The sequence below is a fragment of the Azospirillum halopraeferens DSM 3675 genome, assembly GCF_000429625.1.
Taxonomy (GTDB): domain Bacteria; phylum Pseudomonadota; class Alphaproteobacteria; order Azospirillales; family Azospirillaceae; genus Azospirillum; species Azospirillum halopraeferens.
Window position 1 is genome coordinate 1 of sequence record NZ_AUCF01000001.1, and the last position, 226,395, is coordinate 226,395.

The 226,395-nt window shown below is 69.7% G+C and carries 207 protein-coding genes, 3 tRNA genes and 1 rRNA gene (1 of these 211 only partly in view); 120 read left to right on the top strand and 91 right to left on the bottom strand.

The features are described 5' to 3' along the window. Window positions 1–94, top strand: a 5S ribosomal RNA gene (rrf, locus tag G472_RS36600); the annotation flags it as partial. A 247-nt stretch (window positions 95–341) separates the two neighbouring features. Then, complete coding sequence (locus G472_RS36605; protein WP_169732758.1) at window positions 342–3,923, top strand: response regulator; 3,582 nt, start codon at window positions 342–344, stop codon at window positions 3,921–3,923. Window positions 3,924–3,936: 13 nt separating this feature from the next. Here the strand turns inward: G472_RS36605 and G472_RS0100015 are convergent, their stop codons facing one another. Then, window positions 3,937–4,746, bottom strand: coding sequence for an FCD domain-containing protein (locus tag G472_RS0100015; protein ID WP_029006700.1), 810 nt, complete (start codon window positions 4,744–4,746; stop codon window positions 3,937–3,939). Between the two features lie 160 nt (window positions 4,747–4,906). Between G472_RS0100015 and G472_RS0100020 the strand changes: the two genes are divergently transcribed. From G472_RS0100020 to G472_RS0100030, 3 genes are read left to right on the top strand one after another with little or no spacing between them, the layout of a single operon-like run. Beyond that, window positions 4,907–5,671, top strand: a complete 765-nt coding sequence (locus tag G472_RS0100020) for a (Fe-S)-binding protein (RefSeq protein WP_029006701.1) — start codon at window positions 4,907–4,909, stop codon at window positions 5,669–5,671. Beyond that, on the top strand, window positions 5,661–7,088 hold the full coding sequence (locus G472_RS0100025; RefSeq protein ID WP_029006702.1) for a LutB/LldF family L-lactate oxidation iron-sulfur protein: 1,428 nt from the start codon (window positions 5,661–5,663) through the stop codon (window positions 7,086–7,088). Before G472_RS0100020 ends, G472_RS0100025 begins: the two co-directional genes overlap by 11 nt. Beyond that, on the top strand, window positions 7,078–7,737 hold the full coding sequence (locus G472_RS0100030) for a LutC/YkgG family protein (RefSeq protein ID WP_029006703.1): 660 nt from the start codon (window positions 7,078–7,080) through the stop codon (window positions 7,735–7,737). Before G472_RS0100025 ends, G472_RS0100030 begins: the two co-directional genes overlap by 11 nt. Here the strand turns inward: G472_RS0100030 and G472_RS0100035 are convergent. The 3 genes from G472_RS0100035 to G472_RS0100045 all read right to left on the bottom strand — a co-directional run bounded on the left by G472_RS0100035 (window position 7,724) and on the right by G472_RS0100045 (window position 10,849). Next, window positions 7,724–9,334 (bottom strand): PAS domain S-box protein, encoded by a 1,611-nt coding sequence (locus tag G472_RS0100035; protein WP_029006704.1) that lies wholly within the window; start codon window positions 9,332–9,334, stop codon window positions 7,724–7,726. The genes G472_RS0100030 and G472_RS0100035 overlap by 14 nt on opposite strands. Before the next feature lie 11 nt (window positions 9,335–9,345). Further along, entirely contained in the window at window positions 9,346–10,296 is a 951-nt protein-coding gene (locus G472_RS0100040) for a substrate-binding domain-containing protein (protein ID WP_029006705.1), read from the bottom strand. 130 nt (window positions 10,297–10,426) lie between these two features. Next, window positions 10,427–10,849: a flagellar basal body-associated FliL family protein gene (locus G472_RS0100045; RefSeq protein WP_029006706.1), complete on the bottom strand. Its 423-nt coding sequence runs from the start codon at window positions 10,847–10,849 to the stop codon at window positions 10,427–10,429. 148 nt (window positions 10,850–10,997) lie between these two features. Between G472_RS0100045 and G472_RS0100050 the strand changes: the two genes are divergently transcribed. Further along, window positions 10,998–11,207, top strand: coding sequence for a DUF6898 family protein (locus tag G472_RS0100050; RefSeq protein ID WP_029006707.1), 210 nt, complete (start codon window positions 10,998–11,000; stop codon window positions 11,205–11,207). Between the two features lie 138 nt (window positions 11,208–11,345). Next, window positions 11,346–11,657 (top strand): hypothetical protein, encoded by a 312-nt coding sequence (locus G472_RS30440; protein ID WP_051340071.1) that lies wholly within the window; start codon window positions 11,346–11,348, stop codon window positions 11,655–11,657. 85 nt (window positions 11,658–11,742) lie between these two features. On the opposite strand, the gene G472_RS0100060 is transcribed toward G472_RS30440, so the two are convergent. Then, the gene (locus tag G472_RS0100060; protein WP_029006708.1) at window positions 11,743–12,186 is read right to left on the bottom strand and encodes a Ros/MucR family transcriptional regulator; all 444 of its coding nucleotides are present in this window, start codon (window positions 12,184–12,186) and stop codon (window positions 11,743–11,745) included. A 491-nt stretch (window positions 12,187–12,677) separates the two neighbouring features. Between G472_RS0100060 and rpiB the strand changes: the two genes are divergently transcribed. Genes rpiB through ribD form a run of 4 tightly spaced genes read left to right on the top strand, consistent with a single transcriptional unit; the run spans window position 12,678 to window position 16,113 of the window. Continuing rightward, window positions 12,678–13,115 carry a ribose 5-phosphate isomerase B gene (gene rpiB, locus G472_RS0100065; RefSeq protein WP_029006709.1) on the top strand — a complete coding sequence of 146 codons (438 nt, stop codon included), beginning with the start codon at window positions 12,678–12,680 and terminating at the stop codon, window positions 13,113–13,115. A gap of 41 nt (window positions 13,116–13,156) precedes the next feature. Continuing rightward, window positions 13,157–14,464: a serine hydroxymethyltransferase gene (glyA, locus tag G472_RS0100070; protein WP_029006710.1), complete on the top strand. Its 1,308-nt coding sequence runs from the start codon at window positions 13,157–13,159 to the stop codon at window positions 14,462–14,464. Window positions 14,465–14,498: 34 nt separating this feature from the next. Further along, entirely contained in the window at window positions 14,499–14,963 is a 465-nt protein-coding gene (nrdR, locus tag G472_RS0100075) for a transcriptional regulator NrdR (RefSeq protein ID WP_029006711.1), read from the top strand. 37 nt (window positions 14,964–15,000) lie between these two features. Beyond that, window positions 15,001–16,113 carry a bifunctional diaminohydroxyphosphoribosylaminopyrimidine deaminase/5-amino-6-(5-phosphoribosylamino)uracil reductase RibD gene (gene ribD, locus G472_RS0100080; RefSeq protein WP_029006712.1) on the top strand — a complete coding sequence of 371 codons (1,113 nt, stop codon included), beginning with the start codon at window positions 15,001–15,003 and terminating at the stop codon, window positions 16,111–16,113. A gap of 3 nt (window positions 16,114–16,116) precedes the next feature. Here the strand turns inward: ribD and G472_RS0100085 are convergent, their stop codons facing one another. Both G472_RS0100085 and rnd read right to left on the bottom strand, forming a co-directional pair. Next, window positions 16,117–17,406, bottom strand: a complete 1,290-nt coding sequence (locus G472_RS0100085; protein WP_029006713.1) for an EAL domain-containing protein — start codon at window positions 17,404–17,406, stop codon at window positions 16,117–16,119. Window positions 17,407–17,578: 172 nt separating this feature from the next. Then, window positions 17,579–18,751, bottom strand: coding sequence for a ribonuclease D (rnd, locus tag G472_RS0100090; protein ID WP_029006714.1), 1,173 nt, complete (start codon window positions 18,749–18,751; stop codon window positions 17,579–17,581). A 189-nt stretch (window positions 18,752–18,940) separates the two neighbouring features. Between rnd and aspS the strand changes: the two genes are divergently transcribed. After that, window positions 18,941–20,782, top strand: coding sequence for an aspartate--tRNA ligase (aspS, locus tag G472_RS0100095; protein WP_029006715.1), 1,842 nt, complete (start codon window positions 18,941–18,943; stop codon window positions 20,780–20,782). A 48-nt stretch (window positions 20,783–20,830) separates the two neighbouring features. Here aspS and G472_RS0100100 read toward each other — a convergent pair whose 3' ends face one another. Next, window positions 20,831–21,055, bottom strand: coding sequence for a hypothetical protein (locus tag G472_RS0100100; protein ID WP_029006716.1), 225 nt, complete (start codon window positions 21,053–21,055; stop codon window positions 20,831–20,833). 199 nt (window positions 21,056–21,254) lie between these two features. On the opposite strand from G472_RS0100100, the gene G472_RS0100105 reads away from it, so the two are divergent. Further along, on the top strand, window positions 21,255–22,310 hold the full coding sequence (locus G472_RS0100105; protein ID WP_029006717.1) for a tetratricopeptide repeat protein: 1,056 nt from the start codon (window positions 21,255–21,257) through the stop codon (window positions 22,308–22,310). Window positions 22,311–22,329: 19 nt separating this feature from the next. On the opposite strand, the gene G472_RS0100110 is transcribed toward G472_RS0100105, so the two are convergent. Next, complete coding sequence (locus G472_RS0100110) at window positions 22,330–23,187, bottom strand: cell envelope integrity EipB family protein (RefSeq protein WP_051340073.1); 858 nt, start codon at window positions 23,185–23,187, stop codon at window positions 22,330–22,332. Window positions 23,188–23,286: 99 nt separating this feature from the next. Between G472_RS0100110 and G472_RS0100115 the strand changes: the two genes are divergently transcribed. Together G472_RS0100115 and G472_RS30445 are read left to right on the top strand one after the other, a co-directional pair. Continuing rightward, window positions 23,287–24,267 carry a 2-hydroxyacid dehydrogenase gene (locus tag G472_RS0100115; RefSeq protein ID WP_029006719.1) on the top strand — a complete coding sequence of 327 codons (981 nt, stop codon included), beginning with the start codon at window positions 23,287–23,289 and terminating at the stop codon, window positions 24,265–24,267. Between the two features lie 178 nt (window positions 24,268–24,445). Continuing rightward, window positions 24,446–25,111, top strand: coding sequence for a GGDEF domain-containing protein (locus tag G472_RS30445; RefSeq protein WP_084536339.1), 666 nt, complete (start codon window positions 24,446–24,448; stop codon window positions 25,109–25,111). A 155-nt stretch (window positions 25,112–25,266) separates the two neighbouring features. Here G472_RS30445 and G472_RS30450 read toward each other — a convergent pair whose 3' ends face one another. The 5 genes from G472_RS30450 to G472_RS0100145 form a co-directional block, all read right to left on the bottom strand. Next, window positions 25,267–25,653, bottom strand: a complete 387-nt coding sequence (locus G472_RS30450; protein WP_084536340.1) for a ribbon-helix-helix domain-containing protein — start codon at window positions 25,651–25,653, stop codon at window positions 25,267–25,269. 133 nt (window positions 25,654–25,786) lie between these two features. Beyond that, complete coding sequence (locus G472_RS0100130; protein ID WP_245593341.1) at window positions 25,787–26,572, bottom strand: Crp/Fnr family transcriptional regulator; 786 nt, start codon at window positions 26,570–26,572, stop codon at window positions 25,787–25,789. Between the two features lie 67 nt (window positions 26,573–26,639). Then, window positions 26,640–27,374: a TfuA-like protein gene (locus tag G472_RS0100135; protein ID WP_029006721.1), complete on the bottom strand. Its 735-nt coding sequence runs from the start codon at window positions 27,372–27,374 to the stop codon at window positions 26,640–26,642. Further along, window positions 27,371–28,612, bottom strand: a complete 1,242-nt coding sequence (locus G472_RS0100140) for a YcaO-like family protein (protein WP_245593342.1) — start codon at window positions 28,610–28,612, stop codon at window positions 27,371–27,373. The genes G472_RS0100135 and G472_RS0100140 overlap by 4 nt, the downstream gene beginning before the upstream one ends. 117 nt (window positions 28,613–28,729) lie before the next feature. Beyond that, window positions 28,730–28,927 carry a hypothetical protein gene (locus G472_RS0100145; protein WP_029006723.1) on the bottom strand — a complete coding sequence of 66 codons (198 nt, stop codon included), beginning with the start codon at window positions 28,925–28,927 and terminating at the stop codon, window positions 28,730–28,732. A 230-nt stretch (window positions 28,928–29,157) separates the two neighbouring features. On the opposite strand from G472_RS0100145, the gene G472_RS30455 reads away from it, so the two are divergent. Further along, entirely contained in the window at window positions 29,158–29,457 is a 300-nt protein-coding gene (locus G472_RS30455; protein WP_035690581.1) for a ribbon-helix-helix domain-containing protein, read from the top strand. A gap of 45 nt (window positions 29,458–29,502) precedes the next feature. Here G472_RS30455 and G472_RS30460 read toward each other — a convergent pair whose 3' ends face one another. The 6 genes from G472_RS30460 to G472_RS0100180 all read right to left on the bottom strand — a co-directional run bounded on the left by G472_RS30460 (window position 29,503) and on the right by G472_RS0100180 (window position 38,296). Beyond that, window positions 29,503–32,568 carry an ATP-binding protein gene (locus G472_RS30460; RefSeq protein ID WP_084536342.1) on the bottom strand — a complete coding sequence of 1,022 codons (3,066 nt, stop codon included), beginning with the start codon at window positions 32,566–32,568 and terminating at the stop codon, window positions 29,503–29,505. A gap of 217 nt (window positions 32,569–32,785) precedes the next feature. Beyond that, window positions 32,786–34,651 carry a dihydroxy-acid dehydratase gene (ilvD, locus tag G472_RS0100160; RefSeq protein WP_029006724.1) on the bottom strand — a complete coding sequence of 622 codons (1,866 nt, stop codon included), beginning with the start codon at window positions 34,649–34,651 and terminating at the stop codon, window positions 32,786–32,788. 156 nt (window positions 34,652–34,807) lie between these two features. Beyond that, window positions 34,808–35,158, bottom strand: a complete 351-nt coding sequence (locus G472_RS30465; RefSeq protein WP_035690584.1) for a DUF2934 domain-containing protein — start codon at window positions 35,156–35,158, stop codon at window positions 34,808–34,810. Between the two features lie 124 nt (window positions 35,159–35,282). Beyond that, window positions 35,283–36,398 carry a glycosyltransferase family protein gene (locus G472_RS0100170; protein ID WP_029006725.1) on the bottom strand — a complete coding sequence of 372 codons (1,116 nt, stop codon included), beginning with the start codon at window positions 36,396–36,398 and terminating at the stop codon, window positions 35,283–35,285. 66 nt (window positions 36,399–36,464) lie between these two features. Beyond that, window positions 36,465–37,283, bottom strand: coding sequence for an FRG domain-containing protein (locus G472_RS36610; RefSeq protein ID WP_029006726.1), 819 nt, complete (start codon window positions 37,281–37,283; stop codon window positions 36,465–36,467). 68 nt (window positions 37,284–37,351) lie between these two features. After that, complete coding sequence (locus G472_RS0100180) at window positions 37,352–38,296, bottom strand: glycosyltransferase family 9 protein (protein WP_051340077.1); 945 nt, start codon at window positions 38,294–38,296, stop codon at window positions 37,352–37,354. A gap of 161 nt (window positions 38,297–38,457) precedes the next feature. Between G472_RS0100180 and G472_RS0100185 the strand changes: the two genes are divergently transcribed. The 9 genes from G472_RS0100185 (at window position 38,458) to G472_RS0100225 (ending at window position 46,743) form a co-directional block, all read left to right on the top strand. Beyond that, window positions 38,458–39,564, top strand: a complete 1,107-nt coding sequence (locus G472_RS0100185; RefSeq protein WP_029006728.1) for a BMP family ABC transporter substrate-binding protein — start codon at window positions 38,458–38,460, stop codon at window positions 39,562–39,564. Window positions 39,565–39,667: 103 nt separating this feature from the next. Next, window positions 39,668–40,174, top strand: coding sequence for a hypothetical protein (locus tag G472_RS0100190; RefSeq protein WP_029006729.1), 507 nt, complete (start codon window positions 39,668–39,670; stop codon window positions 40,172–40,174). Between the two features lie 118 nt (window positions 40,175–40,292). Next, the gene (locus G472_RS0100195) at window positions 40,293–40,664 is read left to right on the top strand and encodes a response regulator (protein ID WP_029006730.1); all 372 of its coding nucleotides are present in this window, start codon (window positions 40,293–40,295) and stop codon (window positions 40,662–40,664) included. A gap of 103 nt (window positions 40,665–40,767) precedes the next feature. After that, entirely contained in the window at window positions 40,768–42,021 is a 1,254-nt protein-coding gene (locus G472_RS0100200; protein ID WP_029006731.1) for a molybdopterin molybdotransferase MoeA, read from the top strand. Next, window positions 42,021–42,272 carry a molybdopterin converting factor subunit 1 gene (gene moaD, locus G472_RS0100205; RefSeq protein ID WP_029006732.1) on the top strand — a complete coding sequence of 84 codons (252 nt, stop codon included), beginning with the start codon at window positions 42,021–42,023 and terminating at the stop codon, window positions 42,270–42,272. The genes G472_RS0100200 and moaD overlap by 1 nt, the downstream gene beginning before the upstream one ends. 2 nt (window positions 42,273–42,274) lie before the next feature. Next, on the top strand, window positions 42,275–42,727 hold the full coding sequence (moaE, locus tag G472_RS0100210) for a molybdopterin synthase catalytic subunit MoaE (RefSeq protein ID WP_029006733.1): 453 nt from the start codon (window positions 42,275–42,277) through the stop codon (window positions 42,725–42,727). Window positions 42,728–42,819: 92 nt separating this feature from the next. Further along, window positions 42,820–45,363 (top strand): cation:proton antiporter, encoded by a 2,544-nt coding sequence (locus G472_RS0100215; protein ID WP_029006734.1) that lies wholly within the window; start codon window positions 42,820–42,822, stop codon window positions 45,361–45,363. Further along, a complete protein-coding gene (locus G472_RS0100220; protein WP_084536343.1) occupies window positions 45,356–46,246 on the top strand; it encodes a DMT family transporter in 891 nt (296 codons plus the stop codon). Before G472_RS0100215 ends, G472_RS0100220 begins: the two co-directional genes overlap by 8 nt. Before the next feature lie 113 nt (window positions 46,247–46,359). Then, entirely contained in the window at window positions 46,360–46,743 is a 384-nt protein-coding gene (locus G472_RS0100225; RefSeq protein WP_029006736.1) for a hypothetical protein, read from the top strand. 58 nt (window positions 46,744–46,801) lie between these two features. Here G472_RS0100225 and G472_RS0100230 read toward each other — a convergent pair whose 3' ends face one another. From G472_RS0100230 to G472_RS0100270, 9 genes are all read right to left on the bottom strand, one after another. Then, window positions 46,802–47,986: a hypothetical protein gene (locus G472_RS0100230; protein ID WP_245593343.1), complete on the bottom strand. Its 1,185-nt coding sequence runs from the start codon at window positions 47,984–47,986 to the stop codon at window positions 46,802–46,804. Window positions 47,987–48,211: 225 nt separating this feature from the next. Further along, the gene (locus G472_RS0100235; protein WP_029006738.1) at window positions 48,212–49,345 is read right to left on the bottom strand and encodes a CobW family GTP-binding protein; all 1,134 of its coding nucleotides are present in this window, start codon (window positions 49,343–49,345) and stop codon (window positions 48,212–48,214) included. After that, on the bottom strand, window positions 49,342–49,848 hold the full coding sequence (locus tag G472_RS0100240; protein WP_029006739.1) for a Fur family transcriptional regulator: 507 nt from the start codon (window positions 49,846–49,848) through the stop codon (window positions 49,342–49,344). Before G472_RS0100240 ends, G472_RS0100235 begins: the two co-directional genes overlap by 4 nt. 85 nt (window positions 49,849–49,933) lie before the next feature. Next, on the bottom strand, window positions 49,934–51,460 hold the full coding sequence (locus tag G472_RS0100245) for a TRAP transporter large permease (RefSeq protein ID WP_029006740.1): 1,527 nt from the start codon (window positions 51,458–51,460) through the stop codon (window positions 49,934–49,936). A gap of 18 nt (window positions 51,461–51,478) precedes the next feature. Next, entirely contained in the window at window positions 51,479–52,018 is a 540-nt protein-coding gene (locus G472_RS0100250; RefSeq protein ID WP_029006741.1) for a TRAP transporter small permease subunit, read from the bottom strand. 217 nt (window positions 52,019–52,235) lie between these two features. Next, entirely contained in the window at window positions 52,236–52,967 is a 732-nt protein-coding gene (locus G472_RS0100255; protein WP_029006742.1) for an arginyltransferase, read from the bottom strand. A gap of 12 nt (window positions 52,968–52,979) precedes the next feature. Next, window positions 52,980–53,957, bottom strand: coding sequence for an alpha-E domain-containing protein (locus tag G472_RS0100260; protein ID WP_029006743.1), 978 nt, complete (start codon window positions 53,955–53,957; stop codon window positions 52,980–52,982). Next, window positions 53,954–55,438: a circularly permuted type 2 ATP-grasp protein gene (locus G472_RS0100265; protein ID WP_035690586.1), complete on the bottom strand. Its 1,485-nt coding sequence runs from the start codon at window positions 55,436–55,438 to the stop codon at window positions 53,954–53,956. Before G472_RS0100265 ends, G472_RS0100260 begins: the two co-directional genes overlap by 4 nt. A gap of 162 nt (window positions 55,439–55,600) precedes the next feature. After that, window positions 55,601–56,704 (bottom strand): flagellar motor protein MotB, encoded by a 1,104-nt coding sequence (locus G472_RS0100270; protein WP_029006745.1) that lies wholly within the window; start codon window positions 56,702–56,704, stop codon window positions 55,601–55,603. A 213-nt stretch (window positions 56,705–56,917) separates the two neighbouring features. Between G472_RS0100270 and G472_RS0100275 the strand changes: the two genes are divergently transcribed. The 9 genes from G472_RS0100275 to G472_RS0100315 all read left to right on the top strand — a co-directional run bounded on the left by G472_RS0100275 (window position 56,918) and on the right by G472_RS0100315 (window position 63,889). Then, window positions 56,918–57,397 (top strand): flavin reductase family protein, encoded by a 480-nt coding sequence (locus tag G472_RS0100275; protein WP_029006746.1) that lies wholly within the window; start codon window positions 56,918–56,920, stop codon window positions 57,395–57,397. A 91-nt stretch (window positions 57,398–57,488) separates the two neighbouring features. After that, window positions 57,489–57,959, top strand: a complete 471-nt coding sequence (locus G472_RS0100280) for a DUF192 domain-containing protein (RefSeq protein WP_029006747.1) — start codon at window positions 57,489–57,491, stop codon at window positions 57,957–57,959. A 104-nt stretch (window positions 57,960–58,063) separates the two neighbouring features. Further along, window positions 58,064–59,668 carry an efflux RND transporter periplasmic adaptor subunit gene (locus G472_RS30475; RefSeq protein ID WP_245593374.1) on the top strand — a complete coding sequence of 535 codons (1,605 nt, stop codon included), beginning with the start codon at window positions 58,064–58,066 and terminating at the stop codon, window positions 59,666–59,668. After that, the gene (locus G472_RS30480; RefSeq protein ID WP_245593344.1) at window positions 59,643–60,392 is read left to right on the top strand and encodes an ABC transporter ATP-binding protein; all 750 of its coding nucleotides are present in this window, start codon (window positions 59,643–59,645) and stop codon (window positions 60,390–60,392) included. The genes G472_RS30475 and G472_RS30480 overlap by 26 nt, the downstream gene beginning before the upstream one ends. Next, window positions 60,389–61,621: an ABC transporter permease gene (locus G472_RS0100295; protein ID WP_029006748.1), complete on the top strand. Its 1,233-nt coding sequence runs from the start codon at window positions 60,389–60,391 to the stop codon at window positions 61,619–61,621. Before G472_RS30480 ends, G472_RS0100295 begins: the two co-directional genes overlap by 4 nt. A 62-nt stretch (window positions 61,622–61,683) precedes the next feature. Beyond that, window positions 61,684–63,174 carry an oligosaccharide flippase family protein gene (locus tag G472_RS30485; RefSeq protein ID WP_051340081.1) on the top strand — a complete coding sequence of 497 codons (1,491 nt, stop codon included), beginning with the start codon at window positions 61,684–61,686 and terminating at the stop codon, window positions 63,172–63,174. A gap of 65 nt (window positions 63,175–63,239) precedes the next feature. Beyond that, window positions 63,240–63,316 (top strand) — tRNA-Pro (locus G472_RS0100305). Window positions 63,317–63,353: 37 nt separating this feature from the next. After that, on the top strand, window positions 63,354–63,650 hold the full coding sequence (locus G472_RS0100310; RefSeq protein WP_029006749.1) for an ETC complex I subunit: 297 nt from the start codon (window positions 63,354–63,356) through the stop codon (window positions 63,648–63,650). A gap of 162 nt (window positions 63,651–63,812) precedes the next feature. Then, a tRNA-Arg gene (locus G472_RS0100315) sits at window positions 63,813–63,889 on the top strand. Between the two features lie 361 nt (window positions 63,890–64,250). Here G472_RS0100315 and G472_RS38550 read toward each other — a convergent pair. Beyond that, window positions 64,251–64,775, bottom strand: a complete 525-nt coding sequence (locus G472_RS38550) for a hypothetical protein (protein WP_029006750.1) — start codon at window positions 64,773–64,775, stop codon at window positions 64,251–64,253. Window positions 64,776–65,127: 352 nt separating this feature from the next. Here G472_RS38550 and G472_RS0100325 point away from each other — a divergent pair, with 352 nt between their 5' ends. The 4 genes from G472_RS0100325 to G472_RS38555 all read left to right on the top strand — a co-directional run bounded on the left by G472_RS0100325 (window position 65,128) and on the right by G472_RS38555 (window position 68,181). Then, window positions 65,128–66,324, top strand: a complete 1,197-nt coding sequence (locus G472_RS0100325; protein ID WP_029006751.1) for an IS256 family transposase — start codon at window positions 65,128–65,130, stop codon at window positions 66,322–66,324. A 1,164-nt stretch (window positions 66,325–67,488) separates the two neighbouring features. Further along, window positions 67,489–67,623 carry a hypothetical protein gene (locus G472_RS40470; protein ID WP_281173313.1) on the top strand — a complete coding sequence of 45 codons (135 nt, stop codon included), beginning with the start codon at window positions 67,489–67,491 and terminating at the stop codon, window positions 67,621–67,623. A gap of 126 nt (window positions 67,624–67,749) precedes the next feature. Then, window positions 67,750–67,941: a hypothetical protein gene (locus tag G472_RS0100330; RefSeq protein ID WP_156926937.1), complete on the top strand. Its 192-nt coding sequence runs from the start codon at window positions 67,750–67,752 to the stop codon at window positions 67,939–67,941. A gap of 72 nt (window positions 67,942–68,013) precedes the next feature. Then, window positions 68,014–68,181: a hypothetical protein gene (locus G472_RS38555; RefSeq protein WP_156926938.1), complete on the top strand. Its 168-nt coding sequence runs from the start codon at window positions 68,014–68,016 to the stop codon at window positions 68,179–68,181. A gap of 65 nt (window positions 68,182–68,246) precedes the next feature. Here G472_RS38555 and G472_RS0100340 read toward each other — a convergent pair whose 3' ends face one another. The 6 genes from G472_RS0100340 to metC form a co-directional block, all read right to left on the bottom strand. Beyond that, entirely contained in the window at window positions 68,247–69,089 is an 843-nt protein-coding gene (locus G472_RS0100340) for a transglutaminase-like domain-containing protein (RefSeq protein ID WP_029006753.1), read from the bottom strand. A 154-nt stretch (window positions 69,090–69,243) separates the two neighbouring features. Continuing rightward, entirely contained in the window at window positions 69,244–70,446 is a 1,203-nt protein-coding gene (locus G472_RS0100345) for an extracellular catalytic domain type 1 short-chain-length polyhydroxyalkanoate depolymerase (RefSeq protein WP_245593345.1), read from the bottom strand. 110 nt (window positions 70,447–70,556) lie between these two features. Further along, window positions 70,557–70,976: a CopG family transcriptional regulator gene (locus G472_RS0100350; RefSeq protein ID WP_029006755.1), complete on the bottom strand. Its 420-nt coding sequence runs from the start codon at window positions 70,974–70,976 to the stop codon at window positions 70,557–70,559. Window positions 70,977–71,213: 237 nt separating this feature from the next. Continuing rightward, complete coding sequence (locus G472_RS38560) at window positions 71,214–71,495, bottom strand: hypothetical protein (protein WP_156926939.1); 282 nt, start codon at window positions 71,493–71,495, stop codon at window positions 71,214–71,216. Window positions 71,496–72,202: 707 nt separating this feature from the next. Next, complete coding sequence (gene hisI, locus G472_RS0100355) at window positions 72,203–72,619, bottom strand: phosphoribosyl-AMP cyclohydrolase (protein WP_029006756.1); 417 nt, start codon at window positions 72,617–72,619, stop codon at window positions 72,203–72,205. An 8-nt stretch (window positions 72,620–72,627) separates the two neighbouring features. Then, window positions 72,628–73,803, bottom strand: a complete 1,176-nt coding sequence (gene metC, locus G472_RS0100360) for a cystathionine beta-lyase (RefSeq protein ID WP_029006757.1) — start codon at window positions 73,801–73,803, stop codon at window positions 72,628–72,630. A 249-nt stretch (window positions 73,804–74,052) separates the two neighbouring features. Between metC and G472_RS0100365 the strand changes: the two genes are divergently transcribed. The 5 genes from G472_RS0100365 (at window position 74,053) to hisC (ending at window position 79,459) form a co-directional block, all read left to right on the top strand. After that, window positions 74,053–75,078 (top strand): amino acid ABC transporter substrate-binding protein, encoded by a 1,026-nt coding sequence (locus G472_RS0100365; RefSeq protein ID WP_029006758.1) that lies wholly within the window; start codon window positions 74,053–74,055, stop codon window positions 75,076–75,078. Window positions 75,079–75,158: 80 nt separating this feature from the next. Beyond that, the gene (locus tag G472_RS0100370; RefSeq protein WP_029006759.1) at window positions 75,159–76,355 is read left to right on the top strand and encodes an amino acid ABC transporter permease; all 1,197 of its coding nucleotides are present in this window, start codon (window positions 75,159–75,161) and stop codon (window positions 76,353–76,355) included. 3 nt (window positions 76,356–76,358) lie between these two features. Further along, on the top strand, window positions 76,359–77,465 hold the full coding sequence (locus G472_RS0100375; protein ID WP_029006760.1) for an amino acid ABC transporter permease: 1,107 nt from the start codon (window positions 76,359–76,361) through the stop codon (window positions 77,463–77,465). A gap of 15 nt (window positions 77,466–77,480) precedes the next feature. Continuing rightward, entirely contained in the window at window positions 77,481–78,257 is a 777-nt protein-coding gene (locus G472_RS0100380; RefSeq protein ID WP_029006761.1) for an amino acid ABC transporter ATP-binding protein, read from the top strand. A gap of 116 nt (window positions 78,258–78,373) precedes the next feature. After that, window positions 78,374–79,459, top strand: coding sequence for a histidinol-phosphate transaminase (gene hisC / locus G472_RS0100385; protein WP_029006762.1), 1,086 nt, complete (start codon window positions 78,374–78,376; stop codon window positions 79,457–79,459). Window positions 79,460–79,505: 46 nt separating this feature from the next. Here hisC and G472_RS0100390 read toward each other — a convergent pair whose 3' ends face one another. From G472_RS0100390 to G472_RS0100405, 4 genes are read right to left on the bottom strand one after another with little or no spacing between them, the layout of a single operon-like run. Continuing rightward, window positions 79,506–80,087 carry a GNAT family N-acetyltransferase gene (locus G472_RS0100390; RefSeq protein WP_029006763.1) on the bottom strand — a complete coding sequence of 194 codons (582 nt, stop codon included), beginning with the start codon at window positions 80,085–80,087 and terminating at the stop codon, window positions 79,506–79,508. After that, the gene (gene sseA, locus G472_RS0100395; RefSeq protein ID WP_029006764.1) at window positions 80,084–80,959 is read right to left on the bottom strand and encodes a 3-mercaptopyruvate sulfurtransferase; all 876 of its coding nucleotides are present in this window, start codon (window positions 80,957–80,959) and stop codon (window positions 80,084–80,086) included. The genes G472_RS0100390 and sseA overlap by 4 nt, the downstream gene beginning before the upstream one ends. Window positions 80,960–80,989: 30 nt before the next feature. Continuing rightward, window positions 80,990–81,694, bottom strand: a complete 705-nt coding sequence (locus G472_RS0100400) for an alanyl-tRNA editing protein (protein ID WP_029006765.1) — start codon at window positions 81,692–81,694, stop codon at window positions 80,990–80,992. Window positions 81,695–81,712: 18 nt separating this feature from the next. After that, on the bottom strand, window positions 81,713–82,717 hold the full coding sequence (locus G472_RS0100405; RefSeq protein WP_029006766.1) for a cysteine synthase A: 1,005 nt from the start codon (window positions 82,715–82,717) through the stop codon (window positions 81,713–81,715). Between the two features lie 265 nt (window positions 82,718–82,982). Here G472_RS0100405 and G472_RS0100410 point away from each other — a divergent pair, with 265 nt between their 5' ends. The 7 genes from G472_RS0100410 (at window position 82,983) to G472_RS0100440 (ending at window position 92,268) form a co-directional block, all read left to right on the top strand. Then, complete coding sequence (locus G472_RS0100410) at window positions 82,983–84,143, top strand: phosphoserine transaminase (RefSeq protein WP_029006767.1); 1,161 nt, start codon at window positions 82,983–82,985, stop codon at window positions 84,141–84,143. Window positions 84,144–84,231: 88 nt separating this feature from the next. Then, on the top strand, window positions 84,232–85,809 hold the full coding sequence (gene serA / locus G472_RS0100415) for a phosphoglycerate dehydrogenase (RefSeq protein ID WP_029006768.1): 1,578 nt from the start codon (window positions 84,232–84,234) through the stop codon (window positions 85,807–85,809). Between the two features lie 287 nt (window positions 85,810–86,096). Then, window positions 86,097–86,384 (top strand): hypothetical protein, encoded by a 288-nt coding sequence (locus G472_RS0100420; RefSeq protein WP_029006769.1) that lies wholly within the window; start codon window positions 86,097–86,099, stop codon window positions 86,382–86,384. 38 nt (window positions 86,385–86,422) lie between these two features. Further along, window positions 86,423–86,653, top strand: coding sequence for a hypothetical protein (locus G472_RS0100425; protein WP_029006770.1), 231 nt, complete (start codon window positions 86,423–86,425; stop codon window positions 86,651–86,653). A 33-nt stretch (window positions 86,654–86,686) separates the two neighbouring features. Next, window positions 86,687–87,376 carry a cytidylate kinase-like family protein gene (locus tag G472_RS0100430; RefSeq protein WP_084536346.1) on the top strand — a complete coding sequence of 230 codons (690 nt, stop codon included), beginning with the start codon at window positions 86,687–86,689 and terminating at the stop codon, window positions 87,374–87,376. Between the two features lie 53 nt (window positions 87,377–87,429). After that, a complete protein-coding gene (locus tag G472_RS0100435) occupies window positions 87,430–91,347 on the top strand; it encodes an O-linked N-acetylglucosamine transferase, SPINDLY family protein (protein ID WP_169732759.1) in 3,918 nt (1,305 codons plus the stop codon). Window positions 91,348–91,596: 249 nt separating this feature from the next. Further along, window positions 91,597–92,268, top strand: a complete 672-nt coding sequence (locus tag G472_RS0100440; protein WP_245593346.1) for a protein phosphatase 2C domain-containing protein — start codon at window positions 91,597–91,599, stop codon at window positions 92,266–92,268. Window positions 92,269–92,277: 9 nt separating this feature from the next. On the opposite strand, the gene G472_RS36615 is transcribed toward G472_RS0100440, so the two are convergent. Beyond that, window positions 92,278–93,609 carry a DUF4384 domain-containing protein gene (locus G472_RS36615; RefSeq protein ID WP_051340084.1) on the bottom strand — a complete coding sequence of 444 codons (1,332 nt, stop codon included), beginning with the start codon at window positions 93,607–93,609 and terminating at the stop codon, window positions 92,278–92,280. Between the two features lie 308 nt (window positions 93,610–93,917). Here G472_RS36615 and G472_RS0100450 point away from each other — a divergent pair, with 308 nt between their 5' ends. After that, a complete protein-coding gene (locus G472_RS0100450) occupies window positions 93,918–94,580 on the top strand; it encodes an acyloxyacyl hydrolase (protein ID WP_084536347.1) in 663 nt (220 codons plus the stop codon). A gap of 45 nt (window positions 94,581–94,625) precedes the next feature. Here the strand turns inward: G472_RS0100450 and G472_RS0100455 are convergent, their stop codons facing one another. From G472_RS0100455 to rpsF, 9 genes are all read right to left on the bottom strand, one after another. Next, window positions 94,626–95,402, bottom strand: coding sequence for an ABC transporter ATP-binding protein (locus G472_RS0100455; RefSeq protein WP_029006775.1), 777 nt, complete (start codon window positions 95,400–95,402; stop codon window positions 94,626–94,628). Further along, complete coding sequence (locus tag G472_RS0100460; RefSeq protein ID WP_029006776.1) at window positions 95,399–96,175, bottom strand: MlaE family ABC transporter permease; 777 nt, start codon at window positions 96,173–96,175, stop codon at window positions 95,399–95,401. Before G472_RS0100460 ends, G472_RS0100455 begins: the two co-directional genes overlap by 4 nt. Further along, window positions 96,163–97,290 carry an alanine racemase gene (gene alr, locus G472_RS0100465; protein WP_035690592.1) on the bottom strand — a complete coding sequence of 376 codons (1,128 nt, stop codon included), beginning with the start codon at window positions 97,288–97,290 and terminating at the stop codon, window positions 96,163–96,165. The genes G472_RS0100460 and alr overlap by 13 nt, the downstream gene beginning before the upstream one ends. Continuing rightward, the gene (locus G472_RS0100470) at window positions 97,283–98,806 is read right to left on the bottom strand and encodes a replicative DNA helicase (RefSeq protein ID WP_051340086.1); all 1,524 of its coding nucleotides are present in this window, start codon (window positions 98,804–98,806) and stop codon (window positions 97,283–97,285) included. Before G472_RS0100470 ends, alr begins: the two co-directional genes overlap by 8 nt. A 127-nt stretch (window positions 98,807–98,933) precedes the next feature. Further along, on the bottom strand, window positions 98,934–100,160 hold the full coding sequence (locus G472_RS0100475) for a cyclopropane fatty acid synthase (protein ID WP_029006779.1): 1,227 nt from the start codon (window positions 100,158–100,160) through the stop codon (window positions 98,934–98,936). 212 nt (window positions 100,161–100,372) lie between these two features. Continuing rightward, window positions 100,373–100,942: a 50S ribosomal protein L9 gene (gene rplI / locus G472_RS0100480; RefSeq protein ID WP_029006780.1), complete on the bottom strand. Its 570-nt coding sequence runs from the start codon at window positions 100,940–100,942 to the stop codon at window positions 100,373–100,375. Beyond that, window positions 100,942–101,898, bottom strand: a complete 957-nt coding sequence (locus tag G472_RS0100485) for a DUF2232 domain-containing protein (RefSeq protein WP_029006781.1) — start codon at window positions 101,896–101,898, stop codon at window positions 100,942–100,944. The genes rplI and G472_RS0100485 overlap by 1 nt, the downstream gene beginning before the upstream one ends. A gap of 49 nt (window positions 101,899–101,947) precedes the next feature. Next, window positions 101,948–102,217 (bottom strand): 30S ribosomal protein S18, encoded by a 270-nt coding sequence (rpsR, locus tag G472_RS0100490; protein WP_029006782.1) that lies wholly within the window; start codon window positions 102,215–102,217, stop codon window positions 101,948–101,950. After that, window positions 102,217–102,669, bottom strand: a complete 453-nt coding sequence (gene rpsF, locus G472_RS0100495; RefSeq protein WP_029006783.1) for a 30S ribosomal protein S6 — start codon at window positions 102,667–102,669, stop codon at window positions 102,217–102,219. Before rpsF ends, rpsR begins: the two co-directional genes overlap by 1 nt. Window positions 102,670–102,956: 287 nt before the next feature. Here rpsF and fabD point away from each other — a divergent pair, with 287 nt between their 5' ends. The 5 genes from fabD (at window position 102,957) to mltG (ending at window position 107,439) form a co-directional block, all read left to right on the top strand. Next, window positions 102,957–103,898: an ACP S-malonyltransferase gene (gene fabD, locus G472_RS0100500; protein ID WP_029006784.1), complete on the top strand. Its 942-nt coding sequence runs from the start codon at window positions 102,957–102,959 to the stop codon at window positions 103,896–103,898. Between the two features lie 8 nt (window positions 103,899–103,906). After that, window positions 103,907–104,650 (top strand): 3-oxoacyl-[acyl-carrier-protein] reductase, encoded by a 744-nt coding sequence (gene fabG / locus G472_RS0100505; RefSeq protein WP_029006785.1) that lies wholly within the window; start codon window positions 103,907–103,909, stop codon window positions 104,648–104,650. A gap of 192 nt (window positions 104,651–104,842) precedes the next feature. Then, complete coding sequence (locus G472_RS0100510) at window positions 104,843–105,082, top strand: acyl carrier protein (protein WP_029006786.1); 240 nt, start codon at window positions 104,843–104,845, stop codon at window positions 105,080–105,082. A gap of 88 nt (window positions 105,083–105,170) precedes the next feature. Next, window positions 105,171–106,433, top strand: a complete 1,263-nt coding sequence (gene fabF, locus G472_RS0100515; RefSeq protein WP_029006787.1) for a beta-ketoacyl-ACP synthase II — start codon at window positions 105,171–105,173, stop codon at window positions 106,431–106,433. A 10-nt stretch (window positions 106,434–106,443) separates the two neighbouring features. Continuing rightward, window positions 106,444–107,439, top strand: a complete 996-nt coding sequence (gene mltG / locus G472_RS0100520) for an endolytic transglycosylase MltG (RefSeq protein WP_029006788.1) — start codon at window positions 106,444–106,446, stop codon at window positions 107,437–107,439. 3 nt (window positions 107,440–107,442) lie between these two features. Here the strand turns inward: mltG and G472_RS30500 are convergent, their stop codons facing one another. Next, window positions 107,443–109,524, bottom strand: coding sequence for a response regulator (locus G472_RS30500; RefSeq protein WP_156926940.1), 2,082 nt, complete (start codon window positions 109,522–109,524; stop codon window positions 107,443–107,445). Window positions 109,525–109,760: 236 nt separating this feature from the next. On the opposite strand from G472_RS30500, the gene G472_RS0100530 reads away from it, so the two are divergent. Next, on the top strand, window positions 109,761–110,069 hold the full coding sequence (locus G472_RS0100530; RefSeq protein ID WP_051340089.1) for a DUF2934 domain-containing protein: 309 nt from the start codon (window positions 109,761–109,763) through the stop codon (window positions 110,067–110,069). A gap of 122 nt (window positions 110,070–110,191) precedes the next feature. Here the strand turns inward: G472_RS0100530 and G472_RS0100535 are convergent, their stop codons facing one another. From G472_RS0100535 to G472_RS0100550, 4 genes are all read right to left on the bottom strand, one after another. Then, a complete protein-coding gene (locus G472_RS0100535; protein ID WP_029006790.1) occupies window positions 110,192–110,407 on the bottom strand; it encodes a hypothetical protein in 216 nt (71 codons plus the stop codon). Window positions 110,408–110,688: 281 nt separating this feature from the next. Further along, window positions 110,689–111,381 carry a nucleotidyl transferase AbiEii/AbiGii toxin family protein gene (locus tag G472_RS39340; RefSeq protein ID WP_169732760.1) on the bottom strand — a complete coding sequence of 231 codons (693 nt, stop codon included), beginning with the start codon at window positions 111,379–111,381 and terminating at the stop codon, window positions 110,689–110,691. Continuing rightward, window positions 111,317–111,778 (bottom strand): hypothetical protein, encoded by a 462-nt coding sequence (locus G472_RS39345; protein ID WP_029006791.1) that lies wholly within the window; start codon window positions 111,776–111,778, stop codon window positions 111,317–111,319. Before G472_RS39345 ends, G472_RS39340 begins: the two co-directional genes overlap by 65 nt. Before the next feature lie 205 nt (window positions 111,779–111,983). Next, a complete protein-coding gene (locus tag G472_RS0100550) occupies window positions 111,984–113,921 on the bottom strand; it encodes a lytic transglycosylase domain-containing protein (protein ID WP_245593347.1) in 1,938 nt (645 codons plus the stop codon). An 81-nt stretch (window positions 113,922–114,002) separates the two neighbouring features. Between G472_RS0100550 and dapA the strand changes: the two genes are divergently transcribed. The 6 genes from dapA (at window position 114,003) to G472_RS30510 (ending at window position 118,302) form a co-directional block, all read left to right on the top strand. After that, entirely contained in the window at window positions 114,003–114,878 is an 876-nt protein-coding gene (gene dapA / locus G472_RS0100555; protein ID WP_029007303.1) for a 4-hydroxy-tetrahydrodipicolinate synthase, read from the top strand. A 32-nt stretch (window positions 114,879–114,910) separates the two neighbouring features. Continuing rightward, on the top strand, window positions 114,911–115,387 hold the full coding sequence (gene smpB, locus G472_RS0100560; protein WP_029006793.1) for an SsrA-binding protein SmpB: 477 nt from the start codon (window positions 114,911–114,913) through the stop codon (window positions 115,385–115,387). Next, window positions 115,384–116,454, top strand: a complete 1,071-nt coding sequence (locus tag G472_RS0100565) for a class I SAM-dependent methyltransferase (RefSeq protein WP_029006794.1) — start codon at window positions 115,384–115,386, stop codon at window positions 116,452–116,454. The genes smpB and G472_RS0100565 overlap by 4 nt, the downstream gene beginning before the upstream one ends. 4 nt (window positions 116,455–116,458) lie before the next feature. After that, window positions 116,459–117,016, top strand: a complete 558-nt coding sequence (locus G472_RS0100570) for a class I SAM-dependent methyltransferase (protein ID WP_029006795.1) — start codon at window positions 116,459–116,461, stop codon at window positions 117,014–117,016. An 87-nt stretch (window positions 117,017–117,103) separates the two neighbouring features. Further along, window positions 117,104–117,541, top strand: coding sequence for an ArsC/Spx/MgsR family protein (locus G472_RS0100575; RefSeq protein ID WP_029006796.1), 438 nt, complete (start codon window positions 117,104–117,106; stop codon window positions 117,539–117,541). Between the two features lie 65 nt (window positions 117,542–117,606). Further along, entirely contained in the window at window positions 117,607–118,302 is a 696-nt protein-coding gene (locus G472_RS30510) for a c-type cytochrome (RefSeq protein ID WP_156926942.1), read from the top strand. Here the strand turns inward: G472_RS30510 and G472_RS0100585 are convergent. Next, window positions 118,280–119,734, bottom strand: coding sequence for a cryptochrome/photolyase family protein (locus tag G472_RS0100585; protein WP_029006797.1), 1,455 nt, complete (start codon window positions 119,732–119,734; stop codon window positions 118,280–118,282). The genes G472_RS30510 and G472_RS0100585 overlap by 23 nt on opposite strands. Window positions 119,735–120,081: 347 nt before the next feature. Next, window positions 120,082–120,747, bottom strand: coding sequence for a ligase-associated DNA damage response endonuclease PdeM (gene pdeM / locus G472_RS0100595; RefSeq protein ID WP_342667902.1), 666 nt, complete (start codon window positions 120,745–120,747; stop codon window positions 120,082–120,084). A gap of 172 nt (window positions 120,748–120,919) precedes the next feature. Between pdeM and G472_RS0100600 the strand changes: the two genes are divergently transcribed. Then, the gene (locus G472_RS0100600; RefSeq protein WP_029006799.1) at window positions 120,920–121,309 is read left to right on the top strand and encodes a 2Fe-2S iron-sulfur cluster-binding protein; all 390 of its coding nucleotides are present in this window, start codon (window positions 120,920–120,922) and stop codon (window positions 121,307–121,309) included. A 47-nt stretch (window positions 121,310–121,356) separates the two neighbouring features. On the opposite strand, the gene fliG is transcribed toward G472_RS0100600, so the two are convergent. The 5 genes from fliG to G472_RS0100625 form a co-directional block, all read right to left on the bottom strand. Then, complete coding sequence (fliG, locus tag G472_RS0100605) at window positions 121,357–122,379, bottom strand: flagellar motor switch protein FliG (protein ID WP_029006800.1); 1,023 nt, start codon at window positions 122,377–122,379, stop codon at window positions 121,357–121,359. A gap of 133 nt (window positions 122,380–122,512) precedes the next feature. Beyond that, entirely contained in the window at window positions 122,513–124,984 is a 2,472-nt protein-coding gene (locus G472_RS30515) for a ligase-associated DNA damage response DEXH box helicase (RefSeq protein WP_051340093.1), read from the bottom strand. A 60-nt stretch (window positions 124,985–125,044) separates the two neighbouring features. Beyond that, window positions 125,045–125,827, bottom strand: coding sequence for an oxepin-CoA hydrolase, alternative type (locus G472_RS0100615; protein ID WP_035690594.1), 783 nt, complete (start codon window positions 125,825–125,827; stop codon window positions 125,045–125,047). Between the two features lie 119 nt (window positions 125,828–125,946). Beyond that, complete coding sequence (locus tag G472_RS30520) at window positions 125,947–128,250, bottom strand: PAS-domain containing protein (protein ID WP_084536350.1); 2,304 nt, start codon at window positions 128,248–128,250, stop codon at window positions 125,947–125,949. 132 nt (window positions 128,251–128,382) lie between these two features. Continuing rightward, the gene (locus tag G472_RS0100625; protein ID WP_029006802.1) at window positions 128,383–131,874 is read right to left on the bottom strand and encodes a response regulator; all 3,492 of its coding nucleotides are present in this window, start codon (window positions 131,872–131,874) and stop codon (window positions 128,383–128,385) included. A gap of 221 nt (window positions 131,875–132,095) precedes the next feature. Here G472_RS0100625 and G472_RS0100630 point away from each other — a divergent pair, with 221 nt between their 5' ends. The 13 genes from G472_RS0100630 (at window position 132,096) to era (ending at window position 144,947) form a co-directional block, all read left to right on the top strand. Continuing rightward, window positions 132,096–133,124: an amino acid ABC transporter substrate-binding protein gene (locus G472_RS0100630; protein ID WP_029006803.1), complete on the top strand. Its 1,029-nt coding sequence runs from the start codon at window positions 132,096–132,098 to the stop codon at window positions 133,122–133,124. Window positions 133,125–133,126: 2 nt separating this feature from the next. Next, window positions 133,127–134,158, top strand: coding sequence for a transporter substrate-binding domain-containing protein (locus G472_RS0100635; RefSeq protein WP_029006804.1), 1,032 nt, complete (start codon window positions 133,127–133,129; stop codon window positions 134,156–134,158). 168 nt (window positions 134,159–134,326) lie between these two features. After that, a complete protein-coding gene (trpB, locus tag G472_RS0100640; protein ID WP_029006805.1) occupies window positions 134,327–135,544 on the top strand; it encodes a tryptophan synthase subunit beta in 1,218 nt (405 codons plus the stop codon). Continuing rightward, complete coding sequence (gene trpA / locus G472_RS0100645) at window positions 135,541–136,380, top strand: tryptophan synthase subunit alpha (protein ID WP_029006806.1); 840 nt, start codon at window positions 135,541–135,543, stop codon at window positions 136,378–136,380. Before trpB ends, trpA begins: the two co-directional genes overlap by 4 nt. A gap of 32 nt (window positions 136,381–136,412) precedes the next feature. After that, complete coding sequence (accD, locus tag G472_RS30525; RefSeq protein ID WP_084536352.1) at window positions 136,413–137,408, top strand: acetyl-CoA carboxylase, carboxyltransferase subunit beta; 996 nt, start codon at window positions 136,413–136,415, stop codon at window positions 137,406–137,408. A gap of 14 nt (window positions 137,409–137,422) precedes the next feature. After that, on the top strand, window positions 137,423–138,781 hold the full coding sequence (locus tag G472_RS0100655) for a bifunctional folylpolyglutamate synthase/dihydrofolate synthase (RefSeq protein WP_035690599.1): 1,359 nt from the start codon (window positions 137,423–137,425) through the stop codon (window positions 138,779–138,781). A 1-nt stretch (window position 138,782) separates the two neighbouring features. Then, window positions 138,783–139,790 (top strand): ATP-binding protein, encoded by a 1,008-nt coding sequence (locus tag G472_RS0100660; protein WP_029006808.1) that lies wholly within the window; start codon window positions 138,783–138,785, stop codon window positions 139,788–139,790. Beyond that, window positions 139,787–141,145 (top strand): bifunctional folylpolyglutamate synthase/dihydrofolate synthase, encoded by a 1,359-nt coding sequence (locus G472_RS0100665; RefSeq protein ID WP_051340096.1) that lies wholly within the window; start codon window positions 139,787–139,789, stop codon window positions 141,143–141,145. Before G472_RS0100660 ends, G472_RS0100665 begins: the two co-directional genes overlap by 4 nt. A 115-nt stretch (window positions 141,146–141,260) precedes the next feature. Next, window positions 141,261–142,010: a pyridoxine 5'-phosphate synthase gene (locus G472_RS0100670; protein ID WP_029006810.1), complete on the top strand. Its 750-nt coding sequence runs from the start codon at window positions 141,261–141,263 to the stop codon at window positions 142,008–142,010. Then, window positions 142,007–142,462: a holo-ACP synthase gene (gene acpS, locus G472_RS0100675; RefSeq protein ID WP_029006811.1), complete on the top strand. Its 456-nt coding sequence runs from the start codon at window positions 142,007–142,009 to the stop codon at window positions 142,460–142,462. The genes G472_RS0100670 and acpS overlap by 4 nt, the downstream gene beginning before the upstream one ends. 59 nt (window positions 142,463–142,521) lie before the next feature. Further along, a complete protein-coding gene (gene lepB / locus G472_RS0100680; RefSeq protein ID WP_029006812.1) occupies window positions 142,522–143,274 on the top strand; it encodes a signal peptidase I in 753 nt (250 codons plus the stop codon). A gap of 10 nt (window positions 143,275–143,284) precedes the next feature. Continuing rightward, window positions 143,285–144,007: a ribonuclease III gene (gene rnc, locus G472_RS30530; RefSeq protein WP_035690602.1), complete on the top strand. Its 723-nt coding sequence runs from the start codon at window positions 143,285–143,287 to the stop codon at window positions 144,005–144,007. After that, entirely contained in the window at window positions 144,000–144,947 is a 948-nt protein-coding gene (gene era / locus G472_RS0100690; protein ID WP_051340098.1) for a GTPase Era, read from the top strand. The genes rnc and era overlap by 8 nt, the downstream gene beginning before the upstream one ends. Window positions 144,948–144,951: 4 nt before the next feature. Here the strand turns inward: era and G472_RS0100695 are convergent, their stop codons facing one another. Beyond that, a complete protein-coding gene (locus G472_RS0100695; protein WP_029006814.1) occupies window positions 144,952–147,459 on the bottom strand; it encodes a sensor domain-containing protein in 2,508 nt (835 codons plus the stop codon). A gap of 145 nt (window positions 147,460–147,604) precedes the next feature. Here G472_RS0100695 and recO point away from each other — a divergent pair, with 145 nt between their 5' ends. The 4 genes from recO to G472_RS38570 all read left to right on the top strand — a co-directional run bounded on the left by recO (window position 147,605) and on the right by G472_RS38570 (window position 152,353). Continuing rightward, window positions 147,605–148,318, top strand: a complete 714-nt coding sequence (recO, locus tag G472_RS0100700) for a DNA repair protein RecO (RefSeq protein ID WP_029006815.1) — start codon at window positions 147,605–147,607, stop codon at window positions 148,316–148,318. A 70-nt stretch (window positions 148,319–148,388) separates the two neighbouring features. Beyond that, entirely contained in the window at window positions 148,389–150,614 is a 2,226-nt protein-coding gene (parC, locus tag G472_RS0100705; protein ID WP_029006816.1) for a DNA topoisomerase IV subunit A, read from the top strand. A gap of 321 nt (window positions 150,615–150,935) precedes the next feature. After that, window positions 150,936–152,030, top strand: a complete 1,095-nt coding sequence (locus G472_RS0100710; protein WP_029006817.1) for a TRAP transporter substrate-binding protein — start codon at window positions 150,936–150,938, stop codon at window positions 152,028–152,030. Window positions 152,031–152,188: 158 nt separating this feature from the next. Then, a complete protein-coding gene (locus G472_RS38570) occupies window positions 152,189–152,353 on the top strand; it encodes a hypothetical protein (RefSeq protein WP_156926945.1) in 165 nt (54 codons plus the stop codon). 79 nt (window positions 152,354–152,432) lie between these two features. Here the strand turns inward: G472_RS38570 and G472_RS0100720 are convergent, their stop codons facing one another. Next, on the bottom strand, window positions 152,433–154,421 hold the full coding sequence (locus G472_RS0100720) for a PhoX family protein (RefSeq protein ID WP_029006818.1): 1,989 nt from the start codon (window positions 154,419–154,421) through the stop codon (window positions 152,433–152,435). Between the two features lie 231 nt (window positions 154,422–154,652). On the opposite strand from G472_RS0100720, the gene G472_RS0100725 reads away from it, so the two are divergent. After that, window positions 154,653–155,267: a YitT family protein gene (locus G472_RS0100725; protein WP_029006819.1), complete on the top strand. Its 615-nt coding sequence runs from the start codon at window positions 154,653–154,655 to the stop codon at window positions 155,265–155,267. Window positions 155,268–155,274: 7 nt separating this feature from the next. On the opposite strand, the gene gmk is transcribed toward G472_RS0100725, so the two are convergent. Both gmk and G472_RS0100735 read right to left on the bottom strand, forming a co-directional pair. Next, complete coding sequence (gene gmk, locus G472_RS0100730; protein WP_029006820.1) at window positions 155,275–155,955, bottom strand: guanylate kinase; 681 nt, start codon at window positions 155,953–155,955, stop codon at window positions 155,275–155,277. Between the two features lie 17 nt (window positions 155,956–155,972). Continuing rightward, a complete protein-coding gene (locus G472_RS0100735; RefSeq protein WP_029006821.1) occupies window positions 155,973–156,839 on the bottom strand; it encodes a YicC/YloC family endoribonuclease in 867 nt (288 codons plus the stop codon). A gap of 118 nt (window positions 156,840–156,957) precedes the next feature. Here G472_RS0100735 and G472_RS0100740 point away from each other — a divergent pair, with 118 nt between their 5' ends. Then, window positions 156,958–157,719: an SDR family NAD(P)-dependent oxidoreductase gene (locus G472_RS0100740; protein ID WP_029006822.1), complete on the top strand. Its 762-nt coding sequence runs from the start codon at window positions 156,958–156,960 to the stop codon at window positions 157,717–157,719. Between the two features lie 6 nt (window positions 157,720–157,725). Here the strand turns inward: G472_RS0100740 and G472_RS0100745 are convergent, their stop codons facing one another. After that, on the bottom strand, window positions 157,726–158,901 hold the full coding sequence (locus G472_RS0100745) for a ChaN family lipoprotein (protein ID WP_029006823.1): 1,176 nt from the start codon (window positions 158,899–158,901) through the stop codon (window positions 157,726–157,728). A 133-nt stretch (window positions 158,902–159,034) separates the two neighbouring features. On the opposite strand from G472_RS0100745, the gene G472_RS30535 reads away from it, so the two are divergent. Both G472_RS30535 and G472_RS0100755 read left to right on the top strand, forming a co-directional pair. Continuing rightward, entirely contained in the window at window positions 159,035–159,622 is a 588-nt protein-coding gene (locus G472_RS30535; RefSeq protein ID WP_051340100.1) for a Uma2 family endonuclease, read from the top strand. 83 nt (window positions 159,623–159,705) lie between these two features. Next, window positions 159,706–160,443 (top strand): SDR family NAD(P)-dependent oxidoreductase, encoded by a 738-nt coding sequence (locus G472_RS0100755; protein WP_029006824.1) that lies wholly within the window; start codon window positions 159,706–159,708, stop codon window positions 160,441–160,443. Window positions 160,444–160,471: 28 nt separating this feature from the next. On the opposite strand, the gene G472_RS0100760 is transcribed toward G472_RS0100755, so the two are convergent. The 7 genes from G472_RS0100760 to G472_RS30545 all read right to left on the bottom strand — a co-directional run bounded on the left by G472_RS0100760 (window position 160,472) and on the right by G472_RS30545 (window position 165,817). Continuing rightward, window positions 160,472–161,248 carry an Hpt domain-containing protein gene (locus G472_RS0100760; RefSeq protein WP_029006825.1) on the bottom strand — a complete coding sequence of 259 codons (777 nt, stop codon included), beginning with the start codon at window positions 161,246–161,248 and terminating at the stop codon, window positions 160,472–160,474. 146 nt (window positions 161,249–161,394) lie between these two features. Then, complete coding sequence (locus G472_RS0100765) at window positions 161,395–161,940, bottom strand: transcriptional regulator (RefSeq protein WP_029006826.1); 546 nt, start codon at window positions 161,938–161,940, stop codon at window positions 161,395–161,397. 143 nt (window positions 161,941–162,083) lie between these two features. After that, window positions 162,084–162,530, bottom strand: a complete 447-nt coding sequence (gene rnhA, locus G472_RS0100770; protein ID WP_029006827.1) for a ribonuclease HI — start codon at window positions 162,528–162,530, stop codon at window positions 162,084–162,086. Beyond that, window positions 162,527–163,495 (bottom strand): homoserine kinase, encoded by a 969-nt coding sequence (locus G472_RS0100775; protein ID WP_029006828.1) that lies wholly within the window; start codon window positions 163,493–163,495, stop codon window positions 162,527–162,529. The genes rnhA and G472_RS0100775 overlap by 4 nt, the downstream gene beginning before the upstream one ends. Window positions 163,496–163,571: 76 nt before the next feature. Then, window positions 163,572–164,384, bottom strand: a complete 813-nt coding sequence (locus tag G472_RS30540) for a FadR/GntR family transcriptional regulator (protein WP_084536353.1) — start codon at window positions 164,382–164,384, stop codon at window positions 163,572–163,574. 32 nt (window positions 164,385–164,416) lie between these two features. Continuing rightward, on the bottom strand, window positions 164,417–165,334 hold the full coding sequence (locus G472_RS0100785; protein WP_029006829.1) for a DMT family transporter: 918 nt from the start codon (window positions 165,332–165,334) through the stop codon (window positions 164,417–164,419). 84 nt (window positions 165,335–165,418) lie between these two features. Beyond that, entirely contained in the window at window positions 165,419–165,817 is a 399-nt protein-coding gene (locus G472_RS30545; protein WP_211100120.1) for a hypothetical protein, read from the bottom strand. A gap of 130 nt (window positions 165,818–165,947) precedes the next feature. Here G472_RS30545 and G472_RS0100795 point away from each other — a divergent pair, with 130 nt between their 5' ends. Next, window positions 165,948–166,829, top strand: coding sequence for an N-formylglutamate amidohydrolase (locus tag G472_RS0100795; RefSeq protein WP_156926946.1), 882 nt, complete (start codon window positions 165,948–165,950; stop codon window positions 166,827–166,829). Next, complete coding sequence (locus G472_RS0100800; RefSeq protein WP_029006831.1) at window positions 166,826–167,968, top strand: carboxylate-amine ligase; 1,143 nt, start codon at window positions 166,826–166,828, stop codon at window positions 167,966–167,968. The genes G472_RS0100795 and G472_RS0100800 overlap by 4 nt, the downstream gene beginning before the upstream one ends. 22 nt (window positions 167,969–167,990) lie before the next feature. Here the strand turns inward: G472_RS0100800 and G472_RS0100805 are convergent, their stop codons facing one another. Both G472_RS0100805 and G472_RS0100810 read right to left on the bottom strand, forming a co-directional pair. Next, window positions 167,991–170,558 carry a TIGR02302 family protein gene (locus G472_RS0100805; RefSeq protein WP_051340101.1) on the bottom strand — a complete coding sequence of 856 codons (2,568 nt, stop codon included), beginning with the start codon at window positions 170,556–170,558 and terminating at the stop codon, window positions 167,991–167,993. 83 nt (window positions 170,559–170,641) lie between these two features. Continuing rightward, complete coding sequence (locus G472_RS0100810; RefSeq protein ID WP_029006833.1) at window positions 170,642–171,058, bottom strand: bacteriohemerythrin; 417 nt, start codon at window positions 171,056–171,058, stop codon at window positions 170,642–170,644. A gap of 149 nt (window positions 171,059–171,207) precedes the next feature. Here G472_RS0100810 and folP point away from each other — a divergent pair, with 149 nt between their 5' ends. Continuing rightward, entirely contained in the window at window positions 171,208–172,317 is a 1,110-nt protein-coding gene (gene folP, locus G472_RS0100815; protein WP_035690608.1) for a dihydropteroate synthase, read from the top strand. 21 nt (window positions 172,318–172,338) lie between these two features. Here the strand turns inward: folP and G472_RS0100820 are convergent, their stop codons facing one another. Further along, window positions 172,339–172,833, bottom strand: coding sequence for a GNAT family N-acetyltransferase (locus tag G472_RS0100820; RefSeq protein ID WP_035690610.1), 495 nt, complete (start codon window positions 172,831–172,833; stop codon window positions 172,339–172,341). Window positions 172,834–173,005: 172 nt separating this feature from the next. On the opposite strand from G472_RS0100820, the gene glmM reads away from it, so the two are divergent. Further along, the gene (gene glmM, locus G472_RS0100825; RefSeq protein ID WP_029006836.1) at window positions 173,006–174,376 is read left to right on the top strand and encodes a phosphoglucosamine mutase; all 1,371 of its coding nucleotides are present in this window, start codon (window positions 173,006–173,008) and stop codon (window positions 174,374–174,376) included. After that, complete coding sequence (gene thiD / locus G472_RS0100830; protein WP_029006837.1) at window positions 174,373–175,173, top strand: bifunctional hydroxymethylpyrimidine kinase/phosphomethylpyrimidine kinase; 801 nt, start codon at window positions 174,373–174,375, stop codon at window positions 175,171–175,173. Before glmM ends, thiD begins: the two co-directional genes overlap by 4 nt. An 18-nt stretch (window positions 175,174–175,191) precedes the next feature. Here thiD and G472_RS0100835 read toward each other — a convergent pair whose 3' ends face one another. Together G472_RS0100835 and G472_RS0100840 are read right to left on the bottom strand one after the other, a co-directional pair. Beyond that, a complete protein-coding gene (locus G472_RS0100835; protein ID WP_029006838.1) occupies window positions 175,192–176,187 on the bottom strand; it encodes an MDR family oxidoreductase in 996 nt (331 codons plus the stop codon). A 111-nt stretch (window positions 176,188–176,298) separates the two neighbouring features. Then, on the bottom strand, window positions 176,299–177,618 hold the full coding sequence (locus tag G472_RS0100840; protein WP_029006839.1) for an OmpP1/FadL family transporter: 1,320 nt from the start codon (window positions 177,616–177,618) through the stop codon (window positions 176,299–176,301). 259 nt (window positions 177,619–177,877) lie between these two features. Here G472_RS0100840 and G472_RS0100845 point away from each other — a divergent pair, with 259 nt between their 5' ends. Further along, the gene (locus tag G472_RS0100845; protein WP_029006840.1) at window positions 177,878–178,234 is read left to right on the top strand and encodes a hypothetical protein; all 357 of its coding nucleotides are present in this window, start codon (window positions 177,878–177,880) and stop codon (window positions 178,232–178,234) included. Here the strand turns inward: G472_RS0100845 and G472_RS30550 are convergent. The 3 genes from G472_RS30550 to G472_RS0100860 are packed head-to-tail and all read right to left on the bottom strand — an operon-like array spanning window position 178,227 to window position 180,635. Further along, the gene (locus G472_RS30550; RefSeq protein WP_051340103.1) at window positions 178,227–179,033 is read right to left on the bottom strand and encodes a TSUP family transporter; all 807 of its coding nucleotides are present in this window, start codon (window positions 179,031–179,033) and stop codon (window positions 178,227–178,229) included. The two genes, G472_RS0100845 and G472_RS30550, sit on opposite strands and share 8 nt — an antisense overlap. A 17-nt stretch (window positions 179,034–179,050) precedes the next feature. Next, entirely contained in the window at window positions 179,051–179,698 is a 648-nt protein-coding gene (thiE, locus tag G472_RS0100855; protein ID WP_029006841.1) for a thiamine phosphate synthase, read from the bottom strand. Between the two features lie 7 nt (window positions 179,699–179,705). Then, window positions 179,706–180,635 carry a class I fructose-bisphosphate aldolase gene (locus G472_RS0100860; protein ID WP_029006842.1) on the bottom strand — a complete coding sequence of 310 codons (930 nt, stop codon included), beginning with the start codon at window positions 180,633–180,635 and terminating at the stop codon, window positions 179,706–179,708. A 297-nt stretch (window positions 180,636–180,932) separates the two neighbouring features. Here G472_RS0100860 and G472_RS0100865 point away from each other — a divergent pair, with 297 nt between their 5' ends. The 13 genes from G472_RS0100865 to G472_RS30570 all read left to right on the top strand — a co-directional run bounded on the left by G472_RS0100865 (window position 180,933) and on the right by G472_RS30570 (window position 201,290). Beyond that, window positions 180,933–182,291, top strand: coding sequence for an N-acetylmuramoyl-L-alanine amidase (locus G472_RS0100865; RefSeq protein ID WP_035690613.1), 1,359 nt, complete (start codon window positions 180,933–180,935; stop codon window positions 182,289–182,291). Window positions 182,292–182,451: 160 nt separating this feature from the next. Then, window positions 182,452–184,926 (top strand): M10 family metallopeptidase C-terminal domain-containing protein, encoded by a 2,475-nt coding sequence (locus tag G472_RS36625; protein WP_051340105.1) that lies wholly within the window; start codon window positions 182,452–182,454, stop codon window positions 184,924–184,926. A 194-nt stretch (window positions 184,927–185,120) separates the two neighbouring features. Beyond that, window positions 185,121–187,664, top strand: coding sequence for a penicillin-binding protein 1A (locus G472_RS30560; RefSeq protein WP_035690616.1), 2,544 nt, complete (start codon window positions 185,121–185,123; stop codon window positions 187,662–187,664). 76 nt (window positions 187,665–187,740) lie between these two features. Further along, a protein-coding gene (prfB, locus tag G472_RS0100880; protein WP_156926947.1) for a peptide chain release factor 2 occupies window positions 187,741–188,866 on the top strand; the annotation gives its coding sequence in 2 pieces (ribosomal slippage) (window positions 187,741–187,809 and window positions 187,811–188,866; 1,125 coding nt in all). Between the two features lie 68 nt (window positions 188,867–188,934). After that, window positions 188,935–189,237, top strand: a complete 303-nt coding sequence (locus G472_RS0100885) for a peptidoglycan-binding domain-containing protein (RefSeq protein ID WP_029006845.1) — start codon at window positions 188,935–188,937, stop codon at window positions 189,235–189,237. Window positions 189,238–189,366: 129 nt separating this feature from the next. Beyond that, window positions 189,367–191,415, top strand: a complete 2,049-nt coding sequence (locus tag G472_RS36630) for an HD-GYP domain-containing protein (protein WP_051340107.1) — start codon at window positions 189,367–189,369, stop codon at window positions 191,413–191,415. A gap of 81 nt (window positions 191,416–191,496) precedes the next feature. Beyond that, window positions 191,497–192,429, top strand: coding sequence for a nickel/cobalt transporter (locus tag G472_RS0100895; RefSeq protein WP_035690619.1), 933 nt, complete (start codon window positions 191,497–191,499; stop codon window positions 192,427–192,429). Between the two features lie 238 nt (window positions 192,430–192,667). Next, the gene (locus G472_RS38575; RefSeq protein ID WP_156926948.1) at window positions 192,668–192,994 is read left to right on the top strand and encodes a DUF6968 family protein; all 327 of its coding nucleotides are present in this window, start codon (window positions 192,668–192,670) and stop codon (window positions 192,992–192,994) included. Window positions 192,995–193,478: 484 nt separating this feature from the next. Further along, on the top strand, window positions 193,479–196,958 hold the full coding sequence (gene hsdR, locus G472_RS0100900) for a type I restriction-modification system endonuclease (protein ID WP_029006847.1): 3,480 nt from the start codon (window positions 193,479–193,481) through the stop codon (window positions 196,956–196,958). Beyond that, complete coding sequence (locus G472_RS38580) at window positions 196,955–197,842, top strand: hypothetical protein (RefSeq protein WP_156926949.1); 888 nt, start codon at window positions 196,955–196,957, stop codon at window positions 197,840–197,842. Before hsdR ends, G472_RS38580 begins: the two co-directional genes overlap by 4 nt. A gap of 4 nt (window positions 197,843–197,846) precedes the next feature. Beyond that, window positions 197,847–199,298 (top strand): class I SAM-dependent DNA methyltransferase, encoded by a 1,452-nt coding sequence (locus G472_RS0100905; protein WP_029006848.1) that lies wholly within the window; start codon window positions 197,847–197,849, stop codon window positions 199,296–199,298. After that, window positions 199,295–200,692, top strand: coding sequence for a restriction endonuclease subunit S (locus G472_RS38585; protein ID WP_156926950.1), 1,398 nt, complete (start codon window positions 199,295–199,297; stop codon window positions 200,690–200,692). The genes G472_RS0100905 and G472_RS38585 overlap by 4 nt, the downstream gene beginning before the upstream one ends. 13 nt (window positions 200,693–200,705) lie before the next feature. Continuing rightward, window positions 200,706–201,290 (top strand): PDDEXK family nuclease, encoded by a 585-nt coding sequence (locus G472_RS30570; protein WP_051340109.1) that lies wholly within the window; start codon window positions 200,706–200,708, stop codon window positions 201,288–201,290. A gap of 23 nt (window positions 201,291–201,313) precedes the next feature. Here G472_RS30570 and G472_RS0100920 read toward each other — a convergent pair. After that, window positions 201,314–201,387 (bottom strand) — tRNA-Gln (locus G472_RS0100920). A gap of 270 nt (window positions 201,388–201,657) precedes the next feature. Here G472_RS0100920 and G472_RS0100925 point away from each other — a divergent pair. Both G472_RS0100925 and G472_RS30575 read left to right on the top strand, forming a co-directional pair. After that, on the top strand, window positions 201,658–202,653 hold the full coding sequence (locus tag G472_RS0100925; protein WP_051340297.1) for a Ppx/GppA phosphatase family protein: 996 nt from the start codon (window positions 201,658–201,660) through the stop codon (window positions 202,651–202,653). Between the two features lie 4 nt (window positions 202,654–202,657). Further along, window positions 202,658–203,449: an RlmE family RNA methyltransferase gene (locus tag G472_RS30575; protein ID WP_425387968.1), complete on the top strand. Its 792-nt coding sequence runs from the start codon at window positions 202,658–202,660 to the stop codon at window positions 203,447–203,449. A gap of 18 nt (window positions 203,450–203,467) precedes the next feature. Here the strand turns inward: G472_RS30575 and G472_RS0100935 are convergent, their stop codons facing one another. Further along, window positions 203,468–204,283 (bottom strand): alpha/beta hydrolase, encoded by an 816-nt coding sequence (locus G472_RS0100935; RefSeq protein WP_029006851.1) that lies wholly within the window; start codon window positions 204,281–204,283, stop codon window positions 203,468–203,470. A 53-nt stretch (window positions 204,284–204,336) separates the two neighbouring features. Further along, window positions 204,337–204,975, bottom strand: coding sequence for a dienelactone hydrolase family protein (locus tag G472_RS0100940; protein WP_029006852.1), 639 nt, complete (start codon window positions 204,973–204,975; stop codon window positions 204,337–204,339). Between the two features lie 117 nt (window positions 204,976–205,092). On the opposite strand from G472_RS0100940, the gene G472_RS0100945 reads away from it, so the two are divergent. Further along, complete coding sequence (locus G472_RS0100945) at window positions 205,093–205,572, top strand: cupin domain-containing protein (protein ID WP_029006853.1); 480 nt, start codon at window positions 205,093–205,095, stop codon at window positions 205,570–205,572. 9 nt (window positions 205,573–205,581) lie between these two features. Here G472_RS0100945 and G472_RS0100950 read toward each other — a convergent pair whose 3' ends face one another. Beyond that, window positions 205,582–206,559, bottom strand: coding sequence for a UDP-glucuronic acid decarboxylase family protein (locus tag G472_RS0100950; RefSeq protein WP_029006854.1), 978 nt, complete (start codon window positions 206,557–206,559; stop codon window positions 205,582–205,584). Between the two features lie 290 nt (window positions 206,560–206,849). Between G472_RS0100950 and G472_RS36635 the strand changes: the two genes are divergently transcribed. Further along, window positions 206,850–209,279: an ATP-binding protein gene (locus G472_RS36635; RefSeq protein ID WP_051340113.1), complete on the top strand. Its 2,430-nt coding sequence runs from the start codon at window positions 206,850–206,852 to the stop codon at window positions 209,277–209,279. On the opposite strand, the gene G472_RS0100960 is transcribed toward G472_RS36635, so the two are convergent. Further along, a complete protein-coding gene (locus G472_RS0100960) occupies window positions 209,251–210,945 on the bottom strand; it encodes a Na/Pi cotransporter family protein (RefSeq protein WP_029006855.1) in 1,695 nt (564 codons plus the stop codon). The genes G472_RS36635 and G472_RS0100960 overlap by 29 nt on opposite strands. Before the next feature lie 310 nt (window positions 210,946–211,255). On the opposite strand from G472_RS0100960, the gene G472_RS30585 reads away from it, so the two are divergent. The 4 genes from G472_RS30585 to G472_RS0100980 are packed head-to-tail and all read left to right on the top strand — an operon-like array spanning window position 211,256 to window position 214,664. Then, window positions 211,256–212,032 carry an ABC transporter ATP-binding protein gene (locus G472_RS30585; RefSeq protein ID WP_245593348.1) on the top strand — a complete coding sequence of 259 codons (777 nt, stop codon included), beginning with the start codon at window positions 211,256–211,258 and terminating at the stop codon, window positions 212,030–212,032. Beyond that, window positions 212,029–212,541: a bifunctional adenosylcobinamide kinase/adenosylcobinamide-phosphate guanylyltransferase gene (gene cobU, locus G472_RS0100970; protein ID WP_029006856.1), complete on the top strand. Its 513-nt coding sequence runs from the start codon at window positions 212,029–212,031 to the stop codon at window positions 212,539–212,541. The genes G472_RS30585 and cobU overlap by 4 nt, the downstream gene beginning before the upstream one ends. A gap of 30 nt (window positions 212,542–212,571) precedes the next feature. Then, window positions 212,572–213,192: a cob(I)yrinic acid a,c-diamide adenosyltransferase gene (cobO, locus tag G472_RS0100975; protein WP_029006857.1), complete on the top strand. Its 621-nt coding sequence runs from the start codon at window positions 212,572–212,574 to the stop codon at window positions 213,190–213,192. Further along, a complete protein-coding gene (locus G472_RS0100980) occupies window positions 213,192–214,664 on the top strand; it encodes a cobyric acid synthase (protein WP_029006858.1) in 1,473 nt (490 codons plus the stop codon). Before cobO ends, G472_RS0100980 begins: the two co-directional genes overlap by 1 nt. Here the strand turns inward: G472_RS0100980 and G472_RS36640 are convergent. Beyond that, window positions 214,562–215,185 carry a GNAT family N-acetyltransferase gene (locus tag G472_RS36640; protein WP_245593349.1) on the bottom strand — a complete coding sequence of 208 codons (624 nt, stop codon included), beginning with the start codon at window positions 215,183–215,185 and terminating at the stop codon, window positions 214,562–214,564. The two genes, G472_RS0100980 and G472_RS36640, sit on opposite strands and share 103 nt — an antisense overlap. Before the next feature lie 4 nt (window positions 215,186–215,189). Further along, entirely contained in the window at window positions 215,190–216,365 is a 1,176-nt protein-coding gene (gene mltA, locus G472_RS0100990) for a murein transglycosylase A (RefSeq protein ID WP_029006859.1), read from the bottom strand. Between the two features lie 257 nt (window positions 216,366–216,622). Between mltA and G472_RS30595 the strand changes: the two genes are divergently transcribed. The 4 genes from G472_RS30595 to G472_RS0101010 all read left to right on the top strand — a co-directional run bounded on the left by G472_RS30595 (window position 216,623) and on the right by G472_RS0101010 (window position 220,462). Continuing rightward, the gene (locus G472_RS30595; protein ID WP_035690621.1) at window positions 216,623–217,966 is read left to right on the top strand and encodes an RsmB/NOP family class I SAM-dependent RNA methyltransferase; all 1,344 of its coding nucleotides are present in this window, start codon (window positions 216,623–216,625) and stop codon (window positions 217,964–217,966) included. Between the two features lie 85 nt (window positions 217,967–218,051). Next, complete coding sequence (locus G472_RS0101000; RefSeq protein ID WP_029006860.1) at window positions 218,052–218,600, top strand: GNAT family N-acetyltransferase; 549 nt, start codon at window positions 218,052–218,054, stop codon at window positions 218,598–218,600. 44 nt (window positions 218,601–218,644) lie between these two features. Beyond that, a complete protein-coding gene (locus G472_RS36645) occupies window positions 218,645–219,508 on the top strand; it encodes a rhomboid family intramembrane serine protease (protein WP_245593350.1) in 864 nt (287 codons plus the stop codon). Window positions 219,509–219,577: 69 nt separating this feature from the next. Then, the gene (locus G472_RS0101010) at window positions 219,578–220,462 is read left to right on the top strand and encodes an S-methyl-5'-thioadenosine phosphorylase (RefSeq protein ID WP_029006861.1); all 885 of its coding nucleotides are present in this window, start codon (window positions 219,578–219,580) and stop codon (window positions 220,460–220,462) included. 39 nt (window positions 220,463–220,501) lie between these two features. Here G472_RS0101010 and G472_RS0101015 read toward each other — a convergent pair whose 3' ends face one another. Together G472_RS0101015 and G472_RS0101020 are read right to left on the bottom strand one after the other, a co-directional pair. Continuing rightward, window positions 220,502–220,912 (bottom strand): hypothetical protein, encoded by a 411-nt coding sequence (locus tag G472_RS0101015; protein ID WP_029006862.1) that lies wholly within the window; start codon window positions 220,910–220,912, stop codon window positions 220,502–220,504. 118 nt (window positions 220,913–221,030) lie between these two features. Beyond that, entirely contained in the window at window positions 221,031–221,996 is a 966-nt protein-coding gene (locus G472_RS0101020; protein ID WP_029006863.1) for a pseudouridine-5'-phosphate glycosidase, read from the bottom strand. A gap of 337 nt (window positions 221,997–222,333) precedes the next feature. Between G472_RS0101020 and G472_RS0101025 the strand changes: the two genes are divergently transcribed. The 4 genes from G472_RS0101025 to G472_RS0101040 form a co-directional block, all read left to right on the top strand. After that, entirely contained in the window at window positions 222,334–222,525 is a 192-nt protein-coding gene (locus G472_RS0101025; RefSeq protein ID WP_029006864.1) for a hypothetical protein, read from the top strand. Between the two features lie 18 nt (window positions 222,526–222,543). Then, window positions 222,544–223,563, top strand: a complete 1,020-nt coding sequence (locus tag G472_RS0101030; protein ID WP_029006865.1) for a ligase-associated DNA damage response exonuclease — start codon at window positions 222,544–222,546, stop codon at window positions 223,561–223,563. After that, window positions 223,560–225,143, top strand: coding sequence for a cisplatin damage response ATP-dependent DNA ligase (locus tag G472_RS0101035; RefSeq protein WP_029006866.1), 1,584 nt, complete (start codon window positions 223,560–223,562; stop codon window positions 225,141–225,143). Before G472_RS0101030 ends, G472_RS0101035 begins: the two co-directional genes overlap by 4 nt. Window positions 225,144–225,255: 112 nt before the next feature. Beyond that, window positions 225,256–226,395, top strand: partial view of an MFS transporter gene (locus tag G472_RS0101040; protein WP_342667903.1) — the 5' portion only. 84 nt of this gene lie beyond the right edge of the window; only the first 1,140 of its 1,224 coding nucleotides appear in the window; its start codon is at window positions 225,256–225,258; its stop codon lies off the right edge, out of view.

The following is a 226,395-nucleotide window of genomic DNA, read 5'->3' on the forward strand; positions in this document are numbered from 1 at the left end:
CCTGCACCCGATCCCATCCCGAACTCGGCCGTGAAATCCCTCAGCGCCAATGGTACTGCGTCTTAAGACGTGGGAGAGTAGGTCGCCGCCGGGTCACCACGGCGCCCACACCGAAACGATCACCCCTCTTCAGAACCACCCGCAACGCCCGCACCGTCACCGGTGCGGGCGTTGCCGTGCGTGCGGAGTCATGCGTCCGGGGCAGAGCCGCTGAAGCTTTTCATTGAAACAATGTGTCACGACGGTTGTCGTAATCTATCGCCTTGGGTATAGGATTCCTGATCCTGGAACGCGGAGGCGGTATGGTCGGCATCCCACACGGCGCTGTGCCGGATGACATGATGCCGGTGGTTTCGGAGCCGCAGCAATCCGCCGGGGCTCGTCTGCTGGGCATCGCGGCCATCCTGTTCCTGGCGGCCATCGGCATCCTCGCAGCGATGGACATCCGGGAGGAGTTTGCCGAGGGCATTGCGAAGAAGTCCCGGCACCTGGCCGTGCTGGTCGGTGCCGCGGAGGATACCATCACCCGCGATCTTCAGGCCGTCGACCTGGTGCTGTGGGACGTCGTACGCGAGGCGACCAGGGCCGGGCGGGGGGAGGCGGCCGACCCGGAGGGGGTTATGGCTCACCACCTGGAAACCCTGACCATCCTCGGGTCCATCACCATCGCTCCGCCCGAGGGGCGCTCCGACGTTCCGGTTGCCGGTTCCGAGCTGCCGGATGTCCTGATCCAAGGCGATACCGTGCACGTCCGACGGGTGTTCGCCCCTCGCGACGGCGGACCGTCCGCGCTGGTCGAGGCGCGGCTTTCCCCGGAGCATCTCGGCCGGGTGCTTGCCACCTTGCGGCCCGACGACGCCGGCGTGGCCGCACTGTCCGACCGCAACGGAACGGTGCTGGCGTCCGGGCGGGACCCGGCAGCGGTGGCGGGCGGGAGCCATCCCGACGGCACGGGCGAACTGTCGGTGATCCGCCGGCTGGACTCCTATGGGCTGGAGGTGTTCGCCGCCTTTGATGAGGAGGACGTGCGCGCCGACATGTGGGAGGACGCGCGCACCGAAATCCTGTTGATTGCGGTTCAGATGGGGTTTGGCGGCGGTCTTCTCTTCCTGCTTGCGCGTCATCAAGGCCGGTTGCGCGAATCCCGTTCGTTTCTCGCCCGGTCGCAGGCCCGCTTCCGCGGCATCTTCGAAAAGGCCAATGTGGGCATCGCGCTCTCCCGCGCCGACGGACAATTGGTTCAGATCAACGACGCGATGGCCCGTCTGCTCGGAAGGTCGGAGGTCGACGTGCGGGGATGCTCCCTCGCAGCGTTCACCCACCCCGACGACCGGGCGCACAACGAAGCCCGGTTCGACGACATCCTGTCCGGCCGGATCGACGACGGCCGGATGGAGATACGCTGCATCACCCCTGCCGGCGCCGTGGTGTGGCTGGACGTGGCGGTGTCCGTCCTGCGCAACGGCAACGGTTCGGTGACCGATATCGTCACCATGGCCATCGATGTCAGCGAGGCGCACCGGGTCCGCGAGCGTCTCCGGAGCGCCAAGGCCGAAGCGGAGCGCGCGGCGCGCCGGCTTGCGGAACAGGAGCGGTTCATCCGGGCGGTGACGGACCATATCCCGGGCATGGTCGCCTATTGGGATACCGACCTGCGATGCCGCTTTGCCAACCGGTTCCATCACGAGCACGCGGGCGTTCGCCCCGGCGCGATGATCGGTTCGTCCCTGGCCGACTGCCTCGGCCCGGCCATCTTCACGCGGAGCGAGCCGTACATCCGGCAGGCACTCGCCGGGCGCATGCAGACGTTCGAGATGTCGGAGGGAAAGGGGACGGACGGCTTGCCGGCCCACGTCTGGGTCCAGTTGATACCCGACGTCGGCGCCGATGGCGCGGTGGAAGGCTTTGTGGCGGTGGCGTTCGACATCACCGAGCGCAAGCGGGGGGAATTGCGCTTGCAGGAGGCCAACGCCGAGTTGCTGGCCGCGCGCTCCCGCGCCGAGGCGGCCAACCGCGCGAAGAGCGAGTTCGTGGCCAACATGAGCCATGAGATTCGCACGCCCATGAACGCCATCATCGGCCTCACTTACCTGCTGGAGCAGACCGACCTGACGCCGACGCAGCGGGAGTATGTGGACAAGACCAAGGTGTCCGCCGATTCGCTGCTGGGCATTCTCAACGACATCCTCGATTTCTCAAAGATCGAGGCCGGCCGGATGGATCTGATGCGCGAGCCGTTCCGTCTCGACGATATGATGAGATCCCTGGCGATCATCGCGGCCGCCAATGCACGCGGCAAGGACATCGAGGTGCTGTTCGACATCGAGCCCGGCACGCCGGTGGCGCTGGTGGGCGATCCCCTTCGCCTGCAACAGGTGCTGACCAACCTGGCGGGCAACGCCATCAAGTTCACCGAACGGGGCGAGGTCGTCCTGTCGGTGGAGGGGACGGAGGTCGATGACGAGCACGTCCGGCTGCGCTTCACCGTGCGGGACACCGGCATCGGCATCGCGCCCGAGCACCAGGCGATGATCTTCGACTCCTTCTCCCAGGCGGAAGGAACGACGAGCCGGCGGTTCGGCGGCAGCGGCCTTGGACTGACCATCTGCCGCCGGTTGGTGGATCTCATGGGCGGTACCATCGCGGTGGAAAGCGAACCCGGCCGCGGCAGCACCTTCCGGGTCGACGTCCGCCTGGGACGGGGCACGTCCGGCACGCCTGAAAAGCCATCGCTGCCCGCCCCGGCGCGCCATCTCAAGGTGCTGGTGGCCGATGACAACCCCGTCGCTCGCAAGGTCATGGCCGCGATGACCGCCCCCTTCGGCTGGGAGGTGGTGGTGGTCGGGTCCGGCCGGGAGGCGCTCGACGCCATCGATGATGCCCTGCGCACCCGGCCCTTCGACCTGCTGCTCCTTGACTGGTGCATGCCGGAGATCGGCGGACGGACCATCGTCAGCCACCTCAGGGAGCACCGGCCGCCCCGGGAGATTCCCCTGATCCTGGTGGTGACCGCCTTCGAGAACGAAAGGGTGCGGCAGGACTCCAACGGCGAACCGCTGATCCGCGGTGTGCTGACCAAGCCGGTGACCCCGTCCATGCTTCTGGACACCGTGGGGACTCTCTGGGGCTCCGGCACCGGGGCAACGGCGGTGTCGCCGATCAGGCCGGCAGGCGCCGAGGCACCCCTGACCGGCCTGTCCCTGCTGCTGGTCGAGGACAACACCATCAACCAGATCGTTGCACGGCGGATTCTCGAGACGGCGGGGGCGCGGGTCACCGCGGCGGACAGCGGCATCGAGGCTCTGACACATCTACAGACCGCCTCCGGGACCTTCGATGCCGTACTGATGGACATTCAGATGCCGGGATTGGACGGTTATGACACCACGCGGGCCATCCGCGATGACCTCGGTCTGGTGGACCTTCCCATCATCGCGATGACCGCCAACGCCCTGGCGTCCGACCGCGAGCGGTGTCTGAACGCCGGGATGGACGACCATGTCGCCAAACCGGTCGACGCGGCGGCGCTGGCCGCCGTTGTCCGGCGCCACGTGCGGCGCGCGGCCGATACCGGACCCGTGGTCGACATCGACGCCGCCCTGGCGCACCTGTCCGGCGACCAGGAACTGCTGGCCCGCGTGTTCGCGCGCTTCTCCGCCGATGGCAGCCGCCTGGTCGAGATGCTGCCGCGGCTGCTGGCCGACGGCGATCTGGCCGCGTTGGGGTGGCACGCCCACGATCTGAAGGGCGTCGCCGGCAACATCGGCGCCCCGGGACTTGCCGTGGCGGCGAAGCGGCTTCAGGAGGCCGCGGCGGCCGGCAACGGTGCGGAGACGGAGGTGGCCTGCGCGGAGGTGTGCCGGATGCTCGCCGCGGCCGTTCGCTCGGCCAGCCGGTTCGTCCGGCACGAACCCGCCGTGTGACGGCCGCAGTCCTTCAGTTTCCGGCGCGGGGCGCGGCTTCCTGCTGTCCGGCGCGGGGCGCCGTGGCCACCAGGTCACCGCGCCCGATGCGGCGGAGCGACGCTTCCACGCGGGCTTCCTCGTCGCGGATCTCGCGCACGGTGTCCAGGGTGTAGGCGATGTGGCGCTCCGCCGCCTCGGCTGCGGCGTCGGCGTCCCGGTCCATCACCGCCTCGTAGATCGCCCGGTGCTGCGCCAGCAGCAACTCCCGCGTGCCGGGGCGGGTGTAGAGCCGGGTACGGCTGTAGAAAACGCCGCGGCGCAGCAGGGTGGACAGCCCCCGCATGACGTGCAGCAGAACCACATTGTGGGCTGCCTCGTAGATCGCCAGGTGCAGGTCGCAGTCGGCGTCCGCCTCGTCGCCGGGATCATCCAGACGGTGGGAGGCCTCCATGCGCGCGAAGACCGCGCGCAGCGCATCGCGGTCGATCTCCGTCGCCCGCAGGGCGGCCAGCCGGGCAGCGTGGCCTTCCACCGTGCGCCGGAACTCCAGATAATCGAAGGTGGTCTGCGGGTGGGACTCCAGCAGCGCCGCCAGCGGGTCGAGCAGCGCGGCACCCACGGGGTCGGTGACGAACGTCCCCTCCCGTCCGGCGGACAGCAGCCCCTTGGCTTCCAGCTTCTGCACGGCATCGCGCAGGGTGGGGCGGGAAACGTCCAGGCGCTCCGCCAGGTCGCGCTCGCCCAGCAGCCGTTCGCCGGGCCGCAGGACGCCTTCCAGGATCAGCGTTTCCAGATGGCCGGCGATCACGTCGGCGGCCTTCGGCTTCACCGGTTCGCGCATTGGGCCTCGTTCGCTCCCGCATGTGGTGTTCGGTTCCGACTTTATGGCCGGTACCCCATTCTGTCCACGGCGCGTCGGTTTGTCATGCGTATTGTCCGATTGACGGCCGTGGTAAAAAAAACTATCCATGAATGACCGACAGCACACGGAAGGTCCGGTCATGCCCGCCAACCCTACGCCGCCGGCCGAACGGCCGCACACCGTCTATTACTTCGGCACCTGCCTCGTGGACCTGTTCTATCCCGAGGCCGGTCTGGCGGGGATGGAACTGCTGCGTCGCGAGGGGCTGCGGGTGGTCTTTCCGCAGGACCAGAGCTGCTGCGGTCAGCCCGCCCGCAACACCGGCCTGTTCGAGGAGGCGCGCGCCGTCGCCCGCACCCAGTTCAGGGCGTTTCCCGAACCCTGGCCCATCATCGTGCCGTCGGGTAGCTGCGCCGGCATGATGCGCGTCCACTACCCGCAGCTTTTCGCCGATGAGCCGGACCGGGCGGAGGCGGAAGCCTTCGCGGCCCGCGTCTACGAACTCACCTGGTTCCTCGTCCATGCGCTGGACGTGCGTCTGCGCGACACCGGGGAGCCGGTGCGGGTGACCTGGCACCCCTCCTGCCATTCCATGCGCGAGATGGGGGTGACCGACGAGCCCAAGCGCCTGCTGCGCAGCCTCGCCAACGTGGAGCTGGTGGAGAACCCGCGGGAGCGCGAATGCTGCGGCTTCGGCGGCACCTTCTCGGTCCGCCAACCGGAGGTCTCGGGCGCCATGGTCGCCGACAAGATCGCCGCCGTGTCGGCGACCGGAGCGGCGGAAATGCTGACGGGCGACTGCGGCTGCCTGATGAACATTGACGGCGCCATGAGCAAGGCCGGCACGCCGATGGGCCGGCGCCACATCGCCGAATTCCTGATGGAGCGCTGTCATGGCCGCTGACGGGGATTTCGCCGCGCGCGCCCACGCGGCGCTGGGCAACGCGGAGGTGCGGGCCAACTTCCGCCGCGCCATGGACGGCCTTATGGCCAAGCGGGCGGCCCAGTTCACCGACCCGCAGGCATGGGCGCAGACGCGCGCCCGCGGGGCCGCCATCAAGCGCCGCGTCCTTGCCCGCCTGCCCGAGCTGCTGGAGCGGCTGGAAGCGCGCTGCGAGGCGAACGGCATCCGGGTGCACTGGGCCGAGACCACCGGGGACGCCAACCGCATCGTGCTGGGCATTCTGCAGGAGGCCGGAGCGCGGACGGTCGTCAAGGGCAAGTCGATGGTGTCGGAGGAGATGCACCTCAACGCCTTTCTCGATCGGCACGGCATCACCGCCGTGGAATCCGATCTGGGCGAGTACATCATCCAGTTGGCCGGCGAGATGCCCAGCCACATCGTGATGCCCTGCATCCACAAGAACAAGGGCGACATCGCCCGGCTGTTCGCCGAACACATCGAGGGCCAGGGCTACACGGAGGACGTGGCGGAACTGACCGCCGCCGCCCGCCGGGTGCTGCGCAGCAAGTTCGCCGCCGCCGACGCCGGCATTTCCGGCGTGAACTTCGCGGTGGCCGAAACCGGCACGCTGGTGCTGATCGAGAACGAAGGCAACGGCCGCCTGTCCACCACGCTGCCGCCGCTGCACATCGCGGTCACCGGCATCGAGAAGCTGGTGGAGACACTGGACGATATTCCGCCCCTGCTGGCGTTGCTGCCGCGCTCTGCCACGGGCCAGGCGGTGACCACCTATGTGAACATGATCTCCGGCCCGCGCCGGGACGGGGAGAAGGACGGCCCACGGGCGGTGCACCTGGTCCTGCTCGACAACGGCCGGTCGCGGGTCTACGCCGATGCGGAGCTGCGGGACACCCTGCGCTGCATCCGCTGCGGTGCGTGCATGAATCACTGCCCGGTGTACGCGCGCGTCGGCGGGCACACGTACGACGCCGTCTATCCCGGCCCCATCGGCAAGATCCTGACACCGCAGCTTGCCGGCCTGGACGCCGCGGGCGACCTGCCCCACGCCTCCAGCCTGTGCAACGCCTGCGTCGAGGTCTGCCCGGTGCAGATCCCCATCGCCGACATCCTGGTGCGCCTGCGCCGCGAGGCCGTGCGCCCCTCCGACACCCCTGCCGTCAAGGGTGCGGGCGCCAAGCGGGCCCCCCTGGAGGCGCTGGCCTGGGCGGCGTGGCGGTGGATGTACGCCACACCGGCCCTGTATCGGCTTGGCAGCCGCCTGATGGCGCGATTCGGGAACCGGATACCGGAACGCCTGCCGCCGCTCAACCGGTGGACGGGCGTACGCACCCGGCCGCGCTTCGCCGGACGGACGCTGCACGACCTCGCCCGCGACAAGGGGTACGATGATGCCTGACGCCCGCACCGCCATCCTGGCCCGTCTGCGCGCCGCCCCGCGCGGTGCGGCGCCCGAGCTGCCGCCCTGGACGCCGCCGGTCTACGCGCCCGAGGACCGGCTGACCCGCTTCCGCACGATGATGGAGGCGTGGCGGGGGGAGGTGCACGAGGTGGACTCCGCCACCTGGCCGGACCGGCTGCGCAGCATCCTGCACAACAAGGGAGTACGGACCGTCCTGCACGCTCCGGCCACGGAGCATGGCCGCCGGCTGGCCGGGGCATGGGCCGGGCAGGCGGAGGCGCCACGGCTGCTGGCCTACGACCGTCCGGTGGAGGCCATGAAGGACGACCTGGTGCACGAGGCCGACGCGGCGGTCACCGGCACGCTGGGTGGCATTGCCGAAACCGGCTCGCTGATCCTGTGGCCGACGCCGGAGGAGCCGCGGCTGATGTCGCTGCTGCCGCCCGTCCACGTGGCGCTTCTGGCGCGGTCCGCCATCCGCGACACGCTGGCCGCGACGGCGGCGGAGGAGGGCTGGGCCGGGCGGATGCCCACCAATCTGCTGCTGGTGTCCGGACCATCGAAGACCGCCGACATCGAACAGACGCTGGCGTTCGGCGTGCACGGCCCCAAGGAGCTGGTGGTGCTGGTCCTCAGCGATCTTTGAGCGGGCGGGTACCGTCGGCCGCCCGCTTGCGGTGGTCGATGTCGATCACCACCGACCGTCCTTCCACCACCGTGCCGGCCGCGTCGCGCACCGGTTCGGTGGACACCGACACCCAGACGGGGCGGCCGTCGCTGCGGCGCATCTGCAACTCCGCATGGTGCACCGGTTCGCCCTTCCGGAAGCCGGCGTACACCCGCCGCGCTGCCTCCTTGCCGTAGGGTGTGTCGGCGTACAGGTCGGTGATGCTCAGCAGGGCCAATTCCTGTGCGCCGTAGCCGAGCAGGCGCTCGAAGGCGCGGTTGCAGCGCAGGATGCGCTTGTCGGTGGCGCGGACGCTGACGAAGGCCGCCGGCGCGCTGTCGTACAGGTCCCGATAGCGCTCCAGCCCGGCGCGCAGCAGTGCCTCTCGCGTCGCCACGCCCACGGCCATGGCGTTGAACGCCCGCACCACGCGGGTGACCTCGTCATCCGGACCCTGCGGATCGATCGGAGTGTAGCGGCCCTGCTGCATCGCCGCGGCTCCCTCCGCCAGGCGCTCCAGTCGGCCGGAGAGGCTGCGGCGCAGCACCCATCCGCCGACGGGCACGAACACCGCCGCGCTGCCCGCCAGGGCCAGCAGGGTGGCACGGTGGAAGGCGGCAAGCCCGGCGTCCAGGTCGGAACGCCGGCGGGCGATGACGATGTACAGGCGACCGCCCTCCTCCAGCGGGAGCCACGCCACCCGCAGGAAGTGTTCGGCGCCTTCCAGGTCCCGGCCGGCCGTCGAATGATCGCCGGGCAGCGCGTCCGACGGGAGCGGTTCACCGGTGGCGTCGAGATCCAGGTCGGCGAACGGGGCGGGGAGGGACGAGCCCGGTCCGGCCAGGAGGATGTCCACGCCGCTGCGGACCGCCGCTTCCGCGACGTCCCACGGGTCCAGGGCGCGGGCAACCGTAATCGCCCCCACCACCGCGGCGCCGCCGCCGGGGAGACGGCGGACGACGGGTGCGGTGGCGGTGTGATACAGCCGGCCGTCATGGACCCGGTGCTCCACCGTGACGGCATCGGGCAGGACGGCGGGACGGAAGGCGTCGAGCATGGCGGGTGGCGTCAGGATGCGCGCCGGGGCGTCGAGGGGCTGGGCGGCGCCGACCGGCACCCGCTGACCGCCGATCACCGTCATGAAGCCGGTCAGCGGCGCCCCCGGCCCGCCGGCGTGGAAGGCCACCGGGACCAACCGCGCGTCGCAGGCGGCCACCAGATCGAGCCCGGCGGCGGCGGCCAACTCTGCGAACCCGGTGGCGAGCCGGCTCTTCTCCACGTCGAAGATGTAGCGTTCGTAGCGCTCCGGGTCCTCGAAGGCGCTGACGAGATACAGGGCCCCGACCACGTCATCGCGCCCGGCGGTCTTGTCCGCGGCAGCGCCGACCGCCCGGTGATCCTCGCGCAGGTGGCCGGCCAGCCGGTCGAAGGCGGTGCCGATGTCGGTGCGCGCCCGTTCGACATGCAGGTCGGTGAGCAGGGCGGTGAACACCACGCCCAGCACCCCCACCAGGAGGAGCACCGAGGCACCCCAGGCAAGGAGAAGCCGCCACCGCAATGTGGGACGCCCGACCATGGGGCCTCCGCTCAAAAGATGGGCTGGATCGACGCTGCTTCGGCGGCCGTGATCAGCCGGGTGTCCACTACGATCTCCTTCGGCACCGTCTCGCCGCGCATCAGGCGGACCGCCAGGTCCGCCCCTTCGGCGCCGAAGGTGGGATAGAGGAAGGAGCCCGCCTGCTCCCCGGCCAGGATGGCGTCGCGCGCCTCGGCGATGTAGTCCACGCCCACCGTCGGCACCGATGCCGGATCGATCCCGGCCCGGCGCAGCGCGAAGCGCGCGCCACTGGCCATGCCGTCGCTCTGGGCATAGATCGCGTCGAACGGCACACCCTCGGCCAGCACCTCCTCGACGGCCAGGATCGCCTTGCTGCGCAGGGAATCGGCGCGCCGGATGGCCGCCACGGCAAGCCCCGGATGGTTCGCCAGTTCCTCCAGGAAGCCCTCCGTCCGTTCGATGGCGGGAGTGGTGGTAGGAATGTGCTGCAGCACCAGGATGCGACCCCGTCCGCCCAGGCGTTGCGACAGGAAACGCGCGGCGTCCCGCCCGATCGTCCGGTTCGACGCGTGGACGAAGCAGGTGAAGGCATCCCCGTTCACCCGCCGGCTGAGCAGCACCACCGGAATCCCGGCCGCGTGCACGGCGGCGACCACCGGGGCCATGACCGTAGCGTCCAGCGGACTGGTGATCAGCACGTCGACACCCCGCGCAGCGAACCCTTCGATGTCGAGGATCTGGCGGGACACCTGGCCGCCCGCGTCGGAATAGACGAACCGCACGTTACGGTAGTGCCTGAGGGCCCGTTCGACGTTCCGGACCTGGGCGATGCGCCAATCATTGTGCATCGTGTCCTGGGCAAAGGCGACGAACCGGGTGCGGTCGGCAGGGGGAATGTACGCCCCCTCGTCGCTGCGCAATGCCTTCGGTGCGGAAAGGCCAAGCATCAGGGCCGTGAGAAACAGGCGTCGGGCGATCATGGCACGCCCTCCACGTTCGCGGACAAGGGGGGAAAGCCCCCGGTCAGCTACCAGCATACACCCGAAGGGGGTTACCCATACGCGCCGAAATGGCAACGGTGCCTTGCCCGGCTCCCGCCGGCCGGCTCCGTCAGGGCCACGCGGACTGGCGGGATACCGGGGTGATGAGCACGCGCCCGATCACGTTGCGCCCAAGCATCTCCTCGGCCACGCCGTTGATCCGCTGGCGGAAGGCGGTCGCGTTGGCGATGTTGCCGCGGATGATCCATCCCTGGTCGATCGCTTCGTAAACGAGTGCCAGGATCGCGTCGTGCAGCCGTGGCATGGCCGCCTGGGCGGCGGCGAGCTTGGTGCTGTCCGCCAGCTCCAGCGTGATCTCGAGCTGGTTGTATTTCTCGATCCGGTCGTTGTTGACGACCGGGACGAAAACCGGCCGGATGCGAATGGACGGCGGCAGGGCTCCCGGCGCGCCTTCGGCGGCATGCGACGAGCCGGCACCGAGGAGGAGCAGGGCGGTCACCGCCAGGGCGATCAGACCGGTACGGGGGCGCATGGGGCGGGGCTACTCCTCATCCGCGCGGGGTGGGACTGCGCCCGCGTTTTACGTGAGCGCTGCGCACCCGATCAAGTCCGGGTGTATGATGGCCGCGCGGCCGGATGCGACGGCCGGCAGCGTTGGCGATCGGAAAGAGGCGCAAGGGATGTCCGGCTTCGACGAAAACGAGGTCCTGTTCGAATTCGTCCGGGTGGGGAACTACCTGAAGGTCAGCGCCATCGACCCGGCCACGGCGATCGAGGTGTCGGTGGCCGGCCCGGTGACCGGCAGCCGCGAACTGCTGAAACGGACCGCCGTGAACAAGTTGCGTTACGTGCTGGAGCGTCGACGGGCCGAACAGGGTGGCCGGCGCTGAGCAACGCTGCGGCCGACCCGCGCACCTGCGCACGCTGGCGCATCGGCGCCGATGGCTGTAGAAGGGGGGCGTGCCGGGTGTCGCGTCCGGCCGGCTCCCGCCATTCCTCCCGCATCCCGAACCGGACGAGGTTTCCCCATGCGCTTCAAGGCGTCAGCCCCGGCCATTGCAGCGGTGGCGGCCATGGTGGCACTGGCCACCGCCCCGGCTGACGCCGGCACGACCACCATCTGCCTGAAGCCGGGTGTGCCGCTGTGCATGGAGGACGCGACCACCTTCGTCAGCGCCCAGCGCATGCAGGAGTGTCAGTTCGCCGTGAAGGAATACGTCGAACGCACGATGACGTATCTGCAATGCCTCAGCGACGAGAGCGCCGCCACCGGCCGCGAACTGACGACGAATGTCGAACGCTTCAATTGCCGCCTCTCCGGCCGCCGCGACTGTCCCTGAAGGCCGACACCGCCCGTGACAGCCGCCGGCACCCCGGGCCACCCCCGATCGGGCGGCCCGCGGTCCCGCGGGAGGAGCGTCGCCCTCAGGACGCCTTGCGGCGGGGCTGCCGGGTGGCGCTGCGGCCCAGGCCGATTCGCTTGGCGAACTCCGACCGCTGGGCCGCGTAGTTCGGTGCAACCATCGGATAGTCCGGCGGCAGACCCCAACGGGCGCGATACTCGTCCGGAGACATATTGTAGGTAGAGCGGAGATGCCGCTTGAGCATCTTCAGCTTCTTCCCGTCTTCCAGACACACAATGTAATCCGGGGTCACCGACTTGCGGATGGCTACCGCAGGCTTCAGCGGCTCGCTCGGAGTCTCCGGCGCACCGTTGTTGAGCCCCGTCAGGGACGAGAACACCGTGTTGATCACCTCGGGAATCTGTTGGGCCGGCAACACGTTCTTGCTGACGTATGCCGAGACGATGTCCGCGGTCATCCGCAGCACCGCATTGTCGGTTACATCGGAACGGAGCGGGTCACTCATTGCCTAGTGTCCTGGATTTTTCGTTTAGAACCTAGCAACGTCGTTGCACACCGTGATTTAGGTGTCAATATAAATCCGACAAGTGGGAAATACGTTATTTGAAGATGGCAGAACTGGCCGAACGCCGGGAAATTAGCCCTGGCGGGAATCGCCGGTGCGTGGCCGGCTCTGTCGCTGCATTAGCGTTTCTCTAGTGAAGGGGAACCACGCGCTTCGGCGTAATCGTGGGGGCGCAACTGGCCGACTCCGAAGGTGGATACGAATCGGCGTATATGCTTACTCCGTCCTATGCGCAAAGAGCGGCGGGAATAAGCTCCAGGTTGTTGAGGTGGCGGCCGGTGCGCGGAAAGCGGAAGGCGGCGGCCGTGGCAGCCCAAGTCCCCCGCGCGTTGTGTCGAACTGGTGATCCGGCGCGACATCTGGTAGGTTGCCCCGTCGGTGCCGGCCCGGAAGAGGCGGCGGCCGATCCGGCAGGTGGAGAGAAGCCCGAAATGACCGTGATGACCATTGCACTGGCGTCGGACCACGCCGGTTACCAGTTCAAGGCCGAGTTGAAGGCGTTCCTGGAATCCCGGGGCTACGAGACGCTCGATCTCGGTACGGACGGCCCGGAGTCGGTGGACTATCCCGATTTCGCCGACGCCATGGCGCGGGCCATCGTCGGGGGTGCCGCCCAGCGCGGCGTCTTGATCTGCGGAACGGGCATCGGTATCAGCATCGCCGCGAACCGCCACAAGGGCGTGCGCGCGGCCCTGTGCACCGAGCCGACCTCGGCGCGCCTGGCGCGCGAGCACAACGACGCCAACGTGCTTGCGCTGGGTGCGCGGGTGATCGGCCCGGAGATCGCCAAGGATTGCCTGACGGCGTTCCTCACCACCGCCTTCGAAGGCGGCGAACGGCACAGCCGCCGCGTCGGCAAGCTGGGGTGAGCGAAAGCGCCGCCGTACCCGTGTTGAAAGGAACCCGTCCCATGTCCGCCCTCCTTCCCGCCACCGCCGAGATCGGCCGTTTCTTCTCGGCCTCCCTCGCCGAAACCGATCCCGAACTCGCCCGTGCGGTGCGGGACGAACTGCTGCGCCAGCAGGAGCAGATCGAGCTGATCGCTTCCGAGAACATCGTCTCCGCCGCGGTGCTGGAGGCGCAGGGCTCGGTCATGACCAACAAGTACGCCGAGGGTTACCCCGGCCGGCGCTATTATGGCGGGTGTGAGTTCGTCGACGTCGCCGAGCGGCTGGCCATCGAGCGGGCGTGCAAGCTGTTCGACTGCGCCTTCGCCAACGTGCAGCCCAATTCCGGCTCGCAGGCGAATCAGGCGGTGCTGCTGGCGCTTCTGGCGCCCGGCGACACCGTGCTCGGCATGTCGCTGGCGGCCGGCGGCCATCTCACCCACGGCGCCCCGCCGAACCTGTCGGGCAAGTGGTTCAAGGCGGTGCAGTACGGCGTGCGGCGCGACGACCATCTCATCGACTTCGATGAGGTTGAGCGTCTGGCGCGCGAACACAAGCCGAAGCTGATCATCGCCGGCGGGTCCGCTTACCCGCGCACGCTCGATTACGCCCGCTTCCGCGCCATCGCCGACGAGGTGGGGGCATACTTCATGGTGGATATGGCGCACTACGCCGGGCTGATTGCCGGCGGCGTCTATCCCAATCCGCTGCCCCACGCAGACGTGGTCACCACCACCACCCACAAGACGCTGCGCGGCCCGCGCGGCGGCATGGTGCTGACCAACAACGAAGAGATCGCGAAGAAGATCAACTCCGCGGTGTTCCCCGGCCTCCAGGGCGGCCCGCTGATGCACGTCATCGCCGCCAAGGCGGTCTCCTTCGCCGAGGCGCTGCGGCCGGATTTCAAGGTCTATGCCAGAGCCATGCTGGACAACGCCCGCGTGCTGTCGAAGACGCTGATCGACGGTGGGCTGGACATCGTGTCGGGCGGCACCGACAGCCACATCGTCCTGGTCGACCTGCGGCCCAAGAACCTCACCGGCAAGGCGGCCGAGGCGAGCCTGGAGCACGCGGGCATGACCTGCAACAAGAACGGTGTGCCGTTCGATCCGCAGAAGCCGATGGTCACCTCGGGCGTTCGCCTGGGCAGCCCGGCGGCCACCACCCGCGGTTTCGGCACCGAGGAGTTCGCCGAGGTGGGCCGCATGATCGTGGAGACGCTGGACGGGCTGGCGGCCAGCAACTCCGGCGACAATTCCGCGGTCGAGCGGGCGATGCGCGAGCGCGTGCGCGCGCTGTGCCACCGCTTCCCCATCTACCCGACGCTGTAGGCGCCGGCCGTTCCACCGAGGAGAACCCCCGGACATGCGCTGCCCGTTCTGCGGACACGAAGACACCCAGGTCAAGGACTCGCGCCCGACCGAGGACAATTCGGCCATCCGCCGGAGGCGCTTCTGCCCGGGCTGCGGGGCGCGATTCACCACCTTCGAGCGCGTGCAGTTGCGCGAGCTGACGGTGGTGAAGAGCACCGGCCAGCGCGAGCCCTTCGACCGAGAGAAGCTGCTGAAGTCGATGCGCATCGCGCTGCGCAAACGGCCCATCGACGCCGACCGTATCGACCGGGTCATCAACAGCCTGGTCCGCCAGCTCGAATCCTCGGGTGAGAGCGAGATCCCGTCGAAGCAGATCGGCGAGATGGTGATGAGCGCCCTGCAGACCCTCGACCAGGTCGCGTACATTCGCTACGCCTCGGTCTACAAGGACTTCCGCGAGGCGGCCGATTTCAACCAGTTCGTCGGCCAACTGGCGCCCGAGCCTCAGGACGGCTGAGGGCGCCGGCCTGATGCCGCAACAGGATACCGCGCCGATGCCCTTCGATGCCGACGACCGTCGCCATATGCTGGCCGCGCTGGGGTTGGCGGCGCGGGGGCTCGGCACGGTGATGCCCAACCCGGCCGTCGGCTGCGTCCTGGTCCGTGACGGGACGGTGGTGGGGCGCGGCTGGACACAGCCCGGCGGGCGGCCGCACGCGGAAACCGAGGCTTTGCGCCGGGCCGGCGCTGCCGCCCGGGGCGCCACCGCCTACGTCTCGCTGGAGCCGTGCAACCATCACGGAAAGACACCGCCCTGCACCGAGGCACTGCTGGCCGCCGGCGTGGCCCGCGTCGTCGTCGCCTGCGAGGACCCCGATCCCCGCGTCGCCGGCGGCGGCGTCCACCGTCTGCGGGCAGCCGGCGTCGCGGTGGACGTGGGGTTGTGCACGGCGGAAGCTCTGGACCTCAACCGCGGGTTCTTCTCCCGCATCCTGCACGGCCGCCCGTCCTTCACCCTGAAGCTGGCGACGACGCTGGATGGGCGGATCGCCACGCACGGCGGTGAATCCCGATGGATCACCGGGCCGGAGGCCCGTGCCCGCGGCCATGCCCTGCGCGCCACCCACGACGCCATCATGATCGGAATCGGCACCGCGCTGGCCGACGATCCGGAACTGACCTGCCGCCTGCCGGGGCTGTCCCACCGGTCGCCGCTGCGCATCGTTGTCGACAGCCGCTTGCGCCTGCCCCTGACCGGTCGCCTTGCCGCGACGGCGCGCGACGTGCCGACCTGGATACTGACGCGGGAGGACGCGGATGGCACACGCGCCGCCGCCTTCACCGACTGCGGCGTCGAGGTGTTGCGAATCCCCGCCGATGGCGCCGGTCTGCCCGACGTGACGCGGGCCGGGGCACTGCTGGGGGAGCGCGGTGTCACCCGGGTGCTGGTGGAGGGGGGCGCCACTCTGGCCGCGTCCCTGCTGCGCGCCGGCCTGATCGACCGTGTGGAGTGGTTCCGGGCGGCAAGCGTCATCGGCGGTGACGGTCTGGCCGCGGTAGCACCCTTCGGTGTCGATGCCCTGGCCGCCGCCGTGCGCTTCACCTGTACCGGCGTCCGCCGCTGCGGTGCCGACGTGGTTGAGAGCTACGTCCGGGTGGACACGTAGGGGTCAAATGCCCTTGGCGGTGTTCACGGCGTCGCGTACGCTGACACCCTTGCGCAGGATGTTGTCGACGGCGCGGCCCTGCACCAGCTTGATCCCGGCCTTGTGGGCATAGACGAGACTGGCCACCGAGTCACAGCGCGCCAGGACGAATCGGCAGCGATCCTGCTCGGCGATTCGGTCGAAGAAATACTTTTCGAACGCCGGATCCATCTCCAGCATTTCGTTGGACCAGAAGATCTTGGCATAATCGGCGTTCAGGTACTCCAGGTCGAAATTGGTGACCCAGAAGGGATTGAGGCCGTCCACCGCAATCTTGTACTGGCGATCCTGCGCGAAATCGACCACTTCCTGGAACAGTTGCAGGTTCTCGATGAGGTCGCCCTTGGTGACCTCAAGCACCACGTTGCCGCGGAAATCAATGGGCAGACGCTCGTCGAACTTAACGAATCCGGTGGAAATCACCGTCGACAGGTTGATGTTGATGCCGATGCGGCGGCCTCGCATGAACGACAGGCCGTGGTTCAGCGCCTTCAGGACCGACTGGTCGAGGTTGGCCGTGAAATAGTTGAACAGCCATTTGTTCGCTGTCAGGTCGAAATCCGGGCGGAGCCGTTCCTGAAGCAGCTTGATGGAAATGTAGAGTTCGAAATACTCCATCTCATCCTCGCCCGTCGGAGCGAGGTTGGCGATGGCCTGATTGAACAGGAAGGGGGACAGATCGAACATCTGCATCGAGCGTTCGAGCTTGCCCATTTCCTCCAGCGTGATCGGCGGTTTGGTTTCGACGGTGCCCCCGCCGGATTCGCCGACCTGCAACTCTTCCATGAAACGAATGACGTTGATGAAATTCAACGCCAGTTCCATGATCGAATAGAGCGAGTATTCCTTGTACGGGTTCGGCCCCGTCAGTGTGGTCTTGGACAGGAAGACCTGCTCCACCTTCTGGCACACCTCGGTGACGCCGGACAGCTTCAGTCCCTTGTAGAGGACGATGACATCGCCGTTGGAGATGTTGAAGGATTGCAGATACGAAGCCTTGGTGCCGAGTTCCTGGATGATGGTGCGCACGACCATCTGGCTGCTGGGATCCTTGTCCTTCAGCAGCGACAGATGCATGTGGATGAGCCGCATCCCCTGCAGCTCCGACTTGGCGGACCGCAGGAGATTGAGCAACTTATCGTTGTCGAACTCGGGCCGTTTGTCCTGTGCGGCGGCCACGGCCTGTTGCTTCTCCATCGTGGAGAGGCGGACGCGGTCCCTGCCCGCTGGCGGCTTGCCCCGGAACGTGCTCATCCAGAACTCCTGTGGCCCCGCGGTTCGACGGCACGGGGCTTTCCCTGCGAAGCGGCAAGCGTACACCCGCCGCGCATCATAATAACTCCGTATTTCTTTAAAAATACCTTAAGGCGTGGTTAATGCTGATCAACCCGTGAGCCTTATGGGTATTTTCGGCAGCCCGGCTGTCCTATGGTGCATCGCCGCATTCCTTGGGCACGGGGACGATGCGAACCCGCCGGTCGACGACCGCGAGCGCAAGGCTACCGTGTTTCAACGCCAAGGCGTCTTCGCCGAACAGTTCCCGCCGCCAGCCGGACAGGGCGGGCACGTCGGCGGCATCGTCGGCGGCGATGGCTTCCAGATCCGATGCGGACGCGACCAGCTTGGTGGCCACGTGGTTCTCATCGCACTTCATCTTTAGCAGCACGCGCAACAGCTCGATGACGGGGGCCAGGCCGGAGGGCAGCTCTTCGCGCGGTTCGACCTGCGGCCATTCGGATTCGGGCTGGTTCAGGGCGCGCTGAACGGCGGCGAGCACCTCCTGCCCCTGGCGCCCTTCGGCGAAGCCGCGCCCCATGCCGCGGGTGCGGGCCAGGTCCTCGACGCCGGCGGGGGCGTGGGCGGCGATCTCCAGCATGGCCTCGTCGCGCAGCACGCGCGAGCGCGGCAGGTCGCGGCGCTGGGCCTCCCGCTCGCGCCACGCCGCGACTTCCTTCAGCACGGCGACGAAGCGTGGCTTGTTGGTGCGGATCTTCAGGCGCTGCCAGACGGTGTCGGGATCGACCCGGTAGGTGGCGGGATCGGTCAGAACCGCCATCTCCTCTTCCAGCCAATGCTCACGACCGGTGCGGGCCAGGCGCTTGCGCAGCTTTTCGTAGGCGGGGCGCAGGTGGATCACGTCCGACAGGGCGTACTGAAGCTGGCGATCGGTCAGCGGCCGCTGCGACCAGTCGGTGAAGCGGCTGGACTTGTCGATGCGCGCGCCGGCCAGCTTGGTCACCAGCGTCTCATAGCCGACGCTCTCACCGAAGCCGCAGACCATGGCGGCGACCTGGGTGTCGAACAGCGGATGGGGGATGCGGCCGGTCAGATGAAAGAAGATTTCCAGATCCTGGCGCGCAGCGTGGAACACCTTCAGCACCGACGGATCGTTCAGCACCGCGATCAGCGGCGCCAGGTCCAGCCCCTCGGCCAGGGGGTCGATGGCCGCGGCTCCGGCGGGGCCGGCGACCTGCACCAGGCAGAGCTGGGGATAATACGTCTTCTCCCGCAGGAACTCGGTGTCGACGGTGATGTAGTCGGCCCCGGCGAGGTCGCGGCAGAACGCTTCGAGGTCGCTTGTGGTCGTGATCAGGGTCATGTTGCGTTCATACACGAGCACACGCCCGCGGGAAAGCGCCGCAAAGCCCCGGCGACGCCCGCCGTCCTTCCGCTTCGCGGCTTGACATTCGCCCGGCGTCGGTGTGCTGTGGCGTCCATTTCCGTGCCGGCACCTCCCGGGGTCACCCGGGCCCGATTCTCCGCCCGATTCTCTAAGGTATCCCGACCCATGCACCCCTATCGCACCCACACCTGCGGCCAGCTTCGTGAAGAGGACGCCGGGCAGACCGTCCGCCTGTCCGGGTGGATCAACCGCAAGCGCGACCACGGGCAGCTTCTGTTCATCGACCTGCGCGACCACTACGGCATCACGCAGTGCGTGATCGACAACTCCAGGGCCGATTTCGCGACGGCCGACCGGCTGCGGCTGGAGTCCGTGGTCACCGTCACGGGCAAGGTCGTGAAACGGTCGCCCGAGACGGTGAACGACAAGATGGCCACCGGGCGGGTGGAGGTGCAGATCGGGGAGTTGACGGTCCAGAGCGAGGCCGAGACCCTGCCCATGCCGGTGAACCAGGAAGCCGACACGGGTGAAGAGGTGCGCCTGCGCTACCGCTTCCTCGACCTGCGCCGGGAGCGCATCCACGAGAACATCCTGCTGCGCTCGCGGGTCATCGCATCGGTGCGCCGACGCATGATCGACCAGGGGTTCACGGAGTTCCAGACACCGATTCTCACCGCCTCCTCGCCGGAGGGGGCCCGCGACTATCTGGTGCCCAGCCGCAACCATCCCGGCAGGTTCTACGCGCTGCCGCAGGCGCCGCAGCAGTTCAAGCAGCTTCTGATGGTCGCCGGCTTCGACCGCTATTTCCAGATCGCCCCGTGCTTCCGCGATGAGGACGCGCGCGCCGACCGCAGCCCCGGCGAGTTCTACCAGCTCGATTTCGAGATGTCGTACGTCACCCAGGACGACGTTTTCGCCGCCATCGAGCCGGTGCTTTACGGCATCTTCGACGAATTCGGCGCCTTCCGCCGCGACACCGTCCCGGCTGTGGACAAGCCGCCGTTCCGCCGCATCCCCTTCGACGAGGCGATGCTGAAGTACGGCTCGGACAAGCCGGACCTGCGCAACCCGTTGGTGATCACCGACGTCACCGAGGTTTTCCGCCGCGACGACGTGGAGTTTCGCGCCTTCCGCGGGGTCATCGACAAGGGCGGTGTGGTCCGCGCCATCCGCGCGCCGAAGGTGTCGGACCGCCCGCGCAGCTTCTTCGACAAGCTCAACGACTGGGCGAAGGAGCAGGGTGCTCCCGGCCTCGGCTACATCATCTTCGAGGCGGCGGGCGGCAAGGGTCCCATCGCCAAGTTCGTGCCCGAGGCGGCGCAGGCCGCGCTGCGCAGCCTGGTCGGGCTGGAGGACGGCGACGCGGTCTTCTTCGTCTGCGATCAGCCGGCGGCGGCGGCCAAGCTGGCCGGTGCGGCGCGCACCAGGCTCGGCCAGGAGCTCGACCTGATCGAGACGAACGCCTTCCGCTTCTGCTGGATCGTCGATTTCCCGATGTACGAGTACGACGAGGACCTGAAGCAGGTCGTCTTCTCGCACAATCCCTTCTCCATGCCCCAGGGCGGCCTGCAGGCGCTGGAGACGATGGACCCGCTGGAGATCAAGGCCTATCAGTACGACATCGTCTGCAACGGCGTGGAGCTGTCGTCCGGCGCCATCCGGAACCATCTGCCGGAGGTGATGTACAAGGCGTTCGCCATCGCCGGCTACCCGCCGGAGGAGCTGGAGGCGCGCTTCGGCGGCATGCTCAGCGCGTTCAAGCTGGGCGCCCCGCCGCACGGCGGTTCGGCTCCCGGCATCGACCGCATCGTCATGCTGCTGGCCGACGAGCCCAACATCCGCGAGGTCATCGCTTTCCCGCTGAACCAGCGTGCCGAGGACCTGCTGATGCAGGCTCCGGCCCCGGTCACGGTGGAGCGGCTGAAGGAACTCCACCTGAAGCTGGATCTGCCCAAGCCCAAGGCAGGGCCGGCGACGCCGGTCGACGGGCCGAAGATCACGAACTGACGGCGGCGCCCTGTCCCCGCACGGCCGTGCGGGGACAGGGCGGCCGCTTCAGGCCGCGTGGGACGGCGCGGGGGAGTCGACCAGGCGGTAGAAGTTGCTGTCGGCGAGAACCAGGCAGCTCAGGGTCTTGGTTTCCCCCTGGTCCTCGGTGTTGACGATGCGGGCGTGGGGAATGCCGAACAGGCTCACCGTCGACATCACCCGCCAGGTGCGCCCGCTGGCGGCGCCGGCGACCTTGTAGACCTGACCAACGGAAACCTGCTTCCTGCTCATCCCGGACCTCTCATTGCATCGGACGGTGCACCGGCGCCGACTGTACGGCTGCGGATACTGTGTGGCGCAGATCTGTTAAATTTTATTGACTAAGGTGGTATCGGCCACCTCGTCCGGAATCGTTCTTCCGGCGGCTCCCCGTCTCTGGTTCAATGCGGTCGTGGCGTGGACGCCGTGCGTTACGGGGTGGGGGAGATCCATGGACTTCGGTGCCATTTCGCTGCCGGTCCTGGCGCTATCCGCGCTGTTGGGTTACGCCGTGTTCTTCGATCCGAGTCCGATCGCGTTCCATGACGTGCACGTTCCGCCGTCGCTGAGCTATCAGGGCTTCACCCCGGCCGTGTTCACCTCGCACCTGGCTGATGAGGTGCGCTCGATCAACCGGCGGGCGCGCACGGTGAAGCAGGTGCGGGAATTCCATCTGGCGGACGGCGAATCGGCCATCGATTCGATCACCGGCCATTTCGACTTTCTCGGCCCGGTGCGGGCGACGCAGGAGATGCTGGGACTCGTTCAGTTCCGCATCGACGGCGACGTGACGCGCAGCGGCGACGAGTATCTCCTGTCCATCCGCGGGCTGGACTACCACCGCAAGCGGGCGCTGGAGACGTCGGTCAAGGGAGCCGACCCCAAGGCGCTGATCCGCAGCGCCGCCATCGACATCGCACGCTTCGTGGACCCCTATGTGGTGGCGTCCTACTACTACGAAACGGCCCGGGATGCCGGCAGCACCGACTTCACCGACACGCTGCGCGAACTGCGCAACTGTGAAGCGACGATGCCGCGGGACGAATTGCACTGGGTGCACAACCTGCGCGGGCTCGTCCATTTTCACAGCGGCCGGCCGGACGCGGCCATCGCCAGCTACCGCCGCGCGCTGGCCTTGCAGCCCGACTTCACCCTGGCGGTCTACAACTGGGGCAACGCGCTGGTCGCCAAGGGTGCGCACGAGGAGGCGATCGACCGCTTCCGCGAGGTGGTTGAGGCCGACCCGAAGGGGGTGCGGGCCGCCCGGGCCTTCACCCAATGGGCGGTCGCGCTGATCGCGCTGAAGCGTGACGGCGATGCCGCGGCGATGCTGGAGCGCGCGCGCGACGCCGACGAATCGTATGCCGACCTGTACAACGTCTGGGGCCTGCTGCTGCGCAGCCAGGGACGCATCGCCGAGGCGGCGGAGATGTTCGACCGCGCCGTCGGATTGCTGCCCGGGCGGGCCGACTTCCAGGCCAACCTGCAGTCGGTGGCCATCAACTGAACGGCCGACCGGAAAGCCGTCAGCAGCCGGAGCGGGGCAGGGCCTCCAGCCGGTCGAGGATGGCGTTGACGGTGAAGTCGCCATAGTCGATCTCAAGGGACTCGGCGACACCGTTCTGCAGCAGGCGGATGCTCATCTCGTATTCCGGCTGCGGCGAATCGGTCCCGTCCGGGAAGAAGGCCAGGCGCACCGGCCACCCCGTCTGACCCGCCAGTGCACCGCCGGCTGCGGTGGCCGAGGCCGGAACGGGCCGGCCGATCACCGCGCTGATCTCCGTCGGCCCGTCCACGTCAGCGCCGTCGAACACCGGGCGGTTGAGAAACGATTCGCCGGACCGGGCGCGCTCGAGGAGGGTGATGGTGTGGGCCGTGGGGAACATGGTGCCGGCGGGCAGCTCCATCTCCAGCTCGTCCGGTTCCGCGAACTCCGCCGTTCCCCCGCCGCCGGAGGCGTCGAGGCGGGCGGAGCCGCGGACGTCCTCGTCCGGCTCACCGTTGACCAGCTTGCGAACGTTGAAGCGGTAGCGCAGGCCGTCCTTGGTTTCCCAGGTGGAGTAGGTGGTGGTCATCGTCATCTCCTCGCCCTCGGAGTAGACGAAGCGCAGCATGAAGCGCTGCTGGGTCGTCCAGCCCTCGCAGGCGTCGGCCCATTCAAACGACATCAGGCCGCTGACATTGGCAACCTTGCTGCTGCTGCGCGCCTTGCCGAGCGACATGGTGTAGAGCGCGCGATGGGGCAGGATCTCCGCGCCGGCAAAGGCAGTGCCGGCTCCGAGTCCGGCTCCGGCCGTGAGCGCGAGCGCGGCGATCGCACCACCGGCGATCAGGCGTGCGGCGAAGCGGGGGGCGGAGCGGCGGTTCGTCGGGATGGCGTCCACGGTCTGTGCGGCCTATCAATCAAAGAAGGGTCCGCAGGATAATGGTCGCTTTCGCGGCGGACCGAAAGGTCCGGCGATCGCATTTCAGGGAGGAGCGGAATGGGCGGGGAAGCGGAAAGGGCGAAGCCGGTGCTGTTCGTGACGCGGCGGCTGCCGGATGCGGTGGAGGCGCGCGCACGGCGCGACTACGATGCGCGCCTCAACGCGGATGACGAGCCCCTGACGCCCGATCGCCTGCGCACCGGTGCGGCCGGTGCCGACGCCGTCCTGTGTTGCCCGGCCGACCGCATGGATGCGGCGGCCATTGCCTTGCTGCCGGAACGGGTGGGCATCCTGGCCACCTTCTCGGTCGGCATCGACCACATCGACATGGCCGCCGCGCACGCCCGCGGCCTGTGCGTGACCAACACGCCGGACGTGCTGACGGACGCCACCGCCGATGTGGCGATGCTGCTGATCCTGGCAGCGGCGCGGCGGGCGTCGGAAGGGGAGCGGTTGTTGCGCCGCGGCGCCTGGACCGGCTGGGCACCCACCCAACTCACCGGCACCCACATCGGCGGCAAGCGGCTGGCAATCGTCGGCATGGGACGAATCGGCCGGGCGGTGGCACGCCGCGCCGTGGCGTTCGGGATGAGCGTGCACTACACCGGCCGGCACCGGCTGCCTCCGGAGCTGGAAATGGGGGCGATCTACCACCCGGATCCGGAAACCCTCCCCGCGGTCGCCGACGTGCTGTCGTTCCACTGCCCGGCGACACCGCAGACGCACCGATGGCTCAACGCCGCGCGCATCGACCGGCTGCCACCGGGGGCCATCGTGGTCAACACCGCGCGGGGGGCGGTAGTCGACGACGCGGCGCTGATCGCCGCGCTGCGCAGCGGACGCATCGCCGCCGCCGGGCTCGATGTGTACACGAACGAGCCGCACCTGGATCCCGGCTATCTCACCCTGGAGAACGCCGTGCTGCTGCCCCATCTGGGCAGCGCCACCGTCGAGACGCGCAACGCCATGGGATTCCGCGCACTCGACAATCTGGATGCGTTCTTTGCCGGCCGGCCGGTTCCCCATCGAATTGGCTAAAATGTGACGGAATTTCCTACCGGGCAGGGGCGGCGGGCAATTCCTGCCGGGGGTAGGGCAGGGCCGGCGGTTTCTGCCGGGCGGCAAAGCCGCGGAAATCCGCCGCGGCAGGGTTGGCATGGCAATTGCTTTGTCTGGGCAGACAGTGCTTCCGCCAGGTCCTTCCAGGAGCCGAGCCATGAACGCCTTCGCCACCGGCCACACCCTCCGCGACACCGCCCCCCTTGCCGGCGACGCCGCCGGCTGGTCCTGCGTGAGCGGGGGCGGTGACGACTGGATGCTGCAGAACGCGCTGTCGCGGCTGGCGGAGGCACAGGAGATGATCTCCCGTCAGCAGGAGCGCATCGCCTATCTGGAAAGCCTCACCATGACGGACGAGCTGACCGGTCTGCTCAACCGCCGTGGCTTCTACAGTCATCTGCGGCGTGAACTGGCGGCGGCGCGGCGCAACGCCACGGCGGGCGGCGTGCTGGTGATGATCGACCTGGACGGCTTCAAGGCGATCAACGACACCCATGGCCACGGCGCCGGCGATGCCTATCTGCGCCAGGTGGCGCGCCTGCTCCAGTCGCTTGTCCGGGCGGAGGATGTGGTGGCGCGGCCCGGCGGCGACGAATTCATGATCCTGCTGACCAACACCGACCCCGGTACGGGTGCCGCGCGCGCCCTGCAGCTTGCCGAGGCCGCGCAATCCCGGACGGTGGAATGGAACGGGCGGACGCTGCCCCTGCGCTTTTCGGTCGGCGTCCATCCCTACACCGCCGAAGACCGCGAGGAGGATGTCGTCCGCCACGCCGACGTGAAGATGTACCGCAACAAGGGGTGTCGGCGCCGGGCGGCGTGACCGGTGGCGTCCCCCCGGGGGAGGGGGCGGATCGCGGGAATAGGGGATCACCCCGGCAGGGGCGCTGCAACGCCGTACCGAACCCGGCAAAGGCAATGGCCCCGATCAGGACTTGGTCTGGTCGGGGCCGCGCGGTTTGTTTCCCCGCCCGTGCCTCAGCGGTGTTCCAGGGCCCCGGCGATCGGATTCAAGCCGTCGAACGGGGTGCTCACGAAAGGGTCGCCGCACCCGTGACCGGCCCGGATATGTCCCTTGTCGGTTGCCGCCTGGCGGTAGTAACCGACAACGAACACACGCAGTGCGTTGGCAAGGGACACCGGCGGGCGGCGCCGGGCGTGCTTGTCCAATCGCTCCTTAAGCTCTGTGCACAAATCTTCAACGCTGCGTCCTTCACGCCGGCTGATCTCGTCGAGCGCCTCCCAGTAGGAAGGTTCAAGACGGACAACCTGCGCTGTACCGCCGATCTGCACGGTTCGGGTTGCCAACGGGCTCACGCCCTGTGGATTGGCGACCGCACGCTCCTGCGCGTTCTGCTCAACCATCGATCTCTTCGCCCCTGGCCATCAATGTGTGGTTTGCAACCCCCTTGCCCGGCTATCACTATAGCCTGATTGCACCGGCGGTGGGGAACAAAACTTTATTTGATGATGGCTTTTGATTGAGTGAGAGGGCTTGTCAACTGTGCGGCGCATCCTCGGCTATGTCGCGCAGAATGGAAAGGTCGGTGATGATGATGAAACCTTTCGCATAGGCGATAGCTTTTGACGTCTTGAGTGCTTTCAAACTTTTGTTCACCATCTCGCGGGTTACGCCGAGCATATTGGCGAGACCCTCCTGGGAGATCGGTTCGGTGATGCGCAGCCCGCCGGCCGGCAAAGGCTGCCCGTAGGCGTCGGCGAGGAGGAGGAGCCTTTTGGCCAGGCGGCGGGGCACGTCGAGGAAGATGGCGTCCTCGATGTTCTCGCTGACCCAGCGCAGCCGTTCGCACAACACCTGCATCATGCGGATCGCCAGGCGGGGATGACGTTCCAGGAAGGGAAGGAAGTCGGCACGGTCAATGCGGAACAGCTCCGACGGGCGCAGCGCAATGGCGCCGGCCGTGCGCTCGCGCCCGTCGATGATGGCAATCTCGCCCAGCACGTCTCCGGCATCCAGGATGTTGAGCATCATGGTTTTGCCGTCGGGCGACGAGGTGTGGATGCCGATCTGCCCCTTCAGGATGGCGAAGAGGCAGTCACCCGGCTCGCCCTTGGCGAAGACGGGGGCCTGGTTGTCGAACCGCTGCATGCGGCCCAGCCCCAGGAGTTCGTCCATCTCCGCATCCGTAAGCTCGCCGAGCAGGCGGTTGCGCCGCAGCACGGCCACCGCGGCTGCCGGTCCGGATGGCCGTTGCCGTTCCTGCACGCGCACCGTCTCCCTGCCGCTGCCCGTCGGACTGCCATTGTAATCGATGGCCGCCACGAGGGGGAGGAAATGCCGATGTATACGGACGATTGCCGGCCGGCGGGGGGCCCGCGGCGGCACGCCGTCAGGCGGCCAGCGCCTCCACGACGGCCCGCTCCCACAGCACGGTGCGTTCGAAGTGGAAGCGGGCGGGCGGACGCTGTGCGGGCTGGTTGGCATGGCGCATCATTCGCAGCATCGCGCGCGCGTCGTCGCGCTTCTGGTCGAACCGGCCCGCGGGCAGCCATGCCCTGAAGCGGGCCAGCTCGGCCGCGTCCAGGTGCAGGTCGCCGGCCAGGCGCAGCAGGTGGCCATAGCTGCGCCTGGGATAGGGCAGGTCCTTGGCGATGTCCTCCAGCGCCCGCGCCGTTCCCGGCGGCAGCACGGCCGCCGCGGCGGCGTCGGCCAGTGTGCGGCGGATGTTGACCATGGCCTCGGACAGGATGGGGTATCCCAGTTCCGCGGGACCATGGGTTACGGCCACCTCGTCATCGTCCTCCAGGCGCCCGTCGCGAAAGGCTTCGAAGATGGCCCCGACTCCGATCATGCCGAAGGGATGCAGTTCCGCGGCGCGCAGGGCCCCCATGCTGGCGGCCCCGTACACCGCCACGCCCCGCTCCAGGGCGAACAGGATCTCCTTGTGCCACACCGCGGGAACGCATTCGAAATAGCCGTCGACGATGCCGATGGCGGCCGGCGTCTCCCGGCGGCACAGGCGGATCACGTCGCCCTGGGCCACCGGCGGCAGGAACGTGGCGTTCAGCAGACGCGCCGCCTCGTCACGCGGGATCGACGGGCCGATGAAGACGAAGGTGCTCATGCATGTCCCTCTGCAGGGTGCTCCGGGATGGCCCGGCCGCGGTCGCCGAGCAGGTACTCGGGTGAATCGGCGATGCCTTCCAGGCCGGGGATGACCACCCGGACCACGGGAATGCCGAACTCCGGCTTGGTGAGGTCGACCGCCACCACCTCGTCGATGCCGGCCCGGCGCAGTCGGGCGAGCTGGTCCCGCAGGTCTTCCTCGACCGTGCGCCCCGGGGCCGTCGGGCAGAGCGCGAAATCACGCCCGCCACCGCCGCCGCGGATGCGCCGCTGCCAGCGGGCGACGGCGGCGGGGTCGAGGTGGCGCAGGTACTCGCCGCGGGGCATGTCGTCGCGGGCACCCGAAATGAAGGTGAGGCGGCTTTGCGCCGCTTCGGTCAGGGCGCGCGCCAGGGCGACCTCGCGGGCACAATGGCATCCCATGCCCGACGCGGGCCGGACGGAGTGCCGGGGCAGATCCTCGCGCGGCACGATGCGGCACAGGAAGGCGGGCAAGCCGATGTCGCTGGTCAGTTCCCACACCGCCGCGTCGACGCCGGCGTCCTCGAAGCGCTGCAGCATCGACCGGCACAGGGGATCGCCGACCGTTGACAGGTCGATGCGCGTGTCCTCCTGCTCCGCAGCGCTGCGCAGGTGCCAGAGGGTGGCGGCATCACGCTCCACCAGTTCTCCGATGGCGTGAACGATCGCCTCCAGCGGGTGGTTGCCCGATGCCAGGCCGTTGGACCCGGCGATGAAGGCACCGCTGCCGGGGGGCATGGGAACGGTAAAATTCAGATGCACCGTCTCGAAGGGGACCCACATGGGGGTGCCGCTCATCAGTTCCATGCCTTCGATCCACAGGATCGGCGTATGGGGAGAGAAGGTGCCGTCGGCCCGGTGGGGGAGGCGTGTCACGTCCGCCACCCGGTGAGTCCAGCGCAGGTCCTCGTAGCTGGCGAACTTGACGGGATGCGCGATGCGTTCGGCGTGATAGGTCTCGATGGATTCCATCACCCCCGACGCCCTGGCAGCGGCAAGCGTGACGCCCTTGCCCTGGGACACCGAAACGGAGCGCGCGTTCGGCCGGGTGACCATCACCACGGGTATGCCGATGGTGTCGAGGCCGGTCACGTTGGCCACGCGCGTGATGCCCATGACGGGCAGGAACGGGGTCACGCGGGCCAGGGTGGTTTCGGGCGGAACGATGCGATGGGTTCCGGCCGTGTGGACCTTGCGGGTCTCGCCCGCCGGCATCCTCGGGAATATCTCGTCGAACGGCATCGCGGCTCACTCGTCCGGGGGCGGGGTGAGGGCGGGGCCGCAGCGGCGCGGCCGGGTGAATGCCGGCCGCCGCGGCCCGAAGCCCGGCGTTCAGGCGCCGGGCGTGACGGCGAAGCGGCCGGCCTCGTGGTCGGCGGTGTCGAAGCCGGCACGGTCGCCGCTGCGGACGGCGCTGCGAACGGCGCGGGCGCCGGTCTCGGCCACCTCGGTCACGCCGGCGGCGGTCACGGCGTACAGGCGGCCGTCGGCGCCGCGGATCAGGGTTGCCCGGCTGATCGTGGAGTTCATGTCCTGATGCTCCTTGCCTGGAAAGTCGTCGCAGAGGGTGGGGCCGTTTGCCCCGTTGCTTTCTGTTCCCGTTGGTCGGGATGCTCCGACTATGGCCGCTGCATACCCGGTTACGCAGTGAAGAACTTCACTGCGTAACCGGGTATGCGGAGGTGAAGATGGCGCGCGGTCTCGACCGTTCCGCCGGTGTCCCGATGGCGGGCCCGATGCAGCCAGAAAGGCGGCGCACAATGCAGTTCCTGAGCAAGAGTCCCATCGCCGGCGGGGAGATCGGCCTGCTGTCGGACCTGATGTCCCGTGCGACCGCCGACGTCGCCGTAGCGCGGACCGTGCGCATCGGTGCGGAGCACGTCGGTGTGCGCCTCGAATCCGCCATCTGGGCCGGCCTGATCGACATCGGCGAACGCGAAGGCCGGTCGATCGACGACCTGTGCGTCGAGATTTCGGACGCCTGGTCGGGTCTCCCCCTGTCCACCGGCATCCGCGTGTTCGTGCTGAACTATTTCCGCGGCGGGGCGGACGTCCCCTGATGCGGCCGGAACGTGATCATTTCCAATGCCGTCCGGCCGCAGGAGCTAGACGGCGATGCGGCGGACCATGGCGGCGTCGGCGGCAAGCCGTTCGCACTGACGGAAGAGCGGGGCGAGGCCCAGCAGACGCGCGGTATCGGCCGCGTGTGCCGCCAGCGCGGTGGCTCCGTCCCGCCCGAGGGCGTGCCCGGCGAGCGCCATGGCGTAGCAGGCCCGGGCCTCGTCGGCCTGCTGTCCCGCCCCGGCGGCGTGATCGCGCGCATCGGTGGCCCATCGCAGAGCCTCGCGCGGGCGCCCGGCGTGATGCAGGGCGAGGGACAGCCAAATCAGCACCTGCGGAACGTGGCGCCGGACTCCCAGCGTGTCCAGATGCTGGCGGCCCGCGTGCAGCATGGCCAGCCCGTCGTCCGCCTTCCCGGTCCGCACGAGGGCATAGCCGAGGGCGCTGAGAAGGATGGGTTGGAAAAGCTGCGACCGGATGACGTCGGCGGTTTCCAGGGCGTCCTTCAGCAGCGGGATGGCGCGGTCGAACCGGTCATCGAGGAGCAGGACCAGGCTGAGATTCAGCATGGCCAGGATGCGCGAGAAGGCGTGGCCGCTGGTCTGTGCAGCGTCCAATGCCGCCTCGCTGCAGCGCATCGCCCGATCATGCCGGCCGAGTTCCGCGAGGTAGCGGCCGAGGAAGCTGTCCGCAGCGACCCTGGCCACCGGCATCAGTCCATAACGGCCGAAGCCCGGCTCGGCCGCGATGAGGCGTCCGGCCTCCTCCATCCAGGTGCAGGCATCGCGGTAATGCCCTTTGTCCGCGTACACACCGGCGAGCCGGACGAGAAGCTGCACCCGGGTGTTAAGGCATTCCCGGTCCGCCATCTCGGCAAGGCCTTCCCGGCACAGGCGGATGGCGTCGTCCAGGTCGCCGTAGATCCAGAGATAGGCCGACAGCAGCGACGAGGCGCGGGTGCGCCGGATCGGTGCGTCCGTCTCCATCGCCAGATTCCTGGCCTCGTTCAACAGCGCCTCGATGCCGTCCTTGCCGCCCTGCGGCAGCAGGGAGCGGGCGAGCGCCAGCGTCACGTCGATCCGTCGCAGCGTGTTGCGCCGGCTGGCGGGCAGCCCTTCCAGCGCGTGCAGCGCGTCCGTGAAATGCTGCGCAGCGTCGGCCGGCCCGGAGCGCACCTCCGCCCGCTGCCCGGCGAAACGGCCATAGACGTAGGCCAGCGGCCGGTTCCCCGCCCGCAGAGCGTGGTGGGCGAGGGATTCCAGCCGCCCCGGCAGATCGCTGTCGCGCCGTTTGCGCAGGGCGGCGACGATGCGGGCGTGCAGGCATTGCCGCTCCCGCCGGGCGATGCCGGCGTAGGCGACCTCCTGCATCAGCGCGTGATGGAAGGTGAACTCCAGATTCGGCATCAGGCGTGAGCGGTGCAGGAATCCCGCCCATTCCAGGCCGGCGAGCGCCTTCATGACATCCGGGGCGGGTGCTGCAACCAGCGTGCACAGCAGTGCCACGTCGAAGGTCGGCCCGACTACGGCGGCTGCTCGAAGGACCGCGCGCCGGTCCGCCGGCAGCGCGTCGATGCGTGCCGCCAGCAGTCCGCGCACGCTGGCCGGCAGTTCCACCGGGTCGCCGCGGCCGACCAGCCGGAAGGCACCTTCGGTGCCGGCGATGGTGCCTGCGGATTCCAGGGCGCGCAGCGATTCTTCCAGGTACAGGGGCACGCCTTCGCTGCGGCGGGCGATGCGGTGTTTCAACGGCGTCAGGGAGGGGTCATCACCCAACCAATGGTCGAGGAACGCATCGGTCTGCGCCGGGGACAGGGCGTTGAGGTCCAGACGGGGCATGCGCGGCACGCCCGACCAGCCGGTCGGCTCGTCCGGTCGCGCGGTTGCCAGCAGGAAGATCCGGCTGCCGGCCACGCCATGGGCCAGCGTGTCCAGCAGGCGCGCCATGACCGGGTCGGCCCAGTGGGCATCCTCCACCAGGACGACCACGGTGCGCTCCGCACCCAATTCGACGGTGGCCGCCGCCAGGCCCTCGATGGCGAAGGACAGCCGCTGTGCGGGATCGATGCCCGTCCACAGGGGATCGCGGACCGGCTGCCCCAGCAGGTCGCACACCGCCGCCTCCGCCAGAGGGCCGCCCGCCCGGCGCGCGGCGGCGCAGACCGCGGTGGCGCCGTCGCCACCGTGCCGACGGGCGGCAAGGGCGGCGAGGCTGCGGACGACGCATTCCGGAGTGTCGGGATCGCCGGGGCGGCGCAGCGGCGCCTGCGGCCATTCCACCAAGTCGATTCCGCCGCCACGATGCATCCGCAGCAACTCACCCACCACACGCGACTTGCCGATGCCGGCTTCGCCCACGACCAGCATCGCGCCACCCTCACCACCGACGGCCCGCCTCAGCGCGCCGTCGATCAGCCGCAGCTCGGCTTCGCGCCCGACGAACGGCGCGGTGCGGCGCGCCGCGAAATCGGTGGCGGTCAGTCGGTCGGGCCGCGCATCAACGAGCCGGTGCACCGGGTGGGGCGGGGCATCACCCCCCAGCGCCAGCGGCGTCACCGGTTCGCTGATCAACCCGGCGGGAACCAGCCGGACCGTGTCGGCGCTGATCAGCACGCTGCCGGGGGCGGCGCGCTGTTGCAGTTTGGCGGCGAGATGGACGCACTCGCCGACCGCCCGGTAGTCCTTCCACGGACCGTCCGCGTCGACCACATGGCTGAGCACCTCGCCCGAGGCGACGCCGACGCGGACCGAAAAGGGCGGCAGGGCTCCACGGTGTCCGTCCGCATCACCCGAGGCGACGTCGGTGCCGGAGGCGACCGCGATGTCCCGGGCTGCGAGGCAGGCCCGCAACGCATGATCCTCCAACGCCGCGGGGGCACCGAACACCGCCAGAACCCCGTCGCCCAGAACCTGGCTGACCATCCCGCCGTAGCGATGGACGGCATCGACCAGGACCTGAAGGATGCCGAGCAGCGACTCATCCGCGTCCTCCGGATCGCAGCCATCGACGAGCCGGGAGGACCCCACGATGTCGGCAAACAGGACGGTCAGCAGCCTCCGCTCGGACCCGCTGGTCCGCAATCCGCGCCCTTCGGCAGAGGTTGCCGCCATCACTCCTTCCCCACCCGATTCCGGACGGTTCCGCACCCGCCGCGCACCCGGCCTGCATATTACTGCATGCACCGGGCAATGTGTAGAAAACGAAGCATCTGTGACCCAAATCGCCCGGCGCGGACCTCCCGGCCCAACGCAAACGCGCCGGAGCGGGTTACGCTCCGGCGCGCCGGGAAGGAAGCACCGGCCGGCGGCGAGGGCCGCCGCTGCCGGTTCAGCGCGGAACGGCGATGCCTTCCACCTGGCTGACGTCGCGCACGGCGCCGCGATCGGCGCTGGTCGTCAGGGCGGCGTAGGCGCGCAGGGCCGGAGACACGGCGCGGGTGCGGGCCTCCGGCTTCCATGCCGCCGCACCCCTGGCGTTCATGGCGTCGCGGCGGCGTTGCAGCTCCTCATCGGTGACCGCCAGGCGAATGGACCGGTTCGGGATATCGATCTCGATGCGGTCTCCTTCCTCCACCAGGCCGATGGCTCCGCCGGCCGCCGCCTCCGGCGAGGCGTGGCCGATGGACAGACCCGAGGTGCCGCCCGAGAACCGCCCGTCGGTGACCAGCGCGCAGGCTTTGCCCAGCCCCTTGGACTTCAGATAGCTGGTCGGATAGAGCATCTCCTGCATGCCGGGGCCGCCGCGCGGACCCTCATAGCGGATGACCACCACGTCGCCGGCCCGGATGCGGTCGCCCAGGATCGCCTCCACCGCCGCGTCCTGGCTTTCGAACACCCGCGCCGGCCCGGCGAAGGTCAGGATCGACGAATCGACGCCGGCCGTCTTCACGATGCAGCCGCGCTCGGCGATGTTGCCGAACAGGACGGCGAGCCCGCCGTCCTTGCTGAAGGCGTGCTCCACCGACCGGATGACGCCCGTCTCGCGGTCCAGGTCCAGCTCCGGCCAGCGCCGTTCCTGACTGAAGGGCACGATGGTGGGGATGCCGCCGGGGGCGGCGCGGAACAGGCGGTGGGTGCCCTCGTCGGACGTGCGCTTGACGTCCCAGCGGTCCAGCGCCTCGCCCAGGGTCGGGGTGTGGACGGTGGCGACGTCGCGGTTGAGCAGGCCGCCACGGTCCAACTCGCCCAGGATGCCGAAGATGCCGCCGGCCCGGTGCACATCCTCGATGTGGACGTCGCCGACGGCGGGGGCCACCTTGCAGACGTTGGGAACCCGGCGCGACAGCCGGTCGATGTCCTGCATGGTGAAGGGCACCTCGCCTTCCTGCGCGGCGGCCAGCAGGTGCAGAACGGTGTTGGTCGAGCCGCCCATGGCGATGTCCAGCGTCATGGCGTTCTCGAACGCCTCGAAGGTGGCGATGCCGCGGGGCAGGGCGCGGGGATCCTCTTCCCGGTACCAGCGGTGGCACAGGTCCACGGCCATCCGGCCGGCGGCCAGGAACAGCTCCTTGCGGTCGGCGTGGGTGGCCAGGATGGTGCCGTTGCCGGGCAGCGCCAGCCCCAGCGCCTCCGTCAGGCAGTTCATGGAGTTGGCGGTGAACATGCCGGAGCAGGAGCCGCAGGTGGGGCAGGCGCTGCGCTCCATCTCGGCCGCCTCCTCGTCGCTCACCGTGGGGTCGGCGGCGGCGACCATGGCGTCGATCAGGTCGACGGCGCGGGTCTTGCCGCGCCAGTTCACCTTGCCGGCCTCCATCGGTCCGCCGGACACGAACACGGCGGGGATGTTGAGGCGCATGGCGGCCATCAGCATACCCGGCGTGATCTTGTCGCAGTTGGAGATGCACACCAGCGCGTCGGCACAGTGGGCGTTCGCCATGTACTCCACGGCGTCCGCGATCAGCTCGCGCGACGGCAGGCTGTAGAGCATGCCGTCATGGCCCATGGCGATGCCGTCGTCGACGGCGATGGTGTTGAACTCCTTGGCGACGCCGCCGGCCTTTTCGATCTCGCGGGCGACGAGCTGGCCCAGGTCCTTCAGGTGGACGTGGCCGGGAACGAACTGGGTGAAGGAGTTGGCGATGGCGATGATCGGCTTGCCGAAATCGCCGTCCTTCATGCCGGTGGCGCGCCAGAGGCCACGGGCACCGGCCATGTTGCGGCCGTGCGTGGAAGTGCGGGAACGGTAGTGCGGCATGGGTCCACCTCGGGATCGGTCGGCGCTTGCGGCGGGGCGGCGGCTGGTTGCGGCGGTTGGTTAAGGGCCGCAAGCCTAGCAATCCCCGCAGATCGGTGCCAGCCCGATGTTCGCAAGCCTGCCGGCCGTCCCCCCGGAAGCCGGGACGCCGGCGGCTCAGGCGGAGGCGTCCTTGCCGCGGGATTTGGCCGATCGCGTGCGAGGGGTGGTGCCGGGTTCGGCGGGTGGGGCAGCCGTCTTGCCCCGGCGTTTGGCGGGGGCGGCTGCGGGCGGGCTTTCCTTTGATGGGCTGTTCTTGGCCGTGCGCGCACCGCGCCCGGTCGTCTTGCCGGCGTTTGGCGTGCCGGTTGCCGCCGGAGCGGCGGGGTCGGCGGAGGTGGCGTCCTCGGCGTCGATCTCGGCTTCGGCCCGCTGCCAATGGTCGTCGTGGCGTCCGTGGGGTTGCCCCTCGCGGTCCCAGATCTCGTGAGCCCGGCGGCGGATGCGGTCCAGTCGGCTGTCGTTCATTCCCTGTCTCCCTTCCCCGGGGCGCCCGGGCGGCGTGCCGGACCGGCACTGCCGGTGACAACGCACGAGCGGACGCGGAGTTTCCCGGATCGGTGCGCATTCCCCCCGGAAATTCGCGCAGAGTTCAGATGTCGGTGGCGACAGGCATCAGCGGCAGGTCGATCACCCGCCCGTCGGTCGTCCGGATCGGCCGCGGCCTGAACTTGTCCGGGCCGGTCACATGGATCAGGCCGAGCGGGCGGAACGGCCGGGCCGGTTCGAGAAACCGCCGGGTCGGCGGGTCGAACAGGGGGCGTGCCCGGTGGGTGACCCAGTTGTAATGGGCGCCGAACCGGACCGTCGGCAGCCCGTTCCGGTAGACGGCATGGTTGAGCGCGGTCTGTTCCACAAGGGAAACGCCGGTGCGCCGCAGGGCGCGGTCCAGCGACGCCTGCCAGGCCGCCCAATGGGGAGCGCGGGCGCGCAGGGCGAAGACGCCGGTGTTGAGGATCGGCTTTTCCCTGAGATCCCGTGCCTCGTCAGGGCCGAAGGCGACCGTGAACAGCCGCGTCAACCAGGCTCCTTCGTCGATCGGTTCGGCCTCGCCCAGAGGGAAGAACTTCAGATTGTAGGCGCGGTGCCGCTCCGGGACGATGGCCATGGCGCCGCTGAGGGCGCCCAGGACGATGTCGTCGAGGCTGGCCGGCGTCTGCACCCAGATGTCGGCGTCGATCCACAGGATCAGGCCGGCATCGGGGGCGTAGGCCGGCAGATGGGGGCGCGCCGTCATCGCCTTGAAATGGGCCGGATTCGTCGTCCGGTACCCGGGGGGCAGATGCCATTCGGGTTCGACGACCGCCATCCCGTCGGCGCGCAGCCGGCCGGCCTGCTCCGGCTCCAGCCCGACATCGAGAATGGTGAAGCGGACGCACGGCCCGTTGCGCAGGAAGCGGACCGATGCCAGCATCGTTTCCAGCAGGGGCACATAGGCGGCGTTGGCGGCGGCGACCACCCGCAGCGGGCGGGACAGCGTGTGAGTGACGAACAGATAGCCGGGATCCGCCGCCCGCAGCCGGTCGACGGCGGCGACCAGCTTTGCGAACAGGGGGCGGGTGGGAACGAGCCACAGCGCCTGTTCATAGGCGGCGGCGGCTGTCCGGTCGTCGCCGGCCGCATCGCCGGCGGTCTCCAGGCGTGCGGCTTCGGCAAGGCTTCGGGCGACCCGGTCGGCGACCGGTGCGGCGGCGGATGGATCGGTCATGGGCGTCGTTGGCGCTGTGGCGTGTGCGAGTGCTAAACCGGTTCGCGCGACGACGCCAGGGTCATGTCACCACAACCACTCCGCGGCCCAGCGCTGGTGGGCGCACAGGCCGGGAAGATCCGGGAACAATTTGCCGGATTCCACACCCAACCGGTTCAACTGCCGCAGAATCTCCAGGCGGGCCGGGCCGGCCACGCGGATGCGCGTCAGGTCAAGGCCGGTGTCGCGGGCCAGTTCGGGGAACGGGCGGTCGGATAGGCGTTCTTCGAAGCTGAACAAACCCTCCTGAGAGGCGATCCGCGACGACAGGGTGGGCGGCGTAAACAGATGGATGGCGCCGTCCGTCCGGTGGTCGGCATCCGGGCGGCCGGAGCCGATGCGCCCGTCACCAACCGGCATCATCGTTCGGGCGCGATCGAGCGCCAGCATGTGGCGGTGACTGTCGGGCGTGTCGCTGATCCCCCAGATGAAGACGAAGACATCCCTCCATTCTTCCGGTGGTGTCGGACGGTGCCGGTTGCTGGCAGCGAAGTAGAGGGCGATCAGCGGGTTGCGCGTCCAGTCCAGGAGCCGCGTCGGCAGTTCGTGGTGCTGGGCGACGGCCAGCCAGTTGAGATGGCAGTCGGGCACCGAGGGCAGGAACGGCAATGCCTGGCGTTTGAATGACTCGATCAGGCGTTCCTCGAAGTCCCACAGCACCGGCGCGGGACGCTCGTGCCGGCCGGTCATGTTCCGCAGACGGTGATTGCACTGCCACGAGCGCACGACCGACGGCTTCATGTCCTCGTCCGGGTTCTTGGAGCCGCGGAACGCCACCGTACGCTCCGCAAGGCCGGAGATGACGGCGATGTAGGCCATAAGCGAGTCGACGCGGATTTCGGTCATGCGCGGCTCCGGCACCGGGAAGACGACCCCTCAGGCAACAGGTGGCGCCGCTGCGCGTTGCCGTTCCGTCAGAGGGTGCGCGCGCGCTCCACGGCCGCGAGGACGCCGGCCGTGTCCATGTCCGCGAAATCCGGAACGTGATGAACGACGGTGCGGCGTCCCAGCGCGTGGATGGGATCCGAGGCGTCGGAGAACAGAACCACCGTCGGGGCGCCGGTCGCCGCGATCAGGTGGGTGGGGCCGGTGTCGTTGCCCACCGCCGCCACGGCGCGGTGCGCCAGCCCGGCGATCTCGGCGATCCCGGTCCGCTGCGTCAGGTCCAGGGTCGCGGGACAGGCCGCGGTGATGGCGGCCGCCAGGTCGGTCTCGATGGCGGTGCCCAGCACCACCGGCCGGATGCCCCGTTCCGCCAGCCGCTGCGCCAGCTCGGCGTAGCGGTCCACCGGCCACCGCTTGTCCGGACGGCCAGGCGACGAGCCGGGCACCAGCAGGGCATAGGGCCCGTCCAGCCCGAATCCGCCGGTGTCGGCGTCGAGCCAGGAAAGATCGGGCCAGGGATCGAGCGTGATCCCGAAGGGGCGGAGCTGGCGGGCGTAGCGCTCGATCACCGGCACCTTGCGGCGGCCGGGATAGCGGTCGGGGTGGGAGCAGCCGCGCGCGGTTCCCGACCACTCCGGCCAGGGTCCGGGGACGTGCAGCAGGAAGTACCGGTCGGTGCGGGACTGGCACTGAAGGTCGTAGACGCGGGCGAAACGGCCGGCCCGCAGACGCCGGCGCATGGCCAGATAGGCGGCCGGTGTGCGGCCGCGCGGGTCGCTCCACACCGCGTCGAAGAGGCCGCTGCGCTCGGCCAGAGGCGCCAGTGACGGGATGGTCAGCAGGGTCAGGCGGTCGCCGGCGTGGTGGCGGCGGATTGCCCGGAAGGCCGTCTGCGCCAGGAAGAAATCCCCCAGCGCCCCCAGCTTGATGACCAGGATGTCGGCGGGCGCGCATGGGGCGGACGGACGGGGCATCGGCGCGACGGTTCCGGTGGGGTTCGGGCGGCTGCATACCAGCGCCCCGAGGCGAAGGCAACGGCGCTGCCGTGCCGGCGACGGGTTGCTTAGCGTGTGAACGGCTTTTCGCTGGCAACCCATCCATCCGAAGGTATAGTTCTTGCCCGATGGGGGGAACGATGGAACATCATCGAACGGATGGTTGGCGGGTCGCCCGCCGCCGCTTCCTCGCGGGCGTGGCCGGGGGCGCGCTGGCGCTGGCGGCGCCGCTCGGGCGTGCCGCGGAGCCCCTGTCCGTCGGTTTCCTCTACAGCGGCCCGCGGGTCGATTTCGGCTACAACCAGGCCCACGCCGACGGCGCGGCGGCGACCGCGGCGCTGCCCGGCGTGGTGGTGCACGAGGCGGAGGCGGCGGGGGACCTGCCGGTGGCGGTGGAGGAACTGATCGCCGGCCACGGCTGCCGGGTGATCTTCGTCACCGCTCCCGGCGACCAGGCGGAGGCCCTTCTGGCGCAGGCCGACGCCCACCGCGACGTCACCATTCTGTTGTGCGGGTCGCGCAACGCCATGCTGCGCCTGCCGGTGAACGTCGGCGTTTACGACGCCTACATCGACGAGGGCCAGCACATTGCCGGGATGGTCGCCGGCTACGCCACGCGTCGGCGGCGCATCGGCTTCGTTGCGTCGCAGCCGGGGCCGCGCGTTCTGCGCTCGGTCAACGCCTTCGCCCTCGGAGCCCGGCGGGTGGAGCCATCGGTGACGGTGCAACTCGCCTTCGTCGGTCCGGAGGGGTCGCCGGCGGCGGCCGGCCGCAGCCTGATCGCCGGCGGGGCCGACGTGCTGGCCGGTCACCTGCCGTCCCTGCGCCCGCTGGTGGAAGAGGCTGAAGCGGCGGGCGTCCTGTGCTGCGGTCTGCACACCGACCTGTCGGCGGTCGCCCCGACCGCTCTGCTCACCGGCGCCGAATGGGCCTGGGAACGGCTCTACACCGATCTGGTGACGCGGATCAGGACCGGTCGGCCATGGCCGCGCCTGTTGCGCGGCGGCTTCGGCGAGCAGTTCGTGCGCAGCACGCGCTACGGCCCGGCCGTCGGCGTGGAGGCACGCGCCCACGCGGACGCGGCCCGCATGCAACTGGCCAATGGCAACACCGCGGTCTTTCGCGGCCCGGTCAAGGACAACACCGGGCGCCTGGTGCTGGCCAAGGGTGCTTCGCTGCCCAGCAAGGATTCGGCCCTCGACAGCATCGTCTGGCTGGTCGACGGGGTGGTGGAAGCCGGCTATTGACGCGAGCGGGGTGCGGTCGCCCTGCGTCCCCGGTTCCCGATGACCGGGGCGGGCGCCCTGTGCTATAGGGCCGGAGGTTCATCATCATCGCGTCGTCCGGCCCATGAAGCGCCAATACACCCGTGCCGAGGTGAAGCAACTGCTCAGCGCCCTGGAGCGGCAGTGCCGCGAGGCCGCCAAGCTCGCACAGATCGCCGAGCACGAGGCGAGCAAGCACAGCTTCGCCGCCTACCGCGAGTTCCGCGACAAGGTTGGCGAGTTCCAGGCTCTGGTCATTCTCATCGAGCAGCGGCTGCGCAACCTGGTGGACGCCCGCTCCGACGATCTGCGCGAGCAGTTCGAGCGGCTGGATACGGTGATGCTGGCGCTCCTGGTGCGTGCCAGCATGCGCTTCTTTTTCGTGCTGTCGGCCAACCCGGTTCTGCCGATGGGCGCGCGCGAGATCTTCATGTCGGAGCTGCGCAGCCTGCACGACGCCCACAAGAAGCTGACGGAGCCCAATTATGCCGGCAAGCTGGGGCCGGAACTGGAACGGGATCTCGATACCGCCTCGCAGATCCTGGAGGAGATCATCGACAAGGCGCCGAGCCTGCTGAATTTCCACGGGTGACCGGGGCCGCGGCCGCGCCCGGCGGAACGGAAGCCGCCCGGCACGGTTCGGCATCGTGTGCCGGGCCGGTGCCGATGACGACCGCGGGGGCACCGAAAGGAAGGAGGGGTGCGTATCCATGGCCACCGTTCTGGTCATTGACGACGATGACCTGGTGCGCACCGTGCTTCTGCGCGCCCTCAGCCACGCCGGCTACACGGCGCTTGCGGCGCGCGACGGGGCGGAGGGCGTGGCGTTGTTGCAGGACACTCCGACCGACGTGGTCATCACCGACATCTTCATGCCCCATCGGGAGGGACTGGCGACCATCATGGAACTGCGACGCCTGCACCCGTCGGTCCGGATCATCGCCATGTCCGGCGGCGGTGCGCCCGAAGCGCCGGACCTTCTGCCCGTCGCCGCCGCTCTGGGCGCCCGGCGGACGCTGCGCAAGCCGTTCACCCGCGCCGAGGTGACGGAGGCGGTGCGCGCGGTCCTGGCGGAGGCGTGATGCGGCCGGCCGGAGCCGGCGGCTGCGGAGGTCCGGGGGTTGCGCCGGTGGCGGGGCGGGGGCACACTCACGCCTTCCATTCCTGCCAACGATATGGCTGCCTATGGCTCAGTTGAGCGACGACTGCTTCGCCTTCGGTGGCGACCTGATGCCCGTGGACGCCGCACTGGCGCTGCTGCGCGAGCGTGTCTCCCCGGTGACGGAGTCCGCGACGGTTGCGCTCGCCGACGCGCCGGGCCGCATCCTGGCCGAGGACGTGACGGCGCCCTTCGACGTGCCGCCCCACGCCAATTCGGCGGTGGACGGCTATGCCGTGTTCTTCGACGACCTGGCCGGTGACGGGCCGACGCAGTTGCCGGTGACGGCCCGCGTCGCTGCCGGCCACCCGCTGGACCGGCCGGGCCGGCGCGGTGAGGCGGTGCGCATCTTCACCGGTGCGCCCATGCCCGACGGCTTTGACACCGTGCTGATGCAGGAGGACTGCCGCGCCGTCGGCGACGGGGTGCTGATCCCGCCGGGGATCAAGCGCGGCGCCAACCGGCGGGAGGCGGGGGAGGACGTGCGCTGCGGCGCCGTGATCCTGGCGGCCGGCCGGCGCCTGCGGCCGGAGGACGTGGGGCTTGCCGCCTCCGTGGGGCGGCGGACGCTGGAGGTTCGGGCGCCGCTGCGCGTCGCCGTGTTCTCCACCGGCGACGAGGTGCGCGAGCCGGGGGAGCCCCTGGCCGCCGGCTGCATATACGACGCCAACCGCTACGCGCTGATGGCGGCGCTGCGCGGGCTCGGCTGCGTTGTCACCGATCTCGGCATCCTCGGAGACCGGCCGGAGGTCATCCGCGGCGCCCTCGACGGGGCGGCGGCGGCGCACGACGTGCTGGTCACCTCGGGTGGCATGTCGACCGGCGAGGAGGACCACGTCAAGGCGGCGGTGGAGGCGCTGGGGGCGCTGCATTTCTGGCGCCTCGCCATCAAGCCGGGCCGGCCGGTCGCCCTGGGGCAGGCGGCGGGTGCCGCCTTCATCGGGCTGCCGGGCAACCCCGTGGCGGTGATGGTGACGTTCCTGCGGGTGGCGCGGCCCATCCTGCTGCGCCTGATGGGTGCGTCGGAGGCGCCGCCGATTCTCTTTCCGGTGCGCGCGGGCTTCGCGTACAAGAAGAAGTCCGGCCGCCGGGAGTACGTGCGCACCCGCCTGGAACGGGGTGCGGACGGGGTCCTGACGGCGATCAAGCACCCGCGCGACGGGGCCGGCATCCTGTCGTCGCTGGTGGAATCGGACGGACTGGTGGAACTGCCCGAGGACGTGACCCGGCTGGAGCCGGGGGAGACGGTGGCGTTCCTGCCCTTCAGCGAGGTTCGGTGATGAAGGTTCTCTATTTCGCGTGGCTGCGCAGCAAGATCGGCGTCGCCTCCGAAGACGTGACGCCGCCGCCCGAGGTGACGGACGTCGGCGGCCTGGTGGAATGGCTGAAGGGCCGCAGCCCCGGCCATGCCGAGGCGCTGGCCAACGCGGCCGTGGTGAAAGCCGCCATCAACCGGGAGCACGTGCCCTTCGACCATCCCGTCGGTCCCGGCGACGAGGTGGCCCTGTTTCCCCCGGTCACCGGCGGCTGACCATGACCATCCGGGTGCAGTGCGAAGACTTCGACGTCGGCGCCGAACTGGAGGCGCTGACCCGCGGGCGGACGTCGATCGGTGGCGTCACCAGCTTCGTCGGCTATGTGCGCGACATGGCCGGCGGCGCCCCCGTGTCGGCCATGACGCTGGAGCACTATCCGGGCATGACCGAGCGCCAGCTCGAAGCCATAGCCGGGGAGGCGCGCCGGCGCTGGCCGCTGGACGCCGTTCTGGTGATCCACCGCTACGGCCGGCTGGAGCCGGGCGACCGCATCGTCCTGGTGGCCACCGCGAGCGCCCACCGCGAGGCGGCGTTCGAGTCCTGCCATTTCCTGATCGACTGGCTGAAGACCAGAGCCCCCTTCTGGAAGCTGGAGGCGACGCCGGAGGGTGAGCGCTGGGTCGAAGCCAAGGCCAGCGACGACGCCGCGGCGCAGCGGTGGCGGGAGTAGGCGGCCGGCCGCACCTCTCCCATCCGGTCCGCTTGCCCCGGCGGGGGCCGCCCGATACGGTTGCCGCTCTTCGGAGCGGAGGCTGAGGGGGCATGCATCCGATCGTCTTCTATGTTCTCGGCGTCGCCGGACTGCTGGCGCTGGTGAGCTTCCTTCCGCCCCTGGCGGTGCGGCTGCGGCTGCCGTACACGGTGCTGCTGGCCGGGGTCGGGCTGGCGCTGGGGGCGCTGGTGCAGGTCGGCACCGCGGCCGACGGTGCGGGACCGGTCGGTGACTTCCTCGATTCGCTGGCCGAATTCGACCTCTCCTACGAGACGCTGCTGCACCTGTTCCTGCCGGTGCTGCTGTTCGAGACCGCGCTGGCCATCAACGTGCGCCGGCTGATGGACGACATCGGGCCGATCCTGGTGCTGGCCGTGGTGGCGGTGTTCGCCTGCACCTTCGCCATCGGTCTGGCGCTGAACGCCGTCACCTCCATGGGCTTGGTGGCGTGTCTGCTGCTGGGCTCCATCCTTGCGACGACGGATCCGGCCGCGGTGATCGGCATCTTCCGCGACCTGGGGGCGCCCCGGCGGCTGAACATGCTGGTGGAGGGCGAAAGCCTGCTGAACGACGCTGCCGCCATCGCGTTGTTCACCCTGCTGCTCGGCCTGCTCACACGGCAGGGGGAGGGTGGTGTGGCGGAGGCCGGGCTGGCCTTCGTGCGGGCGTTCGCCGGCGGCATGCTGGTGGGCTGGGCCTGCGGCCGCGTCGCCTGCCTGCTGGTCACCCCGATGCGCGAACAGCCCATGGCCGAGATCACCCTGACGGTGGCACTGGCCTACCTCAGCTATGTGCTGGCGGAGCATTATGTCGGGGTGTCGGGTGTGGTCGCGGTGGTGGCCGCCGCGCTGGTGGTCGGGTCGGTTGGCCGCACCCGCATCTCGCCGGAGACCTGGGGGGCGTTGGCCAACGTGTGGCGCCAACTGGGGTTCTGGGCGAACGCCCTGATCTTCCTGCTGACCGCCCTGTTCGTGCCGCAGATCTTTGCCGGCTTCGGCTGGTACGAGGCGGGGCTGGTGGCGGTGGTGGTGGCGGCCGCCCTGGTGTCGCGGGCGGCGGTGCTGTTCGGCCTGCTGCCGGTGCTGTCGCTGGCCGGCCTGGGCCAGCAGGTCAGCCACGCCTATAAGCTGGTGATGCTGTGGGGCGGATTGCGCGGTGCCGTGTCGCTGACGCTGGTGCTGGCGGTGACCCAGAACGCCAACGTACCGGCAGAGGTGCAGGGGTTCGTCGCGCCGCTCGCGGCCGGATTCGTCTTCTTCTCGCTGTTCGTCAACGGCACCACGCTGCGCTGGCTGATCCGTCTGCTGGGCCTGGACCGGCTGACGCCGATGGAGCGGGCGATGCGCAACCGCGCCCTCGCGCTGGCCATGGCCGACATCCGCGAACGCATCGGTGCGGTGGCCCGCCAATACGAGACCGACCCGGTCGCCGCCGACACCCTGCTGGAGCATTACACCGCGCGCCGGCACGAGATCGACCGAGACCGCCGGGGCGAGGCCGAGCTGACGACCGAGGACCGGGTGACCATCGGGCTCGTGATCCTCGCAGCGCGCGAGGAGGAGCTGTACTTCCATCATTTCACGGAAGGCATCACCTCGCGCACCGTGGTCGAGCTGCTGTCGAGCCGCGCGGCGCAGATCCAGGATGCCGTGCGCCTGCGCCGGCGGGAGGGATACCGGGCCCTGGACGAGAGCATCATCGCGTTTTCCCCCTGGATGCGGCTGGCCAGTTGGCTGCACCGCCACTTCGGCATCCAGGCGCCCCTGGCCCGCCGGCTGTCACTGCGCTTCGAGCTGCTGATGGCGGTGCGCCTGGTGCTGCGCGAACTGCGGACCTTCAACGGCGAGCGGCTGGCCCAGGTGCTGGGCCACGACATCGCGGTGGAGCTGGAGGCCCTGCTGGCCCTGCGGCTGGACGAGGTGGAGCAGGCCCTGGCGGCGTTGCGGCTGCAGTATCCGGACTATGCCGTGGTGCTGCAGAACCAGTATCTCGGCCGGGCCGCCCTGCGCATGGAGGAGGCCGACTACGCCCAGCTTTACGCGGAGCAGATCATCAGCCAGGAGGTTCTGAACGATCTGCGCCGGGAACTGGCGGCGCGGCGGCGCATCCTGGAGCAGCCGGCCCGTCTCGACCTGCGTCTGGACAAGGCGGAGATGGTGTCGCGGGTCCCCATCTTCGCCGGACTGGCGGCGGAGCGGGTGGCGGCCATCGCCCGGCTGCTGCGGCCCCGGCTGGTGCTGCCCGGCGAAATGGTCGTTCGCCGCGGCGACCGCGGCGACGCCATGTTCTTCATCGCCTCGGGGGCGGTGGAAGTGCTGGTCCCGGGGCTGGCGGAGCCGGTCCATCTGGGCACCGGCGAGGTGTTCGGCGAAATGGCGTTGCTTGCCCGGCAGCCGCGCAACGCCGATGTGCGGGCGCTGGGCTACTGCCAGCTCCTCGTGCTTGATGAGAAGGACTTCCGACGCACCGTGCGCAGCGACCCCCATCTGCGGGCCCACATCGAGGCGGTGGCCGCCGCCCGCCGCAACCCGCCCCCGCGTGCCGAGCCGGCATCGGCGCAACCGGCCCCTTCGGAGCAGGCAGCCCATGGTTGATGCCACCCGAAGCCCCGCCGGCGCCGCCTGGGTCGCCGCCATGCCGGGGGTGTTCGTGGTGCTGTGGAGCACCGGCTTCATCGGCGCCAAGTACGGGTTGCCCTACGCCGAGCCGCTGACCTTCCTGCTGACCCGCATGACGCTGGTGGCGGCGGTGCTGGCCGTCGTGGCGGTCGTCATGGGGGCGCCGTGGCCGCGCCGCCCCCGCGAGGCCGGACACATCGCGCTCGCCGGCCTGCTGGTCCACGGCGTCTACCTGGGCGGCGTGTTCTGCGCCATCGCCCGCGGTGTGCCCGCCGGGGTGACGGCGGTCATCGTCGGGCTGCAACCGCTGTTGACAGCGGCCCTCGCCGGCTGGCTGCTGGGCGAGCGGGTGAGCCCGCGCCAGTGGGGCGGCCTGCTGCTGGGCCTGGGCGGCGTGGTGCTGGTGGTGGGCGACAAGCTGTCCCTTGATCACGGTCATCTCACGGGCATCGGCCTGGCGCTGGCGGCCCTGGTCGGCATCACCCTGGGCACCGTCTACCAGAAGCGCCACTGCACGGGCATGGACCTGCGCACCGGGGCGGCCATCCAGTACGGCGCCACCGCCATGGCCTTCGCCGTTCTGGCGCCGTTGACCGAGACCATGCGGATCTCCTGGTCGGGCGAATTCGTCTTCGCCCTGCTGTGGCTCAGCTTCGTGCTGTCGGTGGGGGCGATCTTTCTGCTGTTCGCGTTGATCCGCCGCGGTGCCGCGTCGCGGGTCGCCAGCCTGTTCTATCTGGTGCCGCCGGTCACGGCGCTGATCGCCTGGGCCCTGTTCGATGAACAGTTGGGGCCGCTCGCCCTGACCGGCATGGGGCTGGCGGTCGCCGGGGTGGCGCTGGTCAACCGGGGGCGCTGAGGCAGGGAGAGCACACCCGTTGGAGATCCCCATTATTGAGTGGCACCGCCCCCGCGATTGTGGTCCAATCCCGATGCGGCCGCGTTGAAGGTCGCAAACACGAGCAGGATTCCATGGATCAGAGCCTGTCCCTCGACGATTCCCAGACCATCCAGGCGATCGGCATCCTGGCCGATGTCCTCGACGGGGTTTCCGGTCCGGGCGGGCTCGACACCGTGCTGGTGTCCAAGGCGTTGCGTCAGGTGATCGCCACGCGTTCCAAGCCGGCGTTCGAGTTCGCCTCGCGCGCTTTCAACACCCTCGATCCCGGCGTGCGCCGTCAGGTTGCCCGGGAGGCGGATGCCGCCGCCCATGAATCGGTTGAACTCCGTGCCCGCGTCGGCGGCTTCCTCAACACGGCACCGCGCCCGGCGCCGGGACCGGCGGCCCACCAGGGCAGCAACTTCCTCAACGCCCTCAACCTGCGCAACCGCCGCACCAAGTCGCCGGAAGCCTGACGGCATCGGCCGGACGAGGGCGGCGGACCAACCCGAAGCGCCCGTCGCACGGCCGTGTTCAGAACGCCATACGCTGTTCGCGCCGGCGGTCGAGCGCGACGTCGAACTGCCGCAGCATGTCGAGCATCACTTCGAAGAACAGGCGCTTGTTCACCGCGTTCCGCATGAACCGGTTGTGTGTGTGCGACAGGCTGTTGAGCGCTGAGATGCAGTAGCCCATCAGCCAGTATTTCTTGCGGACATTCCGCAGGAATTCACGGAAGGGCTCCGGCGAGCCGTCCATGAAGGTGCGGAAACAGTTCTCGTAATCGGCCAGAATGGCACGGATGTCGTTGAGCGCCCCCTCGATCTGCTTACCGACCCGCTCGATGTACATGAGCAGATTGGCCTCGTACATCTTATGGCTGCGCAGGTCGATGGGTAGACAGTCCGGAGATTTCAGCCATTTGACGATGCTGCGCACGTTCGGGGCCAGGCGGCGCAACTGGTACTCATAGAAGGTGATGCCCTTCCATGCCCCGAAGACCAGATCGGCTTCGGCATGTTCGATGCCGAAAGCGGTGACGAAGGTGCGTGCTTCCGGCATGGCCGGATCCCAGATGGCTTGCAGGAAGCGTTCGATCCGCGGCCCGACTCCTTCGGGAATGCCCAACGCCTTGCGAATGATCGGCTCGATCCTGCCCCCGATCATATGCCGGATCTGCATCTCCTCATCCTCGTTGATGCGCAGATACCGGCTATCGATGGACAGGCGTTCGGCCTCGAAGCAGATCTTCAGCAGAAACGCATCGAGTGATGGAATGCTGTCGATCGCGTCCAGAACCTTCAGGTCGTGCAGGGCCCCTCCCTGCGGGTTCTGTTCGTCGATTCCGAACATCTCCTGCAGAAGAGGGCGGTAGTTTTTTCCACGAAGATATATGCCATAGCCGCCGGCGCGCGGTGTGGCGCTGGTGTGCGGAACGTACAAGGCGGTTTCGATGGGGCGGGCCGCCGCCTCGCGCAGATTCAGCGTATCGCCGTCGTCATCGTCCAGCGACTCGCTCTTGTCATCAAAATTCGGGTACTTGAATATAATGCAATTGTTGAGCGCACTGGTCTGAAACAGGAGATTTTCCGGTTCGATTCCATGGCTCATCTGCAATACATTAAAGGAGACGCTTGAGCCTCCGGTCATGATTTGTTCGAGAATGGGGGAGACATTCTCGTTTTTCTTCTTGTCCCGACCGCGAGGAAAACCGTTCATGGCTTTGTCCGACCCTTGTTGGAGTGCAGCATCATCGGCCGGCAAAGCAGACCATGCGGGACGCCCCTCAAAGATCCGCAAAGCGCTTGATACGCAAGTTATTTTCATGATGTTATCACGAAATAATCGTATCGGACTTCGGCGGGAGGGTCAACGGGCGCCTGCGACATTCCGTTCCCCGCCGCGACGGGCGGCGGGACTGCGGGCGTCCATTCGGGATGTGCCCTACGGGGTGTCGGTGACCACCGCTTTGAACAGATCCTCGATTACCGACCGGCCGACGTCGCGGGTGATGAAGACGAGGCGCGTCCGACGGTCGTCGGAGGGCCAGGCATCCAGACGGACCGGCGGGTGGAACATGTGCTGCACGCCGTGCACCACCACCGGCAGGCCGCCGCTCTCCTTCACGTTGAGGATGCCCTTGATGCGCAGAAGGTCGGCGCCGCGCAGGGCGATCAGTGATTCCATGAAGTCGACGAAGCGATCCCAGGGAATCGGGTCGTCCAGCGTCATGCAGAAGGCGCGGATGCGGTCGTCGTGGCGGTTGGGATCGTGTGCATGGCCGTGGTGATCGTGGCCATGATCATGGCCGTGGTGATCGTGCCCGCAATCGTGCCCGCAGTGGTCGCCGTGGTCATGATCGTGGACGTGGCCATGGCCGTGCGCACCCTTCCGGTAGGCTTCCTCGTTCAGCCAGCGGGCGACGTCCGGGCTCTTGGTTTCGGGATTGTAGAGACCGGCGTTGAACAGGGTCGCGGGATCGACGGCGCCGAAGGCGGCGGGGATCACCGGGGCGGCGGGGTTGACGGCGGCCAGGCGCCGCAACAGCTCCACCGTGGCGGCGGGGCTGGCGGCGTCGGTCTTGGTCAGCACGATCCGATCGGCGACCGCTGCCTGTTTGACGCTTTCCGGATTGTTGTCGAGCTGGCCGGAACCGTGCACCGCATCGACGGTGGAGATCACCCCGTCCAGGCGGAAGCGTGCGGCCAGCAGCGGTTCGCTCATCAGCGTGTGGATGATGGGCGCCGGGTCGGCCAGCCCGGTGGTTTCGATCACCACCCGGTCGAACTCCGGGATGTCGCCCCGCACCCGTTTGAGGAACAGGTCGCGCAGCGTCTCCACCAGATCGCCGCGCACCGAGCAGCAGATGCAGCCGCTGTCCATCAGCACCATGTTCTCGCTGGCCTTGGCGACCAGCAGATGGTCCAGGCCGATCTCGCCGAACTCGTTGATGACCACGGCGGTGCGTGCCATGCCGGGGTGGTGCAGAAGGTGCTGCAGCAGCGTCGTCTTGCCGCTGCCGAGGAAACCGGTCAGCACCGAGACGGGCAGGCGGGTGGTGGCGGAATCGTCGCTCACGGCGTGGTCTCCGGACGGGGGCGGCTCTGGCAGTCGGGGCAGAGGCCGCGCACCTCTACGGTGGGAAGACGCACCCGGAAGCCGCGGGCGGCGGCGCCGTCCCGGATGGCCTCGCGGATGCGGGGGTCGTCGATCTCCTCGGTGTTGCCGCAGGACTCGCACACCAGGAACTGACCGGTGTGGGCAAGGCCCGGTGCCGGGCAGCCGACGTAGGCGTTGAGGCTTTCGATGCGGTGGACGAGGCCCTGCTCGACCAGGAAATCCAGGGCGCGATAGACCGTCAGCGGGGCGGCCGGCTTGCCTTCCTGCTGGCTGAGGTCCTCCAGGATGGCATAGGCGCCGCGCGGACGATGGCTGCGCCACACCAGTTCCAGCACGCGCCGGCGCAGGGCGGTCAACCGGGCGCCGCGCGACGCGCACAGGGAATCGGCGCGCGCCAGAGCGTCGGCGACGCAGTGGGAGTGGTCATGCCCCGAAGCGGGTGCAAGAGAAGGGTCCGTCATCGGGTTATGATATAACGCCATTCCCGGTATCGGAAAGGGGAACGGTCCGCGACGGATCGCGGTCCGTTCCCCCGCCGGAATGTGCCTACTGATTCTGCTGGAGCTGGCGCATGATGTCGTCCGCCGGATCCGGCGCACCGGTGTCCGGCTGCTCCATGCCGGGGAAGATCGGCGGCGGAGGCTCGCTGTAGTCCGTCTGCGGAACTTCGAACTGGAAATTCTCCAGGTCCACGTCGGGGGCACGGTCGATGCCCGCCAGCACCAGGTCGGGGAAGGCCAGGACGATCGCCACCATGACGAGCTGGATGCACACGAACGGCACCGCGCCCCAATAGATCTGCCCGGTGGTGATCCCCGCGATCTTCTTCTTGGTGATCTTGTCCACGTAATCCTGGCGTGGTGCGACCGATCGCAGGAAGAACAGGGCGAAGCCGAATGGCGGGTGCATGAACGACGTCTGCATGTTGACGCTGAGCAGCACGCCGAACCAGATCAGGTCGATCCCCATCTTCTCCGCCACCGGGGCGAGCAGGGGCACGATGATGAAGGCCAGCTCGAAGAAGTCGAGGAAGAAGGCCAGCAGGAAGACCAGGATGTTGACGACGATCAGGAACCCGATCACGCCGCCGGGCAGTCCCGTCAGCAGGTGTTCGACCCAGAGGTCGCCGTCGACGCCGCGGAACACCAGGCCCCACACGGTGGAGCCGATGAGGATGAACATCACGAACGTCGACAGCTTGGCCGTGGAATCCATGGCCTGGCGCATCAGCGCCCAGCTCAGCTTGCGCTTGAGCATGGCCAGGACCAGGGCGCCGACGGCACCCATGGCGCCGCCCTCGGTGGGGGTGGCAATGCCCAGGAAGATGGTGCCCAGCACCAGGAAGATGAGGACCAGCGGCGGCACCAGGGCCACGCACACGCGTACCAGCAGCTTCATCCCCCGCAGCGTGCGCGCCTCCGGCGGCAGCGCCGGCGCGGCCTTGGGGTCGATCATGGCGAAGCCGATGACGTAGGCCGCGTACAGGCCGGTCAGCACCAGGCCGGGGAACAGGGCGCCGGCGTACATGTCGCCGACCGAGCGGCCGAGCTGGTCGGCCATGACGATCAGCACCAGCGACGGCGGGATGATCTGGGCCAGCGTGCCCGATGCCGCGATGACGCCGGTGGCGAGCCGCCGGTCATAGCCGTAACGCAGCATGATCGGCAGCGAGATCAGGCCCATGGAGATGACTGAGGCGGCCACCACGCCGGTGGTCGCGGCGAGCAGGGCGCCGACGAAGATCACCGCATAGGCGAGGCCGCCCCGCAGCGGTCCGAAAAGCTGTCCGATGGTGTCCAGCAGGTCCTCGGCCATGCCCGACCGCTCCAGGATCAGGCCCATGAAGGTGAAGAACGGGATCGCCAGCAGCGTGTCGTTCTGCATGATGCCGAACACGCGTTCCGGCAAGGCCTGGAACAGTTCGGGACGCAGCAATCCCAGTTCCATGCCGATGAGGCCGAAGATGAGGCCGTTGGCGGCGAGGGCGAACGCGACCGGATAGCCCAGCAGCAGAAAAGCCACCAGGGCGCTGAACATCAGCGGCGCCATGGCGCCGGTGAGAAACTCGACCATGATATGGGCGTCCCCGCGTCAGTGGCTGCTGTGCATCTTTTCACCGGGCTCGGCGATGAGCCCCATCAGGAAGGCGATCCGCTTGATCAGTTCCGAGAAGCCTTGCAGCATCAGGAGGAAGAAGCCGACCGGCACCAGCAGCTTCACCGGCCACCGCAGGAGGCCGCCGGCATTGCTCGACATCTCGCCGATGTTGTAGGACGAGATGAACATCGGCCAGGACAGCACCAGGATCAGAATCACCGCCGGGAAGAAAAAGAAGATCGTTCCGAACACGTCGATCCAGGCCTGGGTCCGGATGGAAAAGCGGCTGACGACGATATCGATCCGGATGTGTTCATTGCGCAGCAGCGTGTAGCCGGCGCACAGCAGGAACACGGCGGAATAGAGATACCATTGCAGCTCCAGCCAGGCGTTCGAACTCGTGTCCAGGGTGAAGCGGATGGTGGCGTTTCCGGCGCTGACGAGCACGGCGACCAGAATGAGCCAATAGGCAAGCTTGCCGACGCTGTTGTTCAACGCGTCGATCAGCCTGCTGATGGTTAGCAGGACATTCACCGGATTGTTCTCCCTGTCCCCCAGTGTGCCGGGTTGTCGGCGTTTTCCTTACGCGCGGACCCCCGCCGGTGCCACGTCGACGGGGGCAGCCGTCCGGTCCGTCACCCCGCCCGAAATTGGTAGCACCAGCAATTCCGTCGCGCGGGGACTATTTCTCGGAAGGCACTCGCCATGCAAGCCCCGCGATGCAGCCCATCAAAAAAGTATGTGCGTATGGCTACAGTTCGGTCAGCCGGTGCCAGCCCTCGGGACCGAGCGCCTCGAGCGGCTGGAACCGGGCCTTGTACGCCATCTTGCGGCTGTGCTGGATCCAATAGCCCAGATAGACGTAGGGAATCGCTGCTGCCCGGGCGCGTTCGATCAGGGCGAGGATGAGAAAGGTGCCCAGGCTGCGGTCGTCCTGCGCCGCGTCGTAGAAGCTGTAGACGGCGGAGAAACCATCGGCCAGCCGGTCGGTGAGCACGCACCCGATCAACCGGCCGTCGGAGTCGCGGGCCTCCAGCAGGCTGGTTTCGGCCCGCCCCTCGTCGACCATGGCCGCGAAATCGGCCATGGCCATGCGCGCCATGTCGGAGTCGCCGTGGCGCGATGCCTGGTAGCCGGAGAACAATCGGTATTGCTCGATCGTGGCGACCGCCGGGACCTCGGCGAGGGTGAGGCCGGCGTTGCTTCGCCACACGCGCCGCAGCGACCGGGACGGCGTGAAGGCCGCCACCGGGATGCGCACCGGCACGCAGGCGGAGCAGGTCGGGCACACCGGCCGGTAGACGATGTCGTGGCTGCGCCGGAAGCCGGCCCGCGACAGCGTCGAATTCACCTCCGCCGCGTACGGCCCGTTCAGGCGGGTGAACAGCTTGCGCTCCACGCGACCGGGCAGATAGGGGCAGGGCATCGGCCCCGATCGGAAGAACTGCTGCAACGGTCGCGTGTGCGGCGAGATGATCGACATGAAATCCCGAACCTATTGGGTCTGCACGGCCGCAGCCGCCGCGGGCTCCTGTCCGAAGAAGGCGTGCCCCATCTCCTTGGTGATGCCCGACAGCTGCTGCTGCACCCAATCCAGGTACTCGTGCAGGCCGTCGCGGATCACCGCGTCGATGGGGCGGGAAAGAAGGGCCCCCAGCAACTCGTCGACCTTCTCCATGGCTTCGCTGCCCCGGCGCAGATTGTAGCGCGATTTGAGGCGGGTGAGCAGCCCGTCGATTTGCCGGACGCACATCACCACCGATCGCGGAAAGCCCTCGTTGAACAGCATGAAGCCGGCCACCGTCGCAGGCGTCATACCACGGGGGTAGACGCGGCGGAAGGCGTGGTAGCCCGCGGTCGAACGCAGCACCGTGAACCACTGGAACAGGTCCAGCGTGGAACCGTCGTCGGCGGTGGCGGGCAGCAGCGTGTGGTACTTGATGTCGAGCAGGCGGGTGGTCTGGTCCGCCCGTTCGATGTACTTGCCCAACTGGTAGAAGTACCAGCCCTGATCGCGGTAGAAGGTGCCCTCCGTGATGCCGGCGTGGGTCTGGCAGGCTTCCTTGATCGAGGCGCAGACGCGGCTGAGGTGCTGGACCGTGACGTCCTCGGGCCGCAGGGCCAGGATACGGTTGTAGAAGACGTTGATCTGGGTCCACATCTCGGTGGAGATCCAGGGACGCAGGGTGCGGGCGTTCTCCCGCGCCATGCGGACGATGGAGACCAGGGAGTTCAGGTGGCTCTGGTCGAGGACGTAATAGTGCACCACCGTCTCGGCCGTGGCCCGGTCGTGCCGGGCGAAGAAATCGGCCTCGTCGGCGTTGAGCTGGACGATGCTGCGCCAGTTGGTGGCGCCGCGCATGTCGCGCGCGAAGGTTTCGTGCACATCGAGAATGCGCGCCAGGTTCTCGGCGCGCTCCATGTAGCGCGCCATCCAGAAGATGCTCTCGGCGTAGCGGGCGAGCAGGTTCATGGCGCACTCCCCTCGTTCTGTCCGTCCTCGAGGACCCAGGTGTCCTTGGAGCCGCCGCCCTGGGAGGAATTGACGATCAGCGTCCCCTTCTTCAGCGCCACCCGCGACAGGCCGCCGGGCAGCACCCAGGTCTTGTTGGCGGTGATGGCGAAGGGCCGCAGGTCCACGTGGCGGGGTTCGATCCCGTCCTCCGTCAGCGTCGGGCACACCGACAGGTCGACGACCGGCTGGCTGATGTAGTTGGCGGGATCGGCCAACAGCTTGGCCCGGCAGTCGTCGAGCTGCGCCCTGGTGGCGCGCGGGCCAATGGTGATCCCGTAGCCGCCGGCCTCACCCACCGGCTTCACCACCAGCTCCTCCAGATGGTCCAGGGTGTAGCGCAGGGCATCCGGCTCGCGGCAGATGCGGGTGTCCACGTTGGGGATGATCGCCTCCTCGCCCAGGTAGTATTTGATCATCCGCGGCACGTAACAGTAAACGGCCTTGTCGTCGGCGACGCCGGTCCCGATGGCGTTGGCCAGGGCCACGTTGCCCTTGCGGTAGGCGTCCATGATGCCCGGCACGCCCAGCAGGCTGTCGGGGTTGAACGCCAGCGGGTCGATGAAGTTGTCGTCCAGGCGGCGGTAGATGGAATGCACCGGCGCCAGCCCGTCGGTGGTCTTCATGTAGACCCGGTCGTTCTCGACCACCAGGTCACGCCCTTCCACCAGCGGCACGCCCATCTCGCGGGCCAGGAAGATGTGCTCGAAGTAAGCGGAGTTGTGGGCGCCGGGGGACAGCAGGACCACCTGAGGATCGCTGCCGCCGCCGGGCGCGATCTCGCTCATGGCCTCCAGCAGGCGATGGCCGTAATCGTCGACGCGGCGGATGCCGATGTCCTGCATCAGGTCCGGGAAGACCCGCTGCATCATGTGGCGGTTCTCCACCACGTAGGAGACGCCGGACGGCACGCGCCCGTTGTCCTCCAGGACGCGGAAGGTGCCGGCCCGATCGCGCACCAGGTCCACGCCCATGATGTGGATGTAGGTGTCGAACGGCACGTCCAGGCCCTGCATCTGAGGCCGGTAGTTGGGGTTTCCCCGCACCAGATCCTCGGGCACCACGCCATCCCGGAGGATCTTCGCGTCGTGATAGATGTCGTGCAGGAACAGGTTCAGCGCCGTGACGCGCTGGACGATGCCCGCCTCCAGCTTCGTCCACTCCGCGGCCGACAGCACGCGCGGCAGGATGTCGAAGGGAAGGATGCGGTCGATCGCCTCCTTCTCCGAATAAACCAGGAAGGTGATTCCCAGGTTGTAAAGCTCACGCTCCGCATCGGCGGCGCGGCGCCGCAATTCGGCGAAGTCGAGGGCGCCGATGCGGCGCCGGATCGCTTCCGTATGGGCGGCCGGTGCATCCGGCCTGCCAAATAGTTCGTCGTAATAAATTCCCCATTCATAGGACGACAATAGATCGGCGCCACTGGCATCGGTCCTGTTCACCGGTACCCCCGCATCGCAACCTCTGATGAACGCTCGCCGCTCGGCTTGGCCATTGGATCGAGTATGGACCAAGTTTTCATGACTTGAACAGTGGCATCCTGCGCCTTCGTGTGCGACGCGGCAAATTGTACACAACGAGGGCGAGAGGGCGGGAGACTTGCCTCAATTCTGTGCAGGAGCACCGTCGGCCCGGGCCTGCGTCTCGCGCAGGAGCACGATGGAGATGCGGCGGTTGCGCGGCGAGGCCGGCTGGTCGGGGACCAGCAGGTCGCGATCGGCCCGGCCGACCACGTCCCGGATGCGCGATTCCGGTATGCCGCCGGCAATGAGTGCACGGCGGGTGGCATTCGCCCGCTCGGCCGAAAGGTCCCAGTTGTCGCGGCCGGCCCCGGCGGCGAAGGGAACACCGTCGGTGTGGCCGCTGATGGACAGATTGTTGGGCAGCTTCGCCAGCACACCGGCGAGCTGGCCGACGAGTTGGCGCGTCTGCGGGAACATCTGGCTGGACCCGCCGGGGAACATGGACACCCGGTCCTGATCGACGATCTGGATGCGCAGACCGTCCGGCGTCTGGTCGATCATCAGGTTCTGCGCCAGAGGCTCCAATTCCGGGATCGACTGGATGGCCTGGCGGATCTCGGTCGCCGCCTCCTGGAACTGCCTGGCCTCGTTGCGCGCGATGTTGAGCACGTCGGCGGCCTCGTTCACCCGCTCGGCGAAGTCGGCCAGCCGCTCGCCCGGCTTCTGGCCGGGGATGCCCAGTTGCGACGCCATCTGCTCCAGGCGCTGCTGGTGTTCGAACCGGGTCTCGTTGGGGCGCTGCCCGGCGGCGGCTCCGGTATCGCCGGTGGCGGCATCGCCGCCGCCGCTGGCGGGACCGCCGGAGGTGGTCACCTCCGACGCCTCGTCGGCGTCCTCCACCTCGTTGGTCTGGTAGCCGGGGGGCCCCGAGGTCGGCGCGTCGGAGGAAATGGGGGAGGAGGGGGAGATCTGTGCGCCCGGCACGGTGATGGTCTGGCCGCCCAGCAGCCCGCCCGATCCGGACGTCTCGCGGCTGACCGACATGGGGGCGAAGTAATCGGCGATGCCCTTGCGCTGGTCGCTGGTGGTGACGTTCAGCAGCCACAGCAACAGGAAGAACGCCATCATCGCCGTGACGAAGTCGGCGTAGGCCACCTTCCACGCGCCGCCGTGATGGCCGCCGTGCCCGCCCTTCTTCTTCTTGATGATGATCGGCTGTTCGGTGCCGGCGGGGTTGGCGGACATCGGGACCAATTCGCAACGGGCGGAACGGGCGGTGGCGCCAGGTGGAGGCCGCGCCGGAGCCGTTCCGGCCACCGTGGGCGTTTTTCCTTAAGATCCGTTTAACGCTGGCCGGCCAAAGGTTTCCGATGCCTTGCGGGACAAGCGCCTTGCGCCGCTGCCGGGGGGTGGGATAATCCCCTTCCAGCGCTATCCCACGACCGACCGCAGGCCGCCATGACCATCGATTCACGGGCGTTTCGCAGCGCCCTCGGCACCTTTGCCACCGGCATCGCCGTGATCACCGCCGAATGCCCGGACGGCACGCCGGTCGGGGTCACGGTCAACTCCTTCTCGTCGGTTTCCCTCGACCCGCCGCTGGTGCTGTTCTGTCTGGGACGGGCCTCCCGCTCCTTCGACCTGTTCGTTCACGGCACCGCCTTCGCGGTCAACATCCTGGCGGCCGAGCAGCAAGAGCTGTCCGCCCGTTTCGCCCGCCGCGACGATCAGGACCGCTGGGAAGGGGTGGGGATCGAGCGGTGGGAGACCGGGGCCCCCATCCTGACCGGCTGCCTCGCCAACCTGGATTGCACGCGCGAGGCGGTTTACGACGGCGGCGATCATGTCATCCTGGTCGGCCGTGTCCGCCGTCTGGCGTCGCGCGACGATGGCAACCCGCTCCTCTATGTGCGCGGCGGCTACGCCACGCTGGGGTGACGGCGGGGCAAGTTGCTGTGGACAGCGCCGGCCGCACCCGGCATGGTCGTCGGCGCGTGCGGTTCCCCAGGCAATCTCCCCCGAGCGAGCGATGATCGGACGTGTCTTGAAGGTCCTGTTCTTTTGGCTGTCCGCCGTGTCCGCCGCGGTGCCCGCCGCCGCGCTGGAGACGTTCGAGCGGTCCACCCTGGTGGTCGAAACCGCCGCGGGCGGCTCCTTCCGGTTCGATGTGGAACTGGCGCTGACGTCCGCGCAGCAGGCGCAGGGGCTGATGTTCCGCGAGACCATGGCGGCCGACGCGGGCATGCTGTTCGTTTACGACCGTCCCCAGCCCGCCGCCTTCTGGATGAAGAACACGCTGATCACGCTGGACATGCTGTTCGTCGGCAGCGACGGACGCATCGTCAACATCCATGAACGCGCCGTCCCCGGTTCCCTCGATGCGGTCCGCTCGGCCGGACCGGTGAAGGGCATCCTGGAGATCAACGGCGGGATGAGCGCGCGCCTGGGCATCCGGCCGGGGGACCGGGTGGTGCACCCGGTGTTCGGGAACGCGCCCTGACCGCAGCCCCGGCGGTGTCGTCGATTTGCCCCAATCGACCGGTATAGGCTCCACCGGGACGGTGCGGAGCGGCGGCCATGCGGCAACCCATGATACGGCGGTTGGTGACCCTGAGTGTGGCGGTGGTGCTCGGCGCCGGTGGTGCCGCGCTGTGGTACGCCGCGACGGCAGCCCCGCCGCCGTCGCCCTATCGCACCGTCCGGGTCGAGCGCGGACCGCTGGTCAGCGCCATCGCCGCTACCGGCACGCTTGAGGCGCTGGTGACGGTGGAGGTCGGCTCCCAACTGTCCGGCCAGATCACGGCGCTGCACGCGGACTACAACAGCCGGGTGTCCGGGGATCAGGTCATCGCGGAGCTGAACGACGCCCCCCTGCGCGCGCGCCTGGACGCCGCCCTGGCCGACGCCGAGGCGGCCCGGGCGTCGCTGGCGGTGCAGGAGGCGCAGCGCGACAAGGCAGAGGCCGACCTGGGCACCGTCCAGGCCGAGGCGGCGGCCGCGGCCACCGAGGTGACACGGGCCGAACTGGTGCTGCTCGACGCCGAACGGGACCTGAAGCGGCGTCGGGACCTGCGCGGCGTGGTGTCCGCCGCCGACCTGGAGAAGGCGGAGACCGCGGCCCGCTCCGCCCGTGCCGGCGTGGCCGCAGCGCAGGCCCGGCTCCGCTCCGCCGAAGCGGCCGCCGCGTCCACCGCGGCCTCGCTGCGGGTGGCCGAGGCGCAGCGGCTCGTCGCCCGGGCGCAGGTGGCGCAGCGCGACGCCGCCGTCCGGGTGGTGCAGGTGGACATCGACCGCTCGATCATCCGCTCTCCCATCGACGGGGTGGTGGTGGCCCGCTCCGTCAGCGTCGGGCAGACGGTGGCGGCCAGCCTGCAAGCACCGACCCTGTTCACCATCGCCGGCGATCTGCGCAGCATGCAGGTGCTGGCCAGCATCGACGAATCGGACATCGGCCGGGTGCGGGTGGGGCAGCCGGTCTCCTTCACCGTCGGCGCCTACCCGGGCGAACGGTTCGAGGGCGCCGTCCGCGAGGTTCGCCTGGCCCCCAGGGAGGACCAGAACGTCGTCACCTATACGGTGGTCGTCACCGCCGGCAATCCGGAGCTGCGCCTGCTGCCGGGCATGACCGCCAATCTGAACATCACCGTGGACGAAAGGCCCGATGCCCTGAAGCTGCCCAACGCGGCCCTGCGCTTCCGCCCGCCCGGCACCGCGGCGCCGGGGGCGGGGAGCGGATCGGCGGACGGGCCAGTGGCGACGGCCCTGGCGGTGCTGGTCCGGCGGGTCGAATCGGAGCTGAAGCCGGACGACGGACAACGTCGCGAGCTGGCCGGCATCCTGGCCGAATCCCGCGACCGTCTGGCCGCCGTGGCGGCTCTGCCCGGTGATCCGGAGGGCCGCCGGGCCGCCGCGCGGGCCGTCCGCACCGCCGCAGAGGAGCGGATCGCGGCCATGCTGGACGAGGGCCAGCGCCGGCTGTTCGCCGAACTGTTGCTGGCGCCGCCGCCGGCCGCCGCGGTGGAGCGGACCGTGTGGGTTCCCGACCCGGCCGGCGTGGCGCAGCCGGTGACGGTGCGCCTCGGCATCGGCGACGGCAGCGTGACCGAGATTCTGGAAGGCGGCCTGACGGCGGGTCAGGAGGTCATCACCGGCCTTGCTCCGGCCGAACCGCCGGGGGGGCGCCGTGGCGGCATCCGCCTTTCCTTCTGACTTGGGCGGCGGCGAACCGCTGATCGTCGTCCGGGACCTGCGGCGCACCTACGCGGTGGGGCCCGACCGGGTGGCGGCGCTCGCCGGCGTCAGCGTGACGGTGGAGCGAGGCGCCTTCATCGCGGTCATGGGGCCGTCCGGGTCGGGCAAGTCGACCTTCATGAACGTGCTGGGATGCCTCGACCGGCCCGACGGCGGCGAGTACCGGCTGGACGGCGAGGACGTCGGCCACGCCGACCCGGATTCCCTGGCCGCCGTGCGCAACCGGAAGATCGGCTTCGTCTTCCAGTCCTTCCACCTGCTGCCGCGGCTGACCGCCCGCGCCAACGTGGAACTGCCCATGGTCTACGGCGGCATCCCCCGCGCCGAGCGGGTCCGCCGCGCCGCCGCGGCGCTGGAGGCGGTCGGCCTGGGCGACCGCTGGCATCACCGGCCGGCCCAACTGTCCGGCGGCCAGCAGCAACGCGTCGCCATCGCCCGCGCCCTGGTCAACCGGCCGCTGCTGCTGTTGGCCGATGAACCCACCGGGGCGCTCGATTCGCGCACCACGCGGGAGATCATGGAGCTGCTCCGCGACCTCAACCGCGGCGGTCTCACCATCGTCCTGGTCACCCACGAGGCGGAGGTGGCCGCTTACGCCGGCCGGGTCCTGACCTTCCGCGACGGTCGTCTGGCGGGGGATGCCCCCCCGGCCGACGCCGCCGGGGCGGCGGTGCCGGGATGAGCCCCGCGGAATCCGTGCGCACCGCCCTGGAGGCGTTGCGGGCCAATCCCCTGCGCAGCGCCCTGACCATGCTGGGCATGGTCATCGGCGTGGCCGCGGTGATCGCCATGGTCGCCGTCGGCGCCGGGGCGCGCGACCAGGTGCTGCGGCAGATCGCCAGCCTGGGCACCAACCTCATCATGGTGGGGCAGGGCAGCGTGCAGCGCGGTGCGGTGCGGCTGGGGGCGGGCACCGCCGCCTCCCTGACCGAGGACGACGCAGCCGCGATCGTCCGCGAGATCCCCGGCGTGGCGGCGGTGGCGCCGTCGGTGCGCTGGGGGCTTCAGGTGGTGGCGGGCAACCAGAACTGGAACACCACGCTCTTCGGCATCACCCCCGACTATCTGGAGGCGCGGGACTGGACGGTGACGGCGGGGCGGCCGATCAGCGACGACGACGTTGTCCGCGGTGGCAAGGTGGTGCTGCTGGGGGAGACGGTGGTGCGCACCCTGTTCGGCGGCGGCGACCCCGTGGGCGAGACGGTGCGCATGTTCACGACGCCGCTGACCGTGATCGGTGTTCTCGGCGGCAAGGGACAGAACGCCGGCGGCCAGGACCAGGATGACGTGGTCTTCGTGCCTCTGTCCACGGCCAAGCGCAACATCCCCGGCATGGCCAAGACCAATCCCCGCTTCGTCCATTCCCTGGTGGTGAAGATGGGCGACGGCGCCGACATGGCGGCGGCGCAGGCGCAGATCCGCGACCTGCTGCGCCAGCGCCACCGGCTGGCCGAGGGAGCGGACGACGATTTCTGGATGCGCGACCTCAGCGAGATCGCGGCGACGCGCGATGCGTCGTCGCGCGCCCTGTCATTCCTGCTGGCGGCGGTGGCGGCGGTGTCGCTGCTGGTGGGGGGCATCGGCATCATGAACATCATGCTGGTGTCGGTGACCGAACGCACGCGGGAGATCGGCCTGCGCCTGGCGCTGGGCGCGCGGCGGCGGGACATCCTGGTGCAGTTCCTCATCGAATCGGCCACCCTGTCGGTGATCGGCGCCTGCGCCGGGGTGGCCCTGGGCATCGGCGTGGCGGTGGCGGTGGCCGGCATGGCCGGCTGGCCCGCCCTGATCGTGCCGGAGGCGGTGCTGCTGGCGGTGGGTGTGAGCGGGGCGGTGGGTGTCTTCTTCGGCCTGTATCCCGCCCGCCGCGCCGCCCGCCTGGACCCGATCGAGGCGCTGCGCCATGAATGAGGTCCCGGCCGGCGCGTCGCTGTGGCAGAATGCGCGCTCCTTCAACCGGTGACTGTATCCCCGTGCTGGCCTCCCTTCTGCGATCGCGCCTCCTGCGCAACACCGGCTGGAACCTTCTGGGGGAGGGGCTGCCCCTGGCCGCGGCCGTTCTGTCCATTCCCGTTCTGCTGGCCCACATCGGGCAGGAGCGGTTCGGGGCGCTGACCCTGACCTGGGCGCTGCTGGGCTATCTTGCCATGCTCGATTTCGGGCTGGGGCGGGCGTTGACCCAGCGCGTCGCCGAACTGATGGGCAGCGGGCGTGCGGCCGACGTGGCCGCGGAGGCGCGCCTGCCGCTGCTGGCCCTTGCCGGGCTGGGGCTGGCGGCCGGCGGGGTGGTGTGGGCCGCATCCGATTGGCTGGCGGGGGAGGTGGTGCACGTCTCCGGGCCCCTGCGGGCGGAGGTGGCCGGGGGGCTGTGCATCGTCGCCGCCAACGTGCCGCTGGCGCTGCTGACCGGTGGCCTGCGCGGCATCCTGGAGGGGGTGCAGCGCTTCGACCTGGTGACCGCGGTGAAGGTGCCGGTGGGGGTGCTGAACTATCTCAGCCCGCTGTTCGTGCTGCCCTTCACCGACAGCCTGTTTGCGGTGCTGGTGGCGGTGACCCTGGGCCGGCTGGCGGGAACCCTGGCCTTCGGCGTGCTGGCCGCGGGCCGCGTGCCGGGCCTGTTCGCCGGGGTGTCGGGGCGCACCGGCGCGCTGCGCCGTGTGTTCGCCATGGGCGGCTGGATGATGGTGAGCAGCGTGATCGGCCCGGCGATGGTGTACCTGGACCGCTTCGTGCTGGCCTCGCTGGTGCCCATGGCGGCGATCGCCTGGTACACCACGCCCTTCGAGGTGGTGACCCGCCTGCTGTTCATTCCCATCGCCGTGGCCGGGGCCCTGTTCCCCGCCGCCGCCGCGGCCGGCCGGGCGCGGCCGGAGCGGTTGGCGGCCTTCGTCGAAACCGGCGGCACGGCGGTGGTGGGGGTGTTCCTGGCGGTGCTGGCCGGGGTGTATCTGCTGGGCCCGGCGGTCCTGGCCCTGTGGCTCGACGCGGCGTTCGCCCGTCACGCGGCGCCGCTGCTGCTGGTCCTGGCGCTGGGCGTGTTCTTCAGCGCCTCCGCCTTCGTGCCGCTGGCGGTGGTGCAGGGGGCGGGCCGGCCGGACCTGACGGCACGGCTGCACCTGGCGGAGCTGCCTCTGTACCTGGTCGCGCTGGCGCTGGCGGCGTATCACTACGGCCTTGTCGGCGCGGCCGTGGCGTGGACGGTGCGCGCCGGGGCCGAGATGGTGGTGCTGTTCGTGATGGCCCGGCGAATCGTCGGTCTGGGGATATCGCTGCGCGTGCCGGCGCTGTGCGGGGCGGCGGCGGTGACCTATATCATAGCCCTGGCGCTGGGCGGCTGGGCGGGTGGCGCCCTGCTGCTGGGAGGCTTTGCCGGCCTGGGGGCGGTGGCGGCCCCGGCTCTGTGGCGCGCCTTCACCGCGGCCCCTCCCGGCCCGGCGGAGCCGGCGTCCCACGGCGTGCGCTGACGGCCGCTCCGGCGCGCTGCTTCCTTGCCGTTACGGCGGGGTTCGTGTATTTCACTCGTCTGCGGCGGGGCGTGGCGCAGTCTGGTAGCGCGCCAGTTTTGGGTACTGGAGGCCCCCGGTTCGAATCCGGGCGCCCCGACCACGGACGAAACAACCATACGATGGGGAGTTGCTGCGCCATGAAGGTCCGGATCTATCAGCCGAGCAAGACGGCCATGCAGTCCGGGCGGGCCAAGACGCATCGCTGGCTTCTCGAGTATGAGATCGAGACGCCGCGCCGCCCCGAACCCCTGATGGGCTGGATCAGCTCGGGCGACACCCTGAACCAGGTGCGGCTGCGCTTCGAGACGAAGGACGAGGCCATCGCCTTTGCCGAGAAGAAGGGCTGGGACTACACGGTCCAGGACGCCGCGGTGCGCCGGGTGCGGCCGCGCAACTACGCCGACAATTTCCGGATGGACCGGCCCCGCATCTGACCGGCCCATTGCCCGCCTGTCCCGCGTGACCGGACCGGCGGGCACCGACCCGCTTTTCGATCGGTCGGATCGGGCAATCGCCCTCCAAACGCTTGATGCCCGAGCGAACGTGCAACGGTTTGGACGGATTTTGACGCGCCGTTTGGCCTTCGTTCCGGATACGGCCCCTTAGCTCAGCTGGATAGAGCAATCGCCTTCTAAGCGATAGGTCGCAGGTTCGAGCCCTGCAGGGGTCGCCAAGCACATGGGGCCGTCCGATCCCGGGCGGCCCCATTCCGTATCGGGTCGTCTTTGCAAGGCCCGAATCTGAACGGCCGAATCGGCGGTGGTTCCCGTCTCGGATCGGTTACGAAGGGAGACACGGCGCCTCCATGGCCATCCACAAGCCCGGCGCGGTTCAGCGTGATTCCCGACCCGGAGAGTCGGCACATTGCCCGCTTGAGCTTATGGGACAATGGAAAAGGCCTTCCGGAAAAGAGTGACGGAACAGGCGCCGGAATGATGCCGATCGTGCGCTCGGTCCGCCGGCGATGCGCTCATCCGTGACCGGCGAACGCGGATCGCATCATCCCGTTGGTGGCGTGGAGGACGGTATCCATGTCATCGCTCCTGCGTCACCGGTTCGCGAGGGGCAATGCGGTTCATCAGCGCCGCCATACCATCGGCCGCGTCGATCGTCAGGTTCTGTTGCCGTATGCCGTTAAGGCGCGCGACATCGCCGGACGCCAGATGAATGACCTTCCAGGTCTTTGTGCCCCGGTCGACGGTGTAGTCGTAGATCGTGTCTTGCACACCGTTACCAAGCGCCGGGCGAGCCGGAGGGCGCGGACGCCCGGGAAGCGCGGTCATCGTTTTTGCCCCCGAAACGTCGTCGGATGTCGGCACGGCATCTTCCGGCGTGTCAGTGTCGTACGTCCAGTGGACATGACAGGGGTGACCGGCCGACGATTGGGTCAGAACGACGCTGGCAAAGCCGAAATCGCCGGCGACCCTGGCTTCGTGGACGGCGCAGGTGACAGCGTCGATGAAGGCGGCGCAGGGCGGATACACATAACCGTCGGATTGCACGATCCAGCCGGCATGCGTCTGCAAGACGAAGAATTTAAGCGCAGTCCTGTTAGCCACGGCGGTTCTCCACTGCGGGCAGCAAATCCGCTCGCCCGATCAATCACGAGCGGTTGCTGTCCCGGGCATCGGACGATGATCCTCGACGGACTGCGTCGTTGTTGGACAGCCCGCGGCGCAGGCTGGAAGCGATCATCGTGGTTCAGCGTCAATGCACGTTAGCAGCACCCTGGCATAGCGGGTCGCTACGGCCGCGTCCCCCGAGGTGGTGTACGAGCTGTGGGTAAGCGGCCCGCCGCAGCGCCCCCCAGAGCTGGCGTAGGCGGGCCGCTTATCCACAGTGGGGCGGTCATCGAGGATCTCCGGTAGGTTCGGGTCACCACAACCTTGAACGAGACTGGCGAGGACCCCGATGACCATGGACAGAATGGCGCTTCACGAGCTTCTGGAGAAGGGCTCTGATTTGGACCTGCTGCGCGAGATGATCGGCTATGTCGCGCAGCGCCTGATGGACCTGGAGGTCGACGGCCTGTGCGGCGCCGGACACGGCGAACGCACGCCGGAGCGCGTCAACCAGCGCAACGGCTACCGCGAGCGCACCTGGGACACGCGCGCGGGCACGATCGCCTTGCAGATCCCCAAGCTGCGCAAGGGCTCGTACTTCCCCGGCTTCCTGGAGCCGCGGCGGACGGCGGAGAAGGCGCTCACCGCGGTGATCCAGGAAGCCTACATCCAGGGGGTGTCGACGCGCTCCGTCGACGAGCTGGTCAAGGCCATGGGCATGACCGGCATCTCCAAGAGCCAAGTCTCGCGGCTGTGTGCGGAGATCGACGAGCGGGTGCAGTCCTTCCTGAACCGGCCGCTGGAGAGCGACTGGCCCTACCTGTGGATCGACGCCACCTACGTGAAGGTGCGCGAAGCCGGGCGCATCGTCTCGGTGGCGGTGATAATCGCCGTGGCCGTGAACACCGACGGGCGGCGCGAGGTGCTGGGCATGGACATCGGCCCGTCCGAGGCCGAGGTGTTCTGGACCAAGTTCCTGCGCGCCCTGATGCGACGCGGCCTGCGCGGCGTGAAGCTGGTCATCTCCGACGCCCACGAGGGGCTGAAAGCGGCCGCCGCGAAGGTGTTCGGGGCGGCGTGGCAGAGGTGCCGTATTCATTTTTATCGCAACGCCATGGCGCATGTGGCTGCACCGCAACGTGCTATGGTGGCGGCGGCCATCCGCACGGCCTTCGCCCAGGAAACCGCCGAGGCCGCCCACCGGCAGTGGCGCCAGGTCGCCGACAGCCTGCGCGAGCGCTTTCCCAAGCTCGCCACGCTGATGGATGAGGCCGAGCACGACGTCCTGGCCTACATGGACTTCCATCCCGACCATTGGACCAAGATCAGCTCGACCAATCCCCTCGAGCGCGTCAACGGCGAGTTCAAGCGGCGCACCGATGTCGTCGTCATCTTCCCCAATGAAGCGGCGATCTTCCGATTGGGAGGGGCCATCCTGCTGGAGCAAAATGATGAGTGGGCGGCCAGCCGCCGCTACATGAGCTTGGAGACCATGACGCCACTGGGGCATAATGACGTTTCCAGGTTGTCCGCCGTGGCAACCTGACCCGGCTCAACCCGCCGGAGAGCGATGACCAACCCCTTCGCTCGTACACCACGTGCCGGGGCACGATCGTCGCTACGGTCGTCCATGAGCGTGAACTTTCGAACCGGCCGGTCGTATCTGAAACCCGGGCGCTCCTCATCCGATCGTCTCCGGCAGCCCGAACACGGTATATGGGGCTTCGAACGGGTCAATCCAGAAGCAATTAAGAGGAGCGTTGGGCAATGAAATTGGCGCATGAATCGGCTAATCCCTGGTTCATACGCCAAAACCGCTAAAGCGAAAGGCTGAACTTTTCTCAGTTCACTCAGGACATGGTGCCTCGGAGAATCCCGATACGGTTCAGTTCAGTTCTCTCGTGCACCATGGAATGGGAGAGGATCAAAATTTCAGATCCAACGCCGGCCGGTTCAGAAAGAAAAAAGGCATATCGAAAAATCATCCGATTTCGTGCCGTCCAAAAATATCCAGAGAAAAGCGGATGTCGGTGATTGACATATTTACAATGGATGCCATTTCAATGATCAGAAATCCGGCAAATCAAGAACAGTGGGAAAGCGAATCCCGGACGGTGGTCGCGTCGGGCGTCGCCCGGGAAACCCTGCCGGCCAAACCGTAGTCATGCGGAAGGATAAGGCCGACCTTGTCGGAAAGGCTCAGGGAGTGCCCGAATGAGACCCGTTACCCATCAACACGGCATGACCCTCGGAGAACGCCTGTGGACAATCCAAAATTTCAGGTCGGTGAAATCGTCCAGTTTGCGGCGTGGGCGGTGAAACGGGGCGCACCGAGCGGCATTCATCGCGTGGGATGTTTGCTGCCGACGGAAGACGGGGAGCGCCAGTATCGGATTAAAGAGGAAGGGTCCGGCCGGGAACGAATCGTCCGTGAGGGGCAAATCGCCGGGCGTATTGCGGTTGAGGAACTCGCACAGAGACTTTACGAAGCCGGAAACACCACCAACGTCTCATGGTCTCGCAGGGATCGGATCGTCCGAGACCCTTGGTTGCGAGAGGCTCTTATGCATCTCTCCAAATGATCCAACCGGATTGCTCTTCTTCTCCAGGAGAAATACAATGACACCCGCTCCATCGCGGCCGCAGCGCGCAGTTCCATCCGATCGTCCCGCCGACACGGTGCTGCCCTGCGATCAGGACAGCACCGCGCGTGCTGCTGTTCCGCCGGCCGACGACACCAACGCCGAATATCACGTCGCAGCGGGCCATGCACATCGTCACGGGGCATGAACGTTTCCCGGGCTGCGGCGCCGCTTCGGAAGTCATACCGTCGGCATCGGACTGATGCCGACGGTGTACCCCTCTCGATCAATGCTAAGGCATTGATCTGCCGGGTTTGACGGCCGGAACACAACGGAAGTGATCCGTTTCCGGCCGTATCAGTCGGGAGAAAGCCGAGGATATGGTTTCCATGCACATGCACACACAAAAGCTCTGGTTCGCAACCGCGGATCCCGACACCTTCGAGCTGTCGGCCGATGTGCCCGGCTGGTTGGTCGACGAATGCGAGACACTCGGTTTTGTGACGCGCTCGGCGACGCCCGGAGGCTGGCGACTGACAATCGCCGGCTACGAGGCGTGGCGAACGTCGCCCGCCGGATGAGAATTTGATTTATCGACGGGATACGCGCCATGGGATCGTCCGTCTGAAATCGACGGACGTCTCAAACGATACATGGGCAGAATTATGAACCCGTCTCAGGTGGGCTTATTCATTGCTGCCGCATCGGTGGTCGCCGTCTGCATCAGCCTGCGGCGGAACGAACGCCTCAGCGATATCGGCTTGGCGGGTGTCTTCATCGGCATCGCCGCCGTTGTGACCTGGATGCTTTCCGGCCACTGACCGGCTCTTCGTCGCGATCACCCGTTGGAATCCGACCGGCCCGTTCAACCCTGACGCAGATCCCATCACGCCGGACCCGACGACACCGGCTCACGGCCGGTTATGCCGAACTCTTCCGTCCAGACCCGAAACCCGACCAGCGTGCTCGGGCCGAACGAGTGTGTCAGCGGCACATCGGCGGCGTCACGCCCGCGTGCGATCATGACGCGGCCGATCCGTGGAGTGTTGTTTCGCGGATCGAACACCCACCAGCGATCACCGAGAAAAACTTCGATCCATGCCGCAAAGTCCATAGGGGCATACGGAGGTGGCAGGCCGATGTCGCTGACATAACCCGTGCAGTACCGGGCAGGAATGTTCATGCAACGGCAGAACGCAATGGCAAGGTGGGCATAATCACGGCACACGCCGCGCCGTTCGGCGTAGGTTTCCGCAGCGGTCCGGGTGGCACGGGAATGTTCGTACCCGAACGCCACGTGCCGATGGACGAAGTCGCAGATCGCCTGGACGCGGAGCCAGCCGGGAGGGGTTCCACCGAACAGGCGCCACGCCTCCTCTGAAAGGAGGTCGGTTTCGCAGTAGCGGCTGCCCAACAGGAACAGCAGCGTATCCGGCGGCAGCGTCTCAACGGAACGTTGGGTGACGCCGAGATCGACCGGATCGGGATTCCCGTCATCATTGATGATCCCATCCGTTCCGAGGGTGAAGCGCCCGGTCGGCGCAATCAGTCGACAGCACCAATTGCCGAAGCTGTCCCGATAACTGTCAATCGCAACGGAAGGGGCGGTGACAAGGCGATCCGGACATTCAAGGTCCGCGACTCTCGAGTGGTGGACGTTGAGCATCACGATCATCGGTGTCGGCTTCGGAACGTCGCAGATCAACTCGCAGCCCAGCCGAATTCGCATGGCACGATCTCCGATAAGGACAGTCGGCATGGCAGCGATTCGCCACCAAGGGGGTGGGACCGTGGCAAGGCCCGGTTCCGCCGAATCGGAACCGGGGACGAAGCCTTGCAACTGATTCTCCGGCTGCGTCGTTTAACAGAGAACCCGGCCCCGGCTATTGGGACGCGATTCGGCGGGGATTCTCCAGGAAAAAGCGCAGCATCTCTCGGGCGGCGTCGGGGCCCCGCGGGTCGGTGTAGGTTCCTGCCGGACTGCCCCCCGCCCAGGCGTGGCCGGCACCGTGGATCGTCCAATGCTCGCACAGCACGCGCCCGGACGATTCGGTATGGATGGCACGGCTGTAACCATGCCCGCCCGGCGCCTGGCCCCGTTCGACGGCGACCCGTGCCCCGGCCGAGCGTGCCACGGATCGGGCAACGATGTCGTCGCCATTGCGGGGATGGACGGTGGCGTCCCGGTCGCCATGGAGCACGATCGTCGGAACCGGGGCAGTCGACGGCCGGTCCGGCGGGCTTCCGCCCTGGCGCATGATGGCGAAGGCGGAGGGGATGTCCCGCGCCGCACCGTGCGGAAGACCGGAGTGGACTCCGACGGCGGCGTAAAGGTCGGGATAGACGGTTCCCATCACCGCCGCCGCCGCCCCGCCGGCGGAAAGCCCGGCGATGTAGACACGGTCGGGGTCCACGGGATGGTCCTGCATGACCCGGCGCGTGATTCCGGCGATCAACGAGGGTTCACCGCTGTCGCGCCGTTGGTCTTCCGGCCGGAACCAGTTCCAGCACCGGTTTGGGTTGGCCGCGGATGGCTGCTCGGGATAGACGACCAAAAAGCCGTGTTCCTCGGCCAGCACGTTCATGCGCGTGCCGGCGGCGAAATCGTCGGGGGATTGGGTACAGCCGTGCAGCATCACCACCAGGGGAAGCAGCCGGCCTTCAGGCCGATGTGCCGGACTGTAGAGCTTGTAGGAGCGCGTTCCGGCCGCGTTGCTGTAGGAAGCCTCGACGAAGGAGGCGCCGTCGGGCATCGGATCGGCGGCGGGACGGGCCATGCCGCCCGCACCGGGGGCAAGACCGGTCGGCATCCCGCGTGAAAGACGGCGCAAGGTGTCGCCCAGCCCGGTTCTGACACCGGGATGGAACCGGCCCGATGGCCGTGCGCCGGACGCGGATGCGCCGCGGCGGCGCGCCGGCGCATCCGCCGTATCCACGGTGACGAACTCCGCATCGATGACACCCGGGGATCCGGCCTGTTCCGGACGGGCGCCTTCGCCCTGCGGCTGTCCATTCAACAGGCGCTGAATGAGGGCAGTCGCCTCGGCGAGCTTGCCGGCACGGGTGAGGCGCGCCGCCTCGGCCATGCCGGCGGGAAAACGATCGGTCATGTCGCTGACTTTCTAAGATCGGACGCGGACGCTTGCGAGCACCCGGTCCGTCGGCGTTTCAAGGGTGCGGTGGGCGGCGTGTGCCGTCACCGCATGCGATCGGCAAGGGCGGCCTTGACGGCGGCGCTGGCGTGCAGCGCCCCCAACACGGAGACCGAAGCGATCGTGGCACGGGCAAGGTCCGGACTGACGTCCCGGGCGATGGTGACGAGCCCGAGAACGCGGATCTCGAGCATCTGTCCGGCGTCGAGCGCCGCTTCGAGATCGTCGCGGGAATAGTGGCGCAGGCCGAGATCCACGCTCTTGCGGGTCACGGCCTGCCGCACGGCATCACCGTGACGGTCGATCTGGTTGCGAATGGCGGTTCGGATGAAGTCGGTCCGGTTGGAATAAAACCCTTCCCGGACGAGAAGGTCGATGTGGCCAAGGTCCACGAATCCGAGATTGATCGTGATCTTCTCGCTGTCGACCGCCTTCCGACCCGATTCGTGTGCGTCGTCGCTCATCGTCTCGCCATCCACCAACCATCCAACTGGATGGTATATGGGGGGCAACGTGACGCGATCAAGGGTCCGCTCGAATCGATGGGAACATTCCGGGAAACGTCATGCGGATGCGTCCCGATGGGCCGCCGGGCGCGTGCCGGCTTTCAGCCGGGAAACACAGGCGTCAATCGGACATGGTTTGCCGGTTGGATGTCGGCGGAACGCACATCCCTCCGCGCGTCCGATCCCCGCGCCGGGCTAAGCGGGACCGCCGGCGGTCGGGGAGGAGTCGGGATGAGGGGGCAGGGCACTGTCCACGTCGGTCCAGAAGGCACTGACCTCGCCATCACCGGCGCGGTTGGCCTCGTCGGCGTTTTCCCTGGCTCTCGCTCGTGCTTCGGCGCCATAGCGGCCAACCAGCAGGTTGGCCACCGCCCACAGGTGGTGACGTTCGGCCACGGTATGCCCCTCCATCGCCTGCGCCGTTTCCGACCGCTTTTCTCTGCCCGCCGCTTCGGGGCGGCGAGTTCCCTCACTCAAGGATCTTGGCCCCATTTTGCATTGCGTCAAGAGCATAGGGCCCTCTCCCGGTGGGGGTATGGTGCCGGCCATGAGTGCTACCGTGTTCGGCGTGAATGTTCGGCTGGCTACCAAAAAAAACGGGGCCCCGAATCCGGTGCCCCGCAGTGAACCATAGGGAGGGTTAGAGACCCCCCATCACTAACCCGGCTACCACCATTTGTCGTTGACACTTGTCAATGGCGCGCCACCCTTTGCCGTTCTGCAATCAACAAAAAGAAAAGCCGAAGATCCGGGGAGGACCTTCGGCTGAAGTGGTATACAGGGAGGGTTAGAGACAGCCCCTTTGTAGTCCGCATCACCCCGTCCCCCATTGATCCATGTCAAGATTCCTGCTGAAAATACGGGCCTATGAAGGCAGAAAAAAACCGGAGAACCTTTGCAGGATCTCCGGTCGAAAGTGGTTACAGGGAGGGTTAGAGACACCGTTGATATAGCCGGCGGTCCTATGCAGTGGCCTTGATCTGAATCAAATTGTTTGGGAATCCACGGAGACCCTGACCGTACGCATGAAAATTATCGCCTCGCGAACAGAAAAAACCGGAGGTTCCTTGCGGAACCTCCGGCTAAGGCGATTACAGGGAGGGTTAGAGACACCCACGTTCTACGCCGAACGGCAGGGATGGTTCGTTGATATAGATCAATTCGCCATCGCATTGCAGCATCGCTCAACGGTGATGGTGGTGCGCCCCGTGATACAACTCCTCCGGCGGTGTCATCACGTCGAGCATCGTATCGAGACGCCCGTCCCGCTCGGCGCGGTAGAAACACGAGCGCCGGCCGGTGTGGCAGGCCACCCCGATCTGATCCACCACAACCAGCAGCGTGTCGCCGTCGCAGTCCACCCGGAAGTCCCGCAGATGCTGGACCTGCCCGGACGATTCGCCCTTGCGCCACAGTCCGGCGCGAGAGCGGGACCAGTAGCAGACCCGGCGCGTGCGCAGCGTCTCCAGGACGGCATCGCGGTTCATCCAGGCCATCATCAGCACCTCGCCGGTGCCCTCCTGCTGGGCGATCGCCGGCACCAGGCCGTCGTCGTTGAAGCGGATGGCGGCGAGCACGTCGTCAAAGGCGGTGTCGGTCATGGGGGCCTTCAGTTGGCGGCGGCGAGGCGGGCGAAGCCCCGCTCCAGGTCTCGGATCAGGTCGTCGGGGTCCTCCAGGCCGGCGTGCACGCGCAGCAGCGGCCCGGATTCGGCCCACGCCGTCGCGGTGCGGCTGGCGGCGGGATGGACGGGCAGCAGAAGACTCTCGAATCCGCCCCAGGAATAGCCGAGCCCGAACAGTTCCATGCCGTCGAGCATGGCGGCCAGAGCCGATTTGGGAACGGGCCGCAGCAGTGCCGCGAACAGGCCGCTCGCGCCGGAGAAGTCCCGCCGCCACAGGGCGTGGTCGGGGTGGTCGGGACGGGCGGGATGGATGACCCGCCTCACCTCCGGGCGCCCGGCCAGCCATTGCGCCAGGGCCAGCCCCGTCTCGTGGTGGCGCTTCAGGCGCACCGACAGGGTGCGCAGCCCGCGCAGGCCGAGATAGAGGTCGTCGGGTCCGGCGCAGGTGCCGAACCGGACGGCCGTGCGCTTGACCGGCAGGAAGCTGGCCTCGTTGCACACCAACAGGCCCAGCATGGCGTCGGCGTGACCCACCAGATACTTGGTCGCCGCGTGGATGGAGACGTCGACGCCGTACTCGAACGGCTTGAAGTACAGGGGCGTTGCCCAGGTGTTGTCCATCAGCACCGTGGCACCGGCCGCCTTCGCGGCGGCGGCGATGGCCGGCACGTCCTGCACCTCGAAGGTCAGGGAGCCCGGCGATTCGAGATAGACGACCGTGGTTTCGGGGCGAATCAGCGTGGCGATGCCGGCTCCGATGCGCGGATCGTAGTACTGCGTCTCCACGCCGTAGCGGGCCATCACCTCGTTGCAGAACCGCCGGGTCGGCCCGTAGGCGCTGTCGCTGATCAGGATGTGGTCGCCGGCCTTGGTGAAGGCGCTGAGCGCGGTGGCGATGGCGGCAAGGCCGGAGGCGGCCGTCACGGCGCGGTAGCCCCCCTCCACCTCGGCCACCGCCGTCTCGAACGCGGCCGACGTGGGCGTGCCGATGCGGCCGTAGTTCACCCCGTCGAAGGGCGCCCGGTCGCTTGCCTCCAGCGCTTCCAGGGTCGGGAACAGCACGGTGGAGGCGTGATAGACCGGCGGGTTCACGATCCCGAAGTTCCCATGGGGATCGCGGCCGGCGTGGGCGATCACGGTGTCCTGCTTGGCATCCTTCATGGTCGGAACGGCTCTCCTGCGGCGTTGAAGCGGCAGTTTTGCACGGACGGGACCGTTCGACCACCCCCGGTTCCTGCCGCTGCCGGCCGGCAGAGATGCGTCGGCGGTGCGGACCGGAATACGGAGGATTCGACATATCCCATCGGCTTGGTACATTCTTTTCGTCAGCACGTGGTCGCACCACTCCTCCGGGAGGAGGCGGCCACGGGGAACCATAAAGACGCACCAAAGAACAGGGTGGAGTGCATCATGAAAAAGGGTCTTCTCGCCGCGGCCGCCGCTGTGGCCCTCTCCGTCGCCGCATCGGGCGCGGCCCACGCGGGTCCGACGCTCGACGCCATCAAGAAGCGCGGCTTCATCCAGTGCGGCGTGAACACCGGCCTGGCCGGTTTCGGCAACCCCGACAGCGCCGGCAACTGGACCGGCCTGGACGTGGACTTCTGCCGCGCCTTCGCCGTGGCGCTGTTCGGCGACGCCGGCAAGATCAAGTTCACGCCCCTGTCGGCGCAGCAGCGCTTCCCCGCCCTGCAATCGGGCGAGGTGGACGTGCTGTCCCGCAACACCACCTGGACGCTGACCCGCGACACGTCGGTCGGCCTCAACTTCGCCCCGGTCACCTACTACGACGGCCAGGGCTTCATGGTTCCGAAGTCCCTGGGTGTCACCAGCGCCAAGGATCTCGGCGGTGCCACCGTCTGTGTCCAGTCCGGCACGACGACCGAACTGAACCTGGCCGACTATTTCCGCGCCAACAACCTGCAATATAACCCCGTCGTGATCGAATCGGTGGACGAGGTGAACGCCGCCTATTTCGCCGGGCGGTGCGACGTCTATACCACCGACGCGTCGGGCCTGGCCGGCACGCGCGCCGCGGTCGCCCCCAATCCCGATGACCACGTGATCCTTCCCGAGGTCATCTCCAAGGAGCCGCTGGCCCCCGCGGTGCGCCACGGCGACGACCAGTGGTTCGATATCGTGAAGTGGACGGTCTACGCCACCGTCCAGGCGGAGGAGAAGGGCATCACCTCCAAGAACGTCGATGAGTTCCTGGCCAGCAAGGACCCCGACGTTCTGCGCCTGCTCGGCGTGTCGGCCGGCATGGGCGCCGCGCTCGGGCTCGACGAGAAGTGGGCCTACAACGTCATCAAGACGATCGGCAACTACGGCGAGATCTACGAGCGCAACGTCGGCGTCAACACACCCCTGAAGCTGGAGCGCGGCCTGAACGCGCTGTGGTCCAACGGTGGCCTGATGTACTCCATGCCGTTCCGGTAAGCCTCCGGAGCTGAAGACCAAGGGCCGTCCGCCGCGCGCGGGCGGCCCGTCGTCCTGGCGGGCATAAGGAGACCGGTCACGTGTCCAGTGAAACCGGGGACGTCCGCGCGCCTGCGCGCGGCGGATTCTCGTTGTCGCTCAATGATCCGGGGGTGCGCTCGCTCGTCTACCAGGTTCTCGTGGTGGGCGGCGTCGTGCTGGTCGGATGGTTTCTCATTTCCAACACCCTCGACAATCTGGCCCGGCGGTCCATCGCCACCGGCTTCGACTTCCTGTCGCGCGAGGCGTCGTTCGGTATCGGTGAAAGCCTGATCGATTACCACCCGCGGGATTCCTATGGGTACGCGTTTCTCGTCGGCGTGCTGAACACGCTGAAGGTGGCGGTGATCGGCGTCGTCCTGGCCACCATCATCGGCACCGTCGTCGGCATCGCCCGGCTGTCCAGCAACTGGCTGGTGGCCAAGCTGGCCTCGGCCTATGTCGAGATCGTGCGCAACGTCCCGCCGCTGCTGCAGCTCTTCTTCTGGTACGCGGTGGTCACCGAAAGCATGCCACCGGTGCGCCAGGCGCTGAACCCGCTGCCCGGCATCTATCTCAGCCAGCGCGGCCTGTGGTTTCCGGTTCCCGCCGCCGATCCCGTGTGGGGGGCGATGGGCATCGCGCTGCTCGTCGGCATCGTTGCGGCGTTCGTCATGCGGCGCTGGGCGGCGGCGCGCCAGGCGCGGACCGGCCAGCCCTTTCCCACGGTTCTGGCCACGCTGGGCCTGGTTCTCGGCCTGCCCCTGCTGGTCTACCTGGGGGGCGGCGCGCCGACCGACATGGACGTGCCCCAGCTTGCCGGATTTAACTTCCGCGGCGGCATGACCATCTCGCCGGAGTTCTTCGCGATCCTCACCGGCCTGGTGATCTATACGGCCGGCTTCATCGCCGAGGTGGTGCGCAGCGGCATCCTGGCGGTGAACTGGGGCCAGACGGAGGCGGCGCGCTCGCTCGGCCTGCCGGGCGGTCAGACACTGCGTCTGGTGGTGCTCCCGCAGGCCCTGCGGGTCATCGTCCCGCCGCTGACCAGCCAATACCTGAACCTGACCAAGAACAGCTCGCTGGCGCTGGCCATCGGCTATCCGGACCTGGTGTCGATCGCCAACACCATGATCAACCAGACCGGCCAGGCGATCGAAGGCGTGGCCCTGATCATGGGCACGTACCTGACCATAAGCCTCGCCATCTCGGTCTTCATGAACTGGTACAACAAGCGCATCGCGCTGGTGGAGCGTTAGGCCATGAGCGGGAACGCGGACACCACCCCCCTCGCGGCCGGGGAACGGCCGCCGAGCACCGTCGTCGGGCCGCTGGCCTGGCTGCGCGCCAATCTGTTCAACACCTGGTACAACGCCATCCTCACCATCCTGATCGCCTGGGCGATCATCCGGACGGTGCCGCCCCTGATCGAGTGGGCGGTCATCGACGCGGCGGGCTTCGGCGCCACGTCCGAGATGTGCCGCGAGGCCACGGGTGCGTGCTGGGGCTTCGTGCGGGAGAAGCTGCGCTTCATCCTGTTCGGCACCTATCCCTATGACGAGCAATGGCGGCCGCTGGCGACCGTGGCCCTGTTCATCCTGCTGCTGGGGGCGAGCTGTGACCGCCGCTTCTGGAAGCCGTGGTTCGGCCTGGTGTGGCTGGCCGGGCTGGTGGCGGCAGGGGTTCTGATGTGGGGGGGCGTGTTCGGCCTCACCTACGTGGAGAACACCCTGTGGGGCGGTCTGCCGCTGACGCTGATCCTGTCGGTGATCGGCCTGTCGGTGGCCTTTCCCATCTCGATCCTGCTGGCGCTGGGGCGCCGGTCGGACATGCCGGCGGTGAAGGCCATCTGTGTGGCCTACATCGAGCTGATCCGCGGCGTGCCGCTGATCAGCCTGCTGTTCATGGCGTCGGTGATGTTCCCGCTGTTCCTGCCCACGGGCGTCACCATCGACAAGCTGCTGCGGGCTCAGATCGCCTTCATCATGTTCGCCGCCGCTTACATGGCGGAGGCCATTCGCGGCGGTTTGCAGGCGATCCCCAAGGGCCAGTACGAGGCCGCCGACGGTCTGGGGCTCAGCTATTGGCAGAAGATGGGCAAGATCATCCTGCCGCAGGCACTCGCCATCTCCATCCCGCCGCTGGTGAACACCTTCATCAGCTTCTTCAAGGACACCTCGCTGGTCATCATCATCGGCCTCTACGACCTGCTGGGCACGGCCAAGGCGGCGCTGACCGATCCGGCCTGGCGCGGCTATTACCGCGAGGCTTATCTGTTCATCGGGCTCATCTACTGGGCCTTCTGCTATTTCATGTCCAAGTACAGCCAGTGGCTGGAAAAGGACCTGAACCGCATGCGCCGGCGTTAGGAGGGTTTTGCTGCCATGGCCGTGACTGAAACCAATGGGCACGCGTACGCCGAAGACGCCGAGATCATCCATTGTGCCGGCGTGCACAAATGGTACGGCGAATTCCACGTGCTGCGGGACATCAATCTCAGCGTCCGCCGCGGCGAGCGGATCGTCATCTGCGGCCCCTCCGGTTCGGGCAAGTCGACGCTGATCCGCTGTCTGAACCGGCTGGAGGAGCACCAGAAGGGCCGCATCGTCATCGACGGCATCGAACTGACCGGCAACCTGAAAAACATCGAGCTGGTGCGCCGCGAAGTCGGGATGGTGTTCCAGCACTTCAACCTGTTCCCGCACCTGACGGTGCTGGAAAACTGCACCCTGGCTCCCATCTGGGTGCGCCGCCGTCCGAAGAAGGAGGCGGAGAGCGAGGCGATGCAGTACCTGGAACGGGTGCAGATCGCCGACCAGGCGCACAAGTATCCGGGCCAGCTCTCCGGCGGGCAGCAGCAGCGGGTGGCCATCGCCCGCTCCCTGTGCATGAAGCCCAAGATCATGCTGTTCGACGAGCCGACCTCGGCCCTCGACCCGGAGATGGTCAAAGAGGTGCTGGACGTCATGGTCGGGCTGGCGTCGTCGGGCATGACGATGCTCTGCGTCACCCACGAGATGGGATTCGCCAAGAGCGTCGCCGACCGCGTCATCTTTATGGACCGCGGTGAGATCGTCGAGCAGAACACCCCCGACCTCTTCTTCACCAACCCGAAGTCGGACCGCACCCGGCTGTTCCTCAGCCAGATCCTCAGCCATTGATGCCGCCGGAATGAGCGGTCCGGCCACGGAACGCTGGCGAAGGCCCGCGGATTGGGGTTGAATGGCGCGCCGTTCAATCCCCCGCGGGGGCTTGGGTCACACCTCGGAGTTCGTCCATGGAGCTGCTGTCGCCGCGGTCCGGCGTGAGCCAGATCAAACCCTACCGGCCGGCCCATCCCGAGGGTGACGACCGGTCGTGGATCGACCTGTCGCTCACCGTCAACCCGCTGGGGCCCAGCCAGAAGGCCATCAACGCCTACCGCCTCGCAGCCGGGCAGATCCACCGCTATCCCGATTCTCTTCAGGTGGCCCTGCGCCGGGCCATCGCCCGCTCCTTCGAACTGGACCCCGACCGCATCGTCTGCGCCGCCGGCTCGGACGAGCTGATCCAGCTTGCCTGCCTTGCCTACGCGGGGCCGGGGGACGAGATCCTGTGCCACGAGAACGGCTACCAGGGGTTCCAGAAGGCGGCCCGCGTCGCCGGCGCCACGCCGGTGATCGCCAAGGAACGCGACATGGTCGTCGATGTGGAAGCGATGATCGAGCTGGCGACCGACCGCACGAAGATCTGCTACCTCGCCAACCCCAACAACCCGACCGGCACCTACATCGCCGCCGACGCCGTGCAGCGCCTGCGCGCCGGCTTGCCGTCCCACACCCTGCTGGTCATCGACGCGGCCTATGCCGAGTATGTGCGGCGCAACAACTACACCTGCGGCATCGACCTGGTGGACAGCGCCGACAACGTCCTGATGGTGCGCACCTTCTCCAAGCTGCACGGCCTGGCCGGGCTGCGGGTCGGTTGGGGGTATGGGCCGACCGGGGTGATCGACGTGCTGAACCAGGTGCGCGGCGCCTTCAACGTGTCCGTTCCGGCCCAGGCCGCCGCCGTCGCCGCGCTGAGCGACGATGAGCACGAGGAACGCACCCTGGCCCACAACGCCCAATGGCTGCCCTGGCTGACCGCCGAGCTGCAGCAGCTCGGCCTGCGCGTTTATCCCAGCGTGTGCAACTTCATCCTGGTGCGGGTGCCCACCGACCCCTCGCTCGGGGTGGCGACGGTGGTCGAGCATCTGGCGCGGCGCAGCATCCTGGTCAAGACCGTGGCCGAGTACGGCATGCCCGACTGTCTGCGCATCACCGTCGGCCAGGAGGACGAAAACCGCGCCCTGGTCGCGGCACTGGGAGAGATCCTGGCGTAAAGCAGTGACCGCCTCCCTCGCCGGAGACGAGGGAGGGCTATGTCCATCACTCCACGATCGGCACGTGCGGGGCTGCCCCGCGCGGCAGCCAGCCCTGCACCCGCGGGTCGTCGACCACGCGCGAGACGTGGCGGACCGGGCGGAAGCCCATGCTGCGGTAGAGCGGCAAGGCCTTGGGATGGTCGAAGGTGCAGGTGTTGACCGTCAGCCGCGTCGTCCCCCCCTCCCACCCCATGCGGATGGCGCGGTCGAGCAGCCAGGGGCCGAGGCGGCGGCCGATGAAGTCCGGGATCAGCCCGAAATAGCCGAGGTCCGTCGTCGGCCGTCCCCGCCGGTCGATCTCGGCATAGCCGGCCGGCGTGCCGTCCACATAGAGGACGTGCACCTCCACCCGCGGATCGAGAACGATGCGGCCGAGATCGGCGTCGGACATCCGCCGGCGCTCGTGCCACAGCCACGGCTCGCCCACCGTGTCGTACAGGTAGCGGTAGAACGACACGGTGGGCGGGTTCGCCCGCACCAGCCGGACGTCGCCGTCCGGTTGGGGCAGAGGAGCGTGGGCCGGCGGCGCCGTCATCTCCAGATAGGTGACGATGACCGACAGGCGGCCGGGGGGAACGGCGGTCACGGCTGCGCCGGTCCCGTTTCGGTCGGTGTATCGCCGGGCAGCCCCCATTCGGCCCACGACCCGTCATAGACGGGGACGTCGGTCCGGCCCAGCAGGTGCAGGCCCAGCACCAGCACGCAGGCGGTGACGCCACTGCCGCAGGACGCCGCCACCGGCTTGCCGGGCTCCACGCCGGCGCGCTCGAACGCCGCCTTCAGCACGGGAAGGGGCTGCACCGTTTTGGTGACGGGGTCGAGCAGTTCGGTGAAGGGCAGGTTGCGGCTGCCGGGGATGTGGCCGCGGCGCCGGCCCTTCCACGGGTCGTCGACGGTGCCTTCGAATCGCGGCTGGTTGCGGGCGTCGATCACCGTCTCCGCCTTCGCCGCGATGTTGGCCAGGATCTGCTCGCGCGAGCGCACCAGTTCCGGCCGGAACTGCGCGGCGAACGCCTTGGGCTCCGGCTTCGCCGGACCGCCGGTCACCGGTAGGCGCGCCGCCTGCCACGCCGGCAGGCCGCCGTCCAGCACCGCCACCCGGTCGTGGCCGAAGACGCGGAACATCCACCACGCCCGCGCCGCGGTCTGCAGCCCGTGGGTGTCGTAGCAGACGACCACGTCGTCGTTGCCGATGCCCAGGGCGCCGACCTTGGCCGCGAAATCGCCGGGCGTGGGCAGCATGTGGGGCAGCGGGTCGGTGCCCGGACGCGCGATGGCGTCGATATCGAAGAAGACGGCACCGGGGATGTGCTCCTCGGTGAAGTCGTCGCGCGGATGGGTGGCGGCGGTCCCGGGCATGGCCCAGGTGGCGTCGACGATCCGGACGCGGGGGTGGTGCAGATGCTCGGCCAGCCAGGCGGGGCTGACGAGCGCACCGGGCAGGGTGGGGGTGGTCATGGTCGGGTTCTCCGGCAGCGGGGCGGGCGATCAGTCCTTCAGCGCGATGACGACGCGCCGGTTCTGCTTGCCCTTGTTCTCGATCTTCACCACCTCGACCGCGCCGATCTCGCCGGTGCGGGCGACGTGGGTTCCGCCGCAGGGTTGCAGATCGACGCCCCCGATGTCGAGCAGGCGCACGCGGCCGCTGCCGGTCGGCGGCTTCACCGACATGGTGCGCACCAGGTCCGGCTGGGCCGCCATCTCCTCGTCCGTGATCCACCGGGTGCCGACGGGGGTGTCGGCGGCGATCAGCCGGTTGAGTTCGGCGGTAATCGCATCCTTGTCCAGGCTGGCCGCGGGGACGTTGAAGTCCAGCCGGCTCTTGTCCGCCGCGATCTGGCCGCCGGTGACCGATCCCGGCACCGCCGCGCACAGCAGGTGGAGGGCGGTGTGCATGCGCATGTGGCGGTGGCGGCGCTCCCAGTCGATCTCGGCCGTCACCTCCGCGCCCGGTGCGGGCAGGGGAGCGCCCGACTCCGGCACGTGGATGACGTCGTCGGGGCCGTCGCCCTTCACCGCGTCGACGATGCGCACCGTCCCGCCGGGGTGGCGCAGCACGCCGGTGTCGCCGGGCTGCCCGCCCCCGGTGGGATAGAACACGGTGCGGTCCAGGCGGATGCCCCGCTCGTCGACGCCGGTGACCACGGCGGTGCAGGAGCGCGCGTAGGCGTCCTCTCGGAAGATCGGGTCCATGAAGCCTCGTTCTTGCTGTCAGGAATCGAGCCAGTCGGGTACCGGCAGATTCTTCTCACGCAGGAACGCGGGATTGAAGAGCTTCGATTGGTAACGCTGCCCCCCGTCGCACAGGATGGTCACCACCGTGTGGCCGGGGCCGAGGTCGCGGGCGACGCGGATCGCCGCGGCGATGTTGATTCCCGAGGACCCGCCCAGCACCAGCCCCTCGGACTTGATCAGGTCGAAGATCACCGGAAGAGCCTCCTCGTCGGGCACCCGGATGGCGTCATCGACGGGAGCGCCTTCCAGGTTGGCGGTGATCCGGCCCTGACCGATTCCCTCGGTGATGGAGGAGCCTTCGGACTTCAGCTCTCCCGTCTTGTAATAGCTGTACAGGGCCGCCCCCATGGGATCGGCCAGGACGATTCGCACATCCGGGTTGCGCTCCTTCAGCGCCAGGCCGACGCCGGCCAGCGTGCCGCCGGAGCCGACGGCGCAGGTGAAGGCGTCGACGCGCCCGCCGGTCTGTTCCCAGATTTCCGGGCCGGTGGTCAACCGGTGGCCCTCCCGGTTGGCGACGTTGTCGAACTGGTTGGCCCACACCGCCCCGTTGGGCTCGGTCGCCGCCAGTTCTTCCGCCAACCGGCCGGAATAGCGCACGTAGTTGTTCGGGTCCTTGTAGGGGACCGCCGGCACCAGGCGCAGGTCGGCGCCGATGAGCCGGAGCATGTCCTTCTTTTCCTGGCTCTGCGTCTCCGGCATGACGATGACGGTGCGGTAGCCCAGTGCGTTGCCGACCAGCGCCAGCCCGATGCCGGTGTTGCCGGCCGTGCCCTCGACGATGGTGCCGCCCGGCTTCAGGACGCCGCGTGCCTCGGCGTCGCGGATGATGGCCAGGGCAGCGCGGTCCTTCACCGAACCGCCGGGGTTGAGGAACTCCGCCTTGCCCAGGATCTCGCAGCCCGTCGCCCGCGACGGGCCGTCAAGCCGGATGAGCGGCGTGTTGCCGATGGTGCCGACGAAACCGTCGCGGACGTCCATGATGTCTCTAGCCCCGTTCTTTTCCTGGAATATGAGCAATGCATTATGGGCATTGGCCGGGCAATGTCAACGCGATACTTGTAAAATATGAGAAACAACACTGATTGCGCGTGATTTGTGTCGTCTGGCACCAATCGTCGCACCGCAGCGCAACAAAACATCGGCGCGCCGGGGCCGCATTGACCGCCTGTTTCGCCCGGCCTATCGTCGCGGCGGGCCGCGACCGCCCAACCGGTCGCACCGTCTATTCGAGGAAGAGCGACTCATGAAGCCGACCACCCGGCCGACGAACCCGAACTTCTCCTCCGGCCCCTGCGCCAAGCGGCCGGGCTGGACGCTGGATGCGCTGAGCGACGCGTGCCTCGGCCGCTCGCACCGCTCCAAGCTGGGCAAGGGCAAGCTGCAGCAGGTCATCGACCTGAGCCGGGAGGTGCTGGGCATCCCCGACGACTACCGCATCGGCATCGTCCCCGCCTCGGACACAGGCGCCGTGGAAATGGCCCTGTGGTCGCTGCTGGGGGCCCGCGGCGTCGACGTGCTGGTGTGGGAGAGCTTTTCGAAGGAGTGGGCGACCGACATCACCAAGCAGCTCAAGCTGCCCGACGTCCGCGTGCTGGAGGCTCCCTACGGCGCGCTGCCGGACCTGGCGCAGGTGGACCGCACGCGCGACGTCGTCTTCGCCTGGAATGGCACCACCTCGGGCGTGCGCGTGCCCGACGGCGACTGGATCGCCGACGACCGCGAGGGGCTGGCGATCTGCGACGCCACGTCGGCCGTCTTCGCCATGGACCTGCCGTGGCGCAAGCTCGACGTGGTCACCTGGTCCTGGCAGAAGGTCCTGGGCGGTGAGGCTGCGCACGGCATGCTGGTGCTGAGCCCGCGCGCGGTGGAGCGGCTGGAGACGTTCCAGCACGGCCGCCCGCTGCCCAAGATCTTCCGCCTGACCAAGGGCGGCAAGCTGATCGAGGGCATCTTCAAGGCGGAGACCATCAACACCCCGTCCATGCTGTGCGTCGAGGACCAGATCGACGCGCTGAACTGGGCGAAGTCCATCGGCGGCCTGCCCGAACTGATCCGCCGGTCCGAGGCGAACCTGAAGCGCATCGAGGCATGGCAGAAGGAGTCCGCCTGGGCCGGCTTCCTGGCCGGGGATGCGGCGGCGCGCTCCTGCACCTCCATCTGCCTGACGATCGTCGACCCGGCGATCACCGGCCTGGACGCCGCCGGCCAGGCCGACGCCGTGAAGAAGCTGGCCGCCCTGCTGGAGAAGGAAGGGGTGGCCTACGACATCGCCGGCTACCGCGACGCCCCGCCGGGCCTGCGGGTGTGGGGCGGCGCCACCGTGGAGGAGTCGGACATCGCGGCGCTGCTGCCGTGGCTCGATTGGGCCTTCGCGACGGTGAAGGGCGACCTGGCCAAAGCCTGACCCTGACCCGTCCCTTTCGGCCCCGCCGCCCCGACCGTGGGCGGCGGGGCCGCGGCACCCGACGAACCAGAAACCCCCGGGGGAATGCATGCCGAAGGTCCTGATTTCCGACTCCCTGAGCCCGCGCGCCGTCGAGATCTTCCGCGAACGCGGGATCGAGGCCGACGTGCGCGTCGGCCTGTCCGCGGACGAACTGAAGGCCGTCATCGGCGACTATGACGGGCTGGCCGTGCGCTCGGCCACCAAGGTCACGCGCGACGTGCTGGCCGCCGCGCGCAACCTGAAGGTCGTCGGGCGCGCCGGCATCGGCGTCGACAACGTCGATGTACCGGCCGCCACCCAGATGGGCGTGGTCGTGATGAACACGCCCTTCGGCAACTCCATCACCACGGCGGAGCACGCGGTCGCTCTGATGTTCGCCCTGGCCCGCGAGATCCCGCAGGCCAACGCCTCCACCCACGCCGGCAAGTGGGAGAAGAACCGCTTCATGGGCGTGGAGCTGACGGGCAAGACGCTGGGCGTGGTGGGCTGCGGCAACATCGGCTCCATCGTCGCGGAGCGGGCGCTGGGGCTGCGCATGAAGGTGGTCGCCTTCGACCCCTTCCTGTCGGCCGAACGGGCCGCCGACCTGGGTGTGGAGAAGGTGGAGCTGGACGAGCTTCTGGCGCGGGCCGACTTCATCACGCTGCACACGCCGATGACCGAGCAGACGAAGAACCTGCTGGACGCCGAGCGGCTGGCCCGCTGCAAGCCCGGTGTGCGCATCATCAACTGCGCCCGCGGCGGACTGATCGTCGAGGAGGCGCTGAAGGCGGCGCTGGAGTCCGGCCATGTGGCCGGCGCGGCGCTGGATGTCTTCGCGGTGGAACCGGCCAAGCAGAACATCCTGTTCGGCATGGACAACGTCATCTGCACGCCGCACCTCGGCGCCTCCACCACCGAGGCGCAGGAGAAGGTGGCGCTCCAGGTGGCCGAGCAGATGTCGGACTTCCTGCTGACCGGGGCGGTGGTGAACGCCCTCAACATGGCGTCGGTCTCGGCCGAGGATGCCCCGAAGCTGCGCCCCTACATGGCGCTGGCGGAGCAGCTCGGCAGCTTTGCCGGGCAGATCACCCAGTCCGGCCTGCGCGGCATCACCATCGAATACGAAGGCCATGTGGCGGAACTGAACACCCGCCCGCTGACCGGTCTGGTGCTGAAGGGCCTGCTGACCCCGCTGCTCGATTCCGTGAACATGGTCAACGCACCGGTGATCGCCCGCGAGCGCAACATCGCCATCACCGAGGTGAAGCGGGAAGGCGAGGGCGATTACCACACCCTGATCCGCGTGGTGGTGGACAGCGAGCAGCGCCGGCGCTGCGTCGCCGGTTCCCTCTTCGGGGGTGAGCGGCCGCGGCTGGTCCTCATCGACGAGGTGCCCATCGAGGCGGAGCTGTCGCCGCACATGCTGTTCGTGCGCAACGAGGACAAGCCCGGCTTCATCGGCCGCCTGGGCGTCACCCTGGGCGATGCGGGCGTCAACATCGCCTCGTTCCATCTGGGGCGCACCGCCCCGGGGGCGAACGCCATCGCCCTGGTGTCGGTGGACCAGTCCATCGACGAGGCGCTGCTGGGCACGATCGCCGACCTTCCCGGTGTGGTGCAGGCGCGCACCTTGCGGTTCTGATCACCGCCGCCACCGGCGCCCCGTCCGTACGCACGGAATGGGCGGGGTCGCCGGAAGGCCTCTGTCAATATGACGCAGGGCGCACCGTCCGGTAGCGCCGTCATACAACCCCCTCGACGTTGACGGGTCGCAGGGGCGGGCGTAGATTCTCCCGTGTGATAACGAAAACGGCATCCGGCTCAAGGACTAGCCGATGGGCCCGCGGCCAGCCGCCGGCCCGCGCCCGGGACAGGACGCGTCCCGTCGACTCGGCGCCACGGCCGGGCAACGATGTGGGGTGGTACGCCATGGATGCGAAGGTTCTCGTGCAACGTTTCGTCACCGATGCCGGGCGTGACAGCGAGCGTGCGCTGTCGCACCTGATCCGTCTGCGCGACGCCATTGCCGACGCCGATGTGGGCCAGTGGGACCGGCGGCGGCGGCGGTGCCTGCACGCCGTCGACGACATCATCGACACCTATCGGTTCTACCGGCCCGGAGAGCGCGACCACGCGCAGGCGATGCGCGCGCTGCGCGCCACGCTGGACCTGTACGCGGAGATGACGGCAAACGCCCTGACCGGAAAGCCGCACTGAGCGTACGCCCCGCTCCACCCCCGTTGGAGGAGCACCGCATGCACACGCGCCTGACCTGGACCGTCGATCTCGACGGTCATCGCGCCCGAAGCCACCAGGCCGAGGTCGCGTTCGAAGCGCTGGACGATTTGGACGGCTTCGCCTTGCGGGACGTTCGCGTGCTCGACGCCGACTGCGCCCTCACCGCCGCGGAGGTCGGTGAGGACGCGCTGATGGCCGTGGCCGCGGCGGCCCGCCGCCGCCGCACCGCCGACCTGCATCCGGAGTGACGCCGTCCACTGCCACGCAATGGGAGGTCTGTCATGACAAGGGAGACCTTGCGGTCGTTTCTCGCCTTCCTCGCCGCGGACGACTATCAGTCGTCCCGGCCGGACCGGCCGCCGCCGCCCGTCGTGACCATTGCCCGCGACCACGGGGCGGGCGGCGAGGAGGTGGCCCGCCGGGTCGCCGAGGCGCTGGGGGTGCCCTGCTACGACCGTGAACTGATCGACGGGGTGGTGGCGGAGGCGCGCTCCGACAAGGCGCTGATGCGCACCCTGGACGAAAAGGTGCCGGCGCGCGGCGGGGCGTTCCTGTTCGCCAGCCTGCTGGGGCTCAGCGATCCGCTGCCGGAGTACGAGCAGACCCTGACCCGCGTGGTCAAGGGCATCGCCCGCCACGGCGGCGTCATCGTCGGGCGGGGCGCCCACCTGTTGCTATACGGTGTTCCCTGCCTGCGGGTGCGCATCGTCGGTTCGGAGGAGGCGTGCGCCCGCCGGCTGGCCGGCGGCGACTCCGGCGCCATCCCGGCCCGCCTGGAGGAGGTGCGGACCATCAACCACCAGCGCGCCGCTTTCCACACGGAGCTGTTCAAGGTGTCGAACAACGACCCGCTGCAGTACGACCTGGTCATCAACACCGATCACTTCGTGCCGCTTGACGGGGTGGCGGACCTGATCGTTCGTGCCTTCCGGGCCCGGATGGCGGCGGACGCGCAGCGCGCCACCGGGTAAAACCCCGACGGATTCCGTTCCGCCGCCGCAGCCGGCCGGATAGGATGCCGGTCATGGCGACGATCCGGGAAGCGCTGCTCATCGCGTTCGACCACCACCAGGCCGGGCGGCTGGCGGAGGCGGAGATCCTCTATGGCCGCATCCTGCAGGCCGATCCGGAGCAGTGTGACGCGCTGCACCTGCTGGGCGTTCTCCACGCCCAGACCGGGCGGGCCATCGCCGCGGTGGACCTGATCGCCGCAGCGGTCGCCCGCGCCCCCGGAACCATCGACTATCACGTCAATCTGGCCGGCGCCCTGCGCGCCGCCGGCCGCCCGGCCGAGGCGGGGCGGGCGCTGGCGCGTGTCTTCGCGCTCGACCCGGCGCGGACCGTCGATGGGCTTGCCGCGGCGGAGCTTTTGGCCACGGAAGGGCCCGACGCGGCCGCGGCCGTGCTGTCCCGCGTCCTGGCGGTGATGCCGGACCAGCCGGAGGCGTGGCGGGCTCTCGGCCGGCTCCGGCTCGGCGCGGGTCCGGCCGGCGACGCCGTGCCGGCTCTGCGGCGGGCCGTACGCCTCGACCCGCTCGATGGCCGGACCCACGCGTACGAGGCCATGGCGCTCCGGGCCGCCGGGCGTACGGACGGGAGCGTCGCCGCCTACCGGCGGGCGCTGTCCCTGCAGCCGGACCACACGGCGGCCCACCACAACATGGGCCATGCCCTGGCCGAGGGCGGGAGCGCGGATGCGGTCGAGCCCCTGCGGCGGGCGGCCCGGCTGGACGCGGGCGACGCGGCGACCCGGCGCGTCCTCGCCGATCTGCTGCGCCGGCTCGACCGTCCGGCGGAGGCAGAGGCCGCCGTGGCCGCAGTGCTGGCGCTGGAGCCTCTCGATCCGGTGGCGTGGACGGCGCGGGGGGAACTGCTGGCCGGGCTGCGCCGCCCCGCCGCCGCCGCCGCGTGCCTGGAGACGGCGCTGCTGCTGCGCCCGGACGACGCCGGCGCGCTGCGTTTGCTCGCGGTCGTGCGGGAAAAGGCGGCGCAGCCCTGGCGCGCCGTGGTGGCGCGGCTGCGCGCGGCGCGGCTGGTGCCCGATGCGGCCGTCGCCGCGGGGGCCATCCTCGCCCTCAACCTGACCGACGCGCCGCCGGCGGATCTGCTGGCCGCCGCCCGTGCCTGGGCCGTGCGGTACGCGGACCGGCCGGAACCGCCCGTTCCGGTGCGCGACCCCGATCCGGAGCGTCGGCTGCGCGTCGGCTATCTCTGCGAGGGCTTGCTGACCCACGACTTCACCGCCCTGCCGCTGGTGGAAAACCACGGGCCCGCGGTGGAAGCGGTGGTGTATGCCGCGAGCCGCAACCTCGACAACCCGATCATGGACCGTTACCGCCGGGCTGCCGCCCGCTTCGTGCCGGTGGCCGATCTCGACAACGCGGCGCTGGCGGCGCGCATTGCCGCCGATGGCATCGACGTGCTGGTGGACGGCACCGGCTTCCCGTCGCCGCGTTTGCGCCTGCTGGCGCTTGCGCACCGTCCGGCACCGGTGCAGGTGCATTTCCCGGTGATGTCTACCACCGGCATGGCGGCGGTTGATGCGCTGCTCGTCGACGCCGCCCTGGTGCCACCGGGCGGAGAGGCGGCGTTCGCGGAGACGCTGGTCCGCCTGCCGATCGCCTACCATTTCGACCCGCTGATGGCCACGCCCGATCCGGCGCCGCCACCGGTGCTGCGGCGCGGCCACATCACCTTCGCCAGCTTCAACCAGTTCGCCAAGGTGGGGGAGGCGGTGCAGGAGGCGTGGGCGCGTGTACTGACAGCCGTCCCGGGGTCCCGTCTGGTGGTCAAGGCCATGGATGCGGCGCCGGAGGCCGAAGCGCGGCTGCGCGCCGTGCTGACCGGGCGCCACGGCATCGCCGCCGATCGGATTGAGGTGCGGGGGCCGACGGCGTCGCTGTACGACCATTACGCCGCGTTCCGTGACGTGGACGTGATGCTCGACACCTTTCCCTACTGCGGGGTGACCACCACGGCGCAGGCCCTGTGGATGGGGGTCCCTGTGGTCACCCTGGCCGGGCGCCGGGTGCTCGACCGCTACGGTGCCAGCCTGCTGGGCATGGTCGGCCTGGACGACGCGGCCGCTACCGACCGGGACGGGTACGTGGCGGCCGCCGTCCGGCTGGCGCGGTCGCCCGAGCGGTTGGCGGAGCTGCGGCAGACGCTGCGGGCGCGGATGAAGGCCACCCCCCTGTCCGACGGCGCCGCCTTCGCCCGCAGCGTCGAGGCGGCCTACCGCTCCCTGTGGCGCGCCCGGTGCGCCGGCCGCGGCGAGGAGACGGCGGCGGCCCTGTCGGACCGCGCCGCCGGTCTGCTGGAAGCCGGGCGGCGGGCCGAGGCGGTGGCTCCGCTCCATCGTCTTCTCGCCCTGGAGCCGGGCCGGGCCGCCGCCTGGCACGCCCTGGCGGAGGCGTTGACGGGGTCGCCCGGGCGGCTGCCGGCGCTGTGTCGCACCCTGGCGCTGAGCCCGGATACCGCCGACGTCGCCTTCGCCCTGGCACTGGCCTGGCATGAGCACGGCCGGCCGGGGCGGGCGGTCGGCTTGCTGCGCCGTGTCCTTGCCGATGCCCCGGCGCGGGTGGAGGGCTGGTGCGTCCTGGCCAGCGCCGAACGGGCGCTGGGTCGCCCCGGGGTGGCGACGGTCGCGGCCCTGCGCGCCGCCCGGGTGGCGCCCGCGGATCCCGTCGCCTACCGCAGCGCGCAGGTGGCCCTGGTCTACGACCCGGCCCTGACGCCGGCGGAGCGGTTCGAGGGCCACCGGGAGCTGGCGGCGCGCTCCGTTCCGGCCGCCGCCGCGGAGTTTCGCCACGCCAACCCTCCGGACCCGGCGCGACGTCTGCGCGTCGCCTACCTGTCCGGCGATTTCCGCGACCATCCGGTGGCGCGCAATCTGGAGCCGGTGCTGGCCGCCCACGACCGGGAGGCGGTGGAGGTGCTGTGCTACGCCGACGTCGCCTGTCCCGACGCGGTGACCGACCGCTTCCGGCGCCTGGCCGACGGCTGGTGCGACGCGGGCGGTCTCGACGACGCGGCAATCGCCGGGCGGATGCGGGCGGACGGGGTGGACGTGCTGGTCACCCTGGCCGGTCGATTCGACCGCAACCGCCCGTTGGTGGCTGCCCACCGGGCGGCACCGGTCCAGGTGTCCTTCCACGACGTGGCGACCAGCGGTCTGGCGGCCACCGATGCGCTGCTGGCCGATCCGGTGCTGGCACCCCGTGGGTCGCCGGAACGCTTCGTCGAGAGGGTGTTCCGCCTGCCGCGCTACTACACCCACGCGCCGCTGCCCGATCAGCCGGAACCGGGGCCGCTGCCGGCCCTGACGCTCGGCCGGATGACGTTCGCCAGCTTCAACAACCCGGCCAAGACCGGTGACGGGGTGTTCGACCTGTGGGCGCGGGTGATTGCGGCGGTGCCGGGATCGCGGCTGGTCCTGAAGTACAAGGCGGTCTACGCCGACGGCGGCCTGCGCCGCCGGGTGCTGGACATCGCCGCGCGCCACGGGGTGGCGGAGGGCCGCGTCCTGTTCCCGGGTGCGGCGGCGGAGCGCGCCGACCATCTCGCCCTCTATCGCGGTGTCGATCTGGCGCTCGACCCGTTCCCCTTCTGCGGCTCCACCACCACGTTCGAGGCCCTGTGGATGGGCGTCCCGGTGCTGACCCTGCCGGGAGACACCATGGTCAGCCGCTGGTCGCGGTCGCTGCTGGAGCAGCTTGACCTCGGCCGGTTCGTCGCCGGGTCGGAGGCGGACGCCATCGCAATCGCCCGCCGGGCCGCGGCGCAGCCGCACGGGCTGGCCGCAGTGCGCGCCGACCTGCGCCGGCGCATTCTCGCGTCCTCCATCGTCGACGGCCGCCGCAAGGCGTACCAACTGGAACGTGCCTACCGGGCCCTGTGGCGGCGCTGGTGCGCCCGCGGCACCGTGCCGCCGTTCCCATAGGGCAGTGCGCCGACGCAACGGCGTTGTCACGCCGCGGGTGCTTGGGCCATGATCGGCGCGCGGGCCGGTTGCGCATCACCCCGCGGTTCCGCCGTCTCCGCCCATCCGACGCCATGCGCCCGCGCGCCAGGGAAGCCCGTGCCGATGCCACATCCCCCCTCCCTTCACCTGGTTTCGGCCGGCCGGACCGACGTTGGACGCACACGGTCGCGCAATGAGGACTGTTTCGGCCTCCGGCCGGAGATCGGGTTGGCTCTGGTCTGCGACGGGATGGGCGGCCATGCCGGCGGCGACGTGGCCAGCCGCACCACCGTGGACGCCATCACCGAGTTCGTCGAGGAGTTCGCCGCTCAGGCGCGGCCCCTGTCCGCGGTCGACGACGCGGTGGCCATCATCCGCTCTGCCGTCGACCTGGCCAACCGCCGGCTGCTGGCGCTGAACCGGGACCGCGGATTTCCCGTCGGCCGTGGCATGGGAACCACGCTGGTCGGACTGTGGCACATGGCCGGGCTGGACAAGGCGGTGGTATTCCATGCCGGTGACAGCCGGCTCTACCGCCTGCGCGGCAGCGACCTTCGCCAGGTGACCCGCGACCACAGCCTCTATCAGGTCTGGCTCGACAGCGGCGCCCGGGGGCCCGCCCCCCAGCGCAACATCATCATCCGCGCGCTCGGCACCGCGCCGGACACCGAGGCGGACGTTGCCGTGCTCGACCTGCGCATGGGCGACGTGTTGCTGCTGTGCACGGATGGTCTGACCGGCATGGTGCCCGATTCCGTGATCGCCGACGTGCTGAGCGCCGCCGGCGGCACGGATCCGGCGGCGGCGTGCAGCCGCCTGGTCGACCTGGCCAACGACGCGGGCGGACACGACAACGTCACGGTCGTGCTGTCGCGGGTCACCGCCGCCACCACCGCCTGATGCGGCCGGTTACCGTGGCACCGTGGTGATGAACAGGGCCGAGGCGACCGCGTCGGGGTGATCGGCCAGCGCCGTCCGCAGATCGGCGAGGAAGCGGGGCGCCGGCTCCACCTCCGGCCGTTCGGTGCCGAACAACGGCGCCGGGTTGACGATGGCCACCACAAGTTCCCGCCCGAACGGCGGGCCGACGGTCCAGAACCGCTGTCCTTCCCGGCGCCCGCCGACGCGCAGGGTCTCGCCGGCGGCAACCGGAACTTCCGGCCGCAACGGGTTCGGCAACAGGTGGACCACGGTGCCGTCGATGGTGAAGTAGGTGACGGACAGGTGCCCGTCCATGTCGGGAACGCGGACGTCGAGCAGCAGCTCGTCGCCCTCCGGGAATCGTGCGTTCGGGGTTGGCGCGGTGACGGCGAGAGGGACCGCCCGTCCGGCGTTGGCGGCGCGTGCTCCCTCGATGGCCAGCAGCGGATCGCACAGGGTGCGGGCGGCCACCGCCACGTCGACGCGGCGCGGCACCTCCCGGCGTCCCTTTTCCACCAGACTGACGATCAGGGCGTGGTCGGCGTCGCTGGTCACCGTCCCGGACACGGCGAGGGCGCCGTCCGCCGCCTCGACGCTGAGCGCCGCGCAACGGACGTCGCCCAGACCGGCCAGCACCCGCTCCACCTCCGCCGCCAGGGGCGGCAGGGGGGGCGGTACCGGCGGTTTGGCCGGTGGCGGTTCCGGCAGGCCGGGCTCCGGGTTGGGCTCGGCGGGATGCGCTTCGGCATCCGGGGGAGCAGCCTCCGGGGGAGCGGTCTCCGGGTGAGCGGTCTCCGGGAGAGGGGGGGCGGTGTCGGGCTCGACGGCAGCCACCGCAGGGGCGACCGGCTCCGGTTCGACCGGTTCGACCGGTTCAGCCGGGAAGAGCGGCGCTGCTTCCGCTTCCCCTTTCGGTTCCGGCTCCGGTTCGCGGTCGTGCGTGAGCGGCGGGGATGGGGGCTCCGGAACGGGCTCCGGCTGCGGTTCCGATTCCGGTGGCGAGCCCGTCTGTGGCGGCTCCGGCTCGCGGTCGGGCTTGACGGCGGGAATCGGTGCAGTGACCGCCGGTGTGTGTGCGATCGGTTCGACGCGCAGCGGCGGCATCGGCTCCGGCTGTGGCGCTACCCCTTCCACGGCGGCGACCACCGTGCGGGGCGCCGCGTCCCGGCCGACGGAGGACACCACGTACCATCCCCCGCCGGAGGCGAGCAGAACCAGGACGAAGACGGCGCTCAGGACCCCGGCGGGACGGCCGCCATCGGACGATCGACATCCGGAGTCGACGGGAGAGTCCTGCGAGTCGGTCACGGTGTCGGGCACTCCGGCTCTCCTGGCGCGGCTGGACGCCATCATACGTCCGTACACATACCGCCCCTTTCGGTATAAGCCGGACCGTGCGGAGCGCCAAGTGTTCGTATCGCTTTGGCCAGGGATGCTGTCGGAGGTTGCACGTGAGTGTGGCGGATCGGGAACGCTGTTGCCGCTGCGCCGCGCTCCGGTGAAGAGGTGCGGCGGCGGACCGGTGTGTCCACGACCGGACGGAGACGGGACGCGCGGGCCGTGCTACGGTTCGGGCACCGTACGATCGGGGCCAACCTTTCCGGGTGACCCAAGCGGTGAGAGGGATTATGGAACGAATTGCAAAGGGCATGGCGATAGCCGGGCTGGCCGTGGCAGCGGCCGCATTCCCGGTCGCCGCAGCGAAAGCGGACAGCGCCCGGGCTCATGGTCTCCCGGGGTGGGAACTGCGGCTCGGTGCCTCCGCGCACGACATCGAGCACGACCATGATGGCAGCGAAACCCTCGACCTGACGCTGGAGGTGCTGACGGCCCCCATTCCGATCTGGGAGTTCGAGACCAAGCTGTTGCATGTGCTGGCCAACCCGCGCGGCATGATCGGCGGCTCGCTGAACACCGAAGGGCACACGAACTACGTCTACGCCGGCCTGGCCTGGACCTATCCGTTCGAGAGCGGGTTCTACATCACCCCCAGCTTCGGCCTCGCGCTGCACGACGGCAACCTGAAGCGCGAGTCCCGGCCCTGCACGGCGGCCGAGATGTCCGCCGGCTGCGGCAGCCGGGAACCCTACGGCGCGGTGTATACCAACACCCATGAGGAGGCGCTGGGGACATCCTGGCTGTTCCGCGAGGCGATCGAGATCGGCTACGCCTTCGACAACCGCTTTACCGTCGGCGTCTATTACGCCCACATGTCCAACGCCAACATCGGAAACGAGGGCAACGGCGGCATGAACATCGCCGGCGCGCGGCTCGGCTACCTGTTCAACTGACGGCCGGCACAGGCCCGGCCCTGCGGGCCGGGCCGGTCCCGCCGATCACAGCGCGCGGATCTGCATGCGGATCGGTCCGTCGGCGCGGCCATGGACGAACTGGTCCACATAGGGGTTGCCGGAATCGTCGATGTCGCTGGCATGGCCGGTCCAGATGATACGGCCCTGATAGATCATGGCGATGCGGTCGGCGATCTTGCGCGCCGACGCCATGTCGTGGGTGATGGTGACGGCGGTGGCGCCGAGGTCCTTCACGCACTGCACGATCAGCTCGTTGATGACGTCGGCCATGATCGGGTCGAGCCCGGTCGTCGGCTCGTCGAAGAAAATGATCTCCGGCTCGTCGGCGATGGCACGGGCCAGGGCCACGCGCTTCTGCATGCCGCCCGACAGTTCCGCCGGCGACAGGTTCGCCACCTCCGGCCCCAGGCCGACGGCGCCCAGCTTGGCCACGGCGATGTCGCGCGCCCTGGGACGGGGCATGTGCTCGCCCTGGATCAGGCCGAACGCCACGTTCTCCCACACCGGCAGGCTGTCGAACAGGGCGGCACCCTGGAACAGCATGCCGAACTTGTGCAGCAGACGCTCTCTGTCACGGGAGTTGAGGCGCGTGGTCTCGCGCCCGTCGACCCTGATGGAGCCGGAGTCCGGATGCAGCAGGCCGAGGATGCACTTCAGCATCACCGACTTGCCGGTGCCGGAGCCGCCGATGATCACCAGCGACTCGCCCCTGGCGACCTCCAGGTCGATGCCGTTCAGCACCGTCTTCGGGCCGAAGCTCTTGTGCACGCCGGCCAGCGCGATCTTGGGCGTTTCGGTCATTTGTCCGAGAAGAAGATGCCGGTGATGAGATAGTTGAACACCAGGATGAGGATCGAGGCCGCGACCACCGCGTTGGTCGTCGCCTGCCCGACACCCTGGGCACCGCCGCGCGACCGGTAGCCGAAATAGCAGCCCATCAGCGCGATCATGAATCCGAAGACCCCGGCCTTGACCAGACCGGAGATGACGTCCACCGGCTCCAGGAACTCCCACGTGCGGGAGATGTAGGAGGCGGGATTGAAGCCCAGCCGGTAGACGCTGACCAGGAACCCGCCGAACACGCCGATGATGTCGGCGACCAGCACCAGCAGCGGCAGCATGGTCAGCCCGGCGATCAGGCGCGGCACCACCAGGTACTTGTACGGGTTGGTCGACAGGGTGGAGAGGGCGTCGATCTGCTCGGTCACCCGCATGGTGCCGATCTCGGCGGCCATGGCGGCGCCGATGCGGCCGGCGACCATCAGGCCGGCCAGCACCGGCCCCAGCTCGCGCGTGACCGACAGCACCACCACGGTGGCAATGGCACCCTCCGCCTGGAACCGGGCAAAGCCCGAATAGCTCTGGAGCGCCAGCACCATGCCGGTGAACAGCGCGGTCAGCCCGACCACCGGCAGCGAGTAGTAGCCGATGTCGATCATCTGCCGCAGGACCTGGCGCAGATAGATCGGCGGCCGCAGGCAGTGGGAGACGGCGATCCCCGTGAACATGGCGACGTTGCCCGTCGCCCCGAGGAAGACCAGGAACGCCCGCCCGATGGCGGCTAGGAACCCCATGCGGACCCTCCCGGCGCGCCGCCCGTGTAGACCCGGTGATAGCGCGGGCCGAGCGACGTCAGGATCTCATAGCCGATGGTGCCGGCCTCGTCCGCGACGGTGTCGACGGGGCGGTGGGGGCCGATGACCTCCACCAGCGTGCCGGGAGCGACGGCTTCTTCGGGCAGGGCCGAGACGTCCACGGTCACCAGGTCCATGGACACCCGCCCGACCACCGGCGCCGGCACACCGCCGACGTACACGCTCCCGCGCCCGCTGAGCGCGCGCAGGTAGCCGTCGGCGTAACCCACTGCGATTGTTGCAATCCTGCCACTCCCTGCAACGCGGTGAGTGGCACCGTAGCCAACGGTCATAGGGCTGTCAACGCTGCGGACCTGGAGCACGCGGGCGTCCAGGCGCATGACGCCGTTCATCGGATTGATCGAATCGGGGGTCGGGTTGACGCCGTACAGGGCACAGCCCGGGCGCACAAGATCGAAGTGGAAGTCCGGACCGAGGAAGATGCCCGAGGAATTGGCCAGGCTGGCGGGGGCCGCCGGCAGGCTCGCGACGGCGGCGCGGAAGTGGTTCCGCTGCGCGGTGTTCATCGGCGTTGCGGTATCGGCACAGGCGAGGTGGCTGAGCCACAGGCGCACCTTGATGCCGGCCAGGCGGTCCGGCGTGGCCGCCAGCACCGCCAGTTCATCGGGGCCGAGTCCCAGGCGATTCATGCCGGTGTCGACGTGCACCGCGGCGGGTAGCGCCACCTCCAACCCGCGGGCGAAGGCGCCCCATGCGGTGATCTCTCCGAGGTGGTTGAGGACGGGGATGATGCGGGCCTCGACGAACACGCCCTCCGCTCCCGCCGGGAGACCGCCCAGCGACAGGATCTCCGCATCCGGGATGAGGGGGCGCAGAGCCAGCGCCTCGTCCAGGTGGGCGACGAAGAAGGTGGTGCAGCCGGCGGCGCGCAGGGCCGGCGCCACACGGGCCGCGCCAAGCCCGTAGGCGTCGGCCTTGAGAACGGCGGCGCAGGCCGCGGGGGCGGCCCGGTCGCGCAGCCGGCGCCAGTTGTCGGCGATGGCGTCGAGGTCGATGGTCAGAACCGCCCCGGCCCGTTGCAGTGCGTCACTCATTGGCGAAATCATCATGCCTTTGGTCGAGATCACCGAACTTCGTGAACTGACCGTCGAAGAACAGCCGCACCGTGCCGATGGGGCCGTGGCGCTGCTTGGCCAGGATGACCTCGGCGGTGTTGTGGACTTCGCCCAGGCGCTGCTGCCAGCGCTGGTAGCGGTCGTTGAACTTGTCGTCGCTTTCGTCCGGGCGGCGGCTCGGCTCGGCGCGCTCCAGATAATACTGTTCGCGAAAGACGAACATGACCACGTCGGCGTCCTGCTCGATGGAGCCCGATTCGCGCAGGTCGGCGAGCTGCGGGCGCTTGTCCTCGCGCAGTTCCACCGCACGGCTGAGCTGGGAGAGCGCCAGCACCGGCAGGTCCAGCTCCTTGGCGATGGCCTTGAGGCCGCGGGTGATCTCCGAGATCTCCTGCACCCGGTTCTCCGACCCGCGCGAGGACGAGCCGCGCAGGAGCTGCAGGTAATCCACCACCACCAGCCCCAGACCCTGGGTGCGCTTCAGGCGCCGGCAACGGGTGCGCACGGCCGCCACCGACAGGGCCGGGGTGTCGTCCACGTAGAAGGGGACGCGGGCCAGTTCCTGGCTGGCCTGGACGAACTTGGGGAAGTCGGTGTCGCGGATCTCGCCGCGGCGGATCTTGTCGCCGGGGACCTGCGTCTCATCGGCCAGGATGCGGGTGGCGAGCTGTTCGGACGACATTTCCAGCGAGAAGAAGCCGACGCACGCCCCTTCCTGCCCGCTGGAGCGCATATAGGCCTTGGCGGCGTTGAAGGCGATGTTGGTGGCCAACGCCGTCTTACCCATGGAGGGGCGGCCGGCCAGGATGACCAGGTCCGACGGGTGCAGACCGCCCATCTTGCGGTCGATGTCCATCAGGCCGGTGGTGACGCCGGTCACATGGCTGGAGCGGCGGAAGGCCGTCTCCGCCATCTCGATCGCCACCTTCACCGATTCGGAGAAGGAGACGAAGCCGCCCTGCACCTCGCCTGTCGAGGCGAGGTCGAAGAGCTGCTTCTCCGCCTCGCCGATCTGGTCCATGGCGGAGCTGTCGAGGTCGTGGCGGAACGCCTCGTTCACCATGTCGGTCCCGACCTCGATCAACTGCCGCCGCAGGAACAGGTCGTGGATGGTGCGCCCGTAGTCGCCGGCGTTGATCACGGTGACCACGTTGGCCGCCAGTTCCGCCAGATAGCTGGCCCCGCCCTCGTCCGCCAGCGCCGGGTCGTTCTCGAAGTAGGACTTCAGGGTCACCGGGTTGGCGATCTGCCCCCGGTCGATCATCTTGACGATCGCTTCGAAGATCCGCTGGTGGACGGGATCGTAGAAATGGGGCGGCTTGAGGAAATCGCCGACCTTCTCGTACGCCTTGTTGTTGACCAGGATGGCGCCCAGCAGCGCCTGCTCCGCCTCTTCGTTGTGGGGTGGCGTGCGGTACTCGGGCGTGGCGCCGTTCAGCGACGCCGGAGCGCCGGCGTAGGCGCCGGGGGCGGTGCGGGAAAGGGTGTCGTCCATGGCCGGCACTCTACCAAACGGCCGGGCGGGCCGGCTGTGCGAAGCGCACATGCCACCCCGGAAAAGCTGTGCACAACTTTCATCCCCGGGTGGAGAATTCCGGGGATAACCGTGGACGTGCGTGCGCTCAGGCGGCGCTCGCCGCGGCGGAACGGGAGTTGGCCAGGTCCCGTTCGGCGGCGTGGATGTAGTCCCGCGTCAGGGGCACCGCCCCCGCCGACCGGGCGAGCTGGACCTGGAACACCATGTGGCCCTGATAGCGGAAGGCGATCTCCGCCCCGGCCAGATAGAATTCCCACATGCGGCAGAACCGCTCGTCGTAAAGCCGCGCCGCGTCCTCCCGCCGCTCCAGGAACCGGGCGCGCCAGTGGCGCAGAGTCTCGGCATAGTGCAGCCGCAGCACCTCCAGGTCGGTGGCCCACAGGCCGGAGCGTTCGATCGCCGGAACGACCTCCGACAGGGCGGGGGAGTAGCCGCCGGGGAAGATGTACTTGCGGAACCACGGGTTGGTGGCACCCGGCCCTTCGCTGCGGCCGATGGAGTGCAGCAGGGCCACGCCGTCGTCAGCCAGAAGGTCGCGCACCCGCTCGAAGAACGCGGGGTAATGGGGGGCGCCCACATGCTCGAACATGCCCACCGAAACGATCCGGTCGAAGCAGCCGGTCATGTCCCGGTAGTCGCGCAGCTCGAAGCGGACGCGGTCGCTCAGGCCGGCCTGCTCCGCCCGTTCCCGTGCGACGGCGAGCTGTTCGGCCGACAGCGTGATTCCCGTGACGTCCGCCCCGGTCGCCCGGGCCAGGTACAGGGCCATGCCGCCCCAGCCGCAGCCGATGTCCAGCACCCTGTGGCCCGGCCGCAGCAGCAGCTTTGCGGCGATATGCCGCTTCTTGGCCTCCTGCGCCTCGTCCAGCGTCATGTCCGGACGGGCGAAATAGGCGCAGGAATATTGCAGGTCGCGATCGAGGAACAGTTCGTAGAGCCGGCGCGACAGGTCGTAATGGTGCGCCACGTTGCGCCGGGCGCGGCCGCGGTGGTTGTTCTGCTCGATGAAGCGCGCGACGGGGGCCACCCACTCCCGCACGCGGCCCAGGGCCCCGTGCACCTCGGTTCCGCGGCTGAGGATGGCCAGGGCGTCGTAGATCGTGCCGCCCTCGATGGTGAGGCGGCCGTCCATGTAGGCCTCCCCGAAGGTCAGGCGGGGAGAGAGGATCAACTGCCGGTGCAGTGCCCGGTCGTGGAGACGGATGGTGACCTCCGGCGTGCCCCGGCCGAACCGGTGGACGGTGCCGTCCGCATCCACCAGCCCCAGGGCATCGTTGGCAATGGCTTGATCGAGAAGTCGCGCAAGCAGCATTCCTCTGCCTCCTCACGGTTTGCAGCGAAGGCACCCCCGGGGAAGAACTGGGAACCGGAGGAGCAACCGTGAAGGGGCAAGGGGCATCAACATTCGCACACGTGCCATTCGAAACGCGAAAAGCCGCCCACCCCCGTTACGGGATGGGCGGCGATCCGGACGAGCGGCTGAACCGAGCGGTGGCGAAGGCGCGAGGTCCCGCGCCGCCGGGATCAGGTCTCCTCGGTCTCCTCGGCGCGGGCGGCGGCGGCCTCGGCGGCCTCCCGCTCCTCTTCCTCGTCGAGCAGGTCGGCGGCGGTGATCATGCCGCCGCGCTGGGCCTGAAGCTCGGCCTCTTCGGCCGAACGGGCGACGTTCACCGTGACGTGGACGCTGACCTCCGGGTGCAGCACGATGCGCACGCGGAACAGACCCAGCGTCTTGATCGGCTGGTCGATGGAGACCTGCTGGCGCTCCACCGAGAAGCCGGCGGCGGTCAGCGCGTCGGCGATGTCGCGGCTGGACACCGAGCCGTAGAGCACGCCCGTCTCACCCGCCTGGCGGGTGATGACGACGGCCACGCCGTCCACCTTCTGCGCCACGTACTCGGCGTCCTTGCGGCGCTCGAGGTTGGCGGCCTCAAGGCTGGCGCGCTGCTTCTGGAAATACTCCAGGTTCGTCTTCGTGGCGCGCAGCGCCTTCTTCTGCGGCAGCAGGTAGTTGCGCGCGAAACCGGCGCGCACCTTCACCACCTGGCCCATCTGGCCGAGCTTCTCGACCCGCTCCAAAAGAATGACTTCCATCACTCGTCCTCCTGATCGGGGCCCGCCGCCCGCATCCGGCGGCGGAACCCCATCCACTGCTCGATCACGCCCAGGCCGACCATCAAGACGATCGGCCACCCGAAGAGAAACAGGAACAGATAAAACCCTACCAGCAAGGCCGTCCGCGACCGCTGGCGCTCGGCGAACACGTGCACCACCGACAAACCGGCGAAGGCGAAGGGCAGGCCCAGGATGATGGCGACGTTCAGCGCCACGAACCCGGCCGTGCCCGGAAGCACCATCGCCGCCAGAACCGCGACGGCGAACGCCGGGGGCGCCCACTGCGGCAGTTCCAGGTCGGCCAGCCGCATCGGCGGACGCCGGTTGCGGCCGAACCGCATCAGCAGCCCCTGCGCCAGCGTCGCGTTGACGATGGTCATCAGCAGCCACGACGCGGCCATGATGCCCGGCATCGCCGACGCGAACCCCAGCGCCTCGTCCGGCGGCGGCGCCTCGCCCTCCGGGCCGAACAGCCCGGCGACCTCACGCACCATGCCCCGGATCAACTCCTCCAGCCCGCCCGGCTCGCCCGCGGCCAGCAGCACCGCCACCAGGAAGGCGGCGACGCCCAGGCCGGTCAGGCCGATCAGCAGGTGCCCCGGCGGGTACCATTCGATCCCGCCGTCGGCGGCCGGCCGTGCCAGCAGGGCCTGACGCACGACGACCAGCGCCGGCAGGACGCCGGTGGCGGCGTAGCCCAGCGTCGCCACCGGGCTGCCCGTCGCCAGCAGGACCACGCCCCCGGCCACCGCCCCGGCCACGGCCACGGCGCCGAAGCCGAACCAGAGGCCGCTGACGAACAGCGGGAGCGGTGCCAGGTACACCAGGATCAGCGCGCCGAATCCGCCCGACAGGACCGAGACGTACAGCAGCGCGCTGGCAAGGCCGCCCGCGAGGGCGATGGCCGGTGCCGTATTCAGGAACCCCGTCGGCATGGCTGGCGGTGATCCTTCCTCGGGTCTTATCCGTTCAGCCTTTCCCGCCTTACTTCACGATGTAAGGCAGGAGGGCCAGGAACCGGGCGCGCTTGATGGCGCGGGCCAGTTCACGCTGCTTCTTCGCCGACACCGCGGTGATCCGGCTCGGGACGATCTTGCCGCGCTCCGAGATGAAGCGGGACAGCAGCTTGACGTCCTTGTAGTCGATCGCCGGGGCGTTGGCGCCGGAGAACGGGCAGGTCTTGCGGCGGCGGAAGAACGGGCGGCGCGGGCCGCCGCCGGAACGCGGCGCCCCGGAGGTCTGCTTGTCGCTCATCAGGCGGTCTCCCCTTCGGCGGTGGCGGCCGGCTGCGGGGCCGGCTCATGACGGCGGGGCGGGCGGGGCCCGCGATCGTCGAAGCGGCGCGGGCCGCGATCGCCGCGGTCGCCACGCTCACCGCGCTCGCCGCGGCTCTGCATCATCACCGACGGGTTGGCGTCCAGCGCCTCGACGCGCAGCGACATATAGCGCAGCACGTCTTCGCTCAGGCCCATGTTGCGCTCCATCTCGAGCACGGCCGCGGCCGGCGCGTCGATGTGCAGCATCAGGTAGTGGCCCTTGCGGTTCTTCTTGATCTTGTAGGCGAGGGTCTTGAGACCCCAGTACTCGGTCTTGGTGACCTGGCCGCCGTTGTCGCGAACGATCTGGGCGTAGGTCTCGCCGAGCTGCTCGGCCTGGGCGGCCGAAATGTCCTGGCGTGCGATCAGCACGCACTCGTAGAGCGCCATATGACTCCCCATGGCTGTTGACGGGCCGGCGCTGCGTCGCTCCATATGGAGCGGTCAGCCGCCCGGCCCTAGCCGGCGGCACGCGGGCACGCCGGCAAGGAGTTGCGGAGCGGCGCACTATACATGGATCGGGTCGGCGGGCAAGGGGCAAGTGGCCGCAAATCGCGCTGCCGCGCGGAAGTCGCACGCGCTCCGCTTGACTTGCGTCGATTGACCGGTATGACTGTCGCCCAATTCGTGACCAGGGGCCGCGCCGGCGCGGCGCCAACAGCGGGGTCGGAGCGAGCATGACCAGGGCGTTCGTCTTTCCGGGGCAGGGCAGCCAGGCCGTCGGCATGGGCCGGGAACTGGCGCAGGCGTTCGAAATCGCGCGCCTGACCTTTGAAGAGGTGGACGAGGCGCTGTCGCAGCGCCTGTCCCGCCTGATGTTCGAAGGACCCGAGGATGAGCTGACCCTGACCGAGAACGCCCAGCCCGCGCTGATGGCCGTCAGCGTCGCGGTCCTGCGGGTGCTGAAGGACCAGGGCGGACTCGACCTGCGCCGTCACGCCACCTTCGTCGCCGGACATTCTCTGGGCGAGTATTCGGCCCTGTGCGCCGCCGGCACCTTCTCGCTGGCCGACACCGCGCGCCTGCTGAAGCTGCGCGGCCGGTCCATGCAGAAAGCGGTGCCGGTCGGGCGGGGCGCCATGGCGGCACTCCTGGGCGCCGATCCGGAGCAGGCGCAGGCCATCGCCGCCGAGGCCGCGGCCGGTGAGGTGTGCGCGGTTGCCAACGACAACGCCGTCGGGCAGGTGGTCATTTCCGGCCACGCCACCGCCGTCGACCGCGCCATCGCGCTGGCCGCCGGGCGGGGCCTGAAGCGCTCGGTCAAGCTGCCGGTCAGCGCGCCCTTCCATTGCCCGCTCATGCAGCCGGCCGCCGACGCCATGGCGGAGGCGCTGGAGGCGGTCTCCGTGGCGGCGCCGGAGGTCCCGGTGGTCGCCAACGTCACCGCCGCCGCCGTCAGCGACCCGGCCGAGATCCGCCGCCTGCTGGTGGAGCAGGTGACCGGCATGGTGCGCTGGCGCGAGAGCGTGCTCTATATGAAGGAGCAGGGCGTCGCGACGCTGGTGGAACTGGGGGCCGGCAAGGTCCTGGCCGGGCTGGCCAAGCGCATCGACAAGGATGTGGCCGCCACCTCCGTCGGCACGCCCGCCGACGTCGAGTCCTTCCTGAAGACGCTGTGAGAGGCACCATGTTCGACCTGACGGGTAAGTGCGCGCTGGTGACCGGCGCGTCCGGCGGCATCGGCGCCGCCATCGCCAAGGCCCTGCACGCGCAGGGCGCCACCGTTGCCCTGTCGGGCACGCGCGTCGCCGCCCTGGAGGCGCTGGCTGCCGGGATGGGCGGGGAGCGCGTGGTGGTGACGCCGGGCAACCTGTCCGACGCCGCCGCCACCGAGCAGCTTGCCCGGGACGCCGAGGCGGCGCTGGGCGGGCGCATCGACATCCTGGTCAACAACGCCGGCCTCACCCGCGACCAGTTGGCCATGCGCATGAAGGACGAGGACTGGCAGCAGGTGCTGGACGTCAACCTGACGGCCGCCTTCCGGCTGTCGCGGGCCGTGCTGCGCGGCATGATGAAGCGGCGCTTCGGCCGAATCATCGCCATCACCTCCATCGTCGGCGTCACCGGCAACCCCGGCCAGACCAACTACGCCGCGTCCAAGGCCGGCCTGATCGGCATGTCGAAGGCGCTGGCGGCCGAGGTGGCGTCGCGCAACATCACCGTCAACTGCGTGGCGCCCGGATTCATCACCACGGCGATGACCGACGCGCTGAACGCGGATCAGAAGGACAAGCTGTTGAGCGCCATCCCCGCCGGCCGCATGGGCGAGCCGGCGGAGATCGCCGCCGGGGTCGTCTACCTGGCGAGCGACGAAGCCGCTTACATCACGGGCCAGACGCTGCACGTCAACGGCGGCATGGCCATGATCTGAGCCGGCGGAAAAAGGGTAGGACGACGCGGAAACCGCGCCCGCGGGGCGCTGGTCAAGCCTGCGGAAATGTGTTATCGGACGTGGCTTTTCGCGGCAGCAAGACATGCAGAACTGCGTGTGCCCGGAATGCCGGATTCGCCCAAGCGGTCAAGGATCTGACCAGACGGTCAAGGATTTGGAAGGTCGACGAACATGAGTGACATCGCCGAGCGCGTGAAGAAGATCGTTGTGGACCACCTGGGTGTGGAAGAGTCGAAGGTGACGGAGAACGCCTCCTTCATCGACGATCTCGGCGCCGACAGCCTGGACACGGTGGAACTGGTCATGGCTTTCGAGGAGGAGTTCGGCTGCGAGATCCCGGACGACGCCGCGGAAAAGATCCTGACGGTGAAGGACGCCATCGACTTCATCCAGTCGAACTCCGCGTCCTGATCGGACACGGGCGACCAAACGGGGGCCAGGCACCGCACGATCGGAGGCCTGGCCGTCGCGAGACAGCACAAATATGTCAGGGAATCCCATGAGACGTGTCGTCGTTACCGGCCTCGGTCTGGTCACGCCGCTCGGCGCCGGCCACAACGTCAACTGGCAACGGCTGATCAACGCCGAATCGGGCATTCGCGCGATCACGTCGTTTGACGTCTCCGATCTGGCTTCCAAGGTTGCGGGGCAGGTCCCGCGCGGCACCGGCGACGGCGCGTTCAACGCCGACGAGCATGTGGCGCCCAAGGACCAGCGGAAGATGGATGATTTCATCATCTTCGCCATCGGTGCAGCCAACGAGGCAGTACGGGATTCCGGCTGGGTGCCGCAGACCGACGAGGAGCGCGAGCGCACCGGCGTCATGGTCGGCTCCGGCATCGGCGGCCTGCCCGGCATCGCCGAAGGGGCGGTGACCCTGCACGAGCGCGGTCCGCGCCGTCTGTCGCCGTTCTTCATCCCCGGCTGTCTGATCAACCTGGCGTCGGGGCACATTTCGATCAATCACGGATTCAAAGGGCCGAACCACGCGGTGGTCACGGCTTGCTCCACCGGCGCCCACGCCATCGGCGACGCCGCGCGCCTCATCATGTGGGGCGACGCCGACGTGATGGTGGCGGGCGGTGCGGAGTCGGCGGTCTGCCGTCTGGGCGTCGGCGGCTTCGCCGCCATGCGCGCCCTGTCCACCGGCTTCAACGATACGCCCGAGAAGGCGTCGCGCCCCTACGACAAGGACCGGGACGGCTTCGTGATCAGCGAAGGCGCCGGCGTGGTGGTGCTGGAGGAGCTGGAGCACGCCCGCAAGCGCGGTGCGCACATCTACGCAGAGGTGGTCGGCTACGGCCTGTCCGGTGACGCCTACCACATCTCCGCTCCGGCCGAGGACGGGAACGGCGGCTTCCGCGCCATGCGCATGGCGCTGCAGCGGGCCGGTCTCAACCCCGAGGACATCGACTACGTCAACGCCCACGGCACCTCGACGCCGCTCGGCGACGAGATCGAGCTGGGGGCGGTGCGGCGCCTGTTCGGGCCGGCCATTGAGAAGCTGGCCATGTCGTCGACCAAATCGGCCATCGGCCACCTGCTGGGTGCCGCCGGAGCGGTCGAGGCCATCTACTCCATCAAAGCGATCAATCACGGCGTCGTCCCGCCGACACTGAACCTGGAGAATCCGTCGGAGAGCTGCCAGGGCGTCAACCTGGTGCCGCGGCAGGCGCAGGAGCGCCGGGTGCGGGCCGCCCTGTCCAACTCCTTCGGGTTCGGAGGCACCAACGCGTCCCTGGTCTTCCGGGAAGTCGCGTAAGGAGGACCGCATGGGGTGGGGCCTCCGGATCGCCGCGGGGGCACTCGCCGCCACGGTGTTCCTAGCCGCCGTCATGGTGTGGGCCGGCCTGCGCGTCGCCGCACCCGGCCCCCTGCGGGAGGCGGTCACCGTCGTGGTGCCACGCGGCAGTGGGCTGGAAGCCATCGCCCTGACGCTCAGCGATGCGGGCGTGGTGGAATCGCCACTGCTGTTCATGGCCGGCGCCCGCATGACGGGCGCGGTCCGTGCCCTCAAGGCGGGTGAATACGCGTTCGCACCGGGCGTCAGCATCGACGGGGTTCTCAAGCAGCTCCGCCAGGGACGCACGGTGGTGCGCCGTCTCACCGTACCCGAAGGGCTGACGGTGGCGCAGGTGTTGACCCTGCTTGGCGAGGAACCCGCCCTGTCCGGCGAGATCCGCAGCCGGCCGCCGGAGGGCAGCCTGCTGCCGGAAACCTACCATTTTTCCTATGGCGACAGCCGCGAAGGCATGATCGCCCGCATGACGTCGGCCATGGACGCGGCGTTGGCGGAGGCCTGGAGCCGGCGGGAGGAGGGGCTGCCCTTCGCGACGCCGGCGGAGGCGCTGACGCTGGCCTCCATCGTTGAAAAGGAAACCAGCGTTGCCGAGGAGCGGGCGCGGGTCGCCGGCGTCTTCGTCAACCGCCTGAAGGGCGGGATGCGGCTTCAGTCGGATCCGACCGTGATCTATGCCCTGACCGACGGATCGGGCGATCTCGGCCGTCCGTTGACGCGCGCCGACTGGAAGTACGAATCCGACTACAACACCTACTTCGCCGACGGGCTGCCGCCCGGCCCCATCGCCAACCCCGGCCGGGCCGCCATCGAAGCGGTGTTGAAGCCGGACCGGCATGATTTCTTCTACTTCGTTGCCGACGGCACCGGCGGCCATGCCTTTTCCCGCACCCTGGCCGAGCACAACCGCAACGTCACCCGCTGGCGTGCCGTGCAGCGGCGGCAGACGGGAGAGGGGACCGGGAATTAGGCGCTAAGGGATCGGTGCGCCATTCGGTGCCGGCGCCGGCGCAGGGAGGGGAGCACCATCCATCGCCCGGCGCATGGCGTCCAGCAAGGCCGTGCGGTCGAACGGTTTGGCGAGCACCTCGAAGCCGGCGGTCCTGGCCTGGGCCGTGAGATCGCTGTAGCCAGACACCAGGATCACCGGCAGCCCCGGACGGCACTCGCGCACCCGGCGGGCCAGCGTCAGCCCGTCGATGGCGCCGGGCATCCGGATGTCGGACACCAGAACGTCGACGCCGCCCGTTGCGATCCGCTCCAGCGCCGATGCGGCGTCCGCCGTCTCCACCACGTCCATTCCGGCGTCGCGCAGCAGGTCGGCGGTCACCCGGCGGACGTCGGCGTTGTCGTCGACCAGGAGAAGGCGGGCGGCGGGTGCCATGCCGTCACGGTCCGCAACCGGTGCGGCGGGCACCTCCGGTGGCGATGCAGCGGCAAGGGGCAGAATGACGGTGACCGTGGTGCCGGCCCCCGGCGTGCTGACGATCTCGGTGCCGCCACCGGCTGCCTTGGCGAACCCGTAAACCTGGCTGAGGCCGAGGCCGGAGCCTTTGCCCACCGGCTTGGTGGTGTAGAACGGCTCGAAGACGTGGGGCAGCGCGTCGGCTGCGATGCCCGCACCGGTGTCGGACACCGATACGGCGACACGGGTTCCGGCCGCCGTTTCCTCCCCCCGTACGGCGATCCGCACGGTGCCGACGCCGGCAATGGCGTCGCGGGCGTTGACCGCCAGGTTCAGCAGGGCCACGTCGAATTGCACGGGGTCGGCGGTGATCGCCAAGCCATCCGACAGGTCGGTCTCCAGCAGGATGTCGCCGCGCAGCGATTGGCGGATCATGGAGAGGCCGGCGCGGATGCGGGCCGCCGGATCGAACGTGGCGGATGTGCCGCCGCCGCCGCCCCGGGAAAAGACCAGAAGGTCGCGCGTCAGCCGCGATCCGCGCTCCACGGCGGTGATGATGGCGTTCAGGTTCCGGGCGACGCGCGGGTCTTCGCCGCCGGGCAGGCCGCTGATGCGCCGCCGGATCAGTTCGGCGTTTCCCTGGACGACCATGAGAAGGTTGTTGATGTCGTGTGCGACGCCGCCGGTCATGCGGCCGAGCGCCTCCAGCCGATTGGATTGCTCGCGAGCCCCGGCGAGCCGGCGCTCGGCGATGATCTCGCGGCGCAGCAGCCAGACCAGCGACGCGGAGAGGACCAGCGCCGTGAGCGCGGCCACCCCGAGCATCCACAGGGAGTGCACCAGCGGTGCCCGGTACACCACCAGCGGAATCGACACGTGGGCCGACCAGCCGGTGGCTGCGGACTTGCGGAACGCTGTGACCACGGCCGATCCGTCGGGAGCCATGCCGTCGTACACGCCGCCATCGGCCGTCGCCCGGGCCTCCGTCGCGCGCGGTCCGGCGGGGTGGCCGGCACGGTCCGGGGTCGCCGTGGCGGTGACCAGGCGGTTGGCACCATCGATCAGAAAGGCGCGGAAAGGCGGGGGAGCTTCCTCGCGCAGGATGGCGGTCAACGCCTCGGTGCGAATCGTGACGACCGCGGCCATTGCCACCGCGCCGTCGCGCATTACGGGCACGCGGATGCCGAAGGTCGGCAGAGGACCGGTGGCAAGGGGACCCGGCCCGGTGACATTGCCGATGACCGGTCTGCCCTCGCTCAACACCCGTCGGTGTCCGTCGGTGTCGACCACATCGTGGAGCGGCGTGCCGAAGGGAAGGGCGGTGTTGACGATCTGGCGCCCGCCGGCGTCGGCCAGGATAACCTGCCGCCACAGGGGCATCTCCGCGGCGAACCGGGACGCGACCTCGTGGAACGCGGCCGCATCCGGGGCATCCCCGTCCAGCGTCGGTGAGCGGGCGAGGGCCTTGAGGAGTTCGGTCTGGGTTTCCAGCACCCGTTCGACGCGCGTCAGCGTGCGCTCGGCGCGCGCTACCGCCTCCTCGCGCAGGCGATCCTGCTGCTCACGCATGGCGAACAGCCCCAGCCCGGCGGTCAGCAGGGCCAGTGGCAGCAAGGCGCCGACAATGAGGAGGAGGATACGCTGCCGCACGGCCAGCATCCCTTACGGGTGAAGCGACCCTTCTTTGAGCCCCGGTTGCCATTCCCCGTCAAGCTGGCGAACCGGCCAGGGCCATTCGGGCGACCATGCCCGAACATTCCGGGGATCGGGACGGATCGTCGCGTGTTCTTGCGCCGCCGCCGGCCTTTCGGCACCATCCGGCGTGGACTTAGCCGGGCCGATGTGCCGTTGCCATGTCAGAAGAGGCGAAGACGATGGATTCGAGCATGGAACAGCGCGTCCGCGAACGCGCGTACGCGATCTGGGTCGAGGAGGGATGCCCCGACGGGCAGGACGGCGATCATTGGCTGAGGGCGGAGAGCGAGATCGCCGCTCTGCTGCGCACCGCGCCTCCGACCATCGAGGTGGACACCGAAGAGACCGCCGTCGCGGTGGCCGAAGACGCTCCGGCACCGGTGCGCAAGACGCGGGCGCGAAAGGCACCGGCGCAAACGGCGAGAGCGGAGGCGGGGGCTGCGGCCGCCAAGCCGCCGGCAAAGCCGCGAGCCCGCCGGAAGGCCGAACCGGCCACATGATCCGGGCCGAACCGGCCACGTGATCACGGCGCCCTGATCCGGGATGCTCCGGCATCCCGTAGCGGGGTGATCCGGGAACCGGCGCCGCGGTCCGGGCGCCGGCCATCCCCGCGCCGGCCGTATCAGGCCGCGTTGGACACCACCATGACGCCGCCGGCGGAGCCGTACGACTTGCGGGCGGCCCGCATGTTCTCCAGGGTCTCGCGCAGGCTCTCCTCGGCGAAGCCGGGCTGGAGCTGGTTCAGCTCCTTCTGGGTCAGTTCGATGAAGGCATCGAGGAGGCGGGCGTGGATGCGGCAGGCCTTGCGGATGTCGTCGGAGATGTGAGGACCGGCCATCGTTTCTTGCTCCTGTTGCGCGGTTCCGCCGTAACGCGGGGGAAGTTGCATGCGCAATTGGCGCCCGGGCCGGTTAACAAAACCTTTCCGAAGCCTTGCCAATGAAGTAATCTTTGGTGTTAATCCCTTAGAATGCCGAACAACTCCATTTCAAACATCATTGATGTGTTACAGATATTGGGCAGTCGGAAAGACAAAAATGGGATACTTCTTGTGACGTTTTGTGGGCCGTCTTCGCTCGGGGAAGCTTCCGTGACCGGGTGAACTGCCGAGGCTTTCGTTCAGTTGGCAGAGGTTGGCCGATGCGATCGGGCCGATAGGAAATCGAGCGCGATTGCCGGAGCTGCGGCCGTCATGTACCGACGGCCATGTTCCGTGGGGTTCACATCCTGCGCGGCCATGGTCACGTAGCTCGGTGCCAGGCGTTCGATACGATCGACCAGCTTATCCAGTTTGTTCTCGACTTCAGGCAGTGCGTTCCACAGCTCTTCACGGCTATGCTCTATGACCGCGGCGAAATCGAAAACATCGCGGACTTTGAAGTTCGACGGTCTATAGAAGATTTTCTTGATCACCGTCTCCCATGGCGTCTCGATCGAGATTTCACGCGTCTCGAAAACCCATGGCATCGTCGGATTGTCCGTGCGGCGACTGGCGATGATGACATCGATCTCGCCGCCATCCATGTACAGCTTGAGATAGTTTCCGGGATACTCGTACTTTCGGCCATCCAGAAGCTGTTTGGTAAACGGATTGCGGCCGGGCGTCAGATTTCGGATGACATCGGAGTCCCGGACGAAGGCGTCGATGTCGTAGCTCACACGATGGTCAAGATGAACGGCCAGGGCGGTGCCGCCGCCGAACGTCCAGTCCGGCGGATCATTCAGACTGTCCATCAGGCGGATGGTGTCACGCAGCAGGCCGCGCCAGCGTGAGGTCGGCCATTTCCTTGATCCAGGGCACTGTTCGTCCATCGATGGCCTTCCAGGTTCGGGCGGCGCGGTACAACTCCTCGAAATCGACCACGCCGGCCAGCACCAGATCGTGAATCGCTTCTTCCGACACTTCGTCAAAGAAGGCTTCCATGTGCGGTTGCCACTGTGGCGTCGGGTGACGGGCCAGCAGGCAAAGCACGAACGTCTCGGCGTCGATCGGGTGCGGCCGCGGGGCGTTGATCGTTCCGAGGACGAAGTCGAGATGCCGACCGGCTTCGACGGCCTTCCCGGCAGCGTCGCGATAGCGGCCGGCGATGGCCCTGATGACGTCCCCGGCCGCGGCCGGCACCTGAACCTCGACACGCGTGATCTGTCGCGCCGCCTTCTGCGTCGCCCGGTAGCGCCTGACCCGATCCCCCGCCGTCCGATCAACCATGGCAAGCCTCCGCGGCGTATCCCCCCGGTCATTGTGCCGTATTCCGGTAACGCAGGCAAAAGCCGGAGGAGCGGCGCGGATCGCCCTGTCATACGGTCGGCAATTGATCACGTCCATCAATTGCCGACCGTAAAACCCGGCAGATCAATGCCCGGGCATTGATCGAGAGGGTGATACCGGCGGCATTCTTCAGATGCCGCCGGTATCAGCGCCGCAACTCCTTCACCAAGTCGAGGTCGGCGCGGCTGCCGTCCAGGCGTCCGCGGTAGACGATCAGCGCTTCCAGGACGCGCTGGACGTAGTTTCGCGTTTCGGAGAAGGGGATCATCTCGATCCAGTCGATGATGTCGATCCCCTGGCCGCGGGGATCGCCGTACTGGGTCAGCCACTGGGACACCCGTCCGGGTCCGGCGTTGTAGGCGGCGATGGCCAGGACGTGGGAGCCGTTGAAGCGGTCCAGCAGGTCGGCGATGTAGGCCGACCCCAGGCGCACGTTGTGGTCGGGATCGTTCAGCTTCGCAGGGGTGTGGGCGATGCCGAGCTGGCGCGCCACCAGTTGCGCCGTGCCGGGCATGAGCTGCATCAGGCCGCGGGCGCCGGCCGACGACACGATGGTGGGGTTGAAGGTGCTCTCCTGGCGGATGATCGCGTGGACCAGGGCCGGTTCGGGCCGGCTGCCGCGGTTGCTCAGCATGGGATAGCCGCCGTCCACGAGGAAGACGTGCTCCTGCGCCGCGTCCTTGGCGGCGGCGATGGCAAGGTCCGGGCGGCCGATGTCGCGGGCCAGCCGGGCGGCCAGCGCGTAGTCCTCCGGCGCCTTGGAATCCAGCGAGATACGGCGCACGAAGGCGGTGACGCGGGAGGCATCGCGCCCTTCGATCTGCGCCAGCAGGCGGGCGACCCGCACCAGCTCCCGCCGTTCGAAGGCCGCCGCGGCGTCGCGGGACACGGCGGGCTCGACAGGCAGGGCGGGGGCCGCACCCAGGGCGTTGGCCGCGAGCTGACCATAGAAGGTGGTGGAGAAGGCCGAGGCCGAGCGGAACCAGGTGCGGGCCTGCTCGCGGTCGCCCATCGCCTCGGCGGCACGGCCCGACCAGTAGGCGCCGCGCGCCTTGCTGATGGGGGCGCTGACCGAGCGGTGGAGCTTCTGGAAATGGGCGAACGCGTCGGACGGCCGGTTGAGGAAGCGCAACGCCAGCCAGCCCGCCAGGAACTCCGCGTCGGCGTGGGCCACGCCGTCTTCCTGCCGGTGGCCGGCGGCGATGCGGTAGGCCAGCGCGTAGTCGCCCTGTTCGATGGCGCGGCGCGCCAGGATGTGGCGCTCCGTCCACCAGGGGACGGAGCGGCCGGTATCGGAGGGCTGCGTCTGCAGCATCGCCACCGCCCCGTCCGTATCGCCGCGCTGGCGCCGGAAGCGCACGCGCTCGTAGATCAGGCCGGCGTCGTTGCGCAACGCGGCGGGCACGCGGGCCAGCAGCGCGTCGGCGTTGCCGCGGCCGGCGGCGATCCCCAGGCGCGCTTCGGCCAGCGCCCGGCGCCCTTCGTCCACCAGGGGGAACATGCGGCGGGCGGCATCCTCCTGCCGCTCCCACAGCAGGGAGTCCAGGCGCGCGGCGTGGTCCTGCGCGCGCAGCATGGCGCGGTAGCGGGACAGGAACGCTTGCTCATCCGCGGCACTGAAGGTGCTTCCGGTCCAGCGGGCGCGCACCAGGGTCAGCGCCCGCTCCCCGCGCCCCATGGCCACCAGAGCGTCGGCATAGCGCATGAAGCCGCGGTTGGTCAGGGGTGGGTTGTCGTCGAACCAGGCGATCACCCGGTCGTCGGGCAAGCTGTCGGGCATCACCGCCTCGGCGGCGCGGCGCAGGCCGGCCTGGTTGGGCCAGCCGGGATTCTCGCGCAGGAAGGCGGTGATCTCGGTGAAGCTGCCGCCGCCGGGGGAGGCGAGCTGCATCCAGCGGATGACCTTGGCGGGCAGCCGTTCGCGGGCACCGGCGGCGAGCCGGCCCGCCTCGTCGAAGCGGCCCCGCTCGGCGGCCAGCAGCGCCTCCTTGTAGGCGGCGGCCTCCGCACCCGACAGGGTGGCGGCGGCCGGCTGGGGGGCCGTGAGGGCGACGAACAGGCAGGCGAGCCCTGCGGCCAGCACGGTCCGGGCGCTCTTGCCCAGGCACAGCGGTGCGGCTAAGGTGCGCGACGCTTTTTTTGCAGTTCGACGGAGGTGGTTGGCATGTTTCACGGTTCCATCGTCGCTCTCCTGACGCCGTTCAAGAACGGCAAAGTCGACGAGGCCGCCTTCCAGTCCTTCGTCGACTGGCAGGTTCGCGAGGGCACCCACGGCCTGGTTCCCTGCGGCACCACGGGGGAATCCCCCACGCTCAGCCACGACGAGCATCGGCGCGTCGTGGAGTTGTGCATCGAGGCGGCCGGCGGCCGGGTGCCGGTCATCGCCGGCACCGGGTCCAACTCCACCGAAGAGGCGATCGCGCTCACCCGCCACGCCAGGGCGGCGGGCGCCGCGGCCGCGCTCGTCGTGACGCCCTACTACAACAAGCCGACGCAAGAGGGTCTGTACCAGCATTTCAAAGCGATCCATGACGCAGCGGGGTTGCCGATCATCATTTACAACATTCCGGGCCGCAGTGTCGTGGATATGTCGGTGGCGACGATGGCGCGGCTGGCGGAACTGCCCAACATCGTCGGCGTGAAGGACGCCACCGCCGACCTGGCGCGGCCGCTGCGCACGCGGGTGGAGATCGGGCCGGAGTTCTGCCAGCTCTCCGGCGAGGACGCGACCGCCATCGCCTTCAACGCCCAGGGCGGCGTCGGCTGCATCTCCGTCAGCGCCAACGTGGCGCCGGGCCTGTGCGCGGCGATGCAGGACGCCTGGCGCAGCGGCGATCTGAAGACCTGCTTCGCCCTGCGCGACCGGCTGATGCCGCTGCACCACGCCATGTTCGTCGAGACCTCGCCGGGTCCGGTGAAGTACGCCGCCAGCCTGCTCGGCAAGTGCACGGACGAGGTGCGGCTGCCGCTGGTGCCGGTGTCGGATGCGACGCGGCAGACGGTGCGCGAGGCCATGGTGACGGTCGGGCTGTTGTCCTGACCGGGACCACCGACATGGGAGGGGAGTGAGCCTTGGCCGCGCGCGAGCCGGAACCGAGGCGGATCGCGGCGCAGAACCGCCGGGCCCGCTTCGACTATTTCATCGAGGACACCCTCGAGGCCGGGATCATGCTGACCGGCACCGAGGTGAAGTCTCTGCGCTCGGGCAAGGCCTCCATCAACGAGGCCTATGCCGGGCTGAACCACGGCGAGCTGTTCCTGTTCAACGCCCACGTGCCCGAGTACGGGCAGGCCGGGCGCTGGCTGCAGCACGAGGTGCGGCGCCCGCGCAAGCTGCTGGTGCACCGGCGTGAGCTGAACAAGCTGATGGGGGCCATCAAGCAGAAGGGCGTCACCCTGGTGCCCATGTCGCTCTACTTCAACGACCGGGGCATCGCCAAGCTGCAACTCGGCGTCGCCACCGGCAAGAAGAAGGTCGACAAGCGCGAGACGGAGAAGGAACGCTCCTGGCAGCGCGACAAGGCCCGCCTGATGCGGGAGAAGGGGTGAGCCGCGGCGGCCGCCTGGCCGGGCGCGCCGGCGGTCGGGAGGCGGAGATCGCCGGCATGGCGGCCGACGCCCTGGCCGCCCTCGACCCGCCACCCGCCGGCCGTATCCTGGTGGCCGGCGACGCGGACGGGGCGGTGGAGCGGGCGCTTGCCGCCGCCGGTGCCACCGTCCTGCCCTGGCACCGCCTCGCCCTGAACGGCCGACCGGCGCTGCCCTGGCCCGGAGGGGCCGGGGAGGGCGGCGGGGCGGTCGACGGGGCGGTGTTGCGGCTGCCCCGCGGCTGGGGCGCCTTCGCCATGTCCCTGCACGCGCTGGCATCCCGGCTGACGCCCGGGGCGCCGCTGTGGATCTATGGCGGCAACGACGAAGGCATCACCTCCGTCGCCACCCGGCTGGAGGGGGTGGTGGCGGAGCCGGAAACGCTGACCGTCAAGCGCCGCGCCCGCCTGCTGCGCACCCGGCGCCTCGCCGGCGGTCCGCCGCCGCGGTCCGATCCGGAGGACTGGCGGGAGACGGTGGAGGTCGCGGTGCCGGGCCTGCCGGCGCCGCTGCCCCTGGTGTCCTACCCCGGCCTGTTCGCCCACGGACGGCTCGACCCCGGCACCGAATGCCTGCTGGGGGTGCTGCCGGATCTGCGCGACGGGCTGCGCGTGCTGGATTTCGGCTGCGGCGCCGGGGTGATCGGCCGCACCGTCCGGGAGCGCTGCGCCGGTGCCGATCTGACGCTGCTCGACGTGGATGCCCTGGCCCTGCACGCGGCACGGCAGAACGTTCCCGGCGCGGCCTGCGTCTTGAGCGACGGCTGGAGCGGCCTGGCACCGCGGGACCGCTTCGACCTGATCCTCTCCAACCCGCCGCTCCACCGCGGCAAGGAGGAGGATTTCGGCACCCTCGACGCCCTGGTGCGCGGTGCCGGGGAGCGCCTGCGTCCGGGCGGAACCCTGCTGGCGGTGGTGCAGCGCACGGCCGGGGCGGGGGCGCTGTTCAAGGCGGCCTTCGCCACCACCGAACTGCGCGCCGAGACGCCGCAGTATCAGGTGTGGTGCGGCGTGGCAGGGAGACGGTGAGGCTATGAAGCTCAACCTCGGGTGCGGCGGCAACAAGCGCGACGGCTACGTCAACGTCGACAAGTTTCCCCATTTCACCCCCGATGTGGTCTGGGATCTGGAGCGATTCCCCTGGCCGTTCGAGACGGACGGGGCGGAGGCGGTGGCTCTGACCCATGTCCTGGAGCATCTGGGCGGGCCGCCGGACGTCTTCATCGGGGTGATGAAGGAACTGCACCGGGTCTGCCGTGCCGGCGCCCGGATCGAGATCGTCGTGCCCCACCCGCGCAGCGACTCCTTCATCAGCGATCCCACCCATGTGCGGCCGGTGACGCTGGAGACCCTGTTCCTGTTCAACAAGGACTGGAACCGCGCCGTGCTCGCCGAGGGCAAGGCCAACACGCCGCTCGGCCTCTACCACGACGTCGATTTCGCGGTGACCAGGGTCGACCACCGCCTGACGCCGCGCTGGGCCGAACGCCTGACCTCCGGCCGGGTGAGCCAGGAGGAGCTGCGCGACGCCATGGACACGTACAACAACGTCATTGAGGAAACGCTGTACGTGCTGGAGGTCCGCAAGTAGCGTCCCCTTCGCCCGCCCGATGCCCCTTCACAGAGAAGGGTTGTTCCGCTATGGTCAATTAATCTCATTCCAAGTAGGGGTATTCCCATGGCGGAGGTGACCTTCTACGGCCTGGCCGACTGTCCGGCCAACGCCAAACAGATCCGGCAGCTCGCCGCAGCGGGGCACACGGTGGCGGTGCGAGACCTGGCGGCGGAATCCTGGACCCGCGAGACCCTGCGGCCCTGGTTCGGCGACCGCCCGGTGGAGGAGTGGTTCAACCGGCGCGCCCCGGCGGTGAAGAGCGGCGCGGTGGACCCCGCGGCCCTGGACGAGGCGGCGGCCCTGGATGCCATGATCGCCGACCCCACCCTGATCCGCCGTCCGCTGATCGGGGCCGGCGGCCGCCGCGAAGCCGGGTTCGATCCCAACCTGCTCAACGCCTGGATCGGCCTCGCGCCCACCGGTGAAAGCTGCGACGACAAGCACGCCCGCGGCGTGTGCGATCATGGCCACCATCACATGCCGTCCCGTCCGGCGGCCTGAACGGGGAACCCCCCGGCACCGGCGGCGTTGCCCTGTCGAACACGGTTTCGGCAGGGGGAACGCGGGTGCGCCATCGCATTGCGGGGACGATGCTGGCCCTGGCCGCCGCGGCGGGAAACGCCGCGGCGATGGAGGGTGACGTCGAGCGCGGGCGCGCCGTGGTCGTCGGGGCACCGCCATCGGCGTGGGAGACGCGGCCCAACCGGGACGTCTCCTGCCTGGCGTGTCACGGCATCCTCGGGGCGGGCGATGCCGGCGCCGCCTATCCGCGTCTCGCCGGTCTGGCGCCGTTCTATATGTACAAGCAGCTCAAGGATTACGCCACCGGGCGCCGCCGCAACGCCCTGATGGAACCAATCGCCCGCGCCCTGGGGGATGAGGCGATGCGGGACGTGTCGGTCTTCTACGGCGCGCAGGACATCGGCTTCGGCCCGCCGCCGCCGGCGTCGCCGGAGCTTCTGGCCGCCGGCCGGGCCATCGCGCGGGACGGTATTCCCGAACGCGGGGTTCAGCCCTGCGCCGTCTGCCACGGCGCGCAGGGTGAAGGCATTCCGCCGGCCCTTCCGGCGCTGGCGGGGCAGCACGCCTCCTACCTGGAAGACCAGCTTCTGCAATGGAAGCGGGGGCAGCGCGACAACGATCCCCTGGGCTCCATGGCCGCCATCGCCGAACGGCTGACCGCCGACGAGGTGCGGGCGGTGTCGGTCTGGTACGCCACGCAGCGGCCGCCTGACACCGTCAGTTCCGCCCCGCCGCCTTGATCCCTTCGTAGGCCAGCAGCGCCCGGTCGCGGGCGGCCGGGTGGTCGAGGATGGGGTGCGGGTAATCCGTGCCGAGGCGAACCCCGGCGGCGGCCAGCACGTTCGCGGGCGCGGCCCATGGCTTGTGGATCCAGGCCGCGGGCAGATTCCGCAGTTCCGGGACATGGGCGCGCACATAGGCGCCGTCGGGGTCGAACTTCTCCCCCTGCAGGACCGGGTTGAAGACGCGGAAGTAGGGCGCTGCGTCGGCACCGCAGCCGGCCACCCACTGCCACCCTGCGGCGTTGTTGGCGGGGTCGGCATCGACCAGCGTGTCGCGGAACCACGCCTCGCCCGCCTGCCAGGGCACCAGCAGGTCCTTCACCAGGAACGACGCGGTGATCATCCGCACCCGGTTGTGCATCCAACCCGTCCGCCAGAGCTGGCGCATGCCCGCGTCCACGATGGGGAAGCCCGTGCGCCCGCGCTGCCAGGCGCGCAGGCCGGCGGGATCATCCCGCCAGGGGAACGCGGCGAAGCGCGGGTCCAGGGGCGTGTCGGCCATCGCGGGAAACGCGTGCAGCAGGTGGTGCGCGAACTCCCGCCAGCCCAGCTCCCGCAGGAAGGCGTCCACGCCCGGCGCCAGGTCCGGCCGCACGCCGGCGGCCATGCGCGCGGCCTGCCAGATCTGGCGCGGTCCGATCTCGCCCCGCGCCAGATGGGGCGACAGGCGCGACGTGGCGGGCCGGTCCGGACGATCCCGGTCGCTCTTGTAGGTCGCCACCGGGCCGTCGAGAAAGTCCGCCAGCGCCGCGCGCGCCGCCGCCTCGCCGGGGCTCCACGCGGCGCGCAGCCCGCCGGCCCAGTCCGGCGCCGTCGGCCGCAACCCCCAATCCTCCGGCCGATCGCCGGCCACCGGCCGCGGCGGCCCGATGAGGGCGGCGGGGGCGGGCAGGGGGGCGGCGGGGGGCGGCCCCGACAGGCAGCGGCGCCAGAAGGGGGTGAAGACCCGGAACGGCGTGCCGGTGGCGCTGCGCACCTCCCACGGCTCGAACAGCAATGACGCGTTGAAGCTCGCAGCCCGCAGGCCACGCTGCCGCAGGTCGGCCTTGATGGCGCGGTCGCGGGCCACGCCGGCGGGGTCGTAGCGCCGGTTCCACAGAACCGTGCCGGCCCCCGTCTCCTCCACCAGATGCCGGATCACCGCGGCCGGATCGCCGCGCCGCAGCACCAGCGGCGTCCCGAGGCGCTGCAACCCCGCGGCGAGCGCCTCCAGGGACCCGTGCAGCCACCAGCGCGATGCGGCCCCGTCCGTTCCATCCTCTTCAGCAATGAACAGGGGAATGACCGGCGCGCCGGAATCGGCGGCGGCGGACAGGGCGGGGTTGTCGGCCAGGCGAAGATCGCGGCGGAACCAGACGATCACGGGTGCGGGATTCGGTACGGTGGGCAAGCGGGTGCTCTCCGGTGTTCAGGTCCATCGCGGCGGGCTCACCGGTCCCGCGCCGGGGTCCGGTGGAGCACCGACGGGCGATACGCAGCCGACGGTGCGCCGGATCGCGTGCGTCGGCGGGAATTTTGTCGCAGGGCCGGCCTTGCGCATCGTCAATGCCGCGCCGCCCCGGCCGTCCCACGGTGGGTCCGCCGCCCCGCGGGGGGCGTGCCCGATCCCGAGGAGGTCAGCGATGCATTTCGACACCCCGACCTACATTGCGCTTGCCGGTGCCGTCAGCGTGTTCGTCGTCACCATCGGCGTGTTCGTGTTCCTGCTGACCCGCAAGGGCAAGTAGGCGCCGCCGCTCATCCCCCGTCCGGCGCCAGGCGGGCGGCGGGAAACCGGTGCACCCGGCCGCGGGCCAGCAGGTGCACCTCGAACGGCCGGGCCAGCACGCCGTCCAGCGCGGGGTCGAGCACGTTCAGGCCGCCGGCGTAGGCGCCGAAGGCGGGCAGGATCAGTCGCCGGCCATCCCCGGCGAAGCAGCGGTCCCGCACCCGCCGACCGGAAACCCGGATGGCGGCAACGGGGTGAAAATGCCCCGACACCTCGCCGACCGCACCCGTCTCGGCCCGGTGGCGGAAGATGAGGGGCCCCGCGCGCACCTCTGCGGCAGCCGTTCCGCCGAGCCCGGCCGGCGGGCGGGGATCATGGTTGCCGGTGATCCACACCCATTCCGTCAGGGCCGTGAGGTGCGCCAGCCGTGCCCGATCCGCCCCGTCCAGGCGCGCGGCGGCGTCCGCGTCGTGGAAGCTGTCGCCCAGGCACAGCACCCGGCGCGGGCGCAGACGCTCGATCACCGCCTGCAGGCGCTCCAGGGTGGCGCGCGTGTCGTAGGGCGGCAGCAACCGCCCGTGCCGCGCGAAGTGGGACCCTTTCTCCAGATGCAGGTCGGCGACGGCCAGGGTCTCCCCGGCCGGCCACAGCAACGCACCCGACGGATCGGCGGTCAGACGCTCCCCCGCCAGCACCAGCGCCGTCCCTGCGGTGTCCGATGTCGGACACGCTTCGTGCGCGCTGTGTGGGGTTGCGGACAGGTGGGATCTCGCGGTGCCGGTCACGGCGGCCAATATCCTTATTTCTTTTGTGGGCATGGCGCTTGCAATCGCGCGGGCATCACAACCTGCAACGGAGGAAACCGCCATGGCAACCGTCACCTTCTCCGGTCCCACCATGGACAAGGACATCACCGTCTACGCGGTGGCCGGCGACACCGGCACGCTGTTGGCGCTGGCTCGCAAGCACGACATCCCGATCCCCTTCCAGTGCCAGGACGGGGAGTGCGGGAGCTGTCTGGTGAAGATCACCCAACTGGACCACAAGGCGCCCATGGCCGTCGACCTGACCGAAAAGGAGAAGGTCACCCTGTCGGTGAACGGCAAGCTGAGCAAGGAGTTGCTGCACGCGGCCGAGAACGACCACCGCCCGCCGCCCTACCGCCTGGCCTGCCAGTACATCGTCCGCGACGAGACCATCCTGGTGCAGTTCTCCGGCGAACCGGGGGTCGAGATCGACCTGCGCAAGGGCAAGTGACCCCGGCGGGGGGCGGGGTACGGTGCTGCCCCGGCCCCCCCGCGCCATCAGTAGATCAGTTCGTTCTCGCCGCCGCCCTCGGAGATGACGATCTCGCCGCGGGCGGCGAGGTCCTTGGCGAGCTGGACCATGTACATCTGGGATTCGTCCACCTCGCGCACCCGCACCGGGCCCATGGCGGCCATGTCCTCGCGCAGGATCTTGGCGGCGCGTTCCGACATGTTGGAGAAGAACAGGTCCTTCAGCGTCTCCGACGCGCCCTTCAGGGCGGTGCCCAGCTTCGACTTGTCGACGTTGCGCAGCAGGGTCTGGACGCCGGACGGGTCGAGCTTGGACAGGTCCTCGAAGGTGAACATCAGCGCCTTGATGCGCTCGGCGCTGTCGCGGTTGCGTTCCTCCAGCGCCGCCATGAAGCGATGTTCGGTGGTGCGGTCCAGGCCGTTGAAGATCTCCGCCAGCATTTCGTGGCTGTCGCGCCGGGTGGTGCGGGCGAGGTTGGTCATGAACTCGGTGCGCAGGGTGCGCTCCACGTCGTCCAGAACCTCCTTCTGCACCGCCTCCATGCGCAGCATGCGCATGATCACTTCCATGGCGAAACTCTCGGGCAGCAGGGTCAGAACCCGGCCGGCATGTTCCGGGCGCACCTTGGACAGCACCACCGCCACGGTCTGCGGGTACTCGTTCTTCAGATAATTGGCGAGCACCGTCTCGTTCACGTTGCCCAGCTTGTCCCACATGGTGCGGCCGGCGGGGCCGCGGATCTCCTCCATGATCGCGTCGACCTTGTCCTTGGGCAGGGTCTTCAGCAGGAGGCGTTCGGTGGAATCGAAGGTGCCGACCAGCGAGCCGGTGGCCGACATCTGCTCGGCGAACTCGACGAACAGGCGTTCGATGATGTTGGCGGACACGGTGCCCAGGTTGGCCATGACCTGGGACAGCTCCTTGATCTCCTCGTCGTCCATCATGGAGAAGAGCTTGCTGGCGTGCTCTTCCCCCAGCGCGAGCATCATGATTGCCGCCTTTTCGGGACCGGTGAGGGTGCGATAGTCCTCACGCACCTTGAGCGCCATGCCGAGCCTCCATCGAGCCGCGCCGTACGGGCGCGGCGGTACCGTTCACTTCGTATGGTGAATATTGGCGAAAAGCCCGGCGGACGTCTACGGCGCGGCGAGTGTTGCACCGTGCGATTTTCGTGCCATCGAGTCACAATGGCAACACGCCCTGTCCGTCCGCTCCGTCCGGCGGCCCGCCGGGGTCGATCATGGCCTCGGCCACCAGCTCGGCCGCCGCCCGTTCCAGCAACTCGTCGGTGGCCGCGCCGTGGACCTGTTCGCGCCCGATCTCCAGGATCACCGGCACGGCGAGCGGCGAGATGCGGTCCAGGTCCTTGTGGATGATGCGGCCGCGCACCCGGTTCAGGAAATCGGAGACGCGCCGCACGTCCGTCAGCCCGGCGGCCGCATCGGCGCGGGTGGCGCGCAGCAGCACATGGCCGGGGTCGTGCTTGCGCAGCACGTCGTAGATCAGGTCGGACGAAAAGGTGACCTGCCGCCCCGTCTTCTCCTGCCCCGGATGGCGGCGGTCGATGACCCCGGCGATCAGCGCCACGTTGCGGAAGGTGCGGCGCAGCATCGAGGACTCCTCCATCCACGCCTCCAGATCGTCACCCAGCATGTCCCGGTCGAACAGCGCGTCGAGGTCGGGCGGGGAGCGCAGGCTCCACACCGCCAGCACATAGTCGGTGGCCACGAAGCCCAGCGGCCCCAGCCCGAACCGCTCCATGCGCCGGGTCAGCAGCATGCCCAGCGTCTGGTGGGCGTTGCGCCCCTCGAACGCATAGGCGACCAGGAAGCGCTTGCCGTTGCGCGGGAAGGTCTCGACCAGCAACCCGTCGCGGTCGGGCAGGGCGGAGCGGCGGCGTTGCAGCCTCAGCCATTCCCGCACGTCGTCGGGCAGGCCGGGCCACGTCACCGGATCGGCCAGCAGGGCGCGCACGCGGCGGGCGAGCTGCGTGGTCAGGGGCAGCCGGCCGCCGGCATAGGCGGGCACCTTGGGCAGGCCCTGGCCGCCCCGGGCGACCCGCGCCTCGGTCTCCTTCACGCCCAGGAACTTCAGGAGCTGTCCGGCGAAGACGAAGGTGTCGCCGGGGGTGAGCTGCTGGATGAAATATTCCTCCACCTCCCCCAGCACGGGGCCGCGGTTCAGGCGCACCCGCACCATCGCCTCCTGCACGATGGTGCCGACGTTCAGGCGGTACTGCCGCGCCACCCGGGCGTCCGCCACCGCGACGCGGCCGTCGTCCAGGACCTTCAGGCGCCGGAACCGCTCGTACGCGCCGAGCGCGTATCCGCCGGTGGCCACGAAGTCGAGCACGTCGTCGAAGGTGTCGCGGGGCAGGTCGGCGTAGGGTGCGGCGCGCGTCACCTCGGCGTAGAGGTCGTCGGGATGGACGGGTCCGGCGCAGGCCATGCCCAGCATGTGCTGCGCCAACACGTCCAGCCCGCCCGGCCGCACCGGCGCGCCGTCCAGGTCACGGGCGGCAACCGCGTCGCAGGCGGCGCGGCACTCCAGCACCTCGAACCGGTTGGCGGGCACCAGCAGGGCGCGGCTCGGCTCGTCCAGCCGGTGGTTGGCGCGGCCGATGCGCTGCACCAGCCGGCTCGCCCCCTTGGGCGCGCCGATCTGCACCACCAGGTCCACCGCGGCCCAGTCGATGCCGAGATCCAGCGACGAGGTGGCGACCACCGCCCGCAGATCGCCACGGGCCATCGCCGCCTCCACCTTGCGCCGCTGCTCCACCGCCAGGGAACCGTGGTGCAGGGCGATGGGCAGGGTGTCCTCGTTGCGCCGCCACAGCTCCTGGAAAACCAGTTCCGCCTGGGCGCGGGTGTTGACGAACAGCAGCGTGGTGCGGTGGGCGCGGATGCGCTCGTACAGCTCCCCCATGGCGTGGACGGCCAGGTGGCCGGCCCAGGGCAGCCGTTCGCGGGTGGCCAGGATCTCCACCGCCGCCTCCGCCCCGGCGCGGCCGTGGACCGGTCGCACGTCACCGTGGTCGGCGCGGCCGCCGCGCGACAGCCAGGCCAGCAGCGGCGCCGCCTCGGCGACGGTCGCCGACAGGCCGACCCGCCGGGCCGCCGGGGCGTGGATGCTCAGCCGGGCGAGGCCGAGAGCCAGCAGATCGCCCCGCTTGGTCCCGGCCAGCGCGTGCAGTTCATCGACGATGACGCAGCGCAGGTGCCGGAAGAGGGCCGGCGCGTCGGCGTAGGACAGCAGCAGCGCCAGGCTTTCCGGAGTCGTCATCAGGATGTGCGGCGGGTGGCTGCGCTGGCGCCGCCGGCGCGCTTCGGGCGTGTCGCCGGTGCGCGTCTCGGCCCGGATGGGCAGCCGCATCTCCGCCACCGGGGTTTCCAGGTTGCGCTGCACATCCACCGCCAGCGCCTTGAGCGGCGAGATGTAGAGGGTGTGCAGCCCTTCGCGCGGGCGTTCCCACAGATCGATCAGGCTGGGCAGGAACCCCGCCAGGGTCTTGCCGCCGCCGGTGGGGGCGATCAGCAGCGCCGAGTCGCCGCGCGCGGCCGCCTCGACCATGGCGATCTGGTGGTCATGGGGCGACCACCCGCGGGAGCGAAACCAGGCCGTGACGTTGGCGGGAAGCGGGGAGGGCGGCGTCATGGACCGGGCGGCGGCCGATCCTCCCCCGCCGGGCGGCGGAGGAGGACCGGACCGTCGCGATCACCCCTTGTTGAACTCCGGCGGCCGCTTGGCGAAGAAGGCGGAGATGCCTTCGCCGGCTTCCGGATGGTGCAGAGCTTCGACGAACAGGTCGCTTTCCCGGGCAAGCTGGGTGGCGAAGTTGCCGTAGGCCAGTTCCAGCAGCTTCTTGGCGCGGCCGATGGCGGCGGTGGGGCCGGCCGCCAGCCGGTCCGCCCAGGCCATCGCCTCCGCCAGCGCGCCGCCCGGCGGGGTGAGGCGGTTGACCACGCCCAGCGCGTGCAGGCGGGACGCCGCCACCGGTCCGCCGTCGAACATCAGCTCGGCGTAGAGCTGGGGCGGCAGGGCGCGCGACAGGGACACGGAGGCGCCGCCGTCCGCGTTCAGGCCGACGCGGACATAGGCGGTCAGGAAGGTTGCATCCTCCGCCGCGACGATCAGGTCGGACGCCAGCGCCAGCGAGAATCCGGCCCCGGCGGCCGGCCCTTCGACGGCGGCGATGATGGGCTTCGGGCATTCGCGCATGGCGCGCACCCAGGAGTGGAAGCGTTCGATCGAATCACGGTTCTCGGACCGCGACTTGTTGGCATGGTCGTACAAGCGGGTGAGGTGCCCGCCCGAACTGAAGACACCGCCGGCCCCGGTCAGCACCAGGGCGCCGATGCCGTCGTCGTGCGCCGCCTCAACCACCGTTTCGCGCGCGCGGCCCATCATGTCGAGGCCGAGGGCGTTGCGATTCGCCGGGTCGGTCATGGTGAGGACGAGGACACGCCCCTTGCGCTCCACGTCAAGATGCTCGGACATACGAGTTCCTCCCCCGCTTGGTTGTCGGTTGCCGGGAGTCTGCCAGCTTTCGCGGTTGCGACCAAGGTGCCATAGGGACGCGGGAACCCGGCCTTTGTGCAGAGGCGAACCGGAGCGTCTTACGCCGCCTCGCGGCGGGGGGTGGCCGGCAGGGTGCAGTGGACACGCAGGCCATGGCCGGGGCCGTCGTCCACGTCCATGCGGCCGCCGTGCAGTTCGATGATGTTGCGCACCAGCGACAGGCCGAGGCCGCTGGCGCCGCCGTCCGCCGCGTGGTGCTCCGCCGCCGGGACGGCGGCCGGGCCGCAGCCGCCGTCGCCGACGCTGAGCACCACGTTCGCCGGCGTGCGGCGTGCGGACAGCACGATGCGGCCGTCGCCCGGCGGGTGCCGGATGGCCGAGACGACCAGGTTGAACAGGGCCTGCTTCAGCCGCTTCTCGTCACCGTCGATGTGGCCGAGGTCGCCGTCGGCGACCACCTCCAGGCGCATGCCCTCGCGCCGCGCCCATTCCCGTGTCAGGCCGGCCACCGATTCCAGCAGGCCGGGGAGGTCGACCGGCCCGTGGTCCAGGGTGGTCACGCCGGCGCCGATGCTGGTGAGGTCGACCACGTCGTCCACCAGGGTCAGCAGCCGCTCGCCGGCGTCCAGCACCGCCTTCACATACTCCGCCTGGCGGGCGTTGAGGGTGCCGAAATACTCGTTCGACAGCACCTCGGCAAACCCGATGATGCTGTTGAGCGGCGTGCGCAGATGGTGGGAGACGTTGGCGATGAACTCCGACTTCAACTGGTCCGCTGCCTCCAGCGAGGCGTTGGCGGCGCGCAGGGCCTGCTCCAGCCGGGCGCTGTCGGTGACGTCGAGATAGCTGATGAGCACGGCCCCGTCGGGCAGGGGAACGGTGGAGAACTCGACGACCGACCCGTCGGTGCGCTCCAGCCGGCCCGACCGCTCGACCCGTTCCAGGGTCGCGCCGATCATCTCGTCCTTCAGTTCGTCCCAGTCGCCGCCGCTGTCGAGGAAGGGCTGCATGCGGTCGAACACCTCGCCGATGTGCGGCTCGCCGCGCAGGTCGGCGTCGCGCAGATCCCACAGCCGGGCGAAGGAGGGATTGCACAGCTTCAGGCGGCCGTCGCCGCCGAACACCGCGATCCCCTCGGCCAGGTTGTCCAGCGTCTCCTGCTGGACGGCGATCAGGGTGTTGTAGGACGACTCCAGGGCCAGCGTGTTGGTGACATCCTCCGTCACCACGATCAGCCCGCCCAAGGGGTGCGGCGCCACCAGTTCGCGCAGGGCCGTGCCGTCGGGCAGGTGCAGAAGTTCTTCCGCCGTGTCGATCAGCCCCGTGTAGCGGGCCAGCCGCTCCCGCTTGAAGCCCCGGAAGTCGGCGTGTTCCGGCAGCTTGCGGCGGGAGCGCAACTCTTCCAGCAGTTCGGAATGGGTCGGCTCGCCGCGCAGGAACCCCTCGTCCAGGTCCCACAGGCGCACGTAGGCCTGGTTGTAGAAGCGCAGCCGGGTGTCGGCGCCGAACACGCTGATGGCGGCCCCCAGCCGTTCCAGCACCTCGGCGTTGGCGGTGATGTGGCGTTCCAGTTCGGTGCGCAGATCCTCCTGCGCGGTCAGGTCCAGGGCGTGGCCCACCACCATGACCCCGGCGCCATCGGCGACGGGCAGGGGGGCTTCCGTCACCTCCAGCAGGCGCCGCTCGGTGCCGATCACCACGGGCACCCGTTCCGACTGGGCGAACCCGTTGGCGCGGGCCCGCTCCGCCAGCGCCCGGCCGGTTCCGCCGGGCAGCAACTCGCGCCCTTCGGCGACCGCCTGCCCGGCGTCGGCGTCGACGGCGCGGGCGAAGGCACGGTTGCACCAGGCAATGGCAAGCCCGGAGCCGTCACCGCCGTGGCGCAGCCATACCGGAACGGGCAGGGCGTCGAGGGCGGCCCGCAGGTCGCGCACCTCCTCCAGCGCCCGGTCGCGTGCCGCAGCGGCCGCATCGACGGCGGCACGATCGTCACTGACGTCGTGAATCCACACGACATTCCGCACCGCAGCGTTCCCGGCGCCGCCGCGCATCCCTGACAGAATCAGGCGCCGGCCGCCGGTGTCCACCGTCTCCAGACGGAAGCCGGCACCGGTGTCCCGCAAGGCTCGAACCGCTCCGGTCACCGCCGCCGCCGCCGGCGGCGTCAGGCGGACGATGAGAGAATCGAGGCCATCCTGTCCGTCGTCGACCGCGACGTAGCGGAGCGGGCAGGCGTCCAGCGCCGCTTCCAGCCGGGCGGTCCCCGCGTCGGCACGGTCGGCGCGCTGCCGCTCGCGGTTGCCGGACCAGACGAGCGCTCCCCATCCGCAGGCGGCCGCGGCGATGGCGGCGACGGTCGCGACGGTGCCGCCGGCGACGGCCGGCAGGCCGATACCGATCATGATCCCGAGTGCCGAGAGGGCCGGGAGGTATGGCCTGGTCCGGAGCGTCACGGGCCAGAGACTAGTCCACCCGCACCGGCCGGACAAGCACGGGTGATCATTCGGATTTCGGACATTCGGACGCTGGTGCGATCAGTCCACAGTCTCCGCGTCCGGTTGCAGGTGGGCGATGGCTTCGGCAACGGCGGGGAACTCCCGCCGCACGGCCGCGATGGCGGTCCGCACCGCCGCCGCATCACCCGCGTGCAGGGCGAGTTCCAGGTCCGAGCACGCGCCGGCCAGCGCCGCCGCCCCGGCGGTGCGGGCGGCACCCGCGGCGGCGTGGACGGGCGACCGGGCATCCGCCGGCGCGCCGCGGGCGATGGCGTCCTCCGCCTCGGCGATCAGCGGGCCGGTCGTTTCGATGAAATAGCGCAGCAGGCCCACCGCGGCTCCGTCGAGGGCGCCGAAGACGCTTCGCACATGGTCGAGGTCGAGAACCGGCCGGCGGTCGTCCGGTGCCGCCTGCGGCGCGACCGCCGCCGTCCCTTCGCCGAGCCACCGGTTGAGCGCGGCGGCAAGCTGGCCCAGCGTCACCGGCTTGGCGATGTAGTCGTCCATGCCGGCGGCGGTGCAGCGCTCCATCTCTCCGGCCAGGGCGTTGGCCGTCATGGCGACGATGGGCACCCGCCGGCCGTCGCCGGCGGCGCGTTCCGCCGCCCGGATCTGGCGGGCCAGCTCGTAGCCGTCCATGTGAGGCATGTGGCAGTCGGTGATCAGCAGGCGGAACGGGCGGTCGCGCCAGGCCGCAAGGGCCCCGATGCCGTCGCCTGCCAGTTCCGCCTCGTAGCCGAGCCGGCGGAGCTGGCGCAGGATGACCTCCTGGTTGGTCGGATGGTCCTCCGCCACCAGGATGAGGCTTTCCCCCGGCGCGGGCACCGCCACGGGAACCGTCGCCGGCCCGCCGTCGGTTGCCGCCGTTGCCGCGGGGCGCCCGGCCAGGCGTGCGACCGTGGCGAACAGGGCGGCCCGGCGGACCGGCCGGACCATCGCCTCGCCGGCTGCCCCCCGCAGGTCGGGAACGGTGTCGCGGGTGTCGGCCAGCAGCAGAATCGGCGGCACCTGTAGTCCCGCCGCGCCGAGGCGCGACAGGACGGTCCCGGCGTCGGCGTCGGGAAGCCGGGCGGCCAGCACCAGCACGTCCGGAGTCGCCAGTTCCATCAGTTCCACCACCTCCTCGGCGGTTGTCGCGTCGGCGACCGCTGCCCGCCGGGCTTCCAGGTAGTGCAGCAGCGCCGACCGCTGCGCCGGCTCCCCCTCCGCCACCAGAACGGACAGGCCGGACAGGTCGGGCTCCGCTGCGGCCGGGGCGCCCGGGCCGGCCGTCAGTTCCACCGTGAACCAGAAGATGGACCCGCGCCCGGGGGCCGACACGACGCCGATGCGGCCCCCCATCATCTCCACCAGCCGGCTGCAGATGGCCAGCCCCAGACCGGTGCCGCCGAACCGGCGGGTGGTGGAGCTGTCGGCCTGGCTGAAGGGCTGGAACAGCCGCGCCTGCCCTTCCGGGCTGATGCCGATGCCGGTGTCCTCCACCTCGAACCGCAGGGCGACGGCGCCGGCAGGGGCGCGGCCGCAGGCCATGGCGCGCAGCACCACGCGACCGGAGTCGGTGAACTTGATGGCGTTTCCCGTGAGGTTGAACAGGATCTGGCGCAGGCGTCCGGGGTCGCCGCGCACCAGGGCGGGCACCGCGGCGTCCACGTGGCAGACCAGGGCCAGCGCCTTGCGCTGGGCCTGCGGCGCCAGCAGGTCGGCCACGCCCTCGACCAGGTCGACCGGCGACAGGTCCAGTTCCTCCAGGTCGAGCTTGCCGGCCTCGATCTTCGACAGGTCGAGGATGTCGTCGATGATGCGCAGCAGCGCCGTGGCGCTGTCCCGCACCGTGGTCACCAGGGCCCGCTGCTCGGCGTTCAGCGGCGTCAGCGCGATCAGTTCCAGCATGCCCATCACCCCGTTCATCGGGGTGCGGATCTCGTGGCTCATGGTCGCCAGGAACTCCGACTTCGAGCGTGCGGCCACCTCCGCCTGCTCCTTGGCGGCGAACAGCACCTCCTCGGCCTGCTTGCGCTCGGTGATGTCGTAGCTCCAGGCGAGGATCGCCGGCTGGCCCTCGAACTCGGTGCGCTGGACGGTTTGCAGGGCCCACACCCGGCTGCCGTCGGGGCGGTCCACCGCCACCTCCACGTCGCGGGCGATGACTCCGGTCTCGCCCGCCCCGGTGTCGGCCCGCACCGCACCGGGCAGCGCGGCACCGGCCGCCGCCAGGGCGTGGCGGCGGCCGACGAAGGCGTCGGTGGGCATGCCGGCCATCTCGGCGGCGCGCGCGTTGGCGAACAGCATCGTACCGTCGGCGCGTCCGATGGAGACGCCCACCGGGCTCTGCTCCAGGATCGCCCTCAGGCGCCGTTCGCTTTCCAGCAGGTCGCGTTCGCGCGCCTTGATGGTGCTGACGAAGAACTGCAGGGCGCGCGCCATGTCGCCGATCTCGTCGCGCCCGCGGGTGGGGATGGAGACGGTTCGGCCGGACTCGTGGGCCACCATGGTGGATTGCAGGATGCGCAGCCGGCGCACCACGTTGCGGTGGATGTAGAAGAAGATGCCGGCCGCCCCCAGGATCGAGAAGGCGGCCATGGCGACGATCGCCCGCTCGCCGTCGCGGATGACCTTCTCGAACTCGTCGGAGCGGCGGGCGATGTCCTGTTCGACGGCCAGGAAGTAGTCGGACACCGCCGCCACCAGCCGGTCCGACACGTTCTGGTTCCGCGTGACGGCGCCCTTGATGGCGCGGTGCAGAACGATCTCGCCGCTGCGGCTGGCGAACACGTTGGTCTCGCCCAGGCCGAGGGCGCTGAGTTCCCGGTGCAGCGGCTCCAGCCGGCGGGCCACCGGTGCGGGCAGGGCGGTCAGCTCCCCCGCCGCGCTCTCCAGCGCCTCGCGGTAGTCGCGCCGGGCGCGATCCACCCGCGCCTCGTGCTCGGCACGGGTGGCGGCCAGCAGGACGGTCAGCGCCCGGGAGGCCCGATCGGCCCAGCGCAGCACACCCCGTTCGCCGGTCGCCAGGGCGTCGGCGGAACCGGCCGCGTCGTCCAGCAGAGACCCCGTCGCCGCGCGCAGGCGGCGGTCGAGGTCGAGGATGCGGGTCGACAGCTCGGCCGTCCGGGCGGCGATGGTGAGCTGGCGCTCCACCAGTATGTTGAGCGACCGCAGGTTCTCCACCAGCTCGTTTTTGCGGCGGTCCAGCTCCGCCAGGTCGGCCGCGTCGCCGCCGTGGATGCGCAGCCGTTCCATCAGGTCTTCGAGGAGCGCGATCTGGTCGGTGATGCGGGCCATCACCGCTTCGCGCACCGACTGGCTCTGCACCGCGACCAGGGCCGGAGCGTTGGCGGCGATGGTGCCGGTCTGCTGGGCAAGCTGCGAGGCGCTCACCAGGCCCGGCACCTTGGCGGTGGCGATCTGTTCGAACCCGTCATGGAAGCGCGCGAACAGGGAGACGGCGACGACCCCCGTCGCCGCGGTCAGGCCGCCGATCACCGTCAGGCCGGCAAGGATGCGAAAGGCCACGCCCAGGCGAGGGAACCGCACGAGCTATCGCGCCTCCCGGCGGTGACCGCACCGCCGCATCGAAAGATAAAGACGGGCGGGCGGTCCCGCTGCCGAAGAGATCGCCGTCCAGATACCATGCGCCGCGGGCACCGTGCAATTCGCCGCACCCCCGGCGCGGCGGTGTGTCGGACTTGACCAAAAAAACAACGCCGGGCACCGTGTTCGGCAGGCGGCGCGACGCCGGGCGGGGGACGGGACGGATGCGCGTGTTTGCTTTGCGGGGATTGCTGGCGCTTGCGCTGGCCATCGGCCCGGCCTTCACGGCCGCTGCCCGGGACACGCTGGAGCAGGTGCGGGACCGCGGGGTGCTGCGTTGCGGCATCTCGACCAGCGGCGTGGGACTGGCCAGCGTGACCGCCGACGGGCGGTGGCAGGGGTATTTTGTCGACATGTGCCGGGCCGTTGCCGCCGCCACCGCGGGCGGCGCCGACAACATCGAGATCCTGGAGGTGTCGGCGCAGAACCGTTTCGATGCCGTTCGCAGCGGTGCCGTCGACGTGACCATGGACGGCACCACCTGGACCCTGCAGCGCGACGCCACCTTCGGCGTCGACTTCCCGATGGTCTATCTGTACGACGGCCAGGGGTTCATGGCGCACCGCTCGCTGGGGGCGTCGCGTCTGTCGGAGGTGGACGAAGCATCGGTCTGCGTGATCGAGGGCACCACCACCGTGCACAATCTGGAGAAGTGGATCGACCGCACCGGTGCGCGCATGACCGTCAAGCGGCTGCGTTCCACCGAGGGGGCGCTCAGCGCCTTCTTCAACCACCACTGCGACCTGCTGACCAACGACCGCATCGGCCTGTTCGCCCAGCGCCTGCTCAACGCGCCGCGGGTGTCCGACTACGTCGTCTTCCCGGACGTCATCTCCAAGGAGCCGGTCGGCCCGATGGTGCGCGACGGCGACCCGCGCTGGTTCGAACTGGTGCGCTGGGTGTTCTTCGTTACCCTGATCGCCGACGAGAAGGGCATCACCTCGGAGAACCACCCGACCTTCGGGGACAGCACGGATCCCGAGGTGCGCAAGCTGCTGGGCCTGTCGCCGGGCATCGGGGCGGGGCTGGGGCTCGACGACGGATGGGCGCTCCGGGTGATCGGCGAGGTCGGAAGCTTCGGGGAGATCTACGACCGCACTCTCGGCGAAGGTTCGCGCCTGCGCATCGACCGCGGCCTCAACGACCTGTGGCACAGGGGCGGGCTGTTCTATCCCCCGCCGCTCGGGGGGTGACCATGATGTGGCGCCGTTTCCTGCTTGCCGTCGTCCTGCTCCTCGTCCCGTTGGGCGGAGTGCCGGGTGCGGGCGCCGGCCCGGTGCTGGACCGGGTGCGTGACGGTGGCCTGTTGCGCTGCGGCGTCACGCCGGGCGGCATCGGCCTGTCGGTGCTGGAGGTCGATGGGACGTGGACCGGCTTCTTCCCCGATTACTGCCGTGCCGTCGCGGCCGCGGTGGCCGGCGGGGCGAGTCACGTCGACTTCATCGAGGTCAGTTCGCTGAACCGCTTCGACGTGGTGCGTTCCGGCGCGGTGGACGTGCTGATGTCGGCGAACACCTGGACGTTGCACCGCGACGCCGGGCTCGGCATGGTGTTCCCCTTCATTTATCTCTACGACGGTCAGGGCTTCATGGCCCACACCTCGCTGCCGGCGCGCCGACTCGCCGACGTCGGCGCGGCCACCGTCTGCGTGACCGACCGCACGACGACCGTGCGCAATCTGGAGCAGTGGATCGCCCGCACCGGCGCGCGCTTGACGGTCCGGCGCGCCAGCACCTCCGACGTGGCGCGCAACGAGTTCTTCAACCACCACTGCGACCTGCTGACCAACGACCGCATCGGCCTGCACGCGCACCGGGCGCTGGGGGCACCCAATCCGGCCGATTACGTCATCCTTCCCGACGTGATCTCCAAGGAGCCGCTGGGGCCGATGATCGCGCCCGGCGACGCGGAGTGGGAACGGGTGCTGCGCTGGGTGTTCCTGGCCACCGTCCTGGCGGAGGAGGCGGACATCACCGCGGGTACCCTGGCGTCGCACCGGGAAAGCCCCGACCCGGAGGTGCGCGCCCTGCTCGGCGTCACGCCCGGCACCGGGGCGGCGCTGGGCCTGGATGATCGCTGGGCGGCACGGATCATCGGCGAGGTCGGCAACTACGGCGAGATCTTCAACCGCAATCTGGGTGAGGGGTCGGCGCTGCGCATCGACCGTGGGCTCAACGACCTGTGGAGCCGCGGCGGCCTGCTCTACGCCCCGCCGCTCGGAGGCTGAGGGGCGCCGGCGACCGCAGCGCCGGTGATCCGCCGGGGCGGTGCGCGCGTAACCCGTCGGCACCGGGCGCAAAACGTCCAAGAGCCGCTTCAAATCCCGTCACCGCGCCGCTATGGTGGCGCCTTCCCGGGCGCCGAGCCCGCGTTCAGCCCCAGGTTCCATCCCGCGATGTCCAGACCGAACACGTTCCGCGCCGGCCCCGACGAGCACGGTCACTTCGGCATCTACGGCGGACGCTTCGTCGCCGAGACGCTGATGCCGCTGATCCTCGAGGTCGAGAAGGCCTATGACGAGGCGCGCGCCGACCCCGACTTCCAGGGGGAGATGAAGGCCCGCCTCGCCCAGTACGTGGGCCGGCCCAACCCGCTCTATTTCGCCGAGCGGCTGACCGCCCACCTCGGCGGCGCCAAGGTGTATTTCAAGCGCGAGGAGCTGAACCACACCGGCGCCCACAAGATCAACAACTGCATCGGCCAGATCCTGCTGGCCCGGCGCATGGGCAAGAAGCGGATCATCGCCGAGACGGGCGCCGGCCAGCACGGCGTGGCGACCGCCACGGTGTGCGCTCTGTTCGACATGCCCTGCACCATCTACATGGGCGAGGTCGACATCGCCCGCCAGCAGCCCAACGTGTTCCGCATGAAGCTGCTGGGCGCCGAGGTGCGCTCCGTCACCTCCGGCGCGCGCACGCTGAAGGACTCCATGAACGAGGCGCTGCGCGACTGGGTCACCAACGTCGAGGACACCTATTACCTGATCGGCACCGTGGCCGGCCCGCACCCCTATCCGGCGATGGTCCGCGACTTCCAGTCCGTCATCGGCGACGAGGTGCGCCGGCAGATGCAGGAGATGGAGGGCCGCCTGCCCGACTCGCTGGTCGCCTGCGTCGGCGGCGGGTCGAACGCCATGGGGCTGTTCCATCCCTTCCTGGACGATCCCGCGGTCGCCATGATCGGCGTCGAGGCGGCCGGGCATGGCGTCGACAAGGGGCCGGACGCTCACGCCGCCTCCATCACCGGCGGCCGGCCGGGCGTGCTGCACGGCAACCGCACCTACCTGTTGCAGGACGAGGACGGGCAGATCCTGGAGGGCCACTCCATCTCCGCCGGCCTCGACTATCCCGGTGTCGGGCCGGAGCATTCCTGGCTGCACGACATGGGCCGTGTCGAATACGCGGCGGTCACCGACGACGAGGCGCTGGCGGCGTTCCAGCTCTGCGCCCGGCTGGAGGGGATCATCCCGGCCCTGGAATCGGCCCACGCGCTGGCCGAGATCGTCAAGCGGGCGCCGTCGCTGCCGCAGGATCACCTGATGGTGCTGTGCCTGTCCGGACGCGGCGACAAGGACATCTTCACCGTCGCCGGGCACCTGGGGGTCACGCTGTGAGCACCGTCGAGCAAGGCCGCATCGCGCGGCGTTTCGCCGCCCTGCGCGCCGAGGGCCGCGCCGGCCTGGTCACCTTCATCACCGCCGGCGATCCCGACCACGACACCTGTGCCGCCCTGCTGAAGGGACTGCCGGCAGCCGGCGCCGACCTGATCGAGCTGGGCATGCCCTTCAGCGATCCCATGGCCGACGGGCCGGCGATCCAGGCGTCCGACCTGCGCGCGCTGAAGGCGGGGGCGCGGGTCTCCCGCACGCTGGAGCTGGTGCGGGCCTTCCGCGCGGCCGAGGCGGACACGCCGGTGATCCTGATGGGCTACTACAACCCCATCTACGCCTACGGGGTCGAGCGTTTCCTGGCCGATGCCGGCGCGGCCGGCGTCGACGGCCTGATCGTCGTCGACCTCCCGCCGGAGGAGGACGCCGAGCTGTGCCTGCCGGCGCTGAAGGCGGGCATCAGCTTCGTGCGGCTGGCCACCCCCACCACCGACGACGCCCGCCTGCCGGCGGTGCTGCGGAACACATCCGGCTTCGTCTACTACGTGGCGATCGCCGGCATCACCGGCACCGCCTCGGCCGACGCCGTGGCGGTGGCCGGCGCGGTGGAGCGGCTGAAGCGCCACACCGACCTGCCGGTCGCCGTCGGCTTCGGCATCAAGACGCCGGACCAGGCGGCCGGCATCGCCCGGGTCGCCGACGCCGCGGTGGTGGGGTCGGCCATCGTGTCCCGCATCGCCGCCAACCTCGACGCGGACGGCACCGCCCGGCCCGGCCTCGTCGACGACGTACTGGGCTTCGTGCGCGAGCTGTCCGCCGGCGTGCGCGGCGCGCGCGGCTGAGCGCAACACCACCTTCAGGATCGAGCACCGCGATGAACTGGCTCACCAACTACGTCCGCCCGAAGATCCGCGCGCTGTACGCCCGCAAGGACGTTCCCGACAACCTCTGGCACAAGTGCCCGAATTGCGAGGCGATGCTCTTCCACCGCGATCTGGAAGAGAACCTGTCGGTGTGCCAGCACTGCGGCTTCCACATGCGCCTCGACCCGGTCAAGCGCATGGCCATGCTGTTCGACGGCGGCGTCTGCGAGACGGTGGAGCTGTCCAAATCGGTCGTCGACCCGCTGAAGTTCCGCGACCAGAAGCGCTACACCGACCGCCTCAAGGAGGCGCAGGGCAAGACCGGGCGCAACGACGCCATCGTGGTGGGGCACGGCACCATCAACGGACTGACCGCGGTGGTCGCTGCCTTCGATTTCGGGTTCATGGGCGGTTCCATGGGCATCGCAGTGGGTGAGGGGCTGGTGGCCGCGGCCCGCAAGGCGGTGGAACTGGGGGCGCCCCTGGTGGTCGTGCCCGCGTCCGGCGGCGCGCGCATGCAGGAGGGCATCCTGTCCCTGATGCAGATGCCGCGCACCACCATCGCGGTGGAGATGGTCAAGGAGGCCGGGTTGCCCTACGTGGTGGTGCTGACCGACCCGACCACGGGCGGCGTCACTGCCTCGTTCGCCATGCTGGGCGACATCCACATCGCCGAGCGCGGCGCGCAGATCGGTTTTGCCGGCGCCCGCGTCATCGAGAGCACCATCCGCGAGACCCTGCCCGAGGGGTTCCAGCGCGCCGAGTACCTGCTGGAGCACGGCATGGTCGACATGGTCGTGCATCGCAAGGACCTGCGGCCGACCCTGGCCCGGGTGCTCGACCTCCTGACCCGCCGCATGCGCGAGCCGGGGGCCGAGCCGGATCTGGAGATCCCCGCCCTGCCGCCGCCCGAGATGGCGGACGGCCGGTCGCGCCCCGACGTGGTGGACGCCGAGTTCGCCGAGGACCCGCGGGACGCCGAGGGCGGTCCGGCGGACCGCCGCTGAGGGCGGCGCCGGCCATGAGGGCGCCCGATCCGGCCGGCGGCCTGGCCGCCGCGGCGCTCGACCGGTTCCGCGGGCGGCTGCCCCGGGCCATCGACCTGACGCTGGGCCGGGTGCACCGCCTGCTGGGCCGGCTCGGCGATCCGCACCGGCGCCTGGCGCCGGTGATCCATGTGGCGGGCACCAACGGCAAGGGCTCTACCGTCGCCTTCCTGCGCGCGATGCTGGAGGCGGCGGGTCTGCGCGTCCATGCCTTCACCTCGCCGCACCTGGTCACCATCCACGAGTGTGTCCGCCTTGCCGCCCCCGGCGGCGGGCGGCTGGTGGAGGATGCGGTGCTGGCCGACGCGCTGGAGCGCTGCGACCGCGCCTCGGCCGACGACCCGGTGACGGTGTTCGAGGCGCTGACCTGCGCCGCCTTCCTGCTGTTTGCCGAAACGCCGGCCGACGTGGTGCTGGTGGAGGTCGGCATGGGAGGCACCGAAGACGCCACCAACGTCTTCGACGCGCCCGCCGTATCGGTCATCACCCGCATCTCCCGTGACCATGCCGAGTACCTGGGGGACACGGTGGAGGTCATCGCGCGGGCCAAGGCGGGCATCGTCAAGGCCGGCCGCCCGATCATCCTGGCGCCGCAGGCGGATCCGGCCGCGGCGGCCGTGGTGGCCGGAACCGCCGCCCGCCTGGGCGCCCCGCTGCACGCCGCCGGCGCGGACTGGTCGGTGGAGACGATCCCCGGCGGGTTCCGCTACCGCGGGGCCCGCGGCGTCCTGGATCTGCCGCCGCCATCGCTCACCGGGGCGCACCAGATGGTCAACGCCGCCACCGCGGTGGCCGCCCTCGACGCGCTGTCGGGGGAGGGGCCGCGGATTCCCGACGCCGCCGTGCGCGAGGGCGTGCGCACGGCCCGCTGGCCGGCGCGGCTCCAGCGGCTCACCGGCTCATCCCTGGCCGATGCGCTGCCGCCGGGGTCCGACCTCTGGCTGGACGGCGGCCACAACGATTCGGCGGGCGAGGCGCTGGGTGTCCAGGCCGCGGCCTGGGCCGCCGACGGGCTGCCGCTGGGGCTGGTCGTCGCCATGCTCGCCGTCAAGGACGCCGACGCCTTCCTGGCGCCGCTGGCCTCCCGGGTCACGGCGCTGCGGGCGGTGCCGCTGCTGGGGGCGCTGCCCGGTGGTGCCCGCGGCATGGCGCCGGAACGGCTGGCCGGGGCGGCGCGCGCTGCGGGCATCGCTGACGCGGCGGTGGCGGCCGGCGTGCACAGCGCGGTGGCGGAGCTGGGGGCGCGGCTGGGACGGCCCTGCCGGGTGCTGATCTGCGGCTCCCTGTACCAGGCCGGGGCCGTGCTGGCCACCGTGCGGCCGGGGAGTGGGTGAGGTGCCGGCCCCTGTCCCCGACACCCTGTCGTTCCTGACGGAGGTGTGCGCGCGGCGCGGCTGGCGGCTGAGCGTGTTGGACGAGCATTCCGGCTACCTCGCCGCCGTATCGGACGGACGGGCGGAGTTCCTGACCGGCGCCGGGGCCGTGTGCGCCTATCCGCTGAACGGGGCCACCGCCGCGACCATTGCCAACGACAAGGCGCACACCGCGCTGCTGGCCCGCCGCGCCGGCCTGCGGGTGCCGCGCGGCGAGCACTTCTTCGTCACGCCCCGCTACCGCGGGGTGCGCGGCCCGGGGCGGGAGATCCACGACGCGGTGCGCTACGCCGCCGACCTCGGCTTTCCCGTGTTCGTGAAGCCCAACGCCGGGTCGCGCGGCGCCTTCGCCGACGTGGCCTATGACGCGAACGATCTGATCCACCAATGCGCCGCCATGGCGGCGCAGCACCCAGTCGCGCTGGTGCAGGAGGTGGTGGCGGGGCCCGAATACCGCATCCTCGTGCTGGACGGCGATGTGCCGTTCCTCTACCGCCGCACCGGCAGCGTGCTCACCGGCGACGGCCGGTCCACGGTGGCGCAGCTTCTGGCCGCCGTGAACCGCCGGCTGGAGGAGGACGGGCTGCCGCCGATCGCCCTCGACGGGCCGTTCCTGACGCGCGCCCTGGCCACTGCCGGGCTGGCCGCCGACGGCGTGCCGGAGACCGGGCGGACGGTGGAGTACGCGGCGCGGCGCAACGTCAGCGGCGGCGGCGGGGTCGGGGAGTTCCGCGACGCGGTGCCGCCGGCCGTGACCGACTACGCCCGCCGCGCCGCCGCGGCGGTGGGGTTGCGGCTGTGCGGCATCGACGTGATCGCCGCCAACGGGCTCGACCCCGACGGTTTCACGCTGCTGGAGATCAACGCCAACCCGGGCCTGGGCGGCGTCGCGCGGGCCGGACACCGGGCGGCGGTGCTGGACCTGTGGGAACGCATCGCCGACACCTGGTTCGCCGGAGCCCGGCCATGACCGGCGCCGCGGATCCCGGCGACATCATCGGCCGCCTGATGCGCCTGCCCAAGGCCGGGAGCGGCATCGGGCTGCATCGCATGGCGTGGCTGCTGGAGCCGCTGCTGGCCGCCCCGGGGGGGTGGAAGGTCGATGCGCTGAAGGTCACCGGCTCCAACGGCAAGGGCAGCGTCGCCCGCATGGCCGCGGAGATGCTGCAACGGCTGGGCCTGTCGGCGGGTCTCTACACCTCGCCCCACTTGCGCCGCTTCAATGAACGCATCGTCGTCGACGGTGCGTCGATCTCCGACGCGGACCTGGTGGCCGCCGCCGGCTGGTTCGAGGAGCGCCGGGCGGCGTACGGGGCGGCGCATCCCGGCGACGGCTTCGGCGCGTTCGAGGCGTTCACCGCCATGGCCATGCATCATTTCGCCGGGCGGCGCCCGGCGGCGCTGGTGGCGGAGGCGGGCATCGGCGGGCGCTATGACTCGGTGCGCGCCATCCCCGGCCGCATCGCCGCGCTGACGTCCCTGGACTTCGAGCACACCGACATCCTCGGGCCGACGCTGGAGCTGATCGCCTACGACAAAGCCGACCTCTGCCCTGACGGCGGCACGCTGGTGGTGGGGGACATCGACGCGGAGCTGTTCCGGCGCCTTGCCGCCTACGCCGCCCTGCGGCGGATCACCCTGGTGTCCTGGCGCGACGTGGGTTGCGTGCACGCGGTCCGCATCGCCGCCGGCGGCATGGAGGCCGACCTGACCCTGGGCGGGGTGCGGCTCGACGGGGTGGCTTTCGCGCTGCCGGGCCGGCACCAGACGGTGAACGCGCTGGTGGCCGCGGGGATGGTGCGGGCGTGGCTGGCGGCGCGCGGCGCGCTGCCGGAACCGGCGGTGTTCGCCGCCGCCTTCCGCGATGCCGTGGCGGCGGTGCGCTGGCCGGGGCGGCTGGAGCGGGTGCACGACGACCCGCCCGTCGTCATCGACGTCGGCCATACCCCCGACGCGATATCCACCACATTGCAGGCCCTGCCGGCTCTGGCGGCGGGCCGGCCGGTCCTGCTGGTCACCGGGGTGTCGGCTAACAAGGATGCCGACGGCATCGTCGGCGCGCTCGCCGGGGCGGCCGATGCGATCCTGTGCACGCGGGCGTGGCATCGCGGCTCCGACGTGGAGCGCATCCGCACGGTGGCCGGGCGGGCGCGCCCCGATCTGTCGGTCGAGGTGGCGGAGACCATCGAGGAGGCCATGGCCCGCGCCGTGGACCGGGCGCGTGCCGGCGGCATGCTGGTGCTGGTGGCCGGCGGGCTGTTCCTCGCCATCGAGGCGGCGGAGGCGCTGGCCGGACGGGATCCACGGGCCTTGCGCTTTTTCTGACCCGTCCGGCGTCGGCGTGGCCGGCAAGGCGTGACGGGGCGGGTTTGCGTCGCTATATAGGGCAGTGTGCCGGTTGCCGGGTGCGGTCGGCCATCGGCGGATTCCGGAGCCTGCGATGACCCGATACCTGCGCCTGGGCGTGAACATCGACCACGTGGCGACGCTGCGCAACGCGCGCGGCGGGCGGCACCCCGACCCTCTGCGCGCCGCCCGTATGGCGGCCGAGGCCGGGGCGGACGGCATCACCGCGCATCTGCGCGAGGACCGCCGTCACATCCGTGACGAGGACATCGACCGGCTGATGGCCGAGAGCGCCCTGCCGCTGAACCTGGAAATGGCGGCGACGGAGGAGATGCTGGCCATCGCCCTGCGCCACCGCCCGCACGCCGTCTGCCTGGTGCCCGAGAAGCGCACGGAGGTGACGACCGAGGGCGGGCTGGACGTGGACGGCGGGCGCGAGCACCTGCACCGCTTCGTCCAGGAGCTGGGCGGGGCGGGCGTGCGCGTGTCGCTGTTCATCGACCCCGAGGTCCGGCACATCGAAGCGGCGCGCGACATCGGCGCCCCGGTGGTGGAACTCCACACCGGCGCCTATTGCGATGCGGCACCCGGCGCCGGCCGCGGATCGGAGCTGACGCGCCTCAGCCAGGCGGCGGCCCACGCCGCGGCCATCGGGATCGAATGCCACGCCGGGCACGGCATCGCCTACGACACGGTGGGGCCGATCGCCGCCATCAAGACCATCGCGGAGCTGAACATCGGCCATTTCCTGGTGGGCGAGGCGGTGTTCGTGGGTTGGCACGAGGCGTTGCGCCACATGCGCGAGTTGATGGATGCGGCGCGCCCGGGGGTGGAGCGCCCATGATCCTCGGCATCGGCAACGACCTGACCGACATCTCCCGCATCGAGAAGACGGTGGAGCGCTTCGGCGACCGCTTCCTCGACCGCGTCTTCACGCCGGCCGAACGGGCCAAGGCGGAGCGGCGGGTCGGCAAGGGCGGCCGTCACGATGCCCGCATCGCCACCTACGCCAAGCGCTTCGCCGCCAAGGAGGCGTGCGCCAAGGCGCTGGGCACCGGCTTCCGCAACGGCGTATTCTGGCGCGACATGGGGGTGGTGAACCTGCCGTCCGGCCAGCCGACGCTGGTGCTGTCCGGCGGCGCCCTGGACCGCCTGAAGAGCATCACTCCGCCGGGCATGAACGCCCGCATCCATCTGACGCTGACCGACGAGTACCCTTTGGCGGAGGCCGTGGTCATCATCAGCGCCGAACCCGGCGACTCCCCCGTCCTCAGCTCCGCAGCATCCCCCGCATGACCATGAATTCCCCGTCGGCGCCGCCGCGCGCCGGGTCCGACGCCCAGAACCGGAAACCGATGGACCCCACCCAGAAGAAGAAGGAGGCGGGCGGCTTCGGCGAGACGCTGAAGACCGTGTTCTACGCCGTGCTGATCGCGTTCGGCGTCCGCACCTTCGCTTACGAGCCGTTCAACATCCCGTCCGGCTCGATGATTCCGTCGCTGCTGATCGGCGACTATCTCTTCGTGTCCAAGTTCTCGTATGGCTACAGCAAGCACACCGTGACGTTCGGCTTTCCGCTGTTCGAGGGGCGCGTCCTTGGTTCCATGCCCGAGCGGGGCGACGTCGCCGTCTTCAAGCTGCCGCGCGACAACAAGACCGACTACATCAAGCGGATCGTCGGCCTGCCGGGCGACACCGTCCAGGTGGTCGGCGGGGTGCTGCACATCAACGGCCAGCCGGTGAAGCGGGAGCGGATCGAGGATTACGTCAGCACCGACGGCGTCGGGCGTGAGACGCGCCTTGCCCAGTACGTCGAGACCCTTCCCGGGGGTCGCAGCCACCGCATCATCGAGGAAACCGACCACGGCCCCCTCGACGACACCCCGGTTTACCGGGTGCCCGAGAATCATTTCTTCATGATGGGCGACAACCGCGACAACTCGCTGGACAGCCGTGTTCCTTCGATGGTGGGCTATGTGCCGCTGGAGAACATGGTGGGGCGGGCGGAGTTCCTGTTCTTCTCGCTGGCCGAGGGGACGCGGTTCTTCGAGGTGTGGCGCTGGCCGTTCGATCTGCGGTTCAGCCGTCTGTTCGATGCGGTGAAGTGACGGGGCGATCATGGGTTCCGATATCGGTGGGCTGGCGGATGCGCTCGGCCACCGCTTCGCCGACGAGCGGTTGCTCGCCGACGCGGTGACGCATCCCAGCCTCATGGGCCTGGAGCGGTCCGGCAAGGGCGCCTCGCCGGCGCAGGGTCCGGGCATCGCCTACGAGCGGCTGGAGTTCCTGGGCGACCGGGTGCTCGGCCTGTGCGTCGCCGAATGGCTGCTGGAGCGCTACCCGCACGAGAAGGAGGGGGCGCTGGCCAAGCGCCACGCCGCCATGGTACGGCGCGAAGCACTGGGCCGGGTCGCCGACGCCATCGACCTGGGACGCTACCTGCGACTGTCGCCGGGGGAGGCCACGGGGGGCGGGCGCAACAACCGCACCATCCTGGCCGACGCGTGCGAGGCGGTGATCGGCGCGCTCTATCTGGACGGCGGTCTGGAGACGGCGCGCGCCTTCATCCGCCGCGCCTGGGCGCCGGCCCTCGACCGCGGCGAGCCGCCGCCGCTCGACGCCAAGACGGCGCTTCAGGAATGGGCGCAGGGGCGGGGGCGGCCGCTGCCCACTTATGTACTGCTGGACCAGTCGGGTCCGGCGCACGAACCCGTGTTTCGGGTGCAGGTGCGGGTGGAGGGGATGGAGCCGGTTGTCGGTTCCGGCCCGTCCAAGCGCGCCGCGGAAAAGCAGGCGGCCGCTCAGCTCCTGCGCACGCTGGGAGTTTCGGTCGATGACTGATGGTACGGACGTCGAAGAGATGCCGGGGCGCGAGCCCGAACACCCCCGTTGCGGCTTCGTCGCCCTGGTGGGCGCCCCCAACGCCGGGAAGTCGACCCTTCTGAACGCCCTGATCGGCGCGAAGGTGTCCATCGTCAGCCCCAAGGTCCAGACGACGCGCACGCGGGTGCTGGGGATCACCATCGCCGACGACAGCCAGCTTCTGTTCGTCGACACGCCCGGCATCTTCAAGCCCAAGCGCCGGCTCGACCGCGCCATGGTGGCGGCGGCGTGGCAGGGGGCGGGTGATGCCGACCTGATCGGCGTGCTGGTCGACGCGTCGCGTCGCGGCGTCGACGACGACACCCGCGGCATCATCGAGCGGCTGAAGGAGGAGGGGCGCAACGCCATCCTCGTCCTCAACAAGATCGACCTGGTGCGCCAGCGCGAGTCCCTGCTGACTTTGGCCGAGGAGCTGAACCGCGACGGCCTGTTCACCGACACCTTCATGGTGTCGGCCACCACCGGCGACGGCGTGGACGACCTGCGTGCCTTCCTGGCGGGCCGGGTGCCGGAAGGCCCCTGGCTCTACCCGGAGGACCAGATCTCCGACATGCCCATGCGCCTGCTGGCAGCGGAGCTGACGCGGGAGAAGCTGTTCCTCCAGCTTCACCAGGAACTCCCCTATTCCGCCACGGTGGAGACGGAGTCGTGGGAGGAGTTCCAGGACGGTTCGGTGAAGATCAGCCAGGTGATCTTCGTCCAGCGCGAAAGCCAGAAGGCGATCGTGCTGGGCAAGGGAGGCCAGCGCATCAAGCAGATCGGCCAGGCCGCCCGCAGCGAACTCGAAGCCATGCTGGAGCGCCGCGTCCACCTGATGCTGTTCGTCAAGGTGCGCGAGAACTGGCTGGACGACCCCGAACGCTATGGCGTCTGGGGGCTGGATTTCGGCGGCGCATAAGCGCTCACCCCGGTACGGCCTCGACGGCTGCGGAATCGGCGGCGCCCTCCTGCGCCAGCAGCGTTTCCGCGGCATCGTCGGGGACCGGTCGGGCGAAGTGGTAGCCCTGGCCGTACTTGCAGGCGATGTCGCGCAGGAACTCCGCCTCGCCGGCGGACTCGATGCCTTCGGCAACCGCGTCCATGCCCAGGATGGCGGCCAGGGTGGTGATGACCTGGACGATGGCGGCGCTGCTTTCGCCGGTGGCGATGGCCTGCACGAAGGTCTTGTCGATCTTCAGCGTGTCCGCCGGATAGCGGTGCAGGTAGGCGAGCGACGAATAGCCGGTGCCGAAATCGTCGATGGACAGGCGGACGTCCATGGCCCGGATCTCCTGCATGATCGCGCGGCAGCGGTCCGGGTCCTTCATCAGCAGGCTTTCGGTGATCTCCAGCTTCAGCGAGCGCGGCGGGATCGGGTGATCCGTCAGCACCTCGCGCACCAGGCCGGGCAGATCGTCGTCGAGGAACTGGCGCGACGAGACGTTGACGCTCATGAACAGCGGCTCGGAGCGCGGGAATCGGGTCTGCCAGTCGGCGATGCGGCGCACCGCCTCCCGCACCGCCCAGCGGCCCATGGGCACGATCAGCCCGGTTTCCTCGGCCAGCGGGATGAAGTCGAGCGGCGGCACCAGGCCGCGGTCGGGATGGCGCCAGCGCATCAGCGCCTCGAACCCGGCGATGCGGCCCGAACCGAGAGTGATGATGGGCTGGTAGTACAGGCAGAGTTGCCCCTGCTCCAGCGCGGTGCGCAGATCGGATTCGGTGCGCATCATCGCCATGGCCTGGCGGCGGAGCGCGCCGTCGAACACGTCGATGCGGTTGCGGCCGCCGGACTTCGCCCGGTACATGGCGAGGCTGGCGTCGCGCAGCATGTCCTCCGGCCGTTCGTACCCCGATTCGCTCAACGCGATTCCGACCGAGCAGGTCAGCACGACGGCGTGGCCGTCCAGGTCGATCGGCCGGGCTACCGCCTGGCTCAGCCGTTCGGCGGCGGACAGCGCGTCGCCCACGTCGTCGATGTCGTTCAGGAGCATGCTGAACTCGTCCGCCGACAGGCGGCCCAGCGTGTCGCCCATGCGGCGGCTGTCCTCCAGCCGCTTGGCGATGGTTCGCAGGATGCGGTCGCCGGCGTGGGGGCCCAGCGTGTCGTTGATGGTCTTGAAGCGGTCGATGTCCAGCAGCAGCACGGCGAAATGGCGCGCGCCGGTGCGCCGGTGGCGGTCCAGCGACTGGCCGATGCGGTCGAGCAGCAGCGTGCGGTTGGACAGGCCCGTCATGCCGTCGTGCAGGGCGTCGAAGAGGAGCTGCTGCTCCGCCTGCTTGCGCGCGGTGATGTCGGTCATCGACCCGGCCATGCGCAGGGCGCGCCCGTTGCCGTCGCGCACCGCCAGGCCGCGCACCACCATCCACAGCTCCGATCCGTCGGCGTGCGTCATGCGGAATTCGTGCTGCAGGCTGTCGCGCCGGCCGGTCAGGTGCAGGGCGATGGCGCTCTCCAGCCCCGGACGGTCGGCGGGATGGACGCGCCGGAGCCATTCCAGCGGGGAGGACCCCACCGCATCCTCGTCGCAGCCGAGCATGGCCTTCCAGCGCGGCGAGTAATAGACCTCGTCCGTGTCGAGCTGCCAGTCCCACAGGCCGTCGTTGGCGCCCTGCGCCGCCAGGGCATAGCGCTCCTCGCTGTGCCGGAGCTGCTGTTCCGCCAGCTTGCGCGCGGTGACATCGGTCTGGCTGCCGACGATGCGAACGGTGACGCCGCGGTCATCCACCAGGCTGAGGCCGCGGCACGACATCCAGCGCACGTTTCCGGCGGCATCGAGCATCCGGTGCTCCACCTGGAACGGCTCGCCGCCGGCGCCGCGCTGTGCGTCGATGGCCTTGCGCAGGGCCGGCAGATCGTCGGGAACGACGCGATCGAACCAGTCCTCCGGCCGGTTGCCGATCTCGTGCTCCTCATAGCCCAGGATGGATTTCCAGCGGGGCGAGTAATAGACCGTACCGGTCGTCAGGTCCCAGTCGTAGAGGCCGTCGTTGCTGGCGGCCGCGGCCAGGGCGTAGCGTTCCTCGCTCTGGCGCAGGCGCTCTTCGGCCAGCTTGCGGTCGGTGACGTCCGCCACGGAGCCGACCAGGCGCACCGGCTCCCCCGACTCGTCGGCCACGGCGACGCCGCGGCACACCAGCCAGCGCCAGACGTCGGCCCGGTCGGTGCGCCGCACCCGGTGTTCGATCTGAAAGGGCAGGGTGACCCCGACCATCTGGCCTTCGAAGGACGCGTAAAGCCACTCCACATCGTCGGGATGAACGCGGTTGAGCCAATCCTCCGGCCGGTTCACCGCGTCACCCGCCGACAGGCCGAGAAACTCCTTGAATCGCGGCGAGAGATAGAGCGTGTCGGTCCGGAGATCCCAGTCCCACACCCCCTCGCTTCCCGCCCGCTCCGCCAGCAGGTATCGATCGATCGAACCGCTCAACAGCCCCTCACCCGCGCGCGCCGTCAAACCCGCCGAACCGGCTCTCTCCGGTCGACTTGAGCGACAACGATAGTAATTTAATGGTGAACGACTGGTGAAGGCTCCGCCTCGTTTCAACCGCCACAGGAATCGCGCAGCCATGGCCATGGATTGGACCGATCGGGGGATCGTGTTGTCGGCCCGCCCCCATGGCGAGACGGCGGCCGTGGCCGTCCTGCTGACGCGCGACCATGGTCGCCACGCCGGCTTGGTCCAGGGCGGCCGGTCGAGCCGCCGGCGCGCGGACCTGGAGCCGGGGACCCTGGTTGCCGCCCGCTGGCGCGGCCGCCTGGTCGAGCATCTCGGAACCTTCACCCTGGAATCGGTGCACGCCTACGCCGCCGTCCTGCTGGACGACCCGCTGCGGCTGGCGGCGCTGGCGTCGGCCTGCGCCCTGACGGAATCGGCGCTGCCGGAACGCCAGCCGCACCCGGCCGTGTTCGACGGCCTTCTGGCGCTGTTCGACGTGCTGGGCGGCACCGCCTGGGCCGAGGCCTATGTGCGGTGGGAGGCGGGGCTGCTCGCCGAACTGGGATTCGGGCTGGACATCGACCGCTGCGCCGTCACCGGCAGCAACGACTATCTCGCCTACGTCAGCCCGCGCACCGGGCGCGCGGTGTCCGTTGCCGCGGGGGAGCCCTACCGCGACCGGCTGCTGCCGCTGCCCGGCTTCCTCGCCGGCCGCGGCGGCGGCGGCCGGGACGAGGTTCTGGAGGGGCTGCGCCTGACCGGCCATTTCCTGGAACGTCATCTGCTGAACGGGCCCCTGCCACCGTCCCGCCTGCGCCTGGCCGAACGCATCGGGCGGCTGTCCGCCTGACTCCGGAGCAGAACAATACGAGAACACTTCCGTGTGGATTCCGCCTTACCAAATCTGGTAGGGTGCGGCCATGAAGACCCCCGTCCCTGCATCCGACGTCCAGGACAAGCCGCTCGCCGAGGCGCTTGGCGAACGTTACCTCAGCTACGCCCTGTCGACGATCATGGCGCGCTCGCTGCCCGACGTGCGCGACGGGCTGAAGCCCGTGCACCGGCGGCTGCTGTTCGCCATGAGCCAGCTTCGGCTCGATCCCGAGACCTCGCCCAAGAAGTCGGCGCGCGTCGTCGGTGACGTCATCGGCAAGTTCCATCCCCACGGCGACACCGCGGTCTATGACGCGCTGGTGCGCCTGGCGCAGGACTTCGCGGTGCGCTTTCCGCTGATCGACGGACAGGGGAATTTCGGCAACATCGACGGCGACAACGCCGCGGCCATGCGCTACACCGAGGCGCGCCTGACCGCGGTGGCCAAGGCTCTGCTGGAGGGGATCGAGGAGGACGCGGTCGACTTCCGCGCCACCTACGACGGCGAGGGGGAGGAGCCGGTCGTCCTGCCGGCCAACTTCCCCAACCTGCTCGCCAACGGTTCCAGCGGCATCGCCGTGGGCATGGCGACCAACATCCCGCCCCACAATGTGGGGGAGATCTGCGACGCCCTGCGCCACCTGATCAGGGACCGCGACGCGCCCATCGAAAAGCTGGTCGGCTTCATGCCCGGCCCCGATTTTCCCACCGGCGGCGTGCTGGTGGAACCCCGCGACACGGTGGTCGAAGCCTACCGCACCGGCCGCGGCTCGCTGCGCCTGCGCGCCCGGTGGGAGGTGGAGAAGCTGGGGCAGGGCACCTGGCAGATCGTCGTCACCGAGATCCCCTACCAGGTGCAGAAGGCGCGCCTGGTGGAGCGCATCGCCGAGTTGCTGACCGCGCGCAAGCTGGTGCTGCTGGAGGACGTGCGCGACGAGTCGGCGGAAGACGTCCGCCTCGTCCTGGTGCCCAAGAGCCGGAACGTGGACCCCGAGGTCCTGATGGCCTCCCTGTTCCAGGCCACCGATCTGGAGATCCGCTTCGCGCTCAACATGAACGTGCTGGGCGCCGACAACGTGCCCCGCGTCATGGACCTGCGCCAGGTCCTGCAAGCTTTCCTCGACCACCGCCACGAGGTGCTGGTCCGCCGGTCGCGCCACCGCATGGGCCGGATCGACCACCGGCTGGAGGTGCTGGGCGGCTACCTCGTCGCCTATCTGAACCTGGACGAGGTGATCCGCATCATCCGCGAGGAGGACGAGCCCAAGCAGGATCTGATGCGCGTCTTCTCCCTGACGGAGGTGCAGGCGGACGCCATCCTCAACATGCGCCTGCGCAATCTGCGCAAGCTGGAGGAGATGGAGATCCGCAAGGAGCACGATGCGCTGGCGGCGGAGCGGGCGGAACTGGCCGACCTGCTGGCCGATGAGGCCAAGCGCTGGAAGCGCATCGCTGACGGGATCGCGGAGATCCGGAAGACCTTCGGCAAGGGGCCGCTGGGGGCCCGCCGCACCCTGATCGCCGACGCTCCGCCGGTGCTGGAGATCCCCGTCGAGGCCACCATCGAGCGCGAGCCGCTGACGGTGCTGTGCTCCGAGAAAGGGTGGATCCGCGCCGTCCGCGGCCACCTGCCGGAGTCGGAGATTGCCGAGGTGAAGGTCAAGGAGGGCGACCGTCAACGATTCGCGGTGCCTTGCGAGACGACCGACAAGATCCTGGTGTTCGCCAGCAACGGCAAGTTCTACACGCTGGGTGCCGACAAGCTGCCGCGTGGCCGCGGCTTCGGCGAGCCGGTGCGGCTGATGATCGATCTCGGCAACGAAACCGAGATCGTCGCCCTTTTCCCCCACCAGCCCGGCCGCCGGCTGGTCGTCGCATCGGACGACGGGCGCGGATTCCAGGTGGAGGAGAACGAGGTGCTGGCACAGACCCGCGCCGGAAAGCAGGTCCTCAACCTGGACGACGGGCGCGAAGCGCGAATCTGCGTGCCGGCCGAGGGTGACCACGTTGCGGTCATCGGCAACAACCGGAAACTGCTGGTCTTTGCGCTGGACGAGTTGCCGGTGCTGGCCCGCGGCAAGGGTGTGCAGCTTCAGAAGTACAAGGATGCCAGCCTCTCCGACCTCAAGGTCTTCGCCATGGCCGATGGTTTGTCCTGGCGGCAGGGAGAGCGGGTGTTCCGCGTCACCGACCTGACGGGGTGGATCGAACCGCGCGCCCGGGTGGGCAAAATGCCGCCCAACGGCTTCCCGCGGGTCAACAAGTTCACCTGACCGCGCGGGCACCGCAATGTGGTAGCACCAGTGCGTGCTAGGCCTTGAAGTGGCCACTTTCTTTCCGGCATAGTTGGCCCCGCCAAACAATCCGGAGCGGACGGCGGGCAACCACCCGCCATCTGCCACCGGAGCAAGAGACGGGGGAAATGCGTGTCCATTCAGGTAGCGAGCGGGCTCGCCCGCACGGCGGCCGGTTCCGGGGTGATCCGCAACTTCCGTTTCGATGTCTACGCGCCTACGCCGCCTTGTCGCCGGCGCGTCGGGCCGTTGCGGCGTCCATAAAACCCCAAGGAAGCGATCACCAGGGAGTCTTCCAGCATGAAGCGTCGTACATTCCTGACCTCGGCCGGCGTCGGTGCCGCCGCGTCCACCATCGCGGCCCCCGCGATCGCCCAGAGCACGCCCAAGATCCAGTGGCGTTGCGCCTCCAGCTTCCCGAAGAGCCTCGACACCATCTACGGCGGTGCCGAGGAGATCGCCAAGCGCGTGGCCGAGGCGACGGACGGCAATTTCCAGATCCGCGTCTTCGCCGGTGGTGAAATCGTTCCCCCTTTGCAGGTGCTGGACGCGGTCCAGAACAACACCGTGCAGTGCGGTCACACGGTGTCCTACTACTACGTCGGCAAGGATCCGACCTTCGCCTTCGACGCGGCCATTCCGTTCGGCCTGAACGCCCGCCAGCAGATGGCGTGGATGACCCACGGCGGCGGCCTGGAGCTGATGCGCGAGTTCTTCAAGAACTACAACATCGTGCAGTTCCCGGCGGGCAACACCGGCACCCAGATGGGCGGCTGGTTCCGCAAGGAGATCAAGTCGGTCGAGGACCTGAACGGCCTGAAGATGCGCATCGGCGGCTACGCCGGCCAGGTGATCCAGAAGCTGGGCACCGTTCCCCAGCAGATCGGTGGCGGCGACATCTACCCGGCGCTGGAGAAGGGCACCATCGACGCCACCGAGTGGGTGGGTCCGTACGACGACGAGAAGCTGGGCTTCTACAAGGTCGCCAAGTACTACTATTACCCCGGCTGGTGGGAAGGCGGCCCGCAGGTGTCGCTGATGACCAACATCAACGAGTACGAGGCGCTGCCCGCCAACTACAAGTCGATCCTGGACTCGGCGTGCGCCGCCGCCACCATCTCCATGCTCGGCAAGTACGACGTCCAGAACATGAACGCCCTGAAGCGTCTGGTGGCCGCCGGCACGGTACTGAAGCCGTTCCCGCGCGATGTCATGCAGGCGTGCTACCAGGCGGCCTTCCAGCTCTACGATGAAGAATCGGCCCGCAACGAGCGGTTCCGCGCCATTTACGAGCCGTGGAAGAAGTTCCGCGACGAGGAATACCTGTGGTTCCGCGTCGCCGAGAACACCTTCGACAATTTCGTTTACACCGCCCCGCCGCCCAAGAAGGGCTGATCGTCCCCCACCCAACGAACCGGAAAAGCCCCGCGCGAGCGGGGCTTTTTCTTTGGGTGGCAAACCATCGGAAGGACGGACTTTCAGCACGTATAACGGGTGTTGCTATGCAATAGGGACGTCGTAGGGTTGCGTTATCGGCGCTACTGGGATGTGGCATGCCAGACTACATTGGTCTCCAGAAGACGATGGAGATGACGATGACCTACGCGACCTTCGCGGATTTCCGCCACGACCGCAGCAGCGGCAACCTGATCAAGGCACTGAAGGCGTTCATGACCGCCTGGTGCGAGAAGTCCCGGCTGTACGGCTTCTACTATTGAGCCGGTCCGGGCGACGGCAAACGCGAAGGGCGGCCCCGTGAGGGGCCGCCCTTGCTGATTCGGGAGATGGTGTCAGCGATCAGAGACCGATGACGCCGCCGTCCTTCTTGGTGATGGCCACGACCGACGGGCGCGGCGGCATGCCGTCCTTGAAGTCGGGCCAGCGGGTGGCCGGATCCTCGAACGAGGACTTCTTGCCCGCGAACTTCTCCCACTGGTCGACGCCGTCGGTGGCCGGATGCTGCACTGCGACGAACAGGGTGGTGTCGTCCGTGGTGAAGCAGGGGCCGCACATCTCGGCACCGACGGGCACGCGGAAGAACATCTTCGACGTGCCGCGCAGGTCGCCGTCGGTCTCGACCGCCCACACACCGTCAGCGGTGCCCGACGCCTTCTTCCAGTTCTCGCCCTGGTCGGTGGTGACCCACAGGCGGCCATGGCTGTCGATGGCGCAGTTGTCGGGGCAGGCGAACACGCCGTTCGCCGTGGTCGCGGCGTTGAACTGGCCGCCCACCTCGGCCGTACCGCCCTGGATCAGCATCTGCCAGGTCGCCTTGTCCGCCATGTGGTCGCCGTTCGCCGGGATGATCTCGACGATGTGGCCCCAGTTGTTGGCGGCGCGCGGGTTGGTGGCGTCGACCTGCTCCGGCTTGCGGCGGGAGTTGTTGGTCAGCATCACGTAGATGCGGCCGGTCTTCGGGTTGACGTCGATGTCCTCGGGGCGGTCCATCTTGGTGGCGCCCAGGGCATCGGCTGCCAGGCGGGCGTGGATCAGAACGTGGGCCTGGTCCTTCCAGCCCTTGTCGGCGGTCAGCGGACCCTGGCCGAACACCAGCGGCATCCAGGTCACCGACCCGTCCGTGTCGAACTTCGCCACGTACAGCGTGCCCTCTTCGAGCAGCGTCATGTTGTGGGCGCGGTCCCCGTCCTTGTGGGTGTTCTTCGACACGAACTTGTAGACGTAGTCGAAGCGCTCATCGTCGCCCATGTACGCAACGGCGTGGCCGCTCTTGTCGATGACGACCGAGCAGGCCTCATGCTTGAAGCGGCCCAGCGCCGTCAGCTTGCGCGGCGTCGAGGTGGGGTCGTAGGGGTCGATCTCGACGATCCAGCCGAAGCGGTTGGACTCGTTCGGCTCCTTGGTGACGTCGAAGCGGTCGTGGTATTCGCCCCAGTTGTACCAGCCGCCGGGCACGCCGTAGCGCTTCAGCGCGGCGTCGTCGCTCTTGCCCCAGAAGTAGCCGTTGAAGTTCTCTTCGGCCGACAGCCAGGTGCCCCAGGGCGTCATGCCGCCGGCGCAGTTGTTCAGCATGCCGCGGACCTTGGTGCCCGACGGGTCAGCGGACGTCTGCATCATCGCGTGGCCGGCCGCCGGGCCGACCATGACGCATTCGGTCTCGCCGGTGATGCGGCGGTTGTAGGTGGACTTCGGATCGTAGGTCCACTTGCCGTTGACCTTGCGGATCTCGATCACCGAACCGCCGTGGGCGGCGATCTCGATGTCCGCCAGTTCGCGGGTCATCTTGTCGAACTTGGCTTCCTGCTGCTCACGGCCGACGCCGGGGAACATCACCTCCTCGTCGGTGTACTCGTGGTTGATGCAGAGCAGGCCGTGGTCGGGCGTGTTGGAGCCCAGCGGCAGCGGCGCGTAGCCGACGTAGTCGTTGTTGTAGCCGAACTGCTTGGCCTGGGCCTCGGCGCTCTGCTTCATCGGATCGAAGGCCGGCGCGTCGGCCAGCACCGGGTCGCCCCAGCGAATCAGAATGTCGGCATCGTAGCCGGGGGCAACGTGGTGGGTTTCGTCCACCCCGTGCTGGATCTCGGTGAAGGAAAAGGTCGGCTTGCCGGCGGCCGCGGCGGCCTCGCGGCTCACCGCCATCAGCGACGGACCCAGCAGGGCGCCGGCGGCGGCGGTGGCCAGCATGCCGCGCATCAGGTCGCGGCGGCCGAAGCGCGCGTTGATGACATCGCCCAGCGTCGGGTTGGTGGTCGGGTTGCTGCCGATGTCCTCACCGGCTTCGAAGGTCAGGTACTTCGTGCCCTTGGGGGCAGTGTCCCGGGTGTCCATGTTCTCGCCTCGCCGTGCTTTCGCCAATGATGGTTGGCGGGCCACCCCTGTCCGGGGGTCCGCGCGGCGCGAACATTAGCGGTCGCACATGACGCTTTCTTTGCGGGCCGGTGACGGAGGGGTTAAATCGATCGGTGTGCCTACGATGATGGATCGGCGTTGAAAACCTTGCCGACCGCGGTCTAAAAGCCTGTCGATGCCGGTTGGCGGCCGATCAGGGAAAGGTGACGGATGACGGACCCCAATACGGTTTCAAAACACCGGCTGTATGAGGACGCCGCGGCACTCGTCACCGGGACGTTGGTTGTATCGCTTGGTCTGGCTTTCTACACGAAGGCCGTCCTGATTACGAACGGGATGGCCGGGCTTTCCCTTCTTCTCCAATATGCCTCCGGCGTCGGCTTTCCGATAATTTTCTTTCTGATCAACCTTCCGTTCTATTGGCTGGCCGTGCGGCGGATGGGGTGGAGCATGGCGGTGCGCACCTTCATCGCCATCGCGCTGGTGTCGGTGTTTGCGCGGCTGACGCCGGAATGGATCGGCATTGCCAACGTCGATCCCGTGTATGCGGCGGTCGTTGGCGGTGCCCTCATGGGACTGGGGCTGCTCATCCTGTTCCGCCACCGGACCGGGCTGGGCGGCACCAATATCCTGGCCCTGTACCTTCAGGATCGCTACGGCATCCGTGCGGGCTGGTTCCAGCTCGGCGTCGATTCCGTGATCGTGTCGGCGGCCTTCTTCGTCGTGGAACCGGAGAAGGTGGCATTGTCGCTGCTGGGCGCCACCGTGCTGAACCTGATCATCGCCATCAACCACCGGCCGGGGCGCTACACCGCGGTGAGCTGAGGACCGCTCAGAGCGCAGCCTGGAGTCCCTTGACGAAGGGGGACAGCCCCACCTGGCGGCGGCGCTTCAGGCGCTCGGCCCGAAGGATCGCCTGGACCGACGCGACGCTTTCCGTCACGTCCGTGTTGACGATGACGTAATCGTACTCGGCCCAGTGGCTCATCTCGTCCGATGCCTTGGCCATGCGCCGGGCGATCACCTCGGCGGAGTCCTGGGCGCGGCTGTGCAGGCGCCGCTCCAGTTCCGCCGCCGACGGTGGCAGGACGAAGACGCTGACCAGATCCTCCCGGGCGTTCTCGGCAAGCTGCTGGGTGCCCTGCCAGTCGATGTCGAACAGCACGTCGCGGCCGGCGCGCAGCGCCGTCTCCACCGCACCGCGCGGGGTGCCGTAGCAGTTGTCGAAGACGCGGGCGTGTTCCAGCAGGTCGCCGGCCGCGGCCATGCGCTCGAACTCCGGCAGGTCCACGAAGTAGTAGTCGATGCCCGGCTTCTCCCCCGGGCGCATCGGCCGCGTCGTCACCGACACGGACATGGTGATGCCGGGATCCAGGTCGAGCAGACGGCGGGAGATGGTGGTCTTTCCGGCGCCGGAGGGGGAGGAGAGCACCAGCATCAGGCCGCGGCGGTGGATGTCCCCCGGCTTCGGGGCAGGGGCGGTGCTCTGGGCGTCGGTGGCGTTGGCAGACATGGGCGGTGCGTTCCCGGTTACTCGACGTTCTGGACCTGCTCGCGCAACTGCTCGATGGAGGCTTTGAGCGAGAGACCGATGCGGGTCAGTTCCACATCGGCCGACTTGGAGCACAGCGTGTTGGCCTCCCGGTTGAACTCCTGGCACAGGAAATCGAACCGGCGGCCGATGGCGCCGCCCTCGGCCAGCAGGTCGCGGGCCGCCTGGATGTGGGCGCGCAGGCGGTCCATCTCCTCCCGCACGTCGGCCTTGGCGATCAGCAGCGCCGCCTCCTGGGCCAGCCGCTCCTCCGGCAGGGCGGGGACGGCGTCCAGCAGGGCGTTCACCTGGGCCTTCAGCTTGTCCCGCAGCGCCTGGGGCTGCAGCGAGGCGCAGCCCGCTGCCGCCTCCACCAGCCGGCCGATCTCGTCCAGGTGGCCGGAGAGGATGGTGGTGAGGCGCGCCCCCTCGGCGGCGCGGGCCGCGGCGAGGCGGTCGATCAGCACGCCGAGGTCGGCCTTCAACGCCGCCTCCAAACGCTCCCGGGATTCGGCTTCGTCCTCCTCCACCGGCTCGATGATGCCGCGCACCGACAGCAGGGCGTCCAGCCGGGGCGGGGCGGCGCCGGCGCCTTCGATTTCGCGGGCCAGTTCCAGCACCCGGGCCAGCAACTCACGATTGATGCGGAGCTGCGACACCGTGGCGGTGCGCGTCAGCGCCAGGGTGAGGTTGACGGAGCCCCGCGCCAGCCGCCGGGGCACCTCGGCGCGCGCCGCCGCCTCGATCCCGTCGAAGCCGTTGGGAAGGCGGCAGCGGATGTCGAGGGTGCGGCCGTTGACGCTCTTGGCCTCGAAGGTCCAGGTGAAGCCGTCGGCATGGCCGTCGACGCGGGCGAATCCGGTCATGCTGGCGACGACGGGACGTTGGGCGGTCAAGGGCGGCCTCGGCTACAATCGGAGGGACAGGGCGGGGCGAGTTATATCCCGCCCCCGACACACCAACAAGCGGTGAAGGCAAACCGACATGCGGCATCCGCGCACGATCGTGATCACCGGGGCGTCCAGCGGCATCGGCGAGGCCCTGGCGCTGGCCTACGCCGGGCCGGGGACGACGCTGGGGCTCAGCGGGCGCGACCCGGGACGCCTTGCGGCGGTGGCGGGGCGCTGCCGCGACCGCGGCGCCGCGGTGGAGGAGGGGGTGGTGGACGCCGCCGACCGGGATGCCATGGCGGCCTGGCTGACGGGCATTGACGCCCGCACGCCCGTCGACCTGGTGATCGCCAACGCGGGCGTGTCGGCCGGCACCGGCTTGGATGGCGAGACGGAGGACCAGGCGCGGCGCATCTTCGCCATCAACCTGGACGGGGTGATGAACAGCGTCTTCCCGCTGCTGTCGGCCATGCGCGCGCGCCGCCGCGGTCAGGTGGCGCTGATGGCCTCACTGGCCGGATTCCGCGGCTTTCCCGGGGCCCCGGCCTATTGCGCCAGCAAGGCGGCGGTGCGGGTGTGGGGGGAGGCGCTGCGCGGCGACCTGGCCCGTGACGGGATCGGTGTGTCGGTGATCTGCCCCGGCTTCGTGCGCAGCCGGATGACCGACCGCAACCCTTTTCCCATGCCCTTCCTGATGGACGCTGACCGTGCCGCCGCGGTCATCCGCCGCGGGCTGGAGCGCAACCGCGGCCGCATCGGCTTTCCCTGGCCGATGGTCGCCGCAGTGTGGCTGCTGGCCGCCCTGCCGCCGGGATGGACCGACCCGCTGCTGCGGATGGCGCCGAAGAAGCCATGAATCGTGTCACTCCGCCGGGAACTTGGCGACCAGTTCCGTCGACGTGCGGTCGCGCCGCACGGTGATGGGCAGCCAGGTGCCGGGCGCCTGGCGCCGGACGATGGCCACGAGATCGGCCGGGGCGCGGACGGGCGTTCCCGCCGCGGTCACCACCAGATCGCCGGTGGCCAGACCGGCGGCGGCGGCGACGCTGTCGCCCTGCACGGTGCCGATGCGCACGCCGCCCTCGGCGGGTTCCAGCACCACGCCCAGCCGCGGCCGCGGCGGCTCGGCCGCCGTCTGTTCGGGCGGCGCCACGCCGAACACCGCGTCGGCCACCCGGCCGTCCAGGCCGACGCAACCCCGCGTCGCATCCCAGGGCAGCAGCACCAGCGATCCGGTGATTCCCAGGTCGTCGAGCTGGTGGGGAACGCCGTGGCGGTTCTCGATGTGGCCCGACCCCATCAGGGCGACGACGGTGCGGCCGGTGGCGCGGCGGGTCTCGGCGATCCGCTCGGCCATGGCACGGTCCCACACGGACTGCGCCTCGACGAAGCGGGCGAAGGCCGGCGAATCGCGGTCGCCCGCCCGGTCACCGTGCTGCGCCATCACCTCCGCCAGACGGTCCAGGTAGGCGGCGGGCGGGGCCGCGGGGTTGCCCACGCCTTCGCGCTCGGATTCGGGGATGGCGGCCCAGCCCTCGCGGCCGGTGCGCGACACCAGCGCGCGGTCCACGTTCAGCGCCACCAGGGGCAGGCGGTGCATGCGGGCGAAATGGAAGATGGGCAGGTACATGTCCGCCCCGAAGCCCCACACCTCGGCCCAGCGGCTGTCGCGCAGGAACTCCTCCTCGGTGGAGAGGCCGGCGGTCCAACGGTCCAGCGCCGCCTGGCTGGAGCGCGGGAACATCTCCAGCCCCACGGCGATGCCGGGATTGATCGCGTGGATGCCGGCCAGGGTGTGGAGTTGCCAGCGGTGGTGTTCCGGGTTGTCGTGGGTCTCGCCCAGCAGCACCACCGGTGCCGCGGCGGCCCGCCGCAGCAGAGCATCGGCGGCCGCCGGCTGCCCGGTCCCGTCCGACCAGGCACCCGCGGCGACGCAGACGCCGGGCGGCGGGGGCGGTGTGGCGGCGGCGGAGCGGGCATCGGCGGCCGGCAGGGCGCACCCGGCCAGAAACAGCAGCAGCATCAGGCGGCGCGGCACCGGGCAACTCCTCGTGGTGGGCGGCGGGTACGCTCCACAAGGTTGGTCATCCCGGGCCAACCTTCAACGGCGCCGCATCGGTGGCGCGCGTGATGAGCGACGGATTAGATCGGCCGGCAACGGAGGCGCGACGATGGCACATCCCGGGGCCGGGCCCTGCACGCGAGATGATTTCCTGGCGTGGGAAGCCACCCGGTCCGATCGTTGGGAATTCGTGTTCGGCCGCGTCAAGATGATGGCGGGCGGCTCGGTGGCGCACAACCTGATCGCAGGCAACGTCTTTGCCGCGCTCGACGCGGCATTGGGGGAGGGACCGTGCGTGCCGTTCCGGCAGAACCAGCGGTTGGCGCCGGCTGAAAACGACGACCTGATCTACCCCGACGTGCTGGTCACCTGCCGGCCGCTCGACGACCGGGCGCAGACCGTCGCGAGCGCCACGCTGATCGTCGAGGTGCTGTCGCCGAGCACCCGCGCCGACGACCTCGACGCCAAATGGTCGGGCTATCAGCGGATCGATGACCTGCGCCACTATCTGGTGCCGGAGACCGACAGTATGACCGCGATTCTCTACAGCCGCGCTGATGCCACCGCGTCGTGGAGCTATCGGCGCCTCACCGGCCCGGAGGCCGTGATCGACCTGACGGCGCTGACCGTGACACTGCCCCTCAAAGCCCTCTATCGGCGCACCGCCCTTGCCCGCGGTGCAACGGACGAAGAATGAGGTCGGCCGCGCCACGGCTCTCACCCGTTTTGCCCGCCGCGTTCCCCATGGCGACCGGGCGCGATCCGCGCTAGCATGGGGTCATGCCGCACCGCAAGACCGTCATCCTCACCGGCGCCAGCCGGGGCATCGGCCACGCCACCGTCGCGCGCTTCAGCGCCGAGGGCTGGCGCGTCATCTCCTGCTCGCGCGAGGACGTGCCGGAGCATTGCCGGCGCGATCCCAACTGGACGCACCACATCCCCGCAGACCTGTCGGACCCCGCCAGCCGGCAGGCGTTCGTCACCGAGGCGAACAAGGCGCTGGACGGTGCGCCCCTGCACGCCCTGATCAACAACGCCGGCGTCTCTCCCAAGACGCCGATCAAGGAGCGGCTGGGCTGCCTGAACGGCGACATCGCCGGATGGTACCGGGTGTTCGAGCTGAACTTCTTCGCGCCGCTGGTGCTGGCGCGCGGGTTCGCCGCGGCGCTGGCCCGCGGCAAGGGGGCGGTGGTCAACGTCACCTCGATCGCCGGCCACTCCGTCCACGCCTTCGCCGGGTCCGCCTATTCCACCTCCAAGGCCGCCCTGTCCGGGCTGACCCGCGAGATGGCGGTGGAGTTCGCGGAACTGGGGGTGCGGGTCAACGCCATTGCCCCCGGCGAGATCGAGACGGCGATGACCGGCCCGGAATACGATGTCCTGATCCCGCGCATCCCGCTGCACCGCATGGGGACGCCGGAAGAGGTGGCGGCGGTGATCTTCCAGCTCTGCGGTCCAGACATGGCGTACGTCACCGGGACCGAGATCTTCATCACCGGCGGCCAGCACCTCTATTGAGCCGGCCGCCGGCGACGGCGCGCAACCCTCAGCCCAGATTGTGCTTTGCCACCACGGCGGCGAAATCGTCGCCGAAATGGGAGCCGACCCGGATAACCGACACGCCGTGCGGGATTTCCTTCAGGGCCGGGTTGTCCAGGTCCATGGAGGTCAGCAGGGCCATCGGCACGTGGCGCGTCACGCTCATGGCGCGCAGGCCGCGGATCAGGTCCAGGCCGGAAAGGCCGTCCATGACCAGGGAGGCGATCAGCATGTCCGGCGGCACGCGCACCGCCAGACTGATGGATTCGATGGGATCGTTGACGGTGATGGTGCGGAAGCCGCACGCCGCCAGCTCCTTGCCCACCTTCTTGGCGGCGACCTTCGACGGCGTGACCAGCATGATCTCGATGTTGCGGATCTCCACATCCGTCACATCGAACTTGTAGCGCACCGGCAGGGCGCGGATGATGCGGTTGGTTTCCGCCAGGGCCGGCTGTTCGGCGCGGTCCACCAGTTCCGCGATGCGGTCGAGGAAGACCTGGATGTTGGGCACCTCCCGCTCGTCGAGGCGGGTGAGATCGCTCAGGTAATCCTCCAGGCGGTGGGCCACCAGGCTGACGGTGGGAAACCCGAACGACGTTCCCGTGCCCTTCAGGTTGTGCGCCTCCAGCCGGACCAGACCGATCACCTCGGCATCCTTGCGCGTACCCTTGGCGTACCCGTCGAGGGTTTCGTACATCACCTGCAGACGGTCGCGGGAATCGTCGACGAACTCGATGCGCAGCCGGTCTTCGAGATCATCGGTGGTGAGGGCAGTGGCCATAGGGGCGCTTCCGCGGCGGTTGACGGAGGTCGTTGGAGACGCAAAGGTACACGAGAAACCACGGCCCCGAAACGATCGGTCCGCAAACGGGTACGGTAAATTGTCGCGTCGCCCCGGGCGGGCGGCACGCCGTCGCCGGGATGGGATTACAGCCGGTTCAGCAGGTCGGTAAACCACGCGATGCGCGCCTGCGTCTGCTGCAGGTCGTGGTCCAGCCACGACGCCAGCACGCCGGGGTCGTCGCTGTGGTGGCGCTTCAGGTCGGCCAGGCGCGCCATCTCCGTCTCGTGCAGGATCAGCAGCGTGTCCACCTGCTCGCGCTGGGTTTCGGCGTCCAGCAGGTGCAGGAAGCGCAGCTTCAACGCGATGACCAGCTTGTTCAGCCCGTCCGCCGACGGGGCGCGCACGTTGGCGCGCATCAGCGTGTCGAACTCCAGCCGGCCGGCCGCGGTGGGGCCGAGGAGGGCGTTGTCCTCCATGCCTGAACCGTCCAGCGCCTCGATCAGCCCCTCGTAGCGCAGCATCTCCAGCGACGTGCCCATCAGGTCCAGCGAGGGGCCGACGATGCGGTCGAGGAAGTGGCGCACCGCGGACGCGAGGTCGGCGTAACGCATCGCCCCGTTCTGCATCAGCGTGCCGAGAACGGCGAGGCGCACGGCCTCCTTCGGCATCAGCGAATTGTCGCGGTACATGGCGTCCTCGTCCCCCGGAACGTCGCGGTTTCAGCGGTATCGCCGCCGGCCCGAAGCACCGGCAAGGATTTCCACCCCCGATAAGGTAGCCTTCGGGGCCGGCCAAGTCCAGTGGTCAAGCGGCATAGCGCCGCCGCATCTGCTCAGCCCGGCTCCCGGGCCTCGCGCAGGCCGCGGCGGGCCAGGGCGTCGGCCCGCTCGTTCTCGGGATGGCCGGCGTGGCCGCGCACCCAGTGGAACTCGATCTCGTGGCGGTTCCGGGCCTCGTCGAGCCGTTGCCACAGATCGACGTTCTTCACCGGCTTGCGGTCGGCGGTAACCCAGCCCTTGGCCTTCCAGCCGTGGATCCACTTGGTGATGCCGTTCTTCACGTACTCGCTGTCGGTGTACAGCCGCACCTTGACCGGCCGCTTCAGCGCCTCAAGGGCCTGAATGGCCGCCATCAGCTCCATGCGGTTGTTGGTGGTGGCCGGTTCGCCGCCGCACAGCTCCTTCTCGACGGTGCCGTAGCGCAGGATGGCGCCCCAGCCACCGGGGCCGGGGTTGCCGCTGCACGCCCCGTCCGTGAACACGTCGACGACGGCCGTCATGGCACGTCCAGCCCGTATTCGCCGAGACCGCGGACCTGCTGGTGGAAGCGCAGCTTGTGCAGGTACTCCAGCGGGTCCTTGGGCCGCACGAAAGCGCCCGGCGGGTGGTTGAGCAGGTCGTAGAGGCGGGTCAGCAGGAACCGCACCGCCGCACCGCGGCACAGCCATGGCAGGGCGTCCAGTTCCGCCGCGGACAGGGGGCGGACGCGGGTGTAGTGCGACAGCAGCAGCCGCGCCTTGGTGGCGTTGAAGGCGCCGTCGGGCTCGAAGCACCAGGCGTTCAGGCAGATCGCCGCGTCGTAGGCGAAGAAGTCGTTGCAGGCGAAGTAGAAGTCGATCAGGCCCGACAGCGCGTCCCCGGTGAAGAACACGTTGTCGGGAAACAGGTCGGCGTGGATCACCCCGGACGGCAGGCCGGCCGGCCAATGGGCCTCCAGCGCCGCCAGTTCCGCGGCCAGCGCATCGCGCAGCCCCGGCCGCACGGTGTCCGCCCGGTCGGCGCAGCGGGCGAACAGGTCGGTCCAGCCGGGCAGCGACAGGGCGTTGGCGCGGACCATGGCGAAGTCGGCCACCGCCAGGTGCAGCCGCGCCAGCGCCTCGCCGAGGCGGGCGCAGTGGTTCAGCCCGATGCGCCGCGGCCACATGCCGTTCAGGTACGTGACGATCACCGCGGGACGGCCGCACAGCTCCCGCAGCGCCTCGCCGTCGCGGCCGTGCACGGGCAGCGGACAGGCCACGCCCCGGTCGGCGACGTGTTCCATCAGCCCCAGGAAGAACGGCAGGTCCTCACGCCGGGTCCGCTTCTCGTACAAGGTGAGAATGTAGGGGCCGCTGCCGGTGACCAGCAGGTAGTTGGAATTTTCCACCCCCTCGGCAATTCCCTTGCACGAGAGGACGGGACCCAGATCGTACTGGGCGACGAAGGCGTTCAGCTCCTCGTCGGAGACTTCGGTGTAGACGGCCATGGCCATGCGCCTTACCGGGTTTCGCGCCACCGGTCAATGGCCGGTCGACGGGCGGTCGCGGCGCGCTGCGGCCGACCTACTCCCCGTCGTCGGCGCCGTCGGGCGGCGCCGCCGGGTGCGGCGCTGCCGTGCCGGGCGGTTGGATCTGGCGGTAGCGCTCCAGAACCCAGCCCAGATGGGTGCGGATGGCCTCCGCGGCGTCGTCGGGGGCGCGGCGGGACAGCGCCTCGTAGATGGCGCGGTGGTGACGCAGCATGGTGTCCTCCCGTCCCTCGGCGAACACCGGGGAGTGGTGGAATTCCACCATCTGGCCCAGGATCTCGCGGATGGTGGAGAGGATGTGCAGGTAGACGGGGCTGCCCGCGGCCCGGCCGATGGCCAGGTGGAAGTCGAAATCGTCATCGGTGCGGTTGCGCCCCGGCCGGTCCATCAGGCTGACGATGCGCCCGATGGCGTCGAGCTGGTCGGCGCTGGCCCGCTCGGCGGCGCGCCGGGCCGCCCAGGTCTCCAGCGCCATGCGGATCTCCACCAGGTCGTAGAGGTTCTCCAGCTTGACACGGACCATTTCGGTGAGCGCTGCGTCCATGGCACCGGCCGAGGACACCACCCGCGTGCCGCCGCCCTGAACGGCCGTGAGAAATCCCTGGGTCTTCAGCTTCTGCAACGCCGCCCGCACCGACACCCGGCTGACGTTGAGCTGCTCGGCCAATTGGCGTTCGCCGGGCAGGCGCTGTCCCGGCTCCAGGTCGCCGTGGCCGATGCGATCCAGGATGCGCTCCGCCACCCAGTCGGAGACGCGCCGGGTCGGGTCGGGTCGGACCTTCCCGTCGTCGGCCGGGGTGGTGGGTTGCGGCGCAACCTCGGACGGTGTCAGGTCGGGATTGTTCATTGCGCGAGTATCCGTCCCCGGGAAATGATTCGTCAACGACTGCCGCGCCTGGCCAGCAGGATTCCGGCGAGCACGATGGCGGCGCCGGCCGCCTGCCACGGCCCCAGCGATTCGCCCAGCAGGGCCCAGGCGAACACCGCCGCCGCCGCCGGCTGCAAAAGCAGGCTGACCGACGAGAACGCGGCCGGCAGATGGGCCAGGGCGTAGGCGATCAGGCTCTGCCCACCGGCGTGGCTGACCAGCGCCAGCCCCAGCAGCACGGCCCAGCCGGCAAGGGTGGGCGACATCAGGCTTTCGCCGGACAGGATGGCGATGGGCAGCAGCGCCGCGCCGGTTACCACGCCGCTCCATGTCATGATGGTGGCGGTGGAGAACTCCGCGCGCAGGCGCCCGACCGACAGGATGTACCCGCCGTAGAAGACGGCCGTCAGCAGCCCCAGGGCGTCGCCGAACAGGGCGTCGACGCTCAACTGAAGGCTCCGCCCCATCAGCACGACGGCACCGCCCAGCGCCAGCGCCAGGCCCAGAACGAAGGTGCGCGAGAAACGCTCCTTGAACACCAGCCAGGATACCAGGGTCACGAAGATGGGGGCGAAGTTGGCCAGCAGCGTGGCGTTGGCGACCGAGGTGAACTGGATCGACCAGTGCCAGACCGCGAGATCGCCGGCAAAGAACAGCCCGGCCACCGATAGGCGAAGGTGGTCCTTCAGGCCGGACGGCCGGCGGGCCCGCATACCGCCCTTGGGCTCCAGCCGCATCCACAGGTACAGGGCGGGCAGGGCGAAGGCCAGGCGCCAGAAGGCGGTGGCGCTCGGCCCCACCTCCGACAGGCGCACGAAGATGGGCGCGAAGGCGATGCCCAGGGCGCCGATCAGCAGCGCCGCGATCGCGATGCGCTGGGTACGGTCACCGCGGGGCAGGGCGAGGGTGGCGGAGCTGGCGTCTGGCATGGAATGCTTATAAACGGCCGCACCGTGTCCGTCACCAGCCCCGAAGGGCATGGCTCGGTTGCATGAACGCTCCCGGGGTTCGCCTCAACTGCAAAAGGCGGTGCACACCTGGCGCGGGATGACCTGACCGCCGCAGGTGGCGAAGCAGGTGCGGAAATCGCTTTGGCAGGCCCCGTCGCACCCGCTGTCGTTGCACCGCCAGGTCTGTTCAAAGCTGGACGGCGTGCGTTTGATCGGTTCCTTCTTGGCGGTCCGCTCGTTGACGTACTGCTGGTAGTCCATCATGGCGCGGGAGCGCTGATCGGCGACGCAGGTCTGCTTTTCCAGCCGGCAGGACTGCCGGCAGTACTGGGTGGTCTGCTGGCACTGGGCCACGCACATCCGCCCCTCGGGGCTGGACGGCGGGATGAGGGTGTATTGGGTCTCGATCACCGGCCCGCAGCCCGCCAGGGCAAGGAGAACCGCGAACAAGACCAGACGCACCTGTTTCATCCCGAATCCCCGGTTATCAAGCGATGACCGGACGCTAGCACCGTAACCGAAGGGTTACCACTCCCGTACGCGTGTGCTGCCCGCTTCCGCCCGTCCGTCTCCCTGCGCTACAGTGATGATCATGACGCCACCCTCACCTTGCTGTCCCGCCCGGCCGCTGCACCCGTCGTCCGGGCCCGTTCCGGCGCGCGCCGCGCCGCGCCCCCTGATCGGCCCCGACGACCCGCCGCCGGCCACCGTGCTGAACCCCGGCGGCGCGGCGGCGATGGTCCTGGTCTGCGACCACGCCCACCGCACCATTCCCCGGGCGCTGGGCTCGCTGGGCCTGTCGGAGGAGCAGTTGCGCCGTCATATCGCCTATGACATCGGGGCGGCCGACGTGACGCGGCATCTGGCGGAGCGTTTCGACGCGCCGGCGGTCCTGGCCGGCTATTCGCGCCTGGTGATCGACCCCAACCGGGCGCTGGAGGACCCCACGGCCGTGCCGGTGGTCAGCGACGACGTGGTGATCCCCGGCAACCGGGCTCTCGACGCCGAGGACGTGCGCCGGCGGGTGGATGCCTTCTTCACACCCTATCAGGCCACGGTGGCGGCCACGGTGGCGGCCAAACGGGAGCAGGGGGTGGTGCCCGCCTTCGTGTCCGTACACAGCTTCACGCCGGAGATGCGCGGCGTGGCGCGGCCCTGGCACGTGGGCGTGCTGTGGGACGGGGACCCGCGCATCGCCGTGCCGCTGATCGAACGGCTGCGCGCCGACGGGCGCTGGTGCGTCGGCGACAACGAGCCCTATTCCGGCCGCGGCACGCTGGGCGGCACGGTGGAGACGCACGCCACGCCGGCCGGCCTGCCCAACGTCCTGCTCGAGATCCGCCAGGACCTGATCGCCACGCCGCAGGGGGCGGCGGAGTGGGCCGACGTCATCGGCGACGCGCTCGACGCGGTGCTGGCCGCCGATCCCGACATCTTCACCGTACGCGTCTACCCGCGGGAGGCACGGGAATGACGGGCGAGCCGGCCTTCACCATCGGGCTGGAGGAGGAATACCTCCTCGTCGACCGCCGCACCCGCGACATCGTGCCGAGCCCGCCGGAGGAGATGCTGAAGGCGGCGCAGGCCCTTGCCCCCGGCCAGATCCAGCCGGAGTTCCTGCGCTGCCAGATCGAGGTGGGCACGCGCGTGTGTTCCACCATCCCGCAAGCGCGCGCCGAACTGGCCCGCCTGCGCGCCACCGTGGCCGGCGTCGCCGATGGCTACGGCCTTGCCCCTATCGCCGCGTCCACCCACCCCTTCGCCGCGTGGGAGCCGCAGAAGCACACCAACCGCGACCGCTACAACATGCTGGCGCGCGATCTCGGCGCACCGGCGCGGCGGCTGATGATCTGCGGCATGCACGTGCACGTGGGCATCGACGACGACGACCTGCGCATCGACCTGATGAACCAGGTGCGTTACTTCCTGCCGCACCTGCTGGCGCTGTCCACCTCCTCGCCCTTCTGGCGGGGACGGGAGATGGAGCGCAAGTCCTACCGGCTGTCCGTCTGGCACGACCTGCCGCGCACCGGCATGCCCGAGGACTTCGCCAGCTTCGGCGAGTACCTGAACAACGTGGACGTGCTGGTGAAGTGCGGGGTCATCGAGGACGCCAGCAAGCTGTGGTGGGACATCCGCCCGTCCACCCGCTTCCCGACGCTGGAGATGCGGATCACCGACATCTGCACCCGGCTGGACGACGCGGTGACCATCGCGGCGCTGCTGCGCTGCCTGTTGCGGATGCTGTGGCGGCTGAAACTGCGCAACGTCACCTGGCGTCCCTACCGCCGCCTGCTGATCGAGGAGAACCGCTGGCGCGCCCAGCGCTACGGCTTCGACGACGGGCTGGTGGACTTCGGCCGCGGCGAGATCGTTCCCTACGCCGACCTGCTGGAGGAACTGATCGCCCTGGTGCAGGAGGACGCCCGCCATTTCGACTGCGTCGCCGAGGTCGCGGCCGCCCGCGACATCCTCACCCGCGGCACCAGCGCCCACCGCCAGGTGGCGGTTTACCGCCAGGCCCTGGAGGACGGCGCGGACGGCTGGGAGGCCATGCAGCGCGTGGTCGACTGGCTGATCGAGGAGACCATGGTCGGGGTGGGCACGCCCTGACCAACGGCGGCTGCCGCCGCCGTCAGAATTGGCGCAGCAGCCGTTCGATGTACTCGCGCTCCATCTGCGGCCGGTCGTATTCGCCGGAGCGGCGGCGCAGTTCGTCCAGGATCTCGCGGGCGCGCTGGATGTCGGCCTCGCCGGGGATCTTCACCTGGCCGTCGTCGACCTGATTGAAGCCGTCGGGGCGGCGGCCCAGCGGGTCGCGGTTGCGGCCGGGCTGGTTCGGCGGCGCGCCCGGCGGGCCCATCATCATGCCGGGGCCGGCCATCTGCTGCATCATCTGCTCGGCCATGCCCTGGAGACCCTGCTGCAACTCTTGCAGCGCCTGTCCCTGCGACGGCACGGCGGCACCGGGGGCGCCCTGCTGCAGCGCCTGCGCGGCGTCGCGCATGGCCCGCTCGGCGCGGCCGAGCGGTTGCGGGATGTCGCCCATCTGCTCGCCCATCCGGCGCATCATCTCGCCGAGCTGGCGGCGCAGGGCCTCCTGCCGTTCGGCCTGCTGCTGGGTCAGCGGGCTGGCGGATTGCTGCTGCTGCTGGCGGCCGCCGCGGCCGCGCGGCGACTGCTCGCCCCCCGGCTGCGGCATGCCGTTCATGGCGTTCATCTGGTCCTGCGCGCTGCGGAAGCTCTCGTCCATCAGCTCCTGCTGCTGCTGCATCAGATCCTGCATGTCGCGCATCGCCTGCATGGCCTGGTTCTGGCCCTGCGGCATCTGCGCCATCATGCCCGCCCGCATGTTCTCCAGCATCTGCTGGAGCTGCGAGAGCATCTGGCGGGCGGCGTCGCGCGCCCCCGTCTCCGCCATCTCGCGCATGCGGTCCATCATTTCCTGAAGGTCCGCCTGGTTCATCATGTTCTGCGCCATCTCCGGCGGGATCATCGGGACCTCCTCGCCCCGTTCCAGCGCCTGGCGCAGGTTCTCGGCCATCGCCTCCATGAAGCGGTCGAAGGCTTCCTGCAACTGGTCCATGAGTTGCCGGATTTCCTCGTCGGAGGCGTTGCGGTCCAGCGCCTCGGCCAGGCGACGCTCGGCGTCGCGCAGATCGCGCTCGGCCAGCGACAGACCGCCGTCCTCGATGCGCAGGGCCGTCTCCCACAGAAGGCGCTGCACCCCCGTCACCGCCGCATCGTCGGCGTCCAGCATCAGGCGCGCGGCGGCGGTGCGCAGGGCCAGGAAGACCACCAGGTCATGGCCGTAACGGGCGGGAATCGCCGACAGGTCGGCCAGGATCTCGGCCACCGGCTCGCGTGCACCGGGTTCCAGGGTCAGGCGCTTGCGCTGCTCGACGATGGCGCGGGCGATGGGATGGTTGAACACCCGCTCCGGCAGGACCATCGCAAAGTCCTCGGTCTCGCCGGTCTGGGCCGCCCCGTCGACGGCGGTCAGGCGCAATGTCACCGGCAGCCCGGCCCAGGGATGGTCGGTCAGGTCGTGGAAGGCGGCCTGCCGGGCCTCCTTCGGGTTGATGCCGGGCAGCGGCAGGGGCAGTTCCAGCGGCTCCCGCCCCACCGTCTCCGGCAGATCCTCGGGAGCGAGCCGGACGGTGGCGGACACGGCGGCGATGCCGTAGTCGTCGCGGGCCGCGTACTCGATGCGCAGTGCGCCGCGCTCGGACCGGGCCGGGGGAGCGGCGAACTCGATGGCGGGGGGGCTGTCGGCGATCACCTCGATCGCCCAGGAGCCGAGCGTGCCTCCCCCCTGCGTCACGGCGATCCGGTGGCCGGCGGTCACCGGCGCCTGCACCTGGAAGGACCCGGAATCCACGGTTTCGAAGGGCACCCGTTCATCGCCGATCTGCAGCGCCGGCTGGGACGCCCCGCCGGTGACCCGGCCGAGCACGAGGCTGCCTTCCGGCACCATGACGGGACCGGCGGGACCCTCGGTCGCGGGGCCGGTACCCGCCCGCAGGAAGATGGGCGGCAAGCCGGTGTATTCCGGCGGCGTCAGCCACAGGTCGAGAGCGACGGGAGCGGCCACCGCGCCGCCGCCGAGGTGCGGCGTCAGGGCGGCGGAGAGGCGGGGACGCCAGTCGTGCCAGCCGCCGGCCACCGCGACGAACAGGACGAGGCCGACCGCCATGCGCAGCGCCAGCGGGTCGCGCGCCGCCACGTTGGGGTGCGGTGCGGCGACGCGCAGATGGCGCACGCTGTCGCGCATGCGCTCCTGGTGGATGCGCCACAGGGCCGCGGCGGTGGCGTCGCCGCCCGCCGGGGCGTCGCGCAGGGCGTTGAGGGGACGGTGGGCCAGCCCGCTGTCCCGCTCCACGCGGCGCCGCGCGGTGGCGGGGTCGGGCAGGGTGACGCGGCGCAGACCGCGCCACAGGGTGCCGCCGATCGCCACCGCGAAGACCGCCAGCACGGCGGCATGCAGCCATCCCGGCAGCATCGGCAGGATGTTCAACAGCGCCAGCGCCAGGAACGCCCCGACCAGGGCCGCGGGAATCCACAGCGCCGGCCACAGCCGTTCCCACAGCAGGGCGGCGCGGGCCAGGGCGAGATGCCCGGCGGGCGCACCGGCGTCGCGCCCCGGCACCGGGCGCGGGGAGGGTGGGGCGGCGCCACGCCCGCGGGTCGTCTTGTCCTGCATGCCGCTCTCCCGTCCCCTCGTTCCGGCCGGCCCTCGTTCCGGCCGGATGGTCGCGGCCCGGCCGGTGTCCGTCCATGGTCAGTTTATGTAGGTCGGCCGGCGGCGCTTTCCGCTGCCCGTTCGTCGAGCCATTCACCCAACCATTTGTCCATGACCAAAATATGGCCGCAGAGCCACATCTCCACATAGTTCTGCAGGAACATCACCTCATCCCCCCGATGCTCCGCGTCCGTGGCCATCCGGCGGACATAGGTGGCGAAGGTGTCGTGCATCGCCTTGTGCTTTTCATAGTCGGGATAGCCGCGGGCGCGCATCAGCGCTTCCTCGCGATGGAAATGGTGCTCCGAATAGTCGACGAGGTCGTGCAGGAAGCCGCCGACCACGGCCGCAGCCTCGCCGCGGCTGACGGCGTCGCTGAAACGGTTGAAAAGTTCGAACAGGTGGCGGTGATCGTCGTCCACGCCGCGCTGCCCGATGGCGTAAGCGTCGTCCCAATCCATGGTGCGTTTCCCCGGTGCAATTTTTTGATTCGCTTTGGGGTCGAGTGTGCCCCAACGTCCGCTCCGAAGGAATTGCCACCGTGGCCGCAGGGCGCCGGGCGCGCTATCGTCGGCGTTCCCGTCCGTTCCGCCCGCCGGAGGTGCCCGCCATGGCCGACCGATCCCCCTTCAGCGCGTTCTGCCCCTGGTTCGCCGGCGAGCCGCGGGCCCGGCTGTACGTGCGCCCGCTGGGCCTGCTGCCGGCCGGGGCGGGCGCGGAGGCGCTGCCGCTGGCCGGCGGCCGCTCCGCCTTCGCCCTGGCGGAGCTGATCGTGCGCGCTCCCGGCCGGATCGAGCGGGCGGTGGGCAGCGTGACCGAGGCGGTCGCCTGGGCCCGCGGGTGCGGGCCGACGGCGCTCGATGCGCTGGAACGCCGGCTGGCCGCCGTCACCCGGCCGCGCGGAGCCTTCGGCGGTGTGGACATCGACCGGCCGGCGGTGATGGGGATCGTCAACGTCACGCCGGACAGCTTCTCGGACGGCGGCGATTTCCTCGACCCGGCCCGGGCGATCGCCCATGGGCAGGCGCTCCTGGACGCCGGCGCCGACATTCTGGACGTGGGCGGCGAATCCACGCGCCCCGGCGCCGCCCCGGTGCCGCCGGAGGAGGAGGAGGGGCGCATCCTGCCGGTGATCCGCCACTTCGCCGCGGCCGGCGCCACCGTCTCGGTGGACACCCGCCACGCCCGCGTCATGGCGTCGGCGCTGGCCGCCGGCGCCGCGATCGTCAACGACGTCAGCGGCCTGACCGGTGATCCCGACAGCCTCGCGGTGGTGGCCGGGGCCGGCGCCCCGGTGGTGCTGATGCACATGCAGGGCGACCCCGGCACCATGCAGATCAACCCCACCTACGAGGACGCGGCGCTGGATGTCTTCGACCTTCTCGAAGAGCGGGTGGAGGCCTGCCTCGGCGCCGGCCTGGCGCTCGACCGCATCGCCGTCGACCCCGGCATCGGCTTCGGCAAGACGACGGAGCACAATCTGCACATCCTGCGGCACACCGCGCTCTACCACGGGCTGGGCTGCGCCGTGCTGATCGGCGTGTCGCGCAAGGGCTTCATCGGCCAGTTGTCACGCAACGAGCCGGCCCGGCAGCGCGCCCCCGGCTCGATCGCCATCGGCCAGGACTGCTGGTCGCAGGGGGCCCAGATCCTGCGCGTCCACGACGTCGCCGAGACCGTCCAGGCCCGCGCGCTGTGGGAGGCCCTGCACCCCCGTTGACCGGCGCGCCGGGGCCGGCCGTCACAGCATGCGCTGAAGGAACACCAGGTCCAGCCAGCGGTCGAACTTGCGGCCGACCTCGGGCATCCGGGCGACCTCGACGAACCCGAGGGAGCGGTGCAGGTGCAGGCTCACGGCGTTGTCGGCGTCGATGCCGGCGACCATGGCGTGCAACCCGCGGTCGCGGGCGCGCTCCACCGTGGCGGCAAGGAGGCGGCGGCCGACGCCGCGCCCGCGGGCGGCGGGGGCGACGTAGAGGGAATTCTCCACCGTGTGGCGGAACCCCGGCCAGGGCCGGAACGGGCCGAAGCTGGCATAGCCCAGCACCGTCCCCGCGGGGTCGGTGGCCACCAGGACGGGCATGTCCTGTTCCCGCTTCATGTCGAACCAGCGGACCTGGGCGTCCTCGCTCCGCGGCAGGTCGTCGTAGACGGCGGTGGTGTTCACCACCGCGTCGTTGTAGATGGCGAGCATCGCCGCAAGGTCGCCGGGGCCGGCGTCGCGAAGGTCGATCATGGACCCTGTCCGTTCGATGGCGGCCGCCCCCTTCGGGCAGCCCCGGAGGCAGCTTGTAACACTTCCGCACGGTCGCGGAAGTGTCCTTGACCGCGGTGGCGCCCTGCGGCGAAGAAGACTTCACCGCACGAGGAATTGCGGTACAGTGACGGTTCATCCCCGGGAGCACTCGATGACACGACACCTCTTCGGCACCGACGGCATTCGCGGCACCGCGAACACCGAGCCGATGACGGCGGAAACCGCCCTGCGGGTCGCCATGGCGACGGCGCTCCAGTTCCGCCGCGGCGAGCACCGGCACCGCGTGGTGATCGGCAAGGACACCCGGCTGTCCGGCTATCTGCTGGAGCCGGCACTGACCGCGGGTTTCATCTCCATGGGGATGGATGTCGTGCTGCTGGGGCCGCTTCCCACGCCGGCCGTGGCCATGCTCACCCGCTCCCTGCGGGCCGACATGGGGGTGATGATCTCGGCCTCGCACAACCCCTACCAGGACAACGGCATCAAGCTGTTCGGTCCCGACGGCTACAAGCTGTCCGACGAGGTCGAGGCGGCCATCGAGGCGCGCATGGGCGAGCCCTTCGGCCCCGACCTCGCCGGTTCCGCCGCGCTGGGCCGCGCCGCCCGCCTGGAGGACGCCCCCGGCCGCTACATCGAATACGTCAAGAACACCTTCCCGCGCGGCCTGCGGCTCGACGGGCTGAAGATCGTGGTGGATTGCGCCAACGGCGCCGCCTACCGCGTCGCCCCCAACGTCCTCTATGAACTGGGGGCCGAGGTGGTTCCGATCGGCGTCAAGCCCGACGGTCTCAACATCAACAAGGGCTGTGGCGCCACCGCCACCACGCTGTTGCAGGACACGGTGGTGGCCGAGGGCGCGGACCTGGGCATCGCGCTGGACGGTGACGCCGACCGCCTGATCATGGTGGACGAGCGTGGCCGGGCCATTGACGGCGACCAGCTCATGGCCCTGGTCGCCACGTCCTGGGCGAAGGCGCAGACGCTGAAGGGCGGCGGCCTGGTTGCCACGGTGATGTCCAACCTGGGGTTGGAACGGCACCTCCGCGGCCTCGGCCTCACGCTGGTGCGCACGCCCGTCGGCGACCGCTACGTGGTCGAGCACATGCGCGAGCAGGGCTACAACGTCGGCGGTGAGCAGTCCGGACACATCGTGCTGTCCGACTATTCCACCACCGGCGACGGGCTGATCGCCGCGCTGCAGGTGCTGGCGGTCATCCAGGGGCTCGATCGGCCGGCGAGTGCGGTCTGCCGCTTGTTCGACCCGGTGCCGCAGAAGCTGACCAACGTGCGCTTCGGCACCGGTGCCCGGCCGCTCGACCACGCCATGGTGCAGGAGGCGATCCGCGAGGGCGAGAGCCGCCTGAACGGCTCCGGCCGCGTGCTGATCCGCAAATCGGGCACCGAGCCGGTCATCCGCGTGATGGCCGAGGGCGACGACGAAGTGCTTGTGGAGGGCGTCGTGGCCGACATCTGCGCCGCCATCCGGGCGGTGACCCAACCAACGGCAGAGGCTGCGGAATGAAAGGCAGGGTGCTGATCGTTGCCGGTTCGGATTCGGGCGGCGGGGCCGGAATTCAGGCCGATATCAAGGCGATCAGCGCCTTGGGTTCCTATGCGGCGACGGCGATCACCGCGCTGACCGCACAGAACACGTTGGGGGTCCACGGGGTCTTTCCCGTGGACCCGGCCTTCGTGGCGCAGCAGATGCGCGTGGTGCTGGAAGACATCGGGGCCGACGCCGTGAAGGTCGGCATGCTCGCCTCCGTCGAGGTGATCGAGGCGGTGGCGGCGGAGTACGAAGCCATGGCCATCAACGTGCCGCTGGTCGTCGATCCCGTTATGGTCGCCAAGGGCGGCCACCCCCTGCTGGCCGAGGCGGCCGAGCTGACGCTGCGCAAGCGCCTGCTGCCGCTGGCCGACATCGTCACCCCCAACCTGCCCGAGGCGGAGGCCCTGACCGACATCGCCATCCGCGATCTCGACGACATGCGCCGCGCCGCCATTCTGATCCGCTCCTTCGGTCCCAAGGCTGTCCTGATGAAGGGCGGGCACATGGAGGGCGAGATGGTGCAGGACCTGCTGATGACCGAGGAGGGTGAGGAGGTCTTCGAGTCGGAGCGTCTCCACACCCCGCACACCCATGGCACCGGCTGCACGCTGGCGTCCGCCATCGCCGCCGGCATCGCGCGCGGCATGAGCGTGCGCGATGCCGTGGCGCGGGCCCGGGCGTACGTGCAGAAGGCCATTCTGACAGCCCCCGGCATCGGCCACGGCCACGGCCCTCTCAACCATCTTCACACCGTGGCCGAGTTTCCCTGAGCGGCCGTCGACGGGCACCTATCCGTCGATGCGGACCACCACGCGGCCGCGGATCTGCCCGGCCAGGATGGCGTCGGCCAGTTCCGGCAGCTTGTCCATCGGTTCCACCCGATACATGGACGTCAACGCATCGCGGTCCAGGTCGCGGGCAAGCCGCGCCCACGCCCGGTCGCGGCGATCCTGCGGGGCCATTACGGAATCGATGCCGAGCAGTGCGACCGAGCGCAGGATAAAGGGAAACACGCTGCCCGGCAGGTCGGTGGCGCCGGCCAGGCCGCAGGCGGCGATAGCGCCACCCCACACGGTCTGCGACAGGGCGGTCACCAGGGTCTGGCCGCCGACGGAATCCACGCCGCCCGCCCAGCGCTCCTTCTGCAAGGGCGGGCCCTTCTCCAGCAGCGTGGCGCGGTCGATGAAGCCGGTGGCGCCCAGGCCGGCCAGATACTCGTGGGTTTCCGGGCGGCCGGTGGAGGCGGTGACCGGATAGCCGCGCCGGGCGAGCAGGGCGACCGCGACCGAGCCGACGCCGCCGGCCGCACCGGTGACCAGCACCTCCTTGCCGCCGGGCCGGATGGCGCCCCACGATTCCAGCGCGTCGACGCACAGGGCCGCCGTGTAGCCGGCGGTGCCGATGCCCATCGCCTCTTCCGGGGTGAAGGCGTCGGGCAGGCGGGTCAGCCACTCCGGCTTCAGGCGCTGGTAGCGGCTGTAGCCGCCCCACTGGGTCTCCGACAGGCCCCAGCCGTTGACCACCACCCGGTCTCCGGGCCTCCAGTCGGGGGAGCGGGACTCCACCACGGTGCCGGCCAGGTCGATGCCGGCCACCATGGGCAGCTTGCGGGCGATGCGGCCCTTGCCGGACACGGCCAGCCCGTCCTTGTAGTTCACTGTGGAATGGGAAACCTCGACGAGCACGTCGTGATCCGGCAGGTCCTCCCGGGTCAGGGTCCGGAAGCCGCCGCGGGGTTTGCCGTCGGCGTCGTCGATGACGAAGGCGGTGAAGGTATCGGTCATGGTGCGGGTGTCCTCCCTGCCGCGTCGGTGTTTTTGCGCCCGCACTATGACATGGGGGACGGGCGGCAGAAAGGAACCGCCGGGCACGCGGAGCGGCCCGGCGGCCGGGGGTCAGAACGTGAAGCGCGCCTGAACGCCGAGGAGATTGACGTGGTTCTCGTAGCGGCCCGTCAGGGTGCCGCGGCCGCGTTCCGGACCGGTGAGATCGTCGGTGAGGGACAGTTTGGCGTCGGACACGAAGATGTGGGTGTACGCCGCGTCGATCCGAATCGAATCGGTGATCTGGTACCCCGCCCCGACGGACAGCCAGTAGCGGTTCTCGTCGGGGATGCGCGGGGTGCGGAACTCATCGGTCATGGGGGTGCGGTCGAAGGCGACGCCGGTGCGCAGCGTCAGCCGGTCGCTCACCCTGTACGCGGCGCCCGCCGACACGAACCAGGAATCGTTCCACCGCTCCTCGGTCACCGAATCCGCCAGGGTGGGATCGTCGAAGGAGACGCGCAGCTCCTTGAAGCGGGACCAGTTGGTCCACTGCACGTCCGCCATGACCGCCCAGCGATCCGACAGCTCGTGGTAGGCGCCGAAGGAGACCACCTCCGGCGTGGTCAGCTTGGCGTGCGCGGCGGAGGCGGGAAAGGCCCGCGACAGGGTCGGCGGCACGCCGGTGAACGAGATGTCGCCCTCCAGCTTGTGGAACACGGGTGAGCGGTAGGACAGACCGAACCGGGTGCCCGGTGCGGGCCGGTAGATGAGGCCGGCGGTGGCGCCGAACGCCAGGTCGTCGCCCTTCAGATCGCTCGTCACGTCCAGCGCGCCGGGACGGCCGAGCGCCAGGCCGGCGTCCGACACCGCGGACAGCTTGGCCTTGACGTACTGCACCTGAAGGCCGGCGCCCAGAATCACCTCCGGTATCACGCGGTAGGAGACGGTGGGGGTGAAATTGTAGGTCCGCAGGTCGGAACGCACACCGTGGTAGCGCCCGACCCAGTCGTAGGGATAGGCGGTGACCAGCCCCCACGGACCGTTGCCGGAAATGCCGATCCTGAGGTCCGGCGACACCGCATAGACGGCGTAGCCCGCGGGCATCACCGCGTCCTGCGCGATGTCGCCGGGATCGGCGTTCCCCGCGATGGGGGTGCCGCCCGCACCGGCGGCGCGGGTGGCCCGCAGATCGTGCGGTTCGGCGTGCGGGCCGATGTAGGTGAAGGTCTGCACCAGTTCGTGCCCCTGCGCCAGCCCCATGGCGGCGGGGTTGAAGAACATGGCGCTGGCGTCGCCGTTGCCGCCGGCGGTGATGCCGGCGAACGACGTGCCCTGGCCGGAGACGCTCTGCTCCTTCAGGGCGAAGCCGGCGGACAGGGCCGGCAGCGGTGCCGCGATGCACAGGGCGGCGGCGGTCATCAGGCGGAGTCCGGATGAGCGGTCGATCATGGTGCGTTTCCCCTGCGGTGGTTCCGCGTGTTGTATCGTTGGTTATTTTTCGTTTACGTATTCAAGCTCACGTAAACGTCATGCCTGAATGTAGAAGGTTTGTAACGCGCACGTCACCCATGATCAATTGCATATGACGCTGATGGTCGGGCGGCCGCGGACCTGTCCCGAGCGGCCACCGTTAAGGGAAATGAGGGATGTGGAGGGAGGATCGCCCGTGATGCCGGATCGTTCGACCGGGCTCACTGCGTTGCGGCGCATGGCCGCAGTGCTTCTGGTGTTGCTGCTTCCGGCGGCCTGCGCCACCTACGACCCCGGCAACCCCTTGCAGGGCCGCTGGGCGCTGACCATGCCCGGCCTGCCGGCCCTGGGGATGGGAACGGGGTTCGCCCTGGGCACCTACGAGTTCCGGCGGGGCAGCATGGACCTGCTGGGGGTGGAGCAGGAGGTGGAGTACGCCGTCGCCGGTGACCGGATCACGGTGATGCCGCTCGGATTCGGGCCGACCCTGGAGGTGCGCATGATCGACGCCGACACGGCGGAGGTGCGGGATCCCTTCACCGGCACGCCGATGATCCTGCGCCGCGTGCGCGACCGTGGTGGCCTGTTCAGGTGAACAGGTCGATCACGGACAGCGCCGCCCGGCGCAGCAGGTTCTCCTCGTCCGTCCACACCAGGCGCGCGGTGATGGCCAGGGAGGCGACCACCAGCATGGGCCGGACGATGCGCGCGCCGTTGCGGATCACCATGTGGGCGCCGAGCTGGGCGCCGAGATACTGGCCGACGCCCATGGTCAGGCCGATGATCCACTGGATCTGCCCGCCCACCAGGAAGAACAGGAGCGCCGCGGCGTTGCTGGTGAAGTTCAGCACCTTGGTGTGGGCCGTCGCCTTGCGCAGGTTGTAGCCCAGCAGCGAGACGAAGCCGATGGCGAAGAAGGTGCCGGTCCCCGGCCCGAAGAAGCCGTCGTAGAAGCCGACGCCGATGCCCACCGTCAGGGCGAAGGCGGGATCGGAGATGCGCCGGTGGGCGTCGATGTCGCCCGCTTTGGGCGACACCAGCAGATACACGGCGATGCCGACCAGCAGCAGCGGGATCACATCGCGCAGGAAGTCGGCCGCCAGCATCTGCACGGCGATGGCGCCCGCCGCAGCGCCGGCGAAGGTGCAGACGATCATGCGGACCATGGCGCGCGGGCTCACCTCCCCGCCGCGCACGAAGCGCAGGGTGGCCGAGAAGGAGCCGAAGCTGGATTGCAGCTTGTTGGTGGCCAGCGCCTGGGCCGGCGTCAGCCCGGCCCACAGCAGCGCCGGGATGGTCAGCAGGCCGCCGCCGCCGGCGATGGCGTCGACGAACCCGGCCACCAGACCGACGGCGAACAGCGCCGCCAGCAGATCGACGGAAAGCAGGTCCATGGGCGGGGCCGCCGGCGTCAGCCGGCCGCGGCCTCCCCGGCAGCGTCGGCGATGGCGCGTTCGAAGGCGGCGACGCCGGCCCCCGGCCCGTCCGGGTGGTTCCACACCGCGCCGACCACCGCCAGGAAATCCGCCCCCGCCCGCACCAGCGGGGCGCAGTTCTGCGGCGTGATGCCGCCGATGGCGACGCAGGGCACCTCCATCAGCTCCGACCACCAGGCGATCAGGTCGGGGGTGGCGTGGTGTTCCACATCCTTCGTCGTGGTCGGGAAGAAGGAGCCGAAGGCGACGTAGTCCGCCCCGTCCTCCGCCGCGGTCATGGCGAGATGGCGGCTGTCGTGGCAGGTCACGCCGACGATGGCGTCCGCACCGACGGTGGCGCGGGCCTTCTTGTAGGGGGTATCCTTCTGCCCGATGTGGACGCCGTCGCAGCCGGTTTCGCGCGCCAGATCGGGACGGTCGTTCAGCAGGAAGGCGACGCCGCGGTCCTGGGCTACCGGGCGCAGCGCGTCGACGGCCCGGCGCACCGTGTCGTCGTCGCAGTCCTTCAGGCGCAACTGGACGCAGGCGACGTCGCCTCCGTCCAGTGCCCCGGCGAGGGTGACGGCGAACGCCGCCGGCTCCAGGGCCGGCGGCGTCACCAGATAGAGACGGCAGTCAGCCAATGAAGGCTCACTCCTTGCCCTGGTAGATCTTCATGATGCGGTCGAGCAGGGCGAGGGCCTCCTCGCGCGGGCGCTGGAAGGCGTTGCGGCCGATGATCGAGCCGTTGCCGCCGCCGTCGCGGATGGCGCGGGCGTCCTCGAAGACCGACTCCTCACCCTTGGTGGCGCCGCCGGAGAACACCACGATGCGGCGGCCGTTGAAGGTGCACTGCATGATGTGGCGCACCCGCTCGGCCTGGGTGGCGATCGGGATCTCCTTGGCCTGGTAGACCTTCTTGGCCTCGGCGTTCTCCAGGTCGGCGGTCGGCAGCTTCACCTTGATGATGTGGGCGCCGAGCAGGGCCGCCATGTGGGCGGCGTAGCCGATCACGTCGACGGCCAGCTCACCGGACTTGGAGATGTTGCCGCCGCGCGGGTAGGACCAGATCACGGTGGCGATGCCGACCGACTTGGCCTCCGCCGACAGCTCGCGGATCTCCTCGTACTGGTCGTACATGGAGTCGGAGCCGGGATAGATCGTGAAGCCGATCGCCGAGCAGCCCAGGCGCAGCGCGTCGTCGATGGACGCGGTCACCGCCTGGTCGGCCGCCTCCTTCTGGGTCGACAGGCTGTTGGCGCTGTTCATCTTGAGGATCAGCGGGATGGCGCCGGCGAACGTGTCGGCCCCGGCCTCCAGCGAGCCCAGCGGAGCGGCGTAGGCGTTGCAGCCCGCATCAACGGCGAGCTGGAAGTGGTAGTGCGGATCGTAGCCGGCCGCGTTCGGGGCGAAGCTGCGGGCGGGGCCGTGCTCGAAGCCCTGATCGACGGGCAGGATGACCAGCTTGCCGGTGCCGCCCAGCTTGCCTTCCATGAGGATGCGGGCGAGGTTGGCCTTGACGCCGGGATTGTCGCTCTCGTAGTTCGCAAGAATCTCTTTGACTTTGCGGGTGATCTTCATTGTCACGACTCCCCATGGGGCGTTTTTTGGCGGAAGTGCGGCCCTCATAGCCCAGCACGGACGGCTTTGCAACACAGGCAGGGGGCGTAAGCCGGCGGCAAGGGCGGGGGAGGGGAGGCAGACCAAAGGCCAGGGCAGCCGCCGCATTCCCCTGCATGCGCGCCCCGCGCGTGGCGTTGCCGATGTCCCACACCCGTTGGCGGATGAAGCGGCGTCTCATCTTTTCCGTTGAACGCCTTGATTCGCCTAAGCTACAGGTAGGGGATGGGTCGTCCGCGTCCGGTTTGGGTGGTTCGCATGCCTCGCTTTCCCGCGCGAGTCGTTGCGCTGGTGGTCATCGCGCTGCTCTGTGTCGCGATGGTGCCGGCGGCCGCGCGCACCGCGGCGGCGGCCGAGACGTCGCCCAAGACGGCGACCGCCCTGCTGACGCCCCCGGAAACGCCCCCGTCGGTCATCGACGCCCGCATCGGCATCCACCCCGACAAGACCCGCTTCGTTCTTGAGTTGAGCGAGGCCGTACAGTTCAGGGTGGAGACGCTGGCCGACCCCTACCGCGTCGTGCTCGATCTGCCCAACCTTCATTGGCCGGGCGGTGCGGAGACGGTGCGCGGCAAGGGACTGGTCGAGCGCTACCGCTACGGCAGCTTCGGGGCCAACACCCTGCGGGTGGTGTTCGACACCAGCGGTCCGGTGCGTGTCAGCCAGGCCTATCTGATTCCGCCGCGTGAGGGGCACCTTACCCGTCTGGTCATCGACATGGAGCGGGTGGACCGCGCCGCCTTCGACCGCCTGATTGCCCGGTCCGGGCCGGCGCCGGCACCCGCGGCGGGCGGTGCCGACAAGACGGCCCGGGTGAAGGAGGCGGTGGAGACCGGTACCGCGAGGGTGGAGACGCCGCCCCGGGCGATCGCCGTCGCGGCCCCCCTGCCGCCACCCCTGCCGCCGGCCCGCGCGCCGGTGCCGGACAAGCCGATGATCGTTATCGATCCCGGGCACGGCGGTGTCGATCCCGGCGCCGTCGGGGTGGGCGGCGTGTTCGAAAAGGACATCACGCTGGCCGTGGCGCGGGAACTGAAGAAGCATCTGGAGGCGTCCGGCCGCTACCGGGTCAAGCTGACCCGCGACAAGGACGCCTTCATGCGCCTGCGTGAACGTGTTGCCTTCGCCCGTGAAGCGAACGCAGACCTGTTCATGTCGCTGCACGCCGACAGCATCGGCAGCAACGCCATCCGCGGCCTGTCGGTCTACACCCTGTCGGACCGTGCGTCCGACCGCGAGGCGGAGATGCTGGCCGCCAAGGAGAACCGCGCCGACGCCATCGCCGGGCTGGACCTGACCGCCGAGAACGACCTGGTGGCCAGCATCCTCATCGACCTGGCCCAGCGCGACACCAAGAACCAGTCCAAGCGCTTCGCCCGGATGGCGCTGGACCATCTCGGCAAGGAGGTGACGCTTCTTCCCTCCAAGCCGCACCGCGAGGCCGGTTTCGCCGTTCTCACCGCCCCCGACGTGCCGTCGGTCCTGGTGGAGATGGGCTATCTCTCCAGCCCGCAGGATGCCAACCTGCTGGCGTCGCGCCGGCATCAGGAAAAGCTGGCGCGGGCCATGACCCGCTCCATCGACGCCTATTTCAAGTGGCTGGACAGCGTCCGCTGACGGCGCACGCAGCCCGGGCCGAAACTTGTCCCACGCCTGAACCCGGCGCCCGGGGAATGATGCCCCCGCTTCTTCGAATGGGTTAATCCGTTCGGGTGCGCAGCCCTCCGCCGCGCCGCCGCGGGATGGCCGTCCGCGCCCGGCGACCGGGGGCGTGGTCATGGTGTTCGGACTCTTTCGCACCGGCGCCGATGCCGGTTACGTGCGGCACTGCGCGTGCGCGGATTGCAGCCGCGGGGCGGACGCGGAGCTGTCTCCGGGCGGCGGCGGCGCGGCCCAATGGCCGGGCGGCGCGGGGAAAACCGGGGGCAACCCATACATCGACGCGCTGATCTGGGGCAACCGCTGGGGCGGCGGCGCCCCGGTCGCGATCACCTACAGCTTCGTGGACAGCCATTACGCCTGGACGGCGGCAGAGAAGGCGGCGATGGCGGCTGCCCTGTCCACCTGGTCCGACGTCGCCGCCGTAACCTTCCATGAGGATGGTTCGGGGGGCGGCAACCTGAAGTTCCACAGCGTCGACGCCGCCTACTTCCAGACCGCGGGAACCCTCGGCCGGCAATATGGCCCCGACGGCACCTCCGGTGCCGGCAAGGGCTGGTACAACCGCCAGGGCACGGGGTGGACCATGGCCGGGCGCGCGCAGGGCGGCTTCGGCTTCGTCACCCTGATCCATGAGATCGGACACGCCCTGGGCCTCGCCCACCCCCACCACACCAGCGGCGTGTCCGGCCTGTTTCCCGGCGTGGCCTACGGCGATCACGCCAGCCTCGGCACCGACGGGCAGAACCAGGGCGTCTTCACGACCATGTCGTACAACGACGGCCTGGCGTCCGATCGCCACAGCCCGCGGGTGTCCGTCGCCTATGGATACCAGGGCACGCCCATGGCGTTCGACGTGGCGGCGATCCAGCACATCTACGGCGCCAACACCGGCCACGCCGCCGGCAACGACACCTATGCGCTGCCCGACGCCAACGCCGCGGGCACCTTCTACCGCTGCATCTGGGACGCCGGCGGCTACGACCGCATCGTCTATGGCGGAGCCAGGGACGCGGTCATCGACCTGCGCCCGGCTCCCCTGGCCGGGCCGGACGCCGGCGGTCACATCAGCCGGGCGGCGGGGGTGGTCGGCGGCTTCACCATCGCCAACGGGGTGATCATCGAAGCGGCCGAAGGCGGCAGCGGCAACGACCGGCTGATCGGCAACGACGCCGACAACCGGTTGAACGGCGGGGGCGGGTCCGACACGCTGACCGGCGGGGCGGGGCGGGACAGCTTCCTGGTCGGTGATGATGACCTCATCACCGATCTCACCCCGGAGGACGACATCTACGTCGCCGGGTATTCCACGGCCGCCACCATCACCGCCGCCGCCGGCGCCGGGCTGACGGCGGTGACCGTGAGCGAAGGCGGGCGCAGCCTGACCTTCCGGCTGACGGGGACCGGTTTCACGGCCGCCGGCTTCTCCCGCACGGCGGCGGGCGATTCGCTGCGCCTGACCCATGGCGCGACGATCGGGGCACTGCCCCCGGCCCCTCTGCCGGTTTCCTTCATCGCCGGCCTGTCGGTGCTGCTGCCGCCGGGCGCCACCCTGACAGCCGCCGTCGAGCCGACGGCGGGCGCCCGCGACCGGACGACGGCGATACTGGCGGGCACCGTCGCCGGGCTGGGCGGCGGCGGCACCATGGCGGCGGCGGTGGATGCCTATGCCGCCCGGTTCGCACCGGATGCCGGCCTGACCCTGCGCACCGTCACCGGGGGCGGTGCGGCGACGGACCGGCCGATGGTGATCCTGGCCGGCGGCGGTCCCGGCGAGGCGCTGGTGCTGGACGCCCGCGCCATGGCGGCGGGGAGCCTGGTGGACGTGGAGGGCGTCGGCTTCGTCGCCGTGCTCGGTGACATCAGCGTCACCACCGGCGCACCGGCCGAGGTCGCGGCGGGTGACGACGGGGCGCAGGTCCTGGCGATGGGGGGCGGCGACGACACGGCGTACGGCGGCGGGGGCGACGACGTTCTCTACGGCAATCCCGGCGACGACCGGCTCTACGGCAACGTCGGCATGGACACGCTGTTCGGCGGGCAGGGGGCCGACGGGCTGTTCGGCGGCCAGGACGACGACCACCTGTTCGGCCAGCTCGGCGACGACGTCCTCTTCGGTCAGCTCGGCAACGACGTGCTGTTCGGCGGACAGGGAGCGGACACGCTGTTCGGCGGGCAGGGGGGCGATGCCCTGTTCGGCAACCGCGGGGCCGACCTGCTGTACGGCAACCTCGGCGACGACACGCTCGACGGCGGGGAGGGGGCGGACACGCTGTACGGCGGCGCGGGCGCCGACCTGTTCCGCTTCACCGCCCCGACGGATGGCGGCGACACGGTGGCGGACTTCGAACCCGGAGTTGACCGAATCGCCGTGGTCGGCCCTAATTTCGGCCTGGTCCACGCGGGTCCCCTGGCGCCCTCCCACTTTGCCCTGGACAATCCGGCCGACGGCGACGACCTGTTCGTCTTCGACACCGCCACGGGTGTGCTGGCGTTCGACGCCGACGGGGTCGGCCCCGGCGCCGCGGTGACCATCGCCACGCTCAACGTGCGCACGCTGAGCGCCGGTGACATCATGGTGCTGGCGTCGTGATCCGCACCCCTCCCATGCGGCCGTGCGGGGAAGTACGGGTTGCGTCCGCCATCGGTGCGACACATTTTCCGGACAATCGAAAGGGGGAGTCGGCGCGCCGCACCGGGCCGGTGTAGGATGCGCCGCTCGAACCCCGCCGGTGCACCGGCTGCACGGTGCGGCGGGGAAGCGCGGGGGTGCGGCTGGGGTCGGATATGCGGATTGTTCTGTCGCTGCTGATGGGTTTGGTGGTCCTGGCGCTGGCAGGTGCCGGCGCGCTGGTCTACGTGATCGACTATTACGATCGCGATCTGCCGGATTACACCGGGCTCGCCAACTACGATCCGCCGGTGACGACCCGCGTCTACGCCGGCGACGGCCGCCTGATGGCCGAGTTCGCGGCGGAAAAGCGCGTTTATGTGCCCTACGAATCGATCCCGCGGCCGGTCGTTGCCGCGTTCCTGGCGGCCGAGGACAAGAACTTCTACGAGCACCGGGGCATCGACCCCGTGGGCATCCTGCGCGCCGTGCTGACCAACGTGGAGAATCTCGGGTCCGACCGCCGGCCGGTCGGCGCCTCCACCATCACCCAGCAGGTCGCCAAGAACATGCTGCTGACCAACGAGGTGTCGGTGGCCCGCAAGATCAAGGAGGCCATCCTCGCCATCCGCATCGAGCGGACCTTCACCAAGCAGCGCATCCTCGAACTCTATCTGAACGAGATCTTCCTGGGCGCCCGGTCCTACGGCGTGGCGGCGGCGGCCATGAACTACTTCAACAAGGCCCTCGACGAGCTGACCATCGCCGAGGCGGCCTATCTGGCGGCGCTGCCCAAGGCGCCCAGCAACTATCATCCGGAGCGCAACCGCGAGGCCGCGCTGGCGCGGCGCAACTGGGTCATCGGGCGCATGCTGGAAGATGGCCAGATCACCCCCGACGAGGCCCGCGCCGCCCGGGAGGAACCACTGATCACCCGGCGCCGTGACGAGACCGAGGTGGTTACCGCGGAGTATTTCTCCGAAGAGGTGCGGCGCGAGATCGTCAAGCTCTATGGTGAACAGGCCCTGTACGAGGGCGGGCTGTCGGTGCGTGCGTCGGTCGATCCGACGCTGCAGGCCATTGCGACCCGGGCCCTGCGCGGCGGGCTGATCGACTACGACCGCCGCCACGGCTGGCGCGGGCCGGTCACCGCCATGGACAATTTCGACAATTGGGCGAAGAAGCTGGCGGCCATCCCCGTGCCGCCGGGCGGTGAAGGCTGGCGTCTTGCCGTGGTGCTGAAGGACGACGAGCCCGGCGGCGTCGACATCGGCCTGGCCGACGGCTCGCGCGGACGCATCCCCCTGGCCGAACTGCGCTGGGCCCGTGCGGTGCGCGACGGCGACCGCCTCGGCCCGGAGATCCGCAAGGCATCGGACGCCATCAAGCTGGGCGACGTCATCCTGGTGGAGCCGGTGCGCAAGGATGACAAGGGCAAGGATCTGCCGGCCGGCACCTTCACCCTGCGCCAGATCCCCGCAGTCCAGGGCGGGCTGGTGGCGCTGGACCCCCACACCGGTCGCGTGCTGGCGATGGTCGGCGGCTTCTCGCCGCACATGAGCGTCTTCAACCGCGCCACCCAGGCCCTGCGCCAGCCCGGCTCCGCCTTCAAGCCGTTCGTCTATCTGGCGGCCCTCGACAACGGATTCACGCCGTCGTCCCTGGTGATGGATGCGCCGTTCGAATACAACCCCGGATACGGCCAGCCCATCTGGCGCCCCAACAACTTCAGCCACGAGTTCTACGGGCCGACGCCGCTGCGCGCGGGCATCGAGAAGTCGCGCAACGTCATGACCGTCCGCCTCGCCCAGCACGTGGGCATGGACAAGATCAAGGCGCTGGTGGAGCGGCTGGGCGTCGTCGACAACCTTCAGCCCTTCCTGCCCATGTCGCTGGGCGCCGGCGAAACCACGGTGCTGCGCATGACCGCCGCCTACGGCATCCTGGCCAACGGCGGCAAGCGGATCACGCCGACCTTTATCGACCGCATCCAGGACCGCCAGGGCCGTACCATCTTCCGGCACGACAACCGTCCGTGCGATGGCTGCCGCGACGTGGCCTGGCATGACGGGCTGGAGGTGCCCGCGGTCCCCGACACGCGCGAGCAGGTAGCTGACCCGCGCACCGCCTATCAAATGGTGTCCATGCTGGAAGGCGTGGTGCAGCGGGGCACCGCCACCCGCCTGGCATCGCTGGGCCGGCCGTTGGCCGGCAAGACAGGCACCACCAATGATTCGGTCGATGCCTGGTTCGTCGGCTTCTCGCCGGATCTGGTGGTCGGCACCTACATCGGCTTCGACCAACCCCGGTCCCTGGGGGCGCGGGAAACCGGCGGATCCGCTGCCGTGCCGGTGTTCCGCGACGTCATGGAGGCGGCGCTGAAGGACAAGCCGGCCACCCCGTTCCGCGTGCCGCCCGGCGTGCGGCTGGTGCGCGTCGACCCCGCCACGGGACGGCTGGCGGAGCCGGGCAGCCGCGGCATCTGGGAAGCGTTCCTGCCCGGCACCGAGCCGCAGCCCGACCAGCCCGTTGCGGTGCTGGACGGCACCGGCCAGGCCGGCGGAGCGTGGTCGTGGCAGGGCGACCTGCCCGGCGACAGCTACGGCATGCCCTACCCGGACGCGCCCTACGGCACGGTGTCGGCGCCGCCCCTGATGCCGCCGGGGGCCACGGCGGCACCGCCGGCGGCCACCACCCAGGGCACCGGCGGCCTGTATTAGGGGTCGCATCGGCGCCCGGGAACGGCTACATAACCGCCCGACCATCCTGCAACCCTGGCTGACGAGGAGGCACGCGATGCGAGCCGAGATCGAGGCGGCCGCCGGCGAGATCAGAGAATCGCTGGCGCTGCTGAGGAGGCATCTTTGACTGGGACAACGCACTGCGGCGTCTCGACGAACTGAACGCCCTGTCGGAGGATCCCAAGCTGTGGGACGACCCCGACAAGGCGCAGAAGATCATGCGCGAGCGCACCCAGCTTGAGACCTCCGTCAGCGGCTATCGTGCGCTGGAGCGCGACCTGTCCGACAGCCTGGAGCTGATCGAGATGGGGGAGGAGGAAGGGGATGCCACCGTCGTCGGCGATGCGGAAGCCCAGCTCATGGCCCTGCGCGACCGCGCGGCCAAGTTGCAGTTGGAAAGCCTGCTGTCCGGCGAGGCCGACGCCAATGACTGCTTCCTTGAGGTGAACGCCGGGGCCGGCGGCACGGAGGCGCAGGACTGGGCGCTGATGCTCGCCCGCATGTACCAGCGCTGGGCCGAGCAGCACGACTACAAGGTGGAATGGCTGGACGAGAGCCCCGGCGAAGAGGCGGGGATCAAGTCGGCTACCATCCAGGTGAAGGGCCACAACGCCTATGGCTGGCTGAAGACCGAGGCGGGGGTGCACCGTCTGGTGCGCATCAGCCCCTTCGACAGCCAGGCGCGCCGGCAAACCAGCTTTGCCGCCGTGTCGGTGTCCCCGGTGATCGACGACAAGATCGACATCGAGGTCAACGAGAAGGACTGCCGCATCGACACCTTCCGGGCGTCGGGGGCCGGCGGCCAGCACATCAACAAGACAGACTCCGCGGTGCGCATCACCCACCTGCCGACCGGCATCGTGGTGGCCTGCCAGCAGGAGCGCTCGCAGCACAAGAACCGCGCCAAGGCGTGGGACATGCTGCGCGCCCGCCTGTACGAGATGGAGCTGAAGAAGCGCGAGGACGCCGCCGCCGCCCTGGAGGCCCAGAAGACCGACATCGGCTGGGGCCACCAGATCCGCAGCTACGTGCTTCACCCCTACCAGATGGTGAAGGACCTGCGCACGGCGGTGGAAACCTCGCAGACCGATGCCGTGCTCAACGGCGACCTCGACGCCTTCCTGGAAGCCGCGCTCGCGGCGCGCATCAAGGGCCAGGGCGACGGCGAGGATCTGCAGTAACGTGATGTCCGTCCTCTCCCCCCGCGGGGAGAGGATCCCGTTTCCTGTCGGGTGTGAGGGTGTGAACCATGGTCCGTACCGTTCTGGCCGCAATCCTCATCCTGATCGCCGGCCCGTCCATGGCGGCCTGCGACGAGGCCGCCATGCCGCCGCAGATGCTCACCGCCTACGTGGTGGGCGTGCAGGAGGCCCTGGCGGCGCAGGGCTTCCGTCCCGGTCCGGCGGACGGCAAGCCGGGCGCACGCACCCGCGCCGCCATCCGCGCCTATCAGAAGGCGGCCGGTCTGCCCGTCGACGGTTGCGTCAGCCAGGGCCTTGCCGACCATATCAACTTCGCGTTGCCCAAGGTCTACGGGCCGGGCAGGCGCTGATCGCGACCGCCGGGCCCATACCGGAACGGCACGCCACCCCTGCGAACCGGAGAGGAAGACCGGAGGCCGGATCGACCGTATAGTGCGTGAACCGACGAACGGTTCGGCGGCGCGGCGACGGAGGAGGTCATGCGCGCGACCGGTTCGGCACGTCTGCGACGGTGGATCCTGGTGTATGCGGTCGCCGCGATGGTGGCGATCAGCGTCGCCGTGGCGATGGCCGTGGTGGTCCCGATGCAACGCCATATGGTGGCGGCCGCCGAGCGTGGTCTGGCCCACAGCCTGGACCTGCAGGCTCTGGCCATCGGTGAGGCGCAGGCCCGCCTGCGCGATCTCGCCTCCCAGGTGACCAGCCGCACCGTCATCCGCGACGCGCTGATCCGCTACAACCGGGGCGCCATGTCCCCGGAGGAGCTGCGTACCTTCACCGCCGACAAGCTGGCCGATGCGCTGCGCCTGGCCCCGGAGATGCGCGGGATCGTTCGCCGCGACCGGGCGGGCCGGGTGGTCGTGCGGGTTGGCGAGGAGCTGCCGGAGGGCGTGCTGCACCCCGGCGCGATCATGCTGACCGACGGCGGCCCGCGCCTGGCGGTTGATGCGTCGATCGACGGCCCCGACGGGCAGCGGGAGGGAACGGACACGGTGCTGTTCGACGCCGCCGCCATCGACGCCCTGGTCAGGGACGGGCGACCGCTGGGCGCAACCTGGCGCAGCGCCGTCTACGTCGATGCCGGCGACGGGATGCGCGCGGTGCTGCCGGCGTATCGCGCCGGTGCCGCTCCCGCGTTCGACCCGGGGGCGGCCGCAGCGACCGGGGCGACGGCGGGGCGGCCGGTCAGCGTTGCCGGGGGTAACGGGGCGGCGGTGGCGGCGTATGCCGGCGCGGTTCCCGGCACCGGATGGCTGGTCGCCGTGTGGATGGACGAGGCCGAGCTGTACTACGACGTGGACCGGTTGATCGCCCGGGTGGCGGGAGGGGTGGCGGGGCTGGCGGCGGTGGGGGCTCTGGGAATGGTCCTGGTGCTCAAGCCGCTGACCGGCCGCATGCTGGTGGAAGCCGACACACTGGCTCGCGAGGTGGAGGATAAGGAGCGGACCGTCGCCGCCTTGCAGCGCACCCAGCGCACGCTACGAACTCTGTCGGGAGGCAACCAGGCGCTGATCCACGCGGGCCGGGAGGAGGACCTGCTGAATGACATGTGCCGCATCATGGTGGAGGTGGGCGGCTATGCGCAGGCCAGGGTCGCGATGAACGGCCCCGCCGGTCTGACGGTGGTGGCCGAACGCCGGACCGCCGGTGCCGACGGCCCGGCGGGGGCGGGGAGCGCGGACCTGGCCGGCGTGCTCGCCACCGGCACGCCCGCCGTGCTGTCCGATCCGGTGGCGGCCACCCTGTTGCTGTTGCCGCTCAGCGATCCCGACGGACCGCCTCTCGGGGTGGTCGAGATTGCCGCCCGCGATGGCGGCGGGTTCGACGCGGAGGAGCGCGCCCTACTGGAGGAGATGGTCAGCGACCTGGCCTTCGGCATCGTCAGCCTGCGCATGCGCGCCGCCTGGCAGGCGGATCAGGAGCGGCTGGAGCGCACCCTTGAGCGCACCATCCAGGCCATCGCCACCACCATCGAGGTGCGCGACCCCTTCACCGCCGGCCACCAGCGCCGGGTCGGCGAACTGGCTGCCGCCATCGCCGCCGAGTTGCGATGGCCCGCCGAGGCCGTGAAGGGGGTGTTCGTTGCCGGCATCATCCATGACATCGGGAAGATCGCCGTGCCCGCCGAGATCCTCAGCCGTCCCGGCGCGCTCAACCCCCTGGAGTTCGAATTGGTCCGCGCCCACGCGGAGTCCGGAGCGGCCATCGTCGCCGGCATCGAGTTTCCCTGGCCGGTGGCCACGGCGATCGCCCAGCATCATGAACGCCTGGACGGCTCCGGCTATCCCTGCGGTCTGACCGGCGACGCCATCATCCCCGAGGCGCGCATCCTCGCCGTGGCGGATGTGCTCGACGCCATGATCAGCCACCGCCCCTACCGTCCGGCGTGCACCCTGGACGAGGCGCTGGCCGAGATCACGGCCCATCGCGGATCCCTTTACGACCCGGCGGTGGTTGACGCCTGCGCCGCCATCGTCCACCGGGGTGGCGTTCCGGCGGGGGTGACGATGGCGTGCGTGAGCGCATAGGGGGTGGCCGCGAACCGGATGTTATTTTATAACAGTCCGTCGCGTTCCGCCGGTTCCCCTTCCATCACCGTCCTCCCTGCCATGTCCCGTGCCCTGGTTCTCGTAAGCCTCACGTTGCTGGCGACCGCCGCCGTCATCTTCGACGCCGCCGGCCTGTGGAACGACGCAATGCTGATGATTCAACGCCGGCAGGCGGAGCTGAACCGCGCGCTCGCCGCGGCGGTGCGTACGGTGCGCGACGACGGGCCGCTGGCAGCCGGCGGGCTGATCGCCGTGGGCTTCCTCTATGGCATCGTTCACGCCGCCGGTCCCGGCCATGGCAAGGCGGTCATCGCCGCCTACATGCTGGCCGACAGCCGGCGGCTGCGCCACGGATTGGTGCTGGCCTGGGCGTCGTCGCTGATGCAGGCGGTGACGGCCATCGTTCTGGTGCTGGTGGTGGTGCACGTCTTCGGCGCCGCCGGCCGCGACGCGCAACCCGTGGCAACGGTGCTGGAGCGCGTGGGCTACGCGCTGGTCATGGCGATCGGTGCGGCCATGCTGTGGTCCGCCGCGCGCCGCCTCTTCCCGCGTGCCGGCCATGGTCATGGACAGGACCACGACCATGACCACGACCACGCAGGCTGCGGACACGCCGGGTGCGGGCACGGCCACGCCCCGCCGCCGCCGGACGCCGGATCATGGCGGCGGTCCGTGGCGGTGGTGGCGTCCGTGGGGGTGCGGCCGTGCAGCGGCGCGCTGATCGTGCTGGCGTTCGGCCAGGCGCTGGGGATCTTCGCCGCGGGCGTCGTCGCGACCCTGGCGATGGCCGTGGGGACGGCGCTGACCGTCTCCGCACTGGCGGTGGCGGCGGTGGCCTCCCGCCATCTGGCCCTGTCCCTGGTGTCCGACCGCATCCGCTGGTTCCGCCACGCGGAAACCGCCCTGGCCGTTACCGGCGGGGTCGTGCTGCTCGGGCTCGGCGCCGTGCTGCTCGGCGCATCCTTCCAGCCGGTGGCCGCACCGTTCCGGTGAAGGGGCGCGGGACGGAGGGCGGCTGCGGAGCCGGCAGCAGGACGATGAACCGGCCGATGTGCGTGTCGGGGATGATGATATCGACCGGTCGGCCTATCTGATCGACAGCTATGGAGAACCGGGCCGAACCCGCCGACGCAAGCCTCGATGTGGATATCAGGCGCGATGCTCCGGAATGCAGCAAGGTGACTGACAACGAAAGTCAGCCTGTGTATCTTTCCAAAAATCGGAGAATGAAATGGATGATAATATCGTTGCAGAGAGGGTATTCGAGTCGGAAGGACACGACATTATATGCCGGTTTTTCATTCCCCGACCGGACGGTGAAGATTTCCGTTGCGAGTACGAAATTTCCTCACTATTGAAGTGTCGTCGTGGCTATGCCATGGGCATTGACCGTGTGCAGGCGTTGCTGAACGCCATGACCGATGCACATTTGAAACTACAGGATTGGGAAGCCGAGGTGACATGGCTCGGCAGCCAATGTTTGGGTCTTCCCGGGTTCGATGACGTCATCAATCGGTTCACGCCCGCCGGACGATGGTATTCACCGCCGGAGGGCTGACGATGAGGCTGGTGTGCATCGGCGCCGAAGCACAGCCAAGCCGGTCTCCGGGCCGGGAGGGGCGCGGCGGGACCGTCCGGCACAGGCGTTTGGCACACACGGTTGGCCGGGTCACGCCGATGACGGGGCGGCACGCCGGTCGCGGGGCGCAAAGCCTTGCTGCGAATGGGATTCTCAGAAGTGTTGGTTGGGGGACCGGGATTCTGAAATCCCGTCCACCCGCTTCGTCACGACCGCTCAGAAAGCCGGTTCCGCCGCGGCTCTGCTGATTATAGGCGCTGGATGGGCACCAGGGAAGGGGCACCGGCTTGGGCACCGGGGTGGCTGCAGTTCGTCTCATGAAGCTTTCGCCACTGAGGAGCTATAAGCTTACGAACTCAATAATCCGCGATGGCGCCTGAAGAGCGATCAACTCTTGATCGCATTCGATCAGTGACACGCCTAGCGTCGAGCCGTATAGTCGTGTGCTCTCCGGGAGGCAGCGGTGGCGCGTTCGGTCAACTTCGCGTTTCTGGCACGGCATGATGCCCAGCTCGACCGATTGGGGGCGCTGGCCGAGCGCTTCTTCGCCGATGATGCCAACACCACCATCATCAAGCTGCGCCAGTTCGCTGAACTCCTGGCCCAAATCACCGCGGCGAAGCTCGGGCTGTGGACGTCACCCGAGGAGAAGCAGGCGGACCTGTTGCGCCGCCTGCGCGACCGCGGCGCCCTGACGCGCGAGGTCGGAGACCTCTTCCACTTCATCCGCAAGGCCGGCAACGCCGCCGCCCATGACCTGGACGGCGACCACGCGACCGCGCTGTCCTGCCTGAAGCACGCGCGCACGTTGGGTGTCTGGTTTCATCGCACCGTCACGGGCGACCGCGCGTTTGCCCCGGGCCCCTTCGTGCCGCCGCCCGATCCGCGCGCCGAGGGTGCAGCGCTGAAGGCCGAGCTGGAGCGGTTGCGCCAGGCGGTTGCGGAACAGCAGTCGGCGCACGGGCGCATCGCGGCCGAGGCCCGGGCCGAAGCCGAACGGCGCCTGTCCGCCGAGGAGCGCGCCACTCGCGCCGAGGCCGAACGGCTGGAGTGGGAGCGGCTGGCGCAGGAGGCGGAGGCCGACCGTGCGCGCCTGGAAGCGGAACTGGCAACCGCCCAGGCCAGCGCCGCCGCCGAAGCGCCCGAAGCGATCCAGCACCGGGTCGAATTCGCGCAGGAGGTCGGCCGGGGCATCGACCTGGACGAGCGCGAGACCCGCCGCCTGATTGATGCACAACTCCGCGAAACGGGGTGGGAGGCCGACAGCGAGAGCCTCGCCTTCACGGCCGGCGTCCGTCCGCAGAAGGGGCGCAACCTTGCCATTGCGGAATGGCCGACAGGGAACGGTCCGGCCGATTACGTGCTCTTCGCCGGGCTAACCGCCGTGGCCGTGGTGGAGGCCAAGCGCTGCAACGCCGACGTCCCGGCCGCCATCGACCAAGCGCGCCGCTACGCCGAGGGCTTCGTCTCCCACGGCGACGCGGCGCCACCCGGGGAAGGTCCGTGGGGCGCTATCCGCGTGCCGTTCCTGTTCGCCACCAACGGCCGCCCCTTCCTGCGGCAGTTCGAGACGGCGTCCGGCACATGGTTCCGCGACGCCCGCCACCCGGACAACCTGCGCAAGGCGCTGGACGGCTGGTACACCCCGTCCGGCCTGCTGGAGCTGCTGCGCAACGACCCGCGCGCGGCGCACGAGCGGCTGGCGCGCGACCCCTTCGCCTTCAACTTCCCGCTCCGCAACTACCAGGAGCGCGCCATCCGCCGGATCGAGGAGGCGATCGCCGCCGGCCGGCGCGAGGTTCTGGTGGCCATGGCGACCGGCACCGGCAAGACCAAGACCTGCATCGCGCTGGTCTACCGCCTGCTGAAGGCGCAACGCTTCCGCCGCATCCTGTTCCTGGTGGACCGCACGGCGCTGGGCGAGCAGGCCGGCAACGCGTTCAAGGAAACGCGGATGGAACACCACCGGGTCTTCGCCGACATCTTCGCGGTGAAGGACCCGGGCGAGATCGCCCCCGATCCCGAGACCAAGCTGCACATCGCCACCGTTCAGGCACTGGTCAAGCGCATCCTTTACAGCGACGATCCGCCGCCCATCGACCAGTACGACTGCATCGTGGTGGACGAGTGCCACCGCGGCTACCTGCTCGACCGCGAGATGGCCGAGGACGAGATCCGCTTCCGCGACCAGGGCGACTACATCTCCAAGTACCGGCGGGTGCTCGACCGTTTCGATGCGGTGAAGATCGGCCTGACCGCCACGCCGGCCCTGCACACGGTGGAGATCTTCGGCGAGCCGGCCTTCCGCTACACCTACCAGGAGGCGGTGATCGACGGCTGGCTGGTGGACCACGAGCCGCCGCTGCGCGCCCACACCGCGCTCAGCCAGGAGGGCATCCACTGGGGCGCGGGCGCGGCCGTGGACGTGCTGGACACCCGCACGGGCCAGCTCGACCTCATCCACCTGCCGGACGAGGTGCGGTTCGACGTCGAGGATTTCAACCGCAAGGTCATCACGCCGGACTTCAACCGCATCATCGCTGAATGGCTGGCCGGGCACATCGACCCCGGCCTGCCCGGCAAGACCCTGGTGTTCTGCGCCACCGACCGGCACGCCGACATCGTCGTCGGCGCGCTCAAGGCGGCCTTCGCCGCGCGCTACGGCGCCGTCGAGGACGATTCGGTGGCGAAGATCACCGGCAAGTCCGACCAGCCGATGCAGCAGATCCGCCGCTTCAAGAACGAGGAATTGCCCAAGGTCGCGGTCACCGTCGACCTGCTGACCACCGGCATCGACGTGCCGAAGATCGTCAACCTCGTCTTCATCCGCCGGGTCGGCAGCCGCATCCTGTACGAGCAGATGATCGGCCGCGGCACCCGCCTGTGCGAGGACCTGTTCGGCCCCGGCCAGCACAAGACCGCCTTCCGCATCTTCGACGCCGTCGGCCTCTACGCCGCCATGCAGGACCTGACGGAGATGCGGCCCGTCGTGGCGAACCCCAACATCACCTTCGCCCTGCTGATGGGGGAACTGGCCGAGGCCACCGGCACGCCGGTGGATGCGGCGCCGCCCACCGGCTTCGCGGAGGAGGGCCAGGCCCCCTTCGCCGGCCCGCCGGAGGCGGAGGACCGCCGGGCGAGCCAAGCGCGCTGGCTGGTTGGCCAGATCGTCGCCAAGCTGCACCGCAAGAAGCGCCGCCTGACCGACGCCGGCGCGCGGCGCTTCCGCGAGCTGGCCGGCACCGACCCCGACGGCTTCATCCGCCGCCTGCGCGACGCCCCGCCCGAGGAGGCCGCGCGCCTGCTCCTCGGCCACCGCGCGCTGATGGAGATGCTGGACACCCGCATCGGCGACGACCCGATCCACGTGCCGCTCTACACCGGCACCGACGAGTTCCGCCACGAGGAGACCGGCTACGGCCCCGGCATCACCCGGCCCGAGGACTATCTCGCCAGCTTCCGCCGCTACCTGACCGAGAACCTCAACCGCATCCCGGCGCTCGCCGCCGTTGCCAACGCCCCGCGCGACCTGACCCGCGCGCAGCTTCGCGAGGTGCGGCTGCGGTTGGAGCAGGACGGCTTCGGCGAGTCGGAACTGCGCGCCGCCTTCCGCGACGCCACCAACGCCGACATCGCCGCGTCGATCATCGGCTACATCCGCCAGGCGGCGCTGGGCGACCCGCTGATCCCGTACGACGAGCGTGTGGACCGCGCCATGCGGCGGGTGCTATCCAGCCGAAGCTGGACGGCGGCGCAGCGGCAATGGCTGGAGCGGATCGCCCGGCAGATGAAGAAGGAGGTCGTTATAGACCGCGAGACTCTGGACCAGGGCGAGTTCCGCCAGCAGGGCGGGGGCTTTGTCCGGCTCAATCGGGTATTCGACGGGCGGCTGGAGGCGATCCTCGGAGAGATCAACGAGAGGATTTGGGAGAAGTTTGGGTGAAGAAGCGAGGCGCAAATTTTAACCGATACGGGTTATGGCTGGGAAATACATGGGCTCATCGCGTATTCAAGGCGCACCACACAGAACTTAATCACTGGTATTGGTCGTTTGTTCCGGCATCGGAGTATTGTAAGCATATTGTAAGAAAAAGTGGCGGAGTAAGCCCAAGATCCCTGTTCCATGTTTCTGGGCCAAACCTTCGGAGGGTTCATGATCGTCCATCTGAATGGACCAAGCATTTTAATGATTTCGGCAATTGGGCGCGGCTTTCCGTCATAATGTCGGCATGTTCATACTTGGAAATGTATATTCAGTCTGTCGTTGAGCTTGCGCTCCTTTCTGATCCTGCCGTTCGTCATGGGAAGACAAGAATTATTGATGGCGTCCACTGGGTAAAGGTCGGGATAAGAGAAGACAACACCAGCCTCGTAAACTCTTGCACGAAAGGTGAGTGGCCAAAGAGGGCATCCAACTACAAAAATATATTTGGTGTCGTGCCGGAGGTGATAAATAAAAACATTGGAGAATTGGAGAGTATAAGGAAATTTAGAAACTCTGTCGGGCATAGCTTCGGAAGGCCGTTAAGTAGATTTAGAGATCCATTGGTTATGAGCTTTGATAATACAGAGAGGATAAGTGAAAAAAGAATGCAAAGATGGTTGGGGTTGATCGATGATATTGCGCTTTCAGTGGATCAACATTTGGTTCATCATATAGGTGAATTTGAGGCTGTGTGGCTATTTCATCGGATGGACGTGTCTGGTGAAACGAGGGGTGACGGCGGGCGAGCGCGGCCACTTTCCAAGAAGCTTGGACAGATGTTTAGTGGTGGTCCTGGGATAGGGTTCTGTCGGCAATTGGTTTCTTACTATGATGGGTTGTAGCAGTATGACCGCCACCACCGACATCGTCGCCAAGCTCTGGAATCTCTGCCACATCCTGCGGGATGACGGGATCACGTACCACCAGTACGTGACGGAATTGACCTACCTGATCTTCCTCAAGATGGCGGCGGAGACCGGCGCGGAGGACCAGTTGCCCGAGCATCACCGCTGGGCCGACATCCGCAAACACCAGGGGGTGGAGCAGCTCACCTTTTATAAGGAGCTCCTGATCCACTTGGGAACTTACGGCTCGGCGCAGGTGCAGGCGATCTTCCAGAACGCGCAGACCTCGCTGCGCCAGCCGCGCATCCTCAAGGCGCTGGTGGAGGCCATCGACGGGCTGGACTGGTACTCGGCGCGCGAGGAAGGCCTCGGCAACATGTACGAGGGCTTGCTGGAGCGCAACGCGACCGAGAAGAAGTCGGGGGCGGGGCAGTACTTCACGCCGCGCCCGCTGATCGACTCCATGGTCGCGCTGATGCAGCCGAAGGCGGGCGAGTACGTGCAGGACCCGGCGGCGGGCACCGGCGGCTTCCTGATCGCCGCCGACCGCTGGATCAAGGCGCACACCAACGACCTGTGGGACCTGACCGAGGCCGAGCAGTACTTCCAGCGCCACAACGCCTTCTACGGCATGGAGCTGGTGCCGGACGCCCACCGGCTGGGGCTGATGAACCTGATGCTGCACGACGTGTCGGGCGACCTGCAGCTCGGCGACGCGCTGTCGGAGCAGGGGACGCGGCTGCACAAGGCCGACCTGATCCTCACCAACCCGCCCTTCGGCACCAAGAAGGGCGGCGGCCTGCCGTCGCGTGACGACTTCACCTATCCCACCTCCAACAAACAGTTGGCCTTCCTTCAGCACATCTACCGGGGGCTGAAGCCCGGTGGGCGCGCCGCGGTGGTGCTGCCCGACAACGTGCTGTTCGAGGACAACACCGGCCGCGACATCCGCCGCGACCTGATGGACAAGTGCGACCTGCACACCATCCTGCGCCTGCCCACCGGCATCTTCTACAGCCAGGGCGTCAAGACCAACGTTCTGTTCTTCACGCGCGGCCGCACCGACAAGGGCAACACCGCGGACGTCTGGGTCTACGACCTGCGCTCCAACATGCCCCAGTTCGGCAAGACCCGCCCGCTGACGCGCGAGCACTTCATTGACTTCGAGGCCGCCTTCGGCCCCGACCCGCTGGGCAAGGCGCCGCGCACGGATGAGGGCGAGCAGGGCCGCTTCCGCCGGTTCACCCGCGAGCAGATCGCCGCGCGCGGCGACAACCTGGACGTCACGTGGCTGCGCGACGAAGGCGCCGACGACGCGCTGCCCGAACCCGACGTGATCGCCGCCGAGATCATCGACACCCTGCGCACCGCGCTGGAGGAGATGGAGGCGCTGACGGACATGCTGGGGTCGGACGAGGACGCCGATGGTGCCGTGGCGGAGGCAGCGGAATGAGCGGGCGGGAACTGCCGGCGGGGTGGGTTGAAACGACAATCGGAGAGGTAACCCGTCCTTATCGCACTGTGGATCCAACTCACGATCCAGAAGCAACTTTTCGGTACATCGACATTGGCGCCATCGATAACGTAACGCATACAATCAGCAGCATTAAGATTTTTTCCGGAAAGAATGCACCGTCACGGGCTCGCCGAGTTGTTGCCCGTGGCGATGTGTTGTACTCAACGGTACGGCCTTATTTGAAAAACATCGCCGAGGTGCCAGCGGAGTTCGATGGATCCCTGACGTCTACAGGAATAGCTGTTCTCCGGCCCTCAGCGGGTATTCTGTCAAATTACTTGCGCCTTTGGGTTCTCACTGAGGAATTTGCCAAATCCATTGGGTCGTCGATGGATGGATCTCTGTATCCAGCTGTTCGCGATTCTGACGTGGAGGCGGCGCCGGTCGCGCTTCCGCCCCTCGCCGAACAGCGCCGCATTGTCGAGAAGATCGAGGCACTGACGGCGCGTTCGCGCCGGGCGCGCGAGGCGCTGGGCGCTCTGCCGGCGCTCATCGACCGCTACCGCCAATCCATCCTCGCCGCCGCCTTCCGTGGCGATCTGACGGCGAAAGATCAAGGGAATGATGGACGTGACTTAGAGCCGGGTGAGGGGCCGTATCCGATTCCCCACGAATGGAAGTGGGCGGCGATGCAGGACCTAGTGTCCTCCGGGCCTCAAAACGGCCTGTACCTGCCAAAGAGCAAGTACGGCGCCGGACACCCTATTTTAAGGATCGACAACTTCCAAGATTATTCTAGCAGCGCCGCAGTTGAGTTCAAAAAGGTGGAGCTGAGTAGCTCGGAGCGGGAGGTTTACGGCCTTTCGGTCAACGACATTGTCATCAATCGGGTCAATGCTCCATCTCACCTCGGAAAGTGCATGGTTGTCTCCGAGCGGCACGTTCCTGCTGTTTTTGAGAGTAACATGATGCGCTTGCGCGTTAAAGGCGACGTTCCTGCGCGTTATGTTGCGTACTTTCTGAAATCGCCAGCAGGACGCAAGGCCTTGTTAAGCAATGCAAAGTGGGCTGTCAACCAAGCCAGTATCAATCAGGGAGACGTACTCGCAACTCCTGTACCGCTTCCGGTCCATTCCGGCGAGATGCAGGAAATCGTTGACTGCATAGAATCTGCATTGGCGAAGATTGAAGCTTTCGGAGCTGGGGTTGAATCAATGTTTGACCGCCTCTCCACCCTCGACCAATCGATCCTCGCCAAGGCGTTCCGGGGCGAGCTGGTGCCGCAGGATCCGAACGACGAGCCGGCCTCGGTGCTGCTGGAGCGCATCCGGGCCGAGCGCGCGGCGGCGGGGGAGAAGCCGCGGCGCGGCCGTCCTCGCAGGGCGGGCTGAGGGGGCGGCGCCCATGTCCGACATCAAGGTGTTCCGCGTCACCCCTACCGGCTTCGCCGAGTTGCCGACCAAGTCGGCCAGCATCGAGAAGTCACTGCAAACGCTGTTCGAGGCGAACCTGGAAGCGCTGCTCGGCGTGCGCTTCCTCGCCGGCGAGTACGTGACGGGCAAGGCGCACGGCGGGCGCATCGACGCGCTGGGCATCGACGAGTACGGCTGCCCGGTGATCATCGAGTACAATCGCACCATCAACGAGAACATCATCAGCCAGCAGCTCTTCCACCTCGACTGGCTGCTCGACCACCGCAAGGAGTTCCAGTGGCTGGTGATGGAGACGCCGGGCACCGACGCGGCCAAGGCGGTGGAGTGGTCGGCGCCGCGCCTGCTGTGCATCGCCGGCGACTTCACCGATTACGACCGGCACGCGGTCAAGCAGATCAACCGCATCTCGTATGTTGTCCGACGATTACCGCAGGGAAGAGCGCGCGGGCACCGTCGCCGCCAGTACCAGACGCCGGATCGCAGGGAGAGGTGGTCAACTTCGCCACGCTCGGTCATTCCGGGCCGGCCGGGGTGCGCGCAGCCCGTAAGCTCCTGAAAGTACCGGACGTTTGGAGAAAGTGGTTGGGGGACTAGGATTCGAACCTAGGCTGGCGGAGTCAGAGTCCGCTGTCCTACCGCTAGACGATCCCCCAATCCGGGATGCCGGCCCGGTGAGGGGCGGCAGCGGCGTTTCGCCGCGTCTCGGTGTGGGCGGGCTTGTAGCACCGAGAGTGTGGATTGTGAAGCCTTTTTTTCCCCTCGGCACCGCCGCCGCCCGATGCACCCCCTTCGAAAGCGGCTCTTCGCCCGGCCGGCCGGAAAGGCTAAACTGGCGGCCTTTCCGATGCGGGCCGGCGGGTCCGCAACGAAGGCGGCCGGCCAAGGACGCACGGGGAAGGACGGGAGGCGCGGTGACACTGGTGGTGGACGCAGACGACAGGAAAGGGCCCGCTGCGGCGCGCCGGCCGGTGTTCGCGGCGCTGGACCTCGGCACCAACAACTGCCGCCTGCTGATCGCCCGCGCCATTCCCGGCGGCTTCCGGGTGATCGACGCCTTTTCCCGCATCGTGCGCCTGGGCGAAGGGCTGAGCCGCAGCGAACGGCTGAGCGAGCGGGCCATGGAACGCGCGCTCGACGCCCTGCGGATCTGCGGCGCCAAGATCGAGCGCCGCGGCGTCACCGCGGTCCGCGCCGTCGCCACCGAAGCCTGCCGGCGGGCGCGGAACTGCGGAAGCTTCGTCGACGCGGTGGAACGGGAAACCGGCATCGCCATCGAGATCATCTCCAGCCAGGAGGAGGGGCGGCTGGCCATCGCCGGCTGCGCCTCCCTGCTCGATCCCGCCATCCCCTATGCGCTGGTCTTCGACATCGGCGGCGGCTCCACCGAGCTGATGTGGCTGGAGGTGGCGCCGGGGCGGCGGCCGCGCCTGATCGACCAGATCTCCGTCCGCTGCGGCGTCATCGGCCTGGCCGAACGCTACGGCGGCGACCACATCCCGCCGGCCCGCTACCGCGCCATGGTGGAGGAGGTCGCGGAGCACATCGGCCCGTTCGCGGCGCGCAACGCCATCACCGAACGGCACGCCGGCGGACGGGTGCAGTTGCTGGGCACCTCGGGCACGGTGACGACGCTGGCCGGGGTGCACCTCGGCCTGCCCCGCTACGACCGGCGGGCGGTGGACGGCCGCTTCCTCGGCCTGTCCGACGCGCGATCGATCATCGAATCGCTGGTGACGCTGGACTTCGCCGGCCGGGCAGGGCATCCCTGCATCGGACCCGAACGCGCCGACCTCGTGGTCGCCGGCTGCGCGGTGCTGGAGGCCATCTGCGACTGTTGTCCGGTGGACCGCCTGCGCATCGCCGACCGGGGCCTGCGGGAGGGAATCCTGGTCGACCTCATCGGCGCGGACCAGGTCTGAAGCAGTGCCGCCGGCGGACGCTCCGCCGGGCGGGTGCGAAGGAAACGGAAACGAGATGCCACAGAAGCCGACCGATACGCGGCCGGGCGGGCGGCGGGCCACGGTCCGCGTCAAGACCGCCGGCAAGCGCTCCCTGTCCTCCACGCGCTGGCTGGAGCGCCAGTTGAACGACCCCTACGTGGCCGAGGCGCGCAAGCGCGGCTACCGCTCGCGCGCCGCCTTCAAGTTGCTGCAACTGGACGAGAAGTTCCACCTGCTGGCGCCGGGCAAACGGGTGGTCGACCTGGGCGCCGCCCCCGGCGGCTGGACCCAGGTGGCGGTCGCCCGCGTGCGCCCGTCGCAGACCGGTGCCAAGGTGGTCGGCCTGGACATCCTGCCCATGGACCCGCTGCCCGAGGCGACGACCATGCAGGCGGACTTCCTGGAGGAGGGCGCGGCGGAATGCCTGAAGGAGGCGCTGGGCGGCCCCGCCGACCTGGTGCTGAGCGACATGGCCGCCCCCACCACCGGCCACCACCAGACCGACCATTTGCGCATCATGGCCCTGGCGGAGGCCGCCTACGACTTCGCCGAGGAGGTGCTGGAGCCAGGCGGCGCCTTCGTGTGCAAGCTGTTCCAGGGCGGCGCGGAACGCTCGCTCCTCGACCGGCTGAAGCGTGACTTCGCCACCGTGCGCCATGCCAAGCCGCCGGCCAGCCGCGCCGATTCCTCGGAAACCTACATCGTCGCCATGGGCTTCCGCGGCACCGGCGCCGGCACGCCGGCCCCGGACGGCGACGACGGGGAAGAGGGCTGACGCCCTCCGCCCGTCCGTTCAGGCCGCGTCGCGCAGGGCCAGCGTGCGTTCCAGCCAGTCGTGGATGAGGCCGGCGACTTCGTCCCAGCCGGGTTCCAGCATCATCGCGTGACCGCGGCCGGGCATGATGACCGGATCGGTGCCGAACAGCCGCGCGGTGCTGGTGACGTGGTCGGGCGGGATCAGGATGTCCCGCTCGGCCCCGATCACCAGGGACGGGATGGTGCGGTCGTAGATCGCCGGAAACGGGTTCCAGCCCATGGTCTCGAACAGCACCCGCTGGCTCTCCTCCTGAAGCAGCGGTTCGTAGCGCTCAGCCTCCGCGTGCGGCATGCGGTCGGAGAACATGGCCCGCCGGATGCCCTCGGGGTCCACGTGGCGCGATCCGCAAGCCATCAGGACACCCATCTGCTGGAAGGCGTAGGGATCGCGCAAGGCGAAGCCCAGCGACGCCTCCATCAGGCCATGGGGCGGGGTCGAGGCCATCAGCACGGCCGCCGGCGCACTGCGCCGCAACAGGGCGCGCTGGATCACCAGCCCGCCCATGGAGTGGCCGATCAGCACCGGTGGTTCGGACAGGCGGTCGATGGTGGCGAGCACGTCCTCCACATAGTCCGACACACCGTGCCAGCGCAGGCCATCGTGGCCGTCGCTGCCGCCGTGCCCGCGCAGGCTGACGGCGTGTGCCTCCCAGCCCCGTTCGGCGAACCAGGGCAGGAACGTGGCGTCCCATATCCAGGCGCCGCAGAAGGCACCGTGAACGAACAACAGGGGCGGGCGGCGCACCGGCGCGGCGGCGGCGGGGCGACGGGATATGAGTTCGAGCGTGGGCATGACCCGAAACTATGTTGCGATGCAGCAAAAGTCCAGAGCGACACCCGCCGTCCTCAGGCGGTAGTGCGAAGGTGGGTGTCGAACCAGGCACGGGCGGACGCCGCCATGATGTCGAGTGTTCCGGTTTCCTCGAACAGGTGGCCGGCCCCCGGCACCACCTGCAACGCCTTGATGCCGTGCAGGCGCTCCAGGGCCTGGCGGTTCAGTTCGACCACCGGGCCGTCGTTGCCGCCGACGATCAGCAGGGTGGGGGCACTGACGCCGTCCAGCCACACCTCCGCCAGGTCGGGGCGGCCGCCGCGGCAGACGACGGCGCCGACGCGGTCGTGCTCGGCCACGCGGGCGGCGGCGATCAGCGCGGCGGCGGCCCCGGTGGAGGCGCCGAAATAGCCGACGGGCCGGCCGGCGCCGCCGGGGAGGCCGTGCACGTAACGGGTGGCGAGGATCAGGCGTTCGGCCAGCCGATGCACGTCGAAGACGTTCGCCGGATCCGTCGCTTCCTCCGGCGTCAGCAGATCGAACAGCAGCGTCGCGAACCCGGCCTGTTGCAGAACCTCGGCAACGCGGCGGTTGCGCGGACTGTGGCGGTTGCTGCCGCCACCATGGGCGAACACGATGACGGGGCCGGTGTCCTGCGGCAGCGCCAACGTTCCCTCCAACCCGAGCGGGTCGATGCGAACCTCCCGTTCCATGCGTGGCTCCCTCTTCCGTTCCCGCATCCAACAAGGGGGGCGGACCAAGCGTCCCCGTTTGACGCCCGGTGCGCTCCGGGCGATCCTGACGCCAGTGTAAACCGGGAGGAGGGCATCATGGCATCCGACACACCGGCCGCGGCGCGGCCGGCGGTTCTCGACGCGGCAGCGCTGCGCGGGCCGATGGGGGCAACCCTGTATCCCGAACCGTTCCGGCATGTGGTGGCCGGCCGTGCGAAGGTCCGGCTGGGGGATTCCTTCGGCCTCACCAACTTCGGCGTGAATCTCACACGGCTGGAGCCGGGAGCGGCCTCGGCCCTGCGCCACTGGCACACCCGGCAGGACGAGTTCGTGTACGTGCTGGAAGGGGAACTGGTCCTGGTCACCGACACCGGCGAGCACACCCTGCGGCCCGGCATGTGCGCCGGCTTTCCCGCCGGGGAGCCCAACGGGCACCACCTCATCAACCGCGGGGGCACGACCGCCGTGTACCTGGAGGTCGGTGACCGCACCGGTGGTGACGCGGTGGATTACCCGGGCGTGGACATGCTGGTGCGCGATGGGCGGTTCGTCCACCGCGACGGCACACCCTGGTAAAAGGGGCCGCTATTCCGCGGCCGTGCGCAGGCCGGGGCGGCCCAGCAGCGCGTCGAAATGGGCAATGGTGCGCTTCAGGCCTGCGTCCAGCGGCACCCGCGGCCGCCAGCCCAGCACCGTGCGCGCCACGGTGATGTCCGGCCGGCGCTGCCGGGGGTCGTCCTGCGGCAACTCCCGATGGATGATTCGCGACGATGATCCCGTGAGCTTCAGCACCTTCTCCGCCAGGTCCAGCATGGTGAACTCGCCGGGGTTGCCCAGGTTGACCGGACCGGTCACCGCCGCCGGGCTGTCCATCAGGGCCAGGAACCCGTCAATCAGGTCGTCGACATAGCAGAAGGAGCGGGTCTGCGTGCCGTCGCCATAGATGGTGATGGGGTCCCCGCGCAGGGCCTGCACGATGAAGTTGGACACGACGCGGCCGTCCTCCGGGTGCATGCGGGGGCCGTAGGTGTTGAAGATCCGCGCGACCTTGATCTCCACCCCGTGGCGGCGGTGATAATCGAAGAACAGCGTCTCGGCGCAGCGCTTGCCCTCGTCGTAGCAGGCGCGCGGCCCGATCGGATTGACGTCGCCGCGATAGGTTTCCGGCTGCGGGTGGACCGACGGATCGCCGTAGACTTCCGACGTCGACGCCTGGAGGATGCGGGCGTTCAGCCGCTTGGCCAGACCCAGCATGTTGATGGCCCCCAGCACCGACGTCTTCATCGTATGGATCGGGTCGTGTCGGTAGTGAACGGGCGACGCCGGGCAGGCGAGATTGTAGATTTCATCCACCTCCACATGGAGAGGAAGCGTCACGTCGTGGCGAAGAAGTTCGAAACGCGGGCTGTTGGTCAGATGTGCGACATTGTTTCGCGACCCGGTAAAGTAATTATCGACGCAAAGAACTTCACATCCCTGCGCCAGAAGGCGTTCGCAGAGATGGGAGCCGAGAAATCCGGCGCCTCCGGTCACCAGGACGCGCTTGGACGCTGACTGTCTCACGGTGTGCCCTCGTCGTTGGCGGATGCCGCTGGTGCAGCGGGCCGCATGTGCGTGGACGTGTCCGGATTATTCCGGATCTTTCGGCAAACACTTCACGGAGACTTAATGTTCTCTGCGCCGAAGGGTCTAGCCCGGTTGCGCTCGCGCTGCTGTGCCCGCGGTGGCGCGTGCAATGGAAAGGGATTTCCGCTACTTTCGCAAGGACGTTGCGGGAAGGGGGACGGATCGGTGTCGATGATGGCGCGACACGCGCCGTTGATGATGCGGGCGCATCATGCGCCCGTTGTGTCGTGCGCGACGGGGCGGGCGCCAACCGCGCCGGTGCCGGCGCCGGCGGCATCGGGCGCCCCATGACGGCTGGAACGGACGCCGTGGTTCACGCGGGCACGGACGCGGCCGGAGACCGGACGACGCGCGCGCTTCTGCGCACCGTGCCGGTGAGCTGGCGGCTGTTCCTGATCGTCGTCCTGAACGGTGTCGCCACGTTGGCGCTGGGGGTGCTGGTGTGGGCCGGCGCCACGGTGACGGTGGCGGAATGGCAGGCGGTGCGCCGGGTGCAGGCGTACGACCGCCTGTTCGTGAGCATCGACAGCGACGTCGGCCGTCTGCAAAGCCTGGTGCACCGCTACATCCACACCCCCACCACCGAGCTGCTGGGCGAGATCGACCGCCGGCGCGAAGCGCTGCTGGGCAAGCTGGAAAGCACCGCGGTGCCCGACGCTGAGATGGCGGAGGACTTGGCGCGGCTGACGGCCGCGTCGCGCCGTTTCCTGGCCAGCTTCGACGCGGTGCGCACGCTGATGACGCGGCTGCGCCAGAACTACGAAACGGCCGTCCTGCGCACCGGCGGCGAGATGTCGGCGCTCTACGCTGCCCTCGACGTGGCGGTGCGGTCCGGCGATCCGGCGCTGCTGCCCCTGCTGGGAACGTCGCGGGAAGGATTCGCCAACGCTCTGCTGGCCACCAACGCCTATTATCTCAGCGCCGACCCCGAGGCGGCGCACCGGGCCGACGCGGCGCTGACGTCCATCGACCTGGCCCTGCTGGAGATGCGGGCCATCGCCGGCGAAGGGTTCCACCGCGACGCCGTCGACGCCCTGCGTGAACGGGTGGAGGTGCTGCGCCAGGGGCTGGCGACGCTGCGCTTCACCACTGAACAGCAGGCGCGCTTACTGGGCAGCGAGATCGACGGCGGGCAACGCGCCATGGCCCGCATCATCGACAGCATGGTCGTCCATGGCCGCGACCGCGAGGCGCAGGCGCAGCAGCGGTTCGACGAGGCCCTGTTCCGCATCGGCTGGGGCATCGCCCTGCTGGGGGTGGCGTTCCTCAGCCTCAGCGCCGCCGCGTCCTGGGCTATCGGGCAGAGCATCGGCCGTCCCCTGAACGGCCTGATGAACACCATGAACGCCATCGCCGGCGGCGACTACGACCGGCCCGTCCACGGCACCGCGGTGGGCGACGAGATCGGGGCCATGGCCCGCACCGTCGCCGTTTTCCGCGAGAACGCCGCCGTCCGCCGCCGCATGGAGGCGGAGCGCGAGGCGCAGGAGCGGCGCTGGCGCACCATGCTGGAATCCAGCCCCGTCGGCATCTCCATCATCTGTGCGCACACCCACGCGCGCCTCTACAGCAACCCCAAGTTCGACGCCCTGTTCGGCATCGTCGATCATCCCTCCGCCCTGGAGTGGCCGGTGGCCGAGAGTTTCGTCGATCCCGCCGACGTCCGGCGCATGCTGGAGGAGTACGGTGCCCGCGGCGAGGTCAGCGGGCTGGAGGTGCAGCGCCGGCGCCTGGACGGGACGACCTGGTGGTGCCTGCTGGACGTGCGCTCCATGGAGTACGACGGCCGGCCCGCCTACATCGTCTGGCATTACGACGTCACCGACCGACACCGCGCCGCCGTCGACCTGCGCGCCGCCAAGGAAAGGGCGGAGACCGCGCTGGCCGAACTGCGCGAAACGCAGCAGAGTCTGATCCAGGCGGAAAAACTCGCCTCGCTGGGCGGGCTGGTCGCCGGCGTGGCCCACGAGATCAACACCCCCGTGGGCATCACCGTCACCGCCGCGTCCCTGTTGGCCGATGAAACCAGGGCGCTGAGCGGCCGCTTCGCCGAGGGGACGGTGCGCCGTTCCGACCTTCAGCGCTATCTGGACCTGGCCGACGAGGCGACCGCGCGCATCCTGGCCAACGCCGACCGCGCGGCGTCGCTGATCCACAGCTTCAAGCAGGTGGCCGTCGACCAGACCCACGACGACCGCCGCACCTTCGACTTCGGCACCTATATCCGCGAGGTGCTGGTCAGCCTGGGGCCGCGGCTGAAACCGTCGGGGACGGTGGTGGAGGTGGACTGCCCCGACGGCGTGGTCATCGACGGCTACCCCGGCCCGGTCGCCCAGGTCATCACCAACCTGGTCATCAATGCGCTGGTCCATGCCTTCGAACCCGGCCAATCCGGCCGCATCCGCGTGTGCGTGCGGCCGCTGGACGGCGACGAGGTGGAGATGGTCTTCGCCGATGACGGCCGCGGCATCCCCGCCGAGGTCCTGCCCAAGATCTTCGATCCCTTCTTCACCACCAACCGCGGCCGGGGCGGCACCGGGCTGGGCCTCAACATCGTCTACAACATCATCCAGCAGACGCTGCGCGGCCGCCTCGCCGTGGACAGCCGGGTGGGCGAGGGGACCACCTTCACCCTGCGCTTTCCGCGACGGATGTGATGGCGGGGGCCGGCGCCGGTTCCACCGGGGCGGCCGGGCGCACCACCAGCTTGGCGATCTTGCGCACCAGCCGGTGCAGGCGCGAGATCCGCTCGATATCCGCCATGGCCCCGGTGAAGCCGGTGCGGGTTCGGGCGTCGCCGTGCACCAGGTCGCGGAACAGGGTGTCGGTCAGGCGGCGGACGGTGGCGTGCAGTTCCTGCTTGGCGGCGATCACCGCAGCGGCAGTTGCCGGATCCTGCCGGGCGAGCGCATCCATGGTGGCGCAGAGGTGCCGGTGGACCTCGGTGCCCAGGGACACCAGGCCGGCGGCCAGCGTCGGCGACAGGGGGCGCCGCCGCATATCCGGCTCGGTCAGGGACGGCCGGCCCAGGGTGGCCGTCACCTCCAGGACGGAGTTGAGCAGCTCCACCGCCTGCAGCAGATCGGTGGCGGCGGCGGCGTTGGCCGGGCTCATGTCCGCGGCCATGATGCGGGCGATGTAGGCGAGGATGCTCTTGCGCAGCCGGTGCGTCGCCTCCACCGGCGCACCGGCGAGGATGGGGGCGTCGTCATCGCCGCGCCCGCGCAGGCGGTGCTCCAGCTCCACCAGCGCGCCGGCCTGGAGCGTCGCGACCTCGCGGCCGAAGCGGGCCACCTCCAGCCGGGCGGCCTCCATGGCCATGGCCGGCACCGTCAGCAGGGCGGCGTCGAGGTGCTGGGGCTCCAGCGCCGCCACCGGCCGGTCGGGCACCAGGCGTTGCAGCAGGCGCGCGATCTGCGGCGTGAAGCCGATGAACAGCAGGGTGTTGGCGACGTTGAACAGGGTATGGGCGTTGGCGATCTCGCGCGCCACGTCGGGGCCGCCGCCGAACAGGCCGGACAGGGCCCGGGCGGCGTCCGCCAGTTCCCCGATGAAGGGCATCCACACCACGGCCCCGGCGATGTTGAAGCCGAGGTGGACGAGGAACAGCCGCACCGCGTCGGGCGGTTTGCCGATGGTGGCGAGGCCGGCGGTGACGCAGGTGCCGATGTTGGCGCCGAGTGCCGCGGCGATCGCGGTTTCCAACCCCATCAGGCCGCCCGACGCCATGGTCATGACGATGGCGGTGGTCGCCGCCGAGGATTGCACCAGCGCGGTGAACAGCGCCCCGGCCAGCACCGCCAGCGGCACCGATTCCAGGGTGCGCAGCGCCTCCACGAACGCGGGATCGTCGCGCAGGGGCCGCATGGCATCGCTCATCACGCCCATGCCGAAGAAGACCAGCCCCAGGCCCAGCCCGCAGAGACCCAGGTTGCGCGTGCGCTGGCGCCGCCCCAGGGACGACACCAGGACGCCCGCGGCGATGGCGGGAAGGGCCAGGCGGCCGATGTCGAAGGCGATGATCTGCGCCGTCATGGTGGAGCCGATGTTGGCGCCGAACACCACGCCGATCGCCTGCGCCGTCGTCAGGAAGCCGGCGGAGATGAAACCCACCAGCAGCACCGTGGTGACCGACGAGGAGTTCAGCGCCGCCGTCACTACCGCCCCGGTGCCCACCGCGGCGAAGCGGTTGACGGTGAGACGGCCCAGCAGGTCACGCAGGCTGTCGCCGGCCACCACCCGCAGCGCCCTGGTCATGACGTCCAGCCCCAGCATGAAGAGGGCGAGCCCTCCCAGCAGGCCGGACCACACGTCGAAATCCATGTCCGTCCCCGAATGCGCACGCGGCAAGGCCGGTGAGCATCGCAGGAAAGGGTTAACGGCTGTTTGCACGCAGCGCGCCGCGCCCGCCTCATCCCGCTTGGCAAGCCGCGGCCCGGTGCGTTAAAGCTCCCCCGAAGGCGTCCGCGACTGCGGATGAACGGGAATCGCCGTGCGGCCCCGGCGGGGGCCGGGGCCGGCCCGCCCTGCCGCTCCGGACCGCGGTGAGCGCCCGCACTGCCAGGGAAGCGCACCGCCCATGTCCCAGCGTGATCATGTCCCGGCGGGGGGAACCGTGACGGTACCGCCGGCCGTGACGACGACGATCCGGGCGGAGGACGTCCGCGTCGTCCGGGGCGGCCGCCCGATCCTGGACGGCGTGTCGGTGTCGGCCGCGGGCGGAGAGGTGGTCGGGCTCGTGGGGCCGAACGGCAGCGGCAAGACGACGCTGCTGGGCGCGCTGGCCGGGCTGGTGGACACCGCCGGCGGGTCGGTGCGCCTGGATGGCCGCGCGGTTGCCGCCCTGGCGCCCGAGGAACGGGGGCGGCGCATCGGCTATCTGGAGCAGAACCCCACCGCCCACTGGCCCCTGGCGGCGGAGCGGGTGGTGATGCTGGGGCGGGCGCCGCGCCGCGCCGGCATCGGCGGCGAGACCGCGGCCGACCGGGCGGCGGTGGATCGGGCTCTGGCCCGCTGCGACGCCGCCGCCTTCGCCGGCCGGCCGGTGACGGAACTGTCGGGGGGTGAGCGCGCCCGCGTTATGCTGGCCCGCGTGCTGGCCGGGGAGCCGGAGGTGCTGCTGGCCGACGAGCCGGTGGCCGGTCTCGACCCCTATCATATGCTGCACGTGATGGAGCTGCTGCGCGACCTGGCGCGGGAGGGCATGGCGGTGGTGGTGGTGCTGCACGACCTGGCGCTGGCCATCCGCTTCTGCGACCGTCTGTGCCTGCTGGACGCCGGGCGGCTCGCCGCGGCGGGGCCGCCGCACGCGGTGCTGGACGGCGGTGACGCGGAGCGGGTCTTCGCGGTGCGTCTGCTGCGCGGACCCGACTGGGTCCTGCCCTGGACACGGGTGGAGGAGGAACGATGACGGCCGAGGTCACGCTGGTGCTGGGCGGCGCACGGTCCGGTAAGAGCCGCCACGCGGAGGCGCTGGTCACCGCCGGCCCGTCGCCCTGGATCTACATCGCCACCGCCGAGGCGCTGGACGACGAAATGCGCGCGCGCATCCGCCTGCACCGGGACGGACGGGTGCCGGGCTGGACGACGGTGGAGGAGCCGCTGGACCTTCCCGGTGCCATCGCCCGCCACGCCGGGCCGGGGCGGGCGGTGCTGGTGGACTGCCTGACCCTGTGGCTGTCCAACCTGATGGGGGCGGGGCGCGACCCCGCGGCGGCGGCGGCGGCGCTGACGGCGGCGCTGGACGAGGCGGAGGGGCGGGTGGTGCTGGTCGCCAACGAGGTCGGGCTGGGCATCGTGCCCGACAACGCCCTGGCCCGCGCCTTCCGCGACGCCGCCGGCCGGCTGAACCAGGCGGTGGCGGCGCGCGCCGACCGGGTGCTGTTCGTGGTCGCCGGCCTGCCGATGACCGTGAAGTGAATCAACGACAACGGGAAGGGACGAGGGACGATGAGCGACGCGACCGAAGACGACGACATCAACCGCCGCCACGCCGAGAAGATGAAGAAGGCCAAGGCGGTCCACGATCAGCGGGTGGCGGACAAGACCATCGAGAAGGGGCTTCTCATGGTCCACACCGGGACCGGCAAGGGGAAGTCGACCGCCGCCTTCGGGCTGGCGCTGCGGGCGCTGGGGCACGGCTTCCCCATCGCCATCGTGCAGTTCGTCAAGGGCGCGTGGGAGACCGGCGAGGCCCGCGCGCTGGAGCGGTTCGGCGATCTGGTGCAGGTCCACATCCTGGGCGAGGGGTTCACCTGGGACACCCAGGACCGCGCCCGCGACATCGCCGCGGCCCGGCGCGCCTGGGACAAGGCGCTGGAGCTGATGGCCGACCCGGCGATCCGGCTGGTCATTCTGGACGAGCTGAACATCGTCCTGCGCTACGACTACCTGCCGGTGGCGGAGGTGGTGGAGGCGCTGGCCGGCCGGCGGGCCGATCTGCACGTGGTGGTCACCGGCCGCAACGCCAAGCCGGAGCTGGTGGACGCCGCCGATCTCGTGACCGAGATGACGCTGGTCAAGCATCCCTTCCGGGCGGGGGTGAAGGCGCAGCAGGGGATCGAATACTGATGGCCGCCCGTGCCCTGATGCTGCAAGGCACCGGTTCCGACGTCGGCAAGTCGCTGCTGGTGGCGGGGCTGTGCCGGGCGCTGCGGCGGCGCGGGCTGTCGGTGCGGCCGTTCAAGCCGCAGAACATGTCCAACAACGCCGCCGTCACCCCCGACGGCGGCGAGATCGGGCGGGCGCAGGCGTTGCAGGCGCGGGCCTGCGGCGTCCAGCCCTCGGTCCATATGAACCCGGTGCTGCTGAAGCCCCAGTCCGACATCGGCGCGCAGGTGATCGTGCAGGGCCGGGTGTTCGGCAACGCCCGCGCCGCCGACTACCAGGCCCGCAAGGGGGAATTGCTGGCCGCCGTCCTCGACAGCTTCGCCCGCCTGCGGACCGAGGCCGACGTGGTGGTGGTGGAAGGGGCGGGCAGCCCGGCCGAGGTCAACCTGCGGGCCGGCGACATCGCCAACATGGGCTTCGCCGCGGCGGCGGGGGTGCCGGTGGTGTTGGTGGGGGACATCGACCGGGGCGGCGTGATCGCCGGCCTGGTCGGCACCCACGCGCTGCTGGACGCCGCCGACCGGGCGTGGGTGCGCGGGTTCCTGATCAACAAGTTCCGCGGCGACGTGCGGCTGTTCGACGGCGGTCTCGCCACCATCGTGGAGCGCACGGGCTGGCGCTCGTTCGGTGTCGTGCCGTGGCTTGCCGAGGCGGCGCTGCTGCCGGCGGAGGATGCGGTGGCCCTGGACACCCGGCGGGCGCGTCGGGGCGGGGCGATCCGCATCGCCGTGCCCATGCTGTCGCGCATCGCCAACTTCGATGATTTCGACCCCCTGGCGCTGGAGCCGGAGGTGTCGGTGGCCATGGTGCCACCCGGCCGGCCGCTGCCGGGCGACGCCGACCTGGTGATCCTGCCGGGCAGCAAGGCCACCATCGCCGATCTCGCGTTCCTGCGGGCGCAGGGTTGGGACGTCGACCTGGCGGGCCACCTGCGCCGGGGCGGCCGGGTGCTCGGCATCTGCGGCGGCTACCAGATGCTGGGCCGCACGGTCGCCGATCCGCAGGGGATCGAGGGGCCGCCGGGTGCCGCCGCCGGGCTGGGACTCCTCGACGTGGAAACGGTGCTGAGCGGGCCCAAGGTGCTGACCGCGGCCGCCGGAACCGATCGCGCCACCGGCGCGGCGGTCGCCGGCTATGAGATGCACATGGGGCGCACCGACGGCCCCGACCGGGCCCGCCCCCTGCTGGACCTGGACGACGGCCGCACCGACGGGGCGGTGTCGGCGGACGGCCGGGTGTCCGGCTGCTACCTGCACGGGCTGTTCGCGGCGGATGGCTTCCGCGCCGCCTTTCTCGCGGTGCTGGGTGGCAGCGGTGCCGCCGGGCTGGCCTATGACGCGACGGTGGAGCGGGCGCTGGACGGGCTGGCCGACCGGCTGGAGGAGCATGCGGACGTGACGGGGCTGCTGTCCGTCGCCGCTCCGCCCCCCTGAAGCGGGCGCCCCAGGAACAGCAGCGCCCCGCGCCGGTCCTCCACGGTAAAGCCGTTTCGGCGGTAGAAAACGGCGTTGCGGGCATCGGCACCGGTGACCAGGTGGATGCCGGCGAGCCCCGTCGCGGCACAGTCCTGCGCGAAGGCGCCGATCAGCCGGGCGCCCACGCCGCGGTCGCGGTGGTCGGGGTGGACGTTGATGTGCAGGTGGGCCGGAAATGCCGCGAAGCGGTCGGCGAACAGGGCGTAGCCGGGGATGGTGGTGAACAGCTCTGCGGTACCGGCGCTGTCGCGGCAGCCGGTAAGATAGCCGATCACACTGTCCTCGTCCGTCAGGGCGAACCACACGTCGGCGGGCGCATGGGTGACGTACCAGCCGGTCCACGTGGCGAGGAAGGCCGCGCGCTCCGCCGCCGAGGCGAAGCGCCGGCGCAGGGCGGAACGGAAGAAGATGTCTTCCAGCGCCGTCAGCGCCGCCGGCCGGTTCGCCACCTCGGTCAGGCGTTGAAGGCGCAGGGGCACGGGATCAGCGGTTCTGCGCGGTTTCCAGGATCAGGCGCGGCACCAGCATGGTGTAGCGGCCGCGCGCCTTCATCAGGCCGGCCCCCTCTTCCGCCTCCGGCCCGACGCCCCAGAAGAGATCACCGCGCACCGGCCCCTTGATGGCGCCGCCGGTGTCCTGGGCGACCACGAGGCGGCGGATCTCCCCGCCGGGGACGGGCGCCTCCTTCAGCTCCACCCACAATGGCGCGCCGAGCGGGACGTGGGCCGGGTCCACCGCCAGGCTGCGGCCGGGCGTCAGCTCCATGTTGCGCGCCCCGCGCGCCCCGCCGTCGTTGCGCAGTTTGAAGAAGACGTAGGAAGGGTTGAGGTTCTTCAGCTTCTGCGCTTCCGCCGGGTTCGCCTCCATCCAGCGGCGGATGAATTGCAGCGACATCTCCTCGGGCGTGGCGATGCCGCGGTCGATCAGTTCGCGGCCGACAGGGAAATAGCGGTGGCCGTTCTGGCCGGCGTAGCCCAGCCCGACCACCGTGCCGTCGGTCATGCGGACCCGGCCGGAGCCCTGGATCTCCATGAAGAAGGCGCCGATGGGGTCGTCGACCCACAGGATCTCCAGCCCCTTGCCGGCCAGCGCCCCGGCGGCGATGCGGGCGCGGCTGGGATAGCCGCCCTTCGGGCGCGGCGGGGTGCGGTAGATGGGGACGGTGTGGCGTGCGGTCCGCGTCCAGCTTCCGTTCAATTCCGGCTCGTAATAGCCGGTGAACAGCCCGTCCTCGCCGGTGCTGAGGCTGACGGGGGTGAAGTGGGATTCGAAGAAGGTGCGGGCCGCTTCCGCGTCGTCGCGGGGCAGGGAACGGGCGACGGCACAGGCCGGGCGCCACTGTGCCACCGTGCCGGCACGGGGGTCGGACCCGAGCTGCCGGTCCGGCGCCTGGGCGTTGACCCAGCGGCAGGTGTGATTGAAGGCGGCCAGCGCCCCGGCATGGTCGTCCTCGCCCCAGCCGGGCAGGGGGCGGAATTCCTCGGCGATGCGGTCCAGCGGGACGCCGCGCGTCGTCCGGCCGAAGCCGTCCTGCGCCACCGGCGACGCCGGTCCGGTCGCGGTGCATCCCGTGAGCACTGCGGCGGCCAGCGCCGCTGCCACCGCACCGCACATGCGCGCGCGCTTCCGCGCCACGCCGTCCCGGACCGCGTTCGCCATTTCCGCCTCGTCCCGGCCGGCGCCGGGTCTGTATGGTCAAAGGGTGCGGACTCCCGCCCCCTTGCCCCGCCGGTTAAGGCGGACTCACAAGATCGACGTTCAAGTCCATGAGTTATCATATCGATCGGGGTATGGCGGCGCAAGGCCCGAGTCGCGCCCCGCGACTCGTCCGGGCGGTGCGGGGATGACAAGTCGGGCGGAAACGGGTTATCCCCGGCAAAGGGGGTGCGCATCCCCCGTCCCCGAGAGGAGCCGAGATGACCCCCGCTGCCCGCCTCCAGGCGGTGATCGACCTGCTGACCGAAATCGACCAGACCCCGCGCCCGGCCGACGCGGTGATCAGCGCCTTCTTCCGCAACCGCCGCTACATCGGCTCCAAGGACCGCAGCGCGGTGGCCGAGACGGTCTATGCCATCCTGCGCCGCCACGCCCGGCTTGCCTGGTGGCTGGAGCGGTCGGGGCATCCGGCGACGCCGCGCGCCCGGGTCATCGCCAACGCCATCCTGGGCGAGGGCATGTCCGCGGCCACGGTGGCCACCCTGTTCAGCGGCGGCAAGTTTGCACCACCCGCCTTCGACCGGGACGAGGCGCGGCTGGCGGCGGCGCTGGACACCCACACGCTGGACCACCCGTCCATGCCCGACACGGTGCGCGTGGAATGCCCCGCCTGGGCGGAGGCGGCGATGCGCAACGCGCTCGGCGACCGCTTCGTCCCCGAGATGCAGGCCCTGCTGGAGCCGGCGCCGCTCGACCTGCGGGTCAACCCCGTGCGCGCCGACCGCGACACGGCGCGCGTCGCGCTGGAGAAGGCGGGCATCACCGCCCGCCCGACGCGCTGGTCGCCGCTGGCCCTGCGCGTCAAGGGGCGGCCGCCGCTGGCCACCGTCGACGCCTTCAAGGACGGGCTGGTGGAGATCCAGGACGAAGGCTCCCAGCTCGTCGCGCTGGCGGTCGCGCCCAAACCCGGCATGCAGGTGGTGGATTTCTGCGCCGGGGCCGGCGGCAAGACGCTGGCGCTGGCGGCGCTGATGAACAACAAGGGCCGGGTCGTCGCCTGCGACGTGCTGGAGGGCCGGCTGAAGCGGGCGGCCGAACGCTTCCGCCGCGCCGGACTGCACAACATCGAGCCGCACCCGCTGAAGAGCGAGCGCGATCCCTGGGTCAAGCGCCACAAGCGCAAGTTCGACCGGGTCCTGGTGGACGCGCCGTGCAGCGGCACCGGAACCTGGCGGCGCAACCCCGACAGCCGCTGGCGGCCGCTGGGGCCGGGGCTGGAGCAACTCGTCCCCTTGCAGGCGGCCATCCTCGACAGCGCGGCGCGTCTGGTGAAGCCGGGCGGGCGGCTGGTCTATGCCACGTGCTCGCTGCTGCCGGAGGAGAACGAGAAGCAGGTCGCCGCCTTCCTGGAGACCCATCCCGAGTTCGCGGTGATGCCCGTCGCCGAGGTCTGGCAGGAGGAGGGCGCCGGCACGCCCCCGGCGGAAGGCCCCTTCCTGCGCCTGACGCCGGCCCGCCACGACACCGACGGCTTCTTCGCCGCCGTGATGGTCCGCCGGGACGAGGTGCCGGCGGCGGACGCCCCGCCTGACGCCCCTGCCTGACGCGGCTCAGCCGAAGGCTGGACGGTTGCCCTGCGCACACCATGTACATGGTGGTACCGTTGCCGATGGGACGGGGAGGGCAGCCGTGATCGTGATACGGGACGCAGAGCCGGATGATGCCGCGGGCATCGCCCGCGTGCACGTGACGAGCTGGCGGTCCGCCTACGCCGGGCTGCTGCCGGCGGCGTTTCTGGTCGGCATGTCGGAACCGACGGTGCGGGCGCGCTGGAGCGTGGCGGTGCGCACCCGCCGGGACGGCCACGGCACCGTTGTGGCCACCGACCCCGCGGGGACGGTGCTGGGCTTCGTCGGATACGGCAACCAGCGCACCGGCATCGACGGCTTCGCCGGGGAGTTCTATGCCCTCTACCTGCACGACGATGCCCGCGGCCTGGGCCTGGGACGCCGCCTGATGGGGGCAGCGGCCGAGCGTATGGTCGCGGCGGGTCGGGCGTCGGCCCTGGTCTGGTGCCTCAGCGCCAATCCGGCCCGCTGGTTCTATGAGCGCGTCGGCGGTGTCCGGCTGGCGGAACGCCCCATGCGGTTCGCCGGCACCGACACGGTGGAGGTCTGCTACGGCTGGCCCGACCTGGCTCCTCTCGCCCGCCAGTCCGCGGGCTCGGAGCAGGGCTGACGGCTTCGCCGATCCGGAGACCGCCGTCAGGCGTTACCGTATCCGTGGACGGGGCGATCCGGGAGGGCGCGATGGGGCTGGTGCTGGGCGGCGGCAATCCGTTGCGTCACATCGCGGTCGCCTACGTCAACCGCACCCTGATCCTGGCCTGTGTGCTGGTCTTCGTGACCGGCGTCCGTCCGGAGCCGCTGGCCTTCGTCCCGGCCTACTTCTTCGGCATCGGCGAGTTCGCCGGGCCGCTTCCCACCATGGACGTCTGGCGCGGCCTGTTCGGCCATGTGCTGGTGCACGCCGACCTGCTGCACCTGGTGGCCAACATGGTCGCCCTGTGGGTCTTCGGCGACAACGTCGAGGACGCCCTGGGACACCTGCGCTACCTCGTCTTCTTCTTCCTGTGCGCCGTCGCCGGGGCGCTGACCGAGGGGCTGCTGGCGGCCGAGCCCATGCGCCCGCTGGTCGGGGCGAGCGGCGCCATCTCCGGCGTCATGGGCGCCTACCTGCTGCTGCACCCGCACGCCAAGATCCTGCTGCTGCTGTTCTTCCGCATTCCCGTCCTGCTGCCGGCCTCGGTGGTGGTGGGCGGCGATCTCGCGGCCAACCTGGCCATGGTGGTGCTGCCACCGGTGCCCGGGGTGGACGCCGACGGGGTGGCGTGGGGCGCGCACCTCGGCGGCTTCATCGCCGGCATGCTGCTGGTGGCGCCCATGAAGCGGCGCGGCGTTCCCCTGTTCCTCCCCCCCGAAGCCTACCCGGCGGTGCCGTTTCCGCGCCTTCAGAAGGTGCTGGTCGATTTCTTCCCGGCCCCGCACGCCCGGCTGGCCGGCGGCGGTGCCTGGCAGCGGGCGACGGCGGCCGGCAAGGCGGTCGTCTACTTCAGCCTGGTCGCGGTGCTGATCTGGACGCTGTAGTTGCCTTGCGGCCCTTCCGGGGCGACACTGCGCCGGGTACGGAACGGCTGGTCAGGGAGACGGCAAACGATGGTGCAAGCGGGAACCCCGCCGGTGCTGGGCGTGATCGGCGGCAGCGGCGTGTATGACATCGACGGGTTGGAAAACAAGCGCTGGGTGACGATCGAAAGCCCTTTCGGCAAGCCGTCGGACGACCTGATGATGGGGGAACTGGACGGCCGGACGGTGGTGTTCCTGCCGCGCCACGGCCGCGGCCACCGGGTGCCGCCGTCGGAACTGAATTTCCGCGCCAACATCGACGTTCTGAAGCGCGCGGGCGTGACGGAGATCCTGTCGGTGTCGGCGGTCGGCTCCCTGAAGGAGCATCTGCCGCCGGGCACCTTCGTGGTGGTCGACCAGTTCATCGACCGCACCTTCGCCCGCACCAAATCGTTCTTCGGGACCGGCCTGGTGGCCCACGTGGCGCTGGGCCATCCGGTGTGCAGCCGCCTGGGCGACGCCATCGAGGAGTGCCTGAAGGACCTGGACATCAAGTACCAGCGCGGCGGCACCTACATGGTGATGGAGGGGCCGCAGTTCTCCACCATGGCCGAATCCGAGCTGTACCGGAGCTGGGGCTGCGACGTCATCGGCATGACGAACATGCCGGAGGCCAAACTCGCCCGCGAGGCGGAGATGTGCTACGCCACCGTGGCCATGGTCACGGACTATGACTGCTGGCACAAGGAGCACGACCACGTCACCGTGGATGCGGTCATCAAGGTGCTGCTGGCCAATGCCGACAAGGCGCGGGCGCTTGTGAAGTCCCTGGCCCCCCGCCTGGCCGACCGCACCGGATCGTGCCATCGGGGCTGCCACACCGCCCTGGACAACGCGATCATGACGGCGCCGGACAAGAGGGACCCGGAACTGGTGCGCAAGCTCGACGCGGTGGCGGGGCGGGTGCTGGCCTGACCGGCCTGCACCCCATCGCCCGTTGCCCGCTGTCCGTTCTCAGTGGCGGGTGCGCGCGGGCGTGACGTAGACACCGTCGCAGTCGACGCCGAACAGGGCGTCGTCGCCGGCGTCCTCGACCAGGTCGTCATAGGTCTGCGGGTCGATCAGGGCGAAGATCGTCGCGGTGCCGGCCTCGTCGAGGTCGCAGGTGATGACGCGGCCGCAGGCTTCGACGGTGGTGAAGAAGATCTCCGGCAGGGCCATCGCCTCCAGTTCCGCGGCGACGCGGCATTCGATCTGGTGGATCGTCGCAGCGGGCAGCATGCTCCGCAGGGCGGCGGCCTGGGTGGTCCAGAAGATGCGCTTGACCGAAGCCGCGGGGCGCGTGTCCTCCACGTCGCCCGTGTCCGGCGCGGCGGCGAGGGCGATCATCCGGGACACCAGGGTGGACGTGTTCGACACGCGCATGAGGACCTCCGTTGTATGCGGTCCAACTGTGGTCCCGGGCCGGTTAATGGGGTCTTAAGACCGACGGTAGCAGGAGGCTTACCACCGTGGAGGTATACGCATATTTCTTCCGCCGTAGTCAGTAGCGCGGTCGGGTGGTCGGTGCGGCGGGCGGGAGCGTGGTTTTGCGCTGCAATGCGGCATAGGCGACGGCGATTCGGGCGCCGACGGCGGCGTTGTTGGCGATCAGGGCGACGTTTGCTTCCAGGCTGCGGCCGTCGGTGATGTCGCGGACCCGGGCCAGCAGGAAGGGGGTGACGTCCTTGCCGGCGATTCCGGCCGCCGCGGCCTCGGCCAGCGCGTGCACGATGGCGGCTTCGGCCGCGTCCGGGTCCATGGCGTTCTCTTCGGGCACCGGCACCGCGGTGAGCACGCCGCCGCCGAGGCCGAGCCGCCATTTGGCGTGGAGGATGCGGGCCACCTCCTCTTCCGATTCGCAGCGGTGCGGCACCGGCAGACCGGAGGAGCGGGCGTAGAACGCCGGGAACCGGTCGGTGCCCAACCCCAGCACCGGCACGCCGCGGGTTTCCAGATACTCCAGCGTCTTGGGCAGGTCGAGGATGGCCTTGGCGCCGGCGCACACCACGCACACGTCGGTGCGCGCCAGTTCCTCCAGGTCCGCCGAGATGTCGAAGCTGGTTTCGGCCCCGCGGTGCACGCCGCCGATGCCGCCGGTGGCGAACACCGGGATGCCGGCCAACCGGGCGGCGATCATGGTCGCGGCAACGGTGGTGGCCCCGTCCGTCCCGGTCGCGAGCGCCACCGGCAGGTCGCGGCGGCTCAGCTTGCGCACGGCGGAGCCGCCGAGCGCCAACCGCTCCAGGTCGTCGCCGTCGAGGCCGACGCGGATGCGGCCATCCAGCACCGCCACCGTGGCGGGGACCGCTCCCCCGGCGCGCACCACCGCCTCCAGGGACCGGGCGGTGTCCAGGTTGTGCGGATGGGGCATGCCGTGGGTGATGACGGTCGACTCCAGCGCCACCACCGGGTGCCGCCGGCTCAGCGCCTCGGCCACCGCGGGGGCGACGGACAGGTATTCGTGCATGGGATGGTTCCGGGCGCCGGCAGAGGTGCATGTCGCTTCGCAGCAGAATGCCCGTTCAGGTCGCCCTGATGCAAGAGTGTCTCGTGTTCGCATGCGCACAATAGGACAGCAACAAGGACCAATCCTCCCCGCTGAAGATATGACGGCATACACCGCAAGATGAGGGTGCGTTTTTCCGGGTGGTGACGCCCTTGTCGATTTGCTATGCTTTGGTCACTTCAGCGGTTACCACAAACAATAAGCCTGTCGCTCTGGCGTGCCATTCGCCCCCGTATGGGTGGATGCAACTTCCGGGTCCGGGACCCGGAGCTTAAGAACGCACAAAAGGGAGGAGCCCATGCTGACGTACCGCGACATGGTGGCGTTCTATTCCGGCCCCAACTCCAGGGAGTGGGAGGCCGTGCTCAGCCTGCTCGGGCACACACCCGACGACGAGGACGAGACCGGCGGTCAAGGCGACCGCCCGCGCAGCCCCCGCCGCACCCGTCCGGGCGACCTGCGCACCACCCGCCCTGGCCGTTTCCGGTAGAAATTCCATATTGGCGGCATGCCCGCCGCCGCTCTCCATCCCCGTCACTGGCTTCGCACAACACCGGAGGGTCTGTACGTGGAACCCGGCGGGTTCCACGTCGATCCCGTTGCACCGGTGGAGCGTGCGGTCATCACCCACGGCCATTCCGACCACGCGCGGCCGGGCCATCGCCATGTAATGGCGACCCCCGCCACGCTTGCCATCATGCGCCGGCGCCTGGGCGACGGGGCCGGGGGCACCCTGCAACCCCTCGGTTACGGGGAGGCGGTGCGGGTGGGCGACGTGACCGTGCGGCTGGTGCCGGCCGGGCACGTGCTGGGCAGCGCGCAGGTGGTGCTGGAGCACGCCGGTGCGCGCGCCGTCGTGTCGGGCGATTACAAGCGGGCGCCCGACGCGACCTGCGCCCCGTTCGAGCCGGTGTTCTGCGACGTCTTCGTCACCGAGGCCACCTTCGGCCTGCCGGTGTTCCGCCATCCGCCGGCCCACGGCGAGGTGGCGCGACTGCTGCACTCCATGACCGTGTTCCCGGAGCGCACCCACGTGGTCGGCGCCTACGCCCTGGGGAAGTGCCAGCGCGTCATCACACTGCTGCGCGCGGCGGGGTACGACCGGCCGATCCACCTGCACGGGGCGCTGATGCCCCTGTGCGACCTCTACCGCGACGCCGGCATCGATCTCGGGGAGTTGAGACCGGCCACCGTCGCCGATGCGGCGGAGTTGCGCGGGGCCCTGGTGCTCGCCCCGCCCGGTGCCATTGCCGACCGTTGGGCACGCCGCCTGAGCGATCCGGTGGTGGCGCTGGCTTCGGGCTGGATGCGGGTGCGCCAGCGGGCGCGCCAGCGCGGGGTCGAACTGCCGCTGGTGATCTCCGACCACGCCGACTGGGACGAGTTGGTGGACACCCTGCGCGACGTCGGCGCCCCTGAGGTGTGGGTGACCCACGGGCGGGAGGAGGCGCTGGTCCACCAGGCCGGCCGCATGGGCATCCGCGCCCGCGCCCTGTCCCTGCTCGGCTTCGGGGAGGAGGGGGCGTGAACCGCTTCGCCGCGCTGATCGACGCGCTGGCGTTCATGCCGTCCCGCAACGGCAAGATCCGCCTGCTGGTCGACCACTTCGCCCACACCCCCGACCCCGACCGGGGCTGGGCGCTGGCGGCCCTGACCGGGACGCTGGTCTTCGCCGAGGCCAAGCCCGCTGCCATCCGCCGCCTGGCAGCGACGCGGGTGGATGCGGAGCTGTTCGCGTGGTCCTACGATTACGTCGGCGACCTGGCGGAGACGGTGGCGCTGATCTGGCCCGGCGGACCGGAGCACGGCGCCGGCGATCCGGCCGCGGCCCCGGGGCTGGACGAGGTGGTGACGGCCCTGCAGGGCGCGCGGCGCGCCGACGTGATGGAGCTGGTCGAGGGCTGGCTCGACCGGCTCGACGCCTCCGGCCGCTACGCGCTGCTGAAGCTGATCACCGGGGCGCTGCGGGTCGGCGTCTCGGCGCGCCTGGCCAAGACGGCGCTGGCGGCGTGGAGCGGCGTTGCCCTGCACGACGTGGAGGAGGTCTGGCACGCGGTGACACCGCCCTACGGGACGCTGTTCGCCTGGCTGGACGGTCGCGCCGGCCGGCCGGACGCCGGCACCGGCGCCGGCTTCCGGCCGCTGATGCTGGCCACCGCCGCGGAGGAGGGGGACGCCGCAAGCTTCGACCCCGGCGACTGGTGCGCGGAATGGAAATGGGACGGCATCCGCGTCCAGCTTGCGGCGCGGGGCGCCGAGCGGCGGATCTACAGCCGCACCGGCGACGACGTCTCCGCCGTCTTTCCCGACGTCACCGACCACATGAGCTTCGACGCCGTGCTGGACGGGGAATTGCTGGTGGTGCGCGACGGAACGGTGGCGCCCTTCAACGACCTGCAGCAGCGCCTGAACCGCAAGACCGTGACGGCGGCGATGCTGCGCGCGTACCCTGCCTTCGTGCGCCTCTACGACATCCTGTTCGAGGGGGCGGAGGACCTGCGCCCCTTGCCCTTCGTCGCCCGACGCGCCCGTCTGGAGCACTGGTACGAGGCGGTGCGGCCGCGCCGCATGGACCTGTCGCCCCTGGTTCCCTTTGCCGGCCCGGAGGATCTGGCGGCCCTGCGCGACGGCGCGCGTGAGGCGGGGATCGAGGGGCTGATGCTGAAGCGGCGCGACAGCCCCTATGTCGCCGGGCGCCCGCGGGGGCCGTGGTTCAAGTGGAAGCGCGGGGCGCTCACCGTCGACGCCGTGCTGATGTACGCGCAGCGGGGCCATGGCAAGCGCTCGTCCTTCTATTCCGATTTCACCTTCGGGGTGTGGCGGGGGGAGGAGCTGGTGCCGGTGGGCAAGGCCTATTTCGGCTTCACCGACGCCGAACTGGTCGAACTGGACCGCTGGGTGCGCGCCCACACGGTCCGCCGCTTCGGCCCGGTGCGGGAGGTGGCGCCGGGGCTGGTGCTGGAGGTGGCCTTCGACAGCGTCAACCGCTCCACCCGGCATAAGAGCGGCGTGGCGATGCGCTTCCCGCGCGTCCACCGCATCCGCTGGGACAAACCGCCCGGCGAGGCCGACCGGCTGGAGACGGTGGAGAGCCTGGTCGACCGATAGGGCGGGAGCATCCGCCGCACCCGGGCGATGGCAGTCCTGCAGGTTCGTCGCTTCCGTGCTGCGGCCGCGAACGTCAGTATCCCTCCGGCAACCGCGGTTGAGGAGAACGAGGGTGGACGGAACACGGATGCCCGGCCAGGAGGACGGGCAGGGTGAGTATCTGCGTGCCGGAACGCGGGAGTTCCTTCGGGCCCGGGTCAGCCTGTTCCTGGCCGGATTCGCCACCTTCGCCACGCTGTACTGCGTGCAGCCGCTGATGCCCGCCTTCGCGGTGGAGTTCGCGGTCAGCCCGGCCGAGAGCAGCCTGGCCCTCTCCCTGTCCACCGGCACGCTGGCCTTCTCCCTGCTGTTGGCGGGGGCGCTGTCCGATGCCCTGGGGCGCAAGCCGGTGATGTTCGCCTCCCTGCTCGCCTCCGGCCTGCTGGGGCTGCTGGCGGCCGTGGCTCCCGACTGGCCCTGGCTGCTGGTGGTGCGGGCGCTGGAGGGGGTGGCGCTGAGCGGCCTGCCGGCGGTCGCCATGGCCTATGTCAGCGAGGAGGTGGACCCCAAGGCGGTCGGGGTCACCATGGGGCTCTACATCGGCGGGACGGCGCTGGGGGGCATGTCCGGCCGCGCCCTGACGGCGGCGGTCGCCGACGTGGCGGACTGGCGCATGGCCATGGCCGCCGTCGGCCTGCTGGGTCTGGTAGCCGCCGCGGCCCTGTGGTTCGGCCTGCCGGCGTCGCGGCGATTCGTGGGCCGCCCGCCGGGCCTCGGCGAGTTGACGGCCGCGTGGCGGGCCCACCTGGGCGACCCCGGCCTGCGCCGCCTGTTCGCGCTCGGGTTCCTCACCATGGGAGCGTTCGTCACGGTGTACAACTACACCGGCTTCCGTCTCACCGAAGCCCCGTTCGAGCTGCGGCCGGCCGTGGTTGGCGCGGTGTTCCTGGTGTATCTCGCGGGCGTGGTGGCCTCGCCCTGGTTCGGCGGTCTGGCCGGGCGCCACGGCCAGCGCCGCGTCCTGCTGGCGGCGGTGGCGCTGACGCTGGCCGGGCTGATGCTGATGGAGCCGCCGTCACTGGTCGCCGTGGTGGCGGGTCTGACCCTGTTCACCGCCGCCTTCTTTGGTGCCCACACCATCGCCAGCGGCTGGATCGGCCAGCGCGCGCGCACCGCGCGGGGACAGGCATCGGCCCTCTACCTGTTCAGCTATTACATGGGGTCGACGCTGGCGGGGTACGCCGGCGGCCTGTTCTGGGGGGCTTGGGGCTGG

What these genes read in the sequence shown, in the direction of transcription:
- G472_RS36605 (WP_169732758.1), top strand. Translation starts at nt 342, where the DNA reads ATGCCGGTGGTTTCGGAGCCGCAGCAATCCGCCGGGGCTCGTCTGCTG.
- G472_RS0100015 (WP_029006700.1), bottom strand. Translation starts at nt 4,746, where the DNA reads ATGCGCGAACCGGTGAAGCCGAAGGCCGCCGACGTGATCGCCGGCCAT.
- G472_RS0100020 (WP_029006701.1), top strand. Translation starts at nt 4,907, where the DNA reads ATGCCCGCCAACCCTACGCCGCCGGCCGAACGGCCGCACACCGTCTAT.
- G472_RS0100025 (WP_029006702.1), top strand. Translation starts at nt 5,661, where the DNA reads ATGGCCGCTGACGGGGATTTCGCCGCGCGCGCCCACGCGGCGCTGGGC.
- G472_RS0100030 (WP_029006703.1), top strand. Translation starts at nt 7,078, where the DNA reads ATGATGCCTGACGCCCGCACCGCCATCCTGGCCCGTCTGCGCGCCGCC.
- G472_RS0100035 (WP_029006704.1), bottom strand. Translation starts at nt 9,334, where the DNA reads ATGGTCGGGCGTCCCACATTGCGGTGGCGGCTTCTCCTTGCCTGGGGT.
- G472_RS0100040 (WP_029006705.1), bottom strand. Translation starts at nt 10,296, where the DNA reads ATGATCGCCCGACGCCTGTTTCTCACGGCCCTGATGCTTGGCCTTTCC.
- G472_RS0100045 (WP_029006706.1), bottom strand. Translation starts at nt 10,849, where the DNA reads ATGCGCCCCCGTACCGGTCTGATCGCCCTGGCGGTGACCGCCCTGCTC.
- G472_RS0100050 (WP_029006707.1), top strand. Translation starts at nt 10,998, where the DNA reads ATGTCCGGCTTCGACGAAAACGAGGTCCTGTTCGAATTCGTCCGGGTG.
- G472_RS30440 (WP_051340071.1), top strand. Translation starts at nt 11,346, where the DNA reads ATGCGCTTCAAGGCGTCAGCCCCGGCCATTGCAGCGGTGGCGGCCATG.
- G472_RS0100060 (WP_029006708.1), bottom strand. Translation starts at nt 12,186, where the DNA reads ATGAGTGACCCGCTCCGTTCCGATGTAACCGACAATGCGGTGCTGCGG.
- rpiB (WP_029006709.1), top strand. Translation starts at nt 12,678, where the DNA reads ATGACCGTGATGACCATTGCACTGGCGTCGGACCACGCCGGTTACCAG.
- glyA (WP_029006710.1), top strand. Translation starts at nt 13,157, where the DNA reads ATGTCCGCCCTCCTTCCCGCCACCGCCGAGATCGGCCGTTTCTTCTCG.
- nrdR (WP_029006711.1), top strand. Translation starts at nt 14,499, where the DNA reads ATGCGCTGCCCGTTCTGCGGACACGAAGACACCCAGGTCAAGGACTCG.
- ribD (WP_029006712.1), top strand. Translation starts at nt 15,001, where the DNA reads ATGCCCTTCGATGCCGACGACCGTCGCCATATGCTGGCCGCGCTGGGG.
- G472_RS0100085 (WP_029006713.1), bottom strand. Translation starts at nt 17,406, where the DNA reads ATGAGCACGTTCCGGGGCAAGCCGCCAGCGGGCAGGGACCGCGTCCGC.
- rnd (WP_029006714.1), bottom strand. Translation starts at nt 18,751, where the DNA reads ATGACCCTGATCACGACCACAAGCGACCTCGAAGCGTTCTGCCGCGAC.
- aspS (WP_029006715.1), top strand. Translation starts at nt 18,941, where the DNA reads ATGCACCCCTATCGCACCCACACCTGCGGCCAGCTTCGTGAAGAGGAC.
- G472_RS0100100 (WP_029006716.1), bottom strand. Translation starts at nt 21,055, where the DNA reads ATGAGCAGGAAGCAGGTTTCCGTTGGTCAGGTCTACAAGGTCGCCGGC.
- G472_RS0100105 (WP_029006717.1), top strand. Translation starts at nt 21,255, where the DNA reads ATGGACTTCGGTGCCATTTCGCTGCCGGTCCTGGCGCTATCCGCGCTG.
- G472_RS0100115 (WP_029006719.1), top strand. Translation starts at nt 23,287, where the DNA reads ATGGGCGGGGAAGCGGAAAGGGCGAAGCCGGTGCTGTTCGTGACGCGG.
- G472_RS30445 (WP_084536339.1), top strand. Translation starts at nt 24,446, where the DNA reads ATGAACGCCTTCGCCACCGGCCACACCCTCCGCGACACCGCCCCCCTT.
- G472_RS30450 (WP_084536340.1), bottom strand. Translation starts at nt 25,653, where the DNA reads ATGGTTGAGCAGAACGCGCAGGAGCGTGCGGTCGCCAATCCACAGGGC.
- G472_RS0100135 (WP_029006721.1), bottom strand. Translation starts at nt 27,374, where the DNA reads ATGAGCACCTTCGTCTTCATCGGCCCGTCGATCCCGCGTGACGAGGCG.
- G472_RS0100140 (WP_245593342.1), bottom strand. Translation starts at nt 28,612, where the DNA reads ATGCCGGCGGGCGAGACCCGCAAGGTCCACACGGCCGGAACCCATCGC.
- G472_RS0100145 (WP_029006723.1), bottom strand. Translation starts at nt 28,927, where the DNA reads ATGAACTCCACGATCAGCCGGGCAACCCTGATCCGCGGCGCCGACGGC.
- G472_RS30455 (WP_035690581.1), top strand. Translation starts at nt 29,158, where the DNA reads ATGCAGTTCCTGAGCAAGAGTCCCATCGCCGGCGGGGAGATCGGCCTG.
- G472_RS30460 (WP_084536342.1), bottom strand. Translation starts at nt 32,568, where the DNA reads ATGGCGGCAACCTCTGCCGAAGGGCGCGGATTGCGGACCAGCGGGTCC.
- ilvD (WP_029006724.1), bottom strand. Translation starts at nt 34,651, where the DNA reads ATGCCGCACTACCGTTCCCGCACTTCCACGCACGGCCGCAACATGGCC.
- G472_RS30465 (WP_035690584.1), bottom strand. Translation starts at nt 35,158, where the DNA reads ATGAACGACAGCCGACTGGACCGCATCCGCCGCCGGGCTCACGAGATC.
- G472_RS0100170 (WP_029006725.1), bottom strand. Translation starts at nt 36,398, where the DNA reads ATGACCGATCCATCCGCCGCCGCACCGGTCGCCGACCGGGTCGCCCGA.
- G472_RS36610 (WP_029006726.1), bottom strand. Translation starts at nt 37,283, where the DNA reads ATGACCGAAATCCGCGTCGACTCGCTTATGGCCTACATCGCCGTCATC.
- G472_RS0100180 (WP_051340077.1), bottom strand. Translation starts at nt 38,296, where the DNA reads ATGCCCCGTCCGTCCGCCCCATGCGCGCCCGCCGACATCCTGGTCATC.
- G472_RS0100185 (WP_029006728.1), top strand. Translation starts at nt 38,458, where the DNA reads ATGGAACATCATCGAACGGATGGTTGGCGGGTCGCCCGCCGCCGCTTC.
- G472_RS0100190 (WP_029006729.1), top strand. Translation starts at nt 39,668, where the DNA reads ATGAAGCGCCAATACACCCGTGCCGAGGTGAAGCAACTGCTCAGCGCC.
- G472_RS0100195 (WP_029006730.1), top strand. Translation starts at nt 40,293, where the DNA reads ATGGCCACCGTTCTGGTCATTGACGACGATGACCTGGTGCGCACCGTG.
- G472_RS0100200 (WP_029006731.1), top strand. Translation starts at nt 40,768, where the DNA reads ATGGCTCAGTTGAGCGACGACTGCTTCGCCTTCGGTGGCGACCTGATG.
- moaD (WP_029006732.1), top strand. Translation starts at nt 42,021, where the DNA reads ATGAAGGTTCTCTATTTCGCGTGGCTGCGCAGCAAGATCGGCGTCGCC.
- moaE (WP_029006733.1), top strand. Translation starts at nt 42,275, where the DNA reads ATGACCATCCGGGTGCAGTGCGAAGACTTCGACGTCGGCGCCGAACTG.
- G472_RS0100215 (WP_029006734.1), top strand. Translation starts at nt 42,820, where the DNA reads ATGCATCCGATCGTCTTCTATGTTCTCGGCGTCGCCGGACTGCTGGCG.
- G472_RS0100220 (WP_084536343.1), top strand. Translation starts at nt 45,356, where the DNA reads ATGGTTGATGCCACCCGAAGCCCCGCCGGCGCCGCCTGGGTCGCCGCC.
- G472_RS0100225 (WP_029006736.1), top strand. Translation starts at nt 46,360, where the DNA reads ATGGATCAGAGCCTGTCCCTCGACGATTCCCAGACCATCCAGGCGATC.
- G472_RS0100230 (WP_245593343.1), bottom strand. Translation starts at nt 47,986, where the DNA reads ATGAACGGTTTTCCTCGCGGTCGGGACAAGAAGAAAAACGAGAATGTC.
- G472_RS0100240 (WP_029006739.1), bottom strand. Translation starts at nt 49,848, where the DNA reads ATGACGGACCCTTCTCTTGCACCCGCTTCGGGGCATGACCACTCCCAC.
- G472_RS0100245 (WP_029006740.1), bottom strand. Translation starts at nt 51,460, where the DNA reads ATGGTCGAGTTTCTCACCGGCGCCATGGCGCCGCTGATGTTCAGCGCC.
- G472_RS0100255 (WP_029006742.1), bottom strand. Translation starts at nt 52,967, where the DNA reads ATGTCGATCATCTCGCCGCACACGCGACCGTTGCAGCAGTTCTTCCGA.
- G472_RS0100260 (WP_029006743.1), bottom strand. Translation starts at nt 53,957, where the DNA reads ATGAACCTGCTCGCCCGCTACGCCGAGAGCATCTTCTGGATGGCGCGC.
- G472_RS0100270 (WP_029006745.1), bottom strand. Translation starts at nt 56,704, where the DNA reads ATGTCCGCCAACCCCGCCGGCACCGAACAGCCGATCATCATCAAGAAG.
- G472_RS0100275 (WP_029006746.1), top strand. Translation starts at nt 56,918, where the DNA reads ATGACCATCGATTCACGGGCGTTTCGCAGCGCCCTCGGCACCTTTGCC.
- G472_RS0100280 (WP_029006747.1), top strand. Translation starts at nt 57,489, where the DNA reads ATGATCGGACGTGTCTTGAAGGTCCTGTTCTTTTGGCTGTCCGCCGTG.
- G472_RS0100295 (WP_029006748.1), top strand. Translation starts at nt 60,389, where the DNA reads ATGAGCCCCGCGGAATCCGTGCGCACCGCCCTGGAGGCGTTGCGGGCC.
- G472_RS0100310 (WP_029006749.1), top strand. Translation starts at nt 63,354, where the DNA reads ATGAAGGTCCGGATCTATCAGCCGAGCAAGACGGCCATGCAGTCCGGG.
- G472_RS0100325 (WP_029006751.1), top strand. Translation starts at nt 65,128, where the DNA reads ATGACCATGGACAGAATGGCGCTTCACGAGCTTCTGGAGAAGGGCTCT.
- G472_RS0100330 (WP_156926937.1), top strand. Translation starts at nt 67,750, where the DNA reads ATGCACATGCACACACAAAAGCTCTGGTTCGCAACCGCGGATCCCGAC.
- G472_RS38555 (WP_156926938.1), top strand. Translation starts at nt 68,014, where the DNA reads ATGGGCAGAATTATGAACCCGTCTCAGGTGGGCTTATTCATTGCTGCC.
- G472_RS0100340 (WP_029006753.1), bottom strand. Translation starts at nt 69,089, where the DNA reads ATGCGAATTCGGCTGGGCTGCGAGTTGATCTGCGACGTTCCGAAGCCG.
- G472_RS0100345 (WP_245593345.1), bottom strand. Translation starts at nt 70,446, where the DNA reads ATGGCCGAGGCGGCGCGCCTCACCCGTGCCGGCAAGCTCGCCGAGGCG.
- G472_RS0100350 (WP_029006755.1), bottom strand. Translation starts at nt 70,976, where the DNA reads ATGAGCGACGACGCACACGAATCGGGTCGGAAGGCGGTCGACAGCGAG.
- hisI (WP_029006756.1), bottom strand. Translation starts at nt 72,619, where the DNA reads ATGACCGACACCGCCTTTGACGACGTGCTCGCCGCCATCCGCTTCAAC.
- metC (WP_029006757.1), bottom strand. Translation starts at nt 73,803, where the DNA reads ATGAAGGATGCCAAGCAGGACACCGTGATCGCCCACGCCGGCCGCGAT.
- G472_RS0100365 (WP_029006758.1), top strand. Translation starts at nt 74,053, where the DNA reads ATGAAAAAGGGTCTTCTCGCCGCGGCCGCCGCTGTGGCCCTCTCCGTC.
- G472_RS0100375 (WP_029006760.1), top strand. Translation starts at nt 76,359, where the DNA reads ATGAGCGGGAACGCGGACACCACCCCCCTCGCGGCCGGGGAACGGCCG.
- G472_RS0100380 (WP_029006761.1), top strand. Translation starts at nt 77,481, where the DNA reads ATGGCCGTGACTGAAACCAATGGGCACGCGTACGCCGAAGACGCCGAG.
- hisC (WP_029006762.1), top strand. Translation starts at nt 78,374, where the DNA reads ATGGAGCTGCTGTCGCCGCGGTCCGGCGTGAGCCAGATCAAACCCTAC.
- sseA (WP_029006764.1), bottom strand. Translation starts at nt 80,959, where the DNA reads ATGACCACCCCCACCCTGCCCGGTGCGCTCGTCAGCCCCGCCTGGCTG.
- G472_RS0100400 (WP_029006765.1), bottom strand. Translation starts at nt 81,694, where the DNA reads ATGGACCCGATCTTCCGAGAGGACGCCTACGCGCGCTCCTGCACCGCC.
- G472_RS0100405 (WP_029006766.1), bottom strand. Translation starts at nt 82,717, where the DNA reads ATGGACGTCCGCGACGGTTTCGTCGGCACCATCGGCAACACGCCGCTC.
- G472_RS0100410 (WP_029006767.1), top strand. Translation starts at nt 82,983, where the DNA reads ATGAAGCCGACCACCCGGCCGACGAACCCGAACTTCTCCTCCGGCCCC.
- serA (WP_029006768.1), top strand. Translation starts at nt 84,232, where the DNA reads ATGCCGAAGGTCCTGATTTCCGACTCCCTGAGCCCGCGCGCCGTCGAG.
- G472_RS0100420 (WP_029006769.1), top strand. Translation starts at nt 86,097, where the DNA reads ATGGATGCGAAGGTTCTCGTGCAACGTTTCGTCACCGATGCCGGGCGT.
- G472_RS0100425 (WP_029006770.1), top strand. Translation starts at nt 86,423, where the DNA reads ATGCACACGCGCCTGACCTGGACCGTCGATCTCGACGGTCATCGCGCC.
- G472_RS0100430 (WP_084536346.1), top strand. Translation starts at nt 86,687, where the DNA reads ATGACAAGGGAGACCTTGCGGTCGTTTCTCGCCTTCCTCGCCGCGGAC.
- G472_RS0100435 (WP_169732759.1), top strand. Translation starts at nt 87,430, where the DNA reads ATGGCGACGATCCGGGAAGCGCTGCTCATCGCGTTCGACCACCACCAG.
- G472_RS0100450 (WP_084536347.1), top strand. Translation starts at nt 93,918, where the DNA reads ATGGAACGAATTGCAAAGGGCATGGCGATAGCCGGGCTGGCCGTGGCA.
- G472_RS0100455 (WP_029006775.1), bottom strand. Translation starts at nt 95,402, where the DNA reads ATGACCGAAACGCCCAAGATCGCGCTGGCCGGCGTGCACAAGAGCTTC.
- G472_RS0100460 (WP_029006776.1), bottom strand. Translation starts at nt 96,175, where the DNA reads ATGGGGTTCCTAGCCGCCATCGGGCGGGCGTTCCTGGTCTTCCTCGGG.
- alr (WP_035690592.1), bottom strand. Translation starts at nt 97,290, where the DNA reads ATGAGTGACGCACTGCAACGGGCCGGGGCGGTTCTGACCATCGACCTC.
- G472_RS0100470 (WP_051340086.1), bottom strand. Translation starts at nt 98,806, where the DNA reads ATGGACGACACCCTTTCCCGCACCGCCCCCGGCGCCTACGCCGGCGCT.
- G472_RS0100475 (WP_029006779.1), bottom strand. Translation starts at nt 100,160, where the DNA reads ATGCTGCTTGCGCGACTTCTCGATCAAGCCATTGCCAACGATGCCCTG.
- rplI (WP_029006780.1), bottom strand. Translation starts at nt 100,942, where the DNA reads ATGGAAGTCATTCTTTTGGAGCGGGTCGAGAAGCTCGGCCAGATGGGC.
- G472_RS0100485 (WP_029006781.1), bottom strand. Translation starts at nt 101,898, where the DNA reads ATGCCGACGGGGTTCCTGAATACGGCACCGGCCATCGCCCTCGCGGGC.
- rpsR (WP_029006782.1), bottom strand. Translation starts at nt 102,217, where the DNA reads ATGAGCGACAAGCAGACCTCCGGGGCGCCGCGTTCCGGCGGCGGCCCG.
- rpsF (WP_029006783.1), bottom strand. Translation starts at nt 102,669, where the DNA reads ATGGCGCTCTACGAGTGCGTGCTGATCGCACGCCAGGACATTTCGGCC.
- fabD (WP_029006784.1), top strand. Translation starts at nt 102,957, where the DNA reads ATGACCAGGGCGTTCGTCTTTCCGGGGCAGGGCAGCCAGGCCGTCGGC.
- fabG (WP_029006785.1), top strand. Translation starts at nt 103,907, where the DNA reads ATGTTCGACCTGACGGGTAAGTGCGCGCTGGTGACCGGCGCGTCCGGC.
- G472_RS0100510 (WP_029006786.1), top strand. Translation starts at nt 104,843, where the DNA reads ATGAGTGACATCGCCGAGCGCGTGAAGAAGATCGTTGTGGACCACCTG.
- fabF (WP_029006787.1), top strand. Translation starts at nt 105,171, where the DNA reads ATGAGACGTGTCGTCGTTACCGGCCTCGGTCTGGTCACGCCGCTCGGC.
- mltG (WP_029006788.1), top strand. Translation starts at nt 106,444, where the DNA reads ATGGGGTGGGGCCTCCGGATCGCCGCGGGGGCACTCGCCGCCACGGTG.
- G472_RS0100530 (WP_051340089.1), top strand. Translation starts at nt 109,761, where the DNA reads ATGGAACAGCGCGTCCGCGAACGCGCGTACGCGATCTGGGTCGAGGAG.
- G472_RS0100535 (WP_029006790.1), bottom strand. Translation starts at nt 110,407, where the DNA reads ATGGCCGGTCCTCACATCTCCGACGACATCCGCAAGGCCTGCCGCATC.
- G472_RS39340 (WP_169732760.1), bottom strand. Translation starts at nt 111,381, where the DNA reads ATGGACGAACAGTGCCCTGGATCAAGGAAATGGCCGACCTCACGCTGG.
- G472_RS39345 (WP_029006791.1), bottom strand. Translation starts at nt 111,778, where the DNA reads ATGGTTGATCGGACGGCGGGGGATCGGGTCAGGCGCTACCGGGCGACG.
- dapA (WP_029007303.1), top strand. Translation starts at nt 114,003, where the DNA reads ATGTTTCACGGTTCCATCGTCGCTCTCCTGACGCCGTTCAAGAACGGC.
- G472_RS0100570 (WP_029006795.1), top strand. Translation starts at nt 116,459, where the DNA reads ATGAAGCTCAACCTCGGGTGCGGCGGCAACAAGCGCGACGGCTACGTC.
- G472_RS0100575 (WP_029006796.1), top strand. Translation starts at nt 117,104, where the DNA reads ATGGCGGAGGTGACCTTCTACGGCCTGGCCGACTGTCCGGCCAACGCC.
- G472_RS0100600 (WP_029006799.1), top strand. Translation starts at nt 120,920, where the DNA reads ATGGCAACCGTCACCTTCTCCGGTCCCACCATGGACAAGGACATCACC.
- fliG (WP_029006800.1), bottom strand. Translation starts at nt 122,379, where the DNA reads ATGGCGCTCAAGGTGCGTGAGGACTATCGCACCCTCACCGGTCCCGAA.
- G472_RS30515 (WP_051340093.1), bottom strand. Translation starts at nt 124,984, where the DNA reads ATGACGCCGCCCTCCCCGCTTCCCGCCAACGTCACGGCCTGGTTTCGC.
- G472_RS0100615 (WP_035690594.1), bottom strand. Translation starts at nt 125,827, where the DNA reads ATGTCCGAGCATCTTGACGTGGAGCGCAAGGGGCGTGTCCTCGTCCTC.
- G472_RS30520 (WP_084536350.1), bottom strand. Translation starts at nt 128,250, where the DNA reads ATGATCGGTATCGGCCTGCCGGCCGTCGCCGGCGGCACCGTCGCGACC.
- G472_RS0100630 (WP_029006803.1), top strand. Translation starts at nt 132,096, where the DNA reads ATGCGCGTGTTTGCTTTGCGGGGATTGCTGGCGCTTGCGCTGGCCATC.
- G472_RS0100635 (WP_029006804.1), top strand. Translation starts at nt 133,127, where the DNA reads ATGATGTGGCGCCGTTTCCTGCTTGCCGTCGTCCTGCTCCTCGTCCCG.
- trpB (WP_029006805.1), top strand. Translation starts at nt 134,327, where the DNA reads ATGTCCAGACCGAACACGTTCCGCGCCGGCCCCGACGAGCACGGTCAC.
- accD (WP_084536352.1), top strand. Translation starts at nt 136,413, where the DNA reads ATGAACTGGCTCACCAACTACGTCCGCCCGAAGATCCGCGCGCTGTAC.
- G472_RS0100655 (WP_035690599.1), top strand. Translation starts at nt 137,423, where the DNA reads ATGAGGGCGCCCGATCCGGCCGGCGGCCTGGCCGCCGCGGCGCTCGAC.
- G472_RS0100665 (WP_051340096.1), top strand. Translation starts at nt 139,787, where the DNA reads ATGACCGGCGCCGCGGATCCCGGCGACATCATCGGCCGCCTGATGCGC.
- G472_RS0100670 (WP_029006810.1), top strand. Translation starts at nt 141,261, where the DNA reads ATGACCCGATACCTGCGCCTGGGCGTGAACATCGACCACGTGGCGACG.
- acpS (WP_029006811.1), top strand. Translation starts at nt 142,007, where the DNA reads ATGATCCTCGGCATCGGCAACGACCTGACCGACATCTCCCGCATCGAG.
- lepB (WP_029006812.1), top strand. Translation starts at nt 142,522, where the DNA reads ATGGACCCCACCCAGAAGAAGAAGGAGGCGGGCGGCTTCGGCGAGACG.
- rnc (WP_035690602.1), top strand. Translation starts at nt 143,285, where the DNA reads ATGGGTTCCGATATCGGTGGGCTGGCGGATGCGCTCGGCCACCGCTTC.
- era (WP_051340098.1), top strand. Translation starts at nt 144,000, where the DNA reads ATGACTGATGGTACGGACGTCGAAGAGATGCCGGGGCGCGAGCCCGAA.
- recO (WP_029006815.1), top strand. Translation starts at nt 147,605, where the DNA reads ATGGATTGGACCGATCGGGGGATCGTGTTGTCGGCCCGCCCCCATGGC.
- parC (WP_029006816.1), top strand. Translation starts at nt 148,389, where the DNA reads ATGAAGACCCCCGTCCCTGCATCCGACGTCCAGGACAAGCCGCTCGCC.
- G472_RS0100710 (WP_029006817.1), top strand. Translation starts at nt 150,936, where the DNA reads ATGAAGCGTCGTACATTCCTGACCTCGGCCGGCGTCGGTGCCGCCGCG.
- G472_RS38570 (WP_156926945.1), top strand. Translation starts at nt 152,189, where the DNA reads ATGCCAGACTACATTGGTCTCCAGAAGACGATGGAGATGACGATGACC.
- G472_RS0100720 (WP_029006818.1), bottom strand. Translation starts at nt 154,421, where the DNA reads ATGGACACCCGGGACACTGCCCCCAAGGGCACGAAGTACCTGACCTTC.
- G472_RS0100725 (WP_029006819.1), top strand. Translation starts at nt 154,653, where the DNA reads ATGACGGACCCCAATACGGTTTCAAAACACCGGCTGTATGAGGACGCC.
- gmk (WP_029006820.1), bottom strand. Translation starts at nt 155,955, where the DNA reads ATGTCTGCCAACGCCACCGACGCCCAGAGCACCGCCCCTGCCCCGAAG.
- G472_RS0100735 (WP_029006821.1), bottom strand. Translation starts at nt 156,839, where the DNA reads ATGACCGGATTCGCCCGCGTCGACGGCCATGCCGACGGCTTCACCTGG.
- G472_RS0100740 (WP_029006822.1), top strand. Translation starts at nt 156,958, where the DNA reads ATGCGGCATCCGCGCACGATCGTGATCACCGGGGCGTCCAGCGGCATC.
- G472_RS30535 (WP_051340100.1), top strand. Translation starts at nt 159,035, where the DNA reads ATGGCACATCCCGGGGCCGGGCCCTGCACGCGAGATGATTTCCTGGCG.
- G472_RS0100755 (WP_029006824.1), top strand. Translation starts at nt 159,706, where the DNA reads ATGCCGCACCGCAAGACCGTCATCCTCACCGGCGCCAGCCGGGGCATC.
- G472_RS0100760 (WP_029006825.1), bottom strand. Translation starts at nt 161,248, where the DNA reads ATGGCCACTGCCCTCACCACCGATGATCTCGAAGACCGGCTGCGCATC.
- G472_RS0100765 (WP_029006826.1), bottom strand. Translation starts at nt 161,940, where the DNA reads ATGTACCGCGACAATTCGCTGATGCCGAAGGAGGCCGTGCGCCTCGCC.
- rnhA (WP_029006827.1), bottom strand. Translation starts at nt 162,530, where the DNA reads ATGACGGCCGTCGTCGACGTGTTCACGGACGGGGCGTGCAGCGGCAAC.
- G472_RS0100775 (WP_029006828.1), bottom strand. Translation starts at nt 163,495, where the DNA reads ATGGCCGTCTACACCGAAGTCTCCGACGAGGAGCTGAACGCCTTCGTC.
- G472_RS30540 (WP_084536353.1), bottom strand. Translation starts at nt 164,384, where the DNA reads ATGAACAATCCCGACCTGACACCGTCCGAGGTTGCGCCGCAACCCACC.
- G472_RS0100785 (WP_029006829.1), bottom strand. Translation starts at nt 165,334, where the DNA reads ATGCCAGACGCCAGCTCCGCCACCCTCGCCCTGCCCCGCGGTGACCGT.
- G472_RS0100795 (WP_156926946.1), top strand. Translation starts at nt 165,948, where the DNA reads ATGACGCCACCCTCACCTTGCTGTCCCGCCCGGCCGCTGCACCCGTCG.
- G472_RS0100800 (WP_029006831.1), top strand. Translation starts at nt 166,826, where the DNA reads ATGACGGGCGAGCCGGCCTTCACCATCGGGCTGGAGGAGGAATACCTC.
- G472_RS0100805 (WP_051340101.1), bottom strand. Translation starts at nt 170,558, where the DNA reads ATGCAGGACAAGACGACCCGCGGGCGTGGCGCCGCCCCACCCTCCCCG.
- G472_RS0100810 (WP_029006833.1), bottom strand. Translation starts at nt 171,058, where the DNA reads ATGGATTGGGACGACGCTTACGCCATCGGGCAGCGCGGCGTGGACGAC.
- folP (WP_035690608.1), top strand. Translation starts at nt 171,208, where the DNA reads ATGGCCGACCGATCCCCCTTCAGCGCGTTCTGCCCCTGGTTCGCCGGC.
- G472_RS0100820 (WP_035690610.1), bottom strand. Translation starts at nt 172,833, where the DNA reads ATGATCGACCTTCGCGACGCCGGCCCCGGCGACCTTGCGGCGATGCTC.
- glmM (WP_029006836.1), top strand. Translation starts at nt 173,006, where the DNA reads ATGACACGACACCTCTTCGGCACCGACGGCATTCGCGGCACCGCGAAC.
- thiD (WP_029006837.1), top strand. Translation starts at nt 174,373, where the DNA reads ATGAAAGGCAGGGTGCTGATCGTTGCCGGTTCGGATTCGGGCGGCGGG.
- G472_RS0100835 (WP_029006838.1), bottom strand. Translation starts at nt 176,187, where the DNA reads ATGACCGATACCTTCACCGCCTTCGTCATCGACGACGCCGACGGCAAA.
- G472_RS0100840 (WP_029006839.1), bottom strand. Translation starts at nt 177,618, where the DNA reads ATGATCGACCGCTCATCCGGACTCCGCCTGATGACCGCCGCCGCCCTG.
- G472_RS0100845 (WP_029006840.1), top strand. Translation starts at nt 177,878, where the DNA reads ATGGCCGCAGTGCTTCTGGTGTTGCTGCTTCCGGCGGCCTGCGCCACC.
- G472_RS30550 (WP_051340103.1), bottom strand. Translation starts at nt 179,033, where the DNA reads ATGGACCTGCTTTCCGTCGATCTGCTGGCGGCGCTGTTCGCCGTCGGT.
- G472_RS0100860 (WP_029006842.1), bottom strand. Translation starts at nt 180,635, where the DNA reads ATGAAGATCACCCGCAAAGTCAAAGAGATTCTTGCGAACTACGAGAGC.
- G472_RS0100865 (WP_035690613.1), top strand. Translation starts at nt 180,933, where the DNA reads ATGCCTCGCTTTCCCGCGCGAGTCGTTGCGCTGGTGGTCATCGCGCTG.
- G472_RS36625 (WP_051340105.1), top strand. Translation starts at nt 182,452, where the DNA reads ATGGTGTTCGGACTCTTTCGCACCGGCGCCGATGCCGGTTACGTGCGG.
- G472_RS30560 (WP_035690616.1), top strand. Translation starts at nt 185,121, where the DNA reads ATGCGGATTGTTCTGTCGCTGCTGATGGGTTTGGTGGTCCTGGCGCTG.
- G472_RS0100885 (WP_029006845.1), top strand. Translation starts at nt 188,935, where the DNA reads ATGGTCCGTACCGTTCTGGCCGCAATCCTCATCCTGATCGCCGGCCCG.
- G472_RS36630 (WP_051340107.1), top strand. Translation starts at nt 189,367, where the DNA reads ATGCGCGCGACCGGTTCGGCACGTCTGCGACGGTGGATCCTGGTGTAT.
- G472_RS0100895 (WP_035690619.1), top strand. Translation starts at nt 191,497, where the DNA reads ATGTCCCGTGCCCTGGTTCTCGTAAGCCTCACGTTGCTGGCGACCGCC.
- G472_RS38575 (WP_156926948.1), top strand. Translation starts at nt 192,668, where the DNA reads ATGGATGATAATATCGTTGCAGAGAGGGTATTCGAGTCGGAAGGACAC.
- G472_RS0100905 (WP_029006848.1), top strand. Translation starts at nt 197,847, where the DNA reads ATGACCGCCACCACCGACATCGTCGCCAAGCTCTGGAATCTCTGCCAC.
- G472_RS38585 (WP_156926950.1), top strand. Translation starts at nt 199,295, where the DNA reads ATGAGCGGGCGGGAACTGCCGGCGGGGTGGGTTGAAACGACAATCGGA.
- G472_RS30570 (WP_051340109.1), top strand. Translation starts at nt 200,706, where the DNA reads ATGTCCGACATCAAGGTGTTCCGCGTCACCCCTACCGGCTTCGCCGAG.
- G472_RS0100935 (WP_029006851.1), bottom strand. Translation starts at nt 204,283, where the DNA reads ATGCCCACGCTCGAACTCATATCCCGTCGCCCCGCCGCCGCCGCGCCG.
- G472_RS0100940 (WP_029006852.1), bottom strand. Translation starts at nt 204,975, where the DNA reads ATGGAACGGGAGGTTCGCATCGACCCGCTCGGGTTGGAGGGAACGTTG.
- G472_RS0100945 (WP_029006853.1), top strand. Translation starts at nt 205,093, where the DNA reads ATGGCATCCGACACACCGGCCGCGGCGCGGCCGGCGGTTCTCGACGCG.
- G472_RS0100960 (WP_029006855.1), bottom strand. Translation starts at nt 210,945, where the DNA reads ATGGATTTCGACGTGTGGTCCGGCCTGCTGGGAGGGCTCGCCCTCTTC.
- cobU (WP_029006856.1), top strand. Translation starts at nt 212,029, where the DNA reads ATGACGGCCGAGGTCACGCTGGTGCTGGGCGGCGCACGGTCCGGTAAG.
- cobO (WP_029006857.1), top strand. Translation starts at nt 212,572, where the DNA reads ATGAGCGACGCGACCGAAGACGACGACATCAACCGCCGCCACGCCGAG.
- G472_RS0100980 (WP_029006858.1), top strand. Translation starts at nt 213,192, where the DNA reads ATGGCCGCCCGTGCCCTGATGCTGCAAGGCACCGGTTCCGACGTCGGC.
- mltA (WP_029006859.1), bottom strand. Translation starts at nt 216,365, where the DNA reads ATGGCGAACGCGGTCCGGGACGGCGTGGCGCGGAAGCGCGCGCGCATG.
- G472_RS30595 (WP_035690621.1), top strand. Translation starts at nt 216,623, where the DNA reads ATGACCCCCGCTGCCCGCCTCCAGGCGGTGATCGACCTGCTGACCGAA.
- G472_RS0101010 (WP_029006861.1), top strand. Translation starts at nt 219,578, where the DNA reads ATGGTGCAAGCGGGAACCCCGCCGGTGCTGGGCGTGATCGGCGGCAGC.
- G472_RS0101015 (WP_029006862.1), bottom strand. Translation starts at nt 220,912, where the DNA reads ATGCGCGTGTCGAACACGTCCACCCTGGTGTCCCGGATGATCGCCCTC.
- G472_RS0101020 (WP_029006863.1), bottom strand. Translation starts at nt 221,996, where the DNA reads ATGCACGAATACCTGTCCGTCGCCCCCGCGGTGGCCGAGGCGCTGAGC.
- G472_RS0101025 (WP_029006864.1), top strand. Translation starts at nt 222,334, where the DNA reads ATGCTGACGTACCGCGACATGGTGGCGTTCTATTCCGGCCCCAACTCC.
- G472_RS0101030 (WP_029006865.1), top strand. Translation starts at nt 222,544, where the DNA reads ATGCCCGCCGCCGCTCTCCATCCCCGTCACTGGCTTCGCACAACACCG.